Here is a 225,237-nt window from a genome sequence, read left to right as displayed (position 1 = left end):
ATGAGCCACGAAAAAGGCCCGCCTCCCTCACGGAAGCGGGCCTCTTCATCTCAACGGATCATCCGCGCTTCAGGCGCGAACGCCCTCCATCGGGAAGCTGCCGAACGCGCCCGCAGTGACCGATCCCTTGATCGAGTCGCCGTCAACGGTCGCTTCGATGGTCAGGGTCATCGGCATCGGCACGGTGATGTCGACCGCCCAGCTCAGCTTGTCGCCATCGACCTTGCCGCTCACATCGGTCGTGCCCATCGCACCGGCATAGGTGCCGGTGAAGCTGTCGCCCGAGCTGTTCACGGTCAGCGTCGCCTTCTGGTCGCCCATAGGCGAGTGGGTGACGGTATCCCAGGTGCCATCGACATTCGCCATGCTCGTCTCTCCTGTCATTCGGGTCGGGTCAAAAAAGAGTTCAGCCCTCAGTTCGCAGCGGCCTTTGCGGCGACGCCGACGGACTCGGGCTTCACCACCTCGACAGGCAGGCCAAGGCTGTCAAGCTGTGCCCGGACCTTCGATGCGTCGCCAACGACCACCCAGATGAAGCGTTTCGGGTCGATTGCCCCGCGTGCCGCAGCGTCAACCTGCGGGATGGTCAGCGCCCGATATTTTTTCGCGAGTCCGTCCTGATAATCGTCGGGACGGCGCATGAAGTCATTGCCCTGCATCGCCCCCAGCACCGCGCCCGCGGTCTCATACTGGCCCGCCATCTTGCGCACGCTGCTGATCACCGACCGATCGAACTCGGTCTGGGTCACGCCCTTGCTGCTCAGATAGTCGCCGACTTCCTTCTGGATCTCGAGGATCGAGGGGCCCGTCTTGTCGGCCTGGACGGGCGCGGAGATGGTGAAGGGCACGGCATGTTCCATCCGCGCCACCGCACCGCGCACGCCATAGGACCAGCTCTTGTCCTCGCGCAGGTTCATGTTGATGCGCGACAGGAAGTCGCCGCCCAGCACTTCGCTCGCGGTGCCGAGCGCGATCGAATCGGCGAACGGATCCACCGGCGTCATCTGTGCCGCGACGATCAGCGACTGGGGCGAATCCGGCCGATCGATCAACAGGATCTTCGGCGCGGTCTGCGTCGCCTTCGCCGCGAACACCTTGGTTCCCGGCGCGCCCTCGCCCTTCCAGTCGCCGAAGCGGCTCTCGAACGCCGCCTTCACCTCTGCCAGCGGACGATCGGAAACGACGAAGATCTTCGCCTTCTCCGGGCGAATCCACGCCTTGTAGTAACCGACCAGATCGTCGCGGGTCAGCTTCCTGACCGCATCCTCATCGCCGCCCACGGCCGCCATCTTCGCATAGGGCGAATCCTTGCCATAGAGCAGCGTCGGCATCGCCATCTGGGCAAGGCCCGACGGGTTCGACTTGATCTGCTTGATCCCGGCCAGCATCTGGCCGCGCACCCGCTCGATCTCGGCGGCCGGGAAGGCCGGCTTGCGGGCGATATCGGCCATCAGCTCGATCGATCCGGCAAGGTTCGGGCTCGGCGTGAACATCGAGACATAGGCCCGATCCGCGCTGCTGCCCGTACCGATGCCCGCGCCCAGCCGCTCTTGCGCCTCGGCGATCGCGATCGAATTGCGCGTCGCCGTGCCCTCTTCAAGCAACGCCAGCGTCATGCTCTCGGTCCCCAGCGCGGTCGGTACGTCGGACGCGACGCCCGCGTCGAAGCTGATCACCGCCTGAGTCACCGGCACCGCATCGCGCTGGGCATAGACCAGTTCGATCCCGTTCGAGAGTTTGGTGCGCGTAACCGTCGGGAAGTCGATGTCCTTGACGTCGGCCACCGCCGGCAACGCCCCGCGCGTGCCCTTGAACGGCGCCTCGTCGACCACGGGTTTCTTGGCGGGTGCCCCGGCCTCCGAATAGGCCGCACGCGCGCCCGGCTCGATCGTCAGCGTATAGGCGGGGCGCGACAACCACTTGGCCGCGACCGCGCGCGCCTGTGCCGGCGTCACCGCGGCAAGATCGGCGAGCTGCTTCTTATAGAAGCCGGGATCGTTCATGTAGAGCGCGCCCGACGCCAGCGTTACCGCCTTGCCGCCGAAACCGCCGACCGACTCCAGGCCACGGATGCGCGACGATGCGGTGCGCGTCTTGTAGCGCTCCAGCTCCTCGTTGGTCGGACCGTTCTTGAGATAATCGGCGATCAGCGCATCGAGCCGCTTCTCGACCGCCGCCGGGTCGACGCCCGGCCGCACATCGGCGGAGATCAGCACCATCCCCGCCTGCGCCATGCTCTGGTTCGACGCGCCGACACTGACCGCCAGCTTCTCCTGCTTGACCAGCGCATTGTCGAGCCGCGAGCTGGCAAGACCGCCGAGCACGCCGGTCGCGATGTCGAGCACGGTCGAATCCTTGTCGCGCATCCCGGGGACCGCCCACATGCGATAGATGCGGGTGACGGCGACCCGGTCCTTCATCACCTCAGCCTTGGCCGCGGCCAACGTGGGCACGTCGACCTTCGGATCGGCGATGTCCGCGCCCTTCGGGATCGCGCCGAAATATTTCTCGACCAGCGGCTTGGCGGTCGCCGCGTCGATATCGCCGGCCAGCACCAGCACCGCGTTGTTCGGACCATAATATTGGCGGAACCAGTTCTTGACGTCGTCCAGGCTGGCGGCGTCGAGATCGGCCATCGAACCGATCGTCGAGTGGTAATAGGGGTGGCCCTCAGGGAACAGCCCTTCGAGCATCTTGTAGCGCATCAGGCCATAGGGCTGGGTGTCGCCCTGGCGTTTTTCGTTCTGAACGACACCGCGCTGCTCGTCGAGCTTGCCCTGCGTCACCGCGCCGAGCAGATAGCCCATCCGGTCGCTCTCCAGAAACAACGCCCGGTCCAGCGCCGCGCGCGGCACGGTCTGGAAATAGTTGGTGCGGTCCATGTTGGTGGTACCGTTATAGTCGGTCGCGCCTACTTCCTTGAGCGGCTCGAAGAATTCGCCCGGCGAGTTTTCCGACCCGTTGAACATCAGATGCTCGAACAGATGCGCGAAGCCGGTCTTGCCCTTGGGCTCGTGCTTCGATCCGACATTGTACCAGACCGCCACGCCCACCACCGGCGCCTTGCGGTCGGTATGGATCACCACGCGCAGGCCATTGGCCAGCCGGAATTCCTCGTACGGAATATCCACCCGCTTCACGAGATCGGCGACGGCGACCGGTGCAGGGGCCTGCTGGGCATAGGCGGGCGCACCGAGGACGACCGCAAGCGCGGTCAGGCTGGCAAAGGCTGGCTTCATGGAAGTGGCTTTCCGGAAACTTGTTTCGATCGAAACCAGCATAGTCCCGCCACCTTCACACGCAACGGACTTGTCAGCGGTCCGGCTTTGGCTAGGCTTGGCGGATCATAGGGGAATATATGCACTACAAACTCTTTGCAGCCGCGTTGCTCGCGGCCGCCTCTCCGTTTGCTGTCCAAACCGTAGCCGCCCAGACCACCGCCGACGAACCTGCCTTCTCACCCGACCAGGTCCGCGCGCATGTCGAGTTCCTGGCCGACGACCTGCTCGAGGGTCGCGATGCGGGCACGCGCGGCTATGACATCGCCGCGCTCTACGTCGCCAGCCGTTTCGACGCGCTCGGCCTCAAGCCGGGCGGAAACAAGGGCTGGTACCAGCCGATCGAGTTCGCCCGCGCGAAGTTCAAGAAGGACGCACCGGCAACCATCACGATCGGCGGCACCGCCTTCCAGAATGGCGTCGACGTGATGATGACCGCCAATGCGCGCGAACCGGATCTGCTGCTTGAGGCGCCCACGGTCTTTGTCGGCTACGGCCTCGACTCCCCGGCCCATGGGTTCGACGACTATTCCGGAATCGATGTGCGTGGGAAGATCGTCGTCCTGCTCGCGGGTGTGCCCGAAGGGCGGACCTCGAGCGAGATCGCCGCCCATCTGGGTTCCGAAAAGTCCCGCATGGCCGAACGCCGCGGCGCGATCGGTGTCGTCACCGTCCCCACCCGCGCCTTCCTCGCGAATACGCCGTGGAAGCGGCTGGCCGGGTACGCCGCCTCCTCGCGCTATGTGTGGATCGGCCAGGACGGCAAACCCTGGTCGCCAGCCCCGGGGATCCGCGCCAGCGCCTATGCCCATGGCCCGGCCGCAGAGGCGCTGTTCGCCGGCGCGCCCAAAACCCTCACCGGCATCCTCGACGCCGCCGCAAAGAAAGGCGCGATGCCCCACGGCTTCGCGCTCAAGGCGCCGGTCCGCATCGAGCGCCACAGCGTCGTCGAAAGGATCGCCAGCTCCAACGTCCTCGGTGCGATCCCGGGCTCCGACCCCGCGCTGGCGAAGGAAGTCGTGATGATCACCGCCCATCTCGACCATGACGGCGTCGATCCCAAGCTCGAAGGCGACAAGATCTACAACGGCGCGATGGACAATGCCGCGGGCATCGCCACGATGCTCGAGGTCGCGCGCGCCTTTGCCGAGGGCAAGGAGAAGCCCAAGCGGACCGTGGTCTTCGCCGCCGTCACTGCCGAGGAGGACGGTCTCCTCGGCTCCCAATATCTCGCCAAGCATCCGCTCGTGCCCGCGGGCGGGCGGGTCGCCGGCGTTGTGAATCTCGACATGCCCGTGCTGACCTATGACTTCAGCGACGTCATCGCGTTCGGCGGCGAGCATTCGACGCTCGGCCCGATCGCCGATCGTGCCGTGGCCAAGGCGGGGATCAAGGTATCGCCCGATCCGATGCCTGAACAGGGGATCTTCACCCGCTCCGACCATTATAGCTTCGTGGTCGAGGGTGTCCCGTCGATCATGCTCGCCACCGGTTTCGCGGGCGAGGGGCGTGAGAAGTTCATGGGCTTCCTCAGCAAGACCTATCACCGCCCGGGCGACGATCTCAGCCAGAGCTTCAACTGGCAGGCCGGCGCCAAATTCGCGAAGATCAACTATCTGATCGCGCGCGAAATCGCAGACGGCTCAGAGGCACCGCGCTGGTATGCTGGCAACTTCTTCGGCGACACCTTTGCCAAGGGCGCCGTCAAGGCACCCGCGCCAATGGTGACCAAGCCCGCCAAGCCGAAGGCGAAATAAGCCCATCCGCCGGGCCGGACTTGTTCCGGACCCGGCGGTGCGGCAGCATCGTCCCATGCAGTTTTCTGCGCGCGAGGCTTGTGTTGCGAAAATGCAACACCCATCTCGCGCCATGAAAGACGACAGGGACACGCATGAACCTCGAAAAATTCACCGACCGCGCCAAGGGCTTCCTCCAGTCCGCGCAGACCGTCGCCATCCGCAACAACCATCAGCGGATCAGCCCCGAACATATTCTGAAGGCGCTGCTCGAAGACGAACAGGGCATGGCCGCCGGGCTGATCCAAGCCGCCGGCGGCGACGCGCGGCGGGCGGCGAGCGAGATCGATTCCGCCCTGTCCCGCGTCCCCGCCGTCACCGGCGGCGGCGCGCAGCAGGCGCCGGGCCTCGACAATGACGCCGTCCGCCTGCTCGACCAGGCGGAGCAGATCGCGACCAAGGCTGGCGACAGCTTCGTCAGCGTCCAGCGAATGTTGCAGGCGCTGCTCCTCGCCAGCACCACCAATGCCGGCCGTGCGCTCATTGCGGCGGGCGTGAAGCCCGACGCGCTCAATGCGGCGATCAACCAGCTGACCGGCGGCCGCTCCGCCGACACTGCGGGCGCAGAGGATCGCTACGACGCGCTCAAGAAGTTCGCGCGTGACCTCACTCAGGCGGCCAAGGACGGCAAGCTCGATCCTGTGATCGGCCGCGACGAGGAGATCCGCCGAACCATCCAGATCCTTGCGCGCCGCACCAAGAACAACCCCGTGCTGATCGGCGACCCCGGCGTCGGTAAGACCGCGATCGCCGAGGGTCTCGCGCTACGCATCGCCAATGGCGACGTGCCCGATACGCTCAAGGGTCGCGCACTCATGTCGCTCGACATGGGCAGCCTGATCGCGGGCGCGAAATATCGTGGTGAGTTCGAGGAGCGCCTGAAAGGCGTGCTCGACGAGGTGAAGGGCGCCGACGGCCACATCATCCTGTTCATCGACGAAATGCACACGCTGATCGGTGCGGGCAAGGGTGAAGGCGCGATGGATGCCGGCAATCTGCTCAAGCCCGCGCTTGCCCGCGGCGAGCTGCATTGCATCGGCGCGACCACGCTCGACGAATATCGCAAGCACGTCGAAAAGGACCCCGCGCTCCAGCGGCGGTTCCAGCCGGTGTTCGTCGGCGAGCCGACGGTCGAGGATACGATCTCGATCCTGCGTGGCCTCAAGGAGAAATACGAACTGCACCATGGCGTGCGGATCACCGACAGCGCGCTGGTTTCGGCAGCAACGCTCTCCAACCGCTACATCTCCGACCGGTTCCTGCCCGACAAGGCGATCGACCTGATGGACGAGGCCGCCTCACGTATCCGCATGGAGGTCGAGAGCAAGCCCGAGGAGATCGAGACGCTCGATCGCCGGATCATTCAGCTCAAGATCGAACGTGAAGCGCTCAGGAAAGAAACCGACGCGGCGTCGCAGGATCGGCTCGCGGCGCTGGAGGGCGAACTCGCCAATCTCGAACAGCAATCGGCCGAGCTGACCCAGCGCTGGCAGGCCGAGAAGGACAAGATCGCGGGCGAGGCCAAGATCAAGGAGCAGCTCGAGCAGGCCAAGCTCGAGCTCGAGCAGGCCCAGCGCGCGGGCGACTTGGCCAAGATGGCCGAGCTCAACTACGGCACCCTCCCCGAGTTGACCAAGAAGCTGGAGGAAGCGCAGGCTTCGGCCGGCCCGGCGATGCTGCGCGAGGAAGTCACCGCCGACGATATCGCGGCGGTGGTCAGCCGCTGGACCGGCATCCCGGTCGACCGGATGCTGGAGGGTGAGCGCGAGAAGCTGCTCACCATGGAAACGACGCTCGGCAAGCGCGTGATCGGCCAGCAGGCGGCGGTCAAGGCCGTCTCCACCGCGGTGCGTCGCAGCCGTGCGGGCCTTCAGGACCCGAACCGGCCATTGGGCTCGTTCCTGTTCCTCGGCCCGACCGGCGTCGGCAAGACCGAGCTGACCAAGGCACTCGCCGAATTCCTGTTCGACGACAGCGCCGCGATGGTGCGCATCGACATGAGCGAGTTCATGGAGAAGCACAGCGTCGCCCGCCTCATCGGCGCCCCTCCCGGCTATGTCGGCTATGAGGAAGGCGGCGTGCTCACCGAGGCCGTTCGCCGCCGCCCCTATCAGGTCGTGCTGTTCGACGAGGTCGAGAAGGCGCATGGCGACGTCTTCAACATCCTGCTCCAGGTGCTCGACGACGGCCGCCTGACCGACGGGCAGGGCCGTACGGTCGATTTCACCAACACGATCATCGTGTTGACCTCGAACCTGGGCAGCCAGTTCCTGACCCAGCTCGACGAAGGCCAGGACGTCGCCTCGGTCGAGCCGCAGGTGATGGAGGTGGTTCGCGGGCATTTCCGACCGGAATTCCTCAATCGGCTGGACGAGATCGTGCTGTTCCACCGCCTCGGCCGCAGCGAGATGGCACCGATCGTCGACATCCAGGTTGCCCGGCTCGGCAAGCTGCTTGCCGATCGCAAGATCACGCTCGACCTCACGCCCGAGGCGCGCGATTGGCTCGGCCGCGTCGGCTATGATCCGGTCTATGGCGCGCGCCCGCTCAAGCGCGCGGTGCAGCGCTATCTGCAGGACCCGCTCGCCGACGCGATCCTGCGCGGCGACGTCAAGGACGGCAGCACAGTCAAGGTCGGCGAGGGCGATGGCGAGCTGGTGCTGACCCCCGCCTGAGGCCGGCCCCGAGGGGGGGCTTGCGTGTTTTCCTTCGTTGCGCCTTACTGCGAAACGAATGGAAAACGCGTCGGCGCCCGGCCTCGCTCAACAAGCTCTCGCCGCGTTCCAACGCGGTGAGCGCGCCGCGGCTCGGGGATTGCTCGACGCGATCGTCCCGACGCCCGACATCGCGTGGCTGCTCGTCGGACAGCTCGAAGAGGGGTTGGGGCGGGACAGCGCCGCCGACGCGGCCTATGCGCGCCATCTCAAGGCCGCGCCGCGCGACCTGACTGCCCTGCTCCGGCTCGGCGCGTTGCGCGCGCGTTCCGGCGACGATCGGTCAGCCAATGCCTTTTATCGCGCGGCGCTCAACGTCGCGTCACAGCCGGGATTTCGGCCCCCCGCGCAGCTCGTGCCGATGCTGCAGGAAGGCCAGCGTTTCGTCGCGACCGCGACGCAACGCTTCACCGCGCATATCGAGGCGGCGGTGGCGGGCGCCGGCCTGGCCGGCGCCGCACGCATGCAGGAAGCTGTCGACCTGCTGTTGGGCCGCAAGGAACTCTATCTGCAGCAGCCGTCGATGTTCTACTTCCCCGGCCTGCCGCAACGCCCCTTCTATGAGCGCGAGGAGTTCGACTGGCTGCCCGCCATCGAAGCGCAGACCGCAGCGATGCGAGCGGAACTCGAAGGGCTTCTCGGCGAGCCCGGCGCCTTCGCCCCCTATGTCCAGCGCGACCCCGATCGCCCTCCCCCCGCAAACCCGCTGCTCGACGATCCGAGCTGGGGCGCGCAATATCTGTGGAAGGACGGCGCGCCCGCCGAACCCGGGGCCTCGCGTTGCCCTGTCACGATGGCTGCGCTCGAAGCCGCGCCGACTCCGCGCATCCTCAAGCGCTCGCCGACCGTGCTGTTCTCGCTGCTCAAGCCCGGCACGCACATCCAGCCGCACCACGGGCTGCTCAACACCCGGCTGATCTGCCACATTCCCCTGATCGCGCCGCCGGGCTGCGCACTCCGCGTCGGCGCACATACGCGGGAGTGGCGCACCGGCGAGGCGCTGATCTTCGACGACTCGTTCGAGCACGAGGCGTGGAACCGTGGCGATTCGCTCCGCGTGATCCTGCTGTTCGAAATCTGGCGCCCGGAACTCCATACCGAGGAGCGCGCGGCGCTTACCTCGATCTTCGAAGCGATTGACCGCTATCAGGGGATTCCCGCCGACACGGGCGGTTAAAGCCTAGCTCTCGGTCCCCCCGGAAACCGCGAAGAAGGTCTGCAGCAGCCGCTGCTCTTCGGCAGTCAGGTGCGGATTCCACACGTCGAAAATCAGCACGATGCGCGGCTCGGAGCTGTCGTTCCATGCCTCATGCTCGATCGTGTCGTCGAACGCGAAGGCCTCGCCTTCCTTCCATTCGCGCGTCTCGCCGCCAACACGGAAGCGGCACCCGCCCGGCACAACCAGCGGTAGATGCAGGATCGCGCGGGTGTTGGTGACGCCGGTATGTGCCGGGATATGCGCGCCCGGGGCAAGGATCGAGAAAAAGGCGGTCGGCGCCTTGCCCGGAATATGGTTCTGCGGAACCAGCTCCAGCGCCGCCGCGGTCTCCGGGCACAGGTCGCACACCGCATCGTTGCGCGCGCCATATTCCCACAGGAAACACGCGCTCCAGTCGCGCGAATGGTCGAGCTGCGACCATTTATTCTCCGGAGTCCCTTTGTCCTGCCGCACATAGGGCCGGATCGCCTCGCTTCCGCGGGCAAGCAAGTTCAGCGCCTCGGCCCGGATCGCGTCGGTCTTCGCCTCGATCGCTTCCAACCAGGGGAAATGCTCGCGCTCGAAGAACTCGTCCGCGGGCAGGAAGGGGAAATGGATCCCCGCGCATTCATTGTGATAGATCGCCCGGCGGCCCAGCACATGATCGATACATGCGCGAAACCGGCGGCTCTCGCCACCCGCCATCGCCGGGTCGCCCGCCAGTTCCGCGTCGAGGGCATCGGCCAGCCCAGCCTTGTGCGCCTGCAGGAAAGCACGCGCACGCGCTTCTGCATCCCGCACCGCGGGCGGCGGATTTTCGAACCCCAACGCGAGTTGTGCCACCGCGCTCCAGCCGGAGGCCGCGGCACTCATCCGTCCCCGGCGTTCCTCCAACTCGGCACCACGCAGCTGCGCGGCGAAGTGCAGCCGGTCGATCTCGAGCACATGGTCGAGCGCCTGCCGCTCACCCTCGACATCGCCCAGCGCGCGCGCCGCTGTGGCGACATTCATCCACAGCGCCGGCTCGCGCGGATCGGCGGCGGTGGCGCCCTCAAAGCAGCGGCGCGCCAATGCGCTATCGCCATCGCCCAGCGCACGCATACCGCGTGCGTTGAGGATGCGGGGATCCGCCGGCGCCAGTTCCAGCGCCGCATCGAGCTGGCTTCGCTCGCCCGCCGCGTCCCCGCGCTGGCGGGCCGCCATTGCGGCGGAAAGGGCGGTGTCGAGGCGCGGATCGTTCTGGCTCATCCAGCCGATCAACCATAGCGCCGCACGTCGTGCAAGGCTGACGCCGCAACAGCGCTTGAACCGGCCTTCCGCACGCCCCACAATGCCCGCGATGACCCACTCTGCACCGGTTCCAACGGGCACGCGCCTCCCCGAATGGCTGCCTCATCGTTACGACCCGCAGCACGATGCGGTCCATTTTATCGGGGCCGATCGTGCATCGCGGCAGAACGTACCGTTCCTCACCGACGAGTATCTGCCGAACGCCGCCAACCCGCAGGTGGTGCGTCGAACGGAGGCACTGGCTGCGACCCCCGCGGGCGCGCCGCTCCATTTCATCTTCCACTCGGCCTATTGCTGCTCGACCTTGCTTGCCAATGTGCTCGATCGGCCCGGAACCGCCTCCGCGCTCAAGGAACCGGTGATCCTCAACGACCTCGTCGGATGGCGACACCGCGGCGGACCGCCCGCGAAGATCGGCGAAATACTCGACCACGCGCTGCGGCTGCTCGCGCACCCGTTCGAGCCGGGCGAAGCGGTGGTCATCAAACCGTCCAATGTCGTCAATGCGCTCGCCCCGGCGATGCTTTCGCTCCGCCCCCAGGCCCGCGCGATCCTGCTCTATGCCCCACTCGATCATTTCCTCGCATCGATTGCCGGCAAGGGTCTGTTCGGACGGCGCTGGGTGCGCGATCTGCTGATGAAGCAACTCAAGGACGGGATTGTCGACCTGGGTTTCGCACCCGACGACTATTTCCTGCACACCGACCTCCAGGTCGCGGCGGTGGGCTGGCTGGCCCAGCACAAACTCTTCGCGGACATGGCCGCGCGCTGGCCCGACCGGGTTCGCACGCTCGACAGTGAAGTGCTGATGGCACGCCCGCATGAAGTGCTGCAGGCGATCGGCGCATTGTTCGGCCTTGGGCTCGATGCAGCGGCGGTATCGCAGATGATCGCCGGCGACGCCTTTACTCGCAACGCCAAGGATGGCGCGCGCTATGGCAGCGCCGATCGCAGTGCCGCGCGTGAAAGCAATGCGGCACTGCACGCCGACGAGATCGAGAAGGTCGCGATCTGGTCAAAGGCGGTGGCTGAGGCCGCCGGACTCGACCTGCGCGCGCCCGCGCCGCTGCTTCCCGACAGCTGAGTTCCACGCGTCCGGTCCACGCGCGCGCCTTCCGATTGCAGCCGCAAGGATTGCAGGCACAAAAAAGGGGACGGTCCGAAGACCGTCCCCCGATTTTGCCGGTTCGAACCGCTTAGAAGCGGATCTTCGCCTGCGCGCTGAAGCGACGGCCCAGCGTGTCGTACGTCGCCGGGAAGGTGTTGCCACCGTTCGCCGCCGTGGTGCCGACATTGTGACCCGTCAGCGGCGGCTGACGATCGAACAGGTTGGTGACGCCGAACACCAGGTCGAGATGCTCGTTGACCTCGAACCGGGTCGTCAGATCGAAATAGTGGAATGCTTCGATCTTGTTGAAGTTCTCGGTACGGCCAACCATCGGGCTGTTCGCCGCCGCGCCAGGCGCGCCGGTGATCGTGCCCGAGAAGATCGGCGGCAGACCCTTTTCGTACTCGACCGGGTGGATGTAGCGCCACAGGAGCGAGATGTCCGCCGGGCCGAACGACAGCGTGGTGCGCTGCTGGAACGAGAACTTCGGCTGGATCTGGCCGTTCGACGGGCCGCAGTTCGCGCTGAAGTAACCCACGCACTCGCGGTTGATCGAGGACGGCGATGCCTGGAAGTACAGGTGGTTCGTCCAGTTGCCGACGAAGTTCAGGTTCAACCCGACATCACCGAACTTGCGCTGATAATTCAGCGTCAGGTCGATGCCGTCGGTGGCCAGGCGGCCATCGTTGGTCAGCGGCAGCGCGAGACCCGGGGTCGTCGCAGGCGAGCCCGAAAGGCTGCCCGTGGCCGGGTTACGGCGGATCGCGCGGCAAGCCGCCGAATTCGCCTGTGCCGCCGTGATGTTCGCCGGCGTCGTACCGAAGCAGGCGTTCAGGGCGTCACCCGGGGTCATGCGGGCGATCGCGTTGTTGATCTTGATGTTGTAGTAATCGATCGACAGCGTGAAGCCGGGCACGAAGCTCGGACGGAAGATCGCACCGACGGTGAACGTGTCGGCCGTTTCCGGCTGGATGTTCGTGTTGCCGCCACCGGTGAAGTTGATCTGGCCCGAAGTCGGGACCGGGATCCCGCCCACCGACGTCGCACCCTGATTGAGGCAAGCCTGGGTCAGGTTGGCGTTGCCGACCGGCAGAGCCAGCTGGCAGGGGTCAACCGTCAGGTTGGTCAGTGCGGTCGAGACCGGACGGAACAGCTCGTCAACGTTCGGCGCACGAACCGCGCGCTGATAGTTGCCGCGCAGCTTGATCGAGTCGACCGGCTCCCAGGTCAGACCCGCCTTCCAGGTGGTCGTCTCGAACGAAGGATCGTTCGGCGCTTCGATGCTGTACGACGAGTAACGGACGCCCGCTTCGAGCGTCAGGCTGTGGAAGAACGGCTTGTCCGCCACGATCGGCGCGATGAGCTCGCCATAGACTTCCTTGACGTTATAGCCGCCCGCGAACGGGCTGACCGCGCCACCGGCGCCGCCCAGCTCGCCCGGAACCGCCGCGAAATTGTCGGGCAGACGGGCATATTCATACTTGCGGTACTCGGCGCCGATCGCGAAGCCGATCGCTTCGTCGGCCCAGAGGTTGGTGCCGAAGTCGCCGGCAAGCACTGCGCGAGCCTGCGACAGCTTGTTCTTGATCGTGATCGTGCTCGATCCCGACAGGAACGCCGCCTGCTCGGGCGTGATGCTGCCCTGCGGACCGAACAGGTTCAGCGGCACGCAGTTGTTGGTGGTGACGGTGCAGGCCGTGGTGCTCGATGCGTTCAGCGCCTGCTGCACGCGCGAGCGAAGCACATAGCCCGACTGGATCTGGACCAGATCGCTCTCGCCATAGCCGGCCGACACGTCCAGCGCGATGCTCTCGCTGAACTTGACCTTCGCGCCCGCGCGATAGTCGAACATCGTGGTGGTGTAGTCGGAGATACGCGGCCCGAGCTCGGTCGTGCGGCGATACACTTCAAGCATCGGGATGGCGGCGTGCGTGTTGCAGGTCGTGCCAAGGGCGATGCCCGCCGAGTTGCAGAGCTGGTCGCGAACGGCAGCCGGCAGATACGGGTTGTTGCCCGGAATGGTCAGCGCTTCGCCGAAGATGCCCGACGGTGCGATGATGGTCGCAACCTGGTTCCGCGAGAACATGCCGCGGGCATAGACTTCGATCGTGTCCGAGACCTCGTAGTTCGCCGCCGCATAGATGTTGTGGCGCTTATACGGGGTGTAGAAGATGTTGTACGGGTTGAAGTTGAAGCCCGCATATTCCGGCACCAGCAGCGTGCCGCCCGCGTTGAGCTGGTTGCGTGCGGCGGTGCCAGCCGGATTCGGACGGATCGAGATGGTGGTCGGAACCGAGGTTGCCGACGAACCGGCGGCGCGGCCGGCGGTGCCGCTGATCTCGAACACCGAGATGTCGCGCTGGCCCATGTAGACGGGGTCGGCTTCCTGATAGCCCAGGCTCAGCACCGCGTTGCCGCGGCCGTCGTCGAAGTTGACGCCCAGGGTCAGGTCGGCGCGGACGGTGTGACCGTCGCCACGCTCGGTGATCGAGTTGCTGACCCCCAGCTCCATGCCGGCGAAGTCCTTGCGCGTGATGAAGTTCACAACGCCCGAGACCGCGTCCGCACCATAGGTGGTCGAAGCGCCGCCGGTCAGGACTTCGGTGCGCTGGATCAGGGCGACCGGGATGTTGTTGAGGTCGACTGTGCCCAGCTGGTTGGCGACGACCAGGCGGTTGCCGTCGAGCAGCACCAGGTTGCGCTGCGAGCCAAGGCCGCGAAGATCGACGGTGGCGAAGCCGCCATTGCCGTTGTTGGTGGCGGTGCCCAGACCCGGAACCGCGCCCGGAAGGTCGCGAACCAGTTCTTCGGCGTTGCCCATGTTGCGAAGCTGGATTTCGCTCTCGCCGATCACGCTGACCGGGCTCGAGGAAATAAGGTTCGGGTTGGTGATCAGCGTACCGGTAACGACGACTTCAGTCGCTTCCTCGGCCGGCTCTGCGGTCGTTTGCTGTGCGAACGCCGCGGTCGGCAGCGCAGCCGCACCGATCAGCAGCGTCGAGCACAGAAGACGCGCACGGATATTGGTTTTCATCAAGTAGCACCCCTTGTGTCAGCGGTTTTCCGCCTTCGTGGCGCTGCGCGGGAGGGACCCGACGCAACATGATACATTCATAAGTCGCTCGCACCTTCGCTCACAATGGTGTTGTGCGCATGCAAAACACTTTGCCGGTCATCGTGATATAATCGTCACACTTGGAACCAAGTTTATGTAATTTCTATAATTTTCAGTGACTTTGCGGGCACCTCCGGCTCGGCTAGGGTCCCCCGGTCTTATGCTGCCCTGCGGAGGAATAGATGCCTGGAACGCCTGCCCTTCTGCTCGCCTTGACCGCCCTGTCGGGCGCGCCCGCCGGGAGCGCGCAAAAACCGGGCGGTGACACCGTCGACGCGATCGTCGCCTGTCGCGAGGTCGCGGACGCCACCGCGCGGCTCGCCTGCTTCGACCAGCAGGTAAAGGCGCTCGCCGAAGCGAAACAGCGCAAGGATATCGTGGTGATGGACCGCGAAGGCGTGCGCGCGGCGAAGCGCGGGCTGTTCGGCTTCTCGCTTCCCAAGATCAAGCTGTTCGGCGATGGCGACGGCGATTCCGACACCGACGTCAAGCAGATCGACAGTAGCATCACGACCGCCCGTGCCGGCGCGGGCGGAACAACCACTTTCGCGCTCAAGGACGGCACGCACTGGCAAACGACCGAAGCCAGAATGGGCTTCAGCCCCCGTTCCGGCGATGAGATCACCATCACCGCCGGCTCGCTCGGCAGCTACATCGCGAAGATCAAGGGCGGCCGCTCGAGCAAGGTCAAGCGCGTCAATTGAAGCGGCCCGCTCGTCGCGCGCCCCTTCAGTCCACCGTCACCGGCATCGACCCCGCGATCAGCAGCGGGTCGATCTTGGCGTTGCGCCAGCGCATCCCCCAATGGAGGTGCGGCCCGGTGGCGCGGCCGGTCGCACCCACCGCGCCGATCGTCTGGCCGCGCCGCACCACGTCGCCCAACTTCACATCGATTCGCGACAGATGCAGGAACGCGCTGTTCAGCCCCATGCCGTGATCCAGCATCAGCAACCGGCCCTCCAGCGTGAAGGAGGATGGCGTCGCCAGGATCACGACCCCGTCGGCGGGGGCCAGGATCGCGGTCCCGGTAGGCCGCGCGACATCGACGCCGGAATGGTACGACCCCGGCTCGCCGCGATAGACGCGCTGTGAACCGAACAGGCCCGAGATGCGCCCGGTCGCTGGCCACATGAAGCGCTGCCGCCAGCCCTGACTGTCATTGGACAGCGCGCGTGCGGCGTTGATCTGGGCGATCTCGATCGGGCGACGACGGTCGAACTCGGCGCTCGGCTGCGAAATGCGCGGCAGGGTGTTGAGCCGCTCGATCCGCCAGGCGCGCGGCTGAACCGTGAGTGCCCGGCGCACCACGCTGCCATCGACCCGCGTCGCAAGGATCGTGGCGCTCGGTCCGGCGTCACGATCGAACGCGATCAGGAATCGCCCGTCCGCGGCAAAGGGCACATCCTGCCCCTGAAAACTGATCCGGCTGGTCAGCGCGGGCGCGGTCCCCAGCACGGCCCCGCCCTGGATCATCGGCCCGTCAAAGGTGAAGTCGTTGCGCGACGGTGCCGGACGCGCCTGCGCGTTCACCGACGACACCGGCTCGATCATGCCCAAGGCCGTCGAAACCAAGACCGCGCCAGCGATGAAAATCCCCCCCGCTGCCTTCATGGCGTCATCAACGCGCGCGTTGCGATCTCGGCGGTGGCGTAGGCTTCCTGACGCGCGACGCTCCAATAGCGCAACGCCTCGAGCGGCACCTTCTCGCCGCTGACGGCGCAGACGACATGATCGCCCGGCACCAGAACGCGAAAGCCGTTCGCCATGTAATGGAGCCGCGCCGGGCGGGCGGTGTTGGACGACATCAGCATTACGGTACTCGCTTGGGCTTGAGGATCAGAACAGATCGGGCTGTTCGGGCTTGTCCCCAGCATAAGGTTTGCCGCCCGCCCGCTCAACCCGCGCATCGACGGCACCGTCACGGAAATGCAACGTTACCGCGCCGGCCGCCCGCGCGTCCGCCGCGCTCGCCATCACCTTGCCGCTCGCCTTGGCGCTGACGCGGACATAGCCGCGCTGGAGCAGATTGTCGGGATTGACCGCGTCGAGCAGCTTGCCCGCGCCGTCCAGCCGGTGCCGCAGCGTGTCGAGTTTGCGCTCCAGCACCGCCGGGCGCAGCGCGCCTGCGGCCCGGTCGAGCACCCCGCGCGCCACCGTCACCCGCCGTTCCAGCGCGCGGTCGAGCTTCGCGCCCAGATCGTCGGCCTTTTGCCGCTGCGGCCCCAGCAGCGCATCACGCCGTGGCAGCACGCGCACCAATGCCGCCAGCCGCTCGCCCGCCCGCTCATGATAGCGCCGCGCATAGCGTTCGGCGCGCAGACCCATGGTCGCGACCGCATTGGCGAGCTCGGCGCGCACCGGCACCGCGATCTCCGCCGCAGCGGTCGGCGTCGGTGCCCGGACGTCGGCGGCATAGTCGCATAACGTCGTGTCGGTCTCGTGCCCCACCGCCGAGATGATCGGGATCGAACAGGCCGCGACCGCACGCACCACGACTTCCTCGTTGAACGCCCACAGATCCTCGATCGACCCGCCGCCGCGCGCGACGATCACCAGGTCGGGCCGCCGCACCGGTCCATCCGCCGGCATGGCGTCGAACCCGCGCACCGCCGCCGCCACCTCGGCCGCCGCGCCGTCCCCTTGCACCTTGACCGGCCAGACCAGCACATGCGTCGGGAACCGGTCGGCCAGCCGATGCAGGATATCGCGGATCACCGCGCCGGTCGGCGACGTCACCACGCCGATCGTCCGCGGCGCGAACGGCAATGGCTTCTTGCGCGCCGGGTCGAACAGCCCCTCCCCGGCTAGTTGCGTCTTGAGCTTCTCCAGCAACGCCATCAGCGCGCCTTCGCCCGCCAGCTCCATCCGCTCGATCACGATCTGGTATTTCGACCGGCCGGGATAGGTGGTGAGCTTGCCGGTCGCGACCACCTCGATCCCGTCCTGCGGGCGGAACGGCACGCGGTCGGCCTGGCCGCGCCACATCACCGCGTCGATCACCGCATCGGCGTCTTTCAGCGCAAGGTAGACATGCCCCGACGCCGCGCGCTTGAATCCACTTATCTCTCCGCGAAGGCGAACATGGCCGAACTCGCCTTCCACCATCCGCTTCAACTTCAGCGACAATTCGCCGACGGAAAGCGGAGCAGCGTTGTCCCCTTCCCGCCCCTCGGCTACGAGCCGCGGCGGAATGCTATCGTCGAAGGGGTCTGACATGAACGTCCTGTTGCTTGGGTCCGGTGGCCGCGAACATGCGCTCGCCTGGAAGCTCGCGCAATCGCCCCGGCTCGATAGCCTGCATGCGATCCCCGGCAACCCCGGAATCGCCAAATACGCGACCTGCCATGACGTCACGCTGACCGATCACGCCGCGGTCCTCGATTTCTGCGTCAAGCAGTCGATCGGCTTCGTCGTGGTCGGCCCAGAGGCACCGCTGGTCGACGGCCTATCCGACAGTCTGCGCGCCGCCGGCTACAGTGTGTTTGGCCCCAGCCAGGCCGCCGCCCAGCTCGAAGGGTCGAAGGGCTTCACCAAGGATCTGTGCGCGCGCGAGAATATCCCGACCGCCGGCTATGTCCGCGTCGCCGACCTTGAAACCGCGCGCCTCGCGCTGGCCCGCGACTTCCCGCGCCCGGTGGTGATCAAGGCCGACGGTCTGGCAGCGGGCAAGGGCGTCACCGTCGCCTTCACCGATGAGGAGGCCGACGCCGCCATCGCCGCGATCTTCGAAAAGCCCGGCGGCGAAGCGGTGATCGAGGAGTTTCTGGAGGGCGAGGAAGCCAGCTTCTTCGTCCTCACCGACGGCACGGACTTCGTGACCTTCGGCTCCGCGCAGGATCACAAGCGCGTCGGCGACGGCGACACCGGCCCCAATACCGGCGGCATGGGCGCCTATAGCCCCGCCCCGGTGCTGACTCCGGCGCTCGAGGCCGAGGCGATCGAGACGATCATCAAGCCGACGATTGCTGGCATGGCCAAGGCCGGCACCCCCTATTCGGGCGTGCTCTACGCCGGGCTGATGCTGACCCGCACCGGCCCCAAGCTGATCGAGTACAACGCCCGGTTCGGCGATCCCGAATGCCAGGTGCTGATGCTCCGGTTCGAGGGCGATCTGCTCGACCTGATGCTCGCCACCGAAGCGGGCGAGCTGGCCGACCAGGACGCCCCCCGCTTCGGCGCCGAGACCGCGCTCACCGTCGTCATGGCGGCAAAGGGCTATCCCGGCACGCCGCGGACCGGCGGCGCGATCCATGGCCTCGACGCGGCGGAGGAAACCGGCGCTCAGGTGTTCCAGGCGGGCACGAAGATGGACGGCGGCCAGCTCGTCGCTGCGGGCGGCCGCGTGCTCACCGTCACCGCGACCGGCGCGACCGTGACAGAAGCCCAGGCCGCCGCCTATCGCGCGGTCGACGCGATCGACTTCCCCACCGGTTTCGCCCGCCGCGACATCGGCTGGCGCGAGGTCGCGCGCGAACGTGGCTGACCCTTAACCGTCACTCCGTTCAGGGCTTCTCGACCCAGCGCCCGCGTTGCGCGATGCAGCTCTGCTTGGTCGTCGCCAGCTGCTGCGGGCTGCGCGCGTAATAGAAGGTCGTCACCTTCTGCCCGAACGGGTTGACGCACGATGCCTGCGCCTGCGCCGGACACGCCTTCATCGGCGTTGCCTTGAGGCCGGCGCCCTCATTCTCGCGGCATTGCGCCGCATAGGCGGCTGCGGGAACGGGCAGGCTGGTCTGCGAGCAATCCTTGACGATCTCGGACATGATCGTCCCCTCGATCAGGCAGGCATTGCCCGATTGCGCCGCGGCGGGTGCAGCAGCGGGGCCAATGAAGAGGCTGGCGATTCCGGCAAGCAGCGTCAGGTCCATCTCGTCTTCCTCTTCTGAAAATTCGGCGCATAGCCCGCGCCCGGGTCATCCTGATTGCACTAGTCCCCGATCGCTCGGTCGGCATCCCCGATCAGATAGGCCGCCATCGACGTGCGCTTGGGGTTCACCCGGTGTGGCGCGAAGGTCAACAGGCATAGCACCGCCGTCTCGCGCAATGCCCAGCTCGCCCAGCTCAGCGGCGAATCCCCGTGCGCGTCGCGCTGGTCGATCGTCGCGCCAGCCGCGATCAGTCGCTCGATCACCCCCTGCGGCGCATAGGCCGCCGCGCGATGGAGCACGCCCTCCCCACGGTTGCGCACGTCGCGCATGAACGCGCCGGTCTCGCTCCCGGCAACCGTCTTGCGGTTGGGATCCGCGCCCACCGCCAGCAGCACCGCGACCACCGATTCCATCGCCGGACTGTCGCGGCGGCTCACCGCATTATGCAGCGCGGTTTCGCCACTTTCCGGATCGGCATCGTTCGGGTCGGCGCCCCGCTCGATCAGCCAGGCACATAGCTGCCAATGGCCGTGAAACGCCGCGCCACCCAGGCCCAGATTACGCCCCAACCGTTCCAGTGGCACACCGGCCGCGATCAGCCGCCGGATCGCGCTGACATCGCCATAATAGGCGCACCAGCCGATCAGATCGGCGCCCTCGACGCTCGCGCCCGGATCGCCGCCCTCGGCAATCCAGTCGAAGATCAGGTCGGTGCGGCCCGCGGCGATCCGTTCCAGCATGGCGAACATCCTCCGGCGTGTTGCCGTACTATATCACTCACTGCCGACTTCGTCACCCGCGCCCGCACCCTCACAATGTTATGTTATATCCCGTTCACCTTCCGCTCATCCGCCGGGGCGCACCTGCTGTCGCATCCAATGGCGTCAAAGGGGTTCTGCCATGAAACGCACCGCCGCTCTCGTCTCGCTCTCGCTGCTGCTCGGCGCCGCCGCGCCACCACCGCCACAGCAAGTGCGCCGCCCGCTCCCGCCGCGCGCGGACAATGATTCGCCCGTCCGCTGCAAGGTCGGCGCCCGGCAGCACGAAATGCGCAGCCAGCGCGCACTGCGGTTCGGCGGCACTCGTGGCCCAATGGCGCCTCCGCCACCGCCGGTACTGGCGTCACCGCAGATGCTGGTGTCGCCTCCGCCACCGACGGTCGCCATGATCGCCCCCGCCGATGCGATGCGACAGAACCGGATCGCCGCACATCCCTCCGCCCCCTATGGCGCGCCCGGCAATACCGAACGCTATGAGGGCAAGGATGTGGCCGCGATCCAGTCGGTCGCCGCCGCGCCCGTCTCCACCTTCTCGGTCGATGTCGATACCGGCGCCTATTCCAACGTCCGCCGCTTCCTTCAGAAGGGCGAAGCACCCCCGAGCGAAGCGGTGCGGACCGAGGAGATGATCAACTATTTCCGCTACGACTATCCCCTCCCGCGTGACCGCGCCCAGCCGTTCAGCGTCACCACCGACGTCGCCGCCAGCCCGTGGAACCCCGACACGCGCCTCGTCCGCGTCGGCCTGCGCGGCTATGACGTGACGGCTCAGGGCCGCCCGGCCGCCAATCTCGTCTTCCTCGTCGACGTCTCGGGATCGATGAACAGCGACGACAAGCTTCCGCTGGTCAAGCGCGCGCTCACCATGCTCGCCGACCGGCTCACGCCCCGCGACCGGGTTTCGATCGTCGTCTATGCCGGTGCCGCCGGCGTGGTGCTCGAACCCACATCCAGCGCCCGCCATGTCAAGGCCGCGCTCGACTGTCTCGAGGCGGGCGGCTCGACCGCCGGCGCCGACGGCATCCAGCTCGCCTACAACGTCGCCGCCGCCAATTTCGTGAAGGGCGGAATCAACCGCGTGATCCTCGCCACCGACGGCGATTTCAACGTCGGGATCAGCGACAACAAGCAGCTCGAGGCACTGATCCGCAAGCAGCGCGACACTGGCATCACCCTCACCACGCTCGGCTTCGGCGAGGGCAATTACAACGAGGCGCTGATGGAGCGCGCCGCCGATCTCGGCAACGGCAACTACGCCTATATCGACAGCGCGATGGAGGCTCAGAAGGTCCTGGACGACGAACTGTCCGCCACCCTCTTCACCATCGCGAAGGATGTGAAGGTCCAGGTCGAGTTCAACCCGGCGCAGGTCAGCGAGTATCGCCTGATCGGCTATGAGAACCGCGCGCTGGCGGAAGAGGATTTCGCCAATGACGCGGTCGATGCCGGCGATATCGGTGCCGGGCACCAGGTGACCGCGATCTATGAGGTGGTACCGGCGGGCGCCAAGGGCTGGCTGCCCGAACGCCGCTACGACGCCAACCGCCCAGCGGCGCCCGCGACGAACCGCGGCGGCGAACTTGCCCATGTCCGCCTGCGCTACAAGCTGCCCGGCGAAACCGCCTCGAAGCTGATCGAACGACCGATCCCCGCCTCGCTGCTGCGCACGGCGACCGCCCCCACCGGCGACATGGCCTTTGCCTGCGCGGTCGCGGCGTTCGGACAGAAATTGCGCGGCGACAAATATCTCGGCGCCTACAGCTTCGCCGATATCCGCAGGCTCGCGGGCACGCCGCAAGGCTTTTGGCGCAACGAGTTCGTGAAGCTCACCCAACTCGCCGCGATTCAGACCGGCCCGCAGGTCGCCACCAGGGACTGACGTGCAAACTGCCTTCCACCCCGCTTAACCATCGGATAGGCTTCGGCTTTCTCAGCCGGAGCCGCCGATGGACAGCAATGCCCAATCCGTGTCCCTCACCAGCGATCCGTTCGCCTGGGTGACGACGACGCATTTCGTGCTGATCGGCCTGTTCGCGATCGGCGCGGTCCTGATCCTGATCTGGGGCCGCCGCCTGCGTCGCCAGCGTCGGGAAGCCGACGCCGAGATCGAGGAGAATAACGAGATCGTCGAGGGCGAAACGCCCCCCGAGCCTTAGTCGCGCGGCGCTTCGCTCAGCAGCAATTTGTCGATCTTGTGCCCGTCCATGTCGACAATCTCGAAGCGCCAGCCCTGCTCAATGAAGCTCTCGCCTTCCTTGGGCAGATGCTTGAGCACCGCCAGCGCAAGGCCCGCGACGGTCGCATAGTCGCGATCCTCGGGCAGCTCGATCCCGATCCGCTCGGCCAGCGCGTCGGCGGCAAGCTGGCCGGACACCAGCAGCGACCCGTCGTCGCGCACCACGATCGAAGGGCTGTCACCGGGATCGGCGTCGGACACGAATTCGCCCGCGATCGCGGCGAGCAGATCGGCCGGGGTCACGATCCCCTCGAAATGTCCGTACTCGTCATGGACGAAGCCCATCGGCACGGCAGCCCGGCGCAGCGCGCCCAGCGCGTCCATGGCATCGACCTGGTCGGGCAGCACCGGTGCGGCATGCATCAGCGCGCGCAGGTCCAGCGGCTCGCCGCGGATCAGCGCGGTCACCACGTCGCGCGCCTGCACCACGCCGACCACCGCGTCGACCGACCCCTCGGCCACCGGCAACCGCGTGTGCGGCGTCTCGGCCAGTTGCTTGCGGATCGCCGCCTCGTCGAGGTTCGCGTCGATCCAGTCGACCTCGGTGCGCGGCGTCATCACCTCGCGCACCGGACGGTCGGCCAGCCGCACCACGCCCGAGATGATCGAACGCTCATGCTCCTCGATCACCCCCGAATGCGTCGCCTCGGCAACCAGCATGTGAAGCTCTTCGGCGGTGACGCGATTCTCCGATTCGCGGTTCATGCCCAGCAGGCGGAACGCCAAGCCGGTGCTCTGGTCGAGTACCCACACCACCGGCGCGGTGATTCGCGACAGCCACAGCATCGGCGTCGCCACCAGCACCGCGATCGGCTCGGGCGAGCGCAGCGCGAACTGCTTGGGCACCAGCTCGCCGACGATCAGCGAGGCATAGGTGGTCAGCGCGATGACGATCGCGAAGCCGATCGTCTCGGCGGTCTCGTGCTCCACGCCCCACGCCTCGATCCGCGCCGCGGTCGGCGTGCCCAGGCTCGCGCCCGAATAGGCGCCGGCGATGATGCCGATCAGCGTGATGCCGATCTGGACGGTCGACAGGAACTTGCCCGGGTCTGAAGCCAGGTCGATCGCGGTGCGCGCGCCGCGCTTGCCCGCGCGCACCATCGCCTCAAGCCGCGCCTTGCGCGCGGAGACGATGGCGAGTTCGGACATGGCGAACACACCGTTCAGCGCGACCAGCGCCAGGATGATCGCGACGTCGATCCAGGGAAATGGGGGAAGTGGGTCCATTGGCCTGCGGCCTCATAGCCATATTCAGGTGGGTTTCACAATGGCGCGCGCATTGGCGGCTCGATGCGAAGGCGGAACAAGGCCGCTTTCGGATGATTTTGTCAGCGTAGAACAGACCTGGAGGACCCCATGCGTAACTGGCCCCTTATCCCCGCAATCGCCGCGATGGCACTGACCAGCGCTTGCGTTACCGATCCGGTGACCGGCGAGCAGCGCATGTCGAAGACCGGGATCGGCGCGATCGGCGGCGCGCTGGGCGGCTATCTGCTCGGCGACATCGTCGGTGGCCGTCACGACCGCACGGAGAAGATCCTGGGCGCGGGTATCGGCGCCATCGGCGGCGCCGCGATCGGCAGCTATATGGACCGGCAGGAGCGTGAGATTCGCGAGCGTACCGCCGGCACCGATGTCGAGGTAATCCGCAAGGGCGACGATCTCATCCTGTCGATGCCCTCGGGAATCACCTTCGCGACCGACAGCTCGTCGATCCAGCCGCACTTCCGCCCGACGCTCGACAAGGTCGCCGACGTGCTCGACCGCTACAACCAGACCTATGTCGACGTGTACGGCCACACCGATTCGACCGGCAGCGACGCCTATAATCAGGCGCTGTCCGAACGCCGCGCCGATTCAGTCGCCAGCTACCTTGTCTCGCGCGGCGTCGAGTCGGCCCGTCTCGAAGCGCTCGGCTATGGCGAGACCCAGCCGATCGCCTCGAACGACACGGTCGAGGGCCGTTCGCAGAACCGTCGCGTCGAGATCAAGGTCGTCCCGGTCCGCGACAGCGACATGCGTTAAGGTGTGAGGGCGGCGCCAGTCCGCTCTCAACCTATCTCCGCGCCGCGAAGAACTCCCTGAGCAGCGCGCGCGCCTCGCCCTCGCCGATCCCCGAATAGATTTCGGGCCGGTGATGGCAGGTCGGCTGGGCGAAGAATCTCGGCCCGTGCTCCACCGCGCCGCCCTTGGGATCGCTCGCGCCGTAATAGACGCGCGCGATTCGGGCGTGGCTGATCGCCCCCGCGCACATCGCGCACGGCTCCAGCGTGACCCACAGATCGCAATCCTCCAGCCGCTCGCGGCCAAGCGTCTCCGCCGCCGCGCGAATCGCCAGCATCTCGGCATGTGCGGTGGGGTCATGCAACGTGCGCGGAGCATTGGCGGCCACCGCCACCACCGTCTCGCCCCGCATCACCACCGCGCCCACCGGCACCTCGCCTGTCTCCGCCGCATCGCGGGCGGCATCGAGCGCAATGCGCATCGGTTCGGGCAAGGGAAACATCGCGCCGCTATGCCCGCGCCGAACGGGCTTGGCTATGGGCGGCGAATCGGGGTTACTGCGCCTTGGCGGCTGGCTGGGTAGGCTCCGCCGGCTTGGCCTTCTCGACCTCGACCGTCGGCACCTGGATCACCTTGTTCTCCATCACCACGGTCGGCACCTGGATCGTCTTGTTGGTATAGCCCATGCCGACATCGCCGACATCGGCCTTCACCGCCGGCGCCTGCCCGCCCTCCAGCTTCACCGTGGGCAGCGAACCCGACTGCATGTTGACGCTCAGCATGCCGAGCGAGATCATCGCCACGATCACCACCGCGGCCAGGCCCAGTATCGCCAGGATTGCACGCATCGTTCCGGTCTCCTCAATCGAATCGTTTGCGAAATAACGCGCCATCGATCATCGAAGTTGCATCGAAGGCCGGGAACGAGGTTGACGAAAAGCCTCTGTCTCGGTACTGCGCCCCACTTTCCGGGGCTACCGGAACAGGCATAAACCTAGGATCAAGCGATGTCGCGCATTTGCGAGCTGACCGGCAAGGGCCGGCAGGTGGGTCACAATGTTTCCCACGCCAACAACAAGACCAAGCGGACGTTCCTGCCCAACCTGCAGAACGTGACCCTGATGTCGGAGTCGCTTGAGCGCTCGGTTCGCCTGCGCGTCTCGACGCACGGCCTGCGCTCGGTCGAGCACAATGGCGGCCTCGACAACTGGCTGCTGAAGACCAGCGACGACAAGCTCTCGCTCAAGGCACGCCGCCTCAAGCGCGAAGTCGCCAAGAAGGCGGTTCCCGCCGCAGCCTGAACCCTTTCGGGTTTCGCTGTTCTGACCGGCCCGCTCCCGCGAGGGATGCGGGCCGTTCGGCGTTGTGCGGATGCGACACCAGCAGCTTCCACTCATCGAAGGCATCTTTAGCTAGTGACCCGGAGCAGGCTGCTGCGGCTCTCCGTCAAACGTTCAACCGGAACTTGAGCAGAAGCGATCGCTGAAGAAACGACTGATTGTCGTCTGACGCGATCCACAGAATCGTCGAATCGCCCTCCCGCGTTACCGCCAGCGCTTCGAAATTGTCGTGCAGCACTGGCGCCTCGAATCGCGCGACTTCGCGCCCCGCCACGATTCGGCCTGGTCGCACCGCCTCGCGATCGATGATCGTCAACACCGCGGTGAATCCTTCGCGCAGCGACACCTTCCGGTTGAGCACCGCCAGCCGTCCATCAGGCAACTCGGCGATATCGGTCGGCTTGTACCCCCTGGGCGGACGATAGCCGAATGCGAAGCCCCGTTGCCTCGGCCGGGTGGGGTCGCCCGCAAACCATAGCCCAACCTTCACATCGGGGATTTCCACGCCCCCGCGCATCGCTTCCTGTCCCTCCGAAAGCGCGATGAACCCACCGTCGCGCAACCGCACCAGCGATTCGGGGCCGCTATTGTCGGACCAGTCGGTCATCGCCTGCGGTGCGGCATTCGCCTCCACCCGGGCAAAACCGGAGGAAAAGCGCCAAATTTCGTTGGCGCGCTCAAACCCCACCCAGATTTGCCCGGTCGCCGGATCGCGCGTCAGCGATTCGCTATCGCGATCCGATTTACGCCAACCGGTGCCAGGCCCATCGGGCAGTTCGGCGAAACGAGGTTCGCGCACCTTCCAGTCTGCCCCCATGCGAAAGCTGACGATGTTGCCGCCGTCGCTCAGCAGCGTGAACCGGTCGCCCGCCACGCTCATTGCAGAGAAGCCGCCGAACGCGGGAGCCGGTCCGGTCAGATATACACCGCCCAGAAACGTCAGCCCGCCCAGCTTCACGCGTGCGGGATCGCTCGGGTCGAGCGCGACTCGATGCGCCGCCATCTCCACCTTGGCGGGCAACAGCGGCAGCCGAGAGTCTCCCGACCAGCTCGGCACGAACAGCAGGATCAGCAGGACCGAAAGCAGAATACGCATCGCGCCCCTCATAGCGGCCCGATTCGCCCCGCAAAGCTGAACCTCAGATAACAGTGATGTTCAGAAAGCGCTCAAGCCCGTTCATCTAGGGGCAATCGCAACGGGACGCGCCGCATGCGGCGCTCCCGCCGAACAGCCGGTGCGCGTCAATGGCACCCTGCCCGAGTTTCCCCGTGTTGCGTATCGGGGGCGGGCGCGTACCCCCCTCGGGTTCCTTTACCGCACCGGCCATTTCTCCCCGCACCCGCGTGTTGCACCGGCTTCGAACCCCGCCTTCGCTGAACGCCAGATAACCGGCACATTCAGACAAGGCTCAACCCGGTTGTGCGAATCCCTTGTTCAACGATGGCGGCACAGGGCCGCATCGCACGAAACGGCAGAACAAGGAGAAAACCGATGTTCAAGAAGCTTTCCCTGATTGGCGCCGCGCTGGCGATGACCGGTACCGCGCTGATCCCGGCGACCCCCGCCGCCGCGCAGAGCCGCTATGACTATAATGACGGCCGCGGCTATTATGGCGACCGCGACTATCGCGGCTACGACCGTGGCTATGGCCGTGACCGCGGCTATCGCGACTATCGCCGCTATGACCGTGACGACCGCCGCTATTATCGCGATCGGGCACGCGACAAGTGCAACGACGGTGACGGTGGCACGATCGTCGGCGCGATCGCCGGCGGCCTGGCCGGCAACGCGATCGCCGGTCGTGGCGACCGGACGCTCGGCACGATCCTGGGCGGTGCCGTCGGCGCGATCGCCGGCCGCGAAATCGACCGGTCGGACCGTCCCGGCTACTGCCGCCGATAAGTCGCTAACGGCTTGAAACAAGAGGGCCGGCTTCCGGAAGGAAGTCGGCCCTACTTGCATCGGACACCAAGTGTATCACTTAAGCAACACTCGTTGCCCAATCCCACATTTCGCACGGGCCAGCGCTTGTTTCCGCCACATTCGAAACCCAGATGCGCCCTCCCCGAGGCACGGACAACACGCGCCCAGGGCTGTAACAAGGAATGTAAATTACCATGAAGAAGATTGCTCTGGCGCTCGTCGCCCTGACCGCCGCCGCAACCCCGGCTTTCGCGCAGGACGAAGCAGCCCCCTTCAACGGCGCCCATGTTTCGGCCGTTGTCGGTTATGACAAGCTCGACCTCAACACCGCCGGCGTCGATAACCCCGATGGCGTCACCTATGGCGTGAACTTCGGCTACGACGTGCAGAGCGGCAACGTGCTGTTCGGCATCGAAGGTGAAGTCACCGAATCCTCGGCCGAGCTCAAGGCCGGCAACACCGTCATCGCTTCGGCGAGCCGCGACCTCTATGCTGGCGGCCGTCTCGGCTATGTGTTCGGCAACACCGCGGTCTACGCCAAGGCCGGCTACACCAACGCGCGCATCGAGAGCACCGTTGGCAACGAGAATGGCGACGGCGTCCGTCTCGGCGGTGGCGTCGAGCACAAGTTCGGCAAGAACCTCTTCGGCAAGGTCGAGTATCGCTACTCGAACTACGAAGCAGACGTCACGCGCCACCAGGCCGTCGCCGGCCTCGGCGTGCGTTTCTGATGTCCTGATGCCGCGTTCGGACAGCACCATCGCGGCATGAGACAGAAGAGGCCGGCTTCCGCGAGGAGGCCGGCCTTTTCCATGGTGAGCGAAGTGTCGCCGCGCGACGACTTACCGCGATCCTGACACTCGCCCCCATGGCCGCCCGTCGATCGCCGCCAGGCCCAGCGCGATCAGCGCCATTCCCGCGACATGCTTGGCCAGCAAGGTCTCACCCAGCACCAGCACGCCCAGCAGGATCGCGACGATCGGGATGGTGAAGGTGACGAGCAGTGCGTTGCTCGCCCCGGCGCGCTCGACCAGGCGGAAATAGAGGACATAGGCGAACACCGTCGATACCAGCACCATGCCGGCGATCGACGCGATCACCACCCCGCCAGGCATCGGCAACAGCCAGGGGCGGTCGACGATCCCCGCGATCGGCAGGATCACGATCGTCGCCGCGACCAGCTGGCCGGTCGCCACCCCCATCGGCGTCACGCCCTGTCCCTTGAACCGCCGCGCCCAGACCCCGGCCAGCGCATAGCTCAGTGTCGCGACAAGACAGGCACCCTGCGCGAAAACATTCGCGCCAAGCCCAGCCAGCGCGTCGCCGCCCACCATCGTCGCCACCCCCGCGAACCCCAGCAGCACGCCGACGATCTTTCCGGCGGTGGCACGCTCATCCACCGTGAACAGATGCGCGACGATGACGCCCCATAACGGGGTCGTGGCGTTGAGGATCGAGGTGAGCCCGCTCGAAATCTGCTGCTGTGCGAACCCGTAAAGCGCGAACGGGATGACATTGTTGAGCAGGGCAAGCACGACGAACGCGCCCCATGCGCTTCGCGGCGGCAGCTTGATCCCCGCGATCGCGGCCCAGCCGAGCAGCAGCAGCGCCGAAAATCCGACACGCGTCAGCACCAGCGTGAACGGCGGCAATTCGCGCAGGCCGATCGCCAGGAAAAAGAAGGAACATCCCCATAGCACCGACAATGCCGCGAGGATCGCCCAGTCGCCGGCGTTCATGCGGGCGTGGATGGTCGTATCAGCCATCGCGTCGGCCTAATGCGGGCAGCGGCGCGGAACACCCCGCGCCTTGCGCTCTAAACAGACCGGCGCGGGATGCCGATGCACCCCGCGCCCGCCACGTCAGTACATATGCTGCCCGCCATTGATCGACAGCGTCGATCCGGTGACGAACCCGCCCTCTTCCGAGCACAGGAACGCCACGCCGCGCGCGATTTCATTGGCCTGGCCCAGACGCCCGACCGGGATCTTGGCGACGATCTTCTCGAGGACTTCCGCCGGCACCGCCGCGACCATGTCGGTATCGATATAGCCCGGCGCGATCGCGTTCACCGTCACGCCTGCACGCGCGCCTTCCTGCGCCAGCGCCTTGGTGAAGCCGTGGATGCCGCTCTTCGCCGCCGCATAATTGACCTGGCCATATTGCCCGGCCTGGCCGTTGATCGATCCGATGTTGACGATCCGCCCCCATTTGCGGTCGCGCATCCCGGGGAAGGTCGCCTTGGCCATGTTGAAGCAACCGCCAAGGTTGGTGTCCATGACCTCCTTCCACATCTGGTAGGTCATCTTCAGGATCGTGCCGTCGCGGGTGATGCCGGCATTGTTGACGACGATATCAACCGGTCCCAGCGCCGCCGCGACGTCCGCCACGCCCTGCTGGCACGCGTCATAGTCGGCAACGTCCCATTTAAACGCCTTGATCCCCGTCCGCTCGGTGAATTCGGCCGCGCGCTGGTCGTTGCCGGCATAGTTGGCCGCTACGGTCACCCCCAGATCCTTGAGCGCGACGCTGATCGCCTCGCCGATGCCGCGCGTCCCGCCGGTTACGATCGCTACCCGTGCCATGAACCTCTCCCGTAAGTGGTTGGACTAGAGGCTAGGCAAGCTCCGCCCAGCCCGCAAGCTCCCTTGCGAATATGCTGCGCAACATGAGTAGCCCGGGCTCGCTGTCGTTGAGGCAGTCGAGATAGGCGAAGCGCTCGCCCCCCGCCGCCTCGAAGCTCTCGCGCCCGCGAATCGCCAGTTCCTCCAGCGTCTCGAGGCAATCGGCGGAAAAGCCCGGCGCCACCACCGCGACCTTCTTCACGCCCTTCGCAGGCAGCCCAGCCAGCACCGTGTCAGTCGCCGGCTCCAGCCACTTCGCCCGCCCGAAGCGTGACTGAAACGCGATCGTCAGCTCGCGGCCGAGCGCCTCGCCCAGCAGCCGCGCGGTCTTGACGCAATGGCAGTGATAGGGATCGCCCAGCTCGAGCGTCCGCTGCGGCATGCCATGGAAGCTCGCGACGATCGCGTCGGGCGTGAAATCGAGCGGGGCGAGCTGCGCCTCAACCGATGCTTTCAGCGCAGCAATATACGCAACATCGTCATGATAGGGCGGCAGCGTCCGCACCGCCGGCTGCCAGCGCATCGTCGCCAGCGCCGCCGCCGCCGCGTCGGTCGCGGTCGCGGTCGTCGCCGCGCAATATTGCGGATAGAGCGGCGCGATCAGGATGCGCTCGCACCCCGCATCCTTCATCGCCTTGAGCTTGTCGCCGATCGCCGGATTGCCGTAGCGCATCGCCCAGTCGACGTGCAGCTCCGGCCACGCCGCCTGCAACGCCCTGGCCTGCCGCGCGGTGATCGCGGCCAGCGGCGACCCCTCATCGGTCCACACCAGCGAATAGGCATGCGCCGATTTCTTCGGTCGCGTGCGCAATATCACCCCACGCAGGATCGGCTGCCACAGGAGCTGCGGAATCTCGACCACGCGCGGATCGGACAGGAACTCGGCCAGATAGCGCCGCACCGCCGCCGGGGTCGGCGCATCGGGCGTGCCGAGGTTGACCAGCAGCACCCCGACCTTGCGCTCGGGGATCGCAACATGTCCGTCCATATTCATTCCCCGCCCGGAATCAGCGGAAGTTGGCGCAGGCGAATACCGGTCGCGGCATAAAGCGCGTTGGCGATCGCCGGCGCCACCGGCGGCACCGCCAGTTCGCTCGCCCCGCCGGGATCGGCATCGCTCGCGATCAGCTCGACCATGATCTGCGGGCAATCGGCGAGCCGCGGCAGCTCCAGGTCACGGAAGGTCCGCGCATCGGGTCGGTTGGCGGTGATCCCCGTCGTCGCGCCCAGCGCCGCCGCCATGCCAAAGATCAGCCCGCCCTCGATCTGCTGCTCGACCACGCTCGGATTGACCACGCGCCCGCAATCGACCGCCGCGATCAGCCGGTCGACCTGCACGCGCTGGTCGCCGCCGACCGACGCCTCGGCCATCACCGCGATATAGCTGCCGCCAAAGGCATGGCACGCCAGTCCCTGCCCGCTTCCCGGCAGCCCGCCCTGCCACCCGCCCAGCGAGGTGACGGTCGACAGGCATCGCGCCAGCCGCGGCTCGCCGCCCAGCATCGCGATACGGAAGCTGAACGCCTCGATGTCCGCGACATGCGCCAGTTCGTCGATGAAACTCTCGGTGAAGAAGGCGGTGTAGCTATGCGCCCCCGACCGCCAATAGCCCGTCGGCACGCCGATCTCGGCGGGATGGTGATCGATCGCCAGCACCGGAATGCGATAGGGCGGCCGCGCGCCCGCCACCGCCGACCGGTCGCCGATCCCGGTCATGGCGAGGCCAGCGCCGATCGCGCCGCCACCGCCGGTCAGCCGTCGCGCCAGCTCATGCCCGGTCTTGGGCGCCGCGATCTTCGCGAGCCAGCCCGAAATGCTTCCGTTCGACCCCAGCCGCGCGGTCATCCGCCCCGCGGCGGGCGGCCGGAAGCGGTCCTGCACACACGTCTCGCCGCGCGACCACATCAGCTGCACCGGCTTCTTGACCTCGCGTGCGATCAGCGCCGCCTGCGCCGCGACCTGATGCTCCAGATTCTGCCCGAACGATCCGCCCGCCAGCACCGGCTGGATCATGACCTTGCTCGCGCCGATGCCCAGCACCTCCGCCACCGCGTCGCGCGCGAATCCGGGCGCCTGGGTCGGCAGCCACAGCCGCACGACGCCATCTTCCCACATCGCCGTCGCGCAGATCGGCTCGATCGCGGCATGCAGCGCCAGCCCGACGCGATATTCCGCCGCCACCACTCTCGCGCCCTTGAACACCGGCGCCAGGTCGCCGACCGCGACCATCCGCTCGCCCTCGCCGTCCAGCGCGGTATCGAGCGCGGCCTGGATCGTCTCGCTCTCGACCTTGCCCGCCACCTCGAACCGCGGGTTGATCGCATCGAGCGCCTGGCCTGCCGCCCACCAGGTGTTGGCGACTGTCGCCACCCACATCTCGTTCTTCACGATGTGCAAGGTGCCCGGCACCTTCGCCGCCGCCGCCTCGTCGATCGCGGCGAGCTTCACCGTCCCGATCGGTCCCTGGCGCAATGCCGCGAAGACCATGCCGGGCAGACGGATATCGGCCGCGAAGTTCGCGCTGCCATCGACCTTGCCCGGCGCGTCGAGCCGGGGGGCGGGCGTCCCCGCCAGTCGCCCGGCTTCGTCCTCACGCAGCGGCAGGTCGCCCGGCACTTCCTCGCCCGCGGCCTCGACCGCCAACTCGCCGAAGCGCAACCGTTTCTGGTCATGGACGACATGGCCGTTGGCGGTGTCGCATTCCTGCCAGTCGACGCCCCAGCGCCGCGCCGCCGCCTTGCACAACAGCGCGCGCGCGCCGGCGCCCGCCGCGCGCAACGGCGCCTCGAAGCTGCGCATCGACGTCGATCCGCCGGTCAGCATCACGGCGTTGCGCTCGGCCCACATCCGCTCCAGCCGCTCGGGCAGAACGCCCGGAAACAGCTCGGCGAACCCCAGCGTATTGGCGTAAAGCGGGTTGAGCGGCGCCGCTTCCACGCCGACCATCCGCCAGTCGGCGCCCAATTCGTCCGCCACCAGCTGGGGCAGCGTGGTGAACACGCCCTGCCCATATTCGCATTGCGGGACCGCGACGGTGACCTGACCATTCTCGGCGATCTTGAGCCACGCGCCGAACGCGGTCTCCTTGTCGCGGACACTCAGGTTGGGAAGATAGGCGCGCGGCCACACGGCCCAGGCAAGCACCAGCCCGATCCCCGCGCCGCCGCCGATCAGCAACGTACGCCGATCAATGCCCTTGCCCAATCGCTCCATCCCCGCCGCTCTACCCGCGGTTCGGAGGATCGGCAATCGGCACGCGGCGCCGCTCGAACCAACCTTCCCTGACCGCCCCTAGACCGTCACCCCGGCCTTGTGCCGGGGTCCACCGTGCCGCACCCGTGACGCTGCAACCGCTTGCCCCTCCCTCGCCGCGCCGTGGACCCCGCCGGGGTGACGGATGAGGGGTTTCTATGCCCCCGGTACGCCAGCAATCGCACCGGCGCGCAGCAAATCGCGCTTTGCAGGCCCACATGGGCTGAAACGAGACCCATCCTCTTGGGTTTGCCGTGAGATGCGGATAGGACAGCCCCGAACCCTTCGGGAGCCACGCGCTTGATCTTATCCACCGCCGCCGCCGTCTCCGACGCCGCGACCCATATCCAGTTCAGCCAGCTCGGCCTCGACCCGGTCCTGCTCAAGATCGGCTTCTTCGAGCTCAAATGGTACTCGCTCGCCTATATCGCGGGCATCCTGATCGGCTGGTGGTATCTGCTCAAGCTGATCGCCCAGCCCGGCGCGCCGATGGCCCGCCGCCATGCCGACGACATGGTCTTCTACGCCACGCTCGGCATCATCCTCGGCGGGCGGCTCGGCTATGCGATGTTCTATCAGACGGAGCTGTTGCTCGATCCGTTGAAGCTGATCCGGCTGTGGGACGGCGGCATGTCCTTCCATGGCGGCGTGATCGGCGTGACGGTCGCGATCCTGTGGCTGTGCCGCAAGGAAAAGCTCAACTGGCTGCGCGTCCATGACTATGTCGCCTGCTGCGTCCCCTTTGGCCTGTTCTTCGGCCGTCTCGCCAATTTCGTGAACGCCGAATTGTGGGGCCGTCCGACCGACATGCCCTGGGCGATCGTGTTCGAACGGACCGGCGGCAATGTCGCGCGCCACCCCAGCCAGCTCTACGAAGCGGGCCTCGAAGGGCTGCTGCTTGGCCTGGTCCTGTGGTTCCTGTTCTGGAAGACCGACGCCCGCTATCAGCCGGGCAAGCTCGTCGGCACCTTCCTGCTCGGCTATGGCCTGTCGCGCTATTTCGTGGAGTTCTTCCGCGAATATGATCGCCAGTTCTCCGACACGATCTTCGCGACGCCGGGGCTGCACATGGGCCAGCTGCTGACCGTGCCGATGATCCTCGGCGGCCTCTACCTCATCGCCACCGCCAAGAAGCGGCGTGAGCGGGTCGAGCCGTTCGCGGGCGGCCCCAGCATCGCCTGATGTCCGACCCGCAGACCGAAGACGGCCCGCTCCCCGACCGGATCGCCCGCGCCATCACCATGGCCGGGCCGATCCCGCTCTCGCAGTTCATGGGCGCGGCGAACACGCATTATTACGCCACGCGCGATCCGCTGGGCACGCGCGGCGACTTCACCACCGCGCCCGAGATCAGCCAGATGTTCGGCGAGCTGGTCGGCCTCGCAATCGCCGATCTCTGGGACCGCGCCGGGCGTCCTGAGGCGCATTATGTCGAGCTTGGCCCGGGCCGCGGCACGCTCGCCGCCGATGCGCTGCGCGCGATGGGCCATGCCGGCCTCAAGCCGCGGGTTCACTTCGTCGAGAACAGCCCAGCGCTGCGCGCGGAACAGGCCAAGCAGGTGCCCGACGCCGAATGGACGGTCAGCATCGTCGGCCTGCCCGACGACGCGCCGCTGCTGGTGGTCGCCAACGAATTCTTCGACGCGCTTCCGATCCGCCAGCTGGTCAAGACGGTCGACGGCTGGCGTGAGCGGCTCGTCGCCTGCCAGGACTTGTTGTTCCTGCCCGTGGTCGGCAACACCATCTTCGACCCGATCATCCCGCCCGAGTTCCGCGATGCGCCCGATGGATCGATCCTCGAAACCTCGCCGCCCAGCGTCGCGATCCTGCGCTCGCTCGCGGCAAAGCTGCTGGCGCAGGGCGGCGCGGCGCTGATCATCGACTATGGCTATGCCGGCCCTGCGATCGGCGACACGCTTCAGGCGGTGCGCGGCCACGCCTATGCCAACCCGTTCGAGGATCCCGGTGAGGCCGACCTTACCGCCCATGTCGATTTTGGCACCTTGATCGAAGCGGCACGGGTCGAAGGCCTCGTCGCGTACGGCCCGGTAACGCAGGGCGCGTTCCTCAACGCGCTCGGCATCGGCCCGCGCGCCGACGCGCTCGCCAAGGCAGCGCCCGACCGCGCGGACGAGATCGCCATCGCCCGCGACCGACTCACCGGCGATGAGGCGATGGGCGAACTGTTCAAGGTCATCGCGCTGACCGCCCCCGGCTGGCCCGTTCCTGCAGGTTTCGAATGACGACGATCACCTACGACACGCCCACGCTCGCCGACGCCGACGCGCTCGACGCGATGGCGCAGGAATCGTGGAGCCGCACCTTCGCGCACGGCTACACACCCGCCGATCTTCAGGCCTATCTGGCCGAAGCCTATGGCCCGACCGGCAAGCTGCGCGCGCACCTCGCCGATCCCGCGGTGACCTGGCAGGTCGCCCGCGCGGAGGGGCGGATCGTCGGCTATGCCAAGCTCGTCCCGCCCTGGCTCGAGGAAGCCGGCCCGGACGAGGCCCAGCTCGGCCAGCTCTATGTCGACTATGACTGGCACGGTCAGGGCATCGCCCAGACCTTGATGGACTGGAGCATCGCCACCGCCCGCGAGGGCGGCGCGTCCGCGCTTCTGCTGACGGTGTTCGAGGAGAACGCCCGCGCCATCGCCTTTTACGCGAAGTACGGCTTCGTCCATATCGGCGACTATCCCTTCCCCGTCGGCGACAAGATCGACCGCGACCTCATCATGAAGCTGGATCTGTGACCGAACCCGTCGACGTTCTTCGTTCTCACGCCCTTGATGGCATCGCCCACGGGTTTCTCGGTCGTCGCGGCGGGGTCTCGACCGGGGAGACCGCCAGCCTCGACATGGGCCGCCGCGGCCGCCCGCCCACGCCCGAGTTGATCGAGAACCAGCGCCGCGCCCTCGCCGCGGTCGCGCCGGGAACCGAGCTGGTCGGCCTCTATCAGGTGCACAGCGCCGACGCCGTCACGGTGATCGAACCGTGGAGCGACGAGCTCCGCCCGCATGCCGACGCGCTCGTCACCAACCGCCCCGGCCTCACCCTCGGCATCCTCACCGCCGATTGCGCGCCGATCCTCTTCGCCGACCGCCAGGCCGGCGTGATCGGCGCCGCGCATGCCGGGTGGAAGGGCGCGATCGGCGGCGTCACCGACTCCACCATCGCCGCGATGGAAGCGCTTGGCGCCCGCCGCGAGAATATCGTCGCCGCGGTTGGCCCGTGCATCGCCCGCGCCAGCTACGAGGTCGATGAGGGCTTCCACACCCGCTTCGCCGAGTTCGATCCGGCGAACGACCGCTTCTTCACCCCCGGCCGCGACGGGCACCACCAGTTCGACCTCGAAGCCTATGTCGTCCACCGCCTCGCCGCCGCCGGGCTGCGCACCGTGGAAGCGCTGGGCGAAGACACCTATTCGCAGCCCGACCGCTTCTACAGCTTCCGCCGCGCCACCCACCGCGGCGAACCCGATTACGGCCGCCAGATTACATTGGTCTCATTGACCGGCTGAAGCGTTGGTGCGAGTGCGGTTGCAAAGACGTTTCAGCTGATACGACCCGAGAGAGGCACCCGATATGACCGACAAGCCCGTCAAGCCCGACGAAGCCGCTCTCACCAGCACCACCCCGCGCAGCCGCCCCAAGCCGTCGGTCAAGACCGTCGGCGGCCGCGAGCTCAGCCCGGCGACGCTGATGATGGGCCATGGCTATGATCCGATGCTGTCGGAAGGGTCGCTCAAGCCGCCGATCTTCGCCACCTCGACCTTCGTCTTCCCCAATGCCGCCGCCGGCAAGCGCCATTTCGAGGGCGTGACCGGCAAGCGCCCCGGCGGCGCCGAAGGCCTCGTCTATTCCCGCTTCAACGGCCCGAACCAGGAAATCCTCGAGGATCGCCTCGGCATCTGGGAAGAGGCGGAGGATGCACTCGCCTTCTCGTCGGGCATGTCCGCGATCGCCACGCTTTTCCTCGCCATGGTCAAGCCCGGCGACACCATCGTGCACAGCGGTCCGCTCTATGCCGCGACCGAGACGCTGATCGCCCGCATCCTCGGCAAGTTCGGCGTCCACTGGCTCGACTTCCCCGCCGGCGCCACGCGTGAGGAGATCGACGCGGTCCTGTCCAAGGCCGCCTCGGGCAATGTCGCGCTGATCTATCTCGAAAGCCCCGCCAACCCGACCAACGCCTTGGTCGATGTCGAGGCCGTCGCCGCTAGCCGCGACGCGATCTTCACCGGCGCCAATAAGCCGCCGATCGCGATCGACAACACCTTCCTCGGCCCGCTCTGGGCCAAACCGCTGCAGCAGGGTGCCGACCTCGTCGTCTACTCGCTCACCAAGTATGCGGGCGGTCATAGCGACCTCGTCGCCGGCGGCGTGCTCGGGTCGAAGGCGCACATCAACACCATCCGCATGATGCGCAACACCATCGGCACGATCTGCGATCCCAACACCGCGTGGATGCTGCTGCGCAGCCTCGAAACCCTCGAACTGCGCATGAGCCGCGCGGGCGAGAACGCCGTGAAGGTCTGCGAATATCTGCGCACCCATCCCAAGGTCGAAAGCGTCGGCTATCTCGGATTCCTCGCCGAAGGCAGCCGCCAGAAGGACATTTACGACCGCCACTGCACCGGCGCCGGCTCGACCTTCTCGCTGTATCTCAAGGGCGGTGAGAAGGAGGCGTTCGCCTTCTTGGACAGCCTCAAGATCGCCAAGCTCGCGGTCAGCCTCGGCGGCACCGAGACCCTCGCTTCCGCTCCGGCGGCGATGACCCACCTCTCGGTCCCCGACGCGCGCAAGAAGGCGCTCGGCATCACCGACAATCTCGTCCGCATCTCGATCGGCGTCGAAAATGCCGACGACCTGATCGCGGACTTCGAGGAAGCGCTGAAGGCGGTGTGACCCCACGCGCGGGTCGGTCCCGCGCGTCACATTCCGCAACGCATCGCAATCCCCCCGTTATCCGTGGCGGCCACCGCGCGGTTAGCCTTCGTGCTCCCCAGCCGAAGGAAACCGCCATGGCCGCCTCGATCGATCGCAGAAGCTTCGTCCGCGCGGGGGCGCTCGCCGCCGCGCTCTTCCACATCGATCGCGGCATCGCCGCGCCCGCGCTGACCGCCCCCCTTCGCGGTCAGCGCGGGCCAACCGCCAAGCGCCCCTGGCACGATCTGGCGCTGATCGACGACCCGATCATGAACAGCCAGCTGCTCCACCAGCTCGGCCTCAGCTATTCGGGAAGCGCCGATATCGGCGAAGCGCTCGACACCGGCGCCCGCATCGACGCCGGCGACGATTGGAGCTGGCCGCGCCAATGGGTGCGCACCGCCGAGCGTGTCGAAGCGATGGCACGCCGCAGCGAGGAGGAAGACCGCCGGATCAGCGCCGGCAAGGCCTATCTGCGCGCCGCGACCTATTATCGCGCCGCCGTGATCCATCATCCCGACCCCGCGCATGCCAGCAATCTCGACGCCGCCCGCAAGGCATCGGCGGCCTATGCCCGCGCGGTGCGGCTGCTGCGCTGGCCGGCGCAACCCGTACGGATTCCCTATGAAGGCGCCATACTGCCCGGCTACTTCCTGCGCTCCCCCATCGCGCGCGGCGACGCCCCGCTCATCATCCTCCAGCAGGGGCGCGACGCCTGGCCGGAAGCGGGCAAGCACATCTTCGACGACGCGCTCGAGCGCGGCTATCACGCGCTGTTCGTCCACAGCCCGGGCCAGGGGCTCGCGCTGCGCGAACATGGCCTGCCCTTTCGCCCCGACTGGGAGCGGGTGGTGGGGCCGGTCATCGACTTCGCGGTACGCATCGCCGGAGTCGATTCACGCCGCATCGCGCTGCTCGGCTGGAGCATGGGCGGCGCCCTCACCCCGCGCGCCGCGGCATTCGACCGGCGGATCAAGCTGCTCGTCACCAACCCCGGGGTGCTCGACTGGGGCGCGACCACCTTCGAACAGTTCAACAACTATTTCCCCGACCTGCTCCCGCTGGTCGATCGCGATCCCGCCGCCTTCGATCGCGCGATCATCGGCCTGATGGAACAGCATCACCTGATCCGCTGGTACATGCGCGACGCGATGGCCAAGCATGGCGTACCCCGCCCCTCCGCGCTGATGCTCGATCTGCGCCGCTATACGAATGTCGATGTGGTGCGCGACATCCGCGCGCGCACTCTGGTGATGGACGGCACCGGCGAAAGCACCAGTGTCGGACAGGCGCGCAAGCTCTACGACGCCCTGCGCGCGCCCAAGACCTTCATGCTGTTCGACGCGGACGATACCGGCCTGCTCCATTGCCAGGAGGGCGCGGCCGCCGTCAGCAACCACCGGCTGTTCGACTGGATCGACGAGCATATCTGAACCGCGCGCAGGGCTGGCCGTTGGCGCCGTCCTCCCCTAACACCCGGTCGTGTCCGACGAGTTCGCCTTTCTCACCGCCCTGCGCGCCATCGCAACGCATCCGGCCGCGGCGGGCCTTGCCGACGATACCGCGATCCTCGACGTCGCCGCCGGCCGGCTGATCCTCACCAGCGACACGATGGTCGCGGGGGTCCATTACCGTCCCGATGACCCGGCGGACTCGATCGGGTGGAAGCTCGCGGCGGTGAACCTGTCGGACCTCGCCGCCAAGGGCGCGACCCCGGTCGGTTGCCTGCTCAACTACGCGCTCTCGGGCGATGCCGACTGGGACCGCGCCTTCCTGACCGGCCTGAGCGATGCGCTCACCCGCTTTGCCATGCCCCTGCTCGGCGGCGACACCGTCGCGATGCCCCAAGGTGCCCCGCGCAGCCTTACCCTCACCGCCATCGGCCAGGCGCAGCCCAACGTCCCGCTGCGCACCGGCGCCCGCCCCGGCGACACGCTCTGGGTCACCGGCACCATCGGCGGCGCGGGCTTCGGCCCCGACGGAAACCCGCGCGATCTCGCCCGCTATCTTCGCCCAACGCCGCGCATCGCCGAGGGACAGGCCATCGCCGCCCTCGCCACCGCGATGATGGACGTATCCGACGGCCTCCTCATCGACGCGCGCCGCATGGCGGAAGCCAGCAGCATCGCCATCGCCATCGACCTAGACGCGATTCCGCTCGCATTGCCCGGTCTCGATCCGATCGAGGCCGCCACTGCCGGCGACGATTACGAACTGCTGTTCACGCTTCCCGCCGACACGCTCCCGCCCGTCCCGGCCACGCGTATCGGCACGGCCAGCGCGGGCACCGGCCTTACCCTCACCGCGAACGGCGTCCCCGCCCTGCTCCCCGACAAACTCGGCTACAGCCACGGCGGCTGACCGCCTCCATCCGACCGCCCACCCCATCCGTCATCCCGGCCTCGTGCCGGGATCCACCGGGCGGCACGTGAAGTGCGAGAGGCTCAAGCCCAACGCGCGCGGCGCAGTTTGCCGATCGAGTCTCGAGCGTCCGCTATCGGTACGATTGCCGCCTGACCGGTCCCAGGATCACCCGGTCACGGCAGGAATGACCGGGAATGGTTGGTTAGCTGCCGAAGCTGCGGCGACGGCGGACGGAGAGATCGCAGACTACCGTGGCCCAATAGGTTATGACGAAAACCGCAAGTAATCGCTGGTAATCTGGTTGGAGCCATCCCATTGCATCGCAAGCAAATATCCCGGCACCCATCCAGCCTATCAACACAGTCGTAATGGCGTGAAACGGGCTAAATAGCGCGTCCTTGAGCTTCATCATGGGACATCGATTAGCAAACTGCCAACTGTCCGCAATGGGGTCGTGAGCGGAACGTCCGCTATTTCAGCGCCGCCGCCGTCATCCTCTGACCGCGATCACAAGCTCCGCCCCTAGGCCTTGATCGTGATGATGACGAAATCGCCCAGATCGACGCGCTTGAACATCAGCTCAAGGTCTTCGCCCGGGTCGCCCTCGAGAATGCTCCTGCCCTGATCGCGCAGAAACCGCGCGGTATCTTCCAGCAATTTGACCGGATCCTCGCGATCCAGCCCGCGCAGCGTCACGCGTAGCGCCCCGCGTCCCGTAAGGGGTTCCATACCGCTTTCCGTTGCTTCGGTCATTCGAGTATCCCCCTGTTCCTGAAAGACCGGCTTTGCATAAGGTCAAGGCTCGTTGATCACAACCGGAAGATAACAAGCGGCAAACGTTCCCCTTCAAATGTTGGATTTCATCTGATCTACCCTGATCGATGGAAAAGACTACCAACCTGACCTACAGAACTATGTACGCCACCCCGCGCGCTACTGTCGCGAATGTGTCACGCATCTGTCGCGTCACCGCTCAAACCTGTCGCGTTGCCGTCCGAACCCGTCGCGCCGGTGGCGCGCACCTGCCGCGCTGGTGTCGCGCGCCCGTCGCGATCGTGTCGCGTCACTGGCGCGTTAGCGGCGCGTCGCCGGCGCAAACCTGTCGCTTCGCAGTCGCTTCCGCCGGAAAACCCGGCTTCCGTGTCAACTTCGTCAACCGCGCCGCCCGCGCCAACCACCGCGAATCAGCGCGGCTTGACAGCCCCCTGCCCCGCTCTACGCTCCGCCCCCGACCGCAGGCCGCACCGGACACAGAGCCGGGTGGCGGGTGGGATTCACAGGGGAAGGATACCAGATGACGATTGTCTATATCGCCATCGCGTGCGGCGTGCTCGCCGTGCTCTATGGTTTGGTGACTTCGCAGCAGGTGCTTCGCGCACCGGCTGGCGACCAGAAGATGCAGGATATCGCCGCCGCCATCCAGGAAGGCGCCAAAGCTTATCTCGTCCGTCAGTACACCGCCATCGCCGTAGTCGGCGTGGCCGTAGCCATTGTGTTGTTCTTCACCCTCGGCGGTCTCTCGACCGCGGCCTTCGTGCTCGGCGCGGTGCTTTCGGGTATTGCCGGATTTGCCGGCATGCACATCTCGGTGCGTGCCAATGTCCGCACCGCCGAAGCCGCGCGCACCTCGCTTCAGGGCGGCCTCACCCTCGCCTTCCGCTCGGGTGCCATCACCGGCATGCTCGTCGCGGGCCTTGGCCTGCTCTCGATCTCGCTGCTGTTCTGGTATCTCGTCGGCCCCGGCGGAGAAGAACCGAACGGCGAAAAGATCATCCATGCGCTCACCGCGCTCGCCTTCGGCGCATCGCTGATCTCGATCTTCGCGCGTCTCGGCGGCGGCATCTTCACCAAGGCCGCCGATGTCGGCGCCGACCTGGTCGGCAAGGTCGAGGCGGGCATCCCCGAGGATGATCCCCGCAACCCCGCCGTCATCGCCGATAACGTCGGCGACAATGTCGGCGACTGCGCCGGCATGGCCGCCGATCTGTTCGAAACCTATGTCGTCACCATCGGCCTTACCATGGTGTCGATCGCCTTGCTCATCAAAGGCAGCTCGGAACAGCTGCTCGCGCTGATGTCGTTGCCGCTGATCGTCGGCGGCGCGTGCATCATCACCTCGATCCTCGGCACCTACATGGTCCGCCTCGGCAGCAGCCAGTCGATCATGGGCGCGCTCTACAAGGGCTTCTGGACCACCGCGATCCTCGCCGTCCCGGCGATCTGGTTCGCGACCCAGTATACGCTGGGCGATCTCCATGCCCCGATCGGCGATGCCGCCTATACCGGCATGGACCTGTTCTGGTGCATGATGATCGGCCTCGCCGTCACCGGCCTGCTGGTGTGGATCACCGAATATTACACCGGCACCAACTATCGCCCGGTCCGCTCGATCGCCAAGGCGTCCGAGACCGGCCACGGCACCAACGTGATCCAGGGTCTGGCGATCAGCCTTGAATCGACCGCGCTGCCCACGATCGTGATCGTCGTCGCGGTGGTCGCCTCGTTCCAGCTGGCCGGGATCATCGGCGTGGCGTTCGCCGCCACCTCGCTGCTCGCGCTCGCCGGCATGGTCGTCGCGCTCGACGCTTACGGCCCGGTCACCGACAATGCCGGCGGCATCGCCGAAATGGCGGGGCTGCCCGATGACGTGCGCACCCGCACCGACGCGCTCGACGCGGTCGGCAACACCACCAAGGCGGTGACCAAGGGCTACGCCATCGGTTCCGCCGCGCTCGCCGCGCTGGTGCTGTTCGGGGCGTATACGGAGGATCTCAAGCGCTACTTCGCCGACGTCGTCGTCGATTTCTCGCTCAGCAATCCGTTCGTCATCGTCGGCCTGCTGCTCGGCGCGCTGCTTCCGTATCTGTTCGGCGCGTTCGGCATGACCGCGGTGGGCCGCGCGGCCGGTGCGGTGGTCGAGGATGTCCGTGCGCAGTTCCGCGACAATCCAGGCATCATGGAAGGGACCAGCCGTCCCAACTATGGCCGCACGGTCGACATCGTCACCCGCGCCGCGATCAAGGAAATGATCATTCCGTCGCTGTTGCCGGTGCTGTCGCCGATCGTGCTCTACTTCGTGATCAACGCGGTCGACAGCCAGGCCAATGCCTTCGCGGCGGTGGGCGCGATGCTGCTCGGCGTGATCGTGTCGGGACTCTTTGTGGCCATCTCGATGACCTCGGGCGGCGGCGCATGGGACAACGCCAAGAAGTATATTGAGGACGGCCATCACGGCGGCAAGGGCAGCGAGGCTCACAAGGCCGCGGTGACCGGCGACACCGTCGGCGATCCCTACAAGGATACCGCGGGTCCCGCGGTGAACCCGATGATCAAGATCACCAACATCGTCGCGCTGCTGCTGCTCGCGGCGCTGGCGGGCGGTCACTGATCCGCTAGTTGAACTGACCCTTCACGGCCCCGCCCGGCACCCCCGGGCGGGGCCTTTTTTCTCGTCAGGGCCAGCGATAGTCGACCACGACCGGGAAATGGTCCGACGGGTAGCGACCGTTCCGCCCGAACGTCACCGTCTCCGCCTTGGCCGCGCTCAGCCCCTTGGCGAACACCCAGTCGATCCGCCGGTCCGCCTTGCCGCTGAACCCATGGAACGTCTCCGCCGGCCCGCTCCGCGCCGTCGCCGTGTCCCACGCATCGGCCAGCCCCGCGCTCAGTAGCCGGTGCGCACCCGACTCGGGGATGGTGTTGAAGTCGCCCGTCAGCACCACCGGCGCGCTATCCGGCCGCGCCGAGATCCACGCGGCGATCTGCGCTGCCGCCTTCTCCCGCGCCGGTTCGTCCTCGGCCCGATAGGGGAAGTGGGTGTTGATCAACCAGAAGCGCTTGCCCCCCGGCACCGTCTCGAACAGCCCCCAGGTCGCCATGCGCGGATACAGGTTCCCCCAACTGATGCTCCCCGGCACATTGGGCGTATCGGACAGCCAGAAATTGCCCAGCTCGATCAGCTTCAGCCGATCCCGGCGGTAGAACACCCCCATATGCTCGTCGGCATGCCCCCCACGCCGATCGATCCCGAACCAGCTATATGTCGACAGCTTGGCAATCAGGTGGTCCGCCTGGATCTTCCACAGCTCCTGCGTGCCGATGATGTCGGGGTCCGCGCGCCGGATCGTCTCGACGAATAGGTCCTGCCGCGCCTCCCACCGGTTCGGACCGTCCGCCGCGACCGGCAGACGGACGTTGAAGCTCATCACTCGCAGCCCGTCTCGCGCCGCTGCGGGCAGCGCCGCCGCCGGCACCGCCGCAAGAGCCATCGCAATCACCAGCGCACGCCTTTGTATTACCATTTCACACATCGCTCTTGCTTGTTGCCAACGCTGTCACCTATGCCTTGAACCCGTCAGGGGAGGCAAATGGCGCGCAGGCCGACGATCAAGGAAGTTTCGAAGCTCGCGGGCGTGTCGTTCAAGACCGTCTCGCGCGTGCTGAACAACGAGAAGAATGTCAGCGACGAAACCCGCCGCCGCGTCGAGCAGGTGGTGTCGGAGCTCAATTTCCGTCCCAGCCTCGCCGCCCGCACGCTTGCTGGCCGCAAGTCGTTCCAGGTCGCCCTGCTCTACGACAACCCCAGCCCCTATTATGTCTATCATCTCCAGGCCGGGGCGCAGGAGCGCTGCCATGAGCTGGGCTACCGCCTGCTGATTCAGCCGGTCGTCGCCGATTCCGCCGACCTGGTGCAGGAAGTCACCGCGCTGATCGACGAAACCCATCTCGATGGGTTGATCCTGTCGCCGCCGGTGACCGAAGCGGTTGCGCTGCTTGAGGAGCTCGATCGCCGAGGTCTGCCCTATGTCCGGATCGAACCGGGCTTCCGCCGTGATGAGGGGCGCTCGACCACGATCGACGACGTCGCCGCCGCACGCGACCTCACCGCGCATCTGATCGGCCTCGGCCACCGCGCCATCGCGTTCATCACTGGCCCCGAGAATCACATTTCTTCGGTCGAGCGGCTAAAAGGCTACCGTTCCGCGCTGGAGGAGCATGGCATCGCCTTTGATCCCGGGCTGATCGCATCGGGCGACTACAGCTTCCCCTCGGGGCGTGAGGCCGCACGGCGACTGCTGGAGGCGCCTTCGCGCCCAACCGCGATCTTCGCGGGCAATGACGACATGGCCGCCGGCGCGCTCGCCGTCGCGCATGAGCTGGACATCGGCGTACCCGATCAGCTCTCGATCGCCGGCTTCGATGATTCGGATCTTGCCGCTGCGGTCTGGCCCCCGCTCACGACGGTGCGACAGCCGGTGCGCGAACTGGCCTGGGCGGCCGCCGATCTACTGCTGTCGGACGACCGCAAGCTCGATCGGCTCACGCTCGACTATGATCTGGTGCTTCGCGCTAGCACCGGCGCCGCACGCTAGACTCGACGCCGTTGTCGACGGCGGCAACGGACCTAACCCCTTTCAATGACTGGATGTCCCACCGCGAGGCCGTGTCTCGCGGCAAATGTTGTAGGACATCTTCTTGACACGCCCATGGGTTTGTAGGACAACTTGCCATGACACCGGTTTCCAACGCCGGGCATCACTTTCGCAAAACCGCCGTTGGAACGGCGGCTTCGAGATCCTGGGGAGGATGTGCATGAACACCAATGGCCTGTTGAAGTCGGGCATCGCTACCGCTGCGCTCACCGCGGCACTTGTCGTTTCGGCGCCCGCCATGGCGCAGCAGGGCACCGCCCCCGCCGAAAGCGAAGAGCAGGAGATCGTCGTCAGCGGCATCCGCAACTCGCTGCAACAGGCGGCGCAGGTGAAGCGCGACGCGCCGCAGGTGATGGATGTCATCACCGCCGAGGACGTCGGCAAGCTGCCCGATGCCAACGTCGCCGAAGCGCTCCAGCGCGTCACCGGCGTCCAGATCACGCGCGTGTTCGGCGAAGGCCAGTCGGTGTCGGTCCGCGGACTTCAGCAGGTTCGCGTCGAGGTCGATGGCCGCACCCTGCTCGGCTGGTCGGCGCGCCTTTCGCCTCCGGAGAACGACCAGCTCGGCCGTTCCTCGGGCCTCGATTCGGTTCCCTCTGGCCTGTTCGGCCGGCTCGAGGTGCGCAAGTCGCCGCTCGCCAGTCAGCCCGAGGGCGGTCTGGGCGGCACGGTCAACCTCGTCACGCCCAAGCCGCTGTCGTTCAAGGAAACGACGCTGTCGATCCGCGCGCAGGGCACCTATTCGGAGAATAGCGAGAAGTTCGAACCCGCCGTCACCGGCTTCTTCACGACCAAATTCGCCGACAACCGCATCGGCATCATGATCGCGGGCGAATATCAGAAGCGCACGTCGATGACGCAGACGTTCGAGCGCAACAACTTCCTCAACCGCACCTATACCGGCACCGGCGCCGGCGTGTACGCGACCCCGGTGCTGCTCCAGTACGAGCAGTTCACGGTCGACCGCTCACGCCTCGGCCTCAACGGCGCGGTACAGGTCGAGGTGACGCCGGAACTCACCATCACCGCCGACGCGCTCTATTCGGAGCTGACCACCGGTCGGCATCAGGACTTCTTCGCCTTCCGTCTGCCTACCGGCACCAACCCGGTCACCAACCGCGTGGTTGAAAATGGCGCGGTCGTCGCCGGCACGGCCAACGGCACGGTCACCTCCGCAGGCCAGATTCGCAACGAGCCGACCAAAAGCTATCTCTACGGCCTCAACGGCAAGTACGAGAAGGACGGACTCAAGATCGAGGCCGACGGCTATTACAGCAAGGGCACGATCGACCAGACGATCCAGATCATCACGCTTCAGGCGACCGCGCTCGTCCCCGGCAATTTCGATTTCCGCGGCAATACCGTCCCATCACTGACGCTCGGCACGTTCAATCCCGGCGTCTATTCCTCGTACAACCCCGCCACCAACGGCGTGCGCAGCAACCGGCTGATCGGCCTGCTCGAGGAATGGACCGGCAAGCTCGACGCCAGCTACGAGTTCGACAGCGGCGTCACGCTGGCGATGGGCGTGCGCTACACCGATCTGCACGCCCGCTCGAACGCCTTCCGCAGCCAGGTGACGCCGACCCGCACCGAGCTGGAACCCTATCTCAAGCTGGTCGACGGCAGCAGCTTCCTCGCCGATATTCCGGGCAATTTCCCGCGCAGCTTCCTCACCACCGCGCCGACCTTCGACTATGTCTTCAAGCGCGCGCAGGCGGCCGAGCCGAACCCCAACGCCAACGGCCTCTCGACGCTGCTGCCCAATCTCCAGCGCGATTATGATTTCAGCGAGAAGACCTTCGCCGGCTATCTCATGATTTCGGGCGAAGGCGAACTGCTCGGCATGCCGTACAAGGCCAATGCCGGCGTCCGCATTGCCAGCACGCGCCTGTCGGTCGACTCCTATGTCAATGTCGGCACGGTCAGCACGCTGGTGACCGACAAGAATCGCTACACCAACGTCCTGCCCAGCGCGAACATCGCGTTCAACGTGACGAACGACTTCCTGATCCGCATCTCGGGATCCCAGACGATGCAGCGCGCATCGATCGCCGATCTCGCGCCGTCGACCTTCTTCAACGCCACCAACCTGTCGGTCACCGGCGGCAACTCGGCGCTCAAGCCGCCGATCTCGACCCAGGCCGACATCAGCTTCGAATATTATACGGGCAAGAGCTCGCTGATCTCCGGCGCGCTCTTCTACAAGGACGTCCAGGACTTCATCGCCAGCTTCGTCACCTCCGGGGTCGACACCAACCTCGACCCGCAGGGCCGGGTGCTGACCTTCTCGCGCCCCGAAAACCTCGCCAGCGCGAAGATCAAGGGCTTCGAGATCGGCGTCCAGCAGTTCTTCGACTTCCTGCCCGCGCCGTTCGACGGCTTCGGCATCATCGCCAACTACACCTATTCGAACTCAGAGGATAATGCCGGCTTCCCCCTCGTGGCGGTGTCCAAGAACAGCTACAATCTCGTCGGCCTGTTCGAAAAAGGCCCGATCTCGGCGCGCGTCGCGTACAACTATCGCGATGAAGCGGTGTTCGAATTCTCCGAAGGCCGCCCGAGCTTCATCGGCCCGCGCTCGCAGCTCGATGCCCAGATCGGCCTCGACATCACCAAGCGGATCGCACTCTCGCTCCAGGCGCAGAATTTGATCCCGAGCGAGTCGGCGACCACCGAATACAGCGCCGCCGGCCCCGTCGCGCTCAACGGCTATGCGCTGTCGGAGCGGCGCTATTCGATCGGCCTGCGCGCCAAGTTCTGACGCACGGGACGGGCCGCCCGATCAATCGGGCGGCCCGCCTCGCCACTACGCATCCAGCGCCTTCATCGCCTGGTTCCACCGCATCACATTGGCTCGCGCCTCCTGCACGAAGGCCGATCGGCGGATGATCCCCAGAAACGCGTCGGCGACCCATTTGCCCGGCTGGCGCAGCGGACGGCGCACCTGGATCAGCAACACCACGCGGGTGTGCCGGGTGTCGTTCCACACCTCATGGTCGTAGGTGTCGTCGAACATCAGCGTCTCGCCATCGGCCCAGCGGACGATGCGGTTCTTGACGCGCATCCGCACGTCGCCATCGCGCGGCACGATCAGCCCGAGGTGACAGGTCAACAGCCCCTTGGTGACGCCGCGATGGGCGGGGATGTGCGTGCCCGGCGCCAGGATCGAGAAGAAGGCGCTGTTGAGGTCGGGAATCTGCCCGACCACACGCCGCGTCACCGGGCACCGGTCCAGATTCTCCTCGATGCGATAGCCATAGCCCCACAGGAAGAAGGAACGCCATTTGTCGACCGGCGCGATCGCGCGGTGATCGGGCGAAATGCGCGCGAGTGAGGGCGCCGCGTCCTCGCGCGCCAGTGCGGTGGCCAGCGCCTCGTCGCGGATCGCCTCCCAATTGTCGCGCAGCAGCTTCGTCCAGCCAAAGTCGCGCACGTCAAGCAAAGGCGCGTTAGAGACCAGCGAGGACGCGCCGATGATCCGGTCGAAGAATCCGCGCAGCCGCTTGCCCAGGCGGATCAGCAGCGGCCGCTTTGCATCCGCCTCGATCAGCGCCAGCTCCGGCGCGCCCGCCGTATCCCGTTCGATCGCCATGCCCTCACGCACGCTTCACCTCCATTCCTTCGGCACTGGCCGCGCGACAGAGACTCGCCGCACGGCGCCAAGAGGCGGGCTAGGCGTGCCCCGGGTCCAAATCGTGGCGAAAACCGTGCCAAAGCATTGCAGGATATTGCGGATTGCGGCGAAACGGCCGTGTCTGGCGATGCGCCGCCAATCGCGCTAAGCTTACCGCGATGGCCTTGTTTCCCCGCGTCAAGCTGCTCGCCCTTCCCCTCCTCGCTGTCGCGATCGCTGTTCCGGCGATTGCCCAGGTTGCGGCGCCCGCCCCCGCGTCCGTCGAAGTCGCGGTCGACAAGACGCCGTGGCTCTACAAGGGCAGCGACATCGTCCACGATCCGGAGTGGCGGTTCGGCACGCTCCCCAACGGCTTGCGCTACGCCGTGCGCAAGAACGGGGTTCCGCCGGGCCAGGTCGCGATCCGACTGCGCATGGATGTCGGCTCGCTGATGGAGCAGGAATCCGAACGGGGCTTCGCACACCTGCTCGAACATCTCTCCTTCCGCGGTTCGGCCAAGGTGCCCGACGGCGAATCGAAGCGGGTCTGGCAACGGCTGGGGGTCACCTTCGGCTCGGACAGCAACGCCAGCACCACGCCGGTCTCGACCACCTACAAGCTCGACCTGCCCGACGCGAACGAGACCAGCCTCGACCAGTCGATGATGATCCTCGCCGACATGATGGCCGCGCCCAACATCACGCCTGAGATGCTCAACCTCGAGCGGCCGGTGGTGCTTGCCGAGCAGCGCGAATTCCTGCGCCCGCAACAGCGGTTCGAGGATGCCCAACGCGAGCTGTTCTACGCCGGCCAGCTTCTCGCCGATCGGCCGGTGATCGGCACCACCGCGACGCTGAAGGGCGCGACCGCAGACAGCGTCCGTGCCTTCCACAAGCGCTGGTATCGCCCCGAACGCGCGACGCTGGTCATCGTCGGCGACCTCGATCCCGCGATGTTCGAGCGCCAGATCGCCAAGCATTTCGCGGGCTGGAAGGGCACCGGTCCCAACCCCGTGACCCCCGATTTCGGCAAGCCCGACCCTGCCAAGCCCACCAGCGCCGCGCTGGTCGAACCGACGCTGCCGCCGCTCGTGACCCTGGCCGTGCTGCGCCCGTGGACGGTGTTCCAGGATACGGTGAAGTTCAATCAGGAACGGATGGTCGATTTCATCGCGCTGCGGATCATCAACCGCCGGCTCGAGACCCGGGCGCGCCGCGGCGCCAGCTTCGCCGCGGTGTCGGCCAGCCTGTCCGACGATGTCCGCAGCGCCAACGTCACCAGCATCGAAGTGCTGCCGATCGGCGAGGACTGGGAAAGCGCGGTCAAGGAAGTCCGCGCCGTGATCGCCGATGCGCTCGACACGCCGCCGACTCAGGCGGAAATCGACCGCGAGCTGGCTGAAGTCGCCTCGGATATGCGCAACGCGATCGCGACCGGGCCGGTCACGGCGGGATCGCGCCGCGCCGACACGCTGGTCGAAGCCGTCGACATCAACGAGGTCACGACGAGCGAGCAGGAAAGCTTCAACATCCTTCAGGGCGCGATCGATGCCCGGATGTTCAGCCCCGACCGCGTGCTCGCCTCGACCCAGCGAGTCCTTCAGGGCGTCACGACCCGCGCGATTATCAATACCCGCGCGCCCGACGCCAATGTGCAGGACAAGCTCGCCGCGGTGCTCAAGGCCGATGTCTCCGGTCTCGCCGGAACGCGCAGCGCCGCACGCGCGGTCACCTTCGCCGATCTGCCCCCGCTCGGCGCGCCGGGCAAGATCGTCGCGCGCACGGTCCCGGTGCCCGATCCCAAGATCGAGGAAGTGCGCTTCGCCAACGGCGTCAATCTGCTGGTGTTCCAGAATCCCGGCGAAGTCGGCCGTGTCTATGTGAGCGTGCGCTTCGGGCGCGGGATGCAGGCGATCCCCGCCGGACGGCCCAACCCCGCCTGGGCGGCGGATCTGGCGCTGGTCGCCAGCGGAATCAACGCTCCCGGTGGCGTGCTCGGGCAGGAGGAGCTCGACAAGCTCACCGGCGATCGCCAGATCGGCCTCACCTTCGGGGTTGGCGACGATGCCTTCGCGCTCGCCGGTCAGACCCGCAAGGAAGATCTGGAGGATCAGCTCAAGCTGATGGCCGCGAAGCTCCAGTCGCCGGCCTGGGATCCCAACCCCGTTGCCCGCGCCCGCGCCGTCGCGATCTCCGGCTATGCGGCCAGCTCGTCATCGCCCGACGCGGTGATCGGCCGCGAGCTCGAACGGCTGCTCCATGCCGGCGATCCGCGCTGGGGCAGGCCCGATCTCAAGGGCATTGAGAAGCTCAACGCCAAGGACTTCCGCGCCTTCTGGGCGCCAATCCTCGCCAGTGGCCCGATCGAGGTGCAGATCTTCGGCGACATCGATGTCGAGAAGGCGATCGAGGCGGCACGCGTCACCTTTGGTGCGATGAAGCCGCGCAAGGCCGCTCCGGTCGTCGCACCGACCGTACGCTTCCCCGGCCATGCCCCGACCCCCGTGACCCTTCGGCATGGCGGTCAGCAGGATCAGGCCGCAGCTGTCATCGCCTGGCAGGCGGGCGGCGGCCCCGATAGCGTCACCGAGGGTCGTAGGCTCGAAGTCCTCGCTGCGGTGATGCGCGACCGCATCCTCGACCGCATCCGCTCGGCCGAAGGCGCCAGCTATTCGCCGACGGTCATCAGCCAGTCGCCGGTCGGCCAGCCGGGCGGCGGACGGGTCATGGCGCTCACGCTGATCCCGCCGGACAAGACCGACCTGTTCTTCCGCGTCGCGCGCGAGATCGCGGCGGACCTTATCGCCAAGCCGATCGAGGTCGACGAGCTGCGCCGCGCGCTGGTGCCGACCGCACAGATGATGATGCGGCGCTCGACCGGCAATCCGTTCTGGATGCAACAGACCGAAGGCGGCACGCTCGATCCGAAGCGCTTCGCCGGCATCGCGTCGCTCGCCCGCGACTATGGCGCGACCACGCCGCAGGATCTCCAGGCGCTGGCCGCCAAGTACCTCGCCCCGCAAAAGGACTGGTCGATGGTGGTTCTGCCCGACGAGAAGCCGGCCGCCGCGAGCGTGGCGGGCGGAAAATAGCCGGGTTCGTCACCCCGACGTGACACGGAAATCAAGGAGACCGCCCGGCCACCGCCGGACGGTCTTCTAGTGTCTGTACAACCTAGTTCTTGTACAGCGCGTCCAGCCGCTCACCATAGGCCTGCTTCAGCACGTGGCGGCGGATCTTCAGGCTGGGGGTCAGCTGCTCGTTCTCGATGCTGAATGGTTCGTCGGCCAGGATGAAGCGGCGGATGCGTTCGATCACCGACAGATCCTTGTTCACCCGCTCGACCGCGGCGCCGACCGCAGCGCGATAGTCATGATCCTCGCGCAGCGCCTTCAGGTCGCACTTCGCCTTGTTCTTCGCGCACCATTCCTGCGTCCATTCGGGGTCGGGCACGATCACCGCGGTCATGTACGGCTTGCGGTCGCCCGCGATCATCGCCTGCATGATCTCGGGCTGAAGGGTCAGCATCCCCTCCACCTTCTGCGGCGCGACATTGTCGCCCTTGTCGTTGACGATGATGTCCTTTTTGCGGTCGGTGATCTTGATCCGGCCCTTCTCGTCGATCACGCCGATATCGCCGGTGTGCAGCCACCCGTCCTTCAAGACTCGCGCGGTCTCGACCTCGTTCCGCCAATAGCCGTGCATCACCAGTTCGCCACGGACCAGGATTTCACCGTCCTCGGCGATCCGCACCTCGACGCCCTCCAGCGGCGGGCCGACCGTATCGTGCTTGAGTCCGGCCTTGGGCCGGTTGCAGCTGATCACCGGCGCCGCCTCGGTCTGGCCGTATCCTTGCAGGAAGGTGATGCCGAGGCTCTCGAAGAACACACCGACCTCGGGGTTGAGCGGCGCACCACCCGATACCATCGCCTTGATCCGCCCGCCGAACTTCTTCGCCAACTTGGGCTTCAAGGTCCGGCTGAGGAACAGGTTCATCGGCAGGTCGAGCACCGAACTGTTGCCCGCCGCCTTCTTGCCGCCGATCGAAACCGCGCGGTCGAGCAGATAATTGGCGAACTTGCCCTGTTTCTCGACCTGTTTGGTGATCCGCGTGCGCAGCACCTCGAACAGGCGCGGCACCACGACCATCAGCGTCGGGCGGACTTCCTCGATATTCGAGGCAAGCTTGTCGAGGCCTTCGGAGTAATAGATCTGCGCGCCCAGCCCGATCGGGAAATGCTGGCCGCCGCTATGCTCATAGGCGTGGCTCAACGGCAGGAACGACAGGAACACCTCGTCGTCCCACCCGAAATCCTCCGAAATGACGATGCAGCAGCCCTCGACATTGGTCAGGATCGCGCCGTGATGCTGCATCACGCCGCGCGGGCTTCCGCCCGTGCCGCTGGTGTAGATGATGCAGGCCAGGTCTTCGCGCTTCGCCTTGTCCGCATCGGCCGCGGCCGCGGCCACATCCGCCGGATTCTGCGCGATCAGCGCGTTCCAGTCATGGAATTCGATCGCGCCCGGCTGGCTGATCCGCATCTCCTCGATCCCGATCACCACATGGCTGTGGCTGCCGACAGTGTGCAGGATCGCGGGCAACAGCGTCTTGGCGAGCTTGGCGTTGGACACGATCGTCATCGTCGCGCCCGAATTGTCGATGATGTGCTGGTGATCGCGCTCGGTATTGGTGGTGTAGGTCGGCACGGTCACGCCGCCCGCGGCCATGATCGCCAGGTCGCTGATGCACCACTCGGGGCGGTTCTCGCTCACCAGCATCACCCGGTCACCCGGCTTCAGCCCCAGTTTCCTGAGTCCTGCCGCCAGCCCCGCGACCTGCCGCGCCGCCTCGGCCCAGCTCGTCGGCTCCCATTTGCCGCCCGACTTGGCCCACAGGAACGGCGCATCGCCCTTCTCGCGTGCTCGCGTGAAGAACATCTGCACCAGATTGTCGAATCGTTCGAGCTTACGCATCCCGTCCCCTATAACGCCCCGCGCGCGGGTTCGTGCCCGCGCCTGTTGGACAAGAGCCTAACGCCCCTGTCTTCAAGCGCAATGCCGCTACGGTATCATGGCGCCTTGATCACAGGGCCTTCAGGATACGCCGCACCAGCCCCGGCCCTTCATAGACCAGCGCCGAATAAACCTGCACCAGCGTCGCGCCCGCCTCCAGCCGCCTCAGCGCTTCCTCGGGCGAGTCGATCCCGCCCGCCGCGATCACCGGCAGCTGCCCGCCACCCGACGCCAGCGCCTGGCTCAGCTTCGTGCGCGCCAGTGCCTTGAGCGGCGCTCCCGACAGCCCGCCCATCTCGCCCGCCTGGCCCGAGCGAAGCGTATCGGGCCGGGAGATCGTCGTGTTGCCCACGATCAACGCGTCGATCCCATTATCGATTGCCGCGCGCACGGCATCGTCCAGCCCCTTGGTATCCAGGTCGGGCGCCACCTTCAGGAACAACGGAACCCGCTTTCCCTCCACCATCCGCGCCGCGCTCGATGCCGCCAGCAGCTCGTCCAGCGCCGGCCGCGACTGCAGGTCGCGCAGGCCCGGCGTGTTGGGCGAGCTGACGTTGATCGTCACATAGTCGCCGACCGCCGCCGCTTTGCCCACGCCCAGCCCATAATCGGCCACCCGGTCATCGCTGTCCTTATTGGCGCCGACATTGATGCCCAGCACGCCCGCATGCCGGACGCCAGCGACCCGTACGAGCGCCGCGTCGATTCCGCCATTGTTGAACCCCATGCGGTTGACCACGCCGCGATCCTCGACCAGCCGGAACAATCGCGGCTTGGGATTGCCCACCTGCGGCCGCGGTGTCAGCGATCCGATCTCGACCGCGCCGAAGCCCAGCCCGAACAATCCGGCGACCGCCTCGCCATCCTTGTCCATCCCCGCCGCGAGCCCGACGGGATTGGGAAACTCCAGCCCCGCGATCGTCACCGGCCGCACCCGTGGCACGCTCCCGGTGCCGCCGACGATCGACAGCGCACGGATCGTTAGCCGGTGCGCACGCTCGGCGTCGAGTTTGAACAAGGCGGGGCGGATCAGGTCGTACAGCATCGCGCGTGCCTTTTGCACACTCGCGCTTGTCGTCAAAGCGGGTTGACGCAGAGGGGCCGCACGCCCATCTGCCCAATCGGAACGAATCATTCCGATTTGAGAACCGTTCGCAACTGCGAAGGAAGAATGAAGCTCTCGGCCCAGACAGATTACGCCGTCGTGATGCTCGCCGCCGCCGCGCGCCATTGCGGCGTCAGCGGCCGCCTCAACGCGACCTTGCTCGCCGACGAGACTGGCCTGCCTCTCCCCACGGTGCAGAAGCTGGTCAGCCGCCTCTCCTCCGCCGGCCTCATCGAATCCGCGCGCGGCACCGGTGGCGGTTTCCGCCTCGCCCGTCCGCCCGCGACGATCACATTGGCCGACATCGTCGAGGCGATCGAAGGCCCGATCACCCTCACCTCCTGCGTGGACAAGGGTCGCCATGATTGCTGCATCGAGGAAAGCTGCCGCGTGAAGCCGCACTGGAATACGGTCAACGGCGCGGTCCGCTCGACGCTCGCGAACGTCACCCTCGCCACCCTCTCGACTCACCCGGAACCCGCCTGATGGCCACGAAGAATGCCGAGGCGCTCGCCGCCGCCAACAAGAAGTACGAATGGGGCTTCAGCTCGGATATCGAGCAGGAGTTCGCCCCCAAGGGGCTGTCCGAGGACACCGTCCGCTTCATTTCGGCCAAGAAGGGCGAGCCCGAGTGGATGCTCGACTGGCGGCTCAAGGCCTATCGCCACTGGCTGACGATGACCCCGCCCGACTGGGCCAAGCTCAATATCCCGCCGATCGACTATCAGGACGCCTATTACTACGCCGAGCCCAAGGCCAAGCCCAAGCTCGGCTCGCTGGACGAGGTCGATCCCGAGATCCTGCGCGTCTATGAAAAGCTCGGAATCCCGATCGAGGAGCAGAAGGTACTCGCCGGCGTCGAGGGCAGCCGCAAGGTCGCGGTCGACGCGGTGTTCGACAGCGTCAGCGTCGCCACCACCTTCCGCGCCGAGCTTGAGGCCGCGGGCGTCATCTTCCGTTCGATCAGCGAAGCGATCCGCGACTATCCGGACCTCGTCAAGAAGTGGCTCGGCAAGGTCGTGCCGATGCACGACAACTACTTCGCCGCCCTCAACTGCGCGGTCTTCTCCGACGGCACCTTCGTCTACATCCCTGAGGGTGTGCGCTGCCCGATGGAGCTGTCGACCTATTTCCGCATCAATGCCGAGAATACCGGCCAGTTCGAACGCACGCTGATCGTCGCCGACAAGGGCGCGTACGTCTCGTACCTCGAAGGCTGCACCGCCCCGATGCGCGACGAGAACCAGCTGCACGCCGCCGTGGTCGAGCTGGTCGCGCTCGACGATGCCGAGATCAAATATTCGACCGTCCAGAACTGGTATCCGGGCGACGAGAATGGCGTCGGCGGCATCTACAATTTCGTGACCAAGCGCGCGCTCTGCCAGGGCAAGAACAGCAAGGTCAGCTGGACCCAGGTCGAGACCGGCAGCGCGATCACCTGGAAATATCCGTCGTGCGTGCTGGCGGGCGAGAACAGCGTCGGCGAATTCTACTCGGTCGCGGTCACCAACAACCGCCAGCAGGCCGATACCGGCACCAAGATGATCCATCTCGGCAAGAACAGCCGCTCGACGATCATCTCCAAGGGCATTTCGGCGGGCCGCAGCGACAACACCTATCGCGGCCTCGTCCGCGTCGGCCCGACGGCGGAGAATGTCCGCAACTTCACCCAGTGCGACAGCCTGCTGCTCGGCGACCAGTGCGGCGCGCATACCGTGCCCTATATCGAGGTGCGCAACCCTTCGGCCCAGATCGAGCATGAGGCGACCACGTCCAAGATCAGCGAAGACCAGCTGTTCTACGCGATGCAGCGCGGTCTTGATCAGGAAGCCGCCGTCGCCCTGATCGTCAACGGTTTCGCCAAGGAGGTGCTCCAGCAGCTCCCGATGGAGTTCGCGGTCGAGGCGCAGAAGCTGCTCGGCATTTCGCTGGAGGGGAGCGTCGGTTGATCCTCGCCGCCGCCTTCCTTCTTGCCTCGCCGCAGCAGGGCGCCGCCGCGCCCGAACCGGAATATGAGGAAGTGGTCGTCACCGCGACCGCGGGCCGGGTCGCGCTCGTGTTCGACAAGGCCGCAGACGGCCGCTTGATCAACTGCCGCGTGTTCAAGTCGAGCGGCGTCGCCACGGTCGATGCCAAGGCGTGCACTTCGCTCCCCGATTGCCTCACCTCGACAAAGGGTCAGCAATTTTGCGGCGGCGAAGGCAAGACCGCATTGATCGCCGTCGAACCCAAGGCGCTGCCCGTCACGCCCAATCTCGGCCTTGGCGTCACGCTCAAGCCCGAACCGGTCCGCAACCCAGCGGTCGGACCGGCGGTGGCCGCCACGCAGGACGAAGACCCCAACCGTCTGAGCAAGCTCCCACCCCCGCCCAAGGACCAGAGCACCGAACCGACGATCCGCTTCAGCAGCGCCGCGAAGGAGGAACCGAAATGATCCTGCTCGCGCTTGCCCTCGTCCAGACCGGCCCCGCCATCCCGCCGCCGCCGGCGTCCAATCCGCGCGCGGATGAGGTGACCATCACCGCGCGGAAACTGCGTGAGGTCGAGTTCGGCGTCACGCTCGCCCGCAACGGCCGGGTGAAGGATTGCCGCGTCACCAAGGGCGTCGGCGATCCGGCGTTCGACGGCTTCTGGTGCGACGCCGCCCACGCCTGCTCCGACGAAGGCCACACCAGCACCGATGCGATGAAGGCCTGCCTCAAGACCCGCGAGGAAGAATTCCTCGCCGCGCTCAACGCCAAATATCCGGGCGGCCGCACGCCGCCCGCCACCGGAAAGTAACATGCTCAAGATTGAAAACCTCCACGCCGAAGTCGATGGCAAGCCGATCCTCAAGGGCCTCTCGCTCAGCGTGAATGCGGGCGAAGTGCATGCGATCATGGGGCCGAACGGCGCGGGCAAGTCCACCCTCGGTTATGTCCTGGGCGGCCGCCCCGGCTATGAGGTGACCGAAGGCAGCGTCACGTTCGACGGCGTCGACCTGCTCGACCTCGATCCGCACGCGCGCGCCGCCGCGGGCCTGTTCCTCGGCTTCCAGTACCCGGTCGAAATCCCCGGCGTTTCCAACGTCCAGTTCCTGCGCGAAAGCCTCAACAGCCAGCGCCGCGCGCGCGGCGAAGCACCGCTGTCGGGCGCCGAGTTCCTGAAGCTCGCCCGCGCCCAGGCCGCGAGCCTCGAAATGGACGCGGAAATGCTCAAGCGCCCGGTCAATGTCGGCTTTTCGGGCGGCGAGAAGAAGCGCAACGAAATGGTCCAGATGGGCATCCTGAACCCCAAGTTCGCCGTACTGGACGAGACCGATTCCGGCCTCGACATCGATGCGCTGCGCATCGTCGGCGAGGGCATCAACCGCATCATGCGCGCGCCCGACAAGGCGGTGCTGCTGATCACTCATTACCAGCGCCTGCTCGATTACGTGAAGCCCGACGCGGTCCATATCCTTGCCGATGGTCGCATCGTGAAGACCGGCGGCCCCGAGCTCGCGCACGAGCTCGAGCGCGAAGGCTATGCGCAGGTGGCGGCCTGAACCGATGAGCACGCTCACCCTTCCCTCGCCGCGTGAGGAAGCGTGGCGCTGGAGCGACCTCGACACGCTCCGCGCCGCCGCCGAATCCGCGCCCGCCGCGACCGGGATCGACCCCGCGACGCTGTTCCTCGACATCGCCGGTTCGCGCCTGCTGTTCGTCGACGGCGCGTTCGAGCCGGCGCATTCGCGCCCCGGCCCCGTCCAGCTCACCGCGCTGGAGATGACCGGCACCCATCCGCTCGGCCAGCTCGCCCAGGGCGAAGGCTGGGTATTGCGCCTCGACACCGCGGCCGCCACCGATCCCATCCAGATCGTCCACATCGGCACCGGCGCCGAGAATCATGTTCCCGCGCGGATCGACCTGGCCGACGATGCCGTCGCCACCGTGATCGAAACCTATGCCGGCCGCGGCTGGACCAACCGGCTCCTCCACGCCTCGCTCGGCAAGGGTGCCCGCCTCCAGCGCGCCGTCCGCCTGCTTCAGGACGAGGGCTTCGTCTCGATCCGTGACGAGGCGCAGATCGGCGAGGCCGCAAGCTACGTCTCCACCTTCCTCGGTGCCGGCCGCAGCGGCAGCCGCATCGACGGCTTCCTCCGCATCGACGGGGTCGGCGGTTATGCCGAAATGGGCGGCGCCCTGCTCACCCGTGGCGAGCAACGCCAGGAAGCTGCCGTCGCCGTCCACCATGCCGCGATCGAGGGCACCAGCCGCCAGATCTGGCGCGCGGTCGCCGCCGACGCCTCGACCGCCAGCCTCGCCGCCCGCGCCGAAGTCGCGCGCCACGCACAGAAGACCGACGGCGAACAGTCGCTGCGCGGCCTGCTCTTGAAGCGCACCGCGACGGTGAACCTGAAGCCCGAGCTGGAGATATTCGCCGACGACGTGAAGTGCGCGCACGGCGCCACTGTCGGCGAGCTCGACGCCAAGGCGTTGTTCTACATGCAGTCGCGCGGCATCCCGGAGCCACAGGCCAAGGCGCTGCTCACCCATGCCTTTGTCGCCGACGCGCTCGATCGGATCGGCGACGAAACCGTCCGTGAAGCCTTCGCCGCCGATGCGGAGAAGTGGCTGGAGGCCGCGCTGTGAGCGTCACCACCGCCACCGCCCCTCTCGACCTGCTCGCGGATTTCCCCGCGATCCCCGCCGGTTGGGCCTATCTCGATACCGCCGCGACCTCGCAGAAGCCGCAGCCGGTGATCGACGCCATCACCCGCGCCTATGATCGCGACTATGCGACCGTGCATCGCGGCGTCTACCGGCGCTCGGCCAACATGACCTTGGCGTTCGAGGCCGCGCGCCGCCGCGTCGCCAGGTTCATTGGCGGGGAGGAGAATGAGATCGTCTTCGTGCGCGGCGCGACCGAAGGCATCAACCTCGTCGCTCAATGCTGGGCGGGCACGGTCCTCAAGCCGGGCGACCGCATCCTGCTCAGCCAGCTCGAGCATCATTCGAACATCGTGCCCTGGCAGATGGTCGCCGAACGCACCGGCGCCGCGATCGACGTCATCCCGCTGACCGAAGACCACCGCATCGATCTCGACGCGATGGAACGGATGCTGACCCCCCAGCACAAGCTGGTCGCGCTCGCCCATGTCTCCAACGTGCTCGGCTCGGTGCTCGACGCGAAGCATGCCGCCGCGCTCGCCCATGGTGTCGGTGCGAAGCTGCTGCTCGACGGTTGCCAGGCGGTTCCGCGCCTCCCCGTCGACGTCGCCGATCTCGATTGCGACTTCTACGTCTTCTCCGGCCACAAGCTCTACGGCCCGACCGGGATCGGCGTGCTGTGGGGCCGCTACGAGCTGCTCGACGCGATGCCGCCCTATCAGGGCGGCGGGTCGATGATCGATCGCGTGACCTTCGCGAAGACGACCTATGCGCCGCCCCCAGGCCGGTTCGAGGCGGGAACGCCCCACATCACCGGCGTGATCGGGCTGCACGCCGCGATCGACTATGTCGACGGCATCGGCCTCGACCGCATCCACGCGCACGAAACCGCCCTGGTGACGACGACGCGTGAGGCGCTGGCGGGCCTCAACAGCGTCCGCGTCTTCGGCCCCGCCGACAGCGCCGGCATCGTCAGTTTCGAGGTCGAGGGGGTTCATCCCCACGATGTCGCCACCATATTGGACGAAGCCAATGTCGCGATCCGCGCCGGCCATCATTGCGCACAGCCGCTGATGGACTCGCTCGGCGTCGCGGCGACGGCCCGCGCCAGCTTCGCCGTCTACAATGGCGCGGCGGACATCGATGCGCTGGTCAAGGGTATCGAACGCGTAACGAGGATCTTCGGGTGAGCATCGACGTGAACGAGGAACGGAAAATCGAAGTGGAAGAAGTGACCTCGGTCGAGACGCCCGCGCGTGCGCGCGTCGAGGATGCGGTCGAAGCGCCGCGCGAAACGCCACACGAAACCCTGACGCGCAAGCGCGACTATCTCGACGGTTTCCTCTCGCAAAAGCCCACCGACCTGCCCGCCGGCGAACCCGGCGGCGCGACCTATGATGCGATCATCGATGCGCTCAAGGAAATCTACGATCCCGAGATCCCGGTGAACATCTACGACCTCGGCCTGATCTACAATGTCGAGGTCACCGGCGAAGGCCATGCCGTGGTGACGATGACGCTCACCACCCCGCATTGCCCGGTCGCCGAATCGATGCCGGGTGAGGTCGAACTGCGCGTCGGCGCCGTGCCCGGCGTCGGCCATGCCGAGGTCAATCTGGTCTGGGATCCGCCCTGGGACCCGCAGAAGATGACCGACGAGGCCCGACTCGAACTGGGGATGCTGTGATGTCCGAAACCAAGACCCGCGCCCGCCCTGCCGCGATCATCCTGACGGCGACGTCGGAGGCGCGCATCGCCGACCTGATGTCGCGCGCGCCGGAAGGGGCGATCGGCGTCAAGCTCTCGACCCCGCGCCGCGGCTGCTCGGGCCTTGCCTATTCGGTCGACTATGTGACGGCGGCGAACCCGATGGACGAACGCATCGATACGCCCGGCGGCACCCTGTTCGTCGACGGCGGCTCGGTCCTCTATCTGATCGGTTCGACGATGGACTGGGTCGAGGACGATTTCACCGCCGGTTTCGTCTTCAACAACCCCAACGCCAAGGGCGCGTGCGGCTGCGGTGAGAGCTTCACTGTCTGACGAAACGCCCCCCAAGTCCAAGGCAGCGAAGAACGCGGCGATCGCCGCAGCGGTACTGCTCGCGCCAGGCGGCTTCATCCTCGGCGGATTGCTGATCGCGCGCGCCATGAAGAAACGCAGCGAGGCGAAGGGCGAGTCCGAACAGGACAAGTCCGGCTTGTAATGTTGGAATTCGCCGGTCAGCCTCTTCCGGCTCTTTGATATCGTCTGTTATGTCCGGACTCGCGCGCGCGTAGGAGCGTGACTTTTGGGACTTTTCGCCACGGCCCTCAGGTCGCGAACAATTGCCCGATATCCCTGAACGCCTTGAACTCCAACGCATTGCCGGCGGGGTCATGAAAGAACATCGTCGCCTGTTCGCCGGGTTTGCCGGCAAAGCGAATATGCGGCGGAATCACGAACTGCGTTCCCGCCCCGCGCAGCCGCTCGGCCAGCGCATGCCATTCGTCCCAGTCGAGCACCAGCCCGAAATGCGGCACCGGCACCGCGTCGCCGTCGACCGCGTTGCGCGTCCGCACCCCGGCGCCCTCGCCCTTGTGGAGGACCAACTGGTGCCCGCGAAAATCGAAGTCGATCCAATGCCCCGGATCCTCGCGTCCCTGCGGGCAGCCAAGTAGGTCACCGTAAAAGGCCCGCCCCGCCTCCAGATCGTCGACCGGAATGGCAAGGTGGAACAGCGGCGTCACATCCAGCCTTCCAGCACCTGGTCGGGCGGGCGATGGCCATCGGCCCAGAAGCGGATATTGGCGATCACCTTCTCGCCCGTCGCGTACCGCCCCTCATAGGTCGCCGATCCCATATGTGGGGTCATCACGACATTGGGCAGCGCGAGCAATCGCGGATCGATTCGCGGCTCGAACCGCCACACATCGAGCCCCGCCCCGGCGAGCCGTCCGGCCTCGAGCGCATCGACCATCGCCTCCTCGTCGACGATCCCGCCGCGCGATGCGTTAATGAGGTAGACCTGCGGCCCGAGCAGCCCGATCCGGCGCGCATCGATCAGGTCGCGGCTGTCATCGTTCAGCGGCGTATGGATCGTCAATATGTCGATCTCGCGCAGCATCGTGTCGAGATCGGCATGCCAGGTCGCCCCGAGCTCCGCCTCGACCATGTCGGGCAGGCGATGACGGTTGTGATAGTGGATCGTCAGCCCGAACGCCCGTGCCCGCCGCGCCACCGCCTGGCCGATCCGGCCCATGCCGACGATGCCCAGCTTCTTGCCGCCGATCCGGTGGCCCAGCATGCCGCCGGGCGACCAGCCCTTCCACTGGCCCGATCGTACCAGCTTCTCGCCCTCGGCCAGCCGCCGCGTGACCGACACGATCAGCGCCATCACCATGTCGGCGGTGTCCTCGGTCAGCACGCCGGGGGTATTGGTGACGACGATCTTGCGCGCCCGCGCGGCCTTCAGATCGATATGGTTCACGCCCGCGCCGAAATTGGCGATCAGCTTCAGCCGCTCGCCCGCCGCCGCGATCAGCTCCGCGTCGATCACATCGGTCACGGTCGGCACCAGCACGTCGCAATCCGCGACCGCCGCCAGCAACGCAGCGCGGTCCATGGCCTCGTCGGACTGGTTGAAGCTCGTATCGAACAGCTCTCCCATCCGCGCGGCGATCGCATCGGGCAATTCGCGCGTCACGGCCACGCGGGGCCGGGCGGGTCGGGGCGGTTGTACCATCCCGATCCGGATGGCCCGCCAGCCGCTGCCAGTCAACGGTTGATGCGGTGCACCACCCCGCAGTAGACGGGGCGAAGACTTTGGGGGTCTTGGAATGCGGTTGCGTACGGTAATGACAGGGTTGGTGGCGACGATACTGGGCGTCACCGCGATCGGAGAGGCGGAGGCGCAACAGCGCAAGCCGCCTTATTTCGCGTCGATCAGCGCGGGCAAGGCCAACATGCGCACCGGCCCCGGACGCAACTACCCCACCAACTGGCTCTATCAGCGCGCCGACCTGCCGGTGAAGGTGGTCGAGGTCTATAATGACTGGCGCAAGGTCGAGGATCCGGACGGCACCCAGGGCTGGATGCTCGTCGGCCTGCTCTCGTCCCAACGCACCGGGGTCGTCGTCGGTACGATCGTCGAGATGCGCGACAGCCCCCGCCTCAATGCCCGCATCAACTGGCGTGCGGCGCCGGGTGTGGTCGGCCGGATCAGCAAATGCCAGCGCGGCTGGTGCTGGTTCGATGTCCGCGGTCGCGGCGGCTATGTCGAACAGAACCGCATCTGGGGCACCGAGCCAGGCGAGGAAGTCCCCTAGTCTCCGGCGATGCCATAGGCGATCAGCCCGAGCGCGACCGCGTAGAGCATCCAGCCGGGGTGAAGCCCACGCACGCCCCAGGCATTGCCGATCGCGCCATAGAGATAGGAGCTGCCGACCAGCAGCCCGGTGACCCGCCGCGCCTCGGGGCCCAGCCATAGCGCGGCAGCGATCAGCGCCAGTCCGCCCAGGAACCAATTGAAGGTGCTGAACTGAAGCAGCGCGGGCACAAGCCTGCGGATCGGCGCCACGATCTGCGCGTCGCCGTCCGCGAGCCGCGTCCACGGCACCGTCATGAACCTATGCGTCAGCAGGCCGTGGACCACCGCCACACCGCTCCCGATAAGCCCCGCCGCGATCAGTGCAATCGTGTGACCGTTCATGACCATACACTCCTGTATGGTCATGCGATATGGCGCTGTGCTTGGCGCACGTCAATACACATGTGTATGGTAGTGGAATGGACGACCGACTGACCAAGACCGACTGGATCGATCACGGCCTCAAGACCCTTGCGACCGACGGCGCGAACGCGCTCAAGGTCGGGCCGATGGCGGCGAAGCTCGACGTGTCGCGCGGCAGCTTCTACTGGCATTTCAAGGATATCGGGGATTTCCGCGCCCAACTTCTGCAGGGCTGGCTCGACCGGACCACCGAAGAGGTCATCCGCCAGCTCGAAACCGGCGCGAGCGGGCCGGACCGGCTCCGGTCGTTGCTGCATGGCGCCTTCGTCGTCAAACCGGCGATGGACCGGGCGACCAGTCCCTGGGCAGCCGAGGACGCGATCCGGGCATGGGCTGCCGAGGATGCGGACGTCGCGGCGATGGTCGCCTCGGTCGACGATCGTCGGGTCGCCTATATCGCCGAGCTTCTGGCGGCCGCGGGCCTGACCCAGGACAAGGCGCACAGCCGCGCCGCCTTTCTCTACTGGGCCTATCTTGGCCAGGGCATCGTCATGGACAGGCGCCACGCATCGCTGTCCGCTGCACAGATCGACGCGATCGCCGCCCTGTTCGAAGCTTAGGCGCGGCGCGCCTATCCTTCCGCGCCGATCACCTTGCGGAAATAGACCACCCGCTCGGTTTCCTCAAAGCCCAGCCCCAAATGGAAGCCATGACTCTGGACGTTGGTCAGCTCGGCGTCCGACCCCAGTTCCGAGCAGCCATTCGAACGCCCCCATGCCTCGACGGCGGCCAACAGCTTTCCCGCTACCCCGGCGCGCCGACTGGAAGGTTCGACATAGATCCCCTCCAGGAACGCCACCGGAGAGGTCTCGCAGCCATTCACATAGTCATGCCGGATCGCCGCTTCGGCGAACCCGACGACCTCGTCGCCGTGCATGGCCAGGAAACAAACCTGCCCCCGACCCTCCGCCATCTCGGCGATGAACTCGACGATATCGGCCGCATGCTCGTCGCGACCGCCCTCAGGCCACAAAGCCTCTCGCAGCGACGCCCATGCCGCCTGATGTGCTGCCCCAGCGGTTATGATCTCGAACGACACGGTACGCCTCCGCGGACTGCTTCAGTTCAGCAGTTCCACCGCCATCGCCGTAGCCTCGCCGCCACCGATGCACAGCGAGGCAAGGCCGCGCTTCTGCCCGTTGTTCTGCAACGCTGCCAGCAGCGTCGCCAGGATGCGCGCGCCGCTCGCGCCGATCGGATGGCCCAGTGCGCACGCGCCACCATTCACGTTGAGTACGTCGTGCGAGATCGACAGGTCGCGCATCGCGATCATCGCGACCACCGCGAACGCCTCGTTCACCTCGAACAGGTCGACATCGCCGACGCCCCAGCCCGCCTTGTCGAGCGCCTTTTGCATCGCGAACACCGGCGCGGTGGTGAAGTGCGCGGGCAGATGCGCATGCCCCGCGTGCGACACGATCCGTGCGACCGGGTCGAGGCCCAGCCTCTCGGCGACCGAAGCGCGCGTCAGCACCAGAGCCGCCGCGCCATCGGAGATCGACGAGGCGTTGGCGGCGGTGATCGTTCCGTCCTTCGCGAAAGCTGGCTTGAGCGTCGGGATCTTCGACGGGTCGCCCTTGGCCGGCTGCTCGTCCTTGTCCACCGTGACCACGCCCTTGCGCGTCTTGATCTCTACCGGAACGATCTCGCGGTCGAACCCGCCGGTCTGCTGCGCCTTCTGCGCCCGCATCAAGCTGGCAATGGCGAACGCGTCCTGCGCCTCGCGGGTGAATTGATATTCGGCCGCGGTCTCTTCGGCAAAGCTGCCCATCGCCCGACCCGGCTCGTACGCGTCCTCAAGCCCGTCGAGGAACATATGGTCGAACAGCCGGTCATGCCCGATCCGCGCGCCGCCGCGATGCTTCATCGAGAGGTACGGCGCATTGGTCATGCTCTCGAGCCCGCCCGCGACGAGCAGGTCGATCGACCCCGCCGCCAGCGCCTCGGCGCCCATGATCGCGGCCTGCATGCCCGATCCGCACATCTTGTTGACCGTGGTCGCCTCGACATGGTCGGGCAGCCCCGCCTTGCGCCCCGCCTGGCGCGCCGGCGCCTGGCCTAGGCCCGCCGGCAGCACGCAACCCATATAGATGCGCTCGACCGCCTCGCCCTTCAGGCCTGCCCGCTCGACCGCCGCGCCGACCGCCGCCGCGCCCAGATCGGTCGCGCTTGCGTCGGACAGCGCGCCCTGCATGCTCCCCATCGGGGTACGAGCATAGGATACGATGACGACAGGATCGGTGGACATGTGCGCCTCTCCGCGAATTTGATGTTGCCCGCGCTCTAGGCCCGGTATTTCGCAATTGCAAAACAGGATAGGCAATGGCCCTGACCAGTCCGAAGGAGTCCCCTTGATCGAACCCTGGATATGGCCCGCCGCTCTCGGCGTACTCGGCCTGATCTTCGGCAGTTTCATCGCCACGGTCGCGCTGCGCTGGCCGGAAGGGCGCAGCGCGCTGCGCGGGCGATCCGAATGCGATTCGTGCCGCAAGGCCCTGCGCGCGCATGAGCTGGTGCCGCTGTTCAGCTACGCGCTCCAGCGTGGTCGCTGCCGGGCCTGCGGTGGCGCGATCCATCCCGGCCATGTCGGCGTCGAGATCGCCGGCGCGCTCATCGGCATCGCCGCCGGTCTCGTCGCGCCCGGCTGGCACGGCGTCGCTGGCGCGGTATTCGGCTGGCTGCTGCTCGCGCTCGCCGCGCTCGATCTCGCCGCCTTCTGGCTGCCCAACATCCTGACCGCCCTGCTCGCGCTGACCGGCGTGATCGACGGGCTGTTCTTCCCGCCCGACTGGGCCGACCGGATCCTCGGCGGCCTATTCGGCTTCGGCCTGCTCTGGCTCGTCGCCTTCACCTATCGCCATGTGCGTGGGCGTGAGGGGCTGGGCGGCGGCGATCCCAAGATGTTCGGCGGCATCGGCCTGTGGCTCGGCGTGTCGATGCTCGCGCCCGTTCTGCTCGCCGCCAGCGTCACCGGCATTGCGGTCGCATTGGCTGCCCGTATCTCCGGCCGCGAAATTCAGATGACGAGCCGCCTTCCGCTCGGCACATTACTCGCCGTGGCCGCCTTTCCGGCGTGGCTCTACTCGATAGGGGTTTGAGAGGATGCGCGAGATTCTCGACCGCCAGCGTGCGGCGTTCATGACCGAACTCCCCGTGTCGATCGAGACGCGCCGCGATCGCCTCCGCCGGGCCGCCGCGATGCTTCGGGACCATGCTGCCCGCTTCTGCGACGCGCTGAGCGAGGATTTCGGCCATCGCAGCCCGCGCCAGACGATGATCACCGACATCGTCGCTTCGACCTCCGCGCTCGATCACGCCGCGAAGAAGGTCGCCCGCTGGGCACAGCGTGAGAAGAAGCCGGTGATGTTCCCGCTCGGCCTGCTCGGCGCGCGCGCCTGGATCGAATATCAGCCCAAGGGCGTGGTCGGCATCATCGCGCCGTGGAACTTCCCGGTGAACCTGGTGATGTCGCCGCTCGCGGGCGTGTTCGCCGCCGGCAACCGCGCGATGGTCAAGACCAGCGAGTTCACCCCCGCCACCGCCGCGCTGTTCGAGGAGCTGGTGCCGTCCTTCTTCGATCCGGCCGAACTCGCCATCGTCAGCGGCGGGCCGGAGGTCGGCAAGGCCTTCGCCGCCCTCCCCTTCGACCATCTGCTGTTCACCGGCGCCACCGGCATCGGCCGCCACATCCTCCACGCCGCCGCCGACAATCTGACGCCGGTCACCCTCGAGCTGGGCGGAAAGTCGCCCGCGATCCTCGGCCGCTCGGCCAATCTGGCGCAAGCAACCGAGCGGGTGGCGATGGGCAAGATGCTCAACGCCGGCCAGATCTGCGTCGCGCCCGACTATCTGATGGTCCCCGCCGAGCAGGAGGCGGCGGCGGTGGACGGCCTCGTCCGCGCAGCCACCGCCATGTACCCGACCTTGCTGTCCAACCCCGACTACACCGCGATCATCAACGACCGGCATTTCGCGCGCCTCACCGCGGCGATCGACGACGCCCGCGCCAAGGGGGCCGAGGTGATCGCGGTCAATCCGGCCAACGAGGATTTCGCCGCCTCCAACGCGCGCAAGCTCCCGCTCCACATCGTCCGCAACGCCACCGACGACATGATCGTGATGCAGGAGGAGATTTTCGGCCCCGTCCTGCCGGTCCGCAAATATGACAGCATCGACGGCGCGATCGGGGAAGTGAACCGCCGCGACCGCCCGCTCGCGCTCTATTATTTCGGCACAGATGAAGCCGAGCGCCGCCGCGTGCTCGACCGGACCATCTCCGGCGGAGTCAGCCTCGACGACACGATCTTCCACGTCTCGATGGAAGAGCTACCCTTCGGCGGCGTCGGCCCGTCGGGCATGGGCGCCTATCACGGCGAGCCGGGTTTCCGCACCTTCAGCCACGCCAAATCGGTGTTCAAACAGTCCAAGCTCGATGTCGCGGGCCTCGGAGGCCTCAAGCCGCCCTATGGCAAGAAGACCGACGCCGCGATCAAGCGGCAATTGGGCTAGAGCCCCCGCAACCACTCCGCGACCATCGCCCGCCCCGCCTTGACCGCCTCCGACCCATGCCGGTCATGCTGGCCACGCAGCGCATCGACGGTCAGCCCCGCCTGCCCGACATAGCCGTCCGCGCCGGCCAGCCATTCCTCGAAGCGCGGATCCTCGCCCATCTCGGCATGGAATTGCAGTGCCAGCACCTCGGGTCCGCGGCGGAATGCCTGATGGTGATAGGAGTCCGTGGAAGCGAGCAGTTCCACGCCCTCGGGCAGCGGAAAGCTATCGCCATGCCAGTGCAGTACCGGCACATTTTCCACATGCCGCAGCGGCGAATCCGCCCCAGCCGCATTGAGCGCGACCGGCGCGAAGCCGACCTCCTTGGTCGGCCCCGAATAGACTTTCGCACCCATCGCCGCCGCGATCATCTGCGCACCCAGACACACGCCGATCGTCGGCAGGCCCAGCGAGATGCGGCTCGCCAGCCGGTCGATCTCGCAATCGATCCAGGGATTGGCGTCACGCTCATACACACCCATCGGCCCGCCCATCAGGATCAGCAGATCGGGCGTGTTGAAATTGACCCGCGCGAACTCGGGATCGGTGACGTCGATCCGATCCAACTCATAGCCCGCCTCTTCCACCGGCTGGCGGAACCCGGCGATCCCCTCGAACGGGACGTGGCGGATGATAAGGCCCTTCTTCATGCCCCTAGAGCTAGTCGCGTGTCGCGCGCGATCCAACCTAGTCTCGCTTGGCCGCCGGCAAGCCCGGCTCAGGCGATGCCCCAACGAAAGCGTCCGGTCAGCGGATGTGCGCCCAACGCGTCCTCTTCGCGCGCGCCGGCGCCGATATTGTGGATGACCAGCCATCCATTCGGGCCGCGCCGATCGGAAACGATGCCGGTATGCGGCAGCCGTCCGCCGATCAGGCTGGTGAAGATGTCCCCCGGTTGCCAGTCGCCGATTGCGGCGGGAACCGGCAGCGCCGCGCCACGACGGCGGAAATAGGTGGCAAGATTGGGCACGCGGCGATGATCGATGTTGCGATCGGTGGTGCGCAGGCCCCAGCTGCGCGGATAGGCCGAGAAATGCGCACGCATGTCGGCGTTGAGCAGCGCCTGGAGATCGAGCGCAAGGGCATCCCGATAGGCGCGGATCAGCACATCGGTGCACACGCCTTTTGCCCGAGGCACATCGCCATTGGGAAAAGGGATGCGCGAATAGGCGGGGTCATAGTGCAGCGTCACGCCGACCTGCCGCCGCGCTGCGGCGATCAGCGCCCGCGCATTGCCCGGCGCGGCCGCAGCCGGCAGGGCCAAACCCGCCGCGCCGCACGCCATGGCGGCGAGCATCGCGCGGCGGGTCAATACCAAGGGTCAGTCCCCGGTCAGGATACGATCGACCAATTGCTTCACCGACGGCACGAAGCCGTTCGAATAGAAGGGATCGCGCTTGAAGTTGTACGCGGCATGTCCGGCGAACATCAGATTCTGGTCGGTGTCCCCGCCATGCGCGATGTCCTGCAGCGTCTTCTGGATGCAGAAGCTGCGCGGATCGACCAGTCGCCCGGTCGAATTGGTCTCGGTATCCGCCCAGGACGAGAAGCTGCACTGGCTGAGGCAGCCCATGCAGTCGGCCTGATCCTTGCGGATATCCTGCTTTTCCGCCGTATCGACGAAGATCAGCGTGTTGTCGGGCGTCTTGAGTCCGTCGGTAAAGCCGAGGCCGACCCATTCGCGTGCGCGCAGCAGGTCGTTGCGCGTCACCCAGAAATTCTTGCCCTTCACGCCCACGTCGAGCTGGAAGGTATGGTCGCCCGCCTCCTCGGTCGAATAGGGGATCTGGCGTTCCGATCGCGCCTCCAGGTTACGCAGGAACGGATTACGCACTGCCGAGGAGTAGAAGCCGGTGGGCGAGAAGCGGTGGAGAAGCACGTCGCCCTCCTCGATCTCCATCAGCTTGGTCTTCCAGCCTTCCGGAATCGGCGATTCCTGCGTCAGCAGCGGCCGCGTGCCGAACTGAAAGGCGATCGTGCCCAGTTCGGGATTGTCGATCCAGTCGTTCCAGTCGCGCAGATACCAGACGCCGCCGGCCATCACGATCGGTACGCTGTCGGGGATGCCACCCTCGCGCATCACGTCGCGCAGTTCCTTGACGCGCGGATACGGGTCCTGCGGCGCACGCGGGTCCTCGGCGTTGGACAGGCCGTTATGCCCGCCCGCCAGCCACGGATCCTCATAGACCACTGCCGCCAGCCATTCGCTCGCCTTGGAATAGGCGCGCTTCCACAGCGCGCGGAACGCACGGCCCGACGAGACGATCGGCAGATAGCTCACGCCATAGGACGCCGCGATCTCGCTGAGCTTATAGGGCATGCCCGCGCCACAGGTGACGCCCGCGACCATGCCGCGCGTCCGCTCGAGCACGCCGTGCAGCACGCGCTGCGCGCCGCCCATTTCCCACAGCACGTTGATGTTGATCGCGCCCTTGCCGCCGGCGATCTCGAACGCCTTCTTCACCTGCTGCACCGCGCCTTCGATGGCGTAGGCGATCAGTTCCTCGTGCCGCTCGCGGCGGGTCAGCGCATTATAGACCTGCGGGATGATCTTGCCTTCGGCGTCATAGCTGTCGGCATTCACCGCGCTCACCGTGCCAATTCCGCCCGCTGCCGCCCAGGCACCCGCCGAGGCATGATTGGTCGCCGCAACCCCCTTGCCGCCCTCCACGAGAGGCCAGACTTCCTGACCATTGTAGATGATCGGCTTCAAACCCTTGAACAACGACACCCTCCGAAAAAATTCGTGCGACTTTAGCCACGATCGCCCCGCTTAGCGAGGGGAATCAGGCAAACGCCGCGATCCGGCCATCCCGGCGCCACGATCCCGTGCGCGCCGCACGGCCGCGCCGAATCCCTATCCCAGCGCGCCGGGCCGCTTCACCGCGCCCGCATAGAGCGCGGCATAGGCGGCGATCATCGCCTTCTCGTCGAACAGCGCGCTGGCTCGCACCTGGTTCGCCTTGCCGATCTGCGCGCGGTATTCGGGATGCGCCGCCAGGATCTCGATCCGGTCGCGCAGCTGCACCGGGCTCCAGTCCTCGGACAGCATCGCCGCATTCTCCGGCGCGATCATCTGCGCCACGTCGCCCACCGGGGTCGATGCCACCGGCAACCCCGCCGCCATCGCCTCCATCAGCGCGATCGGCTGCTGCTCGCTTTTCGACGACAGCGCGAAGATGTCGAACAAGCCCATATAGCGGTGCGGTTCGGGCACGAAGCCGGCCAGCAGCACGGTCTTCTCCATCCCCATATTCTCGATCGTGTCCTGGATCGCCTCGCGCTCCGGCCCCTCCCCGACGATGACCAGCTGCGCGCGGCTCTTCATGCCCCCCATCGCGCGGACCAGCATCGGCAGGTCCTTGACCTCGCGCAGCCCCGCTACCGTGCCGACCACGACATGGCCGGGCAGCCGCTTGAAGCCCGGGATCGCCCGGGCGTCGGGCTTCTTCGCATAGGCCGCGACATCGATGCCGTTCGAGATGCGATGAACCCGACCCGTTGGCTGCTTCCACGCCTTGTGCGCCACCCGCTCCAGCAAATGCGAGGGGACGACCAGCGCGTCCGCCGCGCCCAGGGCGATGCGGCGATACATGTTGCGCACGGGATTGAGCCGCGCCGCCTCGTCGGCGTTGAAGCCGTCCTCATGGTGAATCACCGGCGGCATGTTCTTGGCGAACACGCGCTTCGCCATCACCCCGTCGATCGCGCCCCAATTATAGGTCAGCACCAGGTCGAACCGCGCCATGAACTTCGCGATCGCTTCATAGCGTGCGACCGAAGGCTTGCCGGTCAGCGGCGGCGGGTTCTGCGCAATCTCGTAGCGGATGCCCTTGGCGATCGCGTCACGCGCGCCATAGGCGCCCTCGACGCCCGAGACGATGACATGCTTCGCCCGGTCGCCGAACGCGTTCATGAGCCGGACCGCGCGTGCTTCCTTGCCGCCTAGGTCGAAGCTCGAATGAAGATGGAGGATGTTGAGAGCCATGGTGGGCGTACCGCTTAACGCCCAATCCCGCGCCTTGCGAAAAAATTCTGCGGCAATGTCGATTCGGCCGCCGCTCGCTCGTCGCCAAGATGACAGCGCGATCCAGCGCTGCGCACCGAAGGAGACATCTCATGCGCAAGATCAACGCGACAGCTTTTGTCAGTCTCGATGGCGTGATGCAGGCACCCGGCGGCCCGGAGGAAGACCCCACCGGCGGCTTCGAATTCGGCGGCTGGACCGCGAATTATTGGGGCCGCGACGATGTGTTGTGGCGCGCGATCGATGCCATGTTCGTCAATCCGGTCGATCTGCTGCTCGGCCGCAAGACCTATGACATCTTCGCCGCGCACTGGCCTTACACCCCGACCGAACCCGGGGCGGAGGGCTATGCCGAGGATCAAGCCAAGGTCGCCCGGCTGTTCCGGCGCATCACCAAATATGTCGCCAGCCGTTCGCGGCTCGATCTCGACTGGGAGAATAGCGAGCAGCTTCAGGGCGACGTCGTCGAAGCGCTGCGCACGCTCAAGCAGGGGGATGGTCCGGACCTGCTGACGCAAGGGTCGAGCGATCTGCTCCAGACGCTCTGGGCCGCCGACCTGATCGATGAGCTGCGCCTGTTCATCTTCCCGGTCGCTCTCGGCAAGGGCAAGCGCCTGTTCGGCACCGGCACGATTCCCGCCAGCTTCGAGATGGTCGACTCGCAGGTCGCGCCCAGCGGCGTGATCATCGCCAGCTATCGCCGCGCGGGCGGTGTCGAGACCGGATCGTTCGAGCTGCCCGAGCCGACCCAGGCCGAATTGAAGCGCCGCGCCGCGCTCGCCGACTGATGCCGGACGGGGCGGGGAAACTCGCCCCGTCTAGCGCACCCGTGCCAGCAGCCGTTCGACCCCGGCCACCGCCTCGGGCTCGTCGAGCGTCGGGGCGTGGCCGGTATCGGGCACGGTCACCAGGTCGCATCCCTTGACCCGCTCGCGCATCGCCTCGGCGGTCGCGGCGGACAGGATGTCCGAATTGGCGCCACGCACCACCAGCAGCGGCTTGTCCTTCAGCCCGTCGAACGCCCGCCACATGTCCGGCCCCGCTTCGTTGCCAGGAACGCGGAACGGCTCGGCGATCTTCATGTCATAGTCGAGTACGATGCGCCCCGCGCTGGTCAGGCGGTAGAGGCGCTTGGCCATCGCCAGCCAATCCTCGATGCCATAGCCGGGATGAACGTCGCCATTGGCTTCCGCCAGCGCGCGCGCCGCGTGCATCCAGGTCGGGTGCCAATTGGCCTTGCCGACATAGCCGCGGATTCGGCTAAGCCCCGCCGCGTCGATCTCCGGCCCGACATCGACCAGCACCGCCCCAGCGATCCGCTCCGGGTGGGTCGACGCCATCAGCATGGTCAGGATACCGCCGAGCGAGGTCCCCACCGCCACGAACCGGTCGAGCTTCAGCTCGACGATCAGCGCCTCGATGTCCTGGAGATAGGTGAGCGGCACATAGCTCATCGGGTCCTTGGCATAGGCGCTCTCGCCCCGCCCGCGCAGCTCGACCGCGATCAGCCGCCACTCGCCCGCCAGCCGCGCCGCCAGCGCCTCATAGTCGCGCGCATTGCGCGTCAGCCCGGGGATACACAACAGGGGCGGCCTGCCCTCCGGCCCGGGATAGTCGCGATAATGAAGCCTCAAGCCATCACCCGACCACCAATAGCCGTCGGTATAGGGAGCAAGGTTGCGCGCGGTCGCCATCGCGCCCCATATCGCCGCATGGCCGATTTCCCGCAAGCGCCGAGCTACCATCCCGATCCCGCGATCCTCAAACTGGGCGACGCCTATTACGACGCGGTCGAGGCGGCGGACTTCCCCCAGACGATCCTGCGTTTCCGCAACGATCGCGCCGCGGCCGAGATCGGCCTCGACGGGTTGAGCGACCAGCAGTGGCTCGCCCATTTCGGCCGCTTCGAGCCACTCCCCGGCAACCTGCCCCAGCCGCTGGCGCTGCGCTATCACGGCCACCAGTTCCGCACCTACAATCCCGAGCTCGGCGATGGCCGCGGCTTCACCTTCGCACAGATGCGCCGGCTTGACGGTGCACTACTCGAACTCGGCACCAAGGGCTCGGGCCAGACGCCATGGAGCCGCTTTGGCGATGGTCGCCTGACGCTCAAGGGCGGGGTGCGCGAAGTGTTGGCGACCGAGATGCTCGAAGCCCTCGGCGTCAGGACGTCGCGCAGCTTCTCGCTGGTCGAGACCGGCGAGGACCTCCAGCGCAACGACGAACCCTCACCCACCCGCTCCGCCGTGCTGGTACGCATGAGCCTCGGCCATATCCGCATCGGCACCTTCCAGCGCCTCGCCTATCTCAGCGACGCCCGGAATATGCGGCGACTGGTTGATTATTGCCTAGCCGAGATGTTCGGCGTCGAACCCGGCGAAGACCCGGTCGCGCAATTCTTCGAGCTGGTGGTCGATGGTACCGCCGCGTTGGCGGCCAGCTACATGGTCGCGGGCTTCGTCCATGGCGTGCTCAACACCGACAATATCAACGTCATGGGTGAAAGCTTCGACTATGGCCCTTGGCGCTTCGCGCCGGTGTTCGATCCCGGCTTCACCGCCGCCTATTTCGACCATAGCGGCCTCTACGCTTATGGCCGCCAGCCCGACGCGATCCTGTGGAACGCCGCGCAGCTCGCGGTGTCGCTTCGCCTGATCAGCGAGGCACCGCCGCTGATCGAGCGGCTCGAACGGTTCGAGCCGCTCTACCGCCGCCATTATGCCGCTCCGCTGCTGCGCCGGCTCGGCCTCGCGCCTGGCCAGCCCGACGAGGCTCGTGACTGGGGACTCAAGGACGCGATCGACGACGCGCTGATCGCCACCCAATGGCCGATCGACCGCTTCTTCTTCGACGCGTTCGGCGGTACGCTGCCCGCCGAATACGGCCCGGAATGGGATAAGGTCCGCGCCGCGCTCGCGCTTTACGACCCGATCCCCGGCGGCCGCGCCCACTCCTATTTCACCGATGCGCAGCCCTGCTCGATGCTGATCGACGAAGTCGAAACCATCTGGTCCACGATCGACCGCGACGACGATTGGCGCCCCTTCCACGCCAAGGTCGCGGCCATCCGCCGCATGGGCGAGGCATTAACTGGTCAATCTGGATACCGCTAAGGTGGCATCCTTCCGTCACTTGATGCTAGAGCGTCGCGATCCTTGGGGTCCAATCCAAAGAAAGAACAAATGTCCGGGTCCGAAATCATCTCGACCGAGCCCGCAACGGGCGCGGTATTGTGGCGCAGGCAGATCGGCGACGTTGACGCCGAAGTGGCGATGGCGCGCGCCAGCTGGGCCGATTGGGCCGCGCGCCCGCTCACCTACCGGATCGAGGCGCTTCGCCGCTTCGCCAATGTCGTCCGGCAGAAATCCGATGCCTTCACCGATCTGATCGCGCGCGAAACCGGCAAGCCGCTCTGGGAAGCGCGGACCGAGGTCGAAACGGTGATCGCCAAGGTCGACATCTCGGTCACGGCCTTTTCCGAGCGTACCGGCCAGCGCCGGATCGACGCGCCGATGAACACGCGCCTCGCGCTGCGGCACAAGCCGCACGGCGTGCTCGCCGTGCTCGGCCCGTACAACTTCCCCGCGCACCTGCCCAACGGCCACATCGTTCCCGCTCTGCTCGCGGGCAACGCCGTGGTGTTCAAGCCGTCGGAGAAGACCCCGGCATCGGGCGCCTTCCTCGTCGAATGCTTCCATGCTGCGGGCATCCCCGAAGGCTGCATCCGCCTGCTGATCGGCGGGCCGGATGAGGGTAAGGCGCTCGCCGCGCATGACGGGATCGACGGCCTGTTGTTCACCGGCTCGGCGCGCACCGGCATTGCACTCAACCGCGCCTTCGCCGCCAAGCCCGAAAAGATCCTCGCGCTCGAAATGGGCGGCAACAACCCGATCATCGTCTGGTCGACGCCCGATATCTATTCGGCCGCCGTGCTCGTGATCCAGTCGGCTTTCACCTCGGCGGGGCAGCGCTGCACCGCCGCGCGCCGCCTGATCGTCGACGAGAAGCTCTACGACCCGCTGCTCGAAGAGGTCAACAAACTCATCGGCCGGCTCATCGTCGGCGAACCGCATGCCGATCCGGCACCCTTTATGGGCCCGGTGATCGACAATGACACCGCCGACCTGCTGACCGAGAGCTTCCTCGAACTCTCCTTCATGGGCGGCCGTCCGCTGCGCCACATGGAGCGCCCGGTCGACGGCCGGCCCTTCGTGACCCCGGCAATGATCGACATGACCGACGCCAGGGAAAAGGCCGATGTCGAGCTGTTCGGCCCGATCCTCCAGGTGATCCGCGCCAAGACGTTCGAAGAGGCGATCGCGGAAGCGAACAACACCCGCTACGGCCTCTCGGCATCGCTGGTGAGCCAGGATCCCAAGCTCTACGACCAGTTCTGGGCCAATATCCGCGCCGGCATCGTCAACTGGAACCGTCCCACCAACGGCGCCAGCTCAGCGGCCCCGTTCGGCGGGATCGGCTGGTCGGGCAACCACCGCCCCAGCGCCTTCTACGCTGCCGACTATTGCGCCTATCCGGTGGTCTCGTCGGAGGCGGATCAGGCCCGCGCATCGATCGGCGTGGGTTTCCGGGACGCCTAGCATCCCGGGACCCTTGCCAGCCTCAATCCTGCCTTAACCACTGGCGCCCTAGGCGGTTGGAATGTTCCAGTCCGCCATTCCCGCGTGCCCACCCAATCCGCATTCGGCCAACACCACCGCACATGACCGGTTCGAGGCCAGCTTTCACCACGCGCCGGTCGGCATCGCGCACGTCGCGCCGGATGGCGGCTTCATCGACGTCAATGCGCGGTTCGCCGCGATCACCGGTCATTCTCGGGAAGCGTTGCTGGCGGACGGGTTCCAGCACATCACCCATCCCGACGACCTTGAAACCGACATGGTCCAGGTTGCCCGCCTGCTATCGGGCATCGCCTCCACCTATCGGATCGAGAAACGCTATATCCGCGCCGATGGCGGCATCGTCTGGGTGACGCTCACCGTCGCGCTGATCCGCGATGCGGCGGACGAGCCCGCCTATTTCATCTCGATGATCGAGGACATCACCGAGATGCGGCGCGCCCGGCACGAGGCGACCCGCGACCCGCTCACCGGCCTGCTCAACCGCCGCGGCTTCGACGAGCGGCTCGACCGGACACGGGCAAACGGGTCGGGAATCCCCTTCACCCTCGTCTATCTCGATCTCGATTCGTTCAAGCGGATCAACGATGAACTCGGCCATGCCCAGGGCGATTTCTGCCTGGTCCAAGTCGCGCGCGCATTGAGCACAACCGCCGCGCCCGGCGATCGGATCGCCCGAATCGGCGGCGACGAGTTCGTGCTGCTCCTGCCGTCGATCGATCCCACCGCGGTACCCGGCTTTCTTGAGCGGCTGCGCACCGCCCTGTCCCGCATCGAGGTGGCGCCAGGCTGGCATGTCGAGTGCAGCCTCGGCGCCGTCACCGCGACCGCCGACGATTCCCGGTCGAGCGCGGCGCTGCTGCAGCTCGCCGATGCGGAAATGTTCGTCGACAAGCGCAACGGCCCCGGATCGCGATAACCGGCGCGGTTGCGACGAGCCGCGGAACTCCCGTGCGGCACAGGGATTATGCGCCGCGTGACCTTCCTCCCCGACGCTTCTTCCCGTTTCGCCCGCGCCCGTCGCCTCCACCGCGAAGCCGCCAACTGCCTGACGCTGGCCGTTGCGCAGCGCGATCTCGGCTTCGCCGCCGAGCTGATCGATGAGGCGATGCGCCTGACGCAGCGCGCCCGCGAGCTGGCGGCCTAGAAATCGATCCCAAAGATTCCCTAGGCTAGCCCCAAGCAACCATCGGTTGCCGCAAACGGTAGCTGGGACCATCTGCCATCCATGGCTTCCCTGCTCGATCCTTCCGCGCGTGGCCGCGTGATTCTGGTCGGTGCCGGCCCCGGCGATCCGGGCCTGCTGACCGTGCGCGCCGTCGAGGCGCTGAAAGCGGCCGATGTGCTCGTCCATGACGGGCTCGTCGATCCGCGCGTGCTCGACCTTGCCCCCCAGGCGCATCGCATCTCCGTCGCCAAGCGTCGCTCCAAGCACACCGTGCCGCAGGACGGGATCAACGCTCTGATCATCGCGCATGTGAAGACCGGCGCGATCGTCGTGCGCTTGAAGGGCGGCGATCCCTTCATCTTCGGCCGCGGTGGCGAAGAGGTTGAAGCGGTTCGCGCCGCCGGTTTGCCCGTCGAAGTGATCCCCGGCGTCAGCGCCGCGCTGGGCGGCGCGGCCGAGGCGATGCTCCCGCTCACCCATCGCGACTGGTCGAGCGCGGTCACCTTCGTCGCGGGCCAGTGCAAGGGGCTGACCGATCAGGACTGGTCGGGCCTCGCCGGCAAGGGCCGCACGCTGGTGATCTATATGGGCGTCGCGACCTGCCCCGACATCGCCGAGAAATTGATGCGCGACGGTGTCGCCCCCGACATGCCGGTCGCAGTGCTGGAACGCGCCACGCTCGACGGCAGCCGCGCGATGCGCACCCTGCTCGCCGATCTGGGTCCCATGGTCGAGCGTGAGAAGGTTCAGAGCCCCGCGATCATCGTCGTCGGTGAAGTGGTCGCGCTCTCCGACGCGCAGGACAAGCTCGCCAGCTGGGCGAAGAAGGCCGAACTGATGCACGGATTCGACTTGTGAAATTGCTGACTGGAAACGACCTGCCCACGGGCGATGTCACCTGGTGGACCGGCTCGGGCTGGTCCCGCCATGTCGAGGACGCCGCGGACGTTGGCGATCAGGGTGAGGCGATCGCCCATGCCGAGGAAGGCGCGCGCCGCGTCAACGGCCCCTATGTCATCGACGCGACCGATACGCCCGAGGGTCCGCGCCCCGCGCATATCAAGGACCGCATCCGCGCGCTCGGCCCGACGGTACGCCCGGACCTGACGCTCAAACCCGCCGACCCCAATGCCGGCAGCTGGGTGATCTGAGATGTACAAATACGACGAATATGACCACTCGATCGTCGCCTCGCGCGTCGAGGAATTCCGCGACCAGGTGAACCGCCGCCTCGCCGGCCAGATCACCGAGGACCAGTTCAAGCCGCTCCGGCTGATGAACGGCCTCTACCTCCAGCTTCACGCCTATATGCTGCGCGTCGCGGTGCCCTACGGCACGCTCGACAGCCGACAGATGCGGATGCTCGCGCACATCGCGCGCAAGTACGACCGCGATTATGGCCATTTCACCACGCGCCAGAACATCCAGTATAACTGGATCAAGCTCGAGGACGCACCCGACATCCTCGCCGAGCTGGCAACGGTCGAGATGCATGCCATCCAGACCTCGGGCAACTGCATCCGCAACATCTCGTCGGACCAGTACGCCGGCGCTGCAGCGGACGAGCTGACCGACCCACGCCCCTGGGCCGAACTGCTGCGCCAGTGGAGCACATTCCACCCCGAATTCAGCTACCTGCCGCGCAAGTTCAAGATCGCGGTTATCGCCGCGGACGAGGATCGCGCCGCGATGCGCCTCCACGACATCGGCCTTCAGATCGTCGAGCGTGACGGCAAGCACGGCGTTGCCGTCTATGTCGGCGGCGGCATGGGCCGTACCCCGATGATCGCCCCGCTGATCAAGGACTTCGTGCCGTTCGACGATTTCGTCAGCTACATGGAAGCCTGCCTGCGCGTCTACAATCGCTACGGCCGCCGCGACAACATGTACAAGGCGCGGATCAAGATCCTCGTCCACGAGATCGGCGCGGACAAATACCGCGACGAGGTCGAGGCCGAGTTCGCCGAGGTCAAGAAGCTCGGCATCGACCCGCCCTATGCCGAGTTCCAGCGCATCGCCGCGCACTTCGCCGATCCGGCGTTCGAGGCGGGCCTCAGCGACGAGATCGATCGCAGCGATCCCGACTTCGCCGTCTGGCTCGACCAGAATGTCGCCGCGCACAAGGCGCCGGGCTATGCGATCGTCAACATCAGCCTGAAGCCCACCGGCGGCATCCCCGGCGACGCCACCTCCGCGCAGATCGACTTGATGGCCGATCTCGCAGATCAGCACAGCTTCGACGAACTGCGCGTCACCCACGCCCAGAACATCGTCCTGCCGCACGTTAAGAAGGCCGCCCTCTACGCCGTCTGGCAGCAGCTGCGCGAAGCCGGTCTGGCCGAGGCGAACCTCGACCTGATCACCGACATCATCGCCTGCCCCGGCCTCGATTACTGCTCGCTCGCCAACGCCCGTTCGATTCCCGTCGCGCAGAAGATCGCGACGCGCTTCGCCGATCTCGGGCGGCAGCGCGAACTGGGCGAATTGAAGCTCAAGATCAGCGGCTGCATCAACGCCTGCGGCCATCACCATGCCGGCCACATCGGCATCCTCGGCGTCGACCGTAAGGGCGTGGAGAATTACCAGCTCTCGCTCGGTGGCTCCGGCGCGGAGGATGTTTCGCTCGGCCAGATCACCGGCCCCGGCTTCAGCGAGGACGGCATCGTCGACGCGGTCGAGAAGGCCACCGACGTCTATCTCGCCCAGCGCGAGGACGGCGAACGCTTCGTCGACACCTATCGCCGCATCGGCATGGCCCCGTTCAAGGAGGCCATTTATGGCTGATCCGCATCTGCGTTTCCGCGACGACGAGGCGCATGACGAGCCGGCGGTGACGCTCGACTCGTTTCTCGGCCAAAGCAACGCCACCGCAGTCCGCCTCGAATCGAGCGACGACGCGCGCGCCTTGCTGCCGCATATCGACCGGCTATCGCTAGTCGAGGTCAGCTTCCCCAAGTTCCGCGACGGTCGCGGCTACAGCTCGGCGCGCATCCTGCGCGAAGCCGGCTATACCGGCGAGCTGCGCGCCCAGGGCGACGTTCTGGTCGACCAGATCCCGCTGATGCGCCGCTGCGGCTTCGACAGCTTCGCGCCCGAGGCGGAGGTGGATGCAGTCGTGCTCGCCGCGTCGCTCGCCCGCTACGATCATGTGTATCAGGCCGCGGCCGACCCCGCCGTGCCCGTCTGGAAACGGCGGCATGGCTAGCGTGGCCCGCCAGATCGATCGCATCGATACGGCTCCGGCTTTCACGGAGCGCGACGCACTGCGCCTCAACAATCTCTTCCGTGGCGTACCCACGGTCGAGATGCTGCGTACGGTCCTGGCCGAGCAGATGGCGGGCGATGTCGCGATCGTCTCCTCCTTCGGCGCGGAATCGGCCGTACTCCTACACCTCGTCGCCTCGGTCGATCCGTCGGTGCCGGTAATCTTCCTCGATACCGGCAAGCATTTCCCGGAGACGCTTGCCTATCGCGACCAGCTCGCCGCCCGCCTCGGCCTCACCAATTTGCGCATCGTCACGCCCGATGCCGAGACGATCGCGAAGAAGGACGAAACCGGCCTGCGCTGGTCCTACGACCCCGATGGCTGCTGCGAAATCCGCAAGGTGATCCCGCTGGAGAAGGCGATGGCCGGCTTCGACGCCAGCCTCACCGGTCGCAAGGCGTTCCAGGCCAGCACCCGCAACGCCCTTCCCCGCTTCGAGGTGGACGGCGCCGGCAAGCTCAAGATCAACCCGCTTGCCGACTGGACCAAGGCCGATCTCGACACCTATTTCGTCGAGCATGATCTGCCGCCGCATCCGCTGGTGGCCGAAGGCTATCTCTCGATCGGTTGCGCGCCCTGCACCAACAAGGTCAAGCCGGGCGAGGACGCCCGCTCGGGCCGCTGGGCCGGCTGGGACAAGACCGAATGCGGCATCCACACGCCCGTAGCGGACGGCGATCCCGACCAGCCGATGTTCTGAGTGTCGTTTGAGACGGTGCCAGCCCGGCACCGCGACGATGTTACGTGAACAGCGGCGAGGTCAGCAACACCACCACCAGGCTCTCCACCATCGCGATCGACGCGAACCCGAACCCCGCAAGCAGGCCGCGCTTGAGATGCTGCGCGAACCAGCGGGCCTGCACCAGACCGAAGACGATCAGTGAGATCGCACCGACGGCCAACCCGGTGATTCCCGCCCATAGAGGGTGCAGCTGGAGCAGGATGCCGGCGACGCTCAACATCAGCGCGAACGGCGCTGCGGCATAGCATTGCGCGTAGAAGGGGCGGCGCAGCGAATTGCGCGTCAGTCCGTGACGCTGAAGCCGCACCATCCGCGCCGCGAAGATCAGCGGAAAGATGCTGAAGATCACCAGCCGCACCAGCAACAGGCTGGTGTCGTCGGTCACCAGCGCCGCCAGTCCCCGCTTGCTCGCGATCAGCGGACTGTCCCCGACCACCACCAGCTCCAGCCCGTGTGCCAACAGTAGCGACAGGAGCAGGAACAAAGGCGGCCGCAGCGTATCGGTATATTGCTGCTCATCGGCCTGGCCGAGTTCGCGGTCCGAATAGTCCATCATCGCGAGCGGCCGGGTCAACGTGCGCCACAGCGTGACCGGGTAGAAGATCAGCCATGACATCACTTCGTAGAGAAGCTCGTCGAGCGACTTGAGCATCGCCATGAAATTCATCGCTACCGGACCTTTCGCCTTTGCCTCGGCATTTCTAGGATCATCATGCGTCGCATCGCCGCGACTCGACAAGATTCAAACGCTTACCGTTGGCACAGGAGCATTCCGATGAACCGTTTCAGCGTTCTCGCCGCAGCCGCGATCAGCACCGGCATATTCGCCTCCCCCGCGCTCGCCCAGGATATCCCCAGCGACCTTCGCGACATGGTCTATGCCCGTGCCGGCCAGGCCGAGGCCGAGTTGCAGCGGCGCGGCTATGTCGCGGTCCGCACCGAGACGGGCAGCGACCGCACATGGACCAATTGGTGGAATGCCGACCGCCGCCAGTGCGTGTCGATCGTGACGCGCAATGGCCGCTATGATTCGATCGTCACCGCCCCCGCTCCCGATTGCCGTGGCGGCGACCGACCGGGTCGTCCGGATAGACCGGGCTGGGATGATCGGCCCGGTCGGCCGGACCGTCCCGGCTGGGATGACCGTCCCGGACGCCCGGACCGCCCCGGTGGCGGCTGGCCCGGCGGGCGCCCGATCTCGCTTGGCCTCATCTGTTTCGGCGAGGGGCAAAAGCCCGCTGCCGCCAACCGCTGGGGCTGGCAGTGGAATTGGGACACCAACCGCTATGATTTCGGCAACCGCACCGAACTGACCACCCGCCAGTTCGACACCTCGGTGATGATTCAGCTCTGGGATGGCGGCGGCCGCATTCGCCTGCCGCGTTCGCTGATCCCGCCGATCCATTCGGGCGGCAGCACGCGCGACGGGTGGTGGGACCTGTATGATGTCGATCAGGGTCGCGGCCAGATCCGTGCCACCTATCGCCTCAACGGCCCCAACAAGCCGCGCGTGACGATCGACCGGCGCAGCGGCCGCATCCGCATCCAGGGCATCTACAATTACGGGTTCAACGGCAGCTGCGACACGATCGACGGCCGCCAGCACCAGCGCTTCTGACCCGGCCCGCCGGTCGCCGTCCATCGCGGAGCGGCGACCGGGCTTGCAATGTTGGATTTGCGGCGCGACCCTCTGCCCGCTCTTTCTCAACGTTGAATAGCCCTCGCGCGCGTATGGGTTGCGACCTTTGAGACCTTCCGTCGCCCTCGCGCACGCGTAGGAGCGTGACCTTTGGGACTTTCCGTACGGCGGTCAGTCGCCGTAGGGGGACATCTCGACATCGCCGACATAGTCGCTGAAGCGCGTGAAACTTGACTCGAACCGCAACAGCACCTTGCCCGTCGCGCCGTGACGCTGCTTGGCGATGATCAGCTCAGCCAGCCCGAACACGCGCTCCATGTCGAGCGCCCATCGGGCATGATCCTCGAACGTCTTGGGATCGTCGCCCTCACGCGGGCGTTTGGGTTCGCGGGCCGCGACATAATAATCCTCGCGGAACACGAACCAGACCATGTCGGCGTCCTGCTCGATCGAGCCGGATTCGCGCAGATCCGACAGCATCGGCCGCTTGTCCTCGCGGCTTTCGACCGCACGGCTCAGCTGCGACAGTGCGATCACCGGCACGTTGATGTCCTTGGCCAGCGTCTTGAGACCGCGGCTGATCTCGGAGATCTCCTGCACGCGATTGCCTTCGCGGTTGTTGCCGCTGCCCTGCAACAGCTGGAGATAGTCGACGATCACCATGCCCAGCTCGCCATTATGCTTGGACTGAAGGCGCCGAACGCGGCTGTGCAGCGCGCTGATCGTCAGGCCCGCGGTATCGTCGATATAGAGCGGCAATTGCTCCAGGTCCGCCGCCGCTGCGGCGAGCTGCGCGAATTCGGCCTTGCTGATATTGCCCATGCGCAGCGCTTCGGACGCGATCCGCGACTGTTCGGACAGGATGCGCAGCGCCAGCTGGTCGGCCGACATTTCGAGGCTGAAGAACGCGACCTTTGCGCCGATCGACTGTTTCGGCGGGATGCCCAGCCGGATGTCGTCCATCAGCCGCCGGGCGGCGTTATAGGCGATGTTGGTGACAAGCGACGTCTTGCCCATGCCGGGACGACCGGCAAGGATGATCAGGTCCGAATGGTGCAGACCGCCGATGCGGCCGTTGACCGAATCGAAGCCGGTGGTGACGCCCGCCACGCCGCCGCCCGCGCTCTGCGCCTTCTTGGCGTTCTCCAGCGCGATCTTGGTCGCCTCGTTGAACGTCTTGACCGTGTTGGCGGTGCCGCCGTCGGCCGCGACCTTGAACAGCGCCTCTTCGGCCTTGTCGATCTGGTCGCGCGGATTGACGTCCTCGCTGGTGTCGAGCGCCTTCTCGACCATGTTGCGGCCGACCGTCACCAGCTCACGCAGCAGGGCCAGGTCATAGATCTGCCGTGCGAATTGCCGCGCACCGATCAGGCCCGCGCCCGATCCGGTCAGCTGGGCAAGGTAGGCCGGACCTCCCAGCGTCGCCATGCCCTCGTCCTTCTCGAACAGCGGCTTCAGCGTCACCGGCGTCGCCAGCATGTCGTTCTTGCGCAGCGTCTTGATCGCCTTGAAGATGCGACCGTGCACCGGCTCGAAGAAATGCTGATCCTGAATCACCTCGACGATGTCGTCGGCCAACCGGTTGTCGATCATCATCGCACCGAGCAGTGCCGCCTCGGCTTCGACATTCTGCGGCAGTCGCGGGGCGGCATCCGCCGGAGCGGGAGAAATCTGTGCAAGCGTGGCCATGGGCGCCTTATCTACCGCGGCGGCCCGACGCTCAAGCGCCACGCGGCTGTTTAACATGTGGACGAGTACGCCCCCCCGCCCCTAGATGGCACGAAATGAGCGACCCGCGGATCATCGATGTCACGCTGGACGAGCGCACCATCCTGTGGCGCTCGGCCGATATCGAGCAGGAACGGCGCATCGCGATCTTCGATCTGATCGAAGAGAACAGCTTCGCCCCGCAGCGCGCCTATCCCGACGCCTATGCCGGGCCGTACCGCATCGCCCTGTCGGTTCAGGAAGGCCGGCTTCAGCTCGACATCAAGCGCGACGACAACGCGTTGCTTGAAACATTGATCCTCGGCCTCGCCCGTTTCCGCCGCCCGATCCGCGACTATTTCGCGATCTGCGACAGCTATTTCCAGGCGATCCGCAACGCGACGCCCGCCCAGATCGAGACGATCGACATGGCGCGCCGCGGCATCCACGACGATGCGGCGCGGACACTGATCGAGCGTTTGGAAGGCAAGATCGAGATCGACTTTGCGACCGCACGGCGACTGTTCACGCTGATCTGCGTGTTGCACATCAAGGCTTGAGAACTGGGGGAATACGAACGTTGCGGCGGGGGCTGATTTGGAGCGGGATCATCCTGGTGATCCTGGCGGTGGCAGGTGTGTTCGGCTGGCGCTTCGCGGTGAATTGGGCGCCGTCGCGCACCGATTATACCGTACAGGGAATCGACGTTTCCCAGGCTAGCGGCGCAATCGACTGGGCCATGGTCAAGGCACGCGACGTCGACTTCGCCTATGCCCGCGCAACGGAAGGCGCTGCGACGCGCGATCCCAGCTTTGGACAGAATTGGGCCGGGATCGAAAGCGCAGGACTGCGCCGCGGCGCGATCCACGTCTTCTCGCTGTGTGGCACGGCGGACGATCAAGCAGGCGCCTTCGTCGCGACCGTGCCACGCGACCCTGAAGCCCTGCCCGCCGCGATCGACCTTGATTTCCATGAAGATTGCCCCGCCCGCCCGTCGCGCGAGGTGGTCTTGACCGAGATCCGCCGCCTCGCCGCAACGATCGAGACGCATAGTGGCAAGCCGACGATCTTGCGGGTCACACCGGCGTTCGAGGAACAGTATCAGGTCAGCGGCGCAATTCCGCGCCCCCTATGGGGCACCGGCTTCTACCGGCCGCCCAACTATCTTGCTCGCCCCTGGGCGATGTGGCGGAGCAGCACGATCCGCCGTATCGAAGGGATCGAAAGCCCCGTGAACTGGAATGTAGTGGCGCCATGAATGAAGAAATTGCCAAGACCCTGATCGCAGCGGCCCGTGATGCCGCCCGGCATGCCCACGCCCCCTACTCCAATTTCGCGGTGGGTGCCGCGTTGCTGATGACCGATGGGAGCATCGTCACCGGCACCAATTTCGAGAATGCGAGCTACGGTCTTTCCCTTTGCGCTGAGACGGTCGCGACCGCGCGCGCCAATGCCGAGGGCAAGCTACGCGAGATCGTCGCGGTCGGGATCATCGGCGGGATGATGCGCGGCGGCGTCGCCCACGGCACCGACGCGATCCGCCCCTGCGGCCGCTGCCGCCAAGTCCTCAACGAGGCCGCGCAGATGGGCGGCCGCGACCTGGCCGTCTATTGCGCCGGCGCCGAGGGCGAGGCGTACGAGACACACCATCTGTCCGAGCTTCTCCCGCACGCTTTCGGGCCCGCGGATCTCGGGATCGGCGGTTGATCTTGCCGCCCGCCCAATGCCTCGCCTAGAGCTTGGCGATGAGCATTCTTTCCGACCGCTGGATTCGCGAACAGGCCACGCAGCACGGCATGATCGAACCGTTCGTCGAGGCGCAGCGCCGCGAAGGGTGCATCAGCTACGGCCTGTCGTCCTATGGCTATGACGCGCGTGTCGCCGACGAGTTCAAGATCTTCACCAACATCGACAGCGCGATAGTGGACCCCAAGGACTTCTCGTCCAACAGTTTCGTCGACCGCCAGACCGATGTCTGTATCATCCCGCCCAACAGCTTTGCGCTGGCGCGGACAGTCGAGTATTTCCGTGTGCCGCGCGACGTGCTGGTGATCTGCCTCGGCAAATCGACCTATGCACGCTGCGGGATCATCGTGAACGTCACCCCGCTGGAACCCGAATGGGAGGGACATGTGACGCTGGAATTCTCGAACACGACGCCGCTGCCCGCGAAAATCTACGCGAACGAGGGCGCGTGCCAGTTCCTGTTCCTGAAGGGGAACGAGCCGTGCGAGACGAGCTATGCCGACCGTGCCGGCAAATATATGGGGCAGCGCGGCGTCACCCTGCCCCGGCTTTGACCTTGCAGGCGGGGCTTACACCCGCCCCGTGGGGCCTAACGGGCGGGCTCGCACCCGCCCCATCTTCCGCGTTGCCGTATCAGCGCGACGCTTGACGCGCAGCGTTGTCGAGCAGCCGCAAGCCGCGATGCGCGACCAGATGTGAGGGCGCGACTTCGCCGTCGGCCACATCCATCGCCACCGGATCGAGCGCCAAGACGCGATCGTAGATCGCCCGCGCTTCGCTAGAGCGACCGGTCTTCGAATAGACCGCAGCCAAATTGAGTAGCACTTCGGGCTTGGCCGGGAAGATCTTGCGCTCCGCCACCAGCTGATGCTCGGCCGTCGCATAGTCGCCATTCTGGATCGCGACTTTCGCATAGGGATCGGCGCGAACCTGCGCCTGCGCCGCCGGAATCAGCGCCAGCGGCGCGGCAAGAACAATTGAGGCAAGAACAACACGCACGACATCTTCTCCTGTTTGTTACAATTCAATGACACAAACGTGTCATTGATGTTTCAAACCGGCAAGTGCGTATGTTGCACTTTTGTGACTCCAATCCGACACAAAGCGATTGCGGACAATGCATGTGTAAGCTGATACGGCGGACATGAAAAAAGGGGCGGCCGGGGCCGCCCCTTGATCGAGTAGTGGACAGTGAAGCGACGATCAGAAGTCGTTGCGATACTGTTCGTTACCGACGAAGCCGAGCTTCGTGACGGCCGACCGCTTGATCACCGCGAGCACCTCATCAACCACCTCGTACCGCGCCTGCGGATCGGGCTGGAAGTGCAGTTCCGGCTCCGGCTGGATCTGGACGCTCTGGTCCAGATACTGGCGCAGCGTGAGCAGATCGATCTGGCTACCGTTCCAGAAGATATTCCCCTGGGGGTCGATCGTGATCTTGTTCTTCTGCGGCTCAACCGGCGGTGGAGTCGAAGGCTGATTGTTCTGAGGCAGATCGACCTTCACCGCGTGTGTCTGTGCGGGGATGGTGACGATCAGCATGATGAGGAGCACGAGCATGACGTCGATCAACGGCGTCGTATTCATCTCCATCATCGGCTGGCCGTCGTCCTGACCTCCGGCGCTCATTCCCATGATGTGTACTCCTGACCTTTATTGCGCGCCGGGCGTCGGCTGCGAGACGAAGCCGACCTTGACGAAGCCCGCAGTCTGCATCGTGTAGATCACACCGCCCACACAGCGGTAGGGCGTGTTCACGTCACCACGGATGTGCACTTCGGGAATATCGTCCGGCGTGATGTTGGCGCCGAGACGGTCGACCACAGCCTTCAGCTTGTCCGAGCTCTTCTTGAGGAGATCGGCGCTGTTGATCGGCGCCATGCCCCAATAGACTTCGCACTTGCCGTCGGTCGGGCTTCCGCGCACCGCGAGCAACACGTTCTCCGGCTTCGTCTCGTTCGGCTGGAACGCCACCTTGGGCAGCGTCAACTCGACCGACTGGATAGCCACCGGGATCGCGATCAGGAAGATAATAAGGAGCACCAGCATAACGTCCACGAGGGGCGTCGTGTTGATGTCCGACATTGGTTTGTCTTCGGCGGAGCCTCCGCCTGTACTCATCGCCATTGGCGCAATCCTATCTTTCGCATCCTGTCCCCGGACCCAGGGGTCCGGAAGGCGGCCGCGCGGGTCACCGCGCGGCCGTCAAGTCGAATGTCAGGCCTTGGCAGTGGTGGTCGCGACCGGGGGCGCCTTCGGCGCAGCGGCCGGGGCCTTCTTGCCCGCTGCCGGACGCACGCGGCCGTCCGAAGCGAGGTAGCCGAGGACGTCGTTCGCGAAGCCGCTCATCTGCTCCTGGATCGCCTTGTTGCGACGCTGCAGCCAGTTGTAGGCAAGCACGGCCGGAACGGCGACGACGAGGCCGAGCGCGGTCATGATGAGCGCTTCACCGACCGGGCCGGCGACGGTGCCGATCGACGCGTCACCCGCCGCACCGATCTTGATCAGCGCGCGGAAGATGCCGACGACGGTACCGAACAGACCGATGAACGGCGCGGTCGAACCCACGGTCGCGAGGAACGCGAGGCCGCCGTTGAGCTGCGAGTTGATCGAGTCTTCCGAACGCTTGAGCGAGCCGTGCAGCCAGTCATGCGCTTCGATCGGATCGGTCAGTTCCTTATACTGGTCCTGCGCGGTCAGCGCGTCGTCGACCAGCTGGCGATAAGCCGAGTCCTTCTCGAGCTTCGCCGCGCCTTCGCGCAGGCTGTTGCTGCTCCAGAACGACGCGCGGACGCGCTTGTACTGGTTGAGGATCTTCTGCTGCTCGAACACCTTGGTGAACAGGATGTAGAGCGAGAAGAAGAGCATCACGGTCAGAATGGTGGCGGTGCCCCAGGCGATCACGCCGCCTTCGTTCATCGCGTGCAGGATGTCGAAGTTGGTGGGCGGCGGCGCTGCTGCGGCGGCTCCGGCGGCGGCTCCAGCGGCGAGGATGGTGGTCAGCATGTTCAGTTCTTTCCCTTGCAAGAAGTTTGGTCAGCGCGGGGGCGGCCGACCGGATTCACGTTCAACTACTCTTGGATCTGCCAACGGAAGCGGAGCGACTTGCGCCCACCGCCAATGGCGTTTCCGGCCGCGTCGAGCGCGGGCGAATAACGGCCGCGGCGCTCAACCAGGCGACAGGTCGCCTGATCCAGTGTGGACGAGCCCGACGACGAGCTGACCGAACAGCTTTCGATCCGGCCCTGTGCGTTCACGTTGAACGAGATACCGACAGATCCCTGCTCGCCAGCGCGCAGCGCGGACGGCGGATAGTCGTCGTTGGTAACCCAGCGTGACGGATCGCCCTTGGCGGCGGCGGCCTTGCTGATCACCGGGGGAGGAGGAGGCGCTGGCGGCGCTGGCGGCGCGGGAGGCGCTGGCGGCGTCGGCGGCTGGCTCGGCGGGATCACGTTGGTAACCGCGATCGGCGGGGCCTGGCTGGGCACCGGAACGACCGACGGCGGCACGACGACCGTGGTCGGCGGCGGCGGAACCGGCGTGTCTGGCGGGGGAGGCGGAGGCGGAACCTCCTCGGGCGGGGGCGGTGGCTCTTCGATGTCGAAGACGTCCATCTTCTCCGCTTTTTCCTTGATATATTTGTAAGCGAGGCCGGTTACGAACACGTAACCCAATGCCGCCAGAATGATCGCCACGATCACACTCGCGACGACACGGCTGCCTCCTACATCACGATCTGCGTAGGCCATTCAGCAACATAACTCCTTCATTCGGCCGCGCCGTTGCCCGGCACTTTGGCATCTTTATCGGCGTGGCTCGACCCGCGGTCGTTGTATGACCACTGGCAGAGGCGCGAGTCCTATCGCGGCGATTTGCGTGACGCAAACGCTTTGTCGGACGCAATAAACGTATAATCCGTTGGTGGCAGAAATATTTCTGTATGGCGCTACCACAATCGCCTACCCTGCTTGCCATGTTCCGGACCCGTTTCATTTCGCTTTCCGCCGCGATTGCCGCAGCTTCGCCGCATTTGTTAACGTCAGCTGAAGCACAGACAATTGCCCAATCCACGGCCCCCCTCCCGCCCTATGCGGAGGTCGCCGATCTTATCCTGGAATCGCCCGTCCTGCTCGATGTGCAGGTGCGAAGCGCCACGCGAATCAAGGGACCGGAGGCCGCAAACGTTACGGCCGGGCGTATTCGCTACTATGTCGAAGCCGATGTCCTGGCGCTGATTCGCGCGCCTGGAGCCATGCCGACGCGGGTCGGTTACGTCGTCGACGTCCCGCTCGACGCCCGCGGCAAGCCGCCGAAGCTCAACAAGCGGCGCGTGCTGCTGTTCGCGCGTCCCGTTACGGGGCAGGCGACGATGGTTCAGCTCACCACCATCGATTCGCAGCACGACTGGTCGCCCGATCTGGATGCGCTGGTGCGCCGCGTGGTGCAGGACGTGGTGGCACCCGACGCGCCGCCGGCGATCACCGGCCTCGGCAACGCCTTCCATGTTCCCGGCACGCTTCCGGGCGAGGGTGAGACCCAGATCTTCGTCCAGACCACCACCGGTGCGCCGATCTCATTGTCGATCCTGCGCCGGCCGGGCGAGCAGCGCCGCTGGGCGGTGGCACTGGGCGAGGTGGTCGATGACGCCGCAGCCCCGCCGCCGCGCGACACATTGCTGTGGTATCGGCTGGCCTGCGGGCTGCCGCGCGCACTGCCACGGGCAAGCACGGAGAGCGAGGACCCGGCCAACGCCGCAATCGCGCGCGAAGATTACGCGTTCGTGCTACAGCAGCTCGGCGCCTGCCGCCGCTGAGGCAGGTGGAGAGGAGAAGCGCCATGCGAGCATTGTCGACGATCCCCCTGATGGCCGCCCTGGCCGCCTGTGTCCCGATGTCCGATTCAAACGAAACGATGCTGACCGGCACCGTCACCTATCGCGAGCGGATCGCGCTACCGCCCGATTCGCGGGTGATCGTCACGATCAGCGATGTGTCACTGATGGATGCGCCGTCCGTCACGATCGCGCAGAACCAGATCAATACTGCGGGCCAGCAGGTGCCGATCTCCTTCGCGGTGAGCTATGATCGCGCGCGGATTCAGCCGGGGCGGACCTATGCCGTTTCGGCGCGCATTCTCGACCGGCGCGGGCAGCTCATCTGGATCACCGACACGCGCAATCCGTTGCCACCCCCCGGGCAGAGCATGGAGCTATGGCTGGTGCAGGCCCGGCGTTAGGGCCGTCTGATTTCCATTAGGACCGCCTGATTTCCAACCGTCACCCCGGCCTTGTGCCGGGGTCCACCGGGAGGTGAGGGCCGGAAAAGAGGCTCTGGTTCAGTCCGGGAGGCTGAGTGGACCCCGGCACAAGGCCGGGGTGACGAGGGATCTGGCCTGGGACGCCCCCTCCGCCAGGCTTATGCCGGGTGGGGGAGCGGACTGGCACCGCCCTAAAACATCAGCGCCGGTGACGGACCAGGGTGATTCCGATCTTCTCGTCCGCCTCGGCGATCGCCAGCTTGACGATCTCGACCTGAACGCGCCGGATCCGCTCATCGCCGGTGAACAGCGTGTCGGCGATGTGATCCGCCACACCCTCGATCAGGGTGAAATGCACGCCCTCGGGCAAGGCGCCGGATGCCGCGTGCTTGAGGTCGATATAGCTTTTCGACGCGCTGAGCGGCGTATTCGGCGCGAAATGCGCGGCTGGCACCATGTCGACGGTGATCGAGATGCGCAACGGCTGTGGCAGGTGGGTCTCTTCGGAATAGATGCCGGTGAGAACCTGAACCTCGAAATCGCGGACCTGAAGCTGAAGAAGATCGTGCAAGAAACCATGCCTTCCGGAAGGATGCCGCGCCCATAGCAGAACGGGCGGCGGCGGAAAGCCTCTAGGCTGACGCGCTCGGCCGCGCCGACGCCTCCGCGTGCCAGCGGCCGAGGTGGACGAGCCGCTCGGGAACGGCCAGCTTGGCGGCGCGCGCGAAATCGATCGTCACCAGCGCGGTGATATCGGCAAAGCCGTAGTCCCCTCCCGCAATCCACTCGCTCGTGCTCAATCGCTGGTCGAGCACCTGCGTGAAACGCGCCCACATCCGCGCGCCGCGCGTGGCGAGTTCGGGGATTTGCGGGACACTGAGACCCGCGTCGGGGATCGCGCGATCCTTGAACGCCGGCACGGTGTTGCGCAGCACATAGACGCACGCGGCATAGCCGTCGCCCTCGATCCGGCGGGTCCAGCTTTCGATGCGGCCGATCTCGATCGGGGTGGTGCCGAACAGCGAGGGTTGCGGGTGCAGCGCCTCGAAATAGCGGCAGATCGCGGCCGATTCGCACAGCACCTCGCCATCGTCGAGCTCAAGCGCGGGAACCGCACCGCGCGGATTGACGCCAAGATAGGCGTCGGCCAGTTGCTCGCCGCTACGCAGGTCGATCGCCTCGCGCGGCACCTCCACCCCCTTTTCGGCGAGGAAGATGCGCACGCGGCGCGGGCTGGGCGCCCAGGGCGCGTCATAGAGCTTCATCGCGGACCTCCCTTCGGAATCGCTTTGAGTCCTTCGACAATGGCGGCTAAAGGCGCCCGCCCGCGGCGTCCACCCCCGTCGGGCTGGAGACGCGATTGTTCGACCTGGTACCGCTTGCCGACGTCCCCGCACAGGACGTCGAACTGCTGCTCGATGCGGCGTTCGGCGCGGACCGACATGGCCGTACCGCCTATCGCGTGCGGGAAGGCATGGGCGTGATCCCGGGCCTCAGCTTCGCCGTGGTCGAGGATGGCGCGCTGGTCGGCAGCATCCAGTGCTGGCCGGTCGCGCTCGCCGGTGACGATGGCGGCAGCGTGCCGATGGTGATGGTGGGCCCAGTCGCCGTCTCGCCCGCGCGCCAGAATGTCGGCATCGGCCGCGCGTTGATGTGGAAGGCGATCGAGGTCGCGCAAGCCGGCGGCGAACCGCTGATGCTGATCGGCGACCCCGAATATTATGCGCAGTTCGGGTTCGACGCGGCCGCGACCGGCCAGTGGCGCCTGCCCGGCCCGTTCGAGCAACGCCGCCTGCTCGCCCGGGACGGCGCGCCCGACCGTGCCGGGGTCGTCGGACCGCGCTGACTCTTTACCGGTCCCAACTCTTTACCAGGGCGCGCAAAAGCGCCTAACGGCATTGGCAATGCCGATGCCCGCTCAACCCGATCTCGCCAGCCTCTCCCTCGCGGAGATCGCGCGGCTGGTGGACGAACAGAAGCTGCCGCCGGTCGCGAGCTGGAATCCCGAGCATTGCGGGCATAGCGACATGCGCATCGCGCGCGACGGCACCTGGTTTCATCAGGGATCGCCGATCGGACGCGCGGCGATGGTGCGACTCTTCTCCACGATCCTGCGCCGCGAGTCCGACGGGCGGCATGTGCTGGTCACCCCGGTCGAGAAGCTCGACATCGATGTCGAGGACGCGCCGTTCGTCGCGGTCGAGATGAAGATCGAGGGTGAGGGACCGGAGGCGGAGATCGCCTTCCGCCTCAACACCGGCGACCTGATCCCCGCCGGCCCGGATCACACGATCCGGTTCGAGGAGCGTGACGACGGCCCCCACCCCTATCTGCATGTCCGCGCCGGGCTGGAGGCGCTGATCGCGCGTTCGCTCTATTACGAGATCGCGGCGCTGGCGCTCGACAATGGCTCCAGCCCGCCCGGCATCTGGAGCCGCGGCGCCTTTTTCCCGATCGAGCCGGCATGACGCTTGCGGAGCGACTTCGCGTTGCGCTCGCCGCCGAGCATGCCCCGGTGCTGCTGTCGGGTGATCTGCGCGACGTGACGGCGGAGAGCGACGGCGTGCCGACGCCCGCCGCGGTGCTGGTCGCCGTCACCGACCGCCCCGCCCCCGGCGTGATCCTGACCCAGCGCACCGAGTCGCTGCGCCGCCATGCCGGGCAAATCGCCTTTCCGGGCGGCCGGATCGATCCCACCGACGCCGACGCCACCGCCGCCGCGCTGCGCGAGGCGTGCGAGGAGATCGGGCTTTCCCCGCAGGCGGTCGAGCTGGTCGGTGAGGCGGATACCTATCGGACGATCACCGGATTCGAGGTGCAGCCGGTAGTCGGCGTGATCGCCCCGGATCTTGTCTTCATACCGCAACCGGCCGAGGTGGCGGCGGTGTTCGAGGTTCCGCTGGACTTCGTGCTCGACCCCGCGAACCATGTCGAAACCAGCGTCGAATGGCAGGGGCGAGACCGGCATTATTATGAGATCGCATGGCAGGACTATCGGATCTGGGGGGCGACCGCGGCGATGCTGGTCAATCTGTCGCGGCGACTGAGGTGGATGCGATGATCCTTCCCGATGCCGCCTGGCGACACCAACCGGGCCTGGACCGGCTGGCCGCCGCGCTCGGCCCCGGCAATGCGCGGTTCGTGGGCGGCGCGGTGCGTGACACGCTGCTCGGCCTGCCCGTCACCGACGTCGATGTCGCGACGTCGCACGCGCCGGAACATGTCGTCGATCTTCTCGAAGCCGTCCGGATCAAGGTGGTCCCTACCGGTATCGCCCACGGCACCGTCACCGCGGTGAGCAGTGGCACGGTGGTCGAGGTGACGACATTGCGCCGCGACGTATCGACGGACGGTCGCCGCGCCACGGTCGCCTTCACCGACGACTGGCGCGAGGATGCCGCCCGGCGCGACTTCACGATCAATGCGCTCTACGCCGATCCGCAGACGGGCGAGATCTTCGACTATTTCGGCGGGCTTGCCGATCTCGAGAAGCGCCATATTCGCTTCATCGGCGATCCGTTGCAGCGCATCGCCGAGGATCATCTGCGCATCCTGCGCTTCTTCCGCTTCCTCGCGCGGTTCGGCGACACACCCGACCAGGCCGCGCTCGAAGCCTGCACCGAACGCGCCAACGATCTGATGGCGCTGTCCCGCGAACGCATTCGAGACGAGCTGCTCAAGCTGCTGGTCGCACCCGATGCGGTACGCGTGCTGCGCCTGATGGTCGAGCGCGGCATCCTGGTGCCGGTGATCCCCGAGATCGACATGATCGGAGTCGAACGGCTTACAGCGCTGGCGGACAATGAGGCCGTGGCGGGTATCGCGCCCGATCCGGTCCGCCGCCTCGCCGCGACGCTACCGGCGGATACGGCGGCCAACGACGCGGTGGGCGCACGGCTCAAGCTCTCCAACGCCGAACGTCAGGCGCTGGCCAGCGCGATTCGCCCGGATTTCGCGGAAGGGCCGAAGGCACTCGCTTACCGGCTCGGCGCCGATCGCGCCGTCGACCGCCTATTGCTGGCGAGCGATGTGGCCGGCGCGGTGGAAGCGGCAGCGTGGACTCCGCCGCGCCTGCCACTCAGCGGTGGCGCGCTGATCGGGCGCGGCCTTTCAAAGGGGCCGGATGTCGCAAAGGCGCTTCGTGTGATCGAGGATCGCTGGATCGCCGAGGGCTTCCCGGACGAGACCCGCGCGGGTCAGATCGCCGATGCAGTCGTTGCCGAATTGCTGTCGCGCGACAGCAGCGCATAAGCGTCCGCCGACACCAAGGGTCTCGCGTAGAGATAGCCTTGCCCATAGGTGCAGCCGAGCGCGGCGAGCGTCTGGGCAAGCTCGTTGGTCTCGACACCTTCCGCCGTGGTCCGCATCCCCAATGCTTGGGCAAGGCTGAGAATCGCGCGCACGATCGCGATCTTGTCACGGTCGGCCAGCATCCCGGTCACGAAACTGCGGTCGATCTTGAGCACGTCGATCGGCAGTTTCTGCAGATAGGCGAGGTTCGAATAGCCGGTGCCGAAATCGTCCATGGCCAGCGTGGTGCCGAGCGCCTTCAACGCATGCATGGTGCGGGCGATATGATCGGGATCGGTGACGAGAGCGCTTTCGGTGAGTTCCAGCGTGATCCGGCGACCGTCCACGCCATGGGCGAGAAGCACCGATTCGACCATCGGCGCGATCTGGTCGCGCTGTAGCTGGATCGCGGACAGGTTGACCGCGACATTGATCCCGCAATCGCCTCCGGCCATCGTATCCCATTGCGCGACCGTGCGTGCCGCCTCGTGCATCGCCCAGCGGCCAAGCGGAACGATCAGCCCCGATTCCTCCGCCACCGGGATGAAATCGTTCGGCGGAATCACGGTGCCGCCTTCGGTGGTCCAACGCGCCAGCGCTTCGAACGAGGTGATGCGGCCGGTGGCGAGATCGCAGATCGGCTGGAAACTCAGTGACAGACCGCCATTGTCGATCGCGCGGCGCAGCTCGGTCTCGATGCTGAACTGTTGCCGGGCAAGATCGAGCGCGAGCGTCTGGTAGATTTCGGTGCGTCCGCTCTTCTTCGCGCGCTTCATCGCGAACTGCGCGTTACGGATCAGTTCCTCGGCATCGGTGACCGTTTCATCGCCCACCGCGATACCGATCGAGCAATCGACGCGGATTTCGAAATCGGAAAGACGGAACGGCGTGGTCAGCGCATTCTGGATGCGCTTGGCGACATGAAAGGCGTCGCTGGTGCCTTCGTCGAGCGCGAGCTGGATCGCGAACTCGTCGCCGCCAGTGCGCGCCAATACGTCATGCGCGCGCAACGCGCCCTTCACGCGACGCGCGACCGAAATCAGGAGTTCGTCGCCCGAAAGTCCGCCCATGCACGCATTGACGCGGCTGAACCGGTCGAGGTTGATGATGAGCACAGCGAACTCGCTCATCCCGCCCCGCTCGATCTCCTCCTCCAGTCGCTCGGCAAAGCCGGCGCGATTGGGCAGGCCGGTGAGGCTGTCGCTGAGCATTTCGCGGCGCAGGCTGCGTTCGGTGCGAAGTTCGGATGTCTGGTCGATCAACGTGACCAGGCAGCGCCCGCTCGCCTTGCTGGAGGCGCGCCGGGCAAGCTTGACCCGGAAGCGACGGCAATCGACCGCGTCACCCAGCTCCCAGTTCATCTCCAGCTCGGTTGCGTCCGAATCGATGAACGCAACGATCTGTCCACCCAGCAGGCGGATCAGCGGCGATTGATCCGCGACCGTGCCAAGCCCCGCCAGCCGGAAAGGCCGGTTGACCGTCTCGAACGCGAAAACGCCTTCCTTCCACTCGACCACAGCGGCCGGGACAGGAAGCATGTTGAGGATTTGCGCGGCGCCACTCGGGCCGAGCAGGCGCACATCTTCACCCTCAACCGCAACGGAGGGGCGAACGGACTTGTCCTTGCGTCGGCGGGACAGCAGCATCACTGTGCATCGCTACCGCAATTTGGTTAAGAGCCACTAAAGGGCGACCGCTAAAAGCACCGGATTCAGAAGCGGTTATCGCGCGGGAAGCCAACCGGAGGCATCCGGCCCGCCGCACCACGCGCGGCCCGCCAGGGCGCGAGGTCGGTTTCGCTGCGTGTCCGCCCCTGTTCGCCCCCCATCCGCCAGCTCAAACCGTCGGCGAAGCGGAAGGTGATCGCATCGCTCAGCCCGCCGTCGCGGTAGCGCTGGAGCTGAACCCCCTGCCCGCGCGCCAGCTCGGCCAGCTCGGTCATCGGGAACACCACCAGCTTGCGGTTGTCCCCGATCGCCGCGACGTAATCGTCCTCGGGCTTCACCGGTTTGACCAGTTTGAGCAGGGCACCGGCGCGCGGCGTCACCACTTGCTTGCCCTTGCGGGTTTCGGCGATCACATCCTCGATCTTGACCAGGAAGCCGCGCCCGTCGGTGGCCGCGACCATCAGCTTGGCCGACGCGCTCGCCGGGAACAGCCCGACGATATTGGTGCCGCCGTCGAGGTCGATCAGCAACCGCACCGGCTCACCGAAACCGCGTCCGCCGGGAAGCTTGTCCGCCGCCAAGGTGTAGAACCGGCCATTCTCGGCCGCGAGCAGCAGCTTGTCCGTCGTCTGGGCATGGAAAGCGATGAACGGGCCGTCCCCCTCCTTGAACTTGGCGGTCTCGGCGCTCGCCAGTTCGGCATGCCCCTTCATCGCGCGGATCCAGCCGCGCTGCGACAGGATCACCGTGATCGGCTCGCGCTCGATCATCGCCTCGAGCGGGATTTCGCGCGCCGGCGCCGCTTCGGCCACCAAAGTGCGGCGCGCGCCCAGCACAGTCTCGGGACCATAACGGTCGCGGATCTTGACCAGATCGCGCTTCATCCGCGTGCGTTGGCGCGCATCGCTCGACAACAGCGCTTCCAACTCGGCCTGTTCCTTGGCCAACGCCTCGCGCTCCTTGCGCAGCTCCATTTCCTCGAGCTTGCGCAACGCGCGCAGGCGCATGTTGAGGATCGCCTCGGCCTGGCGATCGGTCAGCCCGAACTCTTCCATCATCACCGGCTTGGGCTCGTCCTCGGTGCGGATGATCTGGATCACCCGGTCGAGGTTGAGATAGGCGACGATATAGCCCTCGAGCAGTTCCATCCGGTCGGCGATCTTGTTCAGGCGATGCTCGGAGCGGCGGCGCAGAACGATGAACTGGTGATCGACCCAGGCGGACAGCGCCTGTTTGAGGCTCATCACCCGCGGCGTACGCGTATGATCGAGCACATTCAGGTTAAGCGAGATGCGCGTTTCAAGGTCGGAGAGGCGAAACAGACTCTCGATCAAGGTATCGGGATCGACCGTGCGCGCGCGCGGTTCGAGCACGATGCGGATCTCGGCATCCGATTCGTCCCGGACATCGGCGAGGATCGGCAGTTTCTTGTCGTTGATCAGGCTCGCGATCTGTTCGATCAGCTTGCCCTTCTGGACCCCGTAGGGGATTTCGGTGACGACGATCTGCCAGGTGCCGCGCCCCTGATCCTCCAACGCCCATTTGGCCCGGACACGGAAACCGCCGCGACCCGTGACATAGGATTCGCGGATCGCGGCAGGGCTGTCGACCACAATACCGCCGGTCGGGAAATCCGGTCCCTTCACCAGCTCCAGAATCTGTGCGTCGTCCGCATCGGGCTGGCCAATCAGCAGGATCGCGGCGTCGATCAGTTCGGCGGCGTTGTGCGGCGGGATGCTGGTCGCCATGCCGACCGCGATGCCGGCGGCGCCATTGGCGAGCAAATTGGGGAACAGGCCCGGGAACAGCTCCGGCTCATTCTCCTCGCCATTATAGGTCGGCTTGAACTCGACCGCATCCTCGTCGAGCCCGTCCATCAGGTCGATCGCGACCTGGGTCAGCCGCGCCTCGGTATAGCGGTAGGCCGCAGCGTTATCGCCGTCGATATTGCCGAAATTGCCCTGCCCATCGACCAGCGGATAGCGCAGCGCGAAGGTCTGGGCGAGGCGGACCATCGCGTCATAGACCGACTGGTCGCCATGCGGGTGGTATTTGCCGATCACGTCGCCGACGACGCGGGCGCATTTCTTGTACCCCTGGCTGGGATCGAGCCGCAGCAGCCGCATCGCCCAGAGCAGGCGGCGGTGCACCGGCTTCAAACCGTCGCGCACATCGGGAAGCGAGCGCGCGGTGATCGTCGACATCGCGTAGACGAGGTAGCGTTCGCTCAGCGCGCTATCGAACGGGGCATCGACGATCTGGTCAAACGGGTCGGAAAGGTCGGTCGGCATCACGGGGCGATAGCAGGGCCGCGAGCGCCTTGCGAGAGGGCGTCTGAGCCTGTTTCGTTCCGGCGCCGCGAAAAGCGCCTAGAGCGCATTTCCAAGCACACTATGCAGGCGGAACCAGCGCGCCATAGGGATCGTCGCCCAGCGACGCCCGAACATCGGCTAGCAACCAGTCGCGGAAGGCACGGATCTTGGGCAGGTTGCGCTTGGCCTCGGGATAGACCAGCCAGAAGCTGTTCCTATAATAGACCATGTCCGGCAGCACCTGCACCAGCCGGCCCTCGGCGATCGTCGATAGCCACATCGGCGGGGAGAGCATCGCAAGGCCATGCCCGGCAACCGCGGCGTTGCCGATATGCACCTGCGACTGGAAGTCGATGCCGGGCTGCGACGCTACGGTCGCATCACCGAACACCGCTTCGAACCACAGCTCCCACCAATTGTCGTCAGGCGACACGCGAGGCAAGCCGAGCAGGTCGGCGGGGGTGCGGATCGGCGGGTGGGCCGCGAGAAAATCCGGACTCGCCATCACCGTGAAGGGCATCCGCATCAGGAAATGCGAGACCAACCCCGGCCAGGGCCCATGCGCGCCGCGGATCGCGACATCGGCATCGCTGTTGGCGAGATCGATGATCGCATCGGTAACGAGCACCCGCACCGCAAGCTCGGGCTGGGCGACCTGAAACCTGCCCAGCCGCCTCGCCAGCCAATTGGTGGAGAAGGTGCCGGGCGCCGAAATGGTCATCACCGCCTCGTCCTCGGCACGCGCCGTGGCGAACGCGTCGGCCAGACCGTCCAGCGCCGCGCTTACCTGTGGGGCGATGCGTTCGCCCATCGGGGTCAGGACAACACCACGGCCACTCTTGCGGAACAAGGCGATCCCGAGCCGCTGTTCGAGCAGTTTGACCTGATTGCTCACCGCCGCCTGCGTCATCCCAAGCTCTTCGGCGGCGCGGGTGAAATTGCCGCGACGGGCGGCAGCCTCGAAAACGCGAACAGCGGCGAGTGGTGGAAGTTGGCGCATCGCCAATATATAATCTGTAATGATGAGTTGCGTCGATCCTTTTGTTGGTCCTTCGCAACGAAATTCGCCATCTCTGCTCCCGGGAACAGGCCATCGAACATTGGGAGTAAGACCATGAACGAACCCTATGCCGGCCGCTTCTGGGCGGAGAATCATCAGGCGCTGAGTGACGGGATCGACCGCTGTTTCAGGCGCATCGGCAAAGTGCTTCGGCGCATGATCGGCCGGGCCGTGCGGCCCGACCAGAGCGAAGAGGCGAGCAAGCGACCTTATTGCATCGGTTGACCCTGCCGGACCGCCGGATGACACCGATGATCCATAGCCATGAGTCATCGATAAAATGTGGCGAAAAAGAGGCATTGCCGAACACCCTCTAATGTGATGTTCTATCACTGCGCGATGAGTCGTGCATAGTGAGCGATGAAACGAGCATTACCGGAGAGGAGCAACGGCATGCGTTGGACATCGGGTTCGGCTTTACTGGTTCTGGCACTGGCGATTTCGGGCTGCGGCCCGGCGCCGCAGGGCGATCGCGGATCAACGTCGCAACAAGCGGCGCCGGACATGCAAAGAGAGCGGTCGACGGCGCAGGACACCACGGTGGAAGCGCTTGAAGCACCGGCCGGAGTCGCCGTAACCGCGGCGCCCGGCGTTGCCTTCAACTATCGCTATGCCTTCTCACTTCCGGCCGAGCGGATTTCCACCGCGCAGGAGGAACATGCCGCGGCATGCGAGAAACTAGGCATCGCGCGGTGCCGCATTACCGGCCTGCGCTACCAACTAATCGGCGAAGGCCGGGTCGAAGCGTTGCTGGCGTTCAAGCTCGACCCCAGCCTTGCCCGTCAGTTCGGCAAGGAGGGTATCGCGGCGATCCAGAAGGCCGAGGGCACGCTGATCGATGCGGAGATCACCGGCACCGATGCCGGCGCGGAAATCACCCGCCTCGCCGCCGACCGCGCACGTGCCCAGGAGGAGCTTGCCCGAATCGACCGCGAGCTTGCCCGCACCAACTTGCCCGCCAGCGAACGGGCCGAATTGCAACGCCAGCGCGCCGAGATCGCCCAGCGGATCGAGGCGGGCCGGGCGAGCAGCAGCGAGCAGCGCGAATCGCTCGCCAACACCCCGATGACCTTCGACTATCGATCGGGCCGGGCGGTGCGCGGTTTCGATGCGGGCGCGCCCCTGACCAGTTCGCTCGACCTGCTCGCCGCTTCGGCGCAGGCGACGCTCGCCTTCGTGCTCGGCGCGATCGCGGTGCTCGGCCCGCCCCTGCTGGTGCTGCTGATCGGGCTGTTCGCCTGGCGCTGGATCCGACCGCGATTCCCGCGCGCCAAGGCCAGCAAAACGGCCGCCGCCGCAACGGCCAGCGATTGATTGCGCGCCGAGCCGCGTTTCGATATAGGCTCGGCGCTCCAAGCCCCGGCGCCCGCGCGAACCCAAGCGCCGCCGGGGCACCGTGTTTCTGAAGGACCGCAGATACGATGGCACGCCGCCGCCAGATCTACGAGGGCAAGGCCAAGATCCTCTACGAGGGCCCCGAGCCCGGTACGCTGATCCAGTATTTCAAGGACGACGCGACCGCGTTCAACGCCCAGAAAAAGGGCACGATCAGCGGCAAGGGCGTGCTCAACAACCGGATCAGCGAGCACATCTTCACGCTGCTCGGCAATATCGGCATCCCGACTCACTTCATCCGCCGCCTCAACATGCGCGAGCAGCTGATCCGCCAGGTCGAGATCGTTCCGATCGAGGTCGTGGTGCGCAACGTCGTCGCCGGATCGCTGTCGAAGAAGCTGGGGATCGAGGAAGGCACCCAGCTGCCGCGCACCATCGTCGAATATTATTTCAAGGACGATGCGCTGGGCGACCCGATGGTCACCGACGAGCACATCCTGTGCTTTGGCTGGGCCAGCCAGGAAGAGCTGCACGACATGGCCGACATGGCGATCCGGGTGAACGACTTCATGTCGGGCCTGTTCGCTGGGATCGGCATCCGCCTGGTCGACTTCAAGCTCGAATTCGGGCGGATCTTCGACAACGACTATAGCCGCATCATCCTGGCCGACGAGATCAGCCCCGACGGCTGCCGCCTGTGGGACATGGCCAGCGGCGAAAAGCTGGACAAGGACCGGTTCCGTCGGGACCTGGGCGGCGAAGTCGAAGCCTATCAGGAAGTCGCACGCCGTCTCGGCTTGCTTCCCGAAGGCGCCGATTCGGCCGTGCTGGATCTGGAAAGCCACCGCAAGAAGCGGGGCAAGTAAGGAAAGCGTTCGCACCATGCCGGCCCCGTCGCAGCGAACGCGGACAGCGGCATGAGCGGCGTTGAGCTGGAAATCTGTGTCGAAGACACCGCCGGGGTCGCTGCCGCGATCGCCGGCGGAGCCGACCGCATCGAGCTCTGTTCGGCCTTGGCAGTCGGCGGACTCACGCCCTCGGCCGGGTTCGCCGGTTCCGCGCTGGACCTTGCGCACGCTGCCGGGGTCAAGGTCCATGCCATGGTCCGCCCGCGCGGCGGCGATTTCACCTATGGCCCGGAAGAGCTCGCGCTCGCCGTGACCGAGGCGCGCATGCTGATCGGCCAGGGGATCGACGGGCTGGTGTTCGGCGCGGTCCGCGACGGGCAACTCGATCGACCTGCGCTCGAGCACTGGGTTAAGGCGGTGCGCGCGAACAGCGCCACCGTCCGCCTGACGCTGCATCGCGCGATCGACCTGGTCGACGATCCCGCCGCCGCGGTCGATATCGCGATGGACCTCGGCTTCGACCGGATCCTGACCTCCGGCGGCGCGGTGAGCGCTCAACAGGGGGTAGAGACGCTTGCCCGAATGGTTGCGCGCGCCGCGGGCCGTTGCCGCATCATGGGCGGTGCCGGCGTGCGTCCGGACAATGCCGCGACGGTCCTTGCCGCGGGAATCCATGACCTGCACGGCTCGGCCAGCCGGGCGGGCGAGCCGCTCGCCCCGCGCTTGACCGCGCTCGGCTTCGGCTCCGCCCCGCGTCCGACGGACCCGGCTATCGTCCGCGCGCTCCGGGACATCATCGACAGCCACTGAAAGGCGCCTCCGACATGACCGACCCTGCCCCGCCCTTCCGCCCCTCGCGCCGGACGGTGCTGGGCGCCGCCGCCACGCTCGGCGTCGCGCCCGCCGCCGCCCAGGCCGGCGCCATCACCGGGCCGGCGACGATCGTGTCGACCTGGGACTTCGGCGCCGCGGCCAACCAGGCGGCGTTCGCGACGCTGTCGGCGGGCGGATCGATCCTGGACGCGGTCGAGGCTGGTGCGCGCGTGCCCGAGGCCGACCCCGCCAACCATTCGGTCGGCTATGGCGGCTATCCCGACCGTGAGGGACGCGTCACGCTCGATGCCGTGATCATGGACGATCGCGGCCGCGTTGGCGCGGTTGCCGCGCTCGAGGACGTGGTCCATGCCGTATCGGTGGCACGCGCGCTGATGGAGAAGACCCCGCACACCTTGCTGGTCGGCGAAGGCGCCTTCCAGTTCGCACTCGCCAACGGCTTCCCCCGGACCAAGCTGCTCACGCCCGAGGCCGAGACGGCATGGCGCGAGTGGCTCAAGACCTCACTCTACCAGCCCATCGCCAACAGCGAGAACTGGCGCACGCCCGGCGGCGCGCTCGACCACGACACGATCGGCATCCTCGGCCGCGACGCGGCGGGCAATCTCGCCGGCGCCTGCACCACGTCGGGCATGGCCTTCAAGATGCGCGGACGCGTCGGCGACAGCCCGCAGGTCGGGTCGGGCCTGTTCGTCGAGGCCGGTGTCGGCGCCGCCACCGCAACGGGGGTGGGAGAGGAAGTGACCCGCATCGCCGGCACCGCGCGCGTCGTCGCTTCGCTGCGCGCGGGCATGACAGCTCAGGCGGCATGCCAAGAGGCGGTGCGCCACATCGCCAGGTTGCGCGGTGATGCGGTCAAGGGCGTGCAGGTCGGCTTTCTCGCGATCGACCGCACCGGTGCCGTCGGCGCCTTCGCGCTGATGCCGGGCTTCACCTACGCCGTCACCGACGCGCAAGGCCGCACCGTCGTCCTTCCCGCGCCCAGCCTGGGGTAAGCAGCGCGCAGTTGGGGCGGGCGGCGATGGATTGCCGCGAACAGGTCGGGGGCCGCCGCTACCCCTTCGCCTTCAGCCCGGCGATGACCCCGAACACAAAGGCGCAGATCAGCGCCATCGTCGTCATCCCGTGCGGGTCGGTCCAGCCGAAATAGTCGCGGCCGAACGCCATCAGCACCACGAACAGGGCGATCGCAAGAAACCCCATCATACAACACTCCTCCGGTCGCGGTCCCCGCGGCCGCGACTCGGCAAGGCCGAGTGTCCCACTGCTAAGTAAATGACCGATGAAGCCTTGTGTTCTTGGGAGGTCGCGGCACCGGCCCGCTCCCCCACCCAGCCAACCAACGGCGGTATGATCTGGGTGACCGGGTGGGGGAGCGGGCCGGTGCCGGTTCGGCAAAGCCGAACACTGGGCTTGAACCCGCGCGCCACCCGGCCCATAGGGCGCGGCAAATCCCCGGAGGCAAAATCCATGAAGCTGCGCATCGTCGTCACCCTCAAGAACGGCGTGCTCGACCCGCAGGGCAAGGCCATCGAGCACGCGCTCGGTTCGCTCGGCTTTTCGGGCGTGGGCGAAGTCCGTGTCGGCAAGCTGATCGAGCTCGACGTCGCGGACGGCACCAGCGACGCGGACATCGACGCGATGTGCCAGAAGCTGCTCGCCAACACCGTCATCGAAAACTACCGGGTAGAGAAGCAATGAAGACCGCGGTCATCGTCTTTCCGGGCTCCAACTGCGACCGCGACCTCGCGGTGGCGCTGGAGAGCGTGACCGGAACCAAGCCGTACATGGTGTGGCATGGCGAGAGCGAGCTGCCCGACGGCCTCGGCCTGATCGCGCTGCCCGGCGGCTTTTCCTATGGCGACTATCTGCGCTGCGGCGCGATCGCGGCGCGTTCGCCGGTAGTGAAGGCGGTGGTCGCGGCGGCCGAGCGCGGCATGCCGGTGATCGGCGTCTGCAACGGCTTCCAGGTACTGACCGAGACCGGGCTGCTGCCCGGCGCGCTGATGCGCAACGAGGGCCTGAACTTCGTGTGCCGCGACGTCGACCTGACCGTCGACAACAGCCAGACCATCTTCACCAGCCGCTATGCCGCGGGCGAGACGCTCTCGATCCCGGTCGCACACCATGACGGCAATTACTTCGCCGACCAGGACACGCTCGACCGGCTCGAGGGCGAGGGGCGTGTGGCGTTCCGCTATGCCGGCGACGTCAACGGCAGCGCACGCCAGATCGCGGGCGTCGTCAATGCGGGCGGCAATGTGCTGGGGATGATGCCGCACCCCGAGCGCAAGATCGAAGCCGCGCATGGCGGCATCGACGGCCGGCGCCTGTTCGAGGGGCTGCTCGAAGCGGTTGCCTGATGCCGATGCCGAATAGCGGCACCGGCGGCATCGTCTGTGCGACCTGCCCGGTCGCCGAGCGGGCCATCTGTTCCGCCCTGTCGCCCGACGACCGCGTCGAGCTGGCCCGGATCGGGCATCATCGCCGCTATGCGCGGGGCGAGACGATCGTCGCGGCGGGCGACCCCAACACGATCTGCGCCACGCTGACCCGCGGTGCGGCCAAGATGTCCACCATCGATCGCGACGGTACCGAACGGATCGTCGCGCTGGTGCATCCGGCAGGGATGCTGGGCCAGATGTTCGCGCCGGCCGCGACGCTCCACGTCACCGCGCTCACCGACAGCGAAGCCTGCTTGTTTCCGCGCGGCCAGTTCGAGGCGCTGAGCGATGCCCGCCCCGCCCTTGCCCGCCGGTTGCTGAGTGAACTAGGCCGCGAGCTGGATGAGAGCCGGGCGCTGATCGACCTGATTTCGAAGCGCCAGGCCAAGGGACGGGTCGCGGCGCTGATCCTGGCCTTTGCCCGCGCCGCCAGTCCCGCGCCCTGCCATGACGAGACCGCATTCGAACTTCCGCTGACCCGTGGCGAAATGGCGCAATTGCTGGGCATCACCATCGAGACGGTGAGCCGTACGCTGACGGTGCTGGAGAAAGATGGAGCGATCCGGCGGGATGGCAGTCACCGCATCATCGTGCTGGACCGGGACATGCTCGACACACTCGCCGCCTGAGCGTGGAAAGTCCCAAAAGTCACGCTCCCACGCGCGCGCGAGTCCGACTGGCGGCAATCAATCGATCGACGGGTTCAAAGTGCGGCCGGGTTCCGGCAGCGGAATTGCAGCAGGCGGATTCCAACATTGCAACCCGCCTGTCGCATCAATCGCGCCCCGGACGTCAAACCAACGACCGGACCACCGCGAGGAACAGGCCCCAACCGATCAGCATCACCGGCATGATCAGCACCTGGACCATCGCGCCGCCGGCATCGAGACGACCGGTCTCGCACATCGCGCCTTCCGCCATGAATTCGTTCCAGCCGGGCTTGCGCCCTTCGCCCGGCGCAACCCGCGCCCACCAGCCAGGGACGATGAAGGCGGCGGCGAGAAAGATCGCGAAGATCGCGAAGGGAATGACCAGCCCTTTTTCCCCAAATGCCGCCCACATGATGCCGAGATAGGCGAAGAAGCCGCCGAACAGCGCGACATGGAGCGCGGGGTGAAGGTCGAAGACATGCTCGCCGCGATTACGGCGGAGCGGAACGGCATTGGCAAAGGCGTGCGCGTGATTGGGCATCTGCATCGTGGGTCTCCTTGTTCCCCCGATGGATGCACCCGCATGGCGGGATGCGCTTTGCGATCCGTCAAAGACCGGGCTAATTGAAAAAATCACCAAATAGGCACTTGCATGGCCGTTTCGATGCTGTCATAGACAGTATATGTTCACTGCGAACCTCCCTGCGCGACCGACCCACTGTCGACATTGACGGCCGCATCGCTGCGCCCGTCGATCAGGGTGTAGCTCAAGCGCGTTAGAGCGCCCGCCTTGGGAGCGGGAGGTTGCGGGTTCAAATCCTGTCACCCTGACCAACCCACAGAAATCAAAGCTTTCCAGCCGCCTTCAGGCGTGGCCGAACGCAATCCAGTGCGCGGCCGGACTGTGACTCCGGTGATAGCGGGTGCAAATCCCGTCGGTCACTCCTGAGGGCGGCACCCCGATCGCGCGATCGTTTCCGGGGGATGCAATGGGAAGGAAACGGGCCGTATGTCCGTAAAGCGCCGGATCGATTCCGGCGTCGAACTCACGCATATACAGAACCTATTTGGTACTATCTTCGCCCTACCCCGAACAGCTTGGTCGTGCGTGCGAGCAGCAGGATCGCGGTCGGCCAGAGCATCGTGTTCCACAGATCCTGCCAGTTGGCGGACGGCAGGATGCGCCGCCCCTCGGCCAGCGTATCCCAGATGTCCCACGCCTCCCCCGACAGCGCGGCGACAAGCGCGACGGCCCAGGGCTTCCAGCTGCGCAGTGGCCAGCGGAAGAGGAGCGCCACCGCGATGAAGATCGCGAGGCCGATATGGATGTGCAGCGCATCCCTGGCGAGGCCGGTGGCATCGACCAGCCACAGCTTGGCCGTCTGGAACACGCTGTCCTTCATTCAGACACGGGCACGGAACGGGGTGAAATCGGTACCTTCGTCATAGACGTCCACGCCCTCGCGCCGCTTGAGGAAGCCGACCACGGCATAGGTGACCGGCGTGAGCAGCACTTCCCAGCTCACCTTGAGCACCCACTGCGTCGCCAGCACCGTGAGGACAAGATCGTTGGTCCAGCCCGCCGCGCCCCAGAAGGCGAGCGGGTAGAAAATCAGGCTGTCCACCCCCTGGCCCGCAAAGGTCGAACCGATCGTGCGCGACCAGAGATGCTTGCCCTTGGTCCAGACCTTCATCTTGGCGAGGACGAAGGAGTTGACGAACTCGCCCGCCCAGAAGGCGATCATCGAAGCGAGGACGATGCGCGGCACCTGACCAAAGATCGTGTCGTACGCCGCCTGGTTGGTCCAGTCGGGCGCCGGCGGCAGCGCGACGACCACCCACGCCATGAATGCCATGAAGGCGGTCGCGACGAACCCAGCCCAGATCACGCGACGCGCCCGGGCATAGCCATAGACCTCGGTCAGCACGTCGCCGATGACGTAGGAGAGCGGGAAGAACAGGATGCCGGCACCGAACGGCCACCAGCCCGCATGCTCGAACGGCCAGATGCCGATGCCGGGCAGCCAGATCTGCGCGACCTTGCCCGCGCCAAGAACGTTGGAGAGGAGCAGGATCGCGACGAACGCCGCCATGACATAGTCATAATAGCGGAAATGCCCGCCCGCGACCTGGCCCGCGTTGATCCGTACCGGTGCCGCCTCGTCGCTCATCGCCCCGCCCCTTCGCTGCCGGCGGGACTATGATCGCGCTTCCCGATCCGCGCAATCCGGTGTCAGGCCCGATGTGCCTCCCCCATCAGTAGTGCGAGCCGGTCGAACCCCTCATGCGTACCCGCAATGCGCGCGGCTGGATCGCCGCCGTCGAGGAACGCAGCCTGTTCGGTGAAGCGCATCCGGGTCTGCGCGCCGTCGGGGATCAGCTCGACCGTCACCAGCGAAGCAGAGATGCAGACCCCCGCCAGCGCCATTTCATAGGCATAGACGATGCGCTGCGCCGCCAGGAGCTCGAAATAGTGGATGCGGACGCCGAATTCCTGGCCATCGGGCATCCGCCAGCGCACCGTTTCGATCCCACCAGGGGTAAAGTCGAAGCGATTCTCGATCTCCTCCCAATCGGGATGGCAGCCGGTCCAGATCGCCTTGAGATCAGGTTCGGCCCAGAAGCGGAAGGCATGGGCGGGGCTGCCAGGCAGCATCCGTTCGACGACGAACTGCCGGTGATCGGGGGCGTGGGTCATGAATTCTCCGGGTGATCGAGCATCGCCTGGGCCAGCCGGTCGAACGCCGCGCCGAGCGCCGCTTCGCGCCGCCGCACCCAATCGCCGACCGGTGCGAGACCGTCGGGCCGCAGATCGTAGGTGCGCACCCTGCCGGCCTTGTTCGAGCGGACGATACCGCTTTGCTCGAGGAGTTGGAGGTGCTTGACCGCCGAGGGCAGAGCGAGGTCGAGTGGCGCGGCGAGTTGCTTGACCGAGGCCGGGCCACGGCTCAGCTGCTCGACCATCGTCAGCCGCAACGGATCGGCAAGCGCGTGAAAGACCCGGTCGAGCTGCTGCACTTCCATCCCCATCTCCTCAGGCGCCGAGATAGCGCGCGGGCATGGCATCGCGATAGGGGAAGAGGTCGAACCAGGGCCGCGCTTCGGCCAGCACGCGCGCAAAGGACGGGCGCGCGAGCAAGCGCTCCAGATAGGCGTGGGCCCGTGTCAGCTCCACCGGGATCGGATGGACGATCGACGCGAAGAACAGCGCCGGCGCCGCCGCGCAATCGGCAAGGGTGAACGCCTCCCCCGCCGCCCATGGCCGCTCGGCGAGCTGACCATCGATCATCGCATAGGCGGTGTCGAGCACCGCGCGGGCATCGATGACGCCGGCGGGATCGCGGCTGCCTTCGCGCCGGATGCGGTCGAGCACGATCTTCTGCATCGGCACCGCGACGTAATTGTCGAAGAACCGGTCCCATAGCCGCGCCTCCAGCCGCGCATCGGCATCGGCGGGAAGCATCGGTGCCGGGCCGGGGGCATGGGCCTGAACATATTCGATGATGATGCTCGTTTCCGGCACGATCCGGTTGGCGGCATCGTCATGGAGCACCGGGATCTTGCCGACCGGCCAGCGTGCGAGGTGCGCGGCCGCACCCCCCGGATCGCCAAGGTCGACCGTAACCGGGGTAAAGGCGGTACCGTTCTCGTACAAGGCGATCAGCACCTTGTGACAAAAGGATGCGAGCGGATGGAGATAGAGCGTGAACGCCATGCGGGCCTCGAAACAGTTTCCTATTATGGAAACTGTTAGCGAAGGCAGACCCTAATCCGCAATCAAAACTTTCCGATTCTGGAAACTATTTTAACGACGATCAATCCGGTTTCACACCCGCGCGATCCGCGCTAACGCGTGGCCAGCGCGCGCCCGTAGCTCAGTTGGATAGAGCACGAGCCTTCTAAGCTTGGGGCCGCAGGTTCGAATCCTGCCGGGCGCGCCAGAATCCCGATTCGTCAGAGGCACTTAGCGGCTTTCGGGTGCCGGGCGCGGTGGTCGGCGCTGTAGCGGACGTCGAGAAGGGCCCAGAGGAGAAGGCGTTGGTTCGTCGGCTTAGCGCCCTCATTTCGCTCGTTCAGGCTGCCCATCGGCGACCCCAATGGCAGTCACTCCTTAGAACTTGGGTCCGTATGCTTCGCTGACGCAATTGTCATATTGACGTCAGCGTTACGACCGGCGTGCGCATCTAGCGTTGCGGCATGACCAGGACAGCAACGTTGCTGCGCTTCGTGCGTGCCCGCCGCAAACCCGCCCTTCTGATTGGAGGCGCGGGCATGCTCGCCCTGGCCGCGCTCGCCTATTCGGGCACTGGACAGACCCAGCAGCAGCCGGCGGCGCAGCCGCCCGTGCCGGTCAGTACCGTCGCCGCCGAACGGCGCGACGTGCGGCACGAGATCGAAGCGGTCGGCACGGTCGAATCGTTGCAGGAAGTCGTGATCCGCTCGCAGGTCGACGGCGTGCTGACGCGCCTGCACTTCGCCGAGGGCGACCTTGTCCGCCGCGGCCAGCTTCTCGCCACGATCGACGACCGCCCGCAGCGCGCCGCGCTCGAGGCCGCGCAGGCGCAGCTCGCGCGCGACGCCGCACAGCTGCGCGCCGCTGAGCTCGACCTGGCGCGCTACCAGAGCCTCGTCGCGCGCAACGCCATCTCGCAGCAGATGGTCGACCAGCAGCGCGCCCAGACCGATCAACTACGTGCGACCGTTCGCCTCGACAGCGCCAATGTCGATACCGCGCGCGTCAATCTCTCCTTCACCCGCATCGTCTCGCCCGTTAGCGGCCGTGTCGGCATCCGGCGCGTCGATGCGGGCAACCTCGTCCGCGCCAGCGACGCCGACGGCATCGTCTCGGTCGCGCAGGTCAATCCGATCTCGATCGTCTTCCCGGTACCTCAAACCCGTCTCGCCGATCTGCGGGCGAGCGCGCGCGATGCGCAAGGCGCCGTGGTCGAGGCCCATGACAGCGACGGCGGTGCGCTGCTCGGCACCGGACGCATTACCGCCTTCGACAATGCCTTCGACACGCGTACCGGTACCGGACGTGTGCGCGCGCAGTTCACCAACGGCACCGAGCGGCTCGCCCCCGGCGCGTTCGTCGCGGTGCGGATGCGCACCGGCCTGACCCCCGGCGCGGTGGTGCTGCCCGCCGTTGCCGTGCGCCCCGGCGTCGATGGGCATTTCGTCTTTCGCGTGACCAACGGCACGGTGAAGCGCGTGCCCGTCACGCTCGGCTACACCAATGACGAAATCGCCGTGGTCGCGCGCGGCATCGACCCGGGCAACGTCATTGTGCGCGACGGCTTTTCACGATTGCGCGACGGAGTCAGAGTCACCGCCACAGCGGCCGTTACCGCGACCGGGGGTGGTCAATGAGCGAGGGCGCCATCCTCCCCGCCGCGGACACGCCGCGGCACGGCTTCGCCACCTGGTTCATCCACCACCCCGTCGCCACCGTGTTGATGACGCTGGCGGCCACGATACTCGGCCTGTTCGCCTTCACCCAGCTCCCGGTCGCGCCGCTGCCCGAAGCCGATTTCCCGACGATCCAGGTCAGCGCCAGCCTGCCGGGCGCCAGCCCCGAGACGATGGCCTCTTCGGTCGCCACCCCGCTCGAGGTCGCGTTCACCGGCATCCCCGGCGTGACCGAGATGACCTCCGCCAGCGGGCTCGGCCAGACCAGCATCACCATCCAGTTCACCCTCACGCGCGATATCGACGCGGCGGCGCAGGAGGTTCAGGCCGCGATCAACGGGGTCGCCGGGCGCCTTCCGGCCGATCTCCCCAACCTCCCGACCTGGCGCAAGGTCAACCCGGCCGACACCCCGGTGCTGGCACTCAGCGTCTCCTCCGACGAGATGCCGCTGACGGAACTCAGCGACCTGGCCGAGAACCAGCTTGCGCGTCAGATCAGCCAGATCGACGGCGTCGCGCAAGTCGCCATCTTCGGACAGAACAAGCCCGCGATCCGCGTGCGCGCGCAACCCGATCGGCTCGCCGCCTATGGCGTCAGCATGGCCGACATCCGGACGGCCGTGCAGGGTTCGAGCGTCAATCTCGCCAAGGGTGCCGTGTTCGGGCGCGACACGGTCGCGACGTTCGAGGCGAACGACCAGCTCTTCACCCCGGCCGACTATGAGCAGATCGTCGTGGCATGGCGCGACGGCGCGCCGATCCGCCTGCAGGACGTCGCCGAGGTGAGCATCGGCGCCGAGAACAGCTATGTTGCTGCTTTCCCGGACGGCAAGCCCGGGCTCGGCATCGGGATCATGCGCCAGCCGGGCGCCAATGTCGTGCGGATCGCCGACGCGATACGGGCAGCACTCCCCGGCCTGACCGCATCGCTGCCTGCCAGCGTCGAGGTCTCGGTGCTCAATGACCGCACGCGCACGATCCGTTCCTCGATCCACGAGGTGGAGATCACGCTCGCCATCACGCTCGCACTCGTCGTGCTCGTCATGGGCCTTTTCCTGCGGCAAGTGTCGGCGACGCTGATCGTCGCGGCGGTACTCGGCGTTTCGGTGATCGCGACCTTCGCCGCGATGTACCTGCTCGGCTTCAGCATCAACAATCTGACGCTGGTGGCGCTGGTCATCGCGGTGGGCTTCGTCGTCGACGACGCCATCGTCGTGGTCGAGAACATCCACCGTCATATGGAGATGGGCAAGACCGCGATGCACGCCGCGATCGAGGGCGCGCGCGAGATCAGCTTCACCGTCATCTCGATCACCTTCTCGCTCATCGCCGCCTTCATCCCGATGCTGTTCATGGGCGGCGTGATCGGCCGGTTGTTCCGCGAATTCTCGCTGACTGTCACGGTCTCGCTGCTGATCTCGGTGGTCGCTTCACTCACCCTCGCGCCGATGCTGTGCGCGCGCTACCTCAAGTCGCCGAAGCACGACGACAGCGGCAAACGGCGTTTCACCGACCGGCTGATCGACGGCTATGGCCGCGCGCTCAAATGGACGCTGGCGCGGCAGCGGCTGACCTTGCTTGGCTTCGCAGCGACGATCGGCGCAGCGGTCGCCAGCTATGTCTATATCCCCAAGGGCTTCTTCCCGCTTCAGGACACCGCCTTCGTCGTCGGGCAGACAGTCGCGGCCGAGGACATCTCCTACGCGGACATGCGCGCCAAGCATGAGGCGATCGCCGCGATCCTTGCCAAGGATCCGGCGGTGCAGCGCTTCAACCACGCAATCGGAACGACCGGCGGAAGCCAGTCGCTCGCCAATGGCCGGGTGTGGGTCGTGCTCAAGGATCGCGGTGACCGCGACGTCTCGTCCGAAGGCTTTATCGCGCGCCTTCGCCCCCAGCTCGCCCGCATCCCGGGGATCAGCGTGTCGATGCGCTCGGCACAGGACATCAACATCGGCGCGGGCGGCGGCGCAGGGCAATATTCCTATGTGCTCAAGTCGACCGACACGCGCGAGATGGCGCGCTGGGCAGCGCAGATGACGCAGGCGATGTCCCAATCGCCGCTGTTCCGCGACGTTCGCAACGACGTCCAGCTCGGCGCACGCATGCAGGGGATCACGATCGACCGCGCCGCCGCCGCGCGCTACGGACTCAGTGTCGATGCGATCGATCAGGCGTTCTACGACAGTTTCGGCCAGCGCCAGATCAGCGAGTTCCAGACCCAGGTGAACCAGTATCGCGTGGTGCTGGAGGCCGATCCGTCGCGCTATGCCCGGGTCGCCAGCCTCGACACGATGTTCCTGCGCTCGGCAGTGACCAACGCGATGGTGCCGCTCTCGGCAGTGGCAAAGATCGATACCCAGCGCGCCGGGCCGCTCTCGATCGGGCGTCATGGCCTCTCTCCCGCGGCCACCATCAGCTTCAACCTGCCGGCAGGCGTGGCGCTGGGGGATGCGATGGCCGGGATCGAGCGCATCCGACAGGAGATCGGCGTTCCGCCGACGGTCACCGGCACGGCGCAAGGCTCGGCTCAGGCCTTCACGGACTCACTCGCGACCCAGCCCTTGCTGATCCTCGCGGCGCTGATCGCGGTCTATATCATCCTCGGCATTCTCTACGAAAGCTTCTCGACCCCGCTCACTATCCTCTCGACCCTGCCCTCGGCCGGCCTCGGCGCGGTGCTGATGCTGTGGCTGTTCGGGCTCGACTTCTCGATCATGGCGCTGATCGGCGTGATCCTGCTGATCGGCATCGTGAAGAAGAACGGGATCCTGATGGTCGACTTCGCGCTCGATGCGCAGCGCACTCGCGGGATCTCGCCCGAGGAGGCGATCTACGAGGCGGCGATCACGCGCTTCCGGCCGATCATCATGACGACGATCGCCGCCCTGCTCGCCGCGATCCCGCTGATGCTCGCCTTCGGCACCGGCGCCGAGCTGCGCCAGCCCTTGGGTGTCGCGGTGGTCGGCGGGCTGGTCATCAGCCAGGTCCTCACCCTCTTCTCCACCCCCGTCGTCTACCTGGCGCTCGACCGTCTCTTCCACCGGGCACGTCCCGCACGGACGCCCCGCCTCAAGACCATGCTCGAAGGCGCCCCGGCATGAACAGGACTCTTCTCCTCCCCTTCCCTCTTCTCGCCATTCTCGCCGGTTGCGCGCATACCCCCGCCGCACCCCCTGCTCCCAGCAACCTGCCTGCCCGCTGGGAGGCGGCAACCCCGATGCCGACCGGCGAGATACCCGGCGCGTGGTGGTCGAGCTTCAAGGATCCCGTGCTCGACGGCCTGATCGACAGCGGACAGCAGCATAATGTCGATCTGCGCATCGCGGCCGAACGCGTGATTGCCTCCCACGCGCTGCGCCGTGCCGCCACCGCCGGGTTCCTCCCCGAGATCGGCGCGGAGGCCGGCGTCACCGCGGCCCGCCGCGCGACCGGCGATTCCGCCAGCATCGGCCTCGGCGCAAGATGGGAACCCGATATCGGCGGGCGCCTGTCCGCCGCCGTCCGCGCCGCGCGCTCCGACGCCAGCGCCACCGCCGCCGACGCCGAGGCGGTCCGGCTGCTGCTGATCGAGGAGATCGCTCGCGCCTATATCGACTACCGCCTGCAGCGCGCGCTGATCGCGCTGACCACGCGTACCGTCACGGCGCAGGAGGAAACGCTGCGCATCACGCGTGACCGTTTCGAGTTCGGCATGGCGAGCGCGCTCGATGTCGAGCGTGCTTCGGCGCTCGTCTCGCAGACGCGCTCGGAACATGCGGTGGCAAGCGAGGCGGCCGACGCCGACCGGTTCCGCCTCGCCTATCTGCTCTCGACCACGCCCGAAGACATGACCGCGCGGCTGGCGACCAGCGACACGATCCCCGCCGCCGATCCGCTCGCTGTGCTGCGCTCGCCCGCCGACGTCCTTGCCGCGCGGCCCGATATCCGCGCGGCCGAAGCGCGCTATGCCGCGACGGCGGCGCGGCGCGACGGCACCGCGGGGCTTCGCCTGCCCTCCCTGTCCCTATCGGGGCTGATCGGCCTCGACGCGGGCGGGATCGGCAGCCTGCTCGACGGCGGCACGACGATCGCCTCGGTCGCCGCCGCGCTGGTGCTCCCGGTGCTTGACTTCGGGCGCCGCCGCGCGGAGCTCGATGCAGCGGATTCGCAGCTGCGTCAGGCCAGCCTCGATTATGAGCGTGTCGTGCGCGGCGCGTTTCAGGAAACGCAGACCGGGATCGTCTCCTATCTCCAGGGCCAGGTGCGCGAACGCGAGCTGGGCCGGGCGATGGAGGCCGCCCGGCGGGCGGCGGAATTGTCGCAGCTCCAGTATCGCGAAGGGACGCTCTCTCAGCTCGAGGTTCTCGACGCCGCCCGAACCGTCTATCAGACGGAACGGGATCATGCTCGGGCGTTGGCGGACGTGTCGGCGCGGCTGGTCTCGCTCCACCGGCAGCTGGGCGTCGCGCCCGCCGCGCCGGCAACAGTAACCGGAGGCGTCGGCACGGGGCAGTGAAGATTCTGATCGTCGAGGACGAAACCAAGACCATCCACTATCTGCGCCGCGGCCTTGCGGAACAGGGTTACGCTGTCGACTATGCGACCGACGGCGAAGACGGTCTGCACCTTGCCTGCACCGGCGAATATGATGCGATCGTGCTCGACGTGATGCTGCCCAGGCTCGACGGCATCTCGCTGCTCGCGGCGCTGCGCACGGAACGCGATACGCCCGTCATCATGCTCACCGCCCGCGATACGGTCGATGATCGCCTGCGCGGGCTTGGCGCAGGCGCCGACGACTATCTGGTCAAGCCCTTCTCGTTCCTCGAGCTGCTGGCGCGGCTTCAGGCGATCGTGCGCCGCGGCCGCGGGCAGGAGGCGACGCAGGTCAGGATCGCCGATCTGCATGTCGACCTGATCGCGCGGCGCGCGATACGCGGGCGGCGGCGGCTCAACCTGACCGCCAAGGAGTTCGCATTGCTCGCACTGCTTGCCCGGCGACGTTCGCAGATCGTCTCCAAGACGATCATCACCGAACTGGTCTGGGACATTAATTTCGATACCAACACCAATGTTGTCGAGGTCGCGATCAAGCGGCTGCGCGCCAAGCTCGAGGCCCCGGGCGAAGACAAGCTGCTGCACACGGTGCGCGGCATGGGCTATGTGCTCGAACCGCGCGACGAGGCCGCGGCATGACGCGCTCGATCGCCGGCCGGCTGGCGCTGATGTTCGGCGCGGCGGTGACGCTGGTCTCCACCATCGCCGGCATCGCGCTCTTCGCCTTCCAGTCGGAACAGCTGCATCATCACAAGCGCGAGGAACTGGGCGCCCGCTTCCAGATCGTCGAGCGCATGGTGAAGGATTCGATCTACGCCTACAAATGGCCCTTCATCACCGCCAAGCTCCAGGATTTCACACCGCCGGACGGCAGCCTCTATTTCATCGTCGAAAGTGTCGACCCGCGTTTCACCTTTCGTCCCGAAGCGCTTGCCGGCGCGCAGTGGAAGGGGCCGCGCGACGGGTTCGGCAAAGTTATCGTGTCCGATCAGAAATATCTGACGCTTGCGCGCACGCTCCCCGCAGCCGGTGAGCGCCCCGCTGTGCGCCTGATCATCGCTTCGCGCAGCAAATATGTGGACGAGACCGAGATGGGCCTCGCCATCGGCATCGCGGTCATGTCGCTCCTCGCCATCGCCGCCGTCGCGGCGCTGGGCTGGTGGATCGCCCGGCGCAGCCTCGCCCCGGTCGACCGCCTGTCCGAACATGCCCGGCTGCTCGGCGCCGAGAATCTGGCGCAGCGCCTGCCGACGGAAACGCTGCCTGCCGAACTCTCGGGACTGGTCCTGTCGCTCAACGATGCGCTCGATCGCGTCGCGGACAGCTATCAGCGGCTCTCGACCTTCAACGCGGACGTCGCGCACGAATTGCGTACCCCGCTCGCCAATATGATCGGAGGCACGCAGGTCGCCCTGTCGCGCGACCGCCCGGCGCGCGAGCTTGAGGAAGTGCTCCAGTCCAACCTCGAAGAGCTCGACCGGATGCGCCGCATCGTCAACGACATGCTCTTCCTAGCGCGCGCCGATCAAGGCGAGGTGGCGGCCAACCTCACCACCTGCTCGCTCGCCGAGGAGACGCGCAAGAGCGCCGAGTTCATGGCCCCAGTGATGGAGGAAGCAGGCGTCACGCTCGAAATCGACGGCGATGCGCAGGTTCCGATCGAACGCGCGCTATTCGGGCGGGCGATGACCAATCTGCTCGACAATGCGGTGCGCCACGGCGCAACGCCCGGCCGGGTCACGGTCAAGATCGCTTATGAAGACGATGCCGCCTCGATCGGCGTGTCCAATCCGGGGGCACCAATCGACCCCATCCATCTCGACCGCATCTTCGACCGCTTCTACCGGATCGATCCCGCGCGCTTCAACGATGGCGAAAGCCACGGCTTCGGACTTGCGCTGGTCAAGGCGGTCGCCCGCATGCATGGCGGATCGGTCTTCGCTCACAACGAACCCGGCCGAATCTGCATCGGTTTCACCGTGTCGCGCACCGAGCAGTCCAAACGGAAATTGCAATGCTGCTGACTTCGATAGGGCGGTCAGCTGTCAGTCCGCTTTCAGACAGCATGTGCAGGAAAGCGCAGGGTGCGGACAAGGTAGAGCCGGACGACGAGCATTCAGGCAAGGCCCCTTCGAGCCGTTAACGCCTGTCTATCTCAGGTCCCCTGGATCGCTATTCGGCAACGCGATCGGTAGAATCAACCGAACCGAAAGTCCGCGCGGACCGTTCGCTTCGAGCCGCAACTCACCGCGATGCAAATGGGCAATGGTCTCGACGAGCGAGAGGCCGAGGCCCGCACCGGTACCGCCGCGTGCCGGATCGAGGCGCACAAATCGCTGCGCCGCGCGCGCTCGTTCCGCCTCCGACAAGCCCGGCCCGTCATCGGCAACCGTCAGATCGATCGATCCGTCTGCGACAGGCGATGCGCCGATACGAACAGTCGAAGCGCCCTCTGCATATTTGAGCGCATTGTCGACAAGGTTGGACAGCGCCCGCTGCAGCAGCTCACGATGGGCGATCACATCCACTCCCGCCGGGACATCCACCTCGATTGAGAATCCTCGCTCCTCGGCAAGCGGTCCATAGACCTCCGCTATATCGTCGAGCATCGGACCCAGGCCGAAGCGGGTGAACTGATCGCGGCCGATCCCGGCTTCCGTCCGGCTGATCTCAAGCGCTGTATCGAGCAGGCGGTGAAGGCTGTCCGCTTCGTCGATCGCCCCGGCGAGCGCGATCGACGCGTCCGCGTCACGGCTGCGGCGGAGCGCCTGTTCGAGCGCCGCCTTTAGCCGCGATACCGGCGAGCGCAGATCATGCGCCATCGAATCGGTAACCATGCGCAGTTCGCGGACCAACACCTCGATCCGATCGAGCATCGCGTTGATCGAATTACCGAGTCGATCGAAGGCATCGCCTGACTCGTCGCGCTCGACCCGTGCATCGAGGCGTCCGGCGGCGATGGCCGAAGCCGCTCGCGCGAACACATCGACCCTGCGCGACAGGATCCAGGCGGCGAATGCGGCCACGCAGGCCGCCGCGAAGATGCCGACAACAAGTGCGTAGAGGAACGCCACCCGGCTCGCGCTCGCGAGCTCGACCTGCGCCTCGAGTACCTCGCCGGTCAGCAGCACATGCCCATTGGGCAAGCGCGTCGTGACGAGGCCCATCTCCTCGGCCGCCGTGCCGCCCTCGCGGAACAGGCTGATCCGCCGCCAGCGCTCGGCATCGCCGACGGTCGCCGGCCATTGCTTGAGATTGCCGATGATCGGCGCATCCGCAGACCCCTTGAGCAGCACCACGAAGTTGCGATCATCGCGCACGGCGAGCCGGTCACGGATGGCGCGGACCAGTCCCGCCTCTCCCTCTTGCCGGTATTCCTGGGCGAAGTCGTCACGCGCGACTTCGGCCGCCGTGCGAGCATCGGACAGGATCATCGCTTCGGTGGAACGATGGATGACGGCCAGGCCGAGCGCGAGCGTCGCGACCTGCGCCAACAGCAGGAGCAGCGCCAGCCGGACCGTGGTCGACCGCAGGACGGCAGCGCGCATCACCCCGCGCTAGTCCGAGTAGCCGAGCATATAGCCGGCGCCGCGGATGGTACGCAAAAGCGGCCGGCCGAACCCGTCATCGATCTTGCGGCGCAGACGACTGACATGAACGTCGACCACATTCGTTCCTGGATCGAAATGATATTCCCATACGCCTTCCAGCATCATGGTGCGCGTGACGACCTGGTTCTTGTGCCGCAGCAGATACTCGAGCAGGCGGAACTCGCGCGGCTGCAACTCGATGCGCTGCCCACCGCGCGTGACCCGGCGACTGAGCAGGTTCATCTCGAGATCCTCGCATGCGAGCAGGGTTTCGACCCGCGTGGTTCCCGACGGCTTTGCGATGAGCAGCTTCAGCCGCGCCAGCAGCTCGGAGAAGGCGAAGGGTTTCACGAGATAGTCGTTGGCACCCGAGGTCAACCCTTCGACACGGGCATCGACCGCGCCGAGGTTCGACAGGATGATGACCGGGGTGACGACCCGCGCCGCGCGCAACGCGGCGAGCACCGCCATGCCATCCATGCCGGGAAGCATGCGATCGAGAATGATCGCGTCGTAACTGCCGTCGGTCGCGTGGAACAGCCCGTCACGCCCGTCGGCGGCATGATCGACGACAAAGCCCTCGTCGGCGAGGCTCTTGACGACATGGTCCGCCGTGGCGCGGTCATCCTCAATGACGAGTATCTTCTGCGACATGCGGCATTCCTCGCTAACGCCCGGCGGCCGGCAACCGCATATAGCGATCTGTACCCTGATGACGAACGACCAAGCGCAGGCCGCCCGCGCCGCCCCGATTCGAAGCCACCGCAACGTCAGCCAGTGCCGTGACCGGCCGGTCATCGATCCGCTCGATCCTGTCCCCCACCGCGATGCCGGCCGCCGCGGCCGAACCCGAATCCTCCACGCTGGTCACGACCAATGCCGACTCCACCGCGCCACGAGCCGGCCGCTCGAGCTCGTAGGTCAGGCCGGGAATCAGACCCCGATGCGGCAGGCGCGCGCCCGCTCCCCAGCGCGCCGCCAACAGGATCACCGCCACGAGGAGGAGCAGCAACACGCCTGTCGAGGGCAAAAGGCGCGCGGACGGCTTCACACGATCGCCTTTGGCGCAGCAACGCCCGCGCGCCAGCCGCTTCCGCCGGCCGGCCGCGAGACGAGATGATGAACCGCCGCCATGCTGCCGACAAAGGCCATCCCCCGCGATCCGGCGATGTAGCGCGGCTCCCAATGCGTCGCGAACTTGGCCTTGTAGTTGCGTAGGCCTTCAAAGCCGTAGAGCGGTTCGCCGTGGCGAAACAGGAAGGCGGCGCCGCGGGCCCAGGTGGAGGCCAACTTGCCTCCTTCGATCCCCGCCAGCGGCGCGATCCCCAGCGTGAACCAACGATATCGCTCTGCCTGGGCATGCTCGATCAGGCGCAGGAACAGGAAATCCATCGTGCCATAGGGAATGGCACGGCGATGGCGCATCAGATCCACCGACATTTCCTCGCGGTTCGGGGTCGCGAGGATATTGGCGAATGCGACGATCCGCCCGCCGACGCGGACGATGGCGCAGGGGAAGTGGCTGAGATAGGTGGGATCGAAGCGACCGAGGCTGAAGGCCTTTTCGCGCCGCTTCTTGCTGTCCAGCCATTCGTCCGACACCGCACGGAGCTCGCCGATATAACGCGATGCCTCATCGGCGGTCAGGACGGCGAATTCGGCCCCTTCCTGCGCCGCCTTGCGTTCGGCGTGCCGAAGCGACTTCGCTTGCGCTCCGGTCCGGGTGAACGCGGTCAGATCAACCCGTGCCTCTTCGCCATATTTGACGATGGCAAGGCCAAGGTCGATCGAATGCGGCAAGCAAGTCGCGCTGATCTGATAGAGCAGGATACGGCCCTGCGCCGCGTCGGCGCGCTCGCGCAGTTTCCACAGGAGATCGGCCCAGCGCGCCTCGTGGCCGACCGGGTCGCCCATGACGATCCAATTCGGCCCCTGCACCCGATACATCACGAACGCGTCGCCCTCGTCGGCGAGGATGAAACTCTTGTCGCCGGTCAGGGCGAGGAAGGCATCGCTGTGCCGGGCAAGGGCGAGCGCCGGTTCCAGCCGGTCGTGCGCAACCGGATCGGCCCGCGCGACACGCGGCGATGGTGCGAACAGCCGCCACAGCGCAATCCCGGCGACCATCACTGCCGTGCCGAACAGCGCGCGCAGGAAGCGCGGCGCATCGCCGGTCAGGCTGAACTGCCACCACAGGCTGCTACTGTAGGCGACGTGCTTGTACGCGAAGAACCCGGCGAAGGTCGATGTGAGGATCGCGGTCAGCGCCGCGATCGTCCAGCCCGTCGAGAGCGGCGCGTCGAGCAGCGACGTCTTGCGATAGAATGCGGGTCGACTCCATTGCAGCGCGGTGCCGATCGCGAGGAGGATGATCGCCTCCTCGTAATCCGCGCCTTTGGCGAGTGAGAAGAGCGCGCCAGCAAAGAGCAAAGCGCGCGCGGTGAAGAACGCCCCGTCAAGGCGCCGCAGCAGCCCCGGCGCAAGGAACAGGAGCAGCGTGCCGGACAGGCTCGCGGCGATGTGCGAAGCCTCGACGAACGGCAGCGGCAGGATGTGGCGGAGCGCGTGCATCCGGCTCGTTTCGGCCGGCGTCGATCCCGACAGCAGCAGGATGAGACCGCCCGCGAAGGCGAGTGCGGCGAGCAGGGGCGGGGCGAGCTCGCGGAGCAGCGACTGGCCGGCCTGTGCCAGCTCCTGTGCGGGGCCGTGCCAGGCCTTGCTCTCATGCCAGGCGAGGAGCAGCGCGGCGAGCAGCAGCGGCAACAGATAGTAGATGACGCGATAGGCCAGCAGCGCCGCCAGCAGCTGGGCCTTGTCGCCCGGCACCGTCGCGATCACCACCGCCTCGAACACGCCGAGGCCGCCGGGAACGTGGCTGATCAGCGATGCGATGATCGCGAGCGCATAACCGAGGAAAAAGGCGGGATAGAGCGCGGGATCGTGGGCCGGGAGCAGGACGAACAGCGCCGCGCTGGCGGCGGCAAGGTCAAGCGCCGCGACCCCAGTCATCGTCGCACCGTGCCGCAGCCCGGGAAGCGGCGTGCGCCACCCGCCGATATCGACCATCCGCAGCCCGAAACGGCGCAGCAGCAGCGGAACCAGGCAAAACGCCACCACCGTCAGCCCCGCGACATGCAGCCACGGGAGCGGCAGCGCGAAATCGAATAAGGGCAGGACGTGTGTGCTCGTCATCGCCGCGAGCCCCGCCAGCAGGATGACGCCATTCCAGAAGCTGAAGCTGGCGAGCGCGATGACGCTGCCGATCTCGCCCGCATCCAGCCCCGCCGTGCGGTAGATGCGATAGCGAGCCGACCCCCCGGTCAGCAGTGCGAGGCCGAGATTATGGCTGAGCGTGTAGCTGGTGAACGATGCCAGCGCGTAGGTCCGCCACGGTAACGGGCGCCGGATGACGTGAAGCGCGAAACGGTCGTAGAGCGTGAGCAACAGATAGCTTGCCGCGGTGAGCAGCAACGCCGCGCCGATCTGGCCGGCCGACAGGGCATCGAAGGCGTGGCGAATCTCATGCGGGCGAACGGTGTGCAGCAGCTTGAACAGCGCCGTCAGGCCGAGCGCGGCGATCAGCAGCGCGGCGAGGATCGACAGGCCGCGCCGGCGAGCGGCGATCCAGCGTGCGAGGCCCATGCCTGCAATCATCGGCGCGTCCAATCCTGATGCTTGCAGATCAGGCCGCCCAGGATGCAGCCCGAAATACGCAGGCTGTTCGCGCTGGTCTGGTCGATGGTCGAATAGAAGCGTCGGCCTTGATCGGGAACATAGACCTGCCCCGTCCAGTGCCCGACGCTCCTGGGGCGATAATCGACGAGCAACTCTGTACCGAGCAGCGAAGTCACGCCCGCCTCGCGCGCATCGGCCAGCGCCGCCGGCGCCGCCCACACGATATTGCCGCAGAGCAGCTGACCGCAGGCGCGGGTGCGGACAAGGATCGTCCCCTTGGGATTCTGCCAGAGGCCGATCGGCGTGGGCGGCGCTTCGGCCCGCGCGGTAGCGGACAGTCCCAACAGCGCTATCGCGGCGAGAAGACGCATCTCATTTGCTCCCGGATGTAACAGCGGCGCGCTGGATGGCGGGCAGGATCGCCGCTTCCAGCGCACCGTCGTCGAATTTGAGCTTATGACCGCCCGGCAGGACGATCCGCGAGACATTGGGCATGGTGAGTTCGGGGCACAGGCTGTTGTGCTCGTCGGCGCCGCGGATGCAGGTCACCGGCACCCAGGCCAGTTTCGAGGCGGTCTGCAGCGCAGGCTGGTCGGGGATTTCGAGTCCGGCGAGTTCGATCGGCGAGGCACGGAAGATAATGTCCTCGCCAGGAACGACCAGCACTACGGATTTGACCGGCTGACGGCGTGCGGGCGGGAGGTCGGCGAGTCCGGCATGGAGCATGTCGGCGCCGAAGGACTGGCCGATCAGTACCACTCGATCGGTGCCGCCGAGGCGCATTGCCCGCGCCATCGCTTCGTCGATCAGCGCCGCGACCTCCCCGGGCGTGCGCCGTGGCGAGAAGTAGGTCAACGAATTGACGGTGACGACGGCATAACCGCGATCGTTGAGCCGCGCGGCGATCTTGGGGGCCATGCCGACCCGGTTGCCCATGTCTCCGGACAGGATCACGATGGCGGGCCTGGCGGGGTTCGGATCCGCGGCGGGCAGGTCGCGATACAAGGGACCGGTATAGTAGCCGGCATGGAGATAGAAGGCCCCGGCGAGGAACGCTGCAAGCAACAGGATGGACAGCAGCTTCTTCATGCGACCCCCTTGGCGGGCACCTGTCGCCGCGTCGGGAAGGAAACACCGGTAAGGCCCCGTCCCGTTGCGACCCGTCGATCCTGGTCCTTTGCATCCGTCCGGAAGCTGGCCCCCGCATTACCATATTGTCATGTCGCGGCCATGCCCCGGTCGGATCGCGCCGCGTAAAAAGGGGCATCCATGGCGGGGGTTGCCTCCCCCTTCAGCTCCCGCCCTGGACCTCGGTCCGCATCATCCGCCCCAGCGGGCGGATCAATGGAGTAAGAAACATGGCACGCTTTCGCACCCTTATCGCGCTCGGCCTCGCATCCACGATGATGATCGGCGCGCCGGCCTTCGCGGCCACGCAGCAGCACCCGGCGACCACCACTGCCGCTGCAAAGCCGGCTGCCCGCATGGTGGCAAAGCCGGCCGCAACGACGCCGGTACGGGCGGCTGCGGCGACGCCCACAAAGCCGCGGACCGCAACCCCGGCGCGGTCGAACACGCACCTCGCCAAGGCGACGCTGCGCAACGGCAAGCAGGTCACCTACAATTGCAGCCTAGCCGGCAACAAGAACAAGCAGGCCTGCAAGAGCTGAACCAACAGACGTTCATTCCGGTTCAGCACTCGCCCGACCAGTTCCGATCTTCCCCGGAACTGGTCGGTTCGATACCGGCCTTTCGCAACGGAAGAGACCGAAACTGGGAGGTATGGCGCCACAAGGGCGCCTTCCGCGCAAACGCCATTGCGAGCCGGTCGTCGCTACCATGGAGCCGCCAAATGAATGGCCGTGTGACCGACCTGCTGAGTAAGGTGCCCGCCGTGACTCTCACCTTCTGGGCGATTAAAATCCTAGCTACCACGCTTGGTGAAACTGGCGGTGACGCTGTCAGCATGACTTGGCTGGGAGAAACGACATCGAGCGCTGGCGATAATGGCCTGAACGGTTATCTTGTTGGTACCGCTATATTCGGCATTCTCCTGCTTTTGCTTGCCTGGCTTCAGATAAGAGCCCGGCGCTTCAATCCGTGGCTGTATTGGGCTACGATCATCGCTTCGACGACAGCAGGCACGACACTCGCCGATTTTGCGACCCGCTCAATCGGCCTGGGTTATCCGGGTGGATCGCTGCTGCTGTTCAGCCTGGTTCTGATCTCGCTCTTCAATTGGCACCGCACACTTGGAACGGTGGATGTGAACCGCATCGAAACCGCGCGGGCAGAGACCTTCTATTGGATCACGATCACCTTCTCGCAGACACTCGGTACCGCGCTGGGAGATTGGGTTGCCGACGGCAAGCTTGGTTACTCGGGAGCGGCCGTGCTATTCGGTGCCGCGCTGGCGGTTCTCGCTGCGCTTTACTACTTCACAAATGCATCGCGCGTGTTGCTATTCTGGGCCGCGTTCATCCTCACCCGGCCGCTCGGCGCGACGGTCGGTGACTTCCTCGACAAGCCAGTGGCGAAGGGCGGTCTCGACCTTAGCAGGCCGCTCGCTACCGCCATCCTAGCGGCAGCGATCGCTTTCCTCATTCTACTCGTTCCTCAGGGAGCAGGAACACATCCAAATCGTGCAAGTGAAAGACCTTCCTGATGTCCGCTCCTCATCCAATAGCGGCAGTTCGATCGTCACCTGAACGAATGACCAATCTCAGGATCGCCCGCCGGTCGTTCGAACGACCGGAATGAGGGCGCAAAACAGCCGCGACTGGTTAGCTGCCAGGTCGAACGGCATTCGCTTGCGCCGCAGGACCTGGGCATCCTGGCCTAGGCGTCCGACATCACGCCACGATATTCCGGATCTTCCAAAGCACGCCCTGCCCCATTTGCTACGCACATCAAGGCATTCTCAGCTACGATGACCGGCAAACCCGTTGCATCGGAGAGGACCTCGTCCAGCTGCGCGAGCAGGCTGCCACCTCCCGTCATCACAATTCCCTGATCATAGATATCGGAAGCCAGTTCGGGTTCGGTCTTCTCGAGAGCAGACAGCGTCGCCTGCACGATCTGCGCAGTCAGGTCGGCAAGGCACTGGGCGATCTCGCCCTGGCTCACCTCGACCTCCGCAGGCATGCCCTTGACCAGATCGCGCCCTCTGACCTTCATCACCGCGCCGACGCCATCGGCCGGCATCCGGGCGGTACCGATCTCGACCTTGATCCTCTCGGCCGTGGCTTCGCCGATCATCAGATTGTGCCTACGCCGAATACCCGAAGCTATGGCGTCGTCCATACGATCTCCGCCGACGCGCACCGATGCGCTATATGCAAGCCCTCGCAGGGAAAGGACCGCGACTTCTGTGGTTCCGCCCCCGATGTCCACGACCATGGCGCCCTGCGGTTCGATAACGCGCAGGCCGGCGCCGATCGCCGCGGCCATGGATTCCTCGATCAGATACACCTTACGGGCACCTGCGTTCGAAGCGGCCTGTTGAATAGCACGTCGCTCCACCTGCGTGGCGCTGCTGGGGATGCTGATGGCGATTTCCGGACCGCGAGCGAGCTTTCGCGATCCCCCCGCCTTACCGATGAAGTACTTGATCATCTGCTCCGCGACGTCGATGTCCGCGATCACTCCGTCGCGCATCGGACGGATTGTACTGACATTATCAGGCGTTTTGCCCAGCATCAGCTTTGCCTCCGCACCGATCGCGCGGACTCGAGAGATTCCGTTGTGCGTCTCAAGTGCAACCACCGAGGGCTCATTAAGAACGATTCCCCGATTTCGCAGATAGACAACCGTGTTTACCGTGCCGAGATCGATTGCGAGATCGTAGGAAGCGCTGGTTAGAAAGCGAGGAAGCCGCATCAAGTTCAATCAATTGGCATCGATAGCGGCTTGCGGATAAGCAAGCGGCAGCGATCGCGTGAAACCCTGCGCGTGGGCTTGCAACGGAGGCCAGTCAAGCAGCTTCGCGGCTATCCGAGCCGCTAGGGCGACCATTCGAAAGACCGCCGATAACGCGGTCGCTTCGCCGATGCGAGACTGGGTAATTTGCTTCAATGTATGGCAAGACCTCTTCGACCGGGAAGCGTTGAAGCCTAATATAGGGGCTATCCGGCCCTGTGCCGCCGAGGTCCGCCAAATATTCCGGAGCGCGCCGGTAGCAACCCACCCCGGTGCAGTCCTTCTTTTTCGGAGCGGCGTCGATTCCAACCAGGAAGGCTGGACGGGCGCGGCCATCCCGCACGGCAGCAGCGGCGATTGACGCGAAGTCGCGGGATGCACCGTCACCGAGATAGAATACCGGGAGCTTCGCACCGCGCGGTGGTCCGGCGGACACGTAGATGGTCAGGCGACGGCCCTGCATCCGGGCCTCGGTAAGTCTCGGATTCCTGCGTACCAGCTGGCGTGGTGCCGATCTTCAGAACAGCTCGTTTAGGCGCGGCACTCGGACCGTCACAGCGGCAAGCCCGCTGTTCGGAATGGGTTGCGCCCGGTTTGAAGCGAACAGCACAGCAGACCCCAGGGCTCGGTCGTCGGCCTGGCGACCATCGTCAACCGATCGGCGTTGATGCACCATATATGCTCGCGCGTTCCCAGCCGACGAGCGGCGTTCGCTTTGGCCAGACCATGTGGCACGGTGCACGGGCTTGGCACGGAAGCCGCGGCCGTTTCGCATTGAGGGAGGGCCGCCCACATTGAGGGCGCCGGCTGTGCATCGGCGAGAAGAAGCAGGAAGGGAAGCGTGGGGTAAGGCCTTGTCCGACATCCTTCACAGTCCCAGCCCCGCATCAACATCCTGGCGGTATCTCCGAACTGTCGCCGTCCCGTCATCAAAATGAAGAAAGCGAGGGCTAGCCGCCCCTCCCAAGCCGGCGCGTCCTGACGCCGGGCCATCTTGGGGACAGTATGAAGCTCACCGCTACCAGCGTGCTCGCCGCGCTCACCTTCGCTTGCGCGCCCGCCACGGCGCAGACCCTGGCTGTCGCCGCCGACGCCGGGGCCGATGCCGGCACGGACGACAGCGTCGTCGTCGTGACCGGCACCCGCGAGCGTTCGCGCACCCAGTTCGACACGCTCGCGCCGGTCGATGTGCTCTCGGGCGATGCGGTGCGCTCCAGCGTGTCCGGGGACCTCTCCGACACGATCGCCCAGCTGCTGCCTTCGTTCAACGTCCAGCGCCTGCCCGCCGCCGACGGCCTCGCGTTCGTACGCCCGGCCACGCTGCGCGGGCTGTCTCCGGACCAGACGCTCGTGCTCCTCAACGGCAAGCGCTATCACCGCTCGGCGCTGCTCGGTACGCGCGGCGCGCAGTCCCCTGACCTGGCGAGCATCCCTTCGCTGGCGATCAAGCGGATCGAGGTGCTGCGCGACGGCGCTTCGGCGCAATATGGGTCGGACGCCATCGCGGGGGTGATCAACATCATCCTCGAGGACAAGCCGGGGATGGAAGTCTTCGGTCAGTTTTCCCAGTATTTCGAGGGCGACGGCAACGAGTATCAGGGCGGCGTGCGCGGCGGCATCGCATTGGGCGAGCGTGGGAGCATCGTCTTCACCGGCCAGTACGACAAGTCCGAGGCAACCTCGCGCACGCGCCAGCGCCCCGACGCGATCGCCTTCCAGAACGCCAATCCCACGATCAAGGTGCCCAATCCGGTACAGCGCTGGGGTCAGCCTGACGAGGAGCGGATTCGCGGATCTGTCGACGCACGCTATGAGGTCGCCGACCAAGCCACGCTCTACACCTTCGTCACCGCGCAGTCGGGCGAAGGCGTGACCGATTTCAACTGGCGCAATCCCGCGGGAACCGCGAACGTCTACAATCCCAGCGGCGCGTTTCCCGGCTTCTCCTTCCGCACGCTCTACCCTGCGGGATTCACCCCGCGTTTCGGCACCGAATACAGCGATGTTCAGGTCAATTCGGGCGTTCGCGGTGAGCTGAGCGACGCGTTCAGTTACGATCTCAGCGTCGGCTATGGCCGCAGCCGCATCGACTACACCATGCGCGAGAGCCTCAACGCGTCGATGGGGCCGCTGAGCCCGACCAGCTTCTATATCGGCCGACTGGAACAGCGCGAGTTCAACATCAACGCCGACTTCGTCTATCGCCTGCCGGTGGGCGGGGCCGAACCGCTCAACATCGCGTTCGGTGCCGAACGCCGCCGCGAAACGTACAAGGTCGGCGCGGGCGATCCGGCCTCCTACGCGATCGGGCCGGGCGCGGCGACGGGCCTTGCCCCCAGCTCGAACGGCTTCCCCGGCTTCAGCAGCGCGGCGGCCGGTAGCTGGGATCAGACCAGTTATGCCGGCTATGTCGATCTCGAATGGCGTCCGGTGGAGATGCTGACGCTCGGCGCGGCGGGGCGCTACGAGGATTTCTCGGCGTTCGGCGATACCTTCAACTACAAGCTGTCGGCACGCATCGAACCGGTTGAGGGCATCGCGGCACGCGCGACCTGGTCGACGGGGTTCCGCGCGCCGACCCCGGGGCAACTCAACAGCATCCAGACCACGCAGGGCCTGGACACCGTCACGCTGCAGATCTTCAACCAGGGCCGGTTGTCACCAAGCGACCCACTGGCGACCGCGCTCGGCGCCAAGCCGCTGACGCCCGAAACCTCGAAGACGCTGACCGCCGGGCTGACCTTCCAGACCGATATCGGCTTCAGTGGCAGCATCGATCTCTACCAGATCGATGTCGACGACCGCTTCAGCCAGTCGCGCACCTTTGCGGTGCCGGCGAGCTTCCCCAATCCGCAGCGCTTCACCTCGGTGAGCTATTTCACCAACGACTTCGACACACGCACCCGCGGCGTCGACGTGGTGCTGAACTATGCGCGCAACCTGGGTCCGGGCCGCGCAACCGCGACGCTTGCCTATAACTACAACAACACCAAGGTCCGCAGCGGCACCAGCGCCGCGATCCCCAATGAGACGCAGCGCCGTGTGTTCGAAGAGCGGCTGCCGCAAAACAACGGCACAGCATCGCTCGGCTATGAGGTCAGCGGCTTCTCGCTGCTGCTGCGGGGCCGCTATTACGGCGCGTGGACCGATGTCAGCGGCAATGCGACCGGCGAGCTGTTCCAGCGCTTCGGCGGCATCGCGCTGTTCGATGTCGCGGTCGCCTATCGCTTCGACGAGCATTTCACCCTGCGCGCCGGCGCGGAGAATGTGTTCAACACCTTTCCAGACGAGGCGACCAACCAAGCAGTGCGCGGACTCATCTATTCGCGCAATGCCCCCTATGACACCGACGGCGGCCAGTATTATGTCCGGCTGGGCGTGAATTTCTGACGAAGGGAAGCATCATGAACCGCCGGACGCTGCTGACCGGAATCGCCGCCCTGCCGGCGGCCACTCAGGCAGCTCCGGCGGCCCTCGCCAGCGCCACCGACGACGCGGCCTATTGGCGCGGCATTGCCGCCCAATATGACGTGACGCGCGACGTGATCCAGCTCGAGAACGGCAATTGGGGCATGATGGCCCGGCCGGTGCTCGAGGTGTACAAAGAGCAGCTGGCACGGGTGAATCGCGACACCAGCTACTACACCCGCCGTCGCTTTGGCGCCGATGCGATGGCAGTACGCGATGCGCTGGCGGCCGAACTGGGGGTGCCGGCGGACGAGATCGCCTTCACCCGCAACGCAACCGAGGCGCTCAAGGCGCTGATCCTGGGCTATAACCGGCTTCAGCCTGGCGACGCGGTCCTCTACGCCGATCTCGACTATGACAGCATGCAGGATTGCATGGCGTCATTGCGGGCGCGGCGCGGTGTTTCGGTCGTCCGCATCGCTCTGCCCGAGCCGGCGACACGGCAGACCCTGATCGATGCCTATGCCGCGGCATTCGCGGCGAACCCGCGCCTGCGGCTGGTCCTGCTGACGCATCTCAGCCATCGTACGGGGCTGGTATTGCCGGTGCGCGAGATTGCCGCGATGGCACGCGCACGCGGGATCGACGCGATCGTCGACGCCGCACATAGCTGGGGCCAGCTCGACATGAATCTGGCTGACCTCGATTGCGATTTCGTCGGCATCAATTGCCACAAATGGCTAGGCGCGCCGCTCGGCGTTGGTGCGATCCATATTCGCAAGTCCGCGCTGGCGCGGATCGACCGCGACCCCGCCGAGCCGGCGGACGGCCCGGAGACGGTCATGGCACGGGTGCATCCAGGGACCAGCGATTTCGCCGCGCTGCTCACCGTGCCCGCCGCGCTGGGATTTCAGCAGGCAATCGGCCGAGCTCGCCGCGCTGCCAGGCTTCGGATGTTGCGTGACCGCTGGGTGGCCGCGGTTCGTCCCCTGGCTGGAATCGAGGTGCTGACGCCCGACGATCCGGAGCTACATGGTGGGATCACGTCCTTCCGCCTGCGCGGCTTGACCGGGGTCAAAGACAATGTGGCTCTCGCTGCGAGCCTGCTCGAGCGCCACCGTATCTTCACCGTACATCGCGATGGACCGGCGAAAGGCGCATGCGTGCGCGTGACACCAGCGCTGTTCAATAGCCTGGAAGACATGGACGCCCTGGCACGAGCGCTGGCAGAGGAGCACGGGTCAGCCGGGCGTTGATGAATGCTCGATCGCTGTACGCTGGTGCGGTGGTTCTGCACTGCTTGCCCATGAGAACCACCGGCAACGTTTCAATCGAGGCGGCGGTAGGACTGACAGGCCGGGCTTCGGGTGATAGGCTTTCGTAGCGGATCGCGAACCGATCCCGCTGAAAGGAACGCGTTCCCATGCCACGCTTCGCCTCGCTCGATACGCGTGTTCCGCTGGTTATTCTCGCGTTGGCATTCCTAGTCGCGGCGGCATTCGTGGCGGCCAGAGGGACGGCCTCGGACACGAAGCCGTCCGACGGGACGATCGCTTTTGTCGGTGTCAATGTCGTGCCGATGGACCGTCAGCATGTGCTCGCGAACCAGACGGTCGTCGTGCAAGATGGGCGGATCGTGTCGGTGGCTCCGGCGGCTGCCGCACGCATTCCGTCAGATGCTCGCCGGATCGAGGGCAAGGGGCGGTGGCTGATGCCCGGCCTGGCCGAAATGCATGGCCATGTACCCGGCCCGGAGGATCCAGCCTATCGAGACGCCATGCTGTTCCTCTATGTCGCGAATGGTGTCACGACCGTCCGCAACATGGCTGGGAATGCGTCGCACCTCGCCCTGCGCGACCGCATCGCCAAGGGTGAGCCACTTGGCCCGAGGCTTTATACGGCGAGTCCCTGGCTGAGCATCGCGGTTGCCGGGACGCCCGACAACGCGCGGCAGGCAGTGCGCGATTATCGCGCGGCGGGATATGACCTGATCAAGATCGGCAGTGTACCGCGGGACGCCTATTTCGCGATGGCGGAGGGCGCGAACGCAATCGGGATGCCGTTCGGCGGGCATATTCCCGAGGGAGTCCGGCTCACCGATGCGCTTGGAACTCGCCAGACCTCGATCGATCATCTCGACCGCTATGTGGAATTCCTGGTTCCGGAGGGGACCGACACCGCCGGCCGCCCGGCCGGCTTCTTCGGCAGCGGTTGGGTGCAGTTCGTCGATGAACGCCGTATCCCCGATGCCGTGCGGCGCACGATCACGGTAGGCAGCTGGAACGTCCCGACGCTGAGCCTGGTCGAGCATCTGGCTTCGGCCGAAACGCCCGAGACGATGATCGCCAGGCCGGAAATGCGCTACATGCCCAAGCGCGTGCTGGACGGATGGGTAAAGGCAAAACGCGATTTCGGTGCGCGTCCCGATTTCCAGCCGGATTCGGCGCGGCGGCTGGTCGAGCTGCGGCGCCGCCTGGTGCGCGACCTTCATGCCGCGGGCGCGCCCATCGCGCTGGGATCGGATGCACCGCAATTCTTCAACGTGCCCGGATTTTCGATCCACCACGAGATGCGGATGATGCAGGCGGCGGGGCTGACGCCCTATCAGGTGCTCGCGACCGGCACGCGCGAGGCTGCTCGCTATTTCGGGCTGAAGGCAGGCTTCGGCACGATCGCACCGGGACAACGCGCGGATCTGATCCTGTTGACCGCCAATCCGCTTGAGAAGCTGGCCAATGTCGAGCGCCGTGCCGGCGTGATGGTACGCGGCCGCTGGCTCCCCGAAAGCGAGATTCAGGCCCGTCTCGAGTCGATCGCCGCAGCTAGGAAGTGACCGCGCGGGTGCTGTCGCGGACGACGAGTTCATGGGGCAGCGTGATCTGCCGGATCGGGCTTTCCGGATCGCGCAGGATCTCGACCAGCAATTCGACCGTCCTTTGGCCAATCAGGCCCTTGGGCTGGGCGATCGTGGTGAGCGCGGGCTGGAAGAAGCGGGCGGTGGGAAGATCGTCGAAGCCGACAACCGAAACATGCCCGGGGCAGGTCAGACCGGCCGCACCGATCGCGCTGATCGCACCCATCGCCATCTCGTCGCTGAAGCAGAAAATCGCGGTGACTTTCCGCTTGAGCAGATCGCCAGCCAGCTCGAAAGCCAGCTCCGCAGAATAGTCGCCGTTCCGGACCTGCAGACGATCCTTCAGCCCGTGCCGGTCCGCGATCTCCATCGCGCCCGAAAGGCGATCGCGACTGATCGGGCTGATGAGCGGGCCGGTGATGATGCCGATATCGCGATGGCCAAGGCCGATCAGATGCTCGACCGCATCGCCGCTCGCCGCGGCATTGTCGATATGCACGCTGGGTACGCCTAGGTCGGGGCTGTATTCGCAGCCGTTCACGACCGGCGCCGCGACGCCTGGCCGGGACAGGAGCGAGCTCAGATTACCCGGCAAGCGGTGCCCGAGAAAGATGAGCCCATCCACCTCGCGACGCGAGAGCATTTCCGCATATTGATCCTCGACCTGAGGGTCGTGACGGGTGTCGCCGACCACGACCGCATAGCCCGCATCGCGCGCGGCTTCCTCAGCGCCACGAATGATGCTGGCGAAGAACGGGTTGGAGATGTCGGGTACCGTCAGCAGGATCTTGGCAGCACGCAAGGTGCGCAGCGTCCGCGCAGCGACATTCGGCGCATAGCCCAGCGATTGAACGGCCTCGAGCACGCGTTTGCGGGTGGCTTCCGCCACACGCTCGGGCTGGCTCAATACGCGCGAAACCGTGGCAGTGGAGACGCCCGCGACCGCGGCAACGTCGATAATTGTCGGCATCAAGGCTTCATGTCGCCTGCCATGCAGCCTGTCGACAAAATTCGATGTAATCCTTTACATCAATCTTCGACCTGCTTAGCCTGAGTCGCGAAAAGAACGAACAACATCGACGGGAGGGGATCGCATGGCCACGGCCAATGGGGTGCTGGATGGCACTTCGCATCCGGTTTCGGGAATGCTCATGGCGCGGCTCAGCGCGCTCATGTTCATGCAGTTCTTCGTCTGGGGCGCATGGGCGGTCACGCTGGGTCTGGTCATGCAGACCGTCGGGATCGGCGCGCTGATCGGCAATGCCTTTTCGGTCGGCCCGATCGCCTCGATCGCCGGCTCGTTCCTGCTCGGCATGGCCGCGACGCGCTATTTCAGTCCCAAGGCGCTGATGGTAATCCTCCACCTCCTCGGCGGGGCGATCCTGCTCGCGCTCCCGGCGCTGCTGACGCCGGAGACGGGTGGCACCTTCGTCTGGGTGCTGTTCGGCTACATGATCCTCTACATGCCGACCGTTGGCCTCGCGAACACGATCGCGCTCAAGAGCCTGGGCGAGCGCGACGATCGCTTCCCCTTCGTCCGCGCCTTCGGCACGCTCGGCTGGATCGTCGCCGGCCTGATCATCGGCTGGGCGGCGCTGTCGGCAAGCCCCGAGATCTTCCGCGTCGCGGCAGTCGTGTCGATCGCGCTCGGCATCTACAGCCTGACGCTTCCGGCGATCGAGCCGGATGCGCCGAGCGACGAAAGCCTCGTGCGCCAGGTGCTGTGCGTCGAGGCGTTCGGCCTGATGCGGCAGCGCTCCTATCTGATCTTCGTGATCTGCGCGACTTTGATCTCGATCCCGCTCGCCATGTATTACGCCTATGCCTCGCCCTATATCGGCGCGACCGGTACCACCAACGTCAGCGGCACGCTTGCAATCGGGCAGATGTCGGAACTGGCGTTCATGTTCTCGATGCCGTGGCTCTATCGCCGCTTCGGGGTGAAGCCGCTGCTGCTGGTGGGCATGGCGGCGTGGGCGCTGCGCTACGCCCTGTTCGCGATCGGCGACGGCGATGGCTCGCTCTGGGCGGTCTATCTCGGCGTGGCGCTGCACGGGGTCTGCTACGACTTCTTCTTCGTCGCCGGGGCGATCTACACCGGCACCATCGCCACGCCCAAGGGCGTAAATGCACAGGCGCAGGGGATGCTTACCCTGTTCACCTATGGCGTCGGCATGCTGCTCGGCTCGCAGATCGGCGGACTGCTCTATGCCCAGCTGCCCGCGGTGCCGACAATCACCGACTGGCAGCAGATGTGGTGGTATCCCGCGATCGCCGCCGCAGTCATCACGGTGCTGTTCCAGCTCCTCTTCCGCGACGACAGCAGGAAGGGAACCGCCGCATGACCGCGATGAAGGGCCCCGCGATCTTCCTCGCCCAGTTCTTGGGTGACACCGCCCCGTTCGACACGCTGGACGGCCTCGCCACATGGGCTGGCGGTCTTGGTTACAAGGGAGTCCAGATCCCCTGCGATCCTCGGCTGATCGATCTCAAGCTGGCCGCGGCCAGCAAGGGCTATTGCGACGACCTGCGCGGCCGGCTCGCGAGCCATGGCGTAGAGCCGACCGAGCTTTCGACGCACCTTCAGGGCCAGCTGGTCGCGGTGCATCCGGCCTATGACCAGCTGTTCGACGGCTTCGCCCCGGCCGAGCTGCACGGCAAGCCCGCCGAGCGTCAGGCCTGGGCGGTCGAGCAGGTCAAGCTGGCTGCGAAGGCAAGCGCCAATCTCGGGCTTAACGCGCATGCGACCTTCTCCGGCGCGCTCGCCTGGCCCTATGTCTATCCTTGGCCGCAACGGCCGGCCGGACTGATCGAGGAAGCCTTTGCCGAGCTCGCGCGCCGCTGGGTGCCGATCCTCGATGTGTTCGAGGAGGCGGGGGTCGACTGCGCGTTCGAGATCCATCCGGGCGAGGACATCTTCGACGGCGCGACCTGGGAACGCTTCCTCGCTGCGGTGAACAACCATCCCCGCGCACGCATCCTGTTCGACCCGTCGCACTATGTGCTTCAGCAGCTCGACTATCTCGATTTCATCGATCGCTATCACGACCGCATCTCGTGCTTCCATGTGAAGGATGCCGAGTTCAACCCGACCGGGCGTACCGGCGTCTATGGCGGCTACGAAAGCTGGGTCGACCGCGCCGGCCGCTTCCGCTCGCTCGGCGACGGGCAGGTCGATTTCGTCGGCATCTTCAGCAAGCTCGCGCAGTACGGCTATACCGGCTGGGCCGTGCTCGAATGGGAGTGCGCGCTCAAGCATCCCGAAGATGGCGCGCGCGAAGGCGCTCCCTTCATCCGCGATCACATCATTCGCCTGACCGAGCGGCCGTTCGACGATTTCGCGGCAAGTGGCGCGGACCGGAACGCGATCCGCAAGCTGCTGGGGCTCTGAGGATGGCGCGGCAGTCGCTTCGGCTCGGCATGGTGGGCGGCGGCGAAGGCGCGTTCATCGGTGCCGTTCACCGCATGGCCGCCGCGATCGATGGCGAATGGCGGATGACGGCGGGCGCCTTCAGCACCGATGCCGGACGCAACGCACGGACCGGTGAGGCACTCGGGCTCGATCCGCAGCGCGTCTATGCGACGTTCGAGCAGTTGGTGGAGCGCGAGCGTGCGCTGCCGCCCGAAGAGCGGGCCGATGCGATTGCGATCGTCACGCCAAACCACCTCCATGCCCCGGTTGCGATCGCCGCGCTCGACGCGGGCTTTCACGTACTGTGCGAAAAGCCGATGGCGATGAGCGTCGCCGAGGCTGAAGCGATCGCGCGCGCGGTGGAGGCGAGCGGACGGCGGTTCGCGCTGGCCTTCACCTATGCCGGTTACCCGCTGATCGAGGAGGCACGCATCCGTGTCGCGCGCGGCGATTTCGGCGCGATCCGGCTGGTGCAGGCGGAGTATCTGCAAGGCTGGCTCAGCCGGCCGATCGACCAGGACGGACAGAAGCAGGCAGAATGGCGCACCGACCCCGCTCGTGCAGGGATCGGCGGCTGTCTGGGCGATATTGGAACGCACGCGTTCCAGCTTGTCGAGCATGTTTCCGGTCTACGGACGGAGGCGGTCTGTGCGGACCTGACGGCGCATGTGCCGGGGCGGTTGCTGGACGATGACGTGAGCGCGCTGCTGCGCTTCGAAGGCGGTGCGCGTGGCGTACTCAAAGCCAGCCAGGTCGCGGCGGGCGAGGAGAATGGGCTGAAGCTACGCATCCATGGCGAGCTGGGCGGGCTCGAATGGTCCCAGATGGAGCCGAACACGCTGATCCTGCGCTGGCTCGATCGACCAGCGGAAATCGTGAGGACGGGCGGTCCCGGCCTCGACCCTGCTACCCTTGCGCTCACGCGAACGCCTGCGGGGCATCCGGAAGGCTATCTCGAGGCCTTCGCCAACATCTACCAAGCCTTCGCGGCTGCCGTTCGGGATGGTGACGCTGGCACGCAGTGCTGGTTCCCGGGCCTTGTCGATGGGCTGCGCACGATGCGCTTCGTCGAGACGGTCGCCGCAAATGCGGCATCGGATGAGAAGTGGACCGCGATCGGAGGTGGATGACTCAGGCCGTCACCGAACGAGAGAAGAGATTGGGAGAGACGAGATGAAGTTGGTAGCGGGTGTGGCAACGGGAGCGGTAGCGCTGGCGGCATTTGGCGCGGCGCTTGTGCCCAGCTTTGCGCAGACCAGTACGGCGCCGGCGGCCTTTGCCGCGTGCCGCGCCTGCCACACGACCAACAAGGGCGGTAAGAACGGACTCGGCCCCAATCTCTACGGGATCATCGGAAAACCCGCCGCCTCGGTGCCGGGTGTGAGTTACTCCGCGGCGCTCAAGGGGGCGAAGCTTAGATGGGACGAGAAGACGCTCGACGCGTTCCTTGCTAGCCCGTCGAAGAAGGTTCCCGGAACGCGGATGCCGATCGGCACGCCCGATCCGGTAAAGCGTGCTGCGATCATCGCCTATCTGAAGGCCGAGAGCGCGAAGTGATGCCGCCGATCGCGCGCCGCAGCTTGCTAGCGGGAGGGGCCGCCCTGCCCCTCGCCGCGCTGGCGGGTGCGCGCGATTCCGCATCCAACGCGGCCTATTTCTCGCTCGCCTATGCACCCCACGAAGGCAGCTTCGCGAGCCGTGGTGGGCGGATCGAACAGATCGCCTTCGCCGCCGATCAGGGCTTCCGGGCGTGGGAAGACAATGAGGCGGCCGGCCGCCCGGTTGCCGAGCAGGAACAAATGGCAAAGGCGCTCGCGCGGCGCGGCATGCGCATGGGCGTGTTCGTTGCGAGCATGCCGAAATGGAGCCAGTCGCGGCCTCTGCTCGGCGGCAATGACGACGCCGAGCGTGACGGCTTTCTCTCCGATATCCGCAATGCGGTGGATGTCGCGAAGCGGCTCAATGCGACGCAGATGACGGTGGTGACGGGATTCCTCGATCCGCGCGTGCCGGTCGATATCCAGACCGCGCGAGTGATCGACGTCATGCGCCGCGCCGGCGACATCATGGTGCCGCACAAGCTGACCCTGGTGATGGAGCCGCTCAACACGCGCACCAACCACCCAGGCGTGTACATGCAGACGATCGCGCAGGGCTATGCCGTGGCTCGCGGCGTCGACAGCCCAGCCGCCAAGATCCTCGCCGATCTCTATCATGAGCAGATCCAGTCCGGGAATCTGATCCCGGCGCTCGAAACCTGCTGGCCCGAAATCGCCTATCTCCAGTTCGGTGACAATCCCGGCCGCAAGGAGCCGGGCACCGGCGAGATCAACTATGCGACGATCGTCCGCTGGCTCCGCGCAAGGAACTATGCCGGGGTCATCGGCATGGAGCATGGCAATTCGATAGCGGGCCGCGCCGGCGAAGACCGGCTGATCGCCGCTTACCGCAGCATCGATCGACAAGGAGGAGAGGCATGACGCGTATGCGCAGGGCCGGTTGCGTGATGGCCGCGTGGATCGCGGTTACGAGCGCATCCGCGCAGGACAAGCCGGGATTCAGGGACACGCCGATGCTGCCCGACGGTAAATGGCGCGTCCATGATGCGGACCGCCCGGCACCGGTGGCGGTGACGCCGGCGACGGCCCCGGGCGGCGCGCCCTCCGACGCGATCGTCCTGTCCGCGGATGCGTGGCAAGGCCAGCTGGCGCCATGGACTGTCGCCGATGGCACGATCACGGTGCCACCGCGCCCGGCCGGTGGGGGCGACAACAACCTCGTTTCGCGCCAGAGCTTCGGCGACGTCCAGCTCCATCTCGAATTCCGCACGCCCAACCCGCCCAAGGATAGCTCGCAGGATCGCGGCAATAGCGGCGTCTGGTTCATGCAGCGCTACGAGGTCCAGATCCTCGATGGCTATCGGAACCCGACCTATGCCGACGGCACGGTCGGCGCCGCCTATGGCTGGAAGCCACCGCTGGTCAACGCCGCGCGCAAGCCCGGCGAGTGGCAAAGCTACGACATCGTGTTCGAACGGCCCCGCTTCGCGGCGGACGGCAAGCTGTTGCGGCCGGCCTATGTCACGGCGTTCCTGAACGGCGTGCTGGTGCAGAACCGCCAGGCGCTGCTCGGCACCACAGTGTGGCGCAAGGTCGCAGCCTATCAGGCGCATCCCGACGCTGCACCGCTGCAGCTGCAGGACCACGGATCGCCGGTGTCGTTCCGTAACATCTGGGTGCGTCCGCTGCCCGAAGCCGCCGTCGACCATGATCTGCCCGGAGAGGCCAAATGATCAATCGCAGAACCGCTCTGGCGGGTGTCACGGCCATGTTCGGCGCATCGCTGTTCGCGCCGCTCGCGCGCGCGGCCGGCGCGCCGCGCGGGACCGATATCCCCGTCATTTCCGAAGGACCGCCGAGCGTTCAGGTCTTCACGCCCGTACAGCGCGCGGCAATGTCCGCGCTGAGCGACCGCGTCATCCCGACCACCGACACCCCGGGCGCGATTGCCGCAGGGGTGCCAGACTTCATCGAGAAGATGCTGGCCGATTGGGCGCTGCCGGGCGATCGCGTGCCGATCATCGCCGGGCTTGATGCGATCGAGGCGCGCAGCACGCGCGACCATGGTGTGCCGACAGCCAAGGCAACGCCGGAGCAGCAGGACGCGCTGCTGACGCTGGCGATGAACAAGCAGCTGCCCGGCGCAGACGCCTTCTTCGAGCCGTTCCGGCAGCTCGTTATCGCCGGCTACTACACGTCGGAAATCGGGATGACGCAGGAGCGCGAATATCTCCCGGTGCCGGGCGAATATAACGGCGAATTTCTCTACTCTCAGGTCAACAAGGTGTATTCGGCATGATCGCACGCAGAAATTTGCTCGCGGGCGCTGCGGGCGCCGCCGCCCTTGCCTGTTTCCCCGCCGCCGCTGCCCAGCGCCGGGCGATCGGCCTCCAACTCTACACGCTGCGCGAGCTGTTCGCGAAGGATCCGGTGAAGACGCTCGAGCAGGTTGCGGCGATCGGCTATCGCGAGGTCGAGTTCGGCGGCGGCGGATATGACGCCATGGACGCCGCGATGCTGCGCGGGACGCTCGACCGGCTGGGCCTGAAGGCGCCGTCGATCCATGTCGGCTATGACGCGCTGCTGGGGCAGTTCGACCGGCAGGTGACCCTGGCCAACACGCTCGGCGCCGACACGATCGTCCTGCCGTACATGACCGATGAGCATCGTACCGGACCGGCGTGGCGAGCGGCACTGCCGAACTTCAGCCGCTTCGCCGCAGCGCTCAAGAAGGCCGGGCTCGGCTTCGCCTATCACAATCACGATTTCGAGTTCACGCTGAAGCCGGGCGGCGTCAGCCTGTTCGACCAGCTGCTCAAGGAAACCGACCCGGCGCTCGTGAAGATCGAACTCGACCTGTTCTGGGCGGTCAAGGCCGGCGAGGATGCCGGGGCGCTGATCGATCGTCTGTCGCGCCGGCTCTATGGCTATCACGTCAAGGACATGCGTGCCGATGGCGGCATGGTCGCGGTGGGCGCGGGCACGATCGATTTCGCTGCCTTGTTCAAACGCAAGGGCAGCGCTGGGGTCCGCCATTTCTATGTCGAGAACGACCAGGCGCCCGCGCCCTATCTTCCCGACGTCACCACGAGTTTCCAGACGCTGAGCGCACTGCGCTTCTGACCGGACAGGAGAGTAAGGTTATGGCTTCGACCAACAGGTTTGACGCGATCGTCATCGGCTCCGGCATCAGCGGCGGCTTCGCGGCGAAGGAGCTGACCGAGAAAGGCCTGCGCGTGCTGATGCTCGATCGTGGCGTGATGGTCGAGCATGGCGAGGATTATCCCTATGACGGCAAGCCGGCCTATGAGGTCCCGGCACGCAACATGATGCCCAAGCCGCTGATCGAGAGCGACTATTTCATCGCCAAGAACGGCTATGTCTCGCCCAGCAATCGGAAATTCTACAATGACGACCGGCTCAATCCCTATGCCTATGGCGAGGGCAGCAAGTTCTTCTGGATCCGGCCCGGCGCGGTCGGCGGCAAGTCGCTGATCTGGGGACGCTGGACCTTTCGCTGGAGCGCCGAGGACTTCGAGGCGAACAAGCGCGACGGCATCGATGGCGACTGGCCGATCCGCTATGACGATATCGCGCCGTGGTACAGCAAGGTCGAGAAGTATATCGGCGTGTCCGGCTCGCGCGAGAATCTGGCGCAGCTCCCGGACAGCGAGTTCCAGCCGCCGATGCCGATGAACATCGCGGAGAAATGGGTCAAGCAGCAGCTCGAGGCACAGTTCCCGGGGCGCAAGCTGATCAACGCGCGCCTGTCGAACCTGACCGAGGACAAGCCCGAGCAGAGCCGGACCAAATGCCAGATGCGCAATCAGTGCGGCAATGGCTGCTCGTTTGGCGCCTATTTCTCGACCCAGGCGGTGACGTTGCCGGCGGCGCGTGCGACCGGGCGGCTGACGCTGCGGTCGGACGCGGTCGTCACCAATCTTGAATATGATCCGGTGAGGAAGCGCGTGACCGGCGTACGCTTCATCGATGCGAAGACGCGCCAGGCCGAAGTGGTCAACGCCGATCTGGTGTTTCTGTGCGCGTCAGCGATGGCCTCGACCCAGATCCTGATGAACTCACGCGCCGAGGGCAGCGGGCGCAGCCATTTCGATTCAAACGGAACGCTCGGCAAATATGTGATGGACCATATCTTCCGCGTCGGAATCGAGGGCGAGATCCCCGGGATGAGCGAGTATATCGAATATGGCCGGCGCCCGGGCGGCATCTACATCCCGCGTTTCCGCAACATCGGTGCTGACGAGAATCTCGGCTTCAAGCGTGGCTACGGCTATCAGGGCGGCGCGCATCGCGATGTCGCGCCCCCGGTCGGGTTCGGCGCGTCGATGAAGCATGGCATGCGCAAATACGCGCCGTGGAAGTTCCACATCAGCGCGTTCGGCGAATGCCTTCCCTATCGTGACAACTCGGTTTCGCTGCATGCGGACAAGGTCGATCGTTTCGGGGTTCCGCTGATGCGCTTCGACATCCGTTTTCGCGAGAATGAGCTGCGCATGATGACCGACGCCAGGACGCAGGGCGAGGCGATGCTCAAGGCAGCAGGTCTGGGCAATGTCAGTAGCTGGGAAGGCGAACATGTACCCGGTGACGCGATCCACGAAATGGGTGGCGCACGCATGGGCGCCGATCCGCGCGGTTCGGTCCTCAACAGCTGGAGTCAGGCGCACGATGCCTCGAACCTATACGTGACCGACGGCGCACAGATGGCGTCGGTGTCGTGCGTGAACCCTTCGCTCACCTTCATGGCGCTCACCGTCCGCGCGGCGGATCATGCAGTAAAGGCGCTGCGGAATGCCACGACATGAACATCGATGTCGCCGCACACTGGCGGAAGCGCGTCTATCGCCTGCCCGCCCCCCGTCGCTCGCCGGCAACGCGGCGTATCAGGCTGCGATCACCCTGACCGGAATCGATTTGGCCGCCGGCGTCCCGCTGATCCGGTCGTAATAGTCCAGCGGCAGCAGCGGATTGAGTTCGGGATAATAACCCGCCACCGCGCCGCGCGACATCGCATAGTCGAGCACGGTCAAACCCTCCACGCGGCGCTGCACGCCATCGTCGCTGATCGTCTCCAGCGTGATCTTTGCTCCCGCTGCGATCCCGCGATCGGCCCGATCCTCGGCATTCATGAAGACAACCATGCGGTCGTTATAGACCCCGCGATAGCGATCGGAATAACTGTAGATCGTCGTATTGAACTGGTCGTGGGAGCGCACCGTCGCCAGCCGCAGCATTGCCGGATCCGCCACTGGCGGGTTGATGTCCAGCCCCTCGAAAACGATGAAATTGGCCTTGCCGTTCGGCGTCGGCCAGACCAGCCGCCGCGGCGCGACGTCGAGATGGAAGCCGCGCGGATCCTTGATACGTTCCGAGAAGTCGCTGTAGATATCGGGATAGACTGCGGCGATCTTGTCGCGGATCGCATCATAGTCGTCGATGTAGCGTGCCCAGTCGACCTTGCTGTCGGGCAGCGTCGCCATCGCCATGCGACAGACGATCTCGGTTTCAGGGCGGCAATCCGGGCTGGCCGGGGTCAGCACCCCGCGCGATGCGGTGACGTTGGACATCGCATCCTCGATCGTGACGAACTGCTCGCCGAGCGCAGTCTCCACCCGTTCCGAGCGGGCGACGACGGGCAGAATCAGCGCCTCCTTGCCGTGGACGAGATGGCCGCGGTTGAGCTTGGTCGCGATGCCGACGGTCAGGCTGAGCTTGCGCATCGCCGCATAGGAACGCTCGGTGTCCGGCACCGCGCGCACGAAATTGCCGCCCATGCCGATGAACACCTTCGCGCTGCCGTTCATCATGGCCGCGACGGATTCAACGGTGTGATGCCCGTGCTCGCGCGGCGGATCGAAACCGAACACCTCGCGAACGCGATCGAGATAATCCGCTTTCGGCTTCTCATCGATCCCGACGGTGCGGTCACCCTGCACGTTCGAATGGCCGCGGATAGGCGCGATGCCGGCGCCGGGTTTGCCGAAATTGCCTTTCAGAAGCAGGAGGTTGCACAGCTGCTGAAGCAGCTTCGATCCCTGCTGTTGCTGGGTCAGCCCCATGCCGTAGCAGATCATCGTCGCGTTCGAGCGGATGTAGATTTCGGCGCAGCGTCGTATCTGCGCCTCGGCAATGCCCGACACCCGCTCGAGTTCGGCCCATTCCGTCGCGAGGATGTCCTCGCGCAGCGCCTCGAGGCCGGCAGTATGCGCATCGACGAACGCGCGGTCGATCGCCACCTCGCCCGCGGCTTCGCGTTCGAAGATCACCTTCATCATGCCCTTGAACAGCGCGATGTCGCCGCCGATCTTGATGTGGACGAACTCGCTCGCGATCGGTGTCGATCCGAACGTCGCCATTTGCACCACGTCCTGCGGCTCGGTGAACTTGATGAGCGCGCGTTCCGGCATCGGATTGACGACGACGATCGGCACGCCACGCTTCCGCGCTTCGACCAGATTGGTCATCATCCGCGGCGAATTGGTGCCGGTGTTCTGGCCGATGATGAACAAGGCCTCGGTATGCTCGAAATCGGACATCACCACCGTGCCCTTGCCGACGCCGATCGACGCGGGCAGCCCACGGCTGGTCGGCTCGTGGCACATGTTCGAACAGTCCGGAAAGTTGTTCGTCCCGAACTCTCGCACGAAGATCGAATAGAGGAACGCCGCCTCGTTCGGTGTCCGGCCCGAGGTATAGAATTCGGCCTGGTGCGGGCTGTCGAGGGCACGCAGATGGCGCCCGATCAGCGCGAAGGCATCGTCCCAGCTGACCGGGACATACCGGTCGCTCGCCGCGTCGTAGCGCATCGGCTCGGTCAGCCGTCCCTGCATCTCCAGCCAGTAATCCGACTGTTCGCCCAGCCATGTGACGCTGTGCTGCGCGAAGAAGTCGCGACTCACCCGGAACTTGGTTGCCTCATGCGCCAGCGCCTTGGCGCCATTCTCACAGAACTCCAGCGTCTTGCGACAATCGGCATCGGGAAACGCACAGCTGGGGCATTTGAAGCCGCCAGGCTGGTTCATCGACAACAGCGCCCGTGACCCCTTGGTCACGACGCTCTGCTCCATCAGAACCTTCGCCGTCGCCCCCGCCGCCCCCCAGCCGCCGGCGGGGTGCGTATAGGCACGATATTCGGGCGTCTTGGACGACATGGGATACCTCCTGGCGACCCGGCGATTGTCGCATCGACGACGGCGTTCGACAACTCCAGTGTCCGCGGAAAGGGATGTGGCGGCGCCAATCCTGTCGGTGGCCTCGGCGACGTCTGGCTATACCAGGTCAATCATCCAGCAGGGCGCTGTCGGTTACATAGTTGATGTTGACCGGCGCGGTGATCGGCAGTTCGACAGCGCCTATCAGACGTGCCCAACCGCGCACCGAGCGGCGCGGGTCGGTCACGACGAAGCTGTTCAAGCCTTCTGCCAGGGTGACAGGCCAGACGCCGATAACGGGGCAGTCGGACAGACATGCAGGCCCGGTTTGGCGGCGAAGCGCGGCAAAGACTTCCGGGTGTACCCGCGGTGTGTCGCAAGGCATTGTGATGACTGCCCCGAAACCATTGGCTGCGGCGTAGTGCAGTGCCGCATTGACTCCGGCGAGCGGCCCAAGCCCCTCTTTCGGATAGTCCGGCAAGAATGGATTTTCGCCATATCCTCGTCCGCAGATCGCCAGGTCATCGACCCACGGCCGCAGCGCCGTAACGACATGCTCGATCATCGGCCGCCCGTCGATCGGCGCGAGCGCCTTGTCCGAACCGAACCGGCTCGACCGACCGCCGGCGATAACGGCGCCAAGCAGCTTGCCGGTCATCGCGCCGACAGCAGCGCATCGGCGCGTACGACCACTTGCAGCGCCAAGCCGGCTTCCCGGGCGCGCCGCACGGCGAGGTCGGTCGGCGCGGAAATCGTCGCCAACATCGGACAGCCGGATAGCGCCGCCTTCTCCACCAGTTCATACGAGCAGCGCGACGACAGCAGCGCGAAGCCACCGTGCCAACTCTCTCCGGCCCGCAGCATCGCGCCGATGAGCTTGTCGAAGGCGTTGTGACGGCCGACATCCTCTCGAACCTCAAGGATCGTGCCGTCGGGCGCGCACCTAGCCGCGCCGTGGACCGCGCGCGTGGCACGGCCAAGCGGTTGTCGCTCGGCCAATGCCGCCGCCGCGGCGAAGGCCACCGCCGGTTCGCCGGTCCAGGGCGGCACGCGCGGAAGCGGCCGTAGCGCCTGTTCCAGATTCTCGACGCCGCACAGGCCGCACGCACTATCGGTGGCTCGGTGCCGCACCCGGTTGTAGATGCGATCCGCGACGCGCGGCGCCAGTATGGCGCGGACGATCCATCCCGCCGGTATCGCCTGTGCATCCGCATCCAGAATGTCGGAGCCTTGATCGATCAAGCGCTCGCCCAGCGCGAAACCGTAGACCAGGTCGATCAGCTCGGCGGGCGTTGCCATCAGCACCGCGTAGCCGATTCCGTTGAACTCCAGCGCGACCGGCACCTCGGCTGCCAAAGCTCGCTCGACCGGGGACGCATGGCCGTCGCTCGTCAACCGTGTAAACGAATGATCGACTGAGAGAGTCAGAACGCAGTCCTCGGCCATGGAACGCCGGCCCCGATGCCGACGCTCAAGTGCATAACATGCCCAAAGCCTTCTGACTGCAGCGCACCCCAGTCGCAGTCATTTGGAGTCGGTCACCTGATACCCGAAAGCGCCCCCTCGTCAGGCCCCGTGCCAAGAAGCTATGGAAGCCGGTGCGCTACCTAGAACTTCGCACCTGCCCTTATGCCCAACGTTCGCGGCGTGATCGGGACGATGTACGGGCGCTGATCGCACGCGCCGCACTGCTGGAAGCGGGTGATCTGGCCACGTTCGTCCCAGATATTCTGGGCGAACAGCTCAATACTATAGTCGGAGAATTCATAGCCGATGGCGAGATTGCCCGTGGCATAGGATTCGAGCCGCCCGAGCGCCGCAGCCTTGGCGACGCGGATGTCCGACGATGCCGAGCTTTGATAGGCGATCAGCCCCTGCACATAGCCGCGTCCCGACCCCATCATGGTCGAATAGCGTGCGGTGCCGGTGAGCTTGAAGCGCGGCGTGACCGGCAGGCGTGTGCCCTTGGGTGCCAGCACGTCGGTGCCGGTGCCGCTACAGATCTGTGTCGCGCACAGGTCCTGCCGCGTCTTGGCATCGGTAAATGAACCCGACACGGTCAGGTTCAGCCCGCCGAACGAGGCGTTCGCGTCCATCTCCACGCCATAGATGCGCGCATCAGGTCCGTTCTGGATGATCGTGAAGCTGTTCGGGCCGAGGAACGAGAATTGGAAGGCGCTCCAGTCCTGCATATAGACCGCGCCGTTGAAGCGCAGGCCATCGACCAATGTCGTCTTCCACCCGAGCTCGTAATTGTAGAGCTTGTCCGCCGAATAGGGCGCCACATCGCCGCGCCGGTTGATGCCGCCGGGACGGAAACCGCTGGAGGCGGCGGCATAGAAAAGCAGCCCGTCCTTCGGCTTCCAGGTCAGATTGAGGCGATAGGTGACGCCCTGCCCCTCGGTCTTCTTCGGAATGAGCTTGCCGTTGGTGAAGGTCGCAAGGTTAGTGCACGGCCCGCCCGCGACCATTGCCGGCAGCAGCGTGTTGGTGGGGCTGCCGTCGAGATAGGCGTCACGCAGCGTCCGCCCGTCCGCCAGGTAGCAGCTGGCGACGCCGGTGCGTGAACTGCCCGCGGCATTGAATGGCGACGCCGTATAGGGTCGCCCGTCCGCCGGATCGATGCCCGGATTTCGGCCGAAGCCGAAGAAGCCGATCAGTGAGTTGTCGTAGATATAGCCACGCGCGCCCGCGGTGAAGGTCAGCTTCGACGTCAGGTCGAAGCTTGCCTCTCCGAACATCGCATAATCCTTGTCGACGCGGTGCTGCTGCGTCAGCCACAGCGTGCCCGGCGACCCGTTGACCGAGACGGCAGAGCCCAGCCCGGGGATCCGATAGTCCTGATGGATCAGGTTGGACTGGCGCTGATAGAACAGGCCGGCGACCACGCGGAAGCGATCGCTCGACGGCGAGGCGACGCGCAGTTCCTGGCTTGTCTTCTTGAAGTGATCGCTGCCGATGACGACCTGGCGCGGGTCGATCGTGTTGCCCGCATTATCCTGATAGTAGAAATAACCGGCCAGTCCGCCGACCGAGGCATAGAGATTGTCGTAGGCCTCGGAATAGTCGGTGTAGTCGTTCGAGGCATAGGTCTTTCGGTCGAGATAGGCCCCGGCATAGGTGACGTCCCAGTTGCCGACCTTGCCCTCGATCGTCAGCGCGCCCTGGATGAAGCGGTCGCGGCGATATTCGGGGTAGAAATGCTGGACCTTGAGGTCGCCGACGCGCGGATCGTAGCCATAGGTGCCGTGCGCGCGCATCTCCTGGTACAGCACGGTCGGCGTAACCGTCCAATTGTCGTCGAGATCGATCTTGAGCGCGGCGCGGCCACCCCAGGTGTCGGTCTCGTTGTAGTTTTCCTTGACGAACGCGTTGTTGTTGACGGTGATCCCACCCGGGGTCGGCAGGAAGCTGCGCGTGCCCGCAACGTTGTCGATATAGCCGGCGTCACGCTGATAGAAGCCGACGACGCGCAACGCCATATTGCCGGACAGCGGGGCGTTGATCATCCCCTCGATCTTGCCGCCTTGCCCGCCATCCTTGACGGTGTTCACCTCGGCATCGACCCGGCCATCGAACCCGGCCGTGTCGGGCTTGTTGGTGATGATGCGGATCGTGCCTGCCTGGCTCGACGCACCATAGAGCGTGCCCTGGGGACCGGCGAGACTCTCGATCCGCGCGATGTCGTAGATATGGACGTCCAGCGTGCCGCCGATCGTCGTCACCGGCTGTTCGTCGAGATAGCTGCCGACCGAGGGGAGCGAGCCCGAATGGTTGCCGTCGCCGCCCGACGCGACGCCGCGCATATAGACGGTGGTCGAACCCGGCTGAGAGGTCTGGAACGCGACCGAGGGCAGAAGCTGGGTATATTCGTTGAAGTTCGAGATGTTGAGCTGATCGAGCTTGCGCGTGCCGATCGCCTGGATGCTGATCGGAACCGACTGGATGTTCTCATCGCGCTTCTGGGCGGTGACGACGATCTCGTCCTGGTCGGACGGCAGGTCGGAGGTTCTGGTTTGCTCGCCCTGCTGCGCCTGGGCGGCGGTGGGGAGGGTCAGGGCCGTCGACGCGAGCAACCCCGAAATCACGGCACTACGCATTGAAATGATCACTGCGGCCCCCTGAATATATTTATGTCTCGAGAGACTGTGGTTCAGCGCAACAAACGTCAATCATCGCGAAACGGGACGTTCACAATCTTCGATGACAGTGATGTTTCTGCAACGTTACTTCGCGTCGGACACATCCGGATAGCGGTCGACCAGATCGCCGAGCGCGGCGATGAGCGGGGCGAGATGCGGGGCGAACGGTCGCCAGGCGCGGTCGCCGCCGGTGAAGATAGGCTGGCGCACCTGTTCCGAGCTCGCGGTGCGCACTGCGCGTTCGGTCTCGTGAAAGGCAAGGCAGGCCGGTTCGAACGCGACACCACAGGCATCGAGCAGCTGGCGGACTTCCCGCTCGGTGTCTGCCACCAGCGCCTCATGGATCACGCGGTGGACGCGGCCGGGCTGAACGCGGTCGAGATGTACCATCAGCCGGGCATAATCGCGATAATAGCGCCCCATATCGTCGAGCGCATAGCTGAACGCCTGACCGCGGGCGAAGTGCTGCTTGAAGTTGGAGAAGCAGCAGGCGCGCGGTTCGCGGCGGGCGTCGATGATCACGGCGTTGGTCAGGATCAGGCGGATCAGCACGACATGCGCCCAGTTGTTGGGCAGCTTGTCGATGAAGAACGGCCGGTCGCTGCGGCGCTGGACGGCGGTGCGGCGCAGATATTCCTCGCCCAGTTCGCGTGCTTGCGCCGCGGTCAATCCGGCAAGACCGTGCGGATAGTCGGGGATGCGCCGCGCCAGCGCGGGCAGATCGGGAAGCTCGGTCGTGCCCTCGATCGCGCTGTGGCTGGCCAGAATCTGCTCGACCAGGGTTGAGCCCGCGCGCGGCATTCCCAGGATGAAGATCGGGTCGCGCGCATCTGAACCCCAACCCGCCCGCTCAGCGAAGAACTCCGGTGTGGCAAGCGCGATACAGTCATCCACGAAGCGTTCGGTTTCGTCCGCGTCATAGACAAGCTGCGTCCGGCGCAGCGCGTTGCCGGCAGCATAATGGCCGAACGCGCGACCGGCCTCTCCGCGATCCTCGAACGCCTTGCCCAGGGCGAAATCGAGGTGGAATCGATCCTCTTCGCCCAGCTCCAGCGCCGCGCGCGCGGCTTCCATCTTCGCGATGTCGGCATCGGCGAACCGCACCGTCTTGAGGTTCGCGAGGCTCCACCATGCCTCACCCAGTTCCGGCCGCAGCGCGAGCGCACGGCGATAGGCGGCGATGCCATCGGCCTGGCGCCCCACGGTCTTGAGCATATGGCCATAGCTCATCCACAGCTTGGGCTGTTCCGGCGCTTCCGCCAGCACGCGCTCATACAGCGTGATCGCTTCCTCGAACGCGCCAAGCCGGCCGAGCGCGGCGGCCTTGAGGTTCGCGTGGCCGGGATGATCGGGCTCCGCATCGATCAGCGCGTCGAGTTCGGCCAGCGCCTCTTCCGCGCGATTCTGGCGATAGAGGACCAGGGCAAGGTTGGCGCGCGCCGCGGTGAAACCGGGTGCAAGCTCGACCGCCCGGCGCAGCAGCGTTTCGGCATCTTTCAGCCGCCCGATCCGCCCCGCCAGTTCGGCGAGCATGCGGATTGCATGCGCATCGAACGGGTCGCGCTTTAGATAGGCTTTCAGGCCGCGCTCGGCCTCCGAGAGGCGATTGTCATGCAGCGCCAACGCCGCGTCCATGAGGTCGGGTGGAAAGCGCGTCGCAGCCATGCCGCATGATGATCATGCGGCCGCGCGGCGATCAAGCACCCTCCGCATTTTTCCCGCTGGACGGATGCCATCGTCGTGACGACAAAGGCACATGGCCGATGGAGTCCCGTCAACGCCACGTCGCGCGCTCGGCTTCTGGCCGGCGTTGGCGCTGGTGGTGGGCAACATGATCGGATCGGGCATCTATCTGCTGCCCGCGACCCTCGCGCCGCTCGGAACCAACGCACTGATCGGCTGGGTCGCGACGATCGCCGGCGCGATGACGCTGGCCTTCGTGTTCGCACGGCTCGCGGCGAAGCTACCCTGCGCGGGCGGCCCCTATGCCTTTGCCGATGCGGCGTTCGGACCGGTGGTCGGCTTCGCCGTCGCCTGGAGCTACTGGATCCTGATCTGGGCGGGCAACGGCGCGCTGGCGATCGCGGTGGTGAGCGCACTCAGCGTGCCATTTCCGGGAATTGCGAGCGGGCTGCCAGCGTTTGCGACGGCGCTGCTGCTGATCTGGGTGCTGGTCGGGATCAACATCCGCGGCGTTGCGCTGGCGGGCCGTATTCAGCTCGTGACTGCGGTCACGAAGCTCGTCCCGCTCGTCGCGATCATCCTGCTCGCACTGTGGCTGCTGCTCGCGGACGGCCGGTCGGCGATCATCGTCAACCCCTCGGTGCCGATCAGCGCGGGCGCGATCTCCGCCGCCGTCGCGCTGACCTTCTGGGGATTCCTCGGCGTCGAATCGGCAACGGTTCCGGCCGATCGGGTCAAGGACGCGGCGCGGATCGTGCCGCTCGTGACGTTGCTCGGCACTGCGCTGACCGGGCTGGTCTATTTGCTGGTCGCCGGCGCGATCGGGCTGATGATGCCGGCGGACGTCACCGCCGCCTCCCCCGCTCCGCTCGCCGTCTTCCTCGGCCGCGCCTGGGGGACGGGCGCGCTGGAGATCGCGGCGATCTTCGCCGCGATCAGCGCACTCGGCGCGCTCAACGGCTTCATCCTGCTTCAGGGCGAGATGCCCTGGGCGATGGCACGCGGCGGAGTCTTCCCCGCCTGGTTCGGCAAGGAAAGTAGCCACGGCACACCGGCACGCGCGCATCTTGTGTCGGGAGTGCTGGTCACGATCGTGATGGCGCTCAACTATACCGGGCGCACCGGCACGTTGTTTGCGGATATCGCGACGATCAGCCTCGCCGCCGGGATGCTCGCCTATTTCGTCAGCGCGCTCGCCGCGCTCAAACTGCTCGCCGGCGACCGCGCGGCGATGCTGGCTGCAATCGTCGCGGGCCTGTTCGTGCTGTGGATGATCTACGGCCTCGGCCTGCGCGCAAATCTCTGGGGCCTCGGCCTGCTCGCGCTTGGCCTGCCCGTGTTCCTATGGGTGCGGCGCACGCGCTAGACCGGCAGGATCCGCCGCACGAACGAGCGATCCCGCAGGATCTCGTGCGCGGCATTGTGCCCCGGCGCGCCGGTGACGCCGCCGCCGGGATGCGTGCCAGCGCCGCACATATAGAGTCCCTTGATCGGCCCGCGATAGTCGCCATGCCCCAGCATCGGCCGCGACGCCCATAGCTGGTCGAGCGACATGTGCCCGTGCATGATGTCGCCGCCGATCAGCCCGAACTTGCGCTCCAAGTCGAGCGGTGAGTGGATCTGCACGCCGAGGATCGAGTTGCGGAAATTGGGCGCGTGTCGCGTGACCGTGTCGATGATGACGTCGGCCGCCTGCTCGCGCTCCGCGTCCCAGTTGCGGCCATCGGGCAGAACGGGCGCGAACTGCTGGCAGAACAGCGACGCGATGTGCATCCCCGGCGGGGCAAGGCTGTCGTCGACGCTGGTGGGAAGCTTCATCTCGACGATCGGCGCATCGGACCAGCCCTTCGCCTTCGCGTCGGTGAAGGCCTTGTCCATATAGTCGAGCGTCGGCGAGATGATGATGCCGGCGGTGTGATGCTCGGCCTTCTCCTTGCCCGGCAGCACGCTGAAGTCGGGGAGTTCGCTAAGCGCGACGTTCATCCGGAAGGTGCCCGATCCGGTCTTGTAGCCGTCCATTCGCCGGGCGAATTCGCCGGGCATGTCGCCGCGATCGACAAGCTGGCGATAGAGCAAAGCGGGGCCGACATTCGACGCGACGATCGGCGCGGCGATCTCCTCGCCGCTTTCCAGCCGCACACCGGCAACCTTGCCGCCATCGACCAGCACCTTGGCAACTGGTGCCTCCAGGCTGATCTCGACCCCGGCCTCTTCAGCGGCCTCGGCCATGTAGCGCGTGATCGCGCCCATGCCGCCGACGCTGTGACCCCACATGCCCTTCTTGCCGTTGATCTCGCCAAAGACGTGGTGGAGCAGGACATAGGCCGATCCCGGTGTATCCGGGCTGGCATAGTTGCCGACCACAGCGTCGAAGCCGAATGCGGCCTGGATATACGGGTTCTCGTACCAGCCGTTGAGGAAATCGCGCGCGGACTTGACGAACAGGTCCATCACGTCGCGCTGCGCCTCGACGCTCATGCGCGCGAGCCGCTTGCCCTGCACCGCCGCCGCGAGCAGCGCGCGCAGCCCGCCTCCGGCATTGGGCGGAGTCTTGAGCGCCAGGTCGCGCAGCACTTCGGCGACGCGCTCCAGAGCTTCCTCATAGCGCGGGAAGGTCTCGGCGTCCTTTTGCGAGAAGCGCGCGAACTCGGCCTGAGTGCGCGCCGTGCCGCCGCCAAGCTTGAGATAGCCGTCGTCATGCGGGAAGAAATTGCTGATCGTCCGCTCGACGATCCGCCAGCCACGTTCGTGCAGCTTCATGTCGGCGATCACCTTGGGCCGCAGCAGGCTGACGGTGTAGCTCGCGGTCGAGTTGCGGAAGCCGGGATGGAACTCCTCCGTCACCGCAGCCCCGCCGACGACATCGCGCCGTTCCAGCACCCGGACCTTCAGCCCCGCGCGGGCGAGATAGAAGGCGCAGACGAGGCCATTATGCCCGCCCCCGATGACGATCGCATCGTATCTCTTCATGCTTCCCCCCGATCTCAGAGCGTGTGTGGGCGGCGCGACCAGCCCGGCGCGGGCGCGCGATGCAGCCTCGCCTCGGGAATGAGCACGCGAAGCTTCGCGGCGAAGCTGCGCAGGCACACCTCGCTCGCGCCGATCGGCCCGGCGGTGTAGCTGCTCGATGCCATGCCCTGCTGCACCCGCTCGATCAGCCAGGTGTCCTCGGCATTGACCACGCGGTTGATCCGCCAATTGGCGTAGCGGGCCAGCTTCATCTCCCGCCTGTCATCCGGCAGCGCGAACGTCATCTCGCGCAGCACGCAGGTCGTGGGCGAGACCGGCAGCCACTGCATGAAGTCGATCTGGTCGGCATAGATGTCGAACGCCATGTTCGGCCACAGCTTATAATAAAGCCACAGCCGCTGGTTCGCCTCGGGCAAATGATCGACGCGCGGCAGGTGCCGCTGGTAAAAGGCTTCCCACGGATTGCCGGAAATACGGTCGACCAGATAGCCCGACATCTTGTCGACCCAGCCCGACGCCTCGATCGCATAGGATTTACCGAACAGCCGGGTCAGCCCGTCATGCGCGACCGGGATGTGGAGATTATCCGAATAATTGTCGCCGACATTCTTCCAGTTGACCGCGCGATGGCGCGTGCGGACGTCACCGATCCGGCGCATATCCTCGAACCGATACGGCGCGATCTCATGGTCGTAAGGCGACATCATCTCGGCGGGCGAAGGGCCACCATCATCTTCGAGCCGTACGAACACGAAACCGCGCCAGGTGGCGAGGTCCACGGGAGCAAGCCCGCTCGCTTCCATATCCAATGCCGGATAGTCCTGCCGCATCGGCACGCCCGACAGCCGCCCATCCAACTCATAGGCCCAGGCATGATAGGGACAGACCAGCTTCTTCGCGCAGCCCGCGTCGCCCTCGACGATTCGCATCGCGCGGTGGCGACAGACATTGTGGAAGGCGCGGATCGTTCCGTCACGTCCCCGCACCGCGACGACATTCTCGCCCAGATAGGAAAGCGTGCGCCAGTCGCCCGGCTCCGCAAGGTCGCTCTCGTGGCAGACGATCTGCCACGACGGGCGCAGGATGCGCGCGGTCTCGAGTTCGAGGAACTCGGGATCGGTATAAATCCAACCGGGCAGCGACCAGTCAGCGTCCGGATCGCGTCCTGGTTCGGGCAAAGGGGCAAGAGTTGCCATGACCGGCTCCGCAATTTGCTTGTTATACGATCGTATAATAAGCTCGCGCGATGAGCAAGCCTGGTTTCACCCGCGCCGAACCCGATGCGCGACGCCTGTCGCTGATCGAAGCGACCGCCCGCGTGCTGGCGCGTGACGGGGCGAGCGGCGCGTCGGTGCGGGCGATCACGGTGGAGGCCGGAGTTTCGCCGGGGCTGGTCGCGCATCATTTCGGCGGGGTCGATGCGTTGATCGCCGCGACCTATGCCCATGTTGGGGAGCAGGTGGCAGCCGCGCTCGACACGGCGGTGTCGGATGCGGGTGACGATCCCCGTGCCCGGCTTCTGGCCTATGTCGCGGCAAGCTTTGCGCCTCCGATTGCCGATCGCGCCCTGCTCGCGACCTGGACGGCATTCTGGGGACTGGTGATGGCTCGAGGCGAGATTGCCGCGCTCCATGACGCGCAATATGCGCATTATCGCGGCGAACTGGAGGCGCTGCTCGCTGCATGTGGGCTACCCCAAGCCGAGCGCCGCCGCGCGGCGATCGCGATTGCCGCGCTGGTCGATGGCCTGTGGCTCGAACTTTGCCTGTCCCCCGCCGTGCTTGACGCGAGCGAAGCGCGCATGATCGCGGAAGCGCAGATCGGCGCGTTGTTTGATGGGTGATGCGCGCCGAGCGGGTCAGGGGCTCCGGACATGGAGGCGTTCGACCGAACCGCATGCAGCGCCTGCCGATTGACGAGACGGACCTTCGGATAGCACCCAGGTCAACCCTTGGCGCGACCTTTCGACGCGTGTCGGCAGCTGGCGTGACCTAGGGGCTTACATACCCCATCGCGATCGCGGCGATCGCTCCGCTCGCGATCCCTAGGCCATAGGGGATTGGGCCTCGACGCTTGAGCGAAACCATACCTGAACGAAGCAGAGCGGGTTCGGGAATGATGCGGCGGAAGAAGATGAACAGCAATGCGATCGCCGCCCCCAGGATCGCGATTAATCCGATCAGCCATGCCGCGCCGCTGATGTCGAACCAAAGAGCGGTCGCGGCCAACAGCTTGACGTCACCCCCGCCCAGCCAGTGCGCGCCAAAGGCGAGAATTCCGAGCGTGAGTACGACAAGAAACACCGCGCCATTCTGCCAGATCGTCGCATCCGCGCCTTTGACGAGCGCATAGGCCGGGAACAGGAGGAAGATCGCCACCGGAATGGCATTGGAAATCCGGAGCTGATACACATCCTGTACCGCCGCCGACGCCAGCAGCAGCAGCAATGCGCCCAGCAGCATATTGGTGATCACGGCACCCCTCCCCCGGTATCGGCCAGCCCGGCCAGCAGCGCGCTCGGTTCGCTCGCATGATATGGGCTAACCTCGACGGCCTGCGCCAGCAACGCGCGCGCCAGCTCGGTCCGGCCGGCGCGCAACGCCCCCTTTGCGGCAAATGTCAGGCGCGTTGCCCAGGCACCGTCATCATCCTCGCCTTGCCGCCGCCGAGGCCTGTTTCCGCGTGCACCCTCCACCAAGTCGATGTTGTTGGCGATCCGCCGATCTCCCGGTGCGCTTCGCAATGCGGTGCGCAGGTCGTCCAGCGCATCGTCATAGCGCGCCTGCTCGATCCGGGCGAAGGCACGGTTGTTGAGCGTCACCGCATTGCCGGCGGATAGCCGTAGCGACAGCGCAAAGGCCTGTTCGCTCGCGTCCCAGCGCCGCATCCGCGCGCGGATCACGCCCAAAGTCTGCTCGCTCTGCCACGTCGCGCAGCGCGGCTCGGCATCCTGCAGTGCATCGAGCGCGCGAACATCCTCCATCCGCGCCGCCGCGACACCGAAGTCCCGGACATAGCCACACTGCTCGGGCTTCGCGACACGGAGCATCTCGAAGATGCGCAGCGCCTGTTCGGAAGCATCGGTTGCGAGCGCGAACTGCCCGCGGACATCCGCGACCGCCTCCGCCTCGTCTGAGCTGGAAGGTGCGGGCAGCCGTTCCAGCATCACCTCCGCCTGGATCAACCGCCCGGCACGAATCGCCGCGGCAATCACCGCCAGATCCCCATTTTCAGACGCCTTCACCGGTCCGCACAGGGCCAGCATCACCCCGGCCGCTGTCAGCGCCGCTGCTCCCCTCATGTCCCGCGCGCCCGCATCAGCGCAGGCACCGCGTCCGCGCCGATCAGGATCTGGACCCGGTCGGCCCGCGCATTCTCCTCGATCCGCACCGCAAAGGGCAGGTTTCGCGACAGGTGTTCGCCCAGATCGCGATTGCGCGGCGGAACGAGGATGCGGCTGCGCTTCAGCTTGAACGCGGCGTCTCCGGTCTCGGCCCCGGCGAACCCATGCCGGGTCAACAGCATCGCGGTTTGGCGCGCGACCCCATGCCGCCCGACGGCGTTGACGATGCGCAGCGGACGAAGGCCGGTCGGCGGCGCAGGGGCCGCCGGGGTCGATGTCACCGCCGATGGAGCCGCCTGACGCGGCATGGTCACCACCAATGTCGCGTGGTCGGATTGCCTGATCAGCCGGACATCGGGTTCCGTGGCGACTACCTCCACCGGCGCGGTCTCCACGCGCGGCGGCGGCGGCGAAGCCGACACCACCTCGGTATCGGGCAGCGCGATCCGCATATCCGCCATCAACCGCGCCGCATCGGCATCCCGCCGCTGCGCGCGAAGGAATGCCGAAAAATTCTGATAGATGCGCGGGTTGTGCGGCGCCAGCGCCAGCGCCTCTTGATAATAACGATCCGCCAGGTCCGCCCGGCCCAGCATTTCATACGCGATCGCCAGGCCCTCGCGCGCCGTGCTGCTTGCGGGGTCGACGCGCAGCACACGCCGATAGGCGGCGATCGCCAGCCCATATTGGCCGCGCTCGACCAGCACGTTGCCGGCCGCGATGCTGGTCTGCCCGACCGCGATATCCCCAACCGGCCGGATACCCGACAAGCTGCGCGACGCTCCGCATCCGTTGAGCAAGCCCAGCATGGTGACTGCAAGCAGCAACGGGCGAGCGGCGGCCATCCTCATCCTCCTCCACTCATCGCCGGGATCAGGTCGCGGACCACCCGGATCCCCGCGGGCAGCATCAACACCCCGATCATCACCGGCAGCATGCACGCGACCAGCGGGATCGACAGCAGCACGGGCAGCTTGTGCGCCTTTTCCTCCGCCATCAGGCGACGGCGCTCGCGCATCTCGGCGGCATAGACGCGCAAGGTCTTGCCGATGCTCGACCCCAGCCGATCGGACTGGATCACCAGTGTCACGAAGGACCGGATCTGATCGACCCGCGCGCGCTCACCCATCCGGTGCAACGCATCCTCCCGGCTGCGGCCGGCGCGCAGCTCGAGTACCACCCCGGCAAACAGCTTCGCCACCGGTGGGTGCGATTGCATCATCTCCCGCCCCACCCGGTCGAGCGCCGCCTCCAACCCCAACCCCGCCTCGACGCAGACGAGCATCAGGTCGAGCGCGTCGGGAAAGTCGCGAGTTAGCCGCTCGCGACGCCGATCCACCCGTGCCCGGATGAACAGACTCGGCAAGTATAGCCCAGCCAGCGCCAGTGCAGCGCCGATCCCATAGAGCTGAAACAACGATCCCGTCCGGCCGGTCAGCGTGGCGAACAGCACGAACAATGCGGGCAGCCCCAGCGTCGCGACCAGCCGCATCAGCGTGTAGATCCGCGGCGCCACGGGCGAAGCGAACCCGGCCTCGCCCAGCCGGTCCGACAGCGCGGCGCCGTTGGTGTCGGCGAGCGAAAGCCCGCTCCGCTCGATCGTGTTGATCAGCTTGTGCCAGGCACTCGATTGCTGCTCCCCACGCAGCGATCCGGCGCCCGGCGCAACGACGCTGCCGCGCGACATTGCCTGAAGCCGCGCCCGTACGCGCGACCGGTTGCGCACCAGCGTCGATGTCGCCAGCGCCAATCCCGATGCCAGCACGAACACCAGCACCAGAATGACGGTGCGGGACAGCTGCGGAGCGAATTCGGCGGTCATCGCATCATACCTTCAAATCCACCATGTGCCGGATCGTGAAGAAGCCGATGAAGTAGAGCACGATCAACGCCGCGAAGCCGGTCAGGAAGGCAGGATCGCCCGCCACATCGAGGTAGAAAGCCGGGTTGAGCAGGAACAGCACCGTGAACGCGAGCAGCGGCAGCACGGTCAGGATCGTCCCCGTCATCCGCCCTTCCGAACTCAGCGCCCGGACCATCATCGCCATGCTCGCGCGCTCGCGGATAACCTTCGACAGATTCTCGAGAATCTCGGCCAGATTGCCGCCCGTCTCGTTCTGGATCGCCAGCGACACCACGAACATCCGCATATCGTCCAGGTCGCAGCGCTCGGCCATGTTGTGCAGCGCGTCCCGCAGATCGGCGCCATAGGTTACCTCGTCCGCCGCCAGCCCAAACTCGCTGCCGATCGGATCGGACATCTCGCGCGTCAGCAGGTCGAGCGCGGCGGCGACCGGGTGGCCTGCCCGCAACCCGCGCACGAAGATGTCGAGCGCGACCGGGAACTGCTCCATGAGCTTCTTGTGCCGCCGATCGGCCTTGCGCGCGAAGGCCAGCAACGGCAACGCGACACCGACCACGCCGGCAAAGGTCGCGATCATCACGACGACGCCCAGCGTGATCGCCACGCCGGTCATGGCCGCGATGGCCAGCGCCACCAGGAGAATCCCGAACGCCGCCATGGCCATCCACGCCGCGATCTGGGCGGGCGAGAACGGCAACCCACTGGTGCGAAGCGTCTTCTCAAGCCTTTTGCCAGGTCCGCCCAGGATGCCGGGCAGATCGATCGCGCCCGCCAGCGAATCCCGGCGCAGCTTGGCAGCGATCATCGTCTGATCCGCCCCATGCGCAATCATGTCGAGCCGCTTGTTGACCGCGTGCCGCTTGTTCCGCGCACTGCGGATCGATTGCAGCGCCACGTCGACCGCAAACAGGGTCGCGCCGAAGATCAGCAACAGGATCAGGATCCGAAGGGTGGCATCGCTCATCTAGCGCAACCCCAGTTCGGGCCGGAATAGGCCGGCCGGAAGTTCGATACCGCGATCGCTCAGCTCCTGCATGAATTTGGGACGAATGCCCGTCGCTTCGAACTTGCCCTGTACGGTGCCATCGGCATCCCGACCGCTCATGCGGAAGCGGAAGATCTCCTGCATCGAGATCACATCGCTCTCCATCCCGGTTATTTCGGACACGCTCAGCAGCCGGCGCCCGCCATCGCCCAGCCGCCCGACCTGGATCACGACGTTGATCGCGGACGCGATCTGGGATCGCGACGAGCTGACCGGAATGTCGATCCCGCTCATCCCGATCATCTGCTCGATCCGCGACAGCGCGTCGCGCGGCGTGTTGGCGTGAACAGTGGTCATCGACCCGTCATGGCCAGTATTCATCGCCTGGAGCATGTCGAAGGCTTCGCCGGCGCGGACTTCGCCGACGATGATGCGGTCAGGGCGCATGCGCAGCGCGTTCTTGACCAGGTCGCGCTGGGTGACCTCCCCTGCCCCTTCGATATTCGCGGGGCGCGTCTCGAGCCGCACGACATGGCGCTGCTGCAACTGGAGCTCGGCCGAATCCTCGATCGTCACGATCCGTTCCGCCCCGTCGATATAGGCGGACATGGCGTTGAGCAGCGTCGTCTTGCCCGATCCGGTGCCACCCGAGATCAGCACGTTGCGGCGCGCCTCCACGATCGCGGCCAGAACCTGCGCAATATCCTCCGGAATACTGCCCAGTTCGGTCAGCCGCGCCATCGTGATCGGCGTCTTGGCGAATTTGCGGATCGACATCAGCGGGCCGTCGACGGCGAGCGGCGGCACCACCGCGTTGACGCGCGACCCGTCGGCCAACCGGGCATCGACATAGGGCGCGGATTCGTCGATTCGCCGACCGACCGCCGAAACGATCTTCTGGATGATGCGCAGCAGATGCCGGTCGTCCTTGAAGCGGACCGGGGTCTCCTCCAGCTTGCCGCCGCGTTCGACGAACACGGTCCGCGGGCCGTTGATCAGGATATCGGTGATCGTTGGATCCTTGAGCAGCGGCTCGATCGGCCCCAGCCCCAGCAATTCGTCCAGCACGTCGCTCACCAGCTGCCGTCGCTCGTTGAGGTTGAGCGCATGCTTCTGGAGCGCCAGCTGATCCTGGACGATGTCGCCGATCTCCGACCGGATCAGCTCGGGCGTCATCGTCTCGAGCGCGGAAAGGTTAATCTGGTCCAGAAGCCGCTGGTGCAGCTCGACCTTCAACTCGGTCCAGCGCGCGGCGTCGGCGGTCTTGCTCTCGGTCTCGATCACCGGGGCGGTGGAGCGATCCGCGACGCGGGTGTTGTTCTTGATCTGCCACATCGCCTCAACTCCGCCCCAGCAACTCGTCCAGACCGTCCATCATCGCCTCCATGTCGCGGACGATCCGGCTCTTGCTTTTGATGTCGGTGACCAGAATTCCCTCGTTCAGCGCCGCGATCATCAGCGGGAAGTCGTTGCTCACCGTGAACGCCACGGGCCGCCGCAGCACGCGCTCGGCATCGCCCAGGTCGATCGACCGGAACAGCTTCTTCTCGATCCGGTTGACGACGATCCGGATCGTCTCGGGCGCGATGCCCAGTCGTTCTAGCAACGCGAGCTGGCGCTGCGCCTTGGACAGGCTGGCGATGGTCAGATCGACCACGAACAGGATCGTACTCGCCCGCGCCAGCTGCGACAGCGACCAGTTGGTCCAGTCGCTCGGCAAGTCGAGGAACACCGTGTCGTAGCTGGTTCGCGCCAGCTCGACGAGGGTGCAGACCTGATCGATATCGATCGATTCGAGCGGCAGGATATCGATCGGCGCGGCGAAGACGGCGAGGCCGGTGGCATGTTTCGCCGGAACCGAGCGCAGCACCGCCAGGTCGAGCCGCGATCCGGCGTCGAGCAGGTCGCCTACGGTCAGGCTCGCCTCCAGCCCCAGATAGCTCGCGACATTGCCGTTCTGCAGGTCGAGGTCGAACAACGCGGCCTCGCGCCCCGCCTTCCCCTCACGCGAGGCATAGAGCGCGGCCAGTTGAGTCACCACCGCTGTCGCGCCGACGCCGCCCACGCTCTTGATGACGGTGACGAGCTTGCCGGGCGCGGGATCATTCTGCCCCATCTGCTCGCCGAGCCGTTCGATCACGGCTTCCAGCTCGCTGCGCACCAGTGGCAGCGAAACGACGTCGCTCGCGCCCACGCGGAGCAGCGCGCGCACCGTGGCGAGCGACGTATCGCGCGCCGCCGCGACGACGATCAGCCGCGGATGCCGCTCGCGAAGCCGTTCAAGCCGCCGGATCGATCCGGGGTCGTTCGCGCATACTTCGACCACGATGGTCTGCGCACGCGCGGCGATGTCGTTGGGGATTTCGACATTCGGTTCGAGCGCGGTCAGATCGATGACGAAGTCGTTGCGCCGGCTCGGCCCCATCTCGCTCGCGCCGATCTCCGCCTGGGACAGGACCAGCTCAACCGCAACCGCGCTGCTGCGTACCCGCCAGCCGCCTGGCCCCCATTCACTCACGCCACGAACTTCCACATCGTCACTCCTAATTCGCCACGTTGCCGTTCCCGTCTTCGAGCGTAAGCGAAGCACTGAACGCGGGCAGGCTGATGCTGTTGGTCTTGAAGAAGCTCATCAGTACCGGCCGGAAACTGACATTGCGCAGCCGGACGACCACCAGCGGCGCGACGTCCGCGCCATTGGGATCGCCGGCATAGCCAAGCCCGGAATATTCGTAGCGGATCTCGACATTCGCGGCGGTCAGTCGCGGAAAGATCAGCCGCATCCGCGCCGCAACCTTGTTGAACGCGGCAAGGTTGGCGGTGCCGAGCCAGGGGCAGGAGCCGCCGATGCAGCTGCAGTTCACCGCGGTCGCATTGTTCCCCGTCACCGCGGTCGAGACGCAGCTCGCCCCCGCGAAACTCGCCTGCGGCACCGTTTCGCCCTGCAACAGTCCACCGCTGACGGTGAAGCTGTACGCCGCGAGGCCGCCCGGCACGATATCGGTGACCACGGCATAGCGCGCGCCGGTCTGCGTTGCCTTCTCCGCGCGATTGCACTCCCACAGGAAGCGCGCGAGATCGACGGTGCCGAGCAGAAAGACGATCAGCAGCGGCAGCACGATCGCGAACTCCACCGCGCTCGCCCCGCCGCGATCGGCCAGAAGGCGGCGGGCGATCATACGCCCATCACCGGCACTTCGGACGCGGCGGTCAGGTTGATCGTCGCCGTGGTGATGCCGAAGTGCTTGAACAGCGACGTGTACGGCACCACCGCCGACACCTTCACCACCGGCACGCCATTCGCCGCGCCCTTGTAGATCCCCGAATAGGTGCCAGAGCTGTCGCAGCGCACGCTCAGCGTCACGCTGGTGGGGTCGGTCCAGCCGACCAGTCGCGCCGTCCCGCCGCTGATCGTGCCGGTCCGCGTGATCGCGCGGGTCTTGGTCACGACATCGGTTGAGGCCGATGCGCAGCTATATTCGGCAAAGCCCCGGCGTGAGGCATAGCGCGCGCCGTCGCGCACCGCCTTCACCACGGCATGTTCCGACATGAAGTAGTTGCCGAGATCGACCAGCCCGAACATCAGGATCAGGATCACCGGCGTTACCAGCGCCATCTCGACCCCCACCGACCCCGACCGGCAGCGCCAGAGCATCCGGCCCGTCATTGCAGCAGATACGGCACGTCGCGCCGCACCACCTGAGCCTGATTGACGCCATTCGCCCCGGCCAGCGTCTCGCCGATCACCTCGACATAGACCTCCTTCGAATCCGTATAGGACACGTTGCCGCTCTTCCGGGTGAAGGCCGGTTCGACCAGGAACACGTCGAGCCATTTGGCGACGGGCACATTGGTCGATTTGCCGTGGAGCGACAGCGCCCGGCAGTTCAGTACCGCGAGCGAGATGCGCCGGCGGTCGCCCTCGATGCCCGGGGTCAGACCGCTACGGCCCGTGGCGGGGTGTCCGAACCCGGTCGGCTGGGACCCATTGCCATTACCGTTTCCATTCCCGTTGCCATTCCCATTGCCGCCACCCAGCCCCTGGGCGACCGAAATGCCATAGGATTGCCCGCCCACCGTGATCGCGGTGTGCGCCATCTCCCATTTATAGACGTCGTAGCGCGTCGCGCTGGCCGACAGGCCGGTCGCGCCGGTCCAGGCGCCCGAACCGCTGAGCTTGTAGTTTACCCGGAAATAGGCATCGCGATCCCAGCTGCCGGTGCCCATCGTGCCGCACTGCGCCGACGACGCGACCGCATGGCACAGGTCGCGCGGAAAGCCGATGATGTCGGGATCCGCGCTGCCATTGGACGGCAGCGCCGCCGCGCTGGTCGGGCGATAGGGCCGGCTGGACTCGCTCCAATTGTCGTTCGAACAGCTCGCCCCGTTGTTCGACGTGCAGACCAGATCCTTGCGGCTGTTGCTCGACGGCGAACAGGTGCCGCCATCCTGCGACGGACAGGTCTGGTTGCCGTTGGAGAACACGTCGAAGCGCGTGTTGAGCGCCGACAGCACCGACGCGCTCATCCCGGTCTTGGTCGTCACGCCGGTGATCGGCGAGCAATTGCCCGGTGGCTTGTTGTAGCCCAGCGCCTCGGCAAGCGAACTCGCGCCATTGCCGGCGTTGGATTCGAGCCAGCCGAAATTGCCCGGTGCGTCGGCATTGCCGGTGATCAGCTTCATCCCGACCCCGGTGGCGGGGCTGAATCCCAACAGCTCGTCGGCATTGTTGAGCGGTTCGGACGGGTTGCACACCATCACCGGCGGCACGTTGCAGATCGCGGTGCCGACGCCGGCGGCGGCAGATGCGCTGACCGCGCCGGAATTGAGAATCTGCACCACCGGTGTCAGCGCGTAGCGTGCCGTGCGCGCGCCGACGGTGACCTGAACGAAATGCGAGTCCGCGTCACCCGTCGCCGCCGTCCGCGCGGTATCGTCGAACGTCGAGTAGAAGGCGATCGTCGGCACCGTCACGGTCCGGTCGACCCCATCATTGGCGAACAGCGCGCGGTTGGCGATCAGGCTGCGCGCGGCGGATGTCGCGCGGGTCTGCGCGCCCGTCAGCCCGTCGAGCTGCGACGCGGCGGCGAGCGCCGCCTGGTCGGCCGCGCTCTGCAGCTCGGTATCCATGCCCGCGAGCCGCGCATAGTCGAACGCCAGGCCAGCGGCACCGACCAACCCGAACAGCGCGATCGCGACGATCGGGGCGACCGCGCCGCCCTCGTTCCACAGCAGATCGCGGGGCGCTCGCATCGCCGCCTCCTATTTCGGTAGCCCGCCCGAACCGCTGGCGGTGCCGGTGGTGGTGATCGCGACGGGCTTCTTCACCTCGCCCTTTCGATAGCGCTCGGCGGCGGCGGCGGCGCGCGCGCCCGATGTCATGATCGGCGCATCATCGTCCGCGACCGGGCCGGGGTCGATGACATGCAGCGCCTGATTGGTGCGGATCGAATCCCCCAGCCCGGTATCGACCGGCGTACACGCCGCCAGCGTCAGCAGCGGAATCAGCGCGAGACGGAGGATGGGTTGCCTGGCCATCGTCACTTCCTCATCTCATAGCCGGAGGGGGCGTCGTCGGGCAGCGCGCGGGCGGGCGGTTTGGCCCGCTTCTTCGCCTCCGGCGGCGGCGCATAGGGATCGAGCGGATTGATCCCAACCGCGCGGTCCGTACGCCCGAACCCGAACAGATCGCCCTCGCTCGGCGGGAGCACGCGGTCGGTCGGCATCGCCAGCTTCTCCGCGCTCACCGGCTTCACCAGTCGCGGCGTCACGATGATGACCAGCTCGGTCTCTTGCTTCTGGAAACCACTCGAGCGGAACAGCGCGCCAATGATCGGGATCGATCCCAGCACCGGGAACTGGCGCACCGTATCCTGGAAATCCTTGCGCAGCAGTCCGGCGATCGCGAACGACTGGCCGTCGCGCAGTTCCAGCGTGGTCTTGGCCCGGCGCGTCTGCAGGCCAGGCACGGTCAGGCCGTTGATCGTCACCGATGCCGATGGATCGATCGAGCTGACCTCGGGCGCGACCTCCAGGTTGATGACGCCGTCGTCCAGCACCGTCGGGGTGAACGCCAGGCTCACGCCGAATGGCTTGAACTCGACCGTGATGGTCGATCCGCCATTGCCGGTGCCGGTGGCCGAACTTTGCGCGACGGGCACGGGGAATTCTCCACCCGCCAGGAACGAAGCGGACTCACCCGACAGCGCGATCAGCGTCGGCTCCGCCAGCGTGGTGACCACGCCCTTGCGTTCGAGCGCGTCGAGCGCGGTGACGATGTTGAGCGATCCGATGCTGTAACGCGCGGCGCCGACGCCGAAGGATTCCAGGATGCCGGGCAGGTTGACGACGGGCCGTCCCGCCTGATCGGTCAGGATCGCGGTCTGCGGCGCGGTGCTGCCGGTGCCGCCACGGACCCCGCCCGAGAAGAAGGCGTTGTTGAACCCGAACTGCTTCGCCGCGGTGCGGTTCATCTCTGAAAAGCGGACTTCCAGCATCACCTGCTGCGCCGCGCCGACGCTCAGCAGATTGACCACCTTGTCGCCCGCAAAGGTCGCCGCGATCTGCTTGGCACGGTCGGCGGCGGGGCCGGACGAAACGGTGCCGGACAGCACCACCGAATCCCCCGACGCACGCACCGCGATCTGCTCGTCGGGCATCAGCTCGGACAATTGACGGCGCAGCGACACGACATCGCTGCCCACCGAAATATCCATCACCGCGATCAGCATGTTGTTGCGGTCGTAGATGGTCAGGCTGGTCGTGCCCTGCTTCTTGCCCAGCACATAGACCGATCTGGTGGTGAGCGGGACGACGTCGGCGATCTCCGGATTGCCGATCAGCACCTTGGTGAAGGGGCGGTCCGCGACGACCACCTGGCTCTTGTTGACCGGCACCACCACCTCGCCGGCCGTCATGCCCGGTGCGGTGGCGATACCCGGCGCGGAAGCGACGCTCTGCGCCGCCGCCGGCAGCGCGATCAGCGCCAACGGTACCGCGCCGAGCATGGCTGCGAACCCCATGCGGGTCTTGCGATCAGAGTCCAGCATAGCGCCTTACCTCATAGCTCTTGTCCTGGGTGCCTCGAACGACCTGGACCTGGTCGCTCGCCGGTTCGGCCGCGGCGCGCGGCCGCGTCGGGCGCGTGCTGCGCGCTCGCGCGGGGGCCGGGCCGGACGGACGAAAGGCTGCGGGCTGCGGCCGGTTGTACCCGCCGACATATGCACCATCGCGCAAATCGTCGACGTTCACGGTCTCGACCACGGGATTGGGTTCGCCCGTCATGGTCCGCAGCACCAGGCTCAGCGACCCGACCTGTTGGGCGAGCGCGAGCTTCTGGGAGTCGAGCTGCGACACTTCGAGCGTCGCGGTCTTGCCGATCACCGGCTTGTCGGTGCTGTCATTGGCGTCCTGGTCGATCGCGATCACGCGCACCTTCTGCAGCAATACGTCGGTGATCTGGCCGGTGTTACCGGTCAGGTCGGTGGGCGTGCGGGTGATCAGCACATCGACCACGTCACCGGGAAGGACGAAGCCCGCGACACCCGCCACCTCGTTCACGCGCACCGCGGCGGCGCGCATATCAGGCTTGAGTACAGCGGAAATCGTCGCTCGGCCGCCCTCACCGGCCAGTTTCGGACGCAGGATCGCCTCGTCGGTCAGAATCGGGCGCAGCGCGACACGGGGCTTGCCCATCGGCAGCAGCTGCTCGATCGAATGGAAGGCGCCGGCAGGAACCGAGTCCGCAGGCCAGTCGATCAGGCGGACCTTGTCCGCGGTGATCTGGGTCCCGAAATCGATCGGCACACGTGCCACGGCGACTTTTCGGGTTCCCTGAACGCTGTGCGTTTGTGCCTGCTCGACCCGGCCCAAATAAGTATTCGCAAGAAATACTGCTGCCAGTCCTACAATAATCGCAATCGCCAGCATGATGATCGACTGATTACGCATATGCCCCCTGCGCCTCCTTCACGGGAGGGGGCCGTCGGGGCGACGGCCCCCAGGGGGGTGCATCAGCAGACGCCGTTAACGCTGTTCTTGATGCAGTTCGAAGCCTCGTTCATGGCCTTGCTCACGGAGTCACCGAGTTGCCAGGCCGCGAGTGCGATGCCGGTGCCGACAATCGCAAGGATGAGTGCATATTCAGCGGCGGAGGCGCCGCTCTCGTCGTTCCACAAAGCCTTGATCATGGTCATCTCACGTCTCCTCAGCGGACCCGTGCTCAGCGGGCCAGGGGCCGCTCCACCTTCATCAATCCGGTTAGTGGCGACGTCCTCCCTCTCCATCATCGAAGCGTCGCTACACCCCGCACAATCGATTAGGAGCCTCGTCTAGAGGCAAGTCAATAACTATTAATTCACCTTATATTTCAATCCATTATGGGAGTTTTACGTTAACCATATTATGGAAAATTATTATATTTCAATAACTTATGTTATAGTGACATTTACCCCCTTTATTATCGGATATCTGTTTTTCACGGTAAAAATGTGTACCCATTCAACACAGGGCCGCCCAATTTATAACTAAGGATATACAGCTTTACTGTATCGTTCAGTCACTTCACTATCGCAACTTGCAACCTCAGTACTTTGAAGCATGTCTTGAACACGACTCAAACCGACTCGGACGAGGAGAAACTGGTTTGAATGTTAAGAATAAGACCTATTCTCAAGTAGCGCCGGGCGATCTCTTCCTCGTCATCGTCGCCACCTTCGCCGCCTTTGCTTTCGCGCTCGTCATGTCATCCGCGCTGGCCGACGGCGATACCGGCTGGCACATCGGCGCGGGCCGGTGGATCCTTGAACATCGGCAAGTCCCGCGCACCGACCCCTTCTCCTTTAGCGCCACGGGCCGCCCCTGGATGGCGCACGAATGGTTGAGCGAGGTCGCGATGGCCGCGGCCTGGTACGCGGCGGGGTGGCGCGGCATCATGCTGCTGTTCGGGACCGCAGCGGCGGCACTCTATGCGATGCTCGCGCTGCATCTGCGCAAATGGATGACGCCAGGCGCCGCCGCTCTGACCCTGCTCTACGTCTCTGCCGCCCTACTCCCCACCTATCTCGCTCGCCCGCACATGCTCGCGCTGCCGCTGCTTGCGGGGTGGATGCTGCTGATGATCCGCGCGCGGGAGCGGGATCGCGTGCCGTCACTGTGGCTGGGGCTGCTGATGCTGGTCTGGGTCAATGCCCATGCCAGCTTCATCGTCGGCATCGCCATCGCCGGAGCCTTCGGGCTCGAGGCGTTGACCGACGCGCAGCGCGAGCGCCGCTGGACGGTCGCGCGCGACTGGTTGGTGTTCGGCGCCGTCCTGCTGATCGCGGGGCTATGCAATCCGGCGGGGTTCCACGCCTATGAATATCCTGTCTATGTCAGCCGGCTCGAACTGCTGACCTATATCAGCGAGTGGAATCCCGCGTCGTTCGGCGAGATTTCGATCTTCGAGATCGTCCTGCTCTCCACCCTCTTCTTCCTGCTCGTCCGGCCGGCGCGGGTGCCGGTGATCCGCCTGCTGATGCTGCTTGGCTTCCTGCACCTCGCATTGGAGCATATCCGCCAGCTCGCGGTGCTGGCCGTCGTCACCCCAATTCTACTCGCTGCGCCACTCGGTCGCGCCTGGGCAAGCAGCGCCCCTCGGCCCCGCCCGGCATTGCTGCCGGCAATCCGCGCCGCACAGTCGGAGTGGCGCCCGTTGCTGGCCACCGCCCTGCTGTTGTTCGTCGGAGCGATCGCCGTGCGGCTGGCGGTCCCGTTCGATCGTCCGGACAGCCGCGGCGTTCCCCAGGCGGCGCTTCGGGCGCTGCCGCCCGATCTGCGCGTCCAACCGGTTTTCAACGAGTACAGCTTTGGCGGCCTGCTGGTGCTGGAGGGAATCCGGCCATTCATCGACGGCCGGTCGGACATGTATGGCGACGCCTTCACCACCGACTATTTCGAGATGTCGCGCGGTGACATCGCGCGCTGGCGCCGTGCCGATACGCGCTGGCGGTTCGCCTGGACCATCCTGCCGCCCGACAATCCGTTGGTGGCGCAGCTCGACAAGGAACCGGGCTGGCGGCGGATTCATGCCGATAAATGGGCGGTGATCCATGTCGCCGATGCCCGGCGCTCACCTGAGTTCAGGCCGGCACCCGGCAGCGATAGGTCAGGTTCACCCGCTTCGACAGGATCAGATAGGGGAGCCAGATCGCCACGCTGATCAGGACCTTCTTGAGGTTGCCTTCAAGCAATCCGCCCAGCGGCGTCGCGACTGCGGGAGGCAGGTCGGTCAGCGCGCCCATGACGCGCGCGATCCCGACCTGCATCGCGATATCGACGATCCACGCAGCGACCAGGAAACGCGGGAAGCTCGGTACATGGCGAAGCGCCAGCGCCGCGGCGAATGCGTACATGCTGGTCATCACCACCACGTCGAGCAGCATCCACTGGCGGAGCAACAGGAACCACCCCGGGGCGTCGGCGGGCAAGGCGGGGATCGCGGTCAGGAACTCGAACGCGCGCAGCGGGATGTTGAGAAGGATCCCTAGCACCAGCGAAGCCATGAAGCCGGTGGCGCCGAACAACGGCAACGATCGTGCGGTGACCGGATCGACATCGCGCCACCGCCCGATCCGGCTGAGCCGGAACGTGGGTTGGGGTTGCAGCATATCCTTGCGGAACCAGCGCAGTCCAAGGAACATCATCACCATCGGCGCCGCGACGAGCAGCGAATAGGAGAGCAGGTTGGGAACGAACACGCCCGCCATATCCCCGCTCAACGACATACGCAGGGCGCTCGCCAGCGCTGCCGCGGCCGCCCAAAGCAGCGCGAGCGCGGGCAGATCCACCTCCAGCCGGCAAATCAACGCCGCGCTTCGCGCGGTCAGGCGATGGCGCAAGTCCTGCTTCATGCGCGGTACCGGCTCGGCTCCATATGCGATCCCGCCACCGATCTAGACGAACGATCTTCCAGGATGGTTAACTCCCCTTCGCCGGGGAATGCATTGGGGGCCGAATTCATGAAGCCGGATCTAGTTCCCGAAGGACCCAAAACAAGCGACGCCACCGCAACCATGGGGACCAATGGCCTTCACCGCGCGGCAAGCCGCGTCCGGCGCGCGTTCGATCGTGCGTTCGACGGCGCCGACGGGGGGCGCGGGGTCGTGGTAGCCGCTCGGTTGCTACTGGTCTTCATCGCGATTCCGCTGTCCTGGGGCATCGCGATCGAGCCGGCTTCCTGGCATGAGGCCACGCAAACGATCCTGCTCGCTTATGGCGCCATCGCGCTTGGCTTCCTCATCGCGCACATCTTCCTGTGGCTGGTCGATTTCCAGGTGCGCAAGCTCGCCGCGCCGATCGACCTCTTCATGTGCAGCGCGATGCTGGTGCTCGCCGTCGCCGCGCCCGCGCTCTACCTTCCATTCATCTGGTTCACCCTGGCGGCGGCACCATCGCGCAAGGGATTGCTGATCCGCCTGCTGCTGCTCGATCTGGTGATCCTGCTCGCCGAGCCTGCCGCGATCTATGCCGGCTGGTCGCCGGTGGCGCCGCGCGCGGTCTGGCTCCAGTTCGGACTGGTCAACCTCACCGCGATCCTATTGCTGGGCTGGCGCGCGACGGTGATGCGCGACGACGAGGCGGCGGTCGAACAGGAAATCTGGTCGGAAGCCGGTGACGACCCGCGCCTGTTGTCGCTCGATCTGCTCGCCGCCGAACTTACCCGGCATGTCGGCGCGCCGCAGGTCCTGTTCGTGTGGCGGACGACAGATCGTGGACGGCTCCACGTCGCGCTGGCCGAGAATGATCGCCTCACCCGGGTCGATAGCGACAGCACCATGATCGTGCCCCCGGCATGGGACGAGCAGGCCTTTCTGTTCGATCCCGGCGGCCGCGTCGCACTGCTGCGCGACTGGCGCGGCAAGGTACGCAGATCGAGCGGCCATATGCCTTCCCTTCCCCCCGCCCTAGCCCTCGCCGGCCAACCGATGTGCGGCGTCCCGATCCAGGCGGGCGAGATGCAGGGGCATGCGATCCTGCTCGGCGTGGGCCGACCGACCGGCACGCTGCTCGAGACCGCCGCGCGCGCGGGTGAGGCGATGAACGCGGCGCTTGCCCGCCATCAGGTGCTCGCCCGCTGGTTCGAACATGCGCAAACCTCGGCCCGGATCGCGATGAGCCGCGACCTTCACGATGGGATCACCCAGACGCTCGCCGGGCTACGACTCAACCTTTCAGCCCTGCGCAACCGGCTCGACGGCGACCGTGCCGCGATAGACGCCGATCTGGGCGAGATCGTCGCGGTCATCGCCGCCGAACAGACCAACTTGCGTGCCCTGATGGTCGATCGCCCGCATGTGAAGAACGACCGGGTCGACCTCGTCACGCTGATCTCCCGCCGGCTCGAACTGCTCGGGCGCCATTGGCAGATCGACTGCCGGCTCGATCCCAAGAGCGAGACCAGCCTTCCCGTTTCCACCAGCCTGTCGATGGAGCTTGAGCTGCTGATCCGCGAGGCGATCTCCAATGCGGTCCGCTATGCCGGTGCTGGGCAGTTCACCGTCCGGCTGGCGACCGATAGCGAGCAGTTGTTCGTCAGCATAAAGTCCGACGGACAACCGCCGGACCCATCACGACAGGTGGATGAAGACGGCGCAGAGCGCATCGCCTCGCGCTCGCTGGAGCGGCGGATCGTGATGCTCGGCGGCACCGCTTATGAGGAGGCGATCAGCGCGGGCACGCTGCTCGCGATCCGTCTTCCGGTCGAGGCGCATGACGAACCCGCGAATCCGGATGCGAAGTGACGCCGAATTCGGACGGCGGGTCAGGTTCGTTGCACAACACCGCAAAAGTTTTTTCGGGCATCGCAAAGGCCGCCGCATGAACTTCGCCCGCTAAGCCGTTGGGCGATCAGGTCGGATGCGCAAATCGCCGAAGCCAGCCGATCCCAGAGGTAAATCCGGCCTTTACCAGTTGGGGAAACCAATCCGCTAAGCCATGCCCGCTATTGTCGGACCGCAATCAATTCGGAGTCCATTCATGGTTCGGGCAATCAAATCGGGCGCGCTCGTCGCGGCGGCCCTCAGCAGCTTCGCCGCGGTCAGCGCCTCGGCCGGCGACCCCGCGTTCGACGTCGGTTCGAGCCGCTACACGCTGGGCATCACCGGCTTCGTGCCGGTCGTCTGCCGCGCCAGCGTCGACGCGACGTCGGTCCCGACGACCGCCGGCGAAGTCTCGCTCGGCACGCTCAGCGAATTCTGCAACAGCCCCAATGGCTATGCGATCTACGCCGATCACTCGGCCGCGCTTGCTGGAGGCAGCATCGTTGTCGGCGGGCAGAAGATCCAGCTGTCGGAAACCGGCTCGACCCGCATTCGCATGTCGGACCATGCCGCGATCCAGAACAACGGCGTTTCGCTGGAAGTGCCCGAAGGGGTGACGTCGGCGCAGATCGCGTTCCGGATCGTCCCGCTCTAAACAGCCTGCGCTAAAAGGGGTTGCCCTGCCCTCTGGGAGAGAGTCAGAGGACAGGGCAATTCTGTTGGATACCGGACGGCGTGCTCGCCACCAGCGGTGTCACCGTGACCACCAGCACTTCGCCATATTGCGGCGACACGGCCTTGCCCTGTCCGCCCTCGAGCAAGGTCGCGGTGATCGGCAAGATGCCGGTCGCCGCATCGGTGCCGGCGCGTTGACAGGTCACGGTGGTGAAGGTCGGGCTGGTATTGTTCTTGGTCTGGCCGAGGAAGCGGACGCTGTAGCGCAGCGTCTGGTTCGCGTTGGACAGGGTGCCACCCGGATAGGTCAGCCGATAGGCATTGGGTGAGCTGAGACCGACCGAGAACGGGCCGGAACTCGCCACCCGCACATAGTTGGTGTTCGGCGTGGTATAGGTGGCGGGCGCCCCCAGCACCTGAGCCGTCGTCTTGTCGCCGACCTCTCCGAAGTCGAGCGCGGTGCCGACATAGCTCGCCTGAAGGCCGCTCAGCACCGTTACCGAAACGACGATCGCATTGGGATGGGTGCCGGTGTCGGTGATCGGCCCGCCATTGCCCGTCGCCCGGCAGCTATAGACGATGTCGAACGGCAGCGTGCCGCCCGCGATCAGATTGAGGTTGGCGGGCAGCGTCAGCCCGAAGTTGAGCGTGAACGTGTCCGACGCCGCGTTGTTGCCCGAAAAGGCCCAGCGGAATACGCCGGGTGCCGGGGTCTGCGCGTTGATGTTCAGGATCGGCGGCGACTGGTTGGTGCCGAAGAAGATATTCTGGTTGTACCCGGTGCCACCGCTCCCCGTGCTCGCCGCGATCATCGGGGTCAACGTCGCGCCATTCTGCGCCGATGTCGCGCCCTTGGCGTAGAATTCGATGTTCGACGTCTTCTCGCCGCCTGTCCCGTTGACGCGGGACAGCGTCACGCCGGTGATCGTGACGCCGAAGGCGGTCGGGCTGAACGGATCATATTGCAGGGTGGCGACGCCGCCCGACACCGTGGTCAGGCCGCAGGCGCCTCCCGCCATCGCCTCGCTTCCGGTGAACATCCCGGCCAGCGCGCAGAGGAACAGTCCGAGTTTGCCAAATCGCATGGTCACTTGTCCTTCCCCGACTGGATTTCCGGCAGGCGCACAAGGCCTTTGGTGTCGGCCGGGATGGTGATGATGAACGTCGATTTCTTCGCGTCGAGCATCTCGATCCGCCAGCGTCCGGGCGCGAGGCCCGCCGCGGCGAAGCGGCCGTCGCGGGTGGTGAACACCGTGACCGGCGGCCGGTCGGGATGCGCCAACTCGGTGGCGCTGCCCGTCACCAGGCTGACCGGCTCGCCATCGCTGTCGAGCAGACGGCCGATCGCGGTGACGAAATAGTCGGACCCGACGACCAGCTTGTAGCCGCTGCGATACGGCGGCAGCAGGCGGAACGAACCCGTGCCCATGTCCGCGCCAGCCGGCGCATCCGGCGCGTCGACCGTCAGCGTCCGCTCGGCATAGGAGCTGATGCTCGGCTGCGTGCCGGCCTTCAGCATGCCGCTGTTGGCGGTGAAGCCGAACGGCGTCGGCTCGACCACGACATTGGCGCCGGCCAGCGTGCGGTGCGGCGTGACGATCGCGAAGCTGTCATAGATCGGCCGTCCGACCGAGAAGGCGCCGTCGGCGATCGCCAGCGAGGTGCCCATCCGAACCGAGGTCCGCTGGCTGGTCCGCGCACCGAACGTTCCCTGGAACGTCCCGAAGTGGCTGAGGCCGAATTCGGCGCGGTTGGAATAATAGTTGCCGTTGAAGTTGAAGCCCGACCCATTGTCGCTGCGTTCGACATCGGCGGTGATATTGTACGAACCGACGCCTTGCCCATGCAGCGTCTGGAACGATGTGCGCACGCGGTTGTCGCGGGTATCATAGTCGGCGCGGGCGCTGGAATAGCGGCCAAGCCGGACCACCAGCGAGGCGAGCGCGCTAACGCGCGATCCCCCGCCATCGCGCTCCCAGCGGCCGTCCACGGTCAGGCTCGCGGTATCGGAGATGCGATAGCCGGTCGTGATCCGATAGCTGTGGACGTCGCGCTGCGCGCCACGCCCGATCGAATAGCGGCCGTCGAACCCGGCATAGAGCCGGTCGTTGAAGGCGTGCGAATAGCCGCCGCCGAACTCGGCGACGAACTGGTTGTCGGGCGCCAGCACGCCCATCGGGCCGAACCGGCGGCTGCGCGTCTCGGCAAAGAGGGTCAGCGAGTCCGCCTGGCCGTTGTGGCGCTGGATCAGTCGCTGGAAGGTCAGCGTCGCGGCATAGCCGGTGCCGTAGTTGCGGATGTCGGACATCGAGAAATTGCCCGCGAACGATCCGAACGGGGTCGCGGCGACGAACTCGACCCCGCCCATGCGCGAACGCTTGTCGGCCTGGATGTTCGCGCCCAGCGTCAGCTGGTCGGTGATGCCGCGGCGGTAGAAGCCGGTCACGGCCCAGTCGTCGCTGTAGCGCGGGCCACGCGGGCCCAGCGGGTTGAGCACGCCCGCATACAGCCCGAATTCGCTCAACCCCTTCGCAAGTTGCGACTGGTCGAGGAACAGGTTGAAGCGGAGCAATTCGGTGCGTCCGGCGTCATCCAGGACCGACAACCGGATATCATTCGCGCCTTGGGTGAAGGGGAAGTCGCGAAGGTCATAGTTACCCGGTGCAAGCTGTAGACGCCGGACGATCTGGCCGTTGACCTCGACCTCAACGGTCGAAGGACGGTCCAGCCGGAAACTCCGGTCGCCGCGCGGCCGGATAATCTGCTGCGGTTGCAGCACACTATAGGAACGGAAGATCGAGACGCCGGCGATATCGGGCGCCGACTGAAAGCCGCGGCTGATCGTGCGCAGATCGCCCACGGTCCAGCGCATCAGATTCTTCTCGTCGTCATAGACGAAGCGCGAGCCGAGCCGCTGGAAATCGACCCCGTCGGCACCCGGCTGCCAGATCGCCTCGCCCTCGGCCACCACGGGGCCGATGCGGGTCGCGCCGTCGAGCGAGAAGATCGGCGAGGTGAAGCCGACATCGCCGCCCGCATGCAGGTAATCGAGCGCGCCTCGGATGTTGAGATAGGCACTGAAGTTCGCGGGCTCCGCGAAGGTGCCGATCCGGTCGCGATCGAGCGGGCTGACCTGCACCGTCCTGGTGCCGCGCCGTTCCGCCGCGATGGTCAGGTTCAGCTCCAGCGTCTGCGGATTGTAGCGGATCTGCACGCCCGACGCTTCGAAATCGGCGGGGGTCAGCGACGCCTTGCTCGCCGTCGCGCCTTGCAGCGCCTTGATCGTGCCGGGGTTCAGCACATTGGTCAGCAGGTCGATCAGGCGCTGCGCGGGCAGCTCGATCCGGTCGTCCGGCTGGATGACGATCTGCATGTCGCCCAGATAGATGCCGCCATCCTTGAGCGGCACGGTCAGCGCGATCGGCTTGCCGGTCGGGTTGAGCCGCATCTGCGGGCCCGCCGCCATCGCCGGGGGCGCCTGGATCGTCACGCGCCGTTCCTGCACCTGCAGCGTGGTTCCGGCCTGGTCCGATGCCGTGGCGGGTAGCGCCAGCAGCGAGATCAGGACGAACGCACAGCCGCCCAGCAGGCGCGCACGGTCAGGTTTCGGGCGTGAAGCTGACATCGAGCTTGCCCCCTTCGGTTGGCAGCACGATCGGCAGCGTCATGCGGCGTACCTGATTGGCGCCGACAAGACCGAAACCGATCGTCTGCTGGATTTCCGGGCCCGACAGGGTCTTGCGAAAGACCTCCTTGCCCGACGCGTCCTTCTGGATGATGCGCAGCCGGCCGTTCGACAGATAGGCGTGCGCCGCGGACATATTGGCGAGCGTGAGAACCGGCGCGGGTTTCCCCTCGGCGTTCTTGCCCACTTCCGCCGACTGGATCGCGAGCGCCGGCTTGGCGCCTGCGGGCGACACGCTGACCAGCACCTGGAAATTGTACAGGATCTGGATTGCCGACTGGCCCTCGGGCAGCTTCACCGGCAGCTGCGCCACCGTGACATAATAATGCTTGCTCGCCTTGAGGTCGGGGTCGCCGATATACTGGATGCGGAAGGTCTGGGTCTGGCCCGGCTGGATCAGCGCCTGGGGCGGGAAGATCAGCAGATCCTCGCTCGGCTTGCCGGTGCTCTTCACCCCGGTCTCGTCGAACATCAGTTCCTCGACCCGCAGCTCCACCGGCAGCGGTGTCGCGAAGGTGTTCTCGACCGTGATGACCTGACTCATGCCCCGGCCCGAGACCGACAGGTCGATCACCACCGGCTGAACGGTCATGCTCCAGGCGGGCGACGCGAAGACCGCCGCTAGTGCCGCGAGTACCGTGACGAGACCTCGAAGGAGCTTCATATGTCCAGTCTCCCTGTGCCGATCAGTGATCAGCTCGAAACATGCAGTTCGATCACCACCGTGTCTGAATAGCGTCCGGCGGTGAGTGCCCCGCCGCCGGCCGGGATCGAGAGGCGCAGCGACAGGTCGCCCGCCGTCCCGTCCGGAACATCGAGAATTGCCAGCGGCGATGCCGCGGCGTTGAGCGTCAGGGCGCGGTTGGCCCAGTTCGCATCGAGCTGGTAGCCGAGCACGTCGCCGAAACCGGTCGCCGACTGGCGGTTGGCCGGGTTGCCGCCATCGCGCAGCAGCCCGCCATTCGCGCTGGTCAGCGTCAGCCGGTGCGCGGCGTTGCACACCACCGGCAGCTCGATCACCATCTGCGCGGCGCGCGGCTGCGCGGTCTGCGGATCGACCAGTTCGGCGATGCGGATCTCGCCGCTCGACGGACCGGCACCGATAAAGCTCGCATTGACCGCGGTGCCGGCGCGCGCGGAACGGATCACGCAGGCGGGAAAAGTCCGCCCGGCGAGTTCGATCCGTCCGCGGGCGTCGCCCGTTTGCGCCGCCGCCGGGAGTACAGCGACAAGCGCAAGCGCGCCGGCTAGGGGAATGGCGTACCTCATCATTGCGGCTCCAGGACGATGCGGAGCGTGTCGCCGTAATAGCCGGCGATCACAGGAGCGTTGGCGCGCACGTTCGACGCGCCCTGCTGGATCTCGATGCGCAGCTCGAGCGTGCCCGCGCCGGGCCGGTCGATCGTCACGCCCCGCTCGGCGACGCGACGCGACAGCGCGTCGGCGTCGAGCGCGGTGTTGACGCCGGCCCAGGACACTTCCGCCCGGTACGGCACCGCATAGGTGAAGCCCGATGACGGGGTCGGCGGCAGCTCGCTGGTCCGCCACAGCCCGTTATTCTGGGACTCGATACGCAGGCGATGCGGAAAGCTGCAGACCGCTTCGAACTGAACCGATGCGCTCGCCGCATTCGTCGCCAGCGTCGTCGAATCCACCATCTGGTCGATCTGGAGCGTCTCGCCGCTCAGCCCGCGAAAGTTGGTCTGCGCGCCCGGCGCCAGCCGTGGCGGCTGCAGCACACAGATTTGCGGCGCCGATCCAATCACGGGCATGTTGGTCGTCGCGGACCGGTTTTGCGCGGTCGCGGGCATCGCCGTCGCGACGGCGAGCGAAGCGAGGAGGAGCGCGACCCGTGTCATGTCAGTTCGCCACCGCCAGCGTGACGGTCACCAGGCCGAGATAGCTGGTGTCGGACACCAGCCGTAACCCACTGCCGCCATTGGTGGCGAAGGTGCCGATCGACACGGTGATGTCGCCCGAAAAGGCGGTCGGCCGGGTCTGGACCGCGCCGGGGTTGCTCCCCGCGCCGGTGGCAAAGGTCGCCGCGGTGGCCGTCCAGCCGCTCGCGGTTGCCGTATAATCCACCGTGCGCGAGAAGCCTGCGGGGGGCGCCGCAGTAAAGTTCTGCGCGGCCATCGGCGTCGCGTTGACGGTGATGGTGCTGCGCGAGCTGCAGAAGGAACCGGTCAGCACCTTGGGCGGCGCGGCCAGGTCGGTGCGCAGCAGGCCGGTCGTGGTGTCGATCAACACACCGAGATCGAAGGTCGATCCGCTGCCGACGATCGTCCCGCCCGAGCAGAGTGCGGGCACGTTGCCGACCACGGCGAAGGACTTGGTGTCGGTCGCGCTCTGTGCCGCGGCCGAGCCGGCCGACAGCGCGGCGAAGGCGCCCGCGACAAGGATCAGGGACTTTGTCATCTCAGCTTCCTCCACCAACGGCCGGGCCAAGCGTCACGACGACGAGACCGCTATAGATTCCTGCGGTGAGCAGCGCGTCCGACGGCGCGGTGAAGCCTGAGAGCGTCACGTTGACGTCGGCGATCTTGGGTGCGGGTTGGGTCGCGCCGGTGCTGGTCGCGGTCGGCGTCGCGCCCGATGCGCTCGCCGCCGAGGTCGCCGCGGTCGGCGACAGCGCCCAGTTGGACGCGGTCGCCGTATAGTTCACCGCCTTGGCGAACCCCGGCTGCACCGGCGATGCGTCGGCGGATACCAGGGCCGTCACCTGCACCGTGAGCGCCGATCCCGCGAAGTTGCAGAACGAATTGGGCAGGGTGACGCTCTGGTCGCCCAGCACCGCGATCCGGCCGACCCGCGTGCCCGACGTCGCGGCCATCTGGCCGAGATCGACGGTAGCACGCGACGGGGCGCCCAGGATGCACAGCCGCGCCACATTGCCGTTGACGATGACCTGCCCGGTCGAGGTGTCGCTCGCCGCCTGAGCCAGCGCGCTCCCTGGGATCATGGCCGCCGCCGCTGCGGCGATTGGGATGATCAGAGCCTTCATCGTCATGCTCCTTGGGTCAGTTCGCCGCCGACAAGGTGACGCGCGTCTCGCCTTGGTAGGCGCCGGCGATCAGCAGGCCGGAAGCCGGCGTCGACGAGCTCGAAAGCGTCACGGTGACGTTGCCGGTGAACAGTGCCACGGTGCTGGGACTGCCCGCCCCCGCCACGATCGAACTGTCCAACGCGCTAACCGAATTGGCGACTGCCGTGGCGGTGTAGTTGACCACCCGGTCAAACCCCGCCGGCGGCGCGCTCGTCACCGTCGTGTTGACCACCGGAAACGCCTCGACGCTCATCGAAGAGGCGGTGCCGTTGCACCAGCCGACCAGGGTGCGGGACTGGCCGTCGAGCTTGCTCGCGTCCAGTTTGCCCGCACCTGCGCCGGTGCCGCCCTGCGCCAGTTCGCCCGCATTGATCACCGCGTTGGACGTGGTGAACAGGCAGCGTGGCGCCACCGATCCGTCGATCGTCACCGTCCCCGTGGTGGTGCCGGACTGGGCCAGCACTGGGGTCGCGGTCACGGCGGCCAGAACCACCGAAGCCAGGATCAACTTGCGCATCGTCTCATGCCCTTCCGGTTTCGATCAGGTGCCGGGCTTGATCACGACGGTGATCTTGCCGGTGTAGACCGGATCTGCGGACAGCAGATCGTTGACGGTGTTGGTGCGGAAGTTGCTCGCGGTGATCACGATGTTGTCCGAGCCGTTATTGGCCAGGCGTCCGCCCACCGCAGTGTCGGCACCCGCCGCCGCGGCGCTGTCGTTCGAGAACGGACCGGCTGGGCCAGTGGTCGTCGTCACGGCGACATTCGCGGTGAAGTCGATGCTGTTGTCATAGCCCGTCGTCGCCGTCGCCGTTGCCGCGGTGATCGGATCCGCGTCGACGCTGATCGTCGGGGCAGCGGTGGTGCACACGACCCGGGCAGCTACGCCGGCCGCGGTGAAGTCCGCCGCCAGGCCAGGGCGCAGCCTGCCATCGACGCCGGCCAGTTCGCCGAATGCGACGAGACGGGTGAAGGTGCTGTCACCGCCAGGAACGACGATGCACTTGGGCGCCACCGAACCGGTGATGTTCACGGTGCCGGTGGTGTTCTGGGCCATCGCCGGCGAGGCGACAGCGAGCGCGGTGCCAGCCGCAAGAATGGCAAGAACGGTTTTCATCACTCGGTCTCCTGATCTGGCCGGCATCCGGCCGGGCAAGATTTGGTTCATCGGCAACAGGCCGCACGCTTCACTCACGAGGGTGCCGCGAAACAGGAAGGGCGCTGTCCGGCCCGTCATGGCGCGACACTCACAGTCACGGTCAGGGTGTCCGCGTAACTGCCCGAAACCAGCATGTTGGCGCCGGAATAGGCAGGCGCGCTCACACGCACGAACGACCCCGTTTGCAGAATGGAATTGGAATTGAGCCGCAGTCCGTCGGTGGTCGTCGCCGGCCCGCGGAAGCTGCATGGCGTCCCCGCCGTCGCGGTCAGCGCCGCGACCGCGCAGGTCGCCGATGCCGTCGCGCTCGACCCGACCAGGTTGAGCATCACGTCATAGGGGGCGAGCGTCGAATAGCCTGACGGCGCGCTGCCACCCGCCTTCAGCCCGCCATTGCTCGACACCACCGCGACGCGCGAGGGGCCGGTGCATTCGAGCTGGAAGGTGAAGTCGTGGCTGAAACCGGTCTGGTCGAAATTCGGCTGGTCGAAGCTGCCGCTCGGCGCCGCGCCGGTGGCGAAGCCGCAACGGCCGCCCACGGCCGCCCGCACCTGAATCGGGAGCGAAGCGAAGCCGCCGGCATTGGGGCCATCGGCATAATAGGTTTGGGCCGATATCGGCGCGCTGCAGAGCGTCAGCCCCGTTGCCGCCAAGATCCCCAAAGTCCAGACCGAAATCCGCAACTCCGCCTCCCTAAAAAGGCTTCTCGAATCGGAGCTCGGCTATGCTTGCGCTTTACCTTCACCCGGAGGTGCAACATTGCACCACGACTCGTTGTTTACGGATTGTTAAGTAGATACCTCGCCCTTATCCATTCATCCTTATGGAAAAACTGACGATATATTAAGCATTATGCGGATGAAACTTTAGTTATATCTTCGCCTGTCTTGCGATGATAACTGTCCAAAAATAAGACATCATGCGTCCGTGACTAGAGTTCAGCCCCTGTTTGGGGATGACGCTCAATTTCCTTCTGCATCAACATGGCCAGTTCGACTCGGTTCGCAACATCGAGCTTTGCGAAGATACGGTGCAGGGTGAGCTTCACCGTCCCCTCGGTCACCCCCAGCTCCAGCCCGATGTCGCGGTTGCGCAGGCCGCGGGTAATGAGCTGCGCGATCGAGCGTTCGCGCAGCGTGAGCAGGCTCAGCCGGTTGTTGGCCCTGGTCCCCTGCATCGCGAGCGAAAGCGCGCGCTGCATGATCGACCGTTCGATCCACTGGCCGCCGGTCGACACTTCGCGCAGGCACGCGACCAGCAGGGTCTCGGCACCCTCCTTTGGCAGGATGCCCTGGACCTTGAGGTCGAGCGCCTCGATCAGGTCCGCGTCGGAGATATGCGCGGTCAGCAGCACGATCACCCGCTTGTCGTGGCGGGCACGCAGCGCGCGCACGACATCCATGCCGCTGCGATTCGGCATCGCGATGTCGAGAACCAGCACATCGGGACGAACAACCGGGATCAGCTCGAGCGTTTGCACGCCGTCGCGCGCGGTGCCGACCACCTCGAAATCCGAACCGTGCAGCACCGCCTCGATGCCCGAGAGCATCAGTGGGTGATCGTCAGCGACAAGGATCCTCGGCTTGGTCATTCCCGTGCCTCAAATGGATACCGATACTCACCCGAGTCCGGCCGTATGGCCGCAAAGTCAAGGTCGCCGATGCAACGCCTCCACGAATATTCGCTTTTTACTTTCGGTGGCGAGTACCGTGAACGACCGTAATGCCGCGCATTGCAGCCAGTATGTCAGGGTGTCCTGCGCACCCAGCTCGCCATCTACCATGTCTCAGGTGAAGCCACGCTCTTCTCGAGCCGCATGAGGGGCTTCACGAATTCGACCTGGCGTGCTTGCGATCAGGCCCTTGCTTTTGCGGGAAGCCCCACGACGTCGACGGTATCACCCGACAAAGGCGTGGCTGTCATCGACGGTCGCGATGAAAATGCGTCGAACCAGTGGCTCAAGTGCGTCGAGTTCCGGAACGATGGCAGGTCGCGGAATTCGAGCCAGTCGAGCGTCGTCGCCAGCGCAATCTGCCCGATATGGAGATCGGCATCGAAGTCCATATGCCGTTCGAGCCACGCATAGCTCGCTTCCAGCTTGGCGACATAGCCATCGCGAAGATCCTCGAACCGGAGCGCTTCGGGCCGGCGCACGGTTTCCCAGCGCACGGCGATCCCCGCATCGGCCATCCCCTGGGCGAGTGCTTCGAGCCGTAACGCCTGCCAGCGCGCTTCAGGGTCGGCCGGATAGAGGCTGTCGCCATCGTGAAGCGTGTCCAGATAGGCGCAAATGACGTTTGAATCGAACAGTGAAGGAAGCCCTGGACGGAGCAGGACCGGCACTTTCCCGAGAGGATTTTGGTCGAACACCTCATCGTTTCGGGCAGTGGGACTCGTTTCGTGATGCTCCACGACGATCTTGTCGGCGATTCCGATCTCATGGGCGAAGACGAGTGCCTTCCGGGCGAAGGGCGAGTGGGTTTGATAGAGCAGGCGCATCGGCGTTTCCTATTCGTCGTGAAATTGTGGGTGAGACGGATCGGCGCTGCGACCTCAGCCATGCGGTACGGCATGAAGGAGATACGCAAGCACCGCGGTGATCTTTTGAGCGGTCGGCACATGGAGGAATTCATTGGGGCCGTGTGCATTCGATTGCGGGCCAAGGACGCCGGTGACGACGAACTGAGACTCCGGGAATCGTTCCTGAAGCATGGTCAGAAAGGGTATCCCCCCGCCGCCACCATAGGCCGCATGGTCGCCAGCAAAGGCTTCCAGCGAGGCCGAGCCGAGCGCGTCGGCCAGCCATTCGGCAGTCTCGGGCGCGTGCCAACCCGGCGAAACGAACGAGATGTCGAACGACACCTGCGCGCCATAGGGCGGGTCGCGCTCGAGGCGCGCCTTCAGCGCCTGTCCAGCCACGACCGGATCGAGCGTCGGGGGCAAGCGAAGGCTGAGCTTCAACGCGGTGGCCGGCAGCATCACGGACGCAGCCGCGTCGACCGGCGGCAACCCGTCGATCCCGATGACAGCAAGCTGAGCGCGCCACGACCGCTCAATCAGCAGCGCCGCGACATCATCCCGCGCCGGCCGCGCGCCCGGCACGAACGGCATCGCGTCATAGGCGGAAGGCCCGAGGACCCGGGCCGCGAGATCGGCCTCGGCCAGGCGCGCGACCGGAACATCGACTTCGAACTCGGGTACTGTGATGCGGCCGGTTGCCGCGTCCTCGATCCGCGAGAGCAACTGAGTCGCTATTCGGAAGCTGGATGGAGCGATGCCCGCGGCTTCGCCCGAGTGAATCGCCTCATTGAGGACGCGCACCGTCAAGGTGCCGGCGACCTGACCGCGCAGTGACGTCGTCGTCCATAGCTGATCATAATTGCCGCACATCGAGTCGAGCGCGACGACAAGGGACGGCGAGCCGAGGCGGTCGGCGAGATGCTCGAAATAGAACGGCAAATCCGCGCTACTCGATTCCTCGGAGGCTTCGATGAGGATGACGCAGCGCGGCCGCGCCAGCTTCTGCTCGTGAAGCGCAAGCAAGGCCAGGACGGCACTGAACAGCGCATAGCCGTCATCGGCGCCACCGCGCCCATATAGCCTGTCTCCCTCGCGCGTCGGCATCCAGGCGGCTCGGCCCTCACGCCAGCCGTCCATCGCGGGCTGCTTGTCCAGATGGCCATACAGAATGACCGGCGCGTCATTGCCGTCTCGAAACATGGCCGGCACATCGACGAGGATCAGCGGCGTGCGGCCGGGCAGGTTGTGAACTTCGACGACGGCGCCTTCGATCGGCGCCAGATGCATGCGGGCCCAGTCGGCGAGCAGCTCCGTAGCTTCGGCCATATGGCCAAGCGCTGCCCAATCCGCCTCGAATGCCGGCGATACGCACGGGATTGCGATATAGTCGGTCAATGTGGGCAGTATGTCGGCTGTCCATTTGCGGTCGATAAAGTCTCGAATGCGTCCGCTATCCATTTCCACTCCGTTCGCTAGAGTCCGAAGACTAGAGGGGGTGGACGCGGCCAAACCGCGAATATGATGCCGATAACGCCTTCTTCCGACAAAGAACGGCGATAAACTGCGGGGATGGAACTCGACCTATTCGATCGCCGCCTGCTTGCCCTGGTCCAGGAAAATGCCGGACTCACCGCCGAGCAACTCGCCGAAACCGTGCCACTGTCGATTTCCGCGATCCAGCGCAGGATCCGGAGGATGCGCGAGCAAGGCGTGATCATGAAGGACGTCGCGGTCTGCGATCCGAAGAAGCTCGGTCGCCCGACATTCTTCATCGTGTCGCTTCAGGTCGAACGCGAGCGGCCTGAATTGCTTGCCGAGCTCAAACGCTGGCTCAGCGCCGAGGAGCAGGTCCAGCAGGTATATTATGTGACGGGAGAGGCCGATTTCGTCCTCGTCGTGACCGCGCCCGATACCGAGAGCTATGACGACCTCATGTCGCGGCTGGTGGCGCGCAACGCGAACGTCCGGCGCTTTACGACCAACGTCGCATTGGGGGTGGTGAAGCGCGGTCTGGCGATTGCGATGCCTGACGCGCCATAGCCTTGATATTCGCGGCGCGGCGGCGCGCAAGGGCGCCAGATCGCGGACAAGCGGCAAGCGGCCACCCTATACTGGCGGGATGATCGACCATTCCAGCACGCACGGCGTCCCGTTCACGCCGCTCATCGCCCTCCCGGCCCTCGCCGCCCAGCTCGGCGTTGGCGCCATTCTGGTCAAATGCGAAAATCATCGGCGGCTGGGAAATTTCAAATCACTGGGCGGTGCGCATGCCGCCCGCCTGGCGCTATCGCGTCTCGATGCCAGCGGGAACCCTGCCCGGACCCCGCGAAGATTGCTGTGTGCCAGTGACGGGAATCACGGCCTTGCCGTGGCGACGGCGGCCCGTGAGGCGGGCGCGGAGGCGCGGGTATATCTGCCCCATCATGTCACCGACGCGCGCGAAGCGCGCATCCGTGACATCGGCGCGACAATTGTACGTCTGTGCGGAACTTACGACGATGCCGTTCGCGAAGCCTGTGCCGCCGAGGCGCGCGGAGAAGGCTTGCTGATCGCCGACACGACCGACGATCCTGACGACGTCGTCGTCGCGGACGTGATGGCGGGCTACGCGACGATCGCGGAAGAGGTCGTGGCGCAACTGGTCGAAGACGCCCTCTCGGCACCGACTCACCTGTTCCTGCAGGCGGGGGTCGGGGGCTTTGCGGCCGCGATGGCGCGGGGGCTTGCCGGTGCCATGGCGATGCCGCGCGGTGTTGTCGTGGTCGAGCCGGAGGCGGCGGCATGCGTGGCGGCCGCGCTTACCCATGGTATTCCGGTCCAGATCGAAGGCACGCTCGAAACCTGCGCGGATATGCTGTCCTGCGGTGCTGCATCCGCGCCTGCACTGAACATTCTTCTGAGGCATGACGCAGCCGGGATTCAGGTGGCCGAAGCCGATTTGCGGGCGGCGTGCGAGACGATGGAGCGGGCGGGAGGACCAGCCAGCACAGCTTCGGGCGTGGCGGGGCTCGCCGGATTGATCGCGGCTTGCCGCAGCGCCGCGGACCGAGAGCGCCTGGCGGTCGGTTCCCGGTCCGTGATCCTGCTATTCGTCACCGAAGGGGCATAGCCCTGCCAACAGCGGGGCTATGCCCGATCAATAGGGGCCATGGTTGGTGGGGACGTGGCGTTAGATGCTGAGTTCCGCCGCAGCCTCCGCTGTTGCCGACGCGGCCAAGTTCCAGCGGTCATCGATCACCGCCCCGATGTCACGAAGCGCTTCGACGGCGTGTGCGGGATCGACCACGGCATGTGGAAGATACAATCCCGGGGCCAGCTTCTTGCCGGTCTCGAGGCCGAGCATCGCTTCGATCGCCAGGCTGACGCCCAATGCGGTCATCGGCGCCTGACCCTCGGGATGGATGACGAAACGCCGTGCGTGCTTCATCTGCCCGTCGAGCGAAAGCCCGGTGACCTCGATCAGAATCTCGTGCGAATATCGATCGCCCCTTCGGCGACTGGACGTTTCGCCGACCGCGAGCTGAAACGCGACGTCGGGGGCGTTGGTCGCCGCCGAGAGGCTGAGGATATCGAGATTGCCGAATGCCTGCGCGTCGAAGCGCGTTCCGTCCCAGGCCTCGAACGTGGCCGCAGCGTCTTCGCCGGCGGCCCAGACGAACCGGCCGTTCCTGCGCGCCAGGCTCGATGGCCCCGCTTGCGTCTGGCGGACATAGTCGGCCTCGGCGGCACCGCCGCCCATATCTTGATCATCGAGAAGCGCCGAAACGAGCACATTGTCCACACGGGCGAAGCCGCTCGCAAGGTCGAGCGCCGCGAAGGTGCTCGCGCCGGCAAGCCAGTTGCTGGCCAACAGGATCGGCGCCGTCTGCGGACGCTCGCTGTAGAACGCCGCTTGCGGCCCCAGTTCGAACGCCGCGCTCGAAATGTCGATGAAGGCGCTGCCGCGATCCTGGGCGAAGAGCTGGCCGTTCAGGGTTTCGTCCTTGACGAACATCGCGGTGGCGCCGACCTTGATATCGTCCTGCAGCCCCAGATCGCGGCGGCCCAGGTCAACCACCACGCCCCGCGCATTCCCGAGTTCCAGCGCCAGGGCTTCGACCTTCGCAAGATCGCGACCGCCGAGAAGCAAGGGTAGGTCAGGCCATCGCTGACGAAGGCGCGCCGCGGCCTGCCGTCCCACAACCCCCGAAGCGCCTACCAGAAGCACCCATGAATCATCCGTGTTCATATCCTTCATATCCTCAATCTGCCTCGCGAGTGGACTTCTACGACAAGCTATGTACACTATGTAAGTTACATTATGTACATAGTCAACTGGGCTTTGCGATATGGGTGTCGGGACGAAACGGACGCGTTTGAGCCGCGAGCAGCGGAGGCGGCAGCTTCTCGATGCGGCGAAGACGATCGTCGGGGCCCATGGCGCCGATGCGCTGACCCTGGTGTCGCTTGCCGAGGCGGCGGGGGTTACCCGGCCGGTCGTCTATGACCAGTTCGGAACACGGTCGGGCCTGTTTATCGCCCTCTATACCGAGATCGCCGAACGCCAGCTCGACGTGCTCAGGGATCGGCTCGGGGATGCCAAGCCGACCTTCCTTTCGGTCGCCGAAGCAGCCAGCTGGGCCTATATGCGCTGCTACGCCACTGTTGGGCCCGAGGCTTTCGCCATCATCGCAGCGATGAAGGGCGACGAGGCGATGGAGCGGTTCGGCCGCGAACTCCTGCGCCGCTATGTCGATGCCTATGCGGAGGCGTTTCGCCCCTATGCGCAGCTCGATGATGCAACGCTGGCGGTTCGCTGCGCCGCCATCATCGGCGCTGCCGAGGCGCTTTCGGGCCTTATGGTGGGCGGCGAAATCGAAGAGTCCGAAGCCGTCGCGACGCTTCTGTCATTGATCAGGAGCTGGTTCGGCATCTGAAACACCACCGGCTACGTGACGGACGGAAGCGCGGCTCCCTCGGATGGCGGAAACATCAGCCTTATCCATCGTGATGGGGATGCCAGCACATAGTCTTCCGCCGCGCATGCTCCTTCTAGCCGCAGTAGCTCTGTGCCTGGGAGGCGCCGCGCCGCCCGCCGAGCAGCGCTACACCGTCCTCATGTCCGGTGCCGCCAAGGGAAGCTTGCGCGTGATCGAGAGCGCGGAAGGCGAGCGCCGCTCGACCTATTCCTTTCGCGATCGCGGACGCGGGCCCGATCTCGAGACGGTAGCGCGCGTCGATGCGCGCGGTGTCCCTGTCCGCATCACGATCTCCGGTACCGATTATCGCCGGATCGCCACCGCCGAGACGTTCTCCATCGCCGGTGGTCGCGCGACCTGGACCAGTGCTGTCGATACGGGCAGCGCGACGGCTGGCGGCTATTATCTCGCCAATGAGGGCGATGCCGAAGCGACCGCGATGCTCGCCCGCGCGCTGCTTGCCGCTCCCGGGCGCAAGCTCAAGCTGCTTCCATCCGGCGAAGCGTCGATCCGCAGCCTCGCCACGCGACCGATTACCGGTGGCGGCACGGCGACACTCTACGCGATCGACGGTCTCGGCATGTCACCCTCGGGCATCTGGCTTGACGGCAATCGTCAGCTCTTCGCCAGCGGCAGCAACTGGATCGGTGTGATCCGCGAAGGCCATGAAGCCGAGCAGGCGGCATTGCTCGCCGCCGAAGCCGATGCATTCCAGCAGGCTGCACGCGCCACGGCCAAGCGCCTGACCCAGCGCAACGCGGCCGGAGTACTGATCCGCGGCGCGCGGCTGTTCGATGCCGAGACGCGGACGCTGCGTCCCGGCATCAGCGTGCTCTTGCGCGGCGAGACGATCGCGGCGGTCGGCGCGGACGGCAGCATCGTCGCACCTGCTGGCGCGAGGGTGATCGACGCGCGCGGGCGCGTGCTGATCCCGGGGATGTGGGACATGCACGTCCATGTACTCGGGTCCGAGGAGGGGGTGACGGCGCTCGCCGCCGGGGTCACAACGGCACGCGATCTCGGCAATGATCCGGTGCCCCTCAAGCGCATCACCGATCAGTTCGACAGCGGCGTGCTGCTCGGCCCGCGCGTGCTCAAGGCCGGGCTGATCGACGGGCGCGGCCCCTTTGCCGGCCCCACCAAGTCGCTGGTGACCACGCCCGCCGAAGCCGAAGCCGAAGTCGACCATTTCGCCGCGCTCGGCTATCCGATGGTCAAGCTCTACAGCTCGATCCCCGTCGATGCCGCCCGCGCCGCGATCGCGCGTGCGCATGCCAGAGGCATGCGCGTCGGCGGGCACCTGCCCTCCGGTCTCACCGCCGCCGACGCCGTCGCGCTCGGTTATGACGAGATCCAGCACGGCAATATGTGGCTGCTGAGCTTCCTCGGCGCCGAGGTGCTATCGCGCAGCCAGACCCCTTCGCGGTTCATCGACGCCTATACGCGCGGGCACGAGATCGATCCCGACGGCCCCGCCGCCCGCGACTTCGTCGCCCGGCTCAAGGCGGCCGGCACCGTGGTCGATCCCACCCTCGTCACCTTCGAGAACATGTTCACCGGCTGGAAGGGTGAGATGGCGGCCGCTACCGCGCCCTGGGCATCGCGCATGCCTGCGACCTCGCTGCGTGGAAGCCGAGCCGGAGGCCGCGCCAAGACGGTCGAGGAGCGCACCCAATACCGTGCCTCGTTCACGCGGATGCAGCAGTTGCTCAAGCGGCTCCACGATGCCGGCGTCCCGGTGGTCAACGGCACCGACGGCGGCGCAACCCTCTATTCGCGCGAGCTCGAGCTGCACGTCGCCGCGGGCCTCTCACCGGCCGATGTCCTCTACAACGCCACGCTCGGCGCGGCGCGGGTGATGAAGCTCGACGCCACCACCGGATCGATCGCCAAGGGCAAGCGCGCCGATCTCGTGCTGCTCGACGGCGATCCGCTCGCCCGAATCGGCGCGGTGCGCTGCGCGGCGCTGGTGATCAAGCAGGGCATCCTCTTCGACGGTGACGCGCTCGCCGCCGCCGCCGGACTCGCCCCGCGGCGCGGGCAATGCGAGTGACGACACGGCGGACATTCCTCGGCGGCGGTGCCGCGTTCGCCGCGAGCGCACTCGTCGGCGCCGCACCGCCGCCCTGGGGCGAACGCGACTATGCCCGCGCGACGGTGATCGATGCGCAGGGTTCGACCGGCGGTGGCCAGCGCATGACGCCGGAAGTGATCGCCGCGATTCGCGACGCGGGCATGACCGCGATCAGCATGACCGTCGGCCGCGTCGGCAGCGGCACCGGCCAGTTCCACGATTCGGTCGCTGAGGTCGCGCGCGTTGCGCAGATGTGCCTCGACCACCCGAAACTCCTGATCCTCGTCCGCACCGCCGCCGACCTTGCCGAAGCCAAGCGCAGCGGCCGCCTCGGGATCATCTGCAACTTCCAGGATACCAGCCCGCTCGAAGGCGACCTCGCCCATGTCGCGCTGTTCCGCGCGATGGGCGTGCGGGCGATCCAGCTCACCTACAACACCCGCAACCTTGCCGGCGACGGCGCGATCGAGCGCGCCGACGCGGGCCTGTCCGACTATGGCCGTCGTGCGATCGCGGAGATCGAGGCGCACAAGATCGCGCTCGACTTGAGCCATGGCGGCGCGCGCACCATTGCCGAGGGGATCGTCGCGGCGACCCGGCCGATGGCGATCAGTCACACCGGCTGCCGCGCGCTGGTCGATCTGCCCCGCAACGTTTCGGACGCGACGCTGCGCGCGATGGCCGACAAGGGCGGCGTCGCCGGTATCTATCTGATGCCGTTCCTGCGTGCCTCGGGCCAGCCGCGCGCCGAGGATCTGATCCGCCATATCGAGCATGCCGTGAACGTCTGCGGCGAGGATCATGTCGGCATCGGCACCGACGGCTCGCTCACCGCGCAGCGCACCGACGCTGCGGCCTATGCCGCGCAGCGCGAATTCTATGAGAGCCGTGCGAAGCGCGGGATCGCGGCACCGGGCGAAGCGCCCGACGTGCTCAACCTGATCCCCGATTACACCAGCCCGCGCCGCTTCTTGGACATCGGCCGCGACCTCGCGGCGCGCGGCCATCCGGCGCGGCGCATCGACAAGATTCTCGGCGGCAATTTCGCGCGCCTGTTCGGGACGCTCTGGCCCGACAATTGAGGGGGAAACCATGAAGATCATGCTGGCCGCACTGCTCGCCACGGCCGCCTTCGTGCCGTCTGCGGCAATCGCGCAACAGGCCCCCGTCGCCGCTCGGCCGATCACGGTGCCGCCGCTCGCCTACACCAAACGCACGCTCGCCAACGGCATGACCGTCTATGCGCATCGCGATCCCAAGGCGGCGTCGGTCAGCGTCTATGTCTGGTACCGGACCGGGCAGCGCGACGACCCCAAGGGACGCGGCGGTTTCGCGCATCTGTTCGAACATCTGATGTTCAAGCCGACCCGCAACCTGCCGCAGGGGGTCAGTGCGTTCCAGTCGAGCTTCGCCGAGGGCGCCAACGCCACCACCCTGTTCGACACCACGCTCTACACCACCACGGCGTCGGCCAACCGGCTCGAAAGCCTGTTGTGGATGGAGGGCGAGCGGCTCAAGAACCTGATCGTCGACGAGAAGCAATATGCCTCGGAGCGTGAGGTGGTGAAGGAGGAGCTGCGCCAGCGCATCTTCGCCCAGCCCTATGGCCGCATCCTCCACCATCTCATCCCCGGCTTCGTCTTCACCACCCACCCCTATGCGCGGCCGATCGGCGGCACGGCGGCGGAACTCGACCGCGCGACCTTTGCCGAGGTCAGCGCCTTTCACGAGGCCTTCTACCGTCCCGACAACATGGTTGTGGTCGTCGCCGGCAATTTCGACCCGAAGCAGCTGACGAGCTGGACCGACCGCTATCTCGGCGCGGTCCCGAAACCCTCGACGCCGCTGATCACCGCGCCGCCCGCGCGCGAGCCGGAGCGCACCGCACCGCGCCTGGTGGACGCCTATGCGCCCAACGTCCCGCTGCCCGCGATCGTCACCGCCTGGGTCGCGCCGCCCGCCGCCGATCCGGATTCGCCGGGAATCGACGTGGTCGACGCGCTGCTGACGCGCGGCGCCACCGGGCGGCTCAACCGCGCATTGGTGAGCGAGAAGGGGCTCGCGGCCAGCAACAGCGCGTTCAACTTCCTCACCCGCGACGGCCATGCCTATGCCATCACCACGACGCTGGCGAAGGGCGCGACGCTCGCCGATGCCGAAGCCGCGCTGGCCGCCGAGTTCGCCGCACTGCGCGACCGCCCGGTCAGCGCCGCCGAACTCGATGCGGTCAAGAACGCGCTGCTCGGCGACGCGCTGACCGCGCGCGAGACGACGCAGGGCCGCGCGCTGCTGATCGGCGATGGCGCGACCCTGGCCGATGACCCCGGCATGGCCGACAAGAGGCTGGCCGCGATCCGCGCGATCACCCCGGCCGACGTCCAGCGCATCGCCGCCCGCTGGCTTGCCGACCGCCGCCGCGTCACGATCCGCTATCAAGACGAGAGCAAGCGCCCCGCCGGCTATACCGGTGACACCTCGCCAAACGCGGTCGAGGCGATGGGCGTCGACGTGCCCACCAAACCCCGCCCGCCGGTCAGCTTCGCCAGCGCCACCGAGCGTGAACAGCCGCCCGGCCCCGGCCCGCAACGCCGCCAGCCGCCCGCCATTGCTGAAGGCAAGCTCGCCAACGGCCTGACCCTCGTCAGCGCTCAGTCCACCGATCTGCCGCTGGTCACGCTTGAGCTGGTGATACCCGGCGGGGATGCGAGCGACCCTGCCGGCCATGCCGGCCGCGCGGATCTGACCGCCGCGCTGATGCTGCGCGGTGCGGGCGGCCGCGATGCCGCCGCGTTCGGCGCCGCGCTCGATCGTCTCGGCGCGCGCATGGCCGCGAGCGCGACGCCCGACGCCACGATCCTGCGCATGACCGTTCCGGCCGCCAATGCCGAAGCCGCGGCTGACCTGATGGCCGATGTCGTACTGCGCCCCGGCAGCGACGCGGCCGAGATCGATCGCGAGCGCCGCCGCCTGACCGATGCCATCGCGGTAAGCGAGCGCCAGCCGGTGCAACTCGCCCTGCGGCTGCTTCCCGCCGCCGTGGCGGGCGGCACCCCCTATGGCGGCGTCGCGACCCCGGCATCGCTCACCGCCGCCGATGCCGCCGACATCGCCGCCGCGCGCGTCGCCTGGGGCCCGCGCATGGCGACATTGGTGGTCACCGGACCGCTCGACCCGCGCGCCGCGTCCGCGCTCGCCCAGCGCGCGTTCGGCGCCTGGCAGGGCGGCACCCCCGCCCCGCTCGCGCCCATCCCCGATCCGAAGCCGCGCATCGTCGCGGTCGACCTGCCCGGCGTCGCACAGACCGCCGTGGTCGCGATGCTCCCGATCGGTCCCCGCTCCGCCGGCGACCATCGCGCGCTTCAGGTCGCCAACGCCGTCATCGGCGGCGGATCCGGCGGCTGGCTGGGCAAGGAGATCCGCGAGAAGCGCGGGCTGAGCTATGGCGCGGGGAGCCAGATCGATATGCGGCGCGGTGCCGGCTATGTGATGGCCGCGACCCAGACCAAGACCGAATCCGCGCCCGAAGTGGTCGATCTCGTCCTTGCGCAGTTCGGTCGCCTGGCGATCGCGCCGCCCGACGCGGCGGCGATCGCCGAACGCGGCGACCTCGTCACGCGCGGCCTCACCACCCGCACCGATCGCACCGCCAGCCTGGGCGACTATCTCGCCGATCTGGTGGCGACCGGCGCGCCGCTGTCGGTCGCGCGCAGCGAGCTCGGCGCCGCACCCGTGATCAGCGCCGCCGCGCTGGCGGGCGCGGCACAACGGCTCGATCCCAAGCGCGCCGTCGTGCTGGTGGTGGGCGACAGCAAGGCCTGGCTCCCGGCGCTCAAGGCCAAATATCCCAATCTCGAGGTCGCCGACGCGGCCGGGCTGATCACGCCATGATTGCGGCGCTTCTACTGCTTACGGCGCAGGCGGCCCCGCCCACCGATGTCGCGCAGGATGTCGCGTGGCACAATCGCCAGCAGCTCGCGCTCGCCGAGCGCGGTTCCGCGCAGGGCTGGCAGGCGACCGCATCGGGCCTGCGCTGGCGGCGGATCAAGGGGGATGGATCGGGCACCCGCCCGACCGCCACCGACCGCGTCACCGTCCATTATGTCGGACGCTTCGTCGACGGCGCCGAATTCGACAGCTCGGTCGCGCGCGGTAAGCCGGTGAGCTTTCCGCTCGGCCGGGTGGTCAAGGGATGGACCGAGGGGGTCCAGTTCGCCGGGGTCGGCGACACGATCGAGCTCGCGATGCCCGCGACGCTCGCCTACGGCTTCAAGGGCCGCGGGCCGATCCCGGGCGGGGCGACGCTGATCTTCACGATCGAACTGATCGCGATCGCGCCGCCCGCACCCTGATCGTCAGGACGTCGGCGACAGCGACTTCACCACCTTGCCGGCTTCGTCGAGGAAATCGATCGTGGCGGCGCCCTCGGCGGTGACCTTCAGCGCGATCCGCGGCCGCCCCTTCTCGTCGCCCAGGATGACGGTCGATGCGCGGTCGCGCGTCTTGCCCGCGTAAAGCCGCTGGCTCACCCCGAACCCGCCGGCGGCGAGTTTCTTCGCCATCTCCGTCTTGGCCGGCCCCTCGGGCATCTTGCGATACGCGTCGATCAGATCGAGGTCGAGCGGGGCTTCGGGCCGGTCGTTGACGATCATCGCCGCCCAGCGCCGCCCGTCATATTCGTTCTGGGTCAGCTGGATCACCTGATCCTGCTCGAACTGATCGAAGCTCAGATGCCCGCCGCCGGACGTCTTGCCGTCCTTCCCGCGCTGGCCGCTGAAGGTCAGGCCGCCATTCTCGGTCCCCTCATTATTGTAGAAGATGATCCCGGCCCCGCGATTGCCGCTGGGATGCGGACGCTCCTTGCCGTGGAAGATGATGCCGGGCGAGCGGCTGGTATTGGACACGATCATGCGCAGCGTGCCGTCGTCCTCGCGGACGTTGATGCGCTTGACGTCGATCGTGTCGAACGACGCCTTGCCGCTGGTGGCACCGCCCGACTGCGCGACCGCGCCGCCGGTGCTCATCATGCCGACGGCGCCCGCCGTCAGCACCGCCGAATAGACCATCAGCAATTTGGTTGGATCGATCTTCATTGGGTTCTCCTCACCTGGGATAGATATCGGTCTCGCAGTTCGGTCTGGCGCGAGGTCATCGGCTGCGCGACCCCGCGAATATAGATCGCCACCGGCCGCGTCGTGGTCTCCAGCGGATCGCCGTCCCACAGCACCACGTCGCCGTCCTTGCCCGGCTCGAGCGATCCGATGCGGTCGGCCAGGCCGAAGATCCGCGCCGGATTGATCGTGATCGCGGCCAGCGCCGCCGCGTGCGGCAGCCCTTCCGCGACGGCATTCCCCGCATTCTGGCGCAGTTCGCGCTCGCGTTGCGGACCATTGGGCTCGAACGCGATCACCACCCCCGCCGCGTGCAGCCGCCGCGCATTGGTCAGCGTCGCGCCCAGCATCTCGAAGCTCGCCGGGACATTCTCGATCGGGGTCAGCAGCACCGGCACCTTCGCCGCGGCGATCTCCGGCGCGACCCGCCACCCCTCCGCCGCGCCTTCCAGGATCAACCTCAGTCCCTGCGCGCGGGCAAGCTCCAGCATCTCGCGAATGTCCGAAGCGCGGTTGACGCTGACCAGCAGCGGCATCCGTCCCTCGACCAGCGGCACCAGCGCCTCCAGATCGGCGCGTGACAGCGACAGCGGCGACATCGCCCCGCGATCATAGTCCGCACGCCGCCGTGCATAGCTGCGCACCTCGTCCAGCGATGCGCGCAGCAGCGCGATCGCCGCGCCGCGCGATCCGCCACCACGCTCGGCGCCATCCTCGCCCATCGCCAGTACCATCGCGACCCCGCGCCGGGTCAGCATCGCGCCGCTCGTCCCAAGCTGTACCGCCGCGGCCTGCCCCGCGAACAGCAGCTCGCGCTCGCCGCTTCGGGCATAGCCCGGCACAACGATCGATCGTGTGATTCCGCCCAGCCGCGCCACCGGGATCAGCACCGAATCCGGGTTCAGCCCGTCCCCCGCATCCAGCGCCGCGCTGATCGCCGGACTGATCGATGCCCGATCGTCGGTCCCCGCGACCGATCGCGCCTCGACCAGCCCCAATGTCGTGTAGGGCGCGACGAAGCCCGGCGTCACGGTTCGGCCCCCCGCATCGATCACCGGCACTCCCGGCGGCGGCGCAACGCCCGTTCCGATCGCCACGATCCGCCCGGCACGAATGACAACCGTGCCACGCGGAATCTCGCCCGCCGGCCCCATGCTCAGCACGCGTGCATTGACGATCGCCACGTCCTGCGCCGCCGCGGGCGCCGCCAGCATGAAGGCAAGGAAGGCGCTCCGCCGGCCGATCATCGCGTCACCTCTCGACCGGGTTGTCCCAGCATCATGTCGCTGCGCTGCCGCGCCTGCATCGCCGGATCGGCGCGGTTCCACACCAAAGCCCCATCGATCCACACCCGTTCGGCGAGCGCATAGACGCTGAGCGGATCGGTGTTCCACAGCACCGCGTCCCCCGCCTTGCCCGGTTCGAGCGATCCGGTCAGCCGGTCGATCCCCATCGCCCTCGCCGGGTTGAGCGTGATCCACTTGATCGCCGTGCCGCGGTCGACCGCCAGGCCCGAAGCGCGGCCCGCGGCCATCGCGATCCCCGCCTCCTGATTGAGCCGCTGGCCAAGCAGCCCGTCGTCCGAATGCAGCACCGCACAGCCGCCCGCCGCCTCGATCATCGCGGCATTCTCCTCGATCCCGTCGAACGATTCCATCTTCGCCCCCCATGCCTCGGCCCAGGTAGCGATGCAGATGCCCTCGCGTGTCAGCAGTGGCGCGATCTTGTACGCCTCGCTGGCGTGATGGAACGCTGCGATGCGGAAACCGAACTCGCGCGCCACATCGATCATCACCGTCATCTCGTCGGCGCGGTAGCAGTGGTTCTGCACCCGGATCTCGCCCTTGAGCACCCCCGCCAGCGTATCGAGCTGCAGGTCGCGACGCGGCGGCTCCCCCACTCCCTTGGCGCGCCACGCATCCCAGCGCCGCGCATAGTCTGCGGCGGCGATCCACGCCGCGCGATAGCCCGCGACATTGCCCATCCGCGTCGCCGGCGCCCGCCCGCGCCCACCGAACGTCGCCTTGGGATTCTCGCCGCACGCCATCTTCAGGCCATGGGGCGCACCGGGCAGTTTCATCCCCTGCACGCTCGTCGCCGGAACGTTGCGCACCGTCACCGATCGCCCGCCGAACAGGTTGGCCGATCCCGGTAGCAGCTGCAGCGTGGTCACCCCCGCCGCGCGGGCGAGGCGGAACTTGGGGTCCTGCGGCCACACCGAATGCTCGATCCAGGCCTCGGCGGCGTTGGGCGCGGTCGCCTCGTTGGTGTCGTCATGCGCGGGGATCGACGGCGAACCTGACGCGCCAAGGTGCGAATGCGCATCGATCACCCCCGGCGTCACCCATTTGCCGCGCGCGTCGATCACCGCATAGCCCGCCGGCACCGCCAGCCCCCGCCCGACCGCCTCGACCTTCCCATCGCGCAGCAGCAATGTCGCGTCGACGATCTCGGCGCCGGTCCCGGTCAGCAGCGTCGCGCCGACGATCGCGATCGGCTCTGACGGCGCCGGGACATAGGTGCTCGGAAACGGGTCCGGCACCGCCAGCGGATCCAATCCGCGCGGCAATTGCGCCGCCGCGATCAGCAGCGGCGACAGCATCGCTATCGCCCAACCTCGCCTAACCTCGACCGGCATTTTTCTCCCCCTTTCAAGCGACGATGGACCGGCCGGGCGAATCCCCCAGCCAATCAATCGGATGGCGGATTTGCGGGCGCCATCCATCCTTCCAAGCGGGGCCGCTCGCGACGAATGCGGGTTGCGTAAGAAATGGGAGAAGGGGTGGCTGATCTTCGTCTTGCACGCCGCGCGGCGGGGCTTTCGACCGTGTTTCCGGGGTCGCATTTTCCGTCGGAGCTGGACGATGGCGTGATCGCGTTCGATTCAGGGTTCGCCGCGTCCGACCTGCTCCCCGATCTCACACCGTTCGCGCAGACCGCGCTCAACGAGTATCGCGCGGAGACGCTGCAATATTCCGCCGGTCAGGGTCAGCCGCTGCTGCGCGAGTGGATCGCCGATCTCATGAACCGCGACGGCTGCGCGCTGACGGGGCAGAACCTGCTGATCGTCAACGGCGCCAAGAACGGCCTCGACCTGATCTCGCGCCTGTTGCTCGAAGAGGGCGACGCGATCGTCGTCACTGCGCCGATGTACTTCACCGCCATCCCGATCTTCGCCGTCTATGGCGTCGAGTTCATCGAGATCGGCCAGGACGAATCCGGCATCCGCGTCGACGAGCTGGAAGCCACCCTCGCCCGCCGCGCGGCGGAGGGGCTGGCCCCGCCCAAGCTGATCTACAATGTCGCCGATTTCCATAACCCCAGCGGGGTGACGATGCCGCTCGACCGGCGTCGCGCCCTGGTCGAGCTCGCCGCACGCCAGGGCATCGCGGTGATCGAGGACACGCCCTATCGTCGCGTGCGGTTCGAGGGGGACGCCGTGCCCTCGCTCAAGGCGCTCGATACCCAGGGTGTGGTGCTTCATGTCGGCACCTTCTCGAAGCTGGTCGCGCCAGGCCTGCGCATGGGCTGGATCGCCGCCGAACCGGCGATGATCGCGCGGATGATCCGGCTCAAGGCGGAGGGCGGCTCCTCGGCGCTGATCCAGCGCATCCTCTACGAGTTCGGGCGCTCGCCCGCGTTCGAGGCGCATGTCACCCGCGTCCGCGACGCCTATCGTCAGCGGCGCGACCGGATGCTCGCAGCCCTTGCCCGCGAGCTGCCCGAGATCCGCGTGCAGGTACCCGATGGCGGCTATTATCTCTGGCTCACCCTGCCCGTGCATATCGATGGCGACCGGTTCGCCGCCGATGCCGAAGCCGCCGGAATCAACCTGATCGCGGGCAGCCGCTTCTTCGCCGGCACCACGACCGGCAACCGCGCCCCACCGCGGAACCATGTCCGATTGTCCTACAGTTTCGCCACGCCCGACACGATCGACGCCGGTATCACGCGTCTGGCTGCGGTCTATCGCGCGATGACCGCGCGGTGACCGGCGCCGTCGCTCCCGCGCTGGTCGAGATCAGTGGCGTCGGCAAGAGCTATGACGGCACGCACTGGGCGGTCGCCGACCTCGACCTCACGGTCCGTCGCGGCGAGTTCCTGACGCTGCTTGGCCCATCGGGTTCGGGCAAGACCACCACGCTGATGATGCTCGCCGGCTTTGAACGCGTCAGCACGGGCGATATCCGCCTCGACGGTGCCTCGCTCGCGGAAAAGCCGCCGCACCAGCGCAACATGGGCGTCGTGTTCCAGAATTACGCGCTGTTTCCGCATATGTCGGTCGCCCGCAATCTCGACTTCCCGCTCGCGGTACGTGGCATTCGCGGCGCCGAGGCCAATGCGCGGATCGCGCAGGCGCTGGCGCTGGTCAATCTCGAGGGGATGGGCGATCGCCGCATCAACACCATCTCGGGCGGACAGCAGCAGCGCGTCGCGCTTGCCCGCGCGCTCATCTTCAACCCCGATGTCGTGTTGATGGACGAGCCGCTCGGCGCGCTCGACCGCCAGCTGCGCGAGAAACTCCAGGTCGAGATCAAGCAAATCCAGCGCCGCACCGGCATCACCGTGATCTATGTCACGCATGATCAGGCCGAGGCGCTGGCGATGAGCGATCGCATCGCGGTCTTCGCGGGCGGGCGGCTGCAACAGGTCGATACCCCGCGCGCGATCTACGACCGGCCGGCCAACGCCTTCGTCGCCGGGTTCATCGGCGAGAACAACCGGCTCGACGGCGTGGTGGTCGAGCGCAGCAACGATCGCTGCACGGTCGAGATCGCGGGAGGGGCCAAGATCCGGGCCCGTGCGAGCAACGGCCTCGCTGCCGGAGACCGCGCCATCGTCACCGTCCGGCCCGAAGCGGTACAGACCGGACAGGAGGCCGACGCGCTGGCGAACCATTTCGACGCCGTGGTCGAGGACCGCCTCTATCTCGGCGATCATACGCGCATCTACGCCCGCTTGCCCGGCGGCGGACAACTCACCGCGCGCTCGCCGGGAGCCGTCCATGACGACCGCATCGCGCTCGGCTGGACGGTCGACAGCGCCTTCGCCTTCGCTCAAAAAGACGCTGTGGGAGGCACAAACGGATGATTCCAAGGGGGTTTGGAATAGGGTTCGTCGGTCTTGCCGCTTTGTTGGCATTGACCGGATGCGATCGAGCCGAGGAGCCACGACCGCTGACCGTGGTCGGATGGGGCGGCAGTTCGCAGGCGGCCGACCGCCAGGCGCTGGTCGCGCCGTTCAGCAAATCGACCGGCATCGCCGTGCGTGAAGACAGCTGGCACGGCGGGATCGGCGTGATCCGGACCAAGGTGCTTGGCGGCGACACCAGCTGGGACGTCGTTCAGGCCGAGACCGAGGAAATCATCCTCGGCTGTGAGGAAGGCCTGTTCGAGCCGCTCGACTGGGCCGCCCTTGGCGGACGCGCGACCTTCACCGATGCCGCGGTCAACACCTGCGGGGTGGGATCGCAGCTCTGGTCGTATCTGATCGGCTATGATGGCGATCGCATCGCCGGTGCCGGCCCGCAAAGCTGGGCCGATTTCTGGGACGTGCGCCGCTTCCCCGGCAAGCGCGGCATCCGCAAGACGCCCAAATATGCGCTCGAGATCGCGCTGCTGGCCGATGGCGTCCCCACGGCACAAATCTATCCGCTGTTGCGTACCCGCGCCGGGGTCGATCGCGCCTTCCGCAAGCTCGATGAGCTCAAGCCGCATGTCGTCTGGTGGTCGTCGGTGGCGCAGGTGCCCGACCTGCTCGGCTCGGGCGAGGTGGTGATGTCGGTCACCAGCCCGGGCCGTCTCGTCGTCGCCAACCGCGACGAGAAGCGCAACTTCAAGCTCCAGTGGAACGGCAATATCTATGCCGTCGATTATTGGGCGATCCTCAAGAACAGCCCGCGAAAGGCCGAAGCGATGCAGTTCATTCGTTTCGCCACCCGGCCCGAAAACCAGATGAACCTGGCGCGGATCATGCCCACCGGCCTCACCAACCGCGCGGCGCAGGAAGCGATCGAACCGCGCTGGCGCGAGAATACCGCGACCGAGCCCGAGAATATGAAGCGCGCGCTCAAGCTCGATGGCGATTTCTGGGTCGAATATGGCGACGAGCTGACCCAGCGCTTCAACGCATGGGTCGCGCGGTGAAGCGGCTCTGGCCGTTCGCGCTGCTCGCTCCGCTGCTCGTCACGCTGCTCGTCGCCTTCGCCGCGCCGGTCGCGCTGATGCTGATGCGCGGGGTGAGCGAGCAGGAGCTGCCCGCGGTGATGCCGCGCACGGCGGAGGCGCTGCGCGCGTGGGACGGCACCGCCCTGCCCCCCGATGCCGCCGCGGCGACCGCGGCGCGGGAGATGCGGGCGGCGGGTCAGGCCGGGACGATCAACCGCGTCGCCAATCGCCTCAACTATGACATCGTCGGCTCGCGCAGCCTGATCTTCGCGACCGCTGCCCGGCTCGATCAGGGCGCGGCCGGCGGTTCGGTCGCCGACCTCGCCCGGATCGATCCGCGCTGGGGCGACCGCGCGACCTGGTCGGCGATGCGTCACGCCAGTGGCCCCTCGAGCAGTTTCTACCTTTGGGCGGCGCTCGATCGGCGCGTCGATCCCGACGGCAATATCGTCTCCGTCCCCTCCGAACAGGCCGTGTTCGTCGGGATTCTACTGCGCACCTTCAAGATCAGCGCGATCGTCGCCCTCCTTTGCATCACCCTTGGCTACCCGGTCGCCTACTCGATCGCCAACGCCCCCCCCAAACTCACCAACCCGCTGCTCATCATCGTCCTACTGCCCTTTTGGACCTCAACGCTGGTGCGAACCACGGCGTGGGTTGTGTTGCTGCAGACCAATGGAGTGGTGAACAGGGTAGTTCAGGCACTGGGGCTCGCGCAGGCGCCGTTGCCGCTGCTCTACAGCCGGACCGGCGTGTATATCGCCATGACGCATGTGCTGCTGCCGTTCTTCATCCTGCCGCTCTACGGCGTGATGCGGCAGGTGCCGCCCGACACGCTGCGCGCGGCGCGCTCGCTCGGCGCCGGACCGGTCTCCGCCTTCGTCCGCGTCTATCTCCCGCAGACGTTGCCGGGCGTGATCGCGGGCGCGGTGATCGTGTTCACGCTGGCGCTCGGCTATTACATCACCCCGGCGCTGGTCGGCGGCGGCGCGGACCAGATGGTGAGCGCATCGATCGCCTTCTACACCAACCGCTCGCTCAACTGGGGCATGGCCGCCGCGCTCAGCATCCTGCTGATCCTCCCGCTCGGCGCCGTGCTGATCCTCGGGCGCGCCGTCTCGGGCTGGCGGCCGATATGAGCGCGCCGGCTTCCAAGGGCGAGCGAGCCGCGCGCCTCGCGCTGATCGGCTTCGCGGGACTCGTCCTCGCCTTCCTGCTGCTGCCGATCCTCGCGATCGTGCCGATGTCGTTCAACCCGACCAGCTTCCTCGTCTTCCCCGAGGGCGGGCTGTCGCTGCGCTGGTACCGGATGCTGGCGACATCGCCGGACTGGACGCGGTCCTTCGCCAACAGCCTGATCATCGCCGGCGCGACCACCGCGATCGCGACCCCACTCGGCACGCTCGCCGCGATCGGCCTGGTCAATTTGAAGTCGCGTGCGCGGCCGCTCGTCGTCGCTTTGCTCGGCGCGCCGCTGGTGGTACCGGTGATCGTCGTCGCGATCGCCTTTTACTTCCTGTTCGCGCCCATCGGCCTCACCAACAGCTTCGTCGGACTGATCATTGCGCATACCGTCCTTGCGGCGCCATTCGTGGTGATCGTGGTCGCGGCCTCGCTCCACGGCTTCGACGGGTCGTTGCTGCGTGCTGGAGCCAGTCTTGGTGCCCCACCGGCGACGGTATTATTCCGTGTGCTGCTGCCGCTGATCGCGCCCGGGGTGGCGGCGGGAGCGGTGTTCGCGTTCATGACCTCGTTCGACGAGACCGTGGTCACGCTGTTCCTCGCCGGACCCGAGCAGCGTACGCTGCCGATCCAGATGTTCGAGGGCGTGCGCGAGCAGATCAGCCCAGCGATCACCGCCGCCGCGACGCTGCTGGTGGTCGCCTCCACGCTGTTGCTCGGGAGCGCCGAATTGCTGCGCCGTCGGGCGGAGCGGCTCTATGGACCGCCCACCCATTAGGGCGGATCGACATTCAGTCCCAAGGCTCAGGCGGCGAGCAGCGCTGCCTTGAACTCCCGCGCGGCATCGGCCCCGCCGATTTCGGTCAGATGCTTGAGGAAGATCGCGGTGGTGTGCACCGGCTCGCGCGCCATGATGGCCATCAGCCGATCCATCGCCGGACGCCCGATCCGCCGCTCAAGGTCAACCAGCAGCACCGGCCCCTTGGCATAGAGCTGAACCCGGTTCGGCCGACCATGCCCCATCACCGCCCCCGCGGTCGCCGCGGCCTTGCGCAGCTCGGCGAGCGCCTTCTCTGCCTCGGCGACGCCGAACGCCGCCTCGCGATAGCGCTGTGCCATGTAGGAGGCGGTCGATTCAACCAGCCAGAAATCGTCGGTGAGCGGGCTGGCGAGCATCCACCAGGCGTGCGAGATCTCGTGCGCGACATAGGCGGCCGGGTTGATCTCGGCGACATCGGGCCCGCTGCGCCCGCCCTCCGACACGACGGTATAGGCCGTCCGGGCATAGCCCAGCGACTTGGGCCGCCAGACCTGTGCGATCCGCACCTTGCGCGGCAGCGGTCCAAACATCGCCTCGAAATAGCGTGCCGCGCCCTCGGCATGCTTGACGTAGAAGCCGGACAATCGCGTATCGAGATCGCGGGCATAGAATTCGACGCCATGCGCGTCGGCGCGCTTGAGGCCGCGCATCGCCACCATCGGCAAATCGATATCGACGAAATTGCGGCGGATGCGCGCGCCGGTCGGGGTCCGCGTGACATCCCCCTGCGCGACCACGACGAGATCGGGCGCAAGGCCGTCGATCGTCGCGTCGACCGTGAAGCGCGTCTGGATATCGGCGCCGACCGGGAACCACATATGATCGATGAACAGCTCATAGCCTTCGGGGCGCAACGGTGGGTTACCGCTGTCGTTCGCCGTCACGATCGGGCCCGCGTAGCGGAAGCGCAGCTTGCGTGGTTGCACGCTCGGCCGATCGAAGCTGAAGCTGTATTTGACGAGATCGGGCATGGGCGAGGCCGACGGTTCGCTCTTCATCGTCACGCCGCGCGGCAGCTGCATCGGCTCGAGCGTGAAGCGCTTCGAGAGCAGGAATGCCTTCTCCGGCAGCGCCTCGGTCAACGTCACGGTGACGTCGGCGGAGAGTGCGCCGTCCGGAGCGAACGTCGCCTTCACCTCATAATGCGGCGCTTCGGCATGAGCCGCGCTGGCGAGCAGCAGCGCCGTCAGGCTGATCAACGACCGCCTCATGCCCGGCGCCCTCCCCGCGAAATCCAGCCATCGACCTGTTCCTCCAGGATCGGCAGCGGCAGCGGCCCGTTGCCGAGCACCGTGTCGTGGAAGCCGCGAATGTCGAACCTTGCGCCCAGCTTCGCCTTCGCCCGCTCACGCAATTCGAGGATCTTGCGCATCCCGACATAGTAGGAACAAGCCTGGCCCGGCAGAACGATGTAGCGGTCGATTTCGCGCTGGTTGTCGTAGTGACTGCTCGGCATGTTCGCATCCATGTAGGCAACCGCACGCTCGCGGCTCCAGCGCTTGGCGTGGATGCCGGTGTCGACCACCAGCCGGCACGCGCGCATCAGTTCGAGCGAGAGGCGGCCGAAATCGTCGTAGGGATCGGCATAAAGGCCCAGTTCCTTGGGTAGCCGCTCCGAATAGAGTCCCCAGCCCTCGCTGAACGCCGTGACGCCACCGAAGCGCCGGAACTTGGGCAGTCCGGCCATGTCGTGCGCGACGCAGGTCTCGATATGATGACCCGGGATCGCCTCGTGATAGAGCGTTGCCGCGAGCTGCCATTTGGGCTGCGCCTTCATGTCGTAGAGGTTGATATAGAACACCCCCGGCCGCGACCCGTCCTGCGGCGGGTTCTGGTAGAAGGCCTTGGCCGCCGACCGCTCGCGCCATGCTTCGACCGGGCGCACCACCACCGGTGCCTTGGGGATGATCGAGAACAGCTCCCCCTGCCGCCCACGGATCTCGGCGAGCAGCCGCTCGGCATCGGCGACATAGGCGGCCTTGCCGGCATCGGTCTGCGGATAGAAGAAACGCGGATCGGTGCGGACATGCTCGAAGAATGCCTGGAGCGTGCCGGCGAAGCCGACCTTGCGCATGATCGCGCTCATCTCGCGATGGATGCGCGCGACCTGCTCGAGACCGAGGTTGTGGATCGCCTCCGCCGCGATCGGCAGCGACGTATAGGCCTCCAGCTGCTGGCGGTAATAGGCGTCGCCGCGCGGAAGCTTCCACACCCCGTCACGCGTGTCCGCGCGCGCCTCGGCAGCACGCAGATGCGCGATCAGCTTGCGATAGCCCCCGGCGAACGGCCCGCTGAGTCCAGCCTGGGCGCGGGCGATCAGCGGATCGGCATCGGCGATACCGGCCTTGGCGAGCTTGGCACGGAAATCGGCGAGGATCGGGCAGTCGGCTTCGCTGTCATCGAACGGCCGGCCCTTGAGCATGTTCTCGCTCGGCTCGATCAACAGCCGGTAGACGAAGCGCGGCGGCTGCACGCCCGCCGCTTCCTGTTTCGCCAGCTCAACCACTACCTGATCCATCAGCGGCGCGACCCGCTCGATCCGCGCGCAATAGGCTTCCGCATCGACGCGGTCGGCGATGTTGTGCGCGTTGAGCAGGGTGATCGGCACGCGCGTGTGCATCCCGCCCATCTGGGTCATGAGATAATCGTCGCGGCGCAAGGCGAAGCGCGCCACCGCCTTGCGGCCATCGTCCTCGAACATGCGTACACTGATCCGCGCCTGCGGAGACAGTCGTGCCCGGTCGAATCCGGCGAGCGCCGCAAGATCCTGCTTCAGCAGTTCGAGATTCTCGATCGCGAACGCCTCGCCGACATCGTTCCATTTGTCCTGGTCGCGCTTGATGCCGAGTTGCGACTGGCGCACCGGATTGCGGTCGATCCCACGCTGCCACACGCGCTCGAAAAAGGCGTCGAGCCGGGTGTCCTCGTCCTCGGGAAGCGCCCAGGCGGGCAGCGGCATCGCCGTCGCGGCGAGCGCGCCCATCATCCCGCGCCGCGTCATCATCATGCCTTGCCTCCATTCGCGATCCAGCGCGTCATCACTTCGTCGAGCAGGGCGAGCGGCAGTGGACCGCTGCCCAGCAGCGCATCGTTGAACCGCCGCGCGTCGTAGCGGCGCCCCAGCCGTTTCTCCGCGCGTTCGCGCAGCCCGACCATCTTGAGCTTGCCAATTTCGTAGGCGGTCGCCTGCCCCGGCGTGACGATGTAGCGCTGCACCGCCGTCACATGATCGGCGCGGCTACCCGGCGTGTTGGCGAGCAGCCAGTCGATCGCACGCTCGCGGCTCCAGCGCAGATGATGCAGCCCGGTATCGACGACCAGCCGCCCGGCGCGCATCAGCTCCTGCGAAAGCTGGCCGAACTCCTGATAGGGATCGGTGTAGAGACCCATCGCATAGGGCAGTTGCTCTGCGTAGAGCGCCCAGCCCTCGCTATAGGCGGTATAGCCGCCCTGCCGCCGGAAGGCGGGCAGATGCGCCAGCTCCTGGCTGATCGCGCGTTCGAGGTGATGGCCCGGAACGCCCTCGTGAAAGGCCAGCGCGGACAGCTCGTATTTGGGCAGGTTCCGCATCTCGACGGTGTTGACGTAAAGGATTCCCGGCCGCGACCCATCGGGCGCGGGTGCAAAATAGCCCGCGGTCGCGGCCGAGCGTTCGAGCCACGGCTCGACCGGCTTGACGATCATCCCGGCTTTGGGGACGCGCGTCATCACCTCTCCCAGCCGCGCCTCGACCGCCGCGATATGCCCGCGCATCGCGTCGAGATAGGCAGTCCTGCCCGCCGGGGTATTGGGATAGTAGAAGCGGTCGTCCTTGCCGACGAACGCGAAGAAATCGGTCAGCGACCCGCTGAAGCCCGATTTGGCCATCACCGCGCGCATCGCCGCATGAAGCCGCGCCACTTCTTCCAGTCCGGTGCGATGCACCTCCTGCGGGGTGAGCGGCAGCGTCGTCTCCAGCTCGAGCGCGACGCGGTAATAGGCGTCGCCCTCGGGCAGGCTCCACACCCCGTCGTTGCGCGTCATTCGCGCCTGCCCGCGTTCGAGCCAGGCGATCAGCGTCCGGAAACCGGGGCCGAAGCCGTCGCGCATCGCCGCCTCGGCATCCTGCACCAGCCGGGCGCGCTCGCCCTCGGCCATCGCGAGCTTGCCGACCTTCTCACGGAAGTCGGCGAGGATCGGACTGTCGCCGGTGCCACCGAACGGCGCGCCGCGGATCAGCGCCGCGCAATTGCCGATCACCAGTGGGTAGGAAAAATTGGGCGGGAGCACTCCGGCCGCGGCCTGCGCGTCGAGGCCCGCGACGATCGCCTCCAGATAGGGTTTCACGCCACGCAGGCGTGCGACATAGGCCTGTGCGTCCGCTCGATCGGCGATCGGGTGGTTGTTGATCAGCGTCTGGGGAATGACGCGCTGCGGCCCGCGCATCTGGCACACCGGATAGCGATTGCCGCGCCAGCGGTGCGCGGTCAGCGCCTGCCGGCCGGCATAGTCGAACAACCGCACGCTAAGCTGCCGTTCGGGATCCAGCGCGCGGATATCGAACCGAGCGAGCTCGGCCAGCTCGGCGCGGACGAGTCCGGCGTCCTCGACCGCACGCGCATCGCCGGGATCGGGCCAGCGATCCTGCCCGTCCTTGAGACCCAGTCCCGACTGGCTGAGCGGATTGCGGGCGATGCGCTTGCGGAACGACGCCTCGAAGAACGCGTCGAGCCGTGCGGCCTCATCCGATGCCGCCGCCGCGACCGGCCAGGCGGCGAGCGCGGCGCTGCCGGCGAGCAGCGCCCGCCGGCTCATCGTCGGGCCGTTCATTCGCCGATCGGCAGGCCGCCGCGCGCCGCATCCGGATCGTCGCCACGCTTGGCGACATGCTTGTCGAGAAACTCGCGGATCGCGCGATAGGCGACGATCTGGTTGGCCTTCTTGCGAAAGCCATGCCCCTCATCGGGGAAGGCGATATACTCGACCGGAACGCCGCGCGCCTTGACCTTGGCGACGATATCCTCGGACTCGACCGGCAGCACGCGCGGATCGTTCGCGCCCTGAAGCACGAGCAAGGGCCGCTCGATCCGGTCGGCGTGGAACACCGGCGAGATCTTGGTGAGGTACGCCTCGTCGGTCGCGGGATCGCCGACCTCGGTATAGAGCAGCCGTCGCAGATCCTCCCACCAAGGGGGCGTGTTCTTGAGCAGCCGCAGCCAGTTCGACACGCCGTAGATGTCGACCCCGGCGGCGAACTCCTTGGGGCGGAAGGCGAGCCCGGCGAGCGTCATGTAGCCGCCATAGCTCTGCCCCTCGATCGCGATCTTGTCGCCGTCGACGAAGCCGGTCGCGACCAGCATCTTCTTCGCCGCGACGACATCATCGAGGTCGGCGTCGCCATGCCGCTTGTCGTCCATGTGATAGAAGGTGCGGCCCGAGCCCGAGCTGCCGCGGTTGTTGATCTCGAACACGACATAGCCGCCGTTGGTCAGATATTGCATCAGCGGCCGGTAGCCGATCCGGCTTTCGTCGCCGGGCCCGCCATGGACATGGATCACCGCCGGCCGCTTGTCGCCGGGCCTGGCGTCGTGCGGCACATAGAGCACGCCTGGAACCTGAACCCCGTCATAGGAGGCGAAGCGGACCATCTTGCCGGGCACCAGGTCGCTCTGCGCGACGCCGGGCGCCTGGGCATTGAGCAACGGGCGGCGCTTGCCGGTCCTGAGGTCGAGGATCGCGATATCGCCCGGCGTCGCGCCGTTGGTCAGCGAGATCGCGGCGATCCCGCCGCGATTGCCGAGGCGCAGGCCGACGCTCGCCCCCGGTGCCGGATCGGCGAGCGGGATCGGCTTGAGCGTCGCGGCGTCGAACAGATAGGGCCGGCCGCGCGCATCCTCATTGACCGTCGCGACGATCGTGCGCCCGTCGCGGCTGAGCGCGGCGCCGGACACGTCCCATTTGGGCGCGAAGATCGTCTCGCGCCGCCCGGTCGCGAGATCCATCCGGGCGAGCTTGGTGAACTCGCCGCCATCGTCGGTGGTGAAATAGAGGGTCGACCCGGTCCGCGCGAAGGTCTCGGGCTCGCCCGACACGGGGGTCGATCCGGCGGTGACCTCACGCAGCGCCTTGTCCGTGCGGTCATAGACATAGACGCGCTTGTTGGCGTTGTCGTGGATGCGGCTCATCGCGACATAGCGGCGATCGGCGCTGACGGCGCGGATCTGATACGCCTTGTCATTCTCGAACAGCAAGGTCTTCACATAGCCGTCGGTGGTGACCTCGTAGAGGTCGAAATAGCGCGGATCGCGTTCGTTGGTCTGGACGAAGAAGGACTTGCCGTCCTTGGCCCATTCGACGAACCGCGCGACATGCTTTGTCCCCGGCGTCGTGTCGCGCACGCTGCCATCGAGTTCGCGGACATAGATATGCGCGAGCTCGTTGCCGCCCTGATCGCTGGAATAGAGGATGCGGCGGTCGTCGGGGAAATAGCCGATCGCGTTGACCGTCTCCTTGGTCGAGTGGGTGAGCTGCTGCATCGGTCCGCCCGCGACCGGCACCGTGTAGAGGTTGGCGATGCCGGTGCGGTTGCTGGTGGTCAGCAGCAGCTGGTCGTCGGGCGAGAAGGAGATGCCGCCGAACGTCTCCGCCGCCATCAGCTGCTCGATCGTATAGCGCTTGGTCTGCTCCGACGCGTTGGCGGCGGGCAGAGCAAGCAGCAATGCGGCGGCAATCAGACCTGCCCGCATCAGAACGACACCGCCGCACGTGCCGTGAAGGTCCGCCCGATCGGATCGAACACGCCGAAGGCGCGGTTCACCGTCGCCGAATAGGGCACCGCGCGATCGAACAGGTTGCGCACGCTGAACTGGAGCGAGAAATTATCGGTGACCCTGGCGCTGAAGGTGGTGTTGACCAACGTGTAGGACGGATAATCGTTGACCGGCGTATTCTCGATCGTCGCGGTCCGGCTGTGGACGGTCTTGCTGCTCCACAGCAGCTGAACGTCCCAATCGAACGGGTCGAAGCTGTAACCGATCCGACCGTTGACGTCCCAGCGCGGCGAGCCCACCGTTCCCGCCCCTTCGATCACCGGCGATCCGCCCGATGCCTGGTTGCGGAAATAGTCGATGTAGAAGGCCTTGACGCCCAGCCGCAGCTGGCCCGGTTCCGTGCCCGCGACGTTCGGTACGGCAAAGGCGTAGTTGATCTCGCCGATGATCCCCGCGAAGTCGAGCAGCGCGCTGTTGTAATAGGTTTCCTGATAGCCATCGGCGATATCGCCCGCGATGCGCTGCCGCCCCGTCGCCGCGCTCTGTGCAGCCGCTTCGGCCGCATTCAGGCGGCGGAAGGCCTGGCAGGCAGTCTCGTTCGGGAAGTTGGGGCTGTCATAGCAGGCCGCCTGCGCGGTGTTGAGGTCGAAGCGCGAGATCGCATTGGCCAGACGGATATGGCTATAGTCGATCGACAGCCGCAGGTTGCGGATCGCCGGCGGCTGGTAGACCAGCCCCAGCGACCAGGAACGCGCCTTCTCATTCTCCAGCTCGCGATTGCCGCCGACCTGACCAAAGGGCGATGCGCCGTTGGTAGTGGCGAGGAACTGGCCCGGCGCCGGTCCGCCGACCGCGGCGAGCGCCGCGGTGCAATTGGCAAGACGGACGGTGGGATTGGGGCCCGCGCCTACGCGGCTGGCGGCGCATACATCGTTGCCGCCACGCGCCACCGGCGTGGTGTTGAGGAACAGCTCGACCAGCGACGGGTTGCGGATCGCACGGGTATAGACGCCGCGCAAGGTCAGCCCGTCGAGGCGAGTCTGCATTCGCGCGCCGCCCGACCAGGTGATGTCACCGCCCGAGACCGAATGATCGACGTAGCGGATCGCGCCCTCCGCCTGCAGCGCCTTGATGAAGGGCAGGTTCATCCCGTCGTTGAGCAGCGGGACGATCGCCTCGCCATAGAACTCGTCGGTGTTGAAGCTGCCCTCGGGCGCGTCGGGATAGGCGATCGCGCCATTCAGCAGCGTCAGGCCGCCATTGAGGATCGCGTCGCCCTCAAACGACCCCGCCTCACGCCGATGCTCGTAACCGATGCCGACCGAAATCGGCCCCGCGATGCCGAACGGCAAGGTACCGCTGAGGTTCGCCGAGAACACCTCCATCGAATTCTTGCCGATGCCCACGCCACGGTCGAGCACATAGTTGACCGCGGCATCGCTCGCCGCGCCTTCGCCGAAGATGTTGATCGGCACGCAGTCACCACCGACCGCGCACGTCGTCGTGCTGGTTGCGTTGAGCGCATTCTGCAGTCGCGTGAGGTTGATCGAGTTGAATTCGGAGCGGTTGCGGCTTTGCCCGTAATTGTACGAGACATCCCAGTTCCAGCTCTCGGCGCCCAGCTTGAAGTCGCCCTTCACCCCCGCGACGATGCGAAACACGTCGAACGTCGAATTGGCCGGGAATCGGTCGACGATGTCGTTGAAGTTGCGGTTGAGCCGGAACGAGGTGGTGATACCGTTCGCCGCCAGGATCGAGCGTGCCTGCTGCGACAGGAACGGGTTGTTGACGCTGATCGAGAGCGCCGGGCCGCCAAGGATGCCAGGCGCGGCGAACTGGAACAGGTCCGACAGCTTGGTGCCGTTGGTGTGGGCGTAGGATCCCTCGACAAAGACATTGACCCTGTCGGTGACGTCGAAATTGGCGTTGAGGTTGAACAGATAGCGTTCGTTCGGCGACAACAGGCTGGTATGCTTCGCCGGATTCATCCCGTCTCCGCCATCGGCGTAGACCGGGATCCCCGAGATCGACGAACCGAAGAACGACGCGCCCACGCGGTACGGGACCAGATCGCCATTGGTCCCGAACTGCAGCGGATTTCCCGCAGCATCGACGATATAGGTTCCGGGCATCGGAACGCTCGTGCGGTAAGGGAGGCCGCCATCGGTCAGCGGCGCGTACCGCAGGTCGTTGACCACCATCAGCGAGGAAATGCCGTCGCTGGGATTGGTGTTGCCCGATGGCGTGAGGAAACGGAACGGGAAGCGGCGCCCCATCACCATGCCTTCCTGGCGGACATATTCGGCGCCGACCACGATGTTGCCGCGCCCGCCGGCGAAGTTCTTGCCGATCAGCGCTCGCACCATCTGGTTCGCGGCATCGCCGCGCTCGCTGATGCTCGCCTGACCGGTGAGCTGGAAGCCCTCGTACTTCTCCTTGAGAATGACGTTGACGGTGCCCGCGATCGCGTCCGAACCATAAACCGGCGCGCCGCCGATCGCGACCGTCTCGACCCGCTCGATCAGCCCGACGGGGATGAGGTTGAGATCGACCTGAGAGCCGGGCGAGGTCGAACCACCCGAACCGGACACGGTGTTCGACGACACGAAACGCCGCCCGTTGACCAGGCTCAGCGTACGCTGCGACCCCAGGCCGAAGAAATTGGCGAAGCTCTGCGCGATGCCGAGCGTGCCCTGGCTGGTCCCGATCTGGCTCGACGCGGCGGGCGCGAAGCCCGGTGTATCCTGCAGCGCCTCGAGCACATTGGTATAGCTGCGCCGCTCGATCTCCTCGGCGTCGGTGGAAGTTGCCGCCTGCAGCGTGTCGAAGCCCGGTCGCTGGATGCGCGAACCCGTGACGACGACATCCTCGCTCGCGGCCGGGGTTTCCTGATCCGGCGCCGCTGTCTGAGCCGCCGCGGTCGCCGCGGCGCGGCGGACCATGACCGCGCCGCCCGCGGTCTGCACGACCTCAAGGCCCGTTCCGGCGAACATCCGCCGCAGCGCCTCGACCGCGCTGAAACTGCCCTTGATCGCATGCGTACGGACACCGGCAAGGTCCGCCGCCGGGGCGATCACCTGAAGGCCGGACTGCTGCGCGACGGTCTGCACCGCATCGCCCGCGTCACCGGCCGGTACCGAATATTGCCGTGCCGCCTGCGCCCAGGCGGGCGTGGCCGCGATGGTCGCGCCGAGGCTGGCGATCGCCGCCCCCGCCAGAAACATGGCCCGCGCTCCGCTCCGCATTCTTTGCCGCTCGCCCATTGGCTGTCTCCCCCTGGTTCGCCGGTTATCCGGCCTCAAGGGGAGAGAGGAACGGATGTGCGAAATCCCCCACTCCGGATCGAAATCGTCCCGCGTTGCGGTAGATCGGACGCTAGTGCGAGGGGGAGTTTTGCCTGCGCGAGAGGATGAAGGCGTCAGGAGTCTCGCTCACCTCGCCATTGAAGGCGGCTGCGGCGGCGTTGGCGAAAGCGCGCGAGTCACCGACGCGGAACACGCCCATGAACTCGGCCCGGCCGAGTGACGCATCATTGATCACCACCGGCTTGTCGGCATGGCGATTGACCTCCGCGACCGCGGTCGCGAGCATCTGGCCGCGGAAGATCAACTGGCCGCTACGCCATGCCTGCTGACGCTGGACCTCGCGCGGGTCGAGACGCGCACGGCGTGGACCGATCGTCGCGGCAACGAACTGCTCGTCGCGGCCGAGCATGAGCTGGCGCGGCGCACGGCGATCCGCATCGGTCACCTTGACGCGCCCTTCGGCGACGGTCACCGCGATGTCGCCATCCGCCGCCCTGCCGACGGTGAAGTCTGTACCGACCGCGCGCGCCGAGACGTTCCCCGCCTCGACCACGAACGGCCGGGCGGCATCATGTGCAACCTTGAACGACGCCTCGCCCCGGCGCAGCACGATGCGGCGCTGACCGCCGGAGAAGCGCACCTGAAGCAGGGTGCCCCCATTGAGGAACATCATCGATCCGTCTTCGAGCGCGACACGACGCACCTCGCCGCGCGCCGTCTCGATCCTGCCGGGCAGCTGATCCTCGGCAACAACGCCGACCCCGACCGCGAACAGTACCGATGCGGCGATCGCCATCTTGCGCCACGGCAGCGGTTTCGTAACGCGCACCGGCTCGTTCGCCGTGCCGGTATCCAGCGCAACGAGACGATCGACGTCGAGCCACGCCGCCTGCGCCTTCACCCATGCCCCGAGGTTCCGCGTGTCACTCGCCAGCCAGGCGTCGAGCGCCTGCTGGTCTTCAGCGGTCAGCGGACCTTCGGAAGAACGGACGACCCAGGCGGCGGCGCGCGACTCGGCGTTATCCGAATCCCCAGAACCTACGCTTGCCACGCTCGTCATCCTCCGCGCCTGTCTGTGGCGCCTTCATCGCTTCCATCAACAGCCGCAGCGCCTTCGCCAGGTGCTTCTCGACCGTGCTTTCCGAGATGCCCATACGCTCGGCGATCTCACGTTGCGACAACTCCTCGAATTTCTTGAGCTGGAATGCTTGCCGGCATTTGGGCGGCAGGGTCGCGATCGCGGCATGCAACCGCGCCAGTTCCTGCTTTCCACTCAGCCGGCGAAACGCGCCGATCTCATCATCGACGATGTTCAGCGACTCGAAATCCGCCACCAGCTCAATCGAAACGATCCGCGAGCGTCGGACATGCTCACCCACGATATGGCGCGCGGTGACGAACAGATAGGCGCGGCCACTGACGATCCGCTCGATATCCGCGGTCCAGATCCGGGCATAAGCCTCCTGGATCACCTCATCGAGCTCGCACGAGGTCAGCCCGCGGATCCGCCCGGCAAGCCAGTGCCGGACGTCGCCCTCATGCGGAAGTATTTCGCGCGCGAACCAGAGAAGGCGGGCCTGATGGTCCATATGGAGAGAGCATCAGCAAACCAAATCGACGTCAAGAAAAAACCGTCATAAAATCCAAATAATATCAAAGTAAAATATTGATAATACGCGAAAATACGCGACGGATACAAAGTACCCGCCGCATATGTTTCATGCGGGGTGCTGGAAGCGCCTATTGCGTGATGCGCTTCACCACCTTGCCGTCCTCGCCCAGGAACTCGATCACCGGCAGGCCGTCGTCTCCCACCTTCATGACCAGTCGCGGGCGCCCCTGCTTGTCGGCGAGGCGGACGATGGCATCCTCCAGCTGCTTGCCCGCGAAGAAGCGTTCGGCGCCGACGCCGCCATTGGCCTTGGCATGCGCCATCATCTCCTCGCGGATCTTGGCCTTGCCCGCCTCGGTGGACTCGCGCGCGGCGCGGTCGCTCATTTCCATCAGCGGCTGGATCGACGCGTCGGGGCGATCCCAGACGCGGACCCCGGCAACGCGCCTGCGGTCGTTCTCGGAATAGACCATCCCCACCGTCTGATCCTGCTTATACTGGTCGAACAGGATCGACGCGCTGGCCGAATTCTTGCCGTCGACGGTGCGGTTGCCGAAGCCCATCCCGCCGACCTCGTCGCCATTGTCGTTGAAGAACAGCATCCCGCCCTGATCGCGGCTGTGATGCTTGTATTCCTTGCCGTCCATGAACAGGCCCGGGAAGCGCGCCTTGTTGGCGAGCACCAGCCGGTATTTCCCGTTCGGCTCGACGATGTTGACGCGGCCGACGTTGATCTCGTCGAAGGTCGCGACGCGCGCCTTCTCAGCCGGGGTCGAGGTGGCGACCGCCCAGCCGCCGGGCAACAGCGTGCCGATGCCAAGCGCGGTGCCGATCGCCAGCGCCATTCTCCAGGAGGGTGCCGTCATCGCTCGATCTCCTCAATAGTTCCAGTCAGCCACGGGGGCGCCGGCAGGGGCGTTCTTGCGCACATGCGCGCCCATTTCCTTGATCACCCCGGTCCAATCGGTGTGGTGCCAGTTGTGGCCCTTCTTGGGCCGGCCATATTCGAAGCGGATCGGATAGTTGGCGCCGCCGACCTCGCGCACCATTTCCTCGAACTTGTAGACGCCCAGGTTGAGGAAGAACTCGTCCTGCTCGCCGGCGAAGAAGTTGAGCTTGCCCGACAGCTTCGGCGCGAGCTTCGCCCAGTTCGTCTTGGCGTAGTGAGTCAGGTCAAAGCCGTTGGCGCGGTAATATTCGGCGACCTCACGATCGATCACGCCGGTCAGCGGGTCGAACAGCGCGCGCGGATAGCCGTCCTTGTCGGTCGGGCCATAGGTCGATTGCCAGATCGCGAGCTGATAGAAGCCGCGCCCGCGATCGCCCAGCATCAGCTCGAGCTTCGACAGGTCGCGCATCGAGAGGCCAGGCAGCCCCTCACGCGTCCGGCGGAACGGCCGCTCGGCGGTCTGCCATTCGCTGACGCGATATTCGAACATGTTCGGCTCGCGGTAGATGTCGGCCACGCCCCAGCGGGTGAAGTCGATCGGGTCGGGATTGAAGATCCACGCACCCCCGAACATGTCGGGATAGTGGAGCTGGAGCGCGAGCGTCTCCCACCCGCCGGTCGATGCACCTTCGACGATCCGGCCATAGGGCTGGTCGATCAGGCGGAACTTCTTCTCCAGATACGGCATCAGCTCCTTGGTGATGGCGTCGCCCCACGGGCCGTTATTGGCCGAGTTGAGGACATAGGATTCGAAGAAATAGGGGCTGTATTGCTCCAGCGTGATCGCAACGAAGCGCGGCATCCCCTCGCCGTCCCAATCCTTGTAGAACTGGTACCCGGTCTCCAGCGCGCCGTCGGCGGCGCGTTCGCGCGCGCGCGGGGTATCGGTGGTCGCATCGGTGGTGAAACCGAACGGGATATCGCCATGGCTCAGCGCATAGACCGCCGGATAGCGCGCGTTCGGATGTTCGTCGAAGCCCTTGGGCAGCAGCACTGTCGCGCCGATCGTCATCGGGATTCCCCAGAAGTCCGACAGCACCTTGCTCTTGATGCGGACATGCTTGAGCCAGGGCGTCTCGACCGGCGCCGCCGGCGGCGGGATCGTCTCGGTCAGCGCCAGCGCGATCGGTGCACTCGCGATCGGCGAGATGCGGACCTTGGCGACCTTGCTGAACAGGTTCCCGCCGCTCAGATACGCCGGCGCGCGCGCCTGATTGGGTGCGGGTACCCATAGGGTATGGCCGTCCGAGCGCTTGGTCTGGACATAGCGGATCAACACCGCCTGCACGTTATATTCTCCGGGCGGCAGGCTCTTGAGGTCGATCGGATAGCCGATCGAATCCTGTCCGACCGTGACGCTCGCACCGGGCTTCATCGCGTCGACATTGACCGCGAAGGAGGGCGGGCCGAGCATGCCGATCGCGGTCCGCGGTTCGGCGACATCGGTGCCGGCGGCAACCACGATCAGCCGGCCGGTCACCGGGCCGCCGGCATCGGCGGGAAGCTGGACCGAGAAGTTGAGCTGTGCTGCTGCTGGAAGCGCCAGCGTGACCGTGATCAGCATGGCGATCACACGCCATGCCCTGCCGATTGCCGAACCCAGTCCGATCACGTGCATCCCCCTCGCAAAACTGTCCCTTCAAAGGGAGGATGGATACGGCCGCGATTTCCGCCAGTCGGTCAGCCGGTTTTTCGCATCACGATCCGCCCGCGCTGCATCACCAGCACCGGCTTCTGGGTCGCGGCGATATCCGCGACCGGATTTCCGGCGACCGCGACGATGTCGGCGTCCTTGCCCGTCTCGATCGTGCCGACCCGATCGGCGACGCCGAGCAGCCGTGCCGCCTCACGCGTGCCGGCGATCAACGCCGTGGCGGGGCGCATGCCATAACGAGTGAGCAGCACCATCTCGATCGCGTTCTTGCCATGGCCCTTGTCGACCACGCTCATGTCGGTGCCCGCCGCGATCGGCACGCCGATACGGATCGCCATGCGCAGCATATCGTGATGCGCTTTCGATGCGGCGATCGCCTTTTCGGCGATGTTGGGCGGATAGTTGCCCGAATGACTCTCGACCCAGTCGATCGCGGTGCAGGTCGGCACCAAGAACACGCCCTTGGCCTTCATCAGCTTGAGCGTCGCCTCGCTGAGAAAGCTGCCATGCTCGATCGAATCCACCCCAGCCTCGATCGCGATCCGCGCGGCGGTGTCGCCATGGGCGTGCGCGGCGACCTTGCGACCCCAGTTATGCGCCTCTTCGACGGCTGCCGTGATCTCCTCACGCGTCAGCTGCGGAACGTCGACCGGATCCCAGGACAGCACACCACCGGAGACGCAGATCTTGATGGCGTCGGCGCCGTTGTTCATCTGGTGGCGCACCGCCTCGCGGCATTCGGCACCGCCCGAGCAGACGCCGTCGATCGCGGTCTTGGGCGCGACGCGCTCGGCCGGGAACGGTGGCTGATCGCAGCTCCCGCCACGCGCGGTGATCGGATTGCCCGAAGCCAGGATGCGCGGACCGGGTGTGAGACCCGCGTTGATCGCGTTGCGCAGCCCGATGTCGATGAAATAGCGCGCGCCGACATGGCGGACGGTGGTGAAGCCCGCCTCCAGCGTCACACGGGCATTGGCCCCGGCGTAGAACGCCTGCTCGCTCTGCGTGCGCATCATCTGCTTGAAGACGTGGCGGTAATAGTCGGCATCGGATTCGAGCGTCAGGTGCGAATGCGCGTCGATGAAGCCCGGCAGCAGCGTCGCATCGCCCAGATCGATCACCGGCGTCCCGGTCGGGATGTCTGCGGAAGCCCCGACGCCGACGATGCGCCCGTCGAGAACCAGCACCACGGCATCCTCGCGCAGGCGTTCACTGGTCGCGTCGAACAGCCGTGCCGCCTTGAGCGCGATCAACCCCTCCCCCGCCGGCGGCACATTACGCTGCGGCGCGGCCGAGCAGAGCATCGCCCCGGCAAGCATCACCGCCATCACCTTCCCGATGCGCGTCGTCCCCATGCCTGCCCTCCTCCTGCCCGGAACGACGTCCGGCGCGCGCATTTCCGCCAGTCGGACATGGCGGATCGGTGCGGCCTGCCCGTCGTAGCTGGAAGGGCCTGCGACAATCCAGAGGGCAAGGAAGACAGAGATGACGAAGATGCGGATCGAAGGGTCGTTCGTGGCGACGGTGACGCCGTTCGATTCAAGCGGAGGAATCGATTTCGGCGCGTTCCGCACGCTGATCCGGCACCTGGGCGACCATGGCACCCGCGCCGTGCTGTTCATGGGGTCGACCGGCGAACCGACGCTGCTCACGCCTGAGGAGAAGAAGCGCCTGATCGTCGAGACGGTGAAGCTGCGCCCCGCCGACATGTTGTTCTTCTACGGCTGCAGCGGTCCCACCACCGATCAGGTGATCGACAATGTCCGCTTCGCCGCGGCGAGCGGCGCCGACGGCGCGATCATCGCCCCGCCGCCCTATATCTGCGCGCCGGAGAGCGACATCGTCGACTTCTATCTGGAGATCGCCGACGCGACCGACCTCCCGCTCGGCATCTACAACAACCCGCCCCGCGTGAAGACCGATCTCGACTGGACGCAACTGCTCAAGCTGTTCGCCCATCCCAACATCGTGGTTCACAAGGAATCGACCGCGCGCGTCGGTCAGGTCGGCCGCATCCTTGCCGCGCGCCCCGACGTGTCGGTGATGTGCTGCGACTCCCCCAATCTAGGGCTGGTGGTGCCGACCATGGCGCTGGGCGGGCACGGCACCGCCAACATGACCGGCAACCTCGCCCCCGCCGAAATGGCGACATTGTCGACGCCGTGGCGCGACGCGGGCGACGCCGCGCGCTTCCGCGAGCAATATCTGGCGCTGCTGCCGCTGATGCATTTCAACTATTCGGCGATCAATCCGGTCGCGGTGAAGTCACTGATGCAGGCTTGCGGCCTGCCCGTCGGCACCTTGCGCAAGCCGCTGCGCGGACTCGATTCCGCCGCGCTGGCGGCGGGCGTCCGGGCGATCCGCGAGCTGGGACTGGACGAACGCTATGGCTATCGCGTCAACGACCTTGCGGCCTGAGGCCGCACGGCTGACGATCGAAGCGGATCGCTGTGCCCAACCTCGCGGCTGGTTGGGCGGATCGAACGGATGGTCACCATTCGATTGATCACATTCAGATTCTCACGACGATGCATCGTGACAAAATTCTTCTAAACACTTCGGCGATTCCTTCGATCTCTCTTCTGACAGGCCGGCTTTCCGGCCAGTGATGCGGGGGATTTCCGATGGTTGCCATTTTCACCGGGGCCGGGACGGGTTTCGAGCGGGGATCGGGGAACGTCATCGGCG

At 66.4% G+C, this 225,237-nt stretch carries 214 protein-coding genes and 3 tRNA genes (1 of these 217 only partly in view); 107 read left to right on the top strand and 110 right to left on the bottom strand.

The features are described from left to right. A protein-coding gene (locus AC07M1_RS16810; protein ID WP_495163774.1) for an FMN-dependent NADH-azoreductase crosses the window boundary here: on the top strand, nt 1-4 show its end. It extends 704 nt beyond the left edge of the window; only the last 4 of its 708 coding nucleotides appear in the window; its start codon lies off the left edge, out of view; the stop codon is at nt 2-4. A gap of 65 nt (nt 5-69) precedes the next feature. On the opposite strand, the gene AC07M1_RS16805 is transcribed toward AC07M1_RS16810, so the two are convergent. Together AC07M1_RS16805 and AC07M1_RS16800 are read right to left on the bottom strand one after the other, a co-directional pair. After that, nucleotides 70-366, bottom strand: coding sequence for a hypothetical protein (locus AC07M1_RS16805; protein ID WP_495163773.1), 297 nt, complete (start codon nt 364-366; stop codon nt 70-72). A gap of 47 nt (nt 367-413) precedes the next feature. Next, nucleotides 414-3,239, bottom strand: coding sequence for a M16 family metallopeptidase (locus AC07M1_RS16800; protein ID WP_495163772.1), 2,826 nt, complete (start codon nt 3,237-3,239; stop codon nt 414-416). Nucleotides 3,240-3,358: 119 nt separating this feature from the next. On the opposite strand from AC07M1_RS16800, the gene AC07M1_RS16795 reads away from it, so the two are divergent. From AC07M1_RS16795 to AC07M1_RS16785, 3 genes are all read left to right on the top strand, one after another. Then, nucleotides 3,359-5,035, top strand: coding sequence for a M28 family metallopeptidase (locus AC07M1_RS16795; RefSeq protein WP_495163771.1), 1,677 nt, complete (start codon nt 3,359-3,361; stop codon nt 5,033-5,035). A 134-nt stretch (nt 5,036-5,169) separates the two neighbouring features. Next, entirely contained in the window at nt 5,170-7,749 is a 2,580-nt protein-coding gene (gene clpB / locus AC07M1_RS16790; RefSeq protein WP_495163770.1) for an ATP-dependent chaperone ClpB, read from the top strand. Nucleotides 7,750-7,807: 58 nt separating this feature from the next. Continuing rightward, nucleotides 7,808-8,965, top strand: coding sequence for an aspartyl/asparaginyl beta-hydroxylase domain-containing protein (locus tag AC07M1_RS16785; protein ID WP_495163769.1), 1,158 nt, complete (start codon nt 7,808-7,810; stop codon nt 8,963-8,965). Nucleotides 8,966-8,968: 3 nt separating this feature from the next. Here AC07M1_RS16785 and AC07M1_RS16780 read toward each other — a convergent pair whose 3' ends face one another. Further along, nucleotides 8,969-10,234, bottom strand: a complete 1,266-nt coding sequence (locus tag AC07M1_RS16780; protein WP_495163902.1) for an aspartyl/asparaginyl beta-hydroxylase domain-containing protein — start codon at nt 10,232-10,234, stop codon at nt 8,969-8,971. A gap of 91 nt (nt 10,235-10,325) precedes the next feature. On the opposite strand from AC07M1_RS16780, the gene AC07M1_RS16775 reads away from it, so the two are divergent. Beyond that, nucleotides 10,326-11,360: a hypothetical protein gene (locus AC07M1_RS16775; protein ID WP_495163768.1), complete on the top strand. Its 1,035-nt coding sequence runs from the start codon at nt 10,326-10,328 to the stop codon at nt 11,358-11,360. 112 nt (nt 11,361-11,472) lie between these two features. On the opposite strand, the gene AC07M1_RS16770 is transcribed toward AC07M1_RS16775, so the two are convergent. Continuing rightward, the gene (locus AC07M1_RS16770) at nt 11,473-14,418 is read right to left on the bottom strand and encodes a TonB-dependent receptor domain-containing protein (RefSeq protein WP_495163767.1); all 2,946 of its coding nucleotides are present in this window, start codon (nt 14,416-14,418) and stop codon (nt 11,473-11,475) included. Nucleotides 14,419-14,681: 263 nt separating this feature from the next. On the opposite strand from AC07M1_RS16770, the gene AC07M1_RS16765 reads away from it, so the two are divergent. Next, complete coding sequence (locus tag AC07M1_RS16765) at nt 14,682-15,203, top strand: hypothetical protein (RefSeq protein WP_495163766.1); 522 nt, start codon at nt 14,682-14,684, stop codon at nt 15,201-15,203. Between the two features lie 25 nt (nt 15,204-15,228). Here AC07M1_RS16765 and AC07M1_RS16760 read toward each other — a convergent pair whose 3' ends face one another. The 3 genes from AC07M1_RS16760 to xseA are packed head-to-tail and all read right to left on the bottom strand — an operon-like array spanning nt 15,229 to nt 17,715. Next, the gene (locus tag AC07M1_RS16760) at nt 15,229-16,050 is read right to left on the bottom strand and encodes a M23 family metallopeptidase (protein ID WP_495163765.1); all 822 of its coding nucleotides are present in this window, start codon (nt 16,048-16,050) and stop codon (nt 15,229-15,231) included. A gap of 56 nt (nt 16,051-16,106) precedes the next feature. Beyond that, entirely contained in the window at nt 16,107-16,310 is a 204-nt protein-coding gene (locus AC07M1_RS16755) for a DUF2093 domain-containing protein (protein ID WP_495163764.1), read from the bottom strand. A gap of 25 nt (nt 16,311-16,335) precedes the next feature. After that, nucleotides 16,336-17,715: an exodeoxyribonuclease VII large subunit gene (gene xseA / locus AC07M1_RS16750; RefSeq protein WP_495163763.1), complete on the bottom strand. Its 1,380-nt coding sequence runs from the start codon at nt 17,713-17,715 to the stop codon at nt 16,336-16,338. On the opposite strand from xseA, the gene purD reads away from it, so the two are divergent. Next, nucleotides 17,714-18,982 (top strand): phosphoribosylamine--glycine ligase, encoded by a 1,269-nt coding sequence (gene purD / locus AC07M1_RS16745; protein ID WP_495163762.1) that lies wholly within the window; start codon nt 17,714-17,716, stop codon nt 18,980-18,982. The two genes, xseA and purD, sit on opposite strands and share 2 nt — an antisense overlap. 19 nt (nt 18,983-19,001) lie before the next feature. Here purD and AC07M1_RS16740 read toward each other — a convergent pair whose 3' ends face one another. After that, the gene (locus AC07M1_RS16740) at nt 19,002-19,367 is read right to left on the bottom strand and encodes a hypothetical protein (protein WP_495163761.1); all 366 of its coding nucleotides are present in this window, start codon (nt 19,365-19,367) and stop codon (nt 19,002-19,004) included. 59 nt (nt 19,368-19,426) lie between these two features. Continuing rightward, nucleotides 19,427-20,107 (bottom strand): ankyrin repeat domain-containing protein, encoded by a 681-nt coding sequence (locus tag AC07M1_RS16735; RefSeq protein ID WP_495163760.1) that lies wholly within the window; start codon nt 20,105-20,107, stop codon nt 19,427-19,429. A 160-nt stretch (nt 20,108-20,267) separates the two neighbouring features. Between AC07M1_RS16735 and AC07M1_RS16730 the strand changes: the two genes are divergently transcribed. After that, nucleotides 20,268-22,025: a vWA domain-containing protein gene (locus tag AC07M1_RS16730; RefSeq protein ID WP_495163759.1), complete on the top strand. Its 1,758-nt coding sequence runs from the start codon at nt 20,268-20,270 to the stop codon at nt 22,023-22,025. A gap of 67 nt (nt 22,026-22,092) precedes the next feature. Then, nucleotides 22,093-22,302, top strand: a complete 210-nt coding sequence (locus tag AC07M1_RS16725; RefSeq protein WP_495163758.1) for a hypothetical protein — start codon at nt 22,093-22,095, stop codon at nt 22,300-22,302. On the opposite strand, the gene AC07M1_RS16720 is transcribed toward AC07M1_RS16725, so the two are convergent. After that, nucleotides 22,299-23,609, bottom strand: coding sequence for a hemolysin family protein (locus tag AC07M1_RS16720; protein ID WP_495163757.1), 1,311 nt, complete (start codon nt 23,607-23,609; stop codon nt 22,299-22,301). The genes AC07M1_RS16725 and AC07M1_RS16720 overlap by 4 nt on opposite strands. A 129-nt stretch (nt 23,610-23,738) precedes the next feature. Between AC07M1_RS16720 and AC07M1_RS16715 the strand changes: the two genes are divergently transcribed. Continuing rightward, complete coding sequence (locus tag AC07M1_RS16715; protein ID WP_495163756.1) at nt 23,739-24,407, top strand: YiaD family glycine zipper/OmpA-like lipoprotein; 669 nt, start codon at nt 23,739-23,741, stop codon at nt 24,405-24,407. 31 nt (nt 24,408-24,438) lie between these two features. Here the strand turns inward: AC07M1_RS16715 and AC07M1_RS16710 are convergent, their stop codons facing one another. Continuing rightward, nucleotides 24,439-24,888, bottom strand: a complete 450-nt coding sequence (locus AC07M1_RS16710) for a nucleoside deaminase (RefSeq protein ID WP_495163755.1) — start codon at nt 24,886-24,888, stop codon at nt 24,439-24,441. 52 nt (nt 24,889-24,940) lie between these two features. Further along, a complete protein-coding gene (locus AC07M1_RS16705) occupies nt 24,941-25,234 on the bottom strand; it encodes a hypothetical protein (RefSeq protein ID WP_495163754.1) in 294 nt (97 codons plus the stop codon). Nucleotides 25,235-25,393: 159 nt separating this feature from the next. Between AC07M1_RS16705 and rpmB the strand changes: the two genes are divergently transcribed. Continuing rightward, nucleotides 25,394-25,687, top strand: a complete 294-nt coding sequence (rpmB, locus tag AC07M1_RS16700) for a 50S ribosomal protein L28 (RefSeq protein ID WP_495163753.1) — start codon at nt 25,394-25,396, stop codon at nt 25,685-25,687. A gap of 145 nt (nt 25,688-25,832) precedes the next feature. Here the strand turns inward: rpmB and AC07M1_RS16695 are convergent, their stop codons facing one another. After that, nucleotides 25,833-26,822, bottom strand: coding sequence for an esterase-like activity of phytase family protein (locus AC07M1_RS16695; protein ID WP_495163752.1), 990 nt, complete (start codon nt 26,820-26,822; stop codon nt 25,833-25,835). A 396-nt stretch (nt 26,823-27,218) separates the two neighbouring features. Between AC07M1_RS16695 and AC07M1_RS16690 the strand changes: the two genes are divergently transcribed. Next, nucleotides 27,219-27,629, top strand: coding sequence for a glycine zipper 2TM domain-containing protein (locus tag AC07M1_RS16690; protein ID WP_495163751.1), 411 nt, complete (start codon nt 27,219-27,221; stop codon nt 27,627-27,629). Nucleotides 27,630-27,844: 215 nt separating this feature from the next. After that, nucleotides 27,845-28,381 carry an outer membrane protein gene (locus AC07M1_RS16685; protein ID WP_495163750.1) on the top strand — a complete coding sequence of 179 codons (537 nt, stop codon included), beginning with the start codon at nt 27,845-27,847 and terminating at the stop codon, nt 28,379-28,381. Nucleotides 28,382-28,492: 111 nt separating this feature from the next. Here AC07M1_RS16685 and AC07M1_RS16680 read toward each other — a convergent pair whose 3' ends face one another. The 4 genes from AC07M1_RS16680 to AC07M1_RS16665 form a co-directional block, all read right to left on the bottom strand. After that, entirely contained in the window at nt 28,493-29,416 is a 924-nt protein-coding gene (locus tag AC07M1_RS16680; RefSeq protein ID WP_495163749.1) for a DMT family transporter, read from the bottom strand. 96 nt (nt 29,417-29,512) lie between these two features. Beyond that, nucleotides 29,513-30,235 (bottom strand): acetoacetyl-CoA reductase, encoded by a 723-nt coding sequence (phbB, locus tag AC07M1_RS16675; RefSeq protein WP_495163748.1) that lies wholly within the window; start codon nt 30,233-30,235, stop codon nt 29,513-29,515. 31 nt (nt 30,236-30,266) lie between these two features. Continuing rightward, nucleotides 30,267-31,262 carry a ferrochelatase gene (gene hemH / locus AC07M1_RS16670; protein ID WP_495163747.1) on the bottom strand — a complete coding sequence of 332 codons (996 nt, stop codon included), beginning with the start codon at nt 31,260-31,262 and terminating at the stop codon, nt 30,267-30,269. Between the two features lie 2 nt (nt 31,263-31,264). Then, nucleotides 31,265-33,487, bottom strand: coding sequence for a xanthine dehydrogenase family protein molybdopterin-binding subunit (locus AC07M1_RS16665; protein ID WP_495163746.1), 2,223 nt, complete (start codon nt 33,485-33,487; stop codon nt 31,265-31,267). 339 nt (nt 33,488-33,826) lie between these two features. Between AC07M1_RS16665 and lgt the strand changes: the two genes are divergently transcribed. The 7 genes from lgt (at nt 33,827) to thiL (ending at nt 40,817) form a co-directional block, all read left to right on the top strand. Next, complete coding sequence (lgt, locus tag AC07M1_RS16660) at nt 33,827-34,708, top strand: prolipoprotein diacylglyceryl transferase (protein ID WP_495163745.1); 882 nt, start codon at nt 33,827-33,829, stop codon at nt 34,706-34,708. Next, nucleotides 34,708-35,769 carry a class I SAM-dependent methyltransferase gene (locus tag AC07M1_RS16655; protein ID WP_495163744.1) on the top strand — a complete coding sequence of 354 codons (1,062 nt, stop codon included), beginning with the start codon at nt 34,708-34,710 and terminating at the stop codon, nt 35,767-35,769. The genes lgt and AC07M1_RS16655 overlap by 1 nt, the downstream gene beginning before the upstream one ends. Further along, nucleotides 35,766-36,281, top strand: coding sequence for a GNAT family N-acetyltransferase (locus AC07M1_RS16650; RefSeq protein ID WP_495163743.1), 516 nt, complete (start codon nt 35,766-35,768; stop codon nt 36,279-36,281). Before AC07M1_RS16655 ends, AC07M1_RS16650 begins: the two co-directional genes overlap by 4 nt. Beyond that, nucleotides 36,278-37,048, top strand: coding sequence for a peptidoglycan editing factor PgeF (gene pgeF, locus AC07M1_RS16645; RefSeq protein WP_495163742.1), 771 nt, complete (start codon nt 36,278-36,280; stop codon nt 37,046-37,048). The genes AC07M1_RS16650 and pgeF overlap by 4 nt, the downstream gene beginning before the upstream one ends. Before the next feature lie 64 nt (nt 37,049-37,112). Next, nucleotides 37,113-38,435: a cystathionine gamma-synthase family protein gene (locus tag AC07M1_RS16640; protein ID WP_495163741.1), complete on the top strand. Its 1,323-nt coding sequence runs from the start codon at nt 37,113-37,115 to the stop codon at nt 38,433-38,435. A gap of 116 nt (nt 38,436-38,551) precedes the next feature. Next, nucleotides 38,552-39,889 (top strand): alpha/beta hydrolase family protein, encoded by a 1,338-nt coding sequence (locus tag AC07M1_RS16635; protein ID WP_495163740.1) that lies wholly within the window; start codon nt 38,552-38,554, stop codon nt 39,887-39,889. 49 nt (nt 39,890-39,938) lie between these two features. Next, nucleotides 39,939-40,817 (top strand): thiamine-phosphate kinase, encoded by an 879-nt coding sequence (gene thiL, locus AC07M1_RS16630; protein ID WP_495163739.1) that lies wholly within the window; start codon nt 39,939-39,941, stop codon nt 40,815-40,817. A 205-nt stretch (nt 40,818-41,022) separates the two neighbouring features. Here thiL and AC07M1_RS16625 read toward each other — a convergent pair whose 3' ends face one another. Together AC07M1_RS16625 and AC07M1_RS16620 are read right to left on the bottom strand one after the other, a co-directional pair. Continuing rightward, nucleotides 41,023-41,232, bottom strand: coding sequence for a hypothetical protein (locus AC07M1_RS16625; RefSeq protein WP_495163738.1), 210 nt, complete (start codon nt 41,230-41,232; stop codon nt 41,023-41,025). A 110-nt stretch (nt 41,233-41,342) separates the two neighbouring features. Then, a complete protein-coding gene (locus tag AC07M1_RS16620) occupies nt 41,343-41,549 on the bottom strand; it encodes a hypothetical protein (RefSeq protein WP_495163737.1) in 207 nt (68 codons plus the stop codon). 565 nt (nt 41,550-42,114) lie between these two features. Between AC07M1_RS16620 and AC07M1_RS16615 the strand changes: the two genes are divergently transcribed. After that, nucleotides 42,115-44,208, top strand: a complete 2,094-nt coding sequence (locus AC07M1_RS16615; protein WP_495163736.1) for a sodium-translocating pyrophosphatase — start codon at nt 42,115-42,117, stop codon at nt 44,206-44,208. Between the two features lie 64 nt (nt 44,209-44,272). Here AC07M1_RS16615 and AC07M1_RS16610 read toward each other — a convergent pair whose 3' ends face one another. After that, on the bottom strand, nt 44,273-45,088 hold the full coding sequence (locus tag AC07M1_RS16610; protein ID WP_495163901.1) for an endonuclease/exonuclease/phosphatase family protein: 816 nt from the start codon (nt 45,086-45,088) through the stop codon (nt 44,273-44,275). Nucleotides 45,089-45,187: 99 nt separating this feature from the next. On the opposite strand from AC07M1_RS16610, the gene AC07M1_RS16605 reads away from it, so the two are divergent. Beyond that, nucleotides 45,188-46,192 carry a LacI family DNA-binding transcriptional regulator gene (locus tag AC07M1_RS16605; protein ID WP_495163735.1) on the top strand — a complete coding sequence of 335 codons (1,005 nt, stop codon included), beginning with the start codon at nt 45,188-45,190 and terminating at the stop codon, nt 46,190-46,192. A gap of 220 nt (nt 46,193-46,412) precedes the next feature. After that, complete coding sequence (locus AC07M1_RS16600; RefSeq protein WP_495163734.1) at nt 46,413-49,016, top strand: TonB-dependent receptor; 2,604 nt, start codon at nt 46,413-46,415, stop codon at nt 49,014-49,016. Between the two features lie 45 nt (nt 49,017-49,061). On the opposite strand, the gene AC07M1_RS16595 is transcribed toward AC07M1_RS16600, so the two are convergent. Further along, nucleotides 49,062-49,859 (bottom strand): aspartyl/asparaginyl beta-hydroxylase domain-containing protein, encoded by a 798-nt coding sequence (locus AC07M1_RS16595; protein WP_495163733.1) that lies wholly within the window; start codon nt 49,857-49,859, stop codon nt 49,062-49,064. A 188-nt stretch (nt 49,860-50,047) separates the two neighbouring features. Here AC07M1_RS16595 and AC07M1_RS16590 point away from each other — a divergent pair, with 188 nt between their 5' ends. Then, on the top strand, nt 50,048-52,960 hold the full coding sequence (locus tag AC07M1_RS16590) for a M16 family metallopeptidase (protein ID WP_495163732.1): 2,913 nt from the start codon (nt 50,048-50,050) through the stop codon (nt 52,958-52,960). Nucleotides 52,961-53,042: 82 nt separating this feature from the next. On the opposite strand, the gene AC07M1_RS16585 is transcribed toward AC07M1_RS16590, so the two are convergent. Together AC07M1_RS16585 and AC07M1_RS16580 are read right to left on the bottom strand one after the other, a co-directional pair. Then, nucleotides 53,043-54,842, bottom strand: coding sequence for an AMP-dependent synthetase/ligase (locus tag AC07M1_RS16585; protein ID WP_495163731.1), 1,800 nt, complete (start codon nt 54,840-54,842; stop codon nt 53,043-53,045). Between the two features lie 109 nt (nt 54,843-54,951). Next, nucleotides 54,952-55,926, bottom strand: coding sequence for a quinone-dependent dihydroorotate dehydrogenase (locus AC07M1_RS16580; protein ID WP_495163900.1), 975 nt, complete (start codon nt 55,924-55,926; stop codon nt 54,952-54,954). A 126-nt stretch (nt 55,927-56,052) separates the two neighbouring features. Between AC07M1_RS16580 and AC07M1_RS16575 the strand changes: the two genes are divergently transcribed. The 10 genes from AC07M1_RS16575 to AC07M1_RS16530 are packed head-to-tail and all read left to right on the top strand — an operon-like array spanning nt 56,053 to nt 62,823. Further along, the gene (locus AC07M1_RS16575; protein WP_495163730.1) at nt 56,053-56,472 is read left to right on the top strand and encodes an SUF system Fe-S cluster assembly regulator; all 420 of its coding nucleotides are present in this window, start codon (nt 56,053-56,055) and stop codon (nt 56,470-56,472) included. Beyond that, entirely contained in the window at nt 56,472-57,935 is a 1,464-nt protein-coding gene (gene sufB, locus AC07M1_RS16570; RefSeq protein ID WP_495163729.1) for a Fe-S cluster assembly protein SufB, read from the top strand. The genes AC07M1_RS16575 and sufB overlap by 1 nt, the downstream gene beginning before the upstream one ends. Next, a complete protein-coding gene (locus tag AC07M1_RS16565; protein ID WP_495163728.1) occupies nt 57,932-58,420 on the top strand; it encodes an energy transducer TonB in 489 nt (162 codons plus the stop codon). Before sufB ends, AC07M1_RS16565 begins: the two co-directional genes overlap by 4 nt. Then, complete coding sequence (locus AC07M1_RS16560; protein ID WP_495163727.1) at nt 58,417-58,767, top strand: energy transducer TonB; 351 nt, start codon at nt 58,417-58,419, stop codon at nt 58,765-58,767. The genes AC07M1_RS16565 and AC07M1_RS16560 overlap by 4 nt, the downstream gene beginning before the upstream one ends. A gap of 1 nt (nt 58,768) precedes the next feature. Next, a complete protein-coding gene (gene sufC, locus AC07M1_RS16555; protein WP_495163726.1) occupies nt 58,769-59,512 on the top strand; it encodes a Fe-S cluster assembly ATPase SufC in 744 nt (247 codons plus the stop codon). A gap of 4 nt (nt 59,513-59,516) precedes the next feature. After that, on the top strand, nt 59,517-60,599 hold the full coding sequence (locus tag AC07M1_RS16550; protein WP_495163725.1) for a SufD family Fe-S cluster assembly protein: 1,083 nt from the start codon (nt 59,517-59,519) through the stop codon (nt 60,597-60,599). Further along, nucleotides 60,596-61,807, top strand: coding sequence for a cysteine desulfurase (locus AC07M1_RS16545; RefSeq protein ID WP_495163724.1), 1,212 nt, complete (start codon nt 60,596-60,598; stop codon nt 61,805-61,807). The genes AC07M1_RS16550 and AC07M1_RS16545 overlap by 4 nt, the downstream gene beginning before the upstream one ends. Before the next feature lie 8 nt (nt 61,808-61,815). Continuing rightward, nucleotides 61,816-62,304 carry an SUF system Fe-S cluster assembly protein gene (locus AC07M1_RS16540; protein WP_495163899.1) on the top strand — a complete coding sequence of 163 codons (489 nt, stop codon included), beginning with the start codon at nt 61,816-61,818 and terminating at the stop codon, nt 62,302-62,304. After that, a complete protein-coding gene (locus tag AC07M1_RS16535) occupies nt 62,304-62,660 on the top strand; it encodes a HesB/IscA family protein (RefSeq protein WP_495163723.1) in 357 nt (118 codons plus the stop codon). Before AC07M1_RS16540 ends, AC07M1_RS16535 begins: the two co-directional genes overlap by 1 nt. Further along, nucleotides 62,641-62,823, top strand: coding sequence for a hypothetical protein (locus tag AC07M1_RS16530; protein WP_495163722.1), 183 nt, complete (start codon nt 62,641-62,643; stop codon nt 62,821-62,823). Before AC07M1_RS16535 ends, AC07M1_RS16530 begins: the two co-directional genes overlap by 20 nt. A gap of 106 nt (nt 62,824-62,929) precedes the next feature. Here AC07M1_RS16530 and AC07M1_RS16525 read toward each other — a convergent pair whose 3' ends face one another. Both AC07M1_RS16525 and AC07M1_RS16520 read right to left on the bottom strand, forming a co-directional pair. Further along, complete coding sequence (locus AC07M1_RS16525) at nt 62,930-63,346, bottom strand: VOC family protein (protein ID WP_495163721.1); 417 nt, start codon at nt 63,344-63,346, stop codon at nt 62,930-62,932. After that, entirely contained in the window at nt 63,343-64,341 is a 999-nt protein-coding gene (locus tag AC07M1_RS16520; protein ID WP_495163720.1) for a 2-hydroxyacid dehydrogenase, read from the bottom strand. Before AC07M1_RS16520 ends, AC07M1_RS16525 begins: the two co-directional genes overlap by 4 nt. Nucleotides 64,342-64,435: 94 nt before the next feature. Here AC07M1_RS16520 and AC07M1_RS16515 point away from each other — a divergent pair, with 94 nt between their 5' ends. Beyond that, nucleotides 64,436-64,924 (top strand): SH3 domain-containing protein, encoded by a 489-nt coding sequence (locus AC07M1_RS16515; RefSeq protein WP_495163719.1) that lies wholly within the window; start codon nt 64,436-64,438, stop codon nt 64,922-64,924. On the opposite strand, the gene AC07M1_RS16510 is transcribed toward AC07M1_RS16515, so the two are convergent. Continuing rightward, a complete protein-coding gene (locus tag AC07M1_RS16510; RefSeq protein ID WP_495163718.1) occupies nt 64,921-65,307 on the bottom strand; it encodes a hypothetical protein in 387 nt (128 codons plus the stop codon). The two genes, AC07M1_RS16515 and AC07M1_RS16510, sit on opposite strands and share 4 nt — an antisense overlap. A gap of 77 nt (nt 65,308-65,384) precedes the next feature. On the opposite strand from AC07M1_RS16510, the gene AC07M1_RS16505 reads away from it, so the two are divergent. Then, the gene (locus tag AC07M1_RS16505; RefSeq protein WP_495163717.1) at nt 65,385-65,948 is read left to right on the top strand and encodes a TetR/AcrR family transcriptional regulator; all 564 of its coding nucleotides are present in this window, start codon (nt 65,385-65,387) and stop codon (nt 65,946-65,948) included. An 11-nt stretch (nt 65,949-65,959) separates the two neighbouring features. On the opposite strand, the gene aac(6') is transcribed toward AC07M1_RS16505, so the two are convergent. After that, the gene (gene aac(6'), locus AC07M1_RS16500; RefSeq protein ID WP_495163898.1) at nt 65,960-66,415 is read right to left on the bottom strand and encodes an aminoglycoside 6'-N-acetyltransferase; all 456 of its coding nucleotides are present in this window, start codon (nt 66,413-66,415) and stop codon (nt 65,960-65,962) included. Nucleotides 66,416-66,448: 33 nt separating this feature from the next. Beyond that, complete coding sequence (locus AC07M1_RS16495) at nt 66,449-67,636, bottom strand: acetyl-CoA C-acyltransferase (RefSeq protein WP_495163716.1); 1,188 nt, start codon at nt 67,634-67,636, stop codon at nt 66,449-66,451. A gap of 103 nt (nt 67,637-67,739) precedes the next feature. On the opposite strand from AC07M1_RS16495, the gene AC07M1_RS16490 reads away from it, so the two are divergent. Together AC07M1_RS16490 and AC07M1_RS16485 are read left to right on the top strand one after the other, a co-directional pair. Next, nucleotides 67,740-68,486 carry a prepilin peptidase gene (locus AC07M1_RS16490; RefSeq protein WP_495163715.1) on the top strand — a complete coding sequence of 249 codons (747 nt, stop codon included), beginning with the start codon at nt 67,740-67,742 and terminating at the stop codon, nt 68,484-68,486. 4 nt (nt 68,487-68,490) lie between these two features. After that, complete coding sequence (locus AC07M1_RS16485; protein WP_495163714.1) at nt 68,491-69,897, top strand: coniferyl aldehyde dehydrogenase; 1,407 nt, start codon at nt 68,491-68,493, stop codon at nt 69,895-69,897. Here the strand turns inward: AC07M1_RS16485 and AC07M1_RS16480 are convergent. The 4 genes from AC07M1_RS16480 to AC07M1_RS16465 form a co-directional block, all read right to left on the bottom strand. Next, nucleotides 69,894-70,589 (bottom strand): glutamine amidotransferase, encoded by a 696-nt coding sequence (locus AC07M1_RS16480; RefSeq protein WP_495163713.1) that lies wholly within the window; start codon nt 70,587-70,589, stop codon nt 69,894-69,896. The genes AC07M1_RS16485 and AC07M1_RS16480 overlap by 4 nt on opposite strands. A gap of 68 nt (nt 70,590-70,657) precedes the next feature. Further along, the gene (locus tag AC07M1_RS16475) at nt 70,658-71,257 is read right to left on the bottom strand and encodes a DUF1287 domain-containing protein (protein ID WP_495163712.1); all 600 of its coding nucleotides are present in this window, start codon (nt 71,255-71,257) and stop codon (nt 70,658-70,660) included. Between the two features lie 3 nt (nt 71,258-71,260). Continuing rightward, nucleotides 71,261-72,664: an NAD(P)H-dependent flavin oxidoreductase gene (locus AC07M1_RS16470; RefSeq protein WP_495163711.1), complete on the bottom strand. Its 1,404-nt coding sequence runs from the start codon at nt 72,662-72,664 to the stop codon at nt 71,261-71,263. Between the two features lie 132 nt (nt 72,665-72,796). Continuing rightward, nucleotides 72,797-73,927: a glycosyltransferase family 4 protein gene (locus AC07M1_RS16465; RefSeq protein WP_495163710.1), complete on the bottom strand. Its 1,131-nt coding sequence runs from the start codon at nt 73,925-73,927 to the stop codon at nt 72,797-72,799. 131 nt (nt 73,928-74,058) lie between these two features. Here AC07M1_RS16465 and AC07M1_RS16460 point away from each other — a divergent pair, with 131 nt between their 5' ends. After that, nucleotides 74,059-74,754 carry a dihydrofolate reductase family protein gene (locus AC07M1_RS16460; RefSeq protein WP_495163709.1) on the top strand — a complete coding sequence of 232 codons (696 nt, stop codon included), beginning with the start codon at nt 74,059-74,061 and terminating at the stop codon, nt 74,752-74,754. A gap of 30 nt (nt 74,755-74,784) precedes the next feature. On the opposite strand, the gene AC07M1_RS16455 is transcribed toward AC07M1_RS16460, so the two are convergent. Further along, complete coding sequence (locus AC07M1_RS16455; protein ID WP_495163708.1) at nt 74,785-75,660, bottom strand: alpha/beta fold hydrolase; 876 nt, start codon at nt 75,658-75,660, stop codon at nt 74,785-74,787. 18 nt (nt 75,661-75,678) lie between these two features. Between AC07M1_RS16455 and AC07M1_RS16450 the strand changes: the two genes are divergently transcribed. The 9 genes from AC07M1_RS16450 (at nt 75,679) to AC07M1_RS16410 (ending at nt 83,736) form a co-directional block, all read left to right on the top strand. Beyond that, nucleotides 75,679-77,079, top strand: coding sequence for a protein adenylyltransferase SelO family protein (locus AC07M1_RS16450; RefSeq protein WP_495163707.1), 1,401 nt, complete (start codon nt 75,679-75,681; stop codon nt 77,077-77,079). 69 nt (nt 77,080-77,148) lie between these two features. After that, a complete protein-coding gene (gene astD, locus AC07M1_RS16445) occupies nt 77,149-78,564 on the top strand; it encodes a succinylglutamate-semialdehyde dehydrogenase (RefSeq protein WP_495163706.1) in 1,416 nt (471 codons plus the stop codon). A gap of 61 nt (nt 78,565-78,625) precedes the next feature. Beyond that, complete coding sequence (locus tag AC07M1_RS16440) at nt 78,626-79,522, top strand: GGDEF domain-containing protein (RefSeq protein ID WP_495163705.1); 897 nt, start codon at nt 78,626-78,628, stop codon at nt 79,520-79,522. 57 nt (nt 79,523-79,579) lie between these two features. Continuing rightward, nucleotides 79,580-79,750 carry a hypothetical protein gene (locus AC07M1_RS16435; RefSeq protein WP_495163704.1) on the top strand — a complete coding sequence of 57 codons (171 nt, stop codon included), beginning with the start codon at nt 79,580-79,582 and terminating at the stop codon, nt 79,748-79,750. 81 nt (nt 79,751-79,831) lie between these two features. Then, complete coding sequence (gene cobA, locus AC07M1_RS16430) at nt 79,832-80,629, top strand: uroporphyrinogen-III C-methyltransferase (RefSeq protein WP_495163703.1); 798 nt, start codon at nt 79,832-79,834, stop codon at nt 80,627-80,629. Next, entirely contained in the window at nt 80,626-80,922 is a 297-nt protein-coding gene (locus AC07M1_RS16425) for a DUF2849 domain-containing protein (RefSeq protein ID WP_495163702.1), read from the top strand. Before cobA ends, AC07M1_RS16425 begins: the two co-directional genes overlap by 4 nt. A gap of 1 nt (nt 80,923) precedes the next feature. Further along, complete coding sequence (locus AC07M1_RS16420; RefSeq protein ID WP_495163701.1) at nt 80,924-82,555, top strand: nitrite/sulfite reductase; 1,632 nt, start codon at nt 80,924-80,926, stop codon at nt 82,553-82,555. Beyond that, a complete protein-coding gene (locus AC07M1_RS16415) occupies nt 82,548-82,976 on the top strand; it encodes a DUF934 domain-containing protein (protein ID WP_495163700.1) in 429 nt (142 codons plus the stop codon). Before AC07M1_RS16420 ends, AC07M1_RS16415 begins: the two co-directional genes overlap by 8 nt. Then, on the top strand, nt 82,969-83,736 hold the full coding sequence (locus AC07M1_RS16410; RefSeq protein ID WP_495163699.1) for a phosphoadenylyl-sulfate reductase: 768 nt from the start codon (nt 82,969-82,971) through the stop codon (nt 83,734-83,736). Before AC07M1_RS16415 ends, AC07M1_RS16410 begins: the two co-directional genes overlap by 8 nt. 40 nt (nt 83,737-83,776) lie before the next feature. Here AC07M1_RS16410 and AC07M1_RS16405 read toward each other — a convergent pair whose 3' ends face one another. Beyond that, nucleotides 83,777-84,436: a hypothetical protein gene (locus tag AC07M1_RS16405; RefSeq protein WP_495163698.1), complete on the bottom strand. Its 660-nt coding sequence runs from the start codon at nt 84,434-84,436 to the stop codon at nt 83,777-83,779. A 117-nt stretch (nt 84,437-84,553) separates the two neighbouring features. Here AC07M1_RS16405 and AC07M1_RS16400 point away from each other — a divergent pair, with 117 nt between their 5' ends. Beyond that, nucleotides 84,554-85,396, top strand: coding sequence for a hypothetical protein (locus AC07M1_RS16400; RefSeq protein WP_495163697.1), 843 nt, complete (start codon nt 84,554-84,556; stop codon nt 85,394-85,396). A 192-nt stretch (nt 85,397-85,588) separates the two neighbouring features. Here AC07M1_RS16400 and AC07M1_RS16395 read toward each other — a convergent pair whose 3' ends face one another. Further along, a complete protein-coding gene (locus AC07M1_RS16395) occupies nt 85,589-87,106 on the bottom strand; it encodes a replicative DNA helicase (RefSeq protein WP_495163696.1) in 1,518 nt (505 codons plus the stop codon). Between the two features lie 95 nt (nt 87,107-87,201). Here AC07M1_RS16395 and AC07M1_RS16390 point away from each other — a divergent pair, with 95 nt between their 5' ends. Genes AC07M1_RS16390 through dcd form a run of 4 tightly spaced genes read left to right on the top strand, consistent with a single transcriptional unit; the run spans nt 87,202 to nt 89,424 of the window. Then, complete coding sequence (locus tag AC07M1_RS16390) at nt 87,202-87,684, top strand: UPF0262 family protein (protein ID WP_495163695.1); 483 nt, start codon at nt 87,202-87,204, stop codon at nt 87,682-87,684. A gap of 20 nt (nt 87,685-87,704) precedes the next feature. Continuing rightward, nucleotides 87,705-88,382: a GH25 family lysozyme gene (locus AC07M1_RS16385; protein WP_495163694.1), complete on the top strand. Its 678-nt coding sequence runs from the start codon at nt 87,705-87,707 to the stop codon at nt 88,380-88,382. Beyond that, the gene (locus AC07M1_RS16380) at nt 88,379-88,831 is read left to right on the top strand and encodes a cytidine deaminase (RefSeq protein WP_495163693.1); all 453 of its coding nucleotides are present in this window, start codon (nt 88,379-88,381) and stop codon (nt 88,829-88,831) included. The genes AC07M1_RS16385 and AC07M1_RS16380 overlap by 4 nt, the downstream gene beginning before the upstream one ends. Nucleotides 88,832-88,869: 38 nt before the next feature. Continuing rightward, entirely contained in the window at nt 88,870-89,424 is a 555-nt protein-coding gene (gene dcd, locus AC07M1_RS16375; protein WP_495163692.1) for a dCTP deaminase, read from the top strand. Nucleotides 89,425-89,503: 79 nt separating this feature from the next. On the opposite strand, the gene AC07M1_RS16370 is transcribed toward dcd, so the two are convergent. From AC07M1_RS16370 to AC07M1_RS16350, 5 genes are all read right to left on the bottom strand, one after another. After that, nucleotides 89,504-89,869, bottom strand: a complete 366-nt coding sequence (locus AC07M1_RS16370) for a tetratricopeptide repeat protein (protein ID WP_495163691.1) — start codon at nt 89,867-89,869, stop codon at nt 89,504-89,506. A 204-nt stretch (nt 89,870-90,073) separates the two neighbouring features. Further along, complete coding sequence (locus tag AC07M1_RS16365) at nt 90,074-90,505, bottom strand: ExbD/TolR family protein (protein ID WP_495163690.1); 432 nt, start codon at nt 90,503-90,505, stop codon at nt 90,074-90,076. A gap of 18 nt (nt 90,506-90,523) precedes the next feature. Next, on the bottom strand, nt 90,524-90,997 hold the full coding sequence (locus AC07M1_RS16360) for an ExbD/TolR family protein (protein WP_495163689.1): 474 nt from the start codon (nt 90,995-90,997) through the stop codon (nt 90,524-90,526). Between the two features lie 90 nt (nt 90,998-91,087). Then, nucleotides 91,088-91,876: a MotA/TolQ/ExbB proton channel family protein gene (locus AC07M1_RS16355; protein WP_495163688.1), complete on the bottom strand. Its 789-nt coding sequence runs from the start codon at nt 91,874-91,876 to the stop codon at nt 91,088-91,090. 65 nt (nt 91,877-91,941) lie between these two features. Next, entirely contained in the window at nt 91,942-92,619 is a 678-nt protein-coding gene (locus tag AC07M1_RS16350; RefSeq protein WP_495163687.1) for a TonB family protein, read from the bottom strand. Nucleotides 92,620-93,122: 503 nt separating this feature from the next. Here AC07M1_RS16350 and AC07M1_RS16345 point away from each other — a divergent pair. Next, nucleotides 93,123-93,683 carry a hypothetical protein gene (locus AC07M1_RS16345; protein WP_495163686.1) on the top strand — a complete coding sequence of 187 codons (561 nt, stop codon included), beginning with the start codon at nt 93,123-93,125 and terminating at the stop codon, nt 93,681-93,683. A gap of 23 nt (nt 93,684-93,706) precedes the next feature. Beyond that, on the top strand, nt 93,707-94,105 hold the full coding sequence (locus tag AC07M1_RS16340) for a YbaY family lipoprotein (RefSeq protein WP_495163685.1): 399 nt from the start codon (nt 93,707-93,709) through the stop codon (nt 94,103-94,105). A gap of 220 nt (nt 94,106-94,325) precedes the next feature. On the opposite strand, the gene AC07M1_RS16335 is transcribed toward AC07M1_RS16340, so the two are convergent. Continuing rightward, entirely contained in the window at nt 94,326-94,697 is a 372-nt protein-coding gene (locus AC07M1_RS16335) for a dihydroneopterin aldolase (RefSeq protein ID WP_495163684.1), read from the bottom strand. A 61-nt stretch (nt 94,698-94,758) separates the two neighbouring features. Next, the gene (locus tag AC07M1_RS16330) at nt 94,759-95,391 is read right to left on the bottom strand and encodes a glutathione S-transferase family protein (RefSeq protein WP_495163683.1); all 633 of its coding nucleotides are present in this window, start codon (nt 95,389-95,391) and stop codon (nt 94,759-94,761) included. Between the two features lie 95 nt (nt 95,392-95,486). Here AC07M1_RS16330 and AC07M1_RS16325 point away from each other — a divergent pair, with 95 nt between their 5' ends. From AC07M1_RS16325 to AC07M1_RS16310, 4 genes are read left to right on the top strand one after another with little or no spacing between them, the layout of a single operon-like run. After that, entirely contained in the window at nt 95,487-95,972 is a 486-nt protein-coding gene (locus AC07M1_RS16325; RefSeq protein WP_495163682.1) for a GNAT family N-acetyltransferase, read from the top strand. A gap of 58 nt (nt 95,973-96,030) precedes the next feature. Continuing rightward, nucleotides 96,031-96,594 (top strand): DUF1285 domain-containing protein, encoded by a 564-nt coding sequence (locus AC07M1_RS16320; protein WP_495163681.1) that lies wholly within the window; start codon nt 96,031-96,033, stop codon nt 96,592-96,594. Beyond that, nucleotides 96,591-97,187 (top strand): CoA pyrophosphatase, encoded by a 597-nt coding sequence (locus AC07M1_RS16315; RefSeq protein WP_495163680.1) that lies wholly within the window; start codon nt 96,591-96,593, stop codon nt 97,185-97,187. The genes AC07M1_RS16320 and AC07M1_RS16315 overlap by 4 nt, the downstream gene beginning before the upstream one ends. Further along, nucleotides 97,184-98,377 carry a CCA tRNA nucleotidyltransferase gene (locus AC07M1_RS16310; protein ID WP_495163679.1) on the top strand — a complete coding sequence of 398 codons (1,194 nt, stop codon included), beginning with the start codon at nt 97,184-97,186 and terminating at the stop codon, nt 98,375-98,377. The genes AC07M1_RS16315 and AC07M1_RS16310 overlap by 4 nt, the downstream gene beginning before the upstream one ends. Here AC07M1_RS16310 and AC07M1_RS16305 read toward each other — a convergent pair. From AC07M1_RS16305 to AC07M1_RS16295, 3 genes are all read right to left on the bottom strand, one after another. Next, nucleotides 98,323-99,954 carry a putative bifunctional diguanylate cyclase/phosphodiesterase gene (locus AC07M1_RS16305; protein WP_495163678.1) on the bottom strand — a complete coding sequence of 544 codons (1,632 nt, stop codon included), beginning with the start codon at nt 99,952-99,954 and terminating at the stop codon, nt 98,323-98,325. The genes AC07M1_RS16310 and AC07M1_RS16305 overlap by 55 nt on opposite strands. Before the next feature lie 173 nt (nt 99,955-100,127). Further along, the gene (parC, locus tag AC07M1_RS16300) at nt 100,128-102,374 is read right to left on the bottom strand and encodes a DNA topoisomerase IV subunit A (RefSeq protein ID WP_495163677.1); all 2,247 of its coding nucleotides are present in this window, start codon (nt 102,372-102,374) and stop codon (nt 100,128-100,130) included. A gap of 100 nt (nt 102,375-102,474) precedes the next feature. Continuing rightward, entirely contained in the window at nt 102,475-103,395 is a 921-nt protein-coding gene (locus AC07M1_RS16295) for a LysR substrate-binding domain-containing protein (protein WP_495163676.1), read from the bottom strand. Between the two features lie 114 nt (nt 103,396-103,509). Here AC07M1_RS16295 and AC07M1_RS16290 point away from each other — a divergent pair, with 114 nt between their 5' ends. The 5 genes from AC07M1_RS16290 (at nt 103,510) to AC07M1_RS16270 (ending at nt 107,467) form a co-directional block, all read left to right on the top strand. Beyond that, nucleotides 103,510-103,680, top strand: coding sequence for a hypothetical protein (locus AC07M1_RS16290; protein ID WP_495163675.1), 171 nt, complete (start codon nt 103,510-103,512; stop codon nt 103,678-103,680). 168 nt (nt 103,681-103,848) lie between these two features. Continuing rightward, complete coding sequence (locus AC07M1_RS16285; RefSeq protein ID WP_495163674.1) at nt 103,849-104,769, top strand: HlyD family secretion protein; 921 nt, start codon at nt 103,849-103,851, stop codon at nt 104,767-104,769. Between the two features lie 107 nt (nt 104,770-104,876). Continuing rightward, complete coding sequence (gene purC, locus AC07M1_RS16280; RefSeq protein WP_495163673.1) at nt 104,877-105,656, top strand: phosphoribosylaminoimidazolesuccinocarboxamide synthase; 780 nt, start codon at nt 104,877-104,879, stop codon at nt 105,654-105,656. A 51-nt stretch (nt 105,657-105,707) separates the two neighbouring features. Continuing rightward, nucleotides 105,708-106,448 carry a copper homeostasis protein CutC gene (locus AC07M1_RS16275; protein ID WP_495163672.1) on the top strand — a complete coding sequence of 247 codons (741 nt, stop codon included), beginning with the start codon at nt 105,708-105,710 and terminating at the stop codon, nt 106,446-106,448. A gap of 14 nt (nt 106,449-106,462) precedes the next feature. Continuing rightward, a complete protein-coding gene (locus AC07M1_RS16270; protein ID WP_495163671.1) occupies nt 106,463-107,467 on the top strand; it encodes a glycosylasparaginase in 1,005 nt (334 codons plus the stop codon). Nucleotides 107,468-107,525: 58 nt separating this feature from the next. On the opposite strand, the gene AC07M1_RS16265 is transcribed toward AC07M1_RS16270, so the two are convergent. After that, complete coding sequence (locus tag AC07M1_RS16265; RefSeq protein ID WP_495163670.1) at nt 107,526-107,678, bottom strand: hypothetical protein; 153 nt, start codon at nt 107,676-107,678, stop codon at nt 107,526-107,528. A 264-nt stretch (nt 107,679-107,942) separates the two neighbouring features. On the opposite strand from AC07M1_RS16265, the gene purS reads away from it, so the two are divergent. From purS to AC07M1_RS16250, 3 genes are read left to right on the top strand one after another with little or no spacing between them, the layout of a single operon-like run. Continuing rightward, the gene (gene purS, locus AC07M1_RS16260) at nt 107,943-108,173 is read left to right on the top strand and encodes a phosphoribosylformylglycinamidine synthase subunit PurS (RefSeq protein ID WP_265119011.1); all 231 of its coding nucleotides are present in this window, start codon (nt 107,943-107,945) and stop codon (nt 108,171-108,173) included. After that, nucleotides 108,170-108,835: a phosphoribosylformylglycinamidine synthase subunit PurQ gene (gene purQ, locus AC07M1_RS16255; protein ID WP_495163669.1), complete on the top strand. Its 666-nt coding sequence runs from the start codon at nt 108,170-108,172 to the stop codon at nt 108,833-108,835. Before purS ends, purQ begins: the two co-directional genes overlap by 4 nt. Further along, on the top strand, nt 108,835-109,545 hold the full coding sequence (locus tag AC07M1_RS16250; RefSeq protein WP_495163668.1) for a Crp/Fnr family transcriptional regulator: 711 nt from the start codon (nt 108,835-108,837) through the stop codon (nt 109,543-109,545). Before purQ ends, AC07M1_RS16250 begins: the two co-directional genes overlap by 1 nt. Nucleotides 109,546-109,708: 163 nt before the next feature. On the opposite strand, the gene AC07M1_RS16245 is transcribed toward AC07M1_RS16250, so the two are convergent. Next, nucleotides 109,709-110,113: a hypothetical protein gene (locus AC07M1_RS16245; RefSeq protein ID WP_495163667.1), complete on the bottom strand. Its 405-nt coding sequence runs from the start codon at nt 110,111-110,113 to the stop codon at nt 109,709-109,711. 209 nt (nt 110,114-110,322) lie between these two features. Here AC07M1_RS16245 and AC07M1_RS16240 point away from each other — a divergent pair. Together AC07M1_RS16240 and AC07M1_RS16235 are read left to right on the top strand one after the other, a co-directional pair. After that, nucleotides 110,323-110,400: transfer RNA gene (locus AC07M1_RS16240), tRNA-Pro, on the top strand. A 37-nt stretch (nt 110,401-110,437) separates the two neighbouring features. Next, nucleotides 110,438-110,510 (top strand) — tRNA-His (locus AC07M1_RS16235). 129 nt (nt 110,511-110,639) lie between these two features. Here AC07M1_RS16235 and AC07M1_RS16230 read toward each other — a convergent pair. The 5 genes from AC07M1_RS16230 to AC07M1_RS16210 all read right to left on the bottom strand — a co-directional run bounded on the left by AC07M1_RS16230 (nt 110,640) and on the right by AC07M1_RS16210 (nt 113,281). Beyond that, nucleotides 110,640-110,969, bottom strand: coding sequence for a hypothetical protein (locus tag AC07M1_RS16230; protein ID WP_495163666.1), 330 nt, complete (start codon nt 110,967-110,969; stop codon nt 110,640-110,642). Then, nucleotides 110,970-111,737 (bottom strand): queuosine precursor transporter, encoded by a 768-nt coding sequence (locus tag AC07M1_RS16225; protein WP_495163665.1) that lies wholly within the window; start codon nt 111,735-111,737, stop codon nt 110,970-110,972. Between the two features lie 62 nt (nt 111,738-111,799). Next, on the bottom strand, nt 111,800-112,264 hold the full coding sequence (locus AC07M1_RS16220) for an SRPBCC domain-containing protein (RefSeq protein ID WP_495163664.1): 465 nt from the start codon (nt 112,262-112,264) through the stop codon (nt 111,800-111,802). Continuing rightward, nucleotides 112,261-112,590 (bottom strand): ArsR/SmtB family transcription factor, encoded by a 330-nt coding sequence (locus tag AC07M1_RS16215; protein ID WP_495163663.1) that lies wholly within the window; start codon nt 112,588-112,590, stop codon nt 112,261-112,263. Before AC07M1_RS16215 ends, AC07M1_RS16220 begins: the two co-directional genes overlap by 4 nt. A 10-nt stretch (nt 112,591-112,600) precedes the next feature. Then, entirely contained in the window at nt 112,601-113,281 is a 681-nt protein-coding gene (locus AC07M1_RS16210; RefSeq protein WP_495163662.1) for a glutathione S-transferase family protein, read from the bottom strand. 149 nt (nt 113,282-113,430) lie between these two features. Here AC07M1_RS16210 and AC07M1_RS16205 point away from each other — a divergent pair. The 6 genes from AC07M1_RS16205 (at nt 113,431) to AC07M1_RS16180 (ending at nt 121,538) form a co-directional block, all read left to right on the top strand. Continuing rightward, nucleotides 113,431-113,507 (top strand) — tRNA-Arg (locus tag AC07M1_RS16205). Nucleotides 113,508-113,763: 256 nt separating this feature from the next. Beyond that, nucleotides 113,764-114,936, top strand: coding sequence for an efflux RND transporter periplasmic adaptor subunit (locus AC07M1_RS16200; protein ID WP_495163661.1), 1,173 nt, complete (start codon nt 113,764-113,766; stop codon nt 114,934-114,936). Next, complete coding sequence (locus tag AC07M1_RS16195) at nt 114,933-118,079, top strand: multidrug efflux RND transporter permease subunit (RefSeq protein WP_495163660.1); 3,147 nt, start codon at nt 114,933-114,935, stop codon at nt 118,077-118,079. Before AC07M1_RS16200 ends, AC07M1_RS16195 begins: the two co-directional genes overlap by 4 nt. Further along, a complete protein-coding gene (locus AC07M1_RS16190; protein WP_495163659.1) occupies nt 118,076-119,473 on the top strand; it encodes an efflux transporter outer membrane subunit in 1,398 nt (465 codons plus the stop codon). Before AC07M1_RS16195 ends, AC07M1_RS16190 begins: the two co-directional genes overlap by 4 nt. Beyond that, nucleotides 119,470-120,153, top strand: a complete 684-nt coding sequence (locus AC07M1_RS16185) for a heavy metal response regulator transcription factor (RefSeq protein ID WP_495163658.1) — start codon at nt 119,470-119,472, stop codon at nt 120,151-120,153. Before AC07M1_RS16190 ends, AC07M1_RS16185 begins: the two co-directional genes overlap by 4 nt. After that, on the top strand, nt 120,150-121,538 hold the full coding sequence (locus AC07M1_RS16180) for a heavy metal sensor histidine kinase (protein WP_495163657.1): 1,389 nt from the start codon (nt 120,150-120,152) through the stop codon (nt 121,536-121,538). Before AC07M1_RS16185 ends, AC07M1_RS16180 begins: the two co-directional genes overlap by 4 nt. Nucleotides 121,539-121,664: 126 nt before the next feature. On the opposite strand, the gene AC07M1_RS16175 is transcribed toward AC07M1_RS16180, so the two are convergent. The 6 genes from AC07M1_RS16175 to AC07M1_RS16150 are packed head-to-tail and all read right to left on the bottom strand — an operon-like array spanning nt 121,665 to nt 127,868. Beyond that, the gene (locus AC07M1_RS16175; RefSeq protein ID WP_495163656.1) at nt 121,665-123,062 is read right to left on the bottom strand and encodes a HAMP domain-containing sensor histidine kinase; all 1,398 of its coding nucleotides are present in this window, start codon (nt 123,060-123,062) and stop codon (nt 121,665-121,667) included. Nucleotides 123,063-123,071: 9 nt separating this feature from the next. Further along, the gene (locus AC07M1_RS16170; RefSeq protein ID WP_495163655.1) at nt 123,072-123,758 is read right to left on the bottom strand and encodes a winged helix-turn-helix domain-containing protein; all 687 of its coding nucleotides are present in this window, start codon (nt 123,756-123,758) and stop codon (nt 123,072-123,074) included. Nucleotides 123,759-123,771: 13 nt separating this feature from the next. Continuing rightward, the gene (locus AC07M1_RS16165; protein WP_495163654.1) at nt 123,772-124,155 is read right to left on the bottom strand and encodes a PDZ domain-containing protein; all 384 of its coding nucleotides are present in this window, start codon (nt 124,153-124,155) and stop codon (nt 123,772-123,774) included. Further along, nucleotides 124,152-126,758, bottom strand: coding sequence for a bifunctional lysylphosphatidylglycerol flippase/synthetase MprF (mprF, locus tag AC07M1_RS16160; protein ID WP_495163653.1), 2,607 nt, complete (start codon nt 126,756-126,758; stop codon nt 124,152-124,154). Before mprF ends, AC07M1_RS16165 begins: the two co-directional genes overlap by 4 nt. Next, nucleotides 126,755-127,150, bottom strand: coding sequence for a DUF2147 domain-containing protein (locus AC07M1_RS16155; protein ID WP_495163652.1), 396 nt, complete (start codon nt 127,148-127,150; stop codon nt 126,755-126,757). The genes mprF and AC07M1_RS16155 overlap by 4 nt, the downstream gene beginning before the upstream one ends. 1 nt (nt 127,151) lies before the next feature. After that, nucleotides 127,152-127,868 carry an AcvB/VirJ family lysyl-phosphatidylglycerol hydrolase gene (locus AC07M1_RS16150; RefSeq protein WP_495163651.1) on the bottom strand — a complete coding sequence of 239 codons (717 nt, stop codon included), beginning with the start codon at nt 127,866-127,868 and terminating at the stop codon, nt 127,152-127,154. Nucleotides 127,869-128,137: 269 nt separating this feature from the next. Between AC07M1_RS16150 and AC07M1_RS16145 the strand changes: the two genes are divergently transcribed. After that, nucleotides 128,138-128,449 carry a hypothetical protein gene (locus tag AC07M1_RS16145; RefSeq protein ID WP_495163650.1) on the top strand — a complete coding sequence of 104 codons (312 nt, stop codon included), beginning with the start codon at nt 128,138-128,140 and terminating at the stop codon, nt 128,447-128,449. Nucleotides 128,450-128,631: 182 nt separating this feature from the next. After that, a complete protein-coding gene (locus tag AC07M1_RS16140; protein WP_495163649.1) occupies nt 128,632-129,444 on the top strand; it encodes a COG4705 family protein in 813 nt (270 codons plus the stop codon). Nucleotides 129,445-129,617: 173 nt separating this feature from the next. On the opposite strand, the gene AC07M1_RS16135 is transcribed toward AC07M1_RS16140, so the two are convergent. Together AC07M1_RS16135 and AC07M1_RS16130 are read right to left on the bottom strand one after the other, a co-directional pair. After that, entirely contained in the window at nt 129,618-130,658 is a 1,041-nt protein-coding gene (locus AC07M1_RS16135) for a rod shape-determining protein (protein ID WP_495163897.1), read from the bottom strand. A 94-nt stretch (nt 130,659-130,752) separates the two neighbouring features. Next, on the bottom strand, nt 130,753-131,160 hold the full coding sequence (locus AC07M1_RS16130) for an alpha/beta hydrolase-fold protein (RefSeq protein WP_495163648.1): 408 nt from the start codon (nt 131,158-131,160) through the stop codon (nt 130,753-130,755). Nucleotides 131,161-131,702: 542 nt separating this feature from the next. Here AC07M1_RS16130 and AC07M1_RS16125 point away from each other — a divergent pair. The 3 genes from AC07M1_RS16125 to AC07M1_RS16115 all read left to right on the top strand — a co-directional run bounded on the left by AC07M1_RS16125 (nt 131,703) and on the right by AC07M1_RS16115 (nt 136,938). Further along, a complete protein-coding gene (locus AC07M1_RS16125; protein WP_495163647.1) occupies nt 131,703-134,087 on the top strand; it encodes a TonB-dependent receptor plug domain-containing protein in 2,385 nt (794 codons plus the stop codon). Nucleotides 134,088-134,098: 11 nt separating this feature from the next. Continuing rightward, entirely contained in the window at nt 134,099-135,361 is a 1,263-nt protein-coding gene (locus tag AC07M1_RS16120) for an aminotransferase class V-fold PLP-dependent enzyme (RefSeq protein ID WP_495163896.1), read from the top strand. A gap of 167 nt (nt 135,362-135,528) precedes the next feature. After that, nucleotides 135,529-136,938, top strand: a complete 1,410-nt coding sequence (locus tag AC07M1_RS16115; RefSeq protein ID WP_495163646.1) for an amidohydrolase family protein — start codon at nt 135,529-135,531, stop codon at nt 136,936-136,938. On the opposite strand, the gene AC07M1_RS16110 is transcribed toward AC07M1_RS16115, so the two are convergent. Beyond that, nucleotides 136,928-137,929 carry a LacI family DNA-binding transcriptional regulator gene (locus AC07M1_RS16110; protein ID WP_495163645.1) on the bottom strand — a complete coding sequence of 334 codons (1,002 nt, stop codon included), beginning with the start codon at nt 137,927-137,929 and terminating at the stop codon, nt 136,928-136,930. The genes AC07M1_RS16115 and AC07M1_RS16110 overlap by 11 nt on opposite strands. A gap of 124 nt (nt 137,930-138,053) precedes the next feature. Between AC07M1_RS16110 and AC07M1_RS16105 the strand changes: the two genes are divergently transcribed. Genes AC07M1_RS16105 through AC07M1_RS16065 form a run of 9 tightly spaced genes read left to right on the top strand, consistent with a single transcriptional unit; the run spans nt 138,054 to nt 146,756 of the window. Continuing rightward, nucleotides 138,054-139,304, top strand: a complete 1,251-nt coding sequence (locus tag AC07M1_RS16105; protein ID WP_495163644.1) for an MFS transporter — start codon at nt 138,054-138,056, stop codon at nt 139,302-139,304. After that, nucleotides 139,301-140,350 carry a sugar phosphate isomerase/epimerase family protein gene (locus tag AC07M1_RS16100; RefSeq protein WP_495163643.1) on the top strand — a complete coding sequence of 350 codons (1,050 nt, stop codon included), beginning with the start codon at nt 139,301-139,303 and terminating at the stop codon, nt 140,348-140,350. Before AC07M1_RS16105 ends, AC07M1_RS16100 begins: the two co-directional genes overlap by 4 nt. A gap of 2 nt (nt 140,351-140,352) precedes the next feature. Next, nucleotides 140,353-141,501: a Gfo/Idh/MocA family protein gene (locus tag AC07M1_RS16095; protein ID WP_495163642.1), complete on the top strand. Its 1,149-nt coding sequence runs from the start codon at nt 140,353-140,355 to the stop codon at nt 141,499-141,501. 43 nt (nt 141,502-141,544) lie between these two features. Continuing rightward, entirely contained in the window at nt 141,545-141,928 is a 384-nt protein-coding gene (locus AC07M1_RS16090; protein WP_495163641.1) for a c-type cytochrome, read from the top strand. Further along, complete coding sequence (locus tag AC07M1_RS16085) at nt 141,928-142,851, top strand: hydroxypyruvate isomerase family protein (protein ID WP_495163640.1); 924 nt, start codon at nt 141,928-141,930, stop codon at nt 142,849-142,851. The genes AC07M1_RS16090 and AC07M1_RS16085 overlap by 1 nt, the downstream gene beginning before the upstream one ends. Beyond that, a complete protein-coding gene (locus AC07M1_RS16080; RefSeq protein WP_495163639.1) occupies nt 142,848-143,663 on the top strand; it encodes a 3-keto-disaccharide hydrolase in 816 nt (271 codons plus the stop codon). The genes AC07M1_RS16085 and AC07M1_RS16080 overlap by 4 nt, the downstream gene beginning before the upstream one ends. Continuing rightward, a complete protein-coding gene (locus AC07M1_RS16075; RefSeq protein ID WP_495163638.1) occupies nt 143,660-144,229 on the top strand; it encodes a gluconate 2-dehydrogenase subunit 3 family protein in 570 nt (189 codons plus the stop codon). Before AC07M1_RS16080 ends, AC07M1_RS16075 begins: the two co-directional genes overlap by 4 nt. Further along, complete coding sequence (locus AC07M1_RS16070; RefSeq protein WP_495163637.1) at nt 144,226-145,053, top strand: sugar phosphate isomerase/epimerase family protein; 828 nt, start codon at nt 144,226-144,228, stop codon at nt 145,051-145,053. Before AC07M1_RS16075 ends, AC07M1_RS16070 begins: the two co-directional genes overlap by 4 nt. 20 nt (nt 145,054-145,073) lie before the next feature. Further along, entirely contained in the window at nt 145,074-146,756 is a 1,683-nt protein-coding gene (locus tag AC07M1_RS16065) for a GMC family oxidoreductase (protein ID WP_495163636.1), read from the top strand. Nucleotides 146,757-146,834: 78 nt separating this feature from the next. Here the strand turns inward: AC07M1_RS16065 and AC07M1_RS16060 are convergent, their stop codons facing one another. From AC07M1_RS16060 to AC07M1_RS16040, 5 genes are all read right to left on the bottom strand, one after another. Then, the gene (locus AC07M1_RS16060; RefSeq protein WP_495163635.1) at nt 146,835-149,102 is read right to left on the bottom strand and encodes an FdhF/YdeP family oxidoreductase; all 2,268 of its coding nucleotides are present in this window, start codon (nt 149,100-149,102) and stop codon (nt 146,835-146,837) included. 127 nt (nt 149,103-149,229) lie between these two features. Next, nucleotides 149,230-149,760 (bottom strand): molybdenum cofactor guanylyltransferase, encoded by a 531-nt coding sequence (gene mobA / locus AC07M1_RS16055; protein ID WP_495163634.1) that lies wholly within the window; start codon nt 149,758-149,760, stop codon nt 149,230-149,232. Beyond that, complete coding sequence (fdhD, locus tag AC07M1_RS16050; protein ID WP_495163633.1) at nt 149,757-150,548, bottom strand: formate dehydrogenase accessory sulfurtransferase FdhD; 792 nt, start codon at nt 150,546-150,548, stop codon at nt 149,757-149,759. The genes mobA and fdhD overlap by 4 nt, the downstream gene beginning before the upstream one ends. Before the next feature lie 161 nt (nt 150,549-150,709). Continuing rightward, nucleotides 150,710-153,202 (bottom strand): TonB-dependent receptor, encoded by a 2,493-nt coding sequence (locus AC07M1_RS16045; RefSeq protein ID WP_495163632.1) that lies wholly within the window; start codon nt 153,200-153,202, stop codon nt 150,710-150,712. Between the two features lie 126 nt (nt 153,203-153,328). After that, nucleotides 153,329-154,909 (bottom strand): sulfotransferase family protein, encoded by a 1,581-nt coding sequence (locus tag AC07M1_RS16040; RefSeq protein ID WP_495163631.1) that lies wholly within the window; start codon nt 154,907-154,909, stop codon nt 153,329-153,331. 91 nt (nt 154,910-155,000) lie between these two features. Between AC07M1_RS16040 and AC07M1_RS16035 the strand changes: the two genes are divergently transcribed. Next, complete coding sequence (locus AC07M1_RS16035; RefSeq protein WP_495163630.1) at nt 155,001-156,293, top strand: amino acid permease; 1,293 nt, start codon at nt 155,001-155,003, stop codon at nt 156,291-156,293. Here the strand turns inward: AC07M1_RS16035 and AC07M1_RS16030 are convergent. Continuing rightward, the gene (locus AC07M1_RS16030; protein WP_495163629.1) at nt 156,290-157,897 is read right to left on the bottom strand and encodes a phytoene desaturase family protein; all 1,608 of its coding nucleotides are present in this window, start codon (nt 157,895-157,897) and stop codon (nt 156,290-156,292) included. The genes AC07M1_RS16035 and AC07M1_RS16030 overlap by 4 nt on opposite strands. A 14-nt stretch (nt 157,898-157,911) precedes the next feature. Further along, nucleotides 157,912-159,093, bottom strand: coding sequence for an aromatic ring-hydroxylating oxygenase subunit alpha (locus AC07M1_RS16025; RefSeq protein WP_495163628.1), 1,182 nt, complete (start codon nt 159,091-159,093; stop codon nt 157,912-157,914). Between the two features lie 50 nt (nt 159,094-159,143). Here AC07M1_RS16025 and AC07M1_RS16020 point away from each other — a divergent pair, with 50 nt between their 5' ends. Then, entirely contained in the window at nt 159,144-159,740 is a 597-nt protein-coding gene (locus AC07M1_RS16020; RefSeq protein ID WP_495163627.1) for a TetR family transcriptional regulator C-terminal domain-containing protein, read from the top strand. Between the two features lie 148 nt (nt 159,741-159,888). Here AC07M1_RS16020 and AC07M1_RS16015 read toward each other — a convergent pair whose 3' ends face one another. The 14 genes from AC07M1_RS16015 to AC07M1_RS15950 all read right to left on the bottom strand — a co-directional run bounded on the left by AC07M1_RS16015 (nt 159,889) and on the right by AC07M1_RS15950 (nt 172,284). Then, the gene (locus AC07M1_RS16015; protein ID WP_495163626.1) at nt 159,889-160,371 is read right to left on the bottom strand and encodes an A24 family peptidase; all 483 of its coding nucleotides are present in this window, start codon (nt 160,369-160,371) and stop codon (nt 159,889-159,891) included. Next, nucleotides 160,368-161,198, bottom strand: coding sequence for a hypothetical protein (locus AC07M1_RS16010; RefSeq protein ID WP_495163625.1), 831 nt, complete (start codon nt 161,196-161,198; stop codon nt 160,368-160,370). Before AC07M1_RS16010 ends, AC07M1_RS16015 begins: the two co-directional genes overlap by 4 nt. Next, nucleotides 161,195-162,085, bottom strand: a complete 891-nt coding sequence (locus tag AC07M1_RS16005) for a LytR C-terminal domain-containing protein (RefSeq protein ID WP_495163624.1) — start codon at nt 162,083-162,085, stop codon at nt 161,195-161,197. Before AC07M1_RS16005 ends, AC07M1_RS16010 begins: the two co-directional genes overlap by 4 nt. A gap of 2 nt (nt 162,086-162,087) precedes the next feature. Then, nucleotides 162,088-163,062 carry a type II secretion system F family protein gene (locus tag AC07M1_RS16000; RefSeq protein WP_495163623.1) on the bottom strand — a complete coding sequence of 325 codons (975 nt, stop codon included), beginning with the start codon at nt 163,060-163,062 and terminating at the stop codon, nt 162,088-162,090. Between the two features lie 4 nt (nt 163,063-163,066). Further along, nucleotides 163,067-164,068: a type II secretion system F family protein gene (locus AC07M1_RS15995; protein WP_495163622.1), complete on the bottom strand. Its 1,002-nt coding sequence runs from the start codon at nt 164,066-164,068 to the stop codon at nt 163,067-163,069. Next, complete coding sequence (locus tag AC07M1_RS15990) at nt 164,069-165,424, bottom strand: TadA family conjugal transfer-associated ATPase (RefSeq protein ID WP_495163621.1); 1,356 nt, start codon at nt 165,422-165,424, stop codon at nt 164,069-164,071. It lies immediately after the preceding gene. A gap of 4 nt (nt 165,425-165,428) precedes the next feature. Continuing rightward, nucleotides 165,429-166,622 carry a CpaE/TadZ family protein gene (locus tag AC07M1_RS15985; RefSeq protein WP_495163620.1) on the bottom strand — a complete coding sequence of 398 codons (1,194 nt, stop codon included), beginning with the start codon at nt 166,620-166,622 and terminating at the stop codon, nt 165,429-165,431. A gap of 10 nt (nt 166,623-166,632) precedes the next feature. Continuing rightward, nucleotides 166,633-167,268, bottom strand: a complete 636-nt coding sequence (locus tag AC07M1_RS15980) for a TadE/TadG family type IV pilus assembly protein (protein ID WP_495163619.1) — start codon at nt 167,266-167,268, stop codon at nt 166,633-166,635. Then, nucleotides 167,265-167,756 carry a TadE/TadG family type IV pilus assembly protein gene (locus AC07M1_RS15975; RefSeq protein ID WP_495163618.1) on the bottom strand — a complete coding sequence of 164 codons (492 nt, stop codon included), beginning with the start codon at nt 167,754-167,756 and terminating at the stop codon, nt 167,265-167,267. Before AC07M1_RS15975 ends, AC07M1_RS15980 begins: the two co-directional genes overlap by 4 nt. Continuing rightward, the gene (locus AC07M1_RS15970) at nt 167,753-169,342 is read right to left on the bottom strand and encodes a pilus assembly protein TadG-related protein (RefSeq protein ID WP_495163617.1); all 1,590 of its coding nucleotides are present in this window, start codon (nt 169,340-169,342) and stop codon (nt 167,753-167,755) included. Before AC07M1_RS15970 ends, AC07M1_RS15975 begins: the two co-directional genes overlap by 4 nt. 9 nt (nt 169,343-169,351) lie before the next feature. Continuing rightward, nucleotides 169,352-169,627: a hypothetical protein gene (locus AC07M1_RS15965; protein WP_495163616.1), complete on the bottom strand. Its 276-nt coding sequence runs from the start codon at nt 169,625-169,627 to the stop codon at nt 169,352-169,354. A gap of 2 nt (nt 169,628-169,629) precedes the next feature. Next, a complete protein-coding gene (locus AC07M1_RS15960) occupies nt 169,630-171,138 on the bottom strand; it encodes a type II and III secretion system protein family protein (RefSeq protein ID WP_495163615.1) in 1,509 nt (502 codons plus the stop codon). Beyond that, entirely contained in the window at nt 171,125-172,018 is an 894-nt protein-coding gene (gene cpaB / locus AC07M1_RS15955; protein WP_495163895.1) for a Flp pilus assembly protein CpaB, read from the bottom strand. The genes AC07M1_RS15960 and cpaB overlap by 14 nt, the downstream gene beginning before the upstream one ends. Before the next feature lie 83 nt (nt 172,019-172,101). After that, nucleotides 172,102-172,284, bottom strand: a complete 183-nt coding sequence (locus tag AC07M1_RS15950) for a Flp family type IVb pilin (RefSeq protein WP_447725221.1) — start codon at nt 172,282-172,284, stop codon at nt 172,102-172,104. A gap of 449 nt (nt 172,285-172,733) precedes the next feature. Between AC07M1_RS15950 and AC07M1_RS15945 the strand changes: the two genes are divergently transcribed. Continuing rightward, nucleotides 172,734-174,287 carry a hypothetical protein gene (locus AC07M1_RS15945; protein WP_495163614.1) on the top strand — a complete coding sequence of 518 codons (1,554 nt, stop codon included), beginning with the start codon at nt 172,734-172,736 and terminating at the stop codon, nt 174,285-174,287. Here AC07M1_RS15945 and AC07M1_RS15940 read toward each other — a convergent pair. Beyond that, the gene (locus tag AC07M1_RS15940) at nt 174,208-174,978 is read right to left on the bottom strand and encodes a DUF2569 domain-containing protein (RefSeq protein WP_495163613.1); all 771 of its coding nucleotides are present in this window, start codon (nt 174,976-174,978) and stop codon (nt 174,208-174,210) included. The two genes, AC07M1_RS15945 and AC07M1_RS15940, sit on opposite strands and share 80 nt — an antisense overlap. Nucleotides 174,979-175,140: 162 nt before the next feature. On the opposite strand from AC07M1_RS15940, the gene AC07M1_RS15935 reads away from it, so the two are divergent. Both AC07M1_RS15935 and AC07M1_RS15930 read left to right on the top strand, forming a co-directional pair. Beyond that, nucleotides 175,141-176,868 (top strand): sensor histidine kinase, encoded by a 1,728-nt coding sequence (locus AC07M1_RS15935; RefSeq protein WP_495163612.1) that lies wholly within the window; start codon nt 175,141-175,143, stop codon nt 176,866-176,868. Nucleotides 176,869-177,103: 235 nt separating this feature from the next. Next, complete coding sequence (locus AC07M1_RS15930) at nt 177,104-177,541, top strand: hypothetical protein (RefSeq protein WP_495163611.1); 438 nt, start codon at nt 177,104-177,106, stop codon at nt 177,539-177,541. Nucleotides 177,542-177,584: 43 nt separating this feature from the next. Here the strand turns inward: AC07M1_RS15930 and AC07M1_RS15925 are convergent, their stop codons facing one another. From AC07M1_RS15925 to AC07M1_RS15865, 13 genes are all read right to left on the bottom strand, one after another. Further along, nucleotides 177,585-178,646: a hypothetical protein gene (locus AC07M1_RS15925; protein ID WP_495163610.1), complete on the bottom strand. Its 1,062-nt coding sequence runs from the start codon at nt 178,644-178,646 to the stop codon at nt 177,585-177,587. Between the two features lie 2 nt (nt 178,647-178,648). Next, nucleotides 178,649-181,186, bottom strand: coding sequence for a fimbria/pilus outer membrane usher protein (locus tag AC07M1_RS15920; protein WP_495163609.1), 2,538 nt, complete (start codon nt 181,184-181,186; stop codon nt 178,649-178,651). After that, on the bottom strand, nt 181,161-181,910 hold the full coding sequence (locus AC07M1_RS15915; RefSeq protein WP_495163608.1) for a fimbria/pilus periplasmic chaperone: 750 nt from the start codon (nt 181,908-181,910) through the stop codon (nt 181,161-181,163). Before AC07M1_RS15915 ends, AC07M1_RS15920 begins: the two co-directional genes overlap by 26 nt. 29 nt (nt 181,911-181,939) lie before the next feature. Then, entirely contained in the window at nt 181,940-182,515 is a 576-nt protein-coding gene (locus AC07M1_RS15910) for a hypothetical protein (protein ID WP_495163607.1), read from the bottom strand. Next, entirely contained in the window at nt 182,515-183,105 is a 591-nt protein-coding gene (locus tag AC07M1_RS15905) for a hypothetical protein (protein WP_495163606.1), read from the bottom strand. Before AC07M1_RS15905 ends, AC07M1_RS15910 begins: the two co-directional genes overlap by 1 nt. A 1-nt stretch (nt 183,106) precedes the next feature. After that, a complete protein-coding gene (locus AC07M1_RS15900) occupies nt 183,107-183,664 on the bottom strand; it encodes a hypothetical protein (RefSeq protein ID WP_495163605.1) in 558 nt (185 codons plus the stop codon). A gap of 1 nt (nt 183,665) precedes the next feature. Beyond that, the gene (locus AC07M1_RS15895; RefSeq protein ID WP_495163604.1) at nt 183,666-184,250 is read right to left on the bottom strand and encodes a hypothetical protein; all 585 of its coding nucleotides are present in this window, start codon (nt 184,248-184,250) and stop codon (nt 183,666-183,668) included. 16 nt (nt 184,251-184,266) lie between these two features. Next, entirely contained in the window at nt 184,267-184,809 is a 543-nt protein-coding gene (locus AC07M1_RS15890) for a hypothetical protein (protein WP_495163603.1), read from the bottom strand. A gap of 24 nt (nt 184,810-184,833) precedes the next feature. Next, a complete protein-coding gene (locus AC07M1_RS15885) occupies nt 184,834-185,409 on the bottom strand; it encodes a hypothetical protein (protein WP_495163602.1) in 576 nt (191 codons plus the stop codon). Between the two features lie 116 nt (nt 185,410-185,525). Beyond that, complete coding sequence (locus tag AC07M1_RS15880) at nt 185,526-186,134, bottom strand: hypothetical protein (RefSeq protein ID WP_495163601.1); 609 nt, start codon at nt 186,132-186,134, stop codon at nt 185,526-185,528. Nucleotides 186,135-186,382: 248 nt separating this feature from the next. Beyond that, entirely contained in the window at nt 186,383-187,042 is a 660-nt protein-coding gene (locus AC07M1_RS15875; RefSeq protein WP_495163600.1) for a response regulator, read from the bottom strand. A gap of 263 nt (nt 187,043-187,305) precedes the next feature. Next, a complete protein-coding gene (locus AC07M1_RS15870; protein ID WP_495163599.1) occupies nt 187,306-187,950 on the bottom strand; it encodes a glutathione S-transferase family protein in 645 nt (214 codons plus the stop codon). Nucleotides 187,951-188,004: 54 nt separating this feature from the next. After that, the gene (locus AC07M1_RS15865) at nt 188,005-189,429 is read right to left on the bottom strand and encodes a M20/M25/M40 family metallo-hydrolase (RefSeq protein WP_495163598.1); all 1,425 of its coding nucleotides are present in this window, start codon (nt 189,427-189,429) and stop codon (nt 188,005-188,007) included. Between the two features lie 111 nt (nt 189,430-189,540). On the opposite strand from AC07M1_RS15865, the gene AC07M1_RS15860 reads away from it, so the two are divergent. Further along, the gene (locus AC07M1_RS15860; RefSeq protein WP_495163597.1) at nt 189,541-190,011 is read left to right on the top strand and encodes an Lrp/AsnC family transcriptional regulator; all 471 of its coding nucleotides are present in this window, start codon (nt 189,541-189,543) and stop codon (nt 190,009-190,011) included. Between the two features lie 79 nt (nt 190,012-190,090). After that, entirely contained in the window at nt 190,091-191,080 is a 990-nt protein-coding gene (locus AC07M1_RS15855) for a pyridoxal-phosphate dependent enzyme (protein ID WP_495163596.1), read from the top strand. 60 nt (nt 191,081-191,140) lie between these two features. Here the strand turns inward: AC07M1_RS15855 and AC07M1_RS15850 are convergent, their stop codons facing one another. Continuing rightward, nucleotides 191,141-192,031, bottom strand: coding sequence for an NAD(P)-dependent oxidoreductase (locus tag AC07M1_RS15850; RefSeq protein ID WP_495163595.1), 891 nt, complete (start codon nt 192,029-192,031; stop codon nt 191,141-191,143). A 295-nt stretch (nt 192,032-192,326) separates the two neighbouring features. Between AC07M1_RS15850 and AC07M1_RS15845 the strand changes: the two genes are divergently transcribed. From AC07M1_RS15845 to AC07M1_RS15825, 5 genes are all read left to right on the top strand, one after another. Further along, nucleotides 192,327-192,887, top strand: coding sequence for a TetR/AcrR family transcriptional regulator (locus AC07M1_RS15845; RefSeq protein WP_495163594.1), 561 nt, complete (start codon nt 192,327-192,329; stop codon nt 192,885-192,887). Between the two features lie 106 nt (nt 192,888-192,993). Next, the gene (locus AC07M1_RS15840) at nt 192,994-194,982 is read left to right on the top strand and encodes an amidohydrolase family protein (protein WP_495163593.1); all 1,989 of its coding nucleotides are present in this window, start codon (nt 192,994-192,996) and stop codon (nt 194,980-194,982) included. Then, on the top strand, nt 194,973-196,085 hold the full coding sequence (locus tag AC07M1_RS15835; RefSeq protein WP_495163592.1) for a dipeptidase: 1,113 nt from the start codon (nt 194,973-194,975) through the stop codon (nt 196,083-196,085). The genes AC07M1_RS15840 and AC07M1_RS15835 overlap by 10 nt, the downstream gene beginning before the upstream one ends. Nucleotides 196,086-196,095: 10 nt before the next feature. Next, nucleotides 196,096-198,891 carry a M16 family metallopeptidase gene (locus tag AC07M1_RS15830; RefSeq protein ID WP_495163591.1) on the top strand — a complete coding sequence of 932 codons (2,796 nt, stop codon included), beginning with the start codon at nt 196,096-196,098 and terminating at the stop codon, nt 198,889-198,891. Next, on the top strand, nt 198,888-199,352 hold the full coding sequence (locus AC07M1_RS15825) for an FKBP-type peptidyl-prolyl cis-trans isomerase (protein WP_495163590.1): 465 nt from the start codon (nt 198,888-198,890) through the stop codon (nt 199,350-199,352). The genes AC07M1_RS15830 and AC07M1_RS15825 overlap by 4 nt, the downstream gene beginning before the upstream one ends. Before the next feature lie 3 nt (nt 199,353-199,355). Here the strand turns inward: AC07M1_RS15825 and AC07M1_RS15820 are convergent, their stop codons facing one another. The 3 genes from AC07M1_RS15820 to AC07M1_RS15810 are packed head-to-tail and all read right to left on the bottom strand — an operon-like array spanning nt 199,356 to nt 202,713. Beyond that, nucleotides 199,356-200,093 carry a hypothetical protein gene (locus AC07M1_RS15820; RefSeq protein ID WP_495163589.1) on the bottom strand — a complete coding sequence of 246 codons (738 nt, stop codon included), beginning with the start codon at nt 200,091-200,093 and terminating at the stop codon, nt 199,356-199,358. Further along, nucleotides 200,090-201,358: an amidohydrolase family protein gene (locus AC07M1_RS15815; protein ID WP_495163588.1), complete on the bottom strand. Its 1,269-nt coding sequence runs from the start codon at nt 201,356-201,358 to the stop codon at nt 200,090-200,092. The genes AC07M1_RS15820 and AC07M1_RS15815 overlap by 4 nt, the downstream gene beginning before the upstream one ends. Next, nucleotides 201,355-202,713 carry an amidohydrolase gene (locus AC07M1_RS15810; RefSeq protein WP_495163587.1) on the bottom strand — a complete coding sequence of 453 codons (1,359 nt, stop codon included), beginning with the start codon at nt 202,711-202,713 and terminating at the stop codon, nt 201,355-201,357. The genes AC07M1_RS15815 and AC07M1_RS15810 overlap by 4 nt, the downstream gene beginning before the upstream one ends. 180 nt (nt 202,714-202,893) lie before the next feature. On the opposite strand from AC07M1_RS15810, the gene AC07M1_RS15805 reads away from it, so the two are divergent. Genes AC07M1_RS15805 through AC07M1_RS15785 form a run of 5 tightly spaced genes read left to right on the top strand, consistent with a single transcriptional unit; the run spans nt 202,894 to nt 208,238 of the window. Continuing rightward, the gene (locus tag AC07M1_RS15805; protein ID WP_495163586.1) at nt 202,894-204,102 is read left to right on the top strand and encodes an aminotransferase-like domain-containing protein; all 1,209 of its coding nucleotides are present in this window, start codon (nt 202,894-202,896) and stop codon (nt 204,100-204,102) included. Continuing rightward, on the top strand, nt 204,099-205,202 hold the full coding sequence (locus tag AC07M1_RS15800; protein ID WP_495163585.1) for an ABC transporter ATP-binding protein: 1,104 nt from the start codon (nt 204,099-204,101) through the stop codon (nt 205,200-205,202). The genes AC07M1_RS15805 and AC07M1_RS15800 overlap by 4 nt, the downstream gene beginning before the upstream one ends. A gap of 44 nt (nt 205,203-205,246) precedes the next feature. Next, complete coding sequence (locus AC07M1_RS15795; RefSeq protein ID WP_495163584.1) at nt 205,247-206,257, top strand: ABC transporter substrate-binding protein; 1,011 nt, start codon at nt 205,247-205,249, stop codon at nt 206,255-206,257. Continuing rightward, a complete protein-coding gene (locus AC07M1_RS15790) occupies nt 206,242-207,417 on the top strand; it encodes an ABC transporter permease (protein ID WP_495163583.1) in 1,176 nt (391 codons plus the stop codon). Before AC07M1_RS15795 ends, AC07M1_RS15790 begins: the two co-directional genes overlap by 16 nt. Next, complete coding sequence (locus tag AC07M1_RS15785) at nt 207,414-208,238, top strand: ABC transporter permease (RefSeq protein WP_495163582.1); 825 nt, start codon at nt 207,414-207,416, stop codon at nt 208,236-208,238. The genes AC07M1_RS15790 and AC07M1_RS15785 overlap by 4 nt, the downstream gene beginning before the upstream one ends. Before the next feature lie 26 nt (nt 208,239-208,264). On the opposite strand, the gene AC07M1_RS15780 is transcribed toward AC07M1_RS15785, so the two are convergent. From AC07M1_RS15780 to AC07M1_RS15735, 10 genes are all read right to left on the bottom strand, one after another. Then, nucleotides 208,265-209,491, bottom strand: coding sequence for a M1 aminopeptidase family protein (locus AC07M1_RS15780; RefSeq protein WP_495163581.1), 1,227 nt, complete (start codon nt 209,489-209,491; stop codon nt 208,265-208,267). Beyond that, nucleotides 209,488-211,287, bottom strand: coding sequence for a DUF885 domain-containing protein (locus tag AC07M1_RS15775; protein ID WP_495163580.1), 1,800 nt, complete (start codon nt 211,285-211,287; stop codon nt 209,488-209,490). Before AC07M1_RS15775 ends, AC07M1_RS15780 begins: the two co-directional genes overlap by 4 nt. Next, complete coding sequence (locus tag AC07M1_RS15770; protein ID WP_495163579.1) at nt 211,284-213,074, bottom strand: DUF885 domain-containing protein; 1,791 nt, start codon at nt 213,072-213,074, stop codon at nt 211,284-211,286. Before AC07M1_RS15770 ends, AC07M1_RS15775 begins: the two co-directional genes overlap by 4 nt. Before the next feature lie 11 nt (nt 213,075-213,085). After that, nucleotides 213,086-215,005 (bottom strand): alpha/beta hydrolase family protein, encoded by a 1,920-nt coding sequence (locus tag AC07M1_RS15765; RefSeq protein ID WP_495163578.1) that lies wholly within the window; start codon nt 215,003-215,005, stop codon nt 213,086-213,088. Further along, a complete protein-coding gene (locus AC07M1_RS15760; RefSeq protein ID WP_495163577.1) occupies nt 215,005-218,253 on the bottom strand; it encodes a TonB-dependent receptor domain-containing protein in 3,249 nt (1,082 codons plus the stop codon). The genes AC07M1_RS15765 and AC07M1_RS15760 overlap by 1 nt, the downstream gene beginning before the upstream one ends. Nucleotides 218,254-218,404: 151 nt before the next feature. After that, nucleotides 218,405-219,385: a FecR family protein gene (locus tag AC07M1_RS15755; RefSeq protein WP_495163576.1), complete on the bottom strand. Its 981-nt coding sequence runs from the start codon at nt 219,383-219,385 to the stop codon at nt 218,405-218,407. Continuing rightward, complete coding sequence (locus tag AC07M1_RS15750; protein WP_495163575.1) at nt 219,354-219,923, bottom strand: RNA polymerase sigma factor; 570 nt, start codon at nt 219,921-219,923, stop codon at nt 219,354-219,356. The genes AC07M1_RS15755 and AC07M1_RS15750 overlap by 32 nt, the downstream gene beginning before the upstream one ends. Before the next feature lie 151 nt (nt 219,924-220,074). Then, nucleotides 220,075-220,812 carry a hypothetical protein gene (locus AC07M1_RS15745; RefSeq protein ID WP_495163574.1) on the bottom strand — a complete coding sequence of 246 codons (738 nt, stop codon included), beginning with the start codon at nt 220,810-220,812 and terminating at the stop codon, nt 220,075-220,077. Between the two features lie 12 nt (nt 220,813-220,824). Then, nucleotides 220,825-222,507: an alpha/beta hydrolase-fold protein gene (locus AC07M1_RS15740; RefSeq protein ID WP_495163573.1), complete on the bottom strand. Its 1,683-nt coding sequence runs from the start codon at nt 222,505-222,507 to the stop codon at nt 220,825-220,827. A 68-nt stretch (nt 222,508-222,575) separates the two neighbouring features. After that, nucleotides 222,576-223,904, bottom strand: a complete 1,329-nt coding sequence (locus AC07M1_RS15735; RefSeq protein ID WP_495163572.1) for a metal-dependent hydrolase family protein — start codon at nt 223,902-223,904, stop codon at nt 222,576-222,578. 130 nt (nt 223,905-224,034) lie between these two features. On the opposite strand from AC07M1_RS15735, the gene AC07M1_RS15730 reads away from it, so the two are divergent. Beyond that, nucleotides 224,035-224,967: a dihydrodipicolinate synthase family protein gene (locus AC07M1_RS15730; protein ID WP_495163571.1), complete on the top strand. Its 933-nt coding sequence runs from the start codon at nt 224,035-224,037 to the stop codon at nt 224,965-224,967. Nucleotides 224,968-225,237 lie beyond the last annotated feature (270 nt).

The sequence above is a fragment of the Sphingomonas sp. GW821-FHT10C01 genome (genome assembly GCF_059415525.1).
Note: the sequence above shows the minus strand (reverse complement) of the source record. Positions and strands in the feature narration are given on the sequence as shown.

Excerpts from the sequence above, each read along its gene's own strand:
- AC07M1_RS16805 (WP_495163773.1), bottom strand. The coding sequence starts at position 366 with ATGGCGAATGTCGATGGCACCTGGGATACCGTCACCCACTCGCCTATG.
- AC07M1_RS16800 (WP_495163772.1), bottom strand. The coding sequence starts at position 3,239 with ATGAAGCCAGCCTTTGCCAGCCTGACCGCGCTTGCGGTCGTCCTCGGT.
- AC07M1_RS16795 (WP_495163771.1), top strand. The coding sequence starts at position 3,359 with ATGCACTACAAACTCTTTGCAGCCGCGTTGCTCGCGGCCGCCTCTCCG.
- clpB (WP_495163770.1), top strand. The coding sequence starts at position 5,170 with ATGAACCTCGAAAAATTCACCGACCGCGCCAAGGGCTTCCTCCAGTCC.
- AC07M1_RS16785 (WP_495163769.1), top strand. The coding sequence starts at position 7,808 with ATGGAAAACGCGTCGGCGCCCGGCCTCGCTCAACAAGCTCTCGCCGCG.
- AC07M1_RS16780 (WP_495163902.1), bottom strand. The coding sequence starts at position 10,234 with ATGAGCCAGAACGATCCGCGCCTCGACACCGCCCTTTCCGCCGCAATG.
- AC07M1_RS16775 (WP_495163768.1), top strand. The coding sequence starts at position 10,326 with ATGACCCACTCTGCACCGGTTCCAACGGGCACGCGCCTCCCCGAATGG.
- AC07M1_RS16770 (WP_495163767.1), bottom strand. The coding sequence starts at position 14,418 with ATGAAAACCAATATCCGTGCGCGTCTTCTGTGCTCGACGCTGCTGATC.
- AC07M1_RS16765 (WP_495163766.1), top strand. The coding sequence starts at position 14,682 with ATGCCTGGAACGCCTGCCCTTCTGCTCGCCTTGACCGCCCTGTCGGGC.
- AC07M1_RS16760 (WP_495163765.1), bottom strand. The coding sequence starts at position 16,050 with ATGATCGAGCCGGTGTCGTCGGTGAACGCGCAGGCGCGTCCGGCACCG.
- AC07M1_RS16755 (WP_495163764.1), bottom strand. The coding sequence starts at position 16,310 with ATGCTGATGTCGTCCAACACCGCCCGCCCGGCGCGGCTCCATTACATG.
- purD (WP_495163762.1), top strand. The coding sequence starts at position 17,714 with ATGAACGTCCTGTTGCTTGGGTCCGGTGGCCGCGAACATGCGCTCGCC.
- xseA (WP_495163763.1), bottom strand. The coding sequence starts at position 17,715 with ATGTCAGACCCCTTCGACGATAGCATTCCGCCGCGGCTCGTAGCCGAG.
- AC07M1_RS16740 (WP_495163761.1), bottom strand. The coding sequence starts at position 19,367 with ATGGACCTGACGCTGCTTGCCGGAATCGCCAGCCTCTTCATTGGCCCC.
- AC07M1_RS16735 (WP_495163760.1), bottom strand. The coding sequence starts at position 20,107 with ATGCTGGAACGGATCGCCGCGGGCCGCACCGACCTGATCTTCGACTGG.
- AC07M1_RS16730 (WP_495163759.1), top strand. The coding sequence starts at position 20,268 with ATGAAACGCACCGCCGCTCTCGTCTCGCTCTCGCTGCTGCTCGGCGCC.
- AC07M1_RS16725 (WP_495163758.1), top strand. The coding sequence starts at position 22,093 with ATGGACAGCAATGCCCAATCCGTGTCCCTCACCAGCGATCCGTTCGCC.
- AC07M1_RS16720 (WP_495163757.1), bottom strand. The coding sequence starts at position 23,609 with ATGGACCCACTTCCCCCATTTCCCTGGATCGACGTCGCGATCATCCTG.
- AC07M1_RS16715 (WP_495163756.1), top strand. The coding sequence starts at position 23,739 with ATGCGTAACTGGCCCCTTATCCCCGCAATCGCCGCGATGGCACTGACC.
- AC07M1_RS16710 (WP_495163755.1), bottom strand. The coding sequence starts at position 24,888 with ATGTTTCCCTTGCCCGAACCGATGCGCATTGCGCTCGATGCCGCCCGC.
- AC07M1_RS16705 (WP_495163754.1), bottom strand. The coding sequence starts at position 25,234 with ATGCGTGCAATCCTGGCGATACTGGGCCTGGCCGCGGTGGTGATCGTG.
- rpmB (WP_495163753.1), top strand. The coding sequence starts at position 25,394 with ATGTCGCGCATTTGCGAGCTGACCGGCAAGGGCCGGCAGGTGGGTCAC.
- AC07M1_RS16695 (WP_495163752.1), bottom strand. The coding sequence starts at position 26,822 with ATGCGTATTCTGCTTTCGGTCCTGCTGATCCTGCTGTTCGTGCCGAGC.
- AC07M1_RS16690 (WP_495163751.1), top strand. The coding sequence starts at position 27,219 with ATGTTCAAGAAGCTTTCCCTGATTGGCGCCGCGCTGGCGATGACCGGT.
- AC07M1_RS16685 (WP_495163750.1), top strand. The coding sequence starts at position 27,845 with ATGAAGAAGATTGCTCTGGCGCTCGTCGCCCTGACCGCCGCCGCAACC.
- AC07M1_RS16680 (WP_495163749.1), bottom strand. The coding sequence starts at position 29,416 with ATGGCTGATACGACCATCCACGCCCGCATGAACGCCGGCGACTGGGCG.
- phbB (WP_495163748.1), bottom strand. The coding sequence starts at position 30,235 with ATGGCACGGGTAGCGATCGTAACCGGCGGGACGCGCGGCATCGGCGAG.
- hemH (WP_495163747.1), bottom strand. The coding sequence starts at position 31,262 with ATGGACGGACATGTTGCGATCCCCGAGCGCAAGGTCGGGGTGCTGCTG.
- AC07M1_RS16665 (WP_495163746.1), bottom strand. The coding sequence starts at position 33,487 with ATGGAGCGATTGGGCAAGGGCATTGATCGGCGTACGTTGCTGATCGGC.
- AC07M1_RS16655 (WP_495163744.1), top strand. The coding sequence starts at position 34,708 with ATGTCCGACCCGCAGACCGAAGACGGCCCGCTCCCCGACCGGATCGCC.
- AC07M1_RS16650 (WP_495163743.1), top strand. The coding sequence starts at position 35,766 with ATGACGACGATCACCTACGACACGCCCACGCTCGCCGACGCCGACGCG.
- AC07M1_RS16640 (WP_495163741.1), top strand. The coding sequence starts at position 37,113 with ATGACCGACAAGCCCGTCAAGCCCGACGAAGCCGCTCTCACCAGCACC.
- AC07M1_RS16635 (WP_495163740.1), top strand. The coding sequence starts at position 38,552 with ATGGCCGCCTCGATCGATCGCAGAAGCTTCGTCCGCGCGGGGGCGCTC.
- AC07M1_RS16625 (WP_495163738.1), bottom strand. The coding sequence starts at position 41,232 with ATGATGAAGCTCAAGGACGCGCTATTTAGCCCGTTTCACGCCATTACG.
- AC07M1_RS16620 (WP_495163737.1), bottom strand. The coding sequence starts at position 41,549 with ATGGAACCCCTTACGGGACGCGGGGCGCTACGCGTGACGCTGCGCGGG.
- AC07M1_RS16615 (WP_495163736.1), top strand. The coding sequence starts at position 42,115 with ATGACGATTGTCTATATCGCCATCGCGTGCGGCGTGCTCGCCGTGCTC.
- AC07M1_RS16610 (WP_495163901.1), bottom strand. The coding sequence starts at position 45,088 with ATGGCTCTTGCGGCGGTGCCGGCGGCGGCGCTGCCCGCAGCGGCGCGA.
- AC07M1_RS16605 (WP_495163735.1), top strand. The coding sequence starts at position 45,188 with ATGGCGCGCAGGCCGACGATCAAGGAAGTTTCGAAGCTCGCGGGCGTG.
- AC07M1_RS16600 (WP_495163734.1), top strand. The coding sequence starts at position 46,413 with ATGAACACCAATGGCCTGTTGAAGTCGGGCATCGCTACCGCTGCGCTC.
- AC07M1_RS16590 (WP_495163732.1), top strand. The coding sequence starts at position 50,048 with ATGGCCTTGTTTCCCCGCGTCAAGCTGCTCGCCCTTCCCCTCCTCGCT.
- AC07M1_RS16585 (WP_495163731.1), bottom strand. The coding sequence starts at position 54,842 with ATGCGTAAGCTCGAACGATTCGACAATCTGGTGCAGATGTTCTTCACG.
- AC07M1_RS16580 (WP_495163900.1), bottom strand. The coding sequence starts at position 55,926 with ATGCTGTACGACCTGATCCGCCCCGCCTTGTTCAAACTCGACGCCGAG.
- AC07M1_RS16575 (WP_495163730.1), top strand. The coding sequence starts at position 56,053 with ATGAAGCTCTCGGCCCAGACAGATTACGCCGTCGTGATGCTCGCCGCC.
- sufB (WP_495163729.1), top strand. The coding sequence starts at position 56,472 with ATGGCCACGAAGAATGCCGAGGCGCTCGCCGCCGCCAACAAGAAGTAC.
- AC07M1_RS16560 (WP_495163727.1), top strand. The coding sequence starts at position 58,417 with ATGATCCTGCTCGCGCTTGCCCTCGTCCAGACCGGCCCCGCCATCCCG.
- sufC (WP_495163726.1), top strand. The coding sequence starts at position 58,769 with ATGCTCAAGATTGAAAACCTCCACGCCGAAGTCGATGGCAAGCCGATC.
- AC07M1_RS16550 (WP_495163725.1), top strand. The coding sequence starts at position 59,517 with ATGAGCACGCTCACCCTTCCCTCGCCGCGTGAGGAAGCGTGGCGCTGG.
- AC07M1_RS16535 (WP_495163723.1), top strand. The coding sequence starts at position 62,304 with ATGTCCGAAACCAAGACCCGCGCCCGCCCTGCCGCGATCATCCTGACG.
- AC07M1_RS16520 (WP_495163720.1), bottom strand. The coding sequence starts at position 64,341 with ATGGTACAACCGCCCCGACCCGCCCGGCCCCGCGTGGCCGTGACGCGC.
- AC07M1_RS16515 (WP_495163719.1), top strand. The coding sequence starts at position 64,436 with ATGCGGTTGCGTACGGTAATGACAGGGTTGGTGGCGACGATACTGGGC.
- AC07M1_RS16510 (WP_495163718.1), bottom strand. The coding sequence starts at position 65,307 with ATGAACGGTCACACGATTGCACTGATCGCGGCGGGGCTTATCGGGAGC.
- AC07M1_RS16505 (WP_495163717.1), top strand. The coding sequence starts at position 65,385 with ATGGACGACCGACTGACCAAGACCGACTGGATCGATCACGGCCTCAAG.
- AC07M1_RS16495 (WP_495163716.1), bottom strand. The coding sequence starts at position 67,636 with ATGTCCACCGATCCTGTCGTCATCGTATCCTATGCTCGTACCCCGATG.
- AC07M1_RS16485 (WP_495163714.1), top strand. The coding sequence starts at position 68,491 with ATGCGCGAGATTCTCGACCGCCAGCGTGCGGCGTTCATGACCGAACTC.
- AC07M1_RS16480 (WP_495163713.1), bottom strand. The coding sequence starts at position 70,589 with ATGAAGAAGGGCCTTATCATCCGCCACGTCCCGTTCGAGGGGATCGCC.
- AC07M1_RS16465 (WP_495163710.1), bottom strand. The coding sequence starts at position 73,927 with ATGGCTCTCAACATCCTCCATCTTCATTCGAGCTTCGACCTAGGCGGC.
- AC07M1_RS16460 (WP_495163709.1), top strand. The coding sequence starts at position 74,059 with ATGCGCAAGATCAACGCGACAGCTTTTGTCAGTCTCGATGGCGTGATG.
- AC07M1_RS16455 (WP_495163708.1), bottom strand. The coding sequence starts at position 75,660 with ATGGCGACCGCGCGCAACCTTGCTCCCTATACCGACGGCTATTGGTGG.
- AC07M1_RS16450 (WP_495163707.1), top strand. The coding sequence starts at position 75,679 with ATGGCCGATTTCCCGCAAGCGCCGAGCTACCATCCCGATCCCGCGATC.
- astD (WP_495163706.1), top strand. The coding sequence starts at position 77,149 with ATGTCCGGGTCCGAAATCATCTCGACCGAGCCCGCAACGGGCGCGGTA.
- AC07M1_RS16440 (WP_495163705.1), top strand. The coding sequence starts at position 78,626 with ATGTTCCAGTCCGCCATTCCCGCGTGCCCACCCAATCCGCATTCGGCC.
- cobA (WP_495163703.1), top strand. The coding sequence starts at position 79,832 with ATGGCTTCCCTGCTCGATCCTTCCGCGCGTGGCCGCGTGATTCTGGTC.
- AC07M1_RS16420 (WP_495163701.1), top strand. The coding sequence starts at position 80,924 with ATGTACAAATACGACGAATATGACCACTCGATCGTCGCCTCGCGCGTC.
- AC07M1_RS16415 (WP_495163700.1), top strand. The coding sequence starts at position 82,548 with ATGGCTGATCCGCATCTGCGTTTCCGCGACGACGAGGCGCATGACGAG.
- AC07M1_RS16410 (WP_495163699.1), top strand. The coding sequence starts at position 82,969 with ATGGCTAGCGTGGCCCGCCAGATCGATCGCATCGATACGGCTCCGGCT.
- AC07M1_RS16405 (WP_495163698.1), bottom strand. The coding sequence starts at position 84,436 with ATGGCGATGCTCAAGTCGCTCGACGAGCTTCTCTACGAAGTGATGTCA.
- AC07M1_RS16400 (WP_495163697.1), top strand. The coding sequence starts at position 84,554 with ATGAACCGTTTCAGCGTTCTCGCCGCAGCCGCGATCAGCACCGGCATA.
- AC07M1_RS16395 (WP_495163696.1), bottom strand. The coding sequence starts at position 87,106 with ATGGCCACGCTTGCACAGATTTCTCCCGCTCCGGCGGATGCCGCCCCG.
- AC07M1_RS16390 (WP_495163695.1), top strand. The coding sequence starts at position 87,202 with ATGAGCGACCCGCGGATCATCGATGTCACGCTGGACGAGCGCACCATC.
- AC07M1_RS16380 (WP_495163693.1), top strand. The coding sequence starts at position 88,379 with ATGAATGAAGAAATTGCCAAGACCCTGATCGCAGCGGCCCGTGATGCC.
- dcd (WP_495163692.1), top strand. The coding sequence starts at position 88,870 with ATGAGCATTCTTTCCGACCGCTGGATTCGCGAACAGGCCACGCAGCAC.
- AC07M1_RS16365 (WP_495163690.1), bottom strand. The coding sequence starts at position 90,505 with ATGGGAATGAGCGCCGGAGGTCAGGACGACGGCCAGCCGATGATGGAG.
- AC07M1_RS16360 (WP_495163689.1), bottom strand. The coding sequence starts at position 90,997 with ATGGCGATGAGTACAGGCGGAGGCTCCGCCGAAGACAAACCAATGTCG.
- AC07M1_RS16355 (WP_495163688.1), bottom strand. The coding sequence starts at position 91,876 with ATGCTGACCACCATCCTCGCCGCTGGAGCCGCCGCCGGAGCCGCCGCA.
- AC07M1_RS16350 (WP_495163687.1), bottom strand. The coding sequence starts at position 92,619 with ATGGCCTACGCAGATCGTGATGTAGGAGGCAGCCGTGTCGTCGCGAGT.
- AC07M1_RS16345 (WP_495163686.1), top strand. The coding sequence starts at position 93,123 with ATGCCGACGCGGGTCGGTTACGTCGTCGACGTCCCGCTCGACGCCCGC.
- AC07M1_RS16340 (WP_495163685.1), top strand. The coding sequence starts at position 93,707 with ATGCGAGCATTGTCGACGATCCCCCTGATGGCCGCCCTGGCCGCCTGT.
- AC07M1_RS16330 (WP_495163683.1), bottom strand. The coding sequence starts at position 95,391 with ATGAAGCTCTATGACGCGCCCTGGGCGCCCAGCCCGCGCCGCGTGCGC.
- AC07M1_RS16320 (WP_495163681.1), top strand. The coding sequence starts at position 96,031 with ATGCCGATGCCCGCTCAACCCGATCTCGCCAGCCTCTCCCTCGCGGAG.
- AC07M1_RS16315 (WP_495163680.1), top strand. The coding sequence starts at position 96,591 with ATGACGCTTGCGGAGCGACTTCGCGTTGCGCTCGCCGCCGAGCATGCC.
- AC07M1_RS16310 (WP_495163679.1), top strand. The coding sequence starts at position 97,184 with ATGATCCTTCCCGATGCCGCCTGGCGACACCAACCGGGCCTGGACCGG.
- AC07M1_RS16305 (WP_495163678.1), bottom strand. The coding sequence starts at position 99,954 with ATGCTTCCTGTCCCGGCCGCTGTGGTCGAGTGGAAGGAAGGCGTTTTC.
- parC (WP_495163677.1), bottom strand. The coding sequence starts at position 102,374 with ATGCCGACCGACCTTTCCGACCCGTTTGACCAGATCGTCGATGCCCCG.
- AC07M1_RS16295 (WP_495163676.1), bottom strand. The coding sequence starts at position 103,395 with ATGCGCCAACTTCCACCACTCGCCGCTGTTCGCGTTTTCGAGGCTGCC.
- AC07M1_RS16290 (WP_495163675.1), top strand. The coding sequence starts at position 103,510 with ATGAACGAACCCTATGCCGGCCGCTTCTGGGCGGAGAATCATCAGGCG.
- AC07M1_RS16285 (WP_495163674.1), top strand. The coding sequence starts at position 103,849 with ATGCGTTGGACATCGGGTTCGGCTTTACTGGTTCTGGCACTGGCGATT.
- purC (WP_495163673.1), top strand. The coding sequence starts at position 104,877 with ATGGCACGCCGCCGCCAGATCTACGAGGGCAAGGCCAAGATCCTCTAC.
- AC07M1_RS16275 (WP_495163672.1), top strand. The coding sequence starts at position 105,708 with ATGAGCGGCGTTGAGCTGGAAATCTGTGTCGAAGACACCGCCGGGGTC.
- AC07M1_RS16270 (WP_495163671.1), top strand. The coding sequence starts at position 106,463 with ATGACCGACCCTGCCCCGCCCTTCCGCCCCTCGCGCCGGACGGTGCTG.
- AC07M1_RS16265 (WP_495163670.1), bottom strand. The coding sequence starts at position 107,678 with ATGATGGGGTTTCTTGCGATCGCCCTGTTCGTGGTGCTGATGGCGTTC.
- purS (WP_265119011.1), top strand. The coding sequence starts at position 107,943 with ATGAAGCTGCGCATCGTCGTCACCCTCAAGAACGGCGTGCTCGACCCG.
- purQ (WP_495163669.1), top strand. The coding sequence starts at position 108,170 with ATGAAGACCGCGGTCATCGTCTTTCCGGGCTCCAACTGCGACCGCGAC.
- AC07M1_RS16250 (WP_495163668.1), top strand. The coding sequence starts at position 108,835 with ATGCCGATGCCGAATAGCGGCACCGGCGGCATCGTCTGTGCGACCTGC.
- AC07M1_RS16245 (WP_495163667.1), bottom strand. The coding sequence starts at position 110,113 with ATGCAGATGCCCAATCACGCGCACGCCTTTGCCAATGCCGTTCCGCTC.
- AC07M1_RS16230 (WP_495163666.1), bottom strand. The coding sequence starts at position 110,969 with ATGAAGGACAGCGTGTTCCAGACGGCCAAGCTGTGGCTGGTCGATGCC.
- AC07M1_RS16225 (WP_495163665.1), bottom strand. The coding sequence starts at position 111,737 with ATGAGCGACGAGGCGGCACCGGTACGGATCAACGCGGGCCAGGTCGCG.
- AC07M1_RS16220 (WP_495163664.1), bottom strand. The coding sequence starts at position 112,264 with ATGACCCACGCCCCCGATCACCGGCAGTTCGTCGTCGAACGGATGCTG.
- AC07M1_RS16215 (WP_495163663.1), bottom strand. The coding sequence starts at position 112,590 with ATGGAAGTGCAGCAGCTCGACCGGGTCTTTCACGCGCTTGCCGATCCG.
- AC07M1_RS16210 (WP_495163662.1), bottom strand. The coding sequence starts at position 113,281 with ATGGCGTTCACGCTCTATCTCCATCCGCTCGCATCCTTTTGTCACAAG.
- AC07M1_RS16200 (WP_495163661.1), top strand. The coding sequence starts at position 113,764 with ATGACCAGGACAGCAACGTTGCTGCGCTTCGTGCGTGCCCGCCGCAAA.
- AC07M1_RS16195 (WP_495163660.1), top strand. The coding sequence starts at position 114,933 with ATGAGCGAGGGCGCCATCCTCCCCGCCGCGGACACGCCGCGGCACGGC.
- AC07M1_RS16190 (WP_495163659.1), top strand. The coding sequence starts at position 118,076 with ATGAACAGGACTCTTCTCCTCCCCTTCCCTCTTCTCGCCATTCTCGCC.
- AC07M1_RS16180 (WP_495163657.1), top strand. The coding sequence starts at position 120,150 with ATGACGCGCTCGATCGCCGGCCGGCTGGCGCTGATGTTCGGCGCGGCG.
- AC07M1_RS16175 (WP_495163656.1), bottom strand. The coding sequence starts at position 123,062 with ATGCGCGCTGCCGTCCTGCGGTCGACCACGGTCCGGCTGGCGCTGCTC.
- AC07M1_RS16170 (WP_495163655.1), bottom strand. The coding sequence starts at position 123,758 with ATGTCGCAGAAGATACTCGTCATTGAGGATGACCGCGCCACGGCGGAC.
- mprF (WP_495163653.1), bottom strand. The coding sequence starts at position 126,758 with ATGATTGCAGGCATGGGCCTCGCACGCTGGATCGCCGCTCGCCGGCGC.
- AC07M1_RS16155 (WP_495163652.1), bottom strand. The coding sequence starts at position 127,150 with ATGCGTCTTCTCGCCGCGATAGCGCTGTTGGGACTGTCCGCTACCGCG.
- AC07M1_RS16150 (WP_495163651.1), bottom strand. The coding sequence starts at position 127,868 with ATGAAGAAGCTGCTGTCCATCCTGTTGCTTGCAGCGTTCCTCGCCGGG.
- AC07M1_RS16145 (WP_495163650.1), top strand. The coding sequence starts at position 128,138 with ATGGCACGCTTTCGCACCCTTATCGCGCTCGGCCTCGCATCCACGATG.
- AC07M1_RS16140 (WP_495163649.1), top strand. The coding sequence starts at position 128,632 with ATGAATGGCCGTGTGACCGACCTGCTGAGTAAGGTGCCCGCCGTGACT.
- AC07M1_RS16135 (WP_495163897.1), bottom strand. The coding sequence starts at position 130,658 with ATGCGGCTTCCTCGCTTTCTAACCAGCGCTTCCTACGATCTCGCAATC.
- AC07M1_RS16130 (WP_495163648.1), bottom strand. The coding sequence starts at position 131,160 with ATGCAGGGCCGTCGCCTGACCATCTACGTGTCCGCCGGACCACCGCGC.
- AC07M1_RS16125 (WP_495163647.1), top strand. The coding sequence starts at position 131,703 with ATGAAGCTCACCGCTACCAGCGTGCTCGCCGCGCTCACCTTCGCTTGC.
- AC07M1_RS16115 (WP_495163646.1), top strand. The coding sequence starts at position 135,529 with ATGCCACGCTTCGCCTCGCTCGATACGCGTGTTCCGCTGGTTATTCTC.
- AC07M1_RS16110 (WP_495163645.1), bottom strand. The coding sequence starts at position 137,929 with ATGCCGACAATTATCGACGTTGCCGCGGTCGCGGGCGTCTCCACTGCC.
- AC07M1_RS16105 (WP_495163644.1), top strand. The coding sequence starts at position 138,054 with ATGGCCACGGCCAATGGGGTGCTGGATGGCACTTCGCATCCGGTTTCG.
- AC07M1_RS16100 (WP_495163643.1), top strand. The coding sequence starts at position 139,301 with ATGACCGCGATGAAGGGCCCCGCGATCTTCCTCGCCCAGTTCTTGGGT.
- AC07M1_RS16095 (WP_495163642.1), top strand. The coding sequence starts at position 140,353 with ATGGCGCGGCAGTCGCTTCGGCTCGGCATGGTGGGCGGCGGCGAAGGC.
- AC07M1_RS16090 (WP_495163641.1), top strand. The coding sequence starts at position 141,545 with ATGAAGTTGGTAGCGGGTGTGGCAACGGGAGCGGTAGCGCTGGCGGCA.
- AC07M1_RS16085 (WP_495163640.1), top strand. The coding sequence starts at position 141,928 with ATGCCGCCGATCGCGCGCCGCAGCTTGCTAGCGGGAGGGGCCGCCCTG.
- AC07M1_RS16080 (WP_495163639.1), top strand. The coding sequence starts at position 142,848 with ATGACGCGTATGCGCAGGGCCGGTTGCGTGATGGCCGCGTGGATCGCG.
- AC07M1_RS16075 (WP_495163638.1), top strand. The coding sequence starts at position 143,660 with ATGATCAATCGCAGAACCGCTCTGGCGGGTGTCACGGCCATGTTCGGC.
- AC07M1_RS16070 (WP_495163637.1), top strand. The coding sequence starts at position 144,226 with ATGATCGCACGCAGAAATTTGCTCGCGGGCGCTGCGGGCGCCGCCGCC.
- AC07M1_RS16065 (WP_495163636.1), top strand. The coding sequence starts at position 145,074 with ATGGCTTCGACCAACAGGTTTGACGCGATCGTCATCGGCTCCGGCATC.
- AC07M1_RS16060 (WP_495163635.1), bottom strand. The coding sequence starts at position 149,102 with ATGTCGTCCAAGACGCCCGAATATCGTGCCTATACGCACCCCGCCGGC.
- mobA (WP_495163634.1), bottom strand. The coding sequence starts at position 149,760 with ATGACCGGCAAGCTGCTTGGCGCCGTTATCGCCGGCGGTCGGTCGAGC.
- fdhD (WP_495163633.1), bottom strand. The coding sequence starts at position 150,548 with ATGGCCGAGGACTGCGTTCTGACTCTCTCAGTCGATCATTCGTTTACA.
- AC07M1_RS16045 (WP_495163632.1), bottom strand. The coding sequence starts at position 153,202 with ATGCGTAGTGCCGTGATTTCGGGGTTGCTCGCGTCGACGGCCCTGACC.
- AC07M1_RS16040 (WP_495163631.1), bottom strand. The coding sequence starts at position 154,909 with ATGGCTGCGACGCGCTTTCCACCCGACCTCATGGACGCGGCGTTGGCG.
- AC07M1_RS16035 (WP_495163630.1), top strand. The coding sequence starts at position 155,001 with ATGGCCGATGGAGTCCCGTCAACGCCACGTCGCGCGCTCGGCTTCTGG.
- AC07M1_RS16030 (WP_495163629.1), bottom strand. The coding sequence starts at position 157,897 with ATGAAGAGATACGATGCGATCGTCATCGGGGGCGGGCATAATGGCCTC.
- AC07M1_RS16025 (WP_495163628.1), bottom strand. The coding sequence starts at position 159,093 with ATGGCAACTCTTGCCCCTTTGCCCGAACCAGGACGCGATCCGGACGCT.
- AC07M1_RS16020 (WP_495163627.1), top strand. The coding sequence starts at position 159,144 with ATGAGCAAGCCTGGTTTCACCCGCGCCGAACCCGATGCGCGACGCCTG.
- AC07M1_RS16010 (WP_495163625.1), bottom strand. The coding sequence starts at position 161,198 with ATGAGGGGAGCAGCGGCGCTGACAGCGGCCGGGGTGATGCTGGCCCTG.
- AC07M1_RS16005 (WP_495163624.1), bottom strand. The coding sequence starts at position 162,085 with ATGGCCGCCGCTCGCCCGTTGCTGCTTGCAGTCACCATGCTGGGCTTG.
- AC07M1_RS16000 (WP_495163623.1), bottom strand. The coding sequence starts at position 163,062 with ATGACCGCCGAATTCGCTCCGCAGCTGTCCCGCACCGTCATTCTGGTG.
- AC07M1_RS15995 (WP_495163622.1), bottom strand. The coding sequence starts at position 164,068 with ATGAGCGATGCCACCCTTCGGATCCTGATCCTGTTGCTGATCTTCGGC.
- AC07M1_RS15990 (WP_495163621.1), bottom strand. The coding sequence starts at position 165,424 with ATGTGGCAGATCAAGAACAACACCCGCGTCGCGGATCGCTCCACCGCC.
- AC07M1_RS15980 (WP_495163619.1), bottom strand. The coding sequence starts at position 167,268 with ATGATCGCCCGCCGCCTTCTGGCCGATCGCGGCGGGGCGAGCGCGGTG.
- AC07M1_RS15975 (WP_495163618.1), bottom strand. The coding sequence starts at position 167,756 with ATGACGGGCCGGATGCTCTGGCGCTGCCGGTCGGGGTCGGTGGGGGTC.
- AC07M1_RS15970 (WP_495163617.1), bottom strand. The coding sequence starts at position 169,342 with ATGCGAGCGCCCCGCGATCTGCTGTGGAACGAGGGCGGCGCGGTCGCC.
- AC07M1_RS15965 (WP_495163616.1), bottom strand. The coding sequence starts at position 169,627 with ATGGCCAGGCAACCCATCCTCCGTCTCGCGCTGATTCCGCTGCTGACG.
- AC07M1_RS15960 (WP_495163615.1), bottom strand. The coding sequence starts at position 171,138 with ATGCTGGACTCTGATCGCAAGACCCGCATGGGGTTCGCAGCCATGCTC.
- cpaB (WP_495163895.1), bottom strand. The coding sequence starts at position 172,018 with ATGCTGGCGATTGCGATTATTGTAGGACTGGCAGCAGTATTTCTTGCG.
- AC07M1_RS15950 (WP_447725221.1), bottom strand. The coding sequence starts at position 172,284 with ATGACCATGATCAAGGCTTTGTGGAACGACGAGAGCGGCGCCTCCGCC.
- AC07M1_RS15940 (WP_495163613.1), bottom strand. The coding sequence starts at position 174,978 with ATGAAGCAGGACTTGCGCCATCGCCTGACCGCGCGAAGCGCGGCGTTG.
- AC07M1_RS15935 (WP_495163612.1), top strand. The coding sequence starts at position 175,141 with ATGGGGACCAATGGCCTTCACCGCGCGGCAAGCCGCGTCCGGCGCGCG.
- AC07M1_RS15930 (WP_495163611.1), top strand. The coding sequence starts at position 177,104 with ATGGTTCGGGCAATCAAATCGGGCGCGCTCGTCGCGGCGGCCCTCAGC.
- AC07M1_RS15925 (WP_495163610.1), bottom strand. The coding sequence starts at position 178,646 with ATGCGATTTGGCAAACTCGGACTGTTCCTCTGCGCGCTGGCCGGGATG.
- AC07M1_RS15920 (WP_495163609.1), bottom strand. The coding sequence starts at position 181,186 with ATGTCAGCTTCACGCCCGAAACCTGACCGTGCGCGCCTGCTGGGCGGC.
- AC07M1_RS15915 (WP_495163608.1), bottom strand. The coding sequence starts at position 181,910 with ATGAAGCTCCTTCGAGGTCTCGTCACGGTACTCGCGGCACTAGCGGCG.
- AC07M1_RS15910 (WP_495163607.1), bottom strand. The coding sequence starts at position 182,515 with ATGAGGTACGCCATTCCCCTAGCCGGCGCGCTTGCGCTTGTCGCTGTA.
- AC07M1_RS15905 (WP_495163606.1), bottom strand. The coding sequence starts at position 183,105 with ATGACACGGGTCGCGCTCCTCCTCGCTTCGCTCGCCGTCGCGACGGCG.
- AC07M1_RS15900 (WP_495163605.1), bottom strand. The coding sequence starts at position 183,664 with ATGACAAAGTCCCTGATCCTTGTCGCGGGCGCCTTCGCCGCGCTGTCG.
- AC07M1_RS15895 (WP_495163604.1), bottom strand. The coding sequence starts at position 184,250 with ATGAAGGCTCTGATCATCCCAATCGCCGCAGCGGCGGCGGCCATGATC.
- AC07M1_RS15890 (WP_495163603.1), bottom strand. The coding sequence starts at position 184,809 with ATGCGCAAGTTGATCCTGGCTTCGGTGGTTCTGGCCGCCGTGACCGCG.
- AC07M1_RS15885 (WP_495163602.1), bottom strand. The coding sequence starts at position 185,409 with ATGAAAACCGTTCTTGCCATTCTTGCGGCTGGCACCGCGCTCGCTGTC.
- AC07M1_RS15875 (WP_495163600.1), bottom strand. The coding sequence starts at position 187,042 with ATGACCAAGCCGAGGATCCTTGTCGCTGACGATCACCCACTGATGCTC.
- AC07M1_RS15870 (WP_495163599.1), bottom strand. The coding sequence starts at position 187,950 with ATGCGCCTGCTCTATCAAACCCACTCGCCCTTCGCCCGGAAGGCACTC.
- AC07M1_RS15865 (WP_495163598.1), bottom strand. The coding sequence starts at position 189,429 with ATGGATAGCGGACGCATTCGAGACTTTATCGACCGCAAATGGACAGCC.
- AC07M1_RS15860 (WP_495163597.1), top strand. The coding sequence starts at position 189,541 with ATGGAACTCGACCTATTCGATCGCCGCCTGCTTGCCCTGGTCCAGGAA.
- AC07M1_RS15855 (WP_495163596.1), top strand. The coding sequence starts at position 190,091 with ATGATCGACCATTCCAGCACGCACGGCGTCCCGTTCACGCCGCTCATC.
- AC07M1_RS15840 (WP_495163593.1), top strand. The coding sequence starts at position 192,994 with ATGCTCCTTCTAGCCGCAGTAGCTCTGTGCCTGGGAGGCGCCGCGCCG.
- AC07M1_RS15835 (WP_495163592.1), top strand. The coding sequence starts at position 194,973 with ATGCGAGTGACGACACGGCGGACATTCCTCGGCGGCGGTGCCGCGTTC.
- AC07M1_RS15830 (WP_495163591.1), top strand. The coding sequence starts at position 196,096 with ATGAAGATCATGCTGGCCGCACTGCTCGCCACGGCCGCCTTCGTGCCG.
- AC07M1_RS15825 (WP_495163590.1), top strand. The coding sequence starts at position 198,888 with ATGATTGCGGCGCTTCTACTGCTTACGGCGCAGGCGGCCCCGCCCACC.
- AC07M1_RS15820 (WP_495163589.1), bottom strand. The coding sequence starts at position 200,093 with ATGAAGATCGATCCAACCAAATTGCTGATGGTCTATTCGGCGGTGCTG.
- AC07M1_RS15815 (WP_495163588.1), bottom strand. The coding sequence starts at position 201,358 with ATGATCGGCCGGCGGAGCGCCTTCCTTGCCTTCATGCTGGCGGCGCCC.
- AC07M1_RS15810 (WP_495163587.1), bottom strand. The coding sequence starts at position 202,713 with ATGCTGTCGCCGCTGCTGATCGCGGCGGCGCAATTGCCGCGCGGATTG.
- AC07M1_RS15790 (WP_495163583.1), top strand. The coding sequence starts at position 206,242 with ATGGGTCGCGCGGTGAAGCGGCTCTGGCCGTTCGCGCTGCTCGCTCCG.
- AC07M1_RS15785 (WP_495163582.1), top strand. The coding sequence starts at position 207,414 with ATGAGCGCGCCGGCTTCCAAGGGCGAGCGAGCCGCGCGCCTCGCGCTG.
- AC07M1_RS15780 (WP_495163581.1), bottom strand. The coding sequence starts at position 209,491 with ATGAGGCGGTCGTTGATCAGCCTGACGGCGCTGCTGCTCGCCAGCGCG.
- AC07M1_RS15775 (WP_495163580.1), bottom strand. The coding sequence starts at position 211,287 with ATGATGATGACGCGGCGCGGGATGATGGGCGCGCTCGCCGCGACGGCG.
- AC07M1_RS15770 (WP_495163579.1), bottom strand. The coding sequence starts at position 213,074 with ATGAGCCGGCGGGCGCTGCTCGCCGGCAGCGCCGCGCTCGCCGCCTGG.
- AC07M1_RS15765 (WP_495163578.1), bottom strand. The coding sequence starts at position 215,005 with ATGCGGGCAGGTCTGATTGCCGCCGCATTGCTGCTTGCTCTGCCCGCC.
- AC07M1_RS15760 (WP_495163577.1), bottom strand. The coding sequence starts at position 218,253 with ATGTTTCTGGCGGGGGCGGCGATCGCCAGCCTCGGCGCGACCATCGCG.
- AC07M1_RS15750 (WP_495163575.1), bottom strand. The coding sequence starts at position 219,923 with ATGGACCATCAGGCCCGCCTTCTCTGGTTCGCGCGCGAAATACTTCCG.
- AC07M1_RS15745 (WP_495163574.1), bottom strand. The coding sequence starts at position 220,812 with ATGACGGCACCCTCCTGGAGAATGGCGCTGGCGATCGGCACCGCGCTT.
- AC07M1_RS15735 (WP_495163572.1), bottom strand. The coding sequence starts at position 223,904 with ATGGGGACGACGCGCATCGGGAAGGTGATGGCGGTGATGCTTGCCGGG.
- AC07M1_RS15730 (WP_495163571.1), top strand. The coding sequence starts at position 224,035 with ATGACGAAGATGCGGATCGAAGGGTCGTTCGTGGCGACGGTGACGCCG.